The organism is Nocardia sp. NPDC055053, assembly GCF_053608285.1.
This window is the reverse complement of record NZ_JBSGVD010000001.1, coordinates 198,791-424,398: the sequence shown is the minus strand read 5'-3', so window position 1 is coordinate 424,398 and position 225,608 is coordinate 198,791. Positions and strand designations below refer to the sequence as shown.

At 68.3% G+C, this 225,608-nt stretch carries 203 protein-coding genes, 2 tRNA genes, 1 other RNA gene and 4 pseudogenes; 98 read left to right on the top strand and 112 right to left on the bottom strand.

Going from position 1 to position 225,608, the window contains the following annotated elements; translation table 11 throughout:
• Positions 1-129: 129 nt before the first annotated feature.
• Positions 130-1,632 (bottom strand): diguanylate cyclase, encoded by a 1,503-nt coding sequence (locus ACWF82_RS01915; RefSeq protein WP_452496974.1) that lies wholly within the window; start codon positions 1,630-1,632, stop codon positions 130-132.
• Between the two features lie 297 nt (positions 1,633-1,929).
• Here ACWF82_RS01915 and galK point away from each other — a divergent pair, with 297 nt between their 5' ends.
• From galK to ACWF82_RS01895, 4 genes are all read left to right on the top strand, one after another.
• Positions 1,930-3,051, top strand: coding sequence for a galactokinase (gene galK, locus ACWF82_RS01910; protein WP_452496973.1), 1,122 nt, complete (start codon positions 1,930-1,932; stop codon positions 3,049-3,051).
• 151 nt (positions 3,052-3,202) lie between these two features.
• Positions 3,203-4,915 (top strand): sodium:solute symporter family protein, encoded by a 1,713-nt coding sequence (locus tag ACWF82_RS01905; RefSeq protein WP_452496971.1) that lies wholly within the window; start codon positions 3,203-3,205, stop codon positions 4,913-4,915.
• A 12-nt stretch (positions 4,916-4,927) separates the two neighbouring features.
• Positions 4,928-5,176, top strand: coding sequence for a hypothetical protein (locus ACWF82_RS01900; protein ID WP_452496969.1), 249 nt, complete (start codon positions 4,928-4,930; stop codon positions 5,174-5,176).
• A 100-nt stretch (positions 5,177-5,276) separates the two neighbouring features.
• Entirely contained in the window at positions 5,277-6,623 is a 1,347-nt protein-coding gene (locus tag ACWF82_RS01895; protein ID WP_452496967.1) for a family 1 glycosylhydrolase, read from the top strand.
• A 58-nt stretch (positions 6,624-6,681) separates the two neighbouring features.
• On the opposite strand, the gene ACWF82_RS01890 is transcribed toward ACWF82_RS01895, so the two are convergent.
• The 8 genes from ACWF82_RS01890 to ACWF82_RS01855 all read right to left on the bottom strand — a co-directional run bounded on the left by ACWF82_RS01890 (position 6,682) and on the right by ACWF82_RS01855 (position 16,256).
• Positions 6,682-8,262 carry an alkaline phosphatase D family protein gene (locus ACWF82_RS01890; protein WP_452496966.1) on the bottom strand — a complete coding sequence of 527 codons (1,581 nt, stop codon included), beginning with the start codon at positions 8,260-8,262 and terminating at the stop codon, positions 6,682-6,684.
• Between the two features lie 53 nt (positions 8,263-8,315).
• Entirely contained in the window at positions 8,316-9,023 is a 708-nt protein-coding gene (locus ACWF82_RS01885; protein ID WP_452496964.1) for a hypothetical protein, read from the bottom strand.
• Positions 9,024-9,138: 115 nt separating this feature from the next.
• Positions 9,139-10,608: a PepSY-associated TM helix domain-containing protein gene (locus ACWF82_RS01880; RefSeq protein WP_452496963.1), complete on the bottom strand. Its 1,470-nt coding sequence runs from the start codon at positions 10,606-10,608 to the stop codon at positions 9,139-9,141.
• Between the two features lie 282 nt (positions 10,609-10,890).
• Positions 10,891-11,451, bottom strand: coding sequence for a hypothetical protein (locus tag ACWF82_RS01875; RefSeq protein WP_452496961.1), 561 nt, complete (start codon positions 11,449-11,451; stop codon positions 10,891-10,893).
• A gap of 55 nt (positions 11,452-11,506) precedes the next feature.
• Positions 11,507-13,165 (bottom strand): acyl-CoA synthetase, encoded by a 1,659-nt coding sequence (locus tag ACWF82_RS01870; protein WP_452496960.1) that lies wholly within the window; start codon positions 13,163-13,165, stop codon positions 11,507-11,509.
• 133 nt (positions 13,166-13,298) lie between these two features.
• A complete protein-coding gene (locus tag ACWF82_RS01865; protein WP_452496958.1) occupies positions 13,299-14,924 on the bottom strand; it encodes an acyl-CoA synthetase in 1,626 nt (541 codons plus the stop codon).
• Between the two features lie 98 nt (positions 14,925-15,022).
• On the bottom strand, positions 15,023-15,514 hold the full coding sequence (locus ACWF82_RS01860) for an ArsR/SmtB family transcription factor (protein ID WP_189026890.1): 492 nt from the start codon (positions 15,512-15,514) through the stop codon (positions 15,023-15,025).
• Between the two features lie 106 nt (positions 15,515-15,620).
• Positions 15,621-16,256: a hypothetical protein gene (locus ACWF82_RS01855; RefSeq protein WP_452496955.1), complete on the bottom strand. Its 636-nt coding sequence runs from the start codon at positions 16,254-16,256 to the stop codon at positions 15,621-15,623.
• A gap of 203 nt (positions 16,257-16,459) precedes the next feature.
• Between ACWF82_RS01855 and ACWF82_RS01850 the strand changes: the two are divergent.
• Positions 16,460-16,566, top strand: a pseudogene (locus tag ACWF82_RS01850) (transposase); the annotation flags it as partial.
• Here ACWF82_RS01850 and ACWF82_RS01845 read toward each other — a convergent pair.
• The 7 genes from ACWF82_RS01845 to ACWF82_RS01815 all read right to left on the bottom strand — a co-directional run bounded on the left by ACWF82_RS01845 (position 16,564) and on the right by ACWF82_RS01815 (position 21,188).
• Positions 16,564-16,971, bottom strand: a complete 408-nt coding sequence (locus ACWF82_RS01845; protein WP_452497003.1) for a HEAT repeat domain-containing protein — start codon at positions 16,969-16,971, stop codon at positions 16,564-16,566. The pseudogene ACWF82_RS01850 and the gene ACWF82_RS01845 overlap by 3 nt on opposite strands.
• 14 nt (positions 16,972-16,985) lie before the next feature.
• Positions 16,986-18,332, bottom strand: coding sequence for a polymorphic toxin type 24 domain-containing protein (locus ACWF82_RS01840; RefSeq protein ID WP_452496953.1), 1,347 nt, complete (start codon positions 18,330-18,332; stop codon positions 16,986-16,988).
• A 5-nt stretch (positions 18,333-18,337) separates the two neighbouring features.
• Positions 18,338-18,640 carry a WXG100 family type VII secretion target gene (locus tag ACWF82_RS01835; RefSeq protein ID WP_452496952.1) on the bottom strand — a complete coding sequence of 101 codons (303 nt, stop codon included), beginning with the start codon at positions 18,638-18,640 and terminating at the stop codon, positions 18,338-18,340.
• Positions 18,640-18,978, bottom strand: coding sequence for a WXG100 family type VII secretion target (locus ACWF82_RS01830; protein ID WP_452496950.1), 339 nt, complete (start codon positions 18,976-18,978; stop codon positions 18,640-18,642). The genes ACWF82_RS01835 and ACWF82_RS01830 overlap by 1 nt, the downstream gene beginning before the upstream one ends.
• A 418-nt stretch (positions 18,979-19,396) precedes the next feature.
• A complete protein-coding gene (locus ACWF82_RS01825) occupies positions 19,397-19,774 on the bottom strand; it encodes a PIN domain-containing protein (protein ID WP_189026894.1) in 378 nt (125 codons plus the stop codon).
• A complete protein-coding gene (locus ACWF82_RS01820; RefSeq protein ID WP_452496948.1) occupies positions 19,771-20,082 on the bottom strand; it encodes a type II toxin-antitoxin system Phd/YefM family antitoxin in 312 nt (103 codons plus the stop codon). Before ACWF82_RS01820 ends, ACWF82_RS01825 begins: the two co-directional genes overlap by 4 nt.
• 119 nt (positions 20,083-20,201) lie before the next feature.
• On the bottom strand, positions 20,202-21,188 hold the full coding sequence (locus tag ACWF82_RS01815; protein ID WP_452496946.1) for an AurF N-oxygenase family protein: 987 nt from the start codon (positions 21,186-21,188) through the stop codon (positions 20,202-20,204).
• Between the two features lie 158 nt (positions 21,189-21,346).
• Between ACWF82_RS01815 and ACWF82_RS01810 the strand changes: the two genes are divergently transcribed.
• Complete coding sequence (locus ACWF82_RS01810; RefSeq protein ID WP_452496944.1) at positions 21,347-21,997, top strand: FHA domain-containing protein; 651 nt, start codon at positions 21,347-21,349, stop codon at positions 21,995-21,997.
• Here ACWF82_RS01810 and ACWF82_RS01805 read toward each other — a convergent pair.
• Genes ACWF82_RS01805 through ACWF82_RS01795 form a run of 3 tightly spaced genes read right to left on the bottom strand, consistent with a single transcriptional unit; the run spans position 21,960 to position 25,842 of the window.
• The gene (locus ACWF82_RS01805; protein WP_452496942.1) at positions 21,960-23,834 is read right to left on the bottom strand and encodes a serine/threonine-protein kinase; all 1,875 of its coding nucleotides are present in this window, start codon (positions 23,832-23,834) and stop codon (positions 21,960-21,962) included. The genes ACWF82_RS01810 and ACWF82_RS01805 overlap by 38 nt on opposite strands.
• A complete protein-coding gene (locus ACWF82_RS01800; RefSeq protein WP_452496940.1) occupies positions 23,831-24,673 on the bottom strand; it encodes a hypothetical protein in 843 nt (280 codons plus the stop codon). Before ACWF82_RS01800 ends, ACWF82_RS01805 begins: the two co-directional genes overlap by 4 nt.
• Entirely contained in the window at positions 24,673-25,842 is a 1,170-nt protein-coding gene (locus tag ACWF82_RS01795; RefSeq protein ID WP_452496938.1) for a hypothetical protein, read from the bottom strand. The genes ACWF82_RS01800 and ACWF82_RS01795 overlap by 1 nt, the downstream gene beginning before the upstream one ends.
• A 911-nt stretch (positions 25,843-26,753) precedes the next feature.
• On the opposite strand from ACWF82_RS01795, the gene ACWF82_RS01790 reads away from it, so the two are divergent.
• Positions 26,754-27,854, top strand: coding sequence for a ferredoxin reductase (locus ACWF82_RS01790; protein WP_452497001.1), 1,101 nt, complete (start codon positions 26,754-26,756; stop codon positions 27,852-27,854).
• 23 nt (positions 27,855-27,877) lie between these two features.
• Positions 27,878-29,062 carry a fatty acid desaturase family protein gene (locus ACWF82_RS01785; RefSeq protein ID WP_452496999.1) on the top strand — a complete coding sequence of 395 codons (1,185 nt, stop codon included), beginning with the start codon at positions 27,878-27,880 and terminating at the stop codon, positions 29,060-29,062.
• Here the strand turns inward: ACWF82_RS01785 and ACWF82_RS01780 are convergent.
• Genes ACWF82_RS01780 through fabD form a run of 10 tightly spaced genes read right to left on the bottom strand, consistent with a single transcriptional unit; the run spans position 29,014 to position 39,134 of the window.
• Positions 29,014-29,952, bottom strand: a complete 939-nt coding sequence (locus tag ACWF82_RS01780; RefSeq protein ID WP_452496936.1) for an NADP-dependent oxidoreductase — start codon at positions 29,950-29,952, stop codon at positions 29,014-29,016. The genes ACWF82_RS01785 and ACWF82_RS01780 overlap by 49 nt on opposite strands.
• 12 nt (positions 29,953-29,964) lie before the next feature.
• The gene (locus ACWF82_RS01775) at positions 29,965-31,173 is read right to left on the bottom strand and encodes an FAD-dependent oxidoreductase (RefSeq protein WP_452496934.1); all 1,209 of its coding nucleotides are present in this window, start codon (positions 31,171-31,173) and stop codon (positions 29,965-29,967) included.
• Positions 31,174-31,197: 24 nt separating this feature from the next.
• On the bottom strand, positions 31,198-33,525 hold the full coding sequence (locus ACWF82_RS01770) for a beta-ketoacyl synthase N-terminal-like domain-containing protein (protein ID WP_452496932.1): 2,328 nt from the start codon (positions 33,523-33,525) through the stop codon (positions 31,198-31,200).
• A 22-nt stretch (positions 33,526-33,547) separates the two neighbouring features.
• Entirely contained in the window at positions 33,548-34,822 is a 1,275-nt protein-coding gene (locus tag ACWF82_RS01765; RefSeq protein WP_452496931.1) for a beta-ketoacyl-[acyl-carrier-protein] synthase family protein, read from the bottom strand.
• Positions 34,819-35,229: a 3-hydroxyacyl-ACP dehydratase FabZ family protein gene (locus tag ACWF82_RS01760; RefSeq protein WP_452496929.1), complete on the bottom strand. Its 411-nt coding sequence runs from the start codon at positions 35,227-35,229 to the stop codon at positions 34,819-34,821. Before ACWF82_RS01760 ends, ACWF82_RS01765 begins: the two co-directional genes overlap by 4 nt.
• Positions 35,226-36,509, bottom strand: coding sequence for a beta-ketoacyl-[acyl-carrier-protein] synthase family protein (locus ACWF82_RS01755; protein ID WP_452496927.1), 1,284 nt, complete (start codon positions 36,507-36,509; stop codon positions 35,226-35,228). Before ACWF82_RS01755 ends, ACWF82_RS01760 begins: the two co-directional genes overlap by 4 nt.
• The gene (locus tag ACWF82_RS01750) at positions 36,506-36,958 is read right to left on the bottom strand and encodes a hypothetical protein (RefSeq protein WP_452496925.1); all 453 of its coding nucleotides are present in this window, start codon (positions 36,956-36,958) and stop codon (positions 36,506-36,508) included. Before ACWF82_RS01750 ends, ACWF82_RS01755 begins: the two co-directional genes overlap by 4 nt.
• Positions 36,959-36,960: 2 nt before the next feature.
• Positions 36,961-37,761 carry an SDR family NAD(P)-dependent oxidoreductase gene (locus tag ACWF82_RS01745; RefSeq protein WP_452496923.1) on the bottom strand — a complete coding sequence of 267 codons (801 nt, stop codon included), beginning with the start codon at positions 37,759-37,761 and terminating at the stop codon, positions 36,961-36,963.
• The gene (locus ACWF82_RS01740) at positions 37,761-38,162 is read right to left on the bottom strand and encodes a phosphopantetheine-binding protein (protein ID WP_452496921.1); all 402 of its coding nucleotides are present in this window, start codon (positions 38,160-38,162) and stop codon (positions 37,761-37,763) included. Before ACWF82_RS01740 ends, ACWF82_RS01745 begins: the two co-directional genes overlap by 1 nt.
• A gap of 30 nt (positions 38,163-38,192) precedes the next feature.
• Positions 38,193-39,134, bottom strand: coding sequence for an ACP S-malonyltransferase (fabD, locus tag ACWF82_RS01735; RefSeq protein ID WP_452496919.1), 942 nt, complete (start codon positions 39,132-39,134; stop codon positions 38,193-38,195).
• Positions 39,135-39,592: 458 nt separating this feature from the next.
• On the opposite strand from fabD, the gene ACWF82_RS01730 reads away from it, so the two are divergent.
• Entirely contained in the window at positions 39,593-40,555 is a 963-nt protein-coding gene (locus ACWF82_RS01730; protein ID WP_452496918.1) for a DUF5996 family protein, read from the top strand.
• A 92-nt stretch (positions 40,556-40,647) separates the two neighbouring features.
• Here ACWF82_RS01730 and ACWF82_RS01725 read toward each other — a convergent pair whose 3' ends face one another.
• Together ACWF82_RS01725 and ACWF82_RS01720 are read right to left on the bottom strand one after the other, a co-directional pair.
• Positions 40,648-41,010 (bottom strand): DUF6191 domain-containing protein, encoded by a 363-nt coding sequence (locus ACWF82_RS01725; RefSeq protein ID WP_452496916.1) that lies wholly within the window; start codon positions 41,008-41,010, stop codon positions 40,648-40,650.
• A gap of 109 nt (positions 41,011-41,119) precedes the next feature.
• Entirely contained in the window at positions 41,120-41,593 is a 474-nt protein-coding gene (locus ACWF82_RS01720) for a hypothetical protein (RefSeq protein ID WP_452496914.1), read from the bottom strand.
• A 221-nt stretch (positions 41,594-41,814) separates the two neighbouring features.
• Here ACWF82_RS01720 and ACWF82_RS01715 point away from each other — a divergent pair, with 221 nt between their 5' ends.
• Complete coding sequence (locus ACWF82_RS01715; RefSeq protein ID WP_452496912.1) at positions 41,815-42,558, top strand: DUF4760 domain-containing protein; 744 nt, start codon at positions 41,815-41,817, stop codon at positions 42,556-42,558.
• A gap of 404 nt (positions 42,559-42,962) precedes the next feature.
• Here ACWF82_RS01715 and ACWF82_RS01710 read toward each other — a convergent pair whose 3' ends face one another.
• Together ACWF82_RS01710 and ACWF82_RS01705 are read right to left on the bottom strand one after the other, a co-directional pair.
• Positions 42,963-44,180 carry an acyl-CoA dehydrogenase family protein gene (locus tag ACWF82_RS01710; RefSeq protein ID WP_452496910.1) on the bottom strand — a complete coding sequence of 406 codons (1,218 nt, stop codon included), beginning with the start codon at positions 44,178-44,180 and terminating at the stop codon, positions 42,963-42,965.
• 31 nt (positions 44,181-44,211) lie between these two features.
• Positions 44,212-45,606, bottom strand: coding sequence for an acyl-CoA dehydrogenase family protein (locus tag ACWF82_RS01705; protein WP_452496908.1), 1,395 nt, complete (start codon positions 45,604-45,606; stop codon positions 44,212-44,214).
• 130 nt (positions 45,607-45,736) lie between these two features.
• Here ACWF82_RS01705 and ACWF82_RS01700 point away from each other — a divergent pair, with 130 nt between their 5' ends.
• Positions 45,737-47,155: a glycosyltransferase family 39 protein gene (locus ACWF82_RS01700; RefSeq protein WP_452496906.1), complete on the top strand. Its 1,419-nt coding sequence runs from the start codon at positions 45,737-45,739 to the stop codon at positions 47,153-47,155.
• 4 nt (positions 47,156-47,159) lie between these two features.
• Here ACWF82_RS01700 and ACWF82_RS01695 read toward each other — a convergent pair whose 3' ends face one another.
• Positions 47,160-47,921, bottom strand: a complete 762-nt coding sequence (locus tag ACWF82_RS01695; protein WP_452496904.1) for an alpha/beta fold hydrolase — start codon at positions 47,919-47,921, stop codon at positions 47,160-47,162.
• 48 nt (positions 47,922-47,969) lie between these two features.
• Between ACWF82_RS01695 and ACWF82_RS01690 the strand changes: the two genes are divergently transcribed.
• Positions 47,970-48,356: a MerR family transcriptional regulator gene (locus ACWF82_RS01690; RefSeq protein WP_452496902.1), complete on the top strand. Its 387-nt coding sequence runs from the start codon at positions 47,970-47,972 to the stop codon at positions 48,354-48,356.
• A 27-nt stretch (positions 48,357-48,383) separates the two neighbouring features.
• Here ACWF82_RS01690 and ftsX read toward each other — a convergent pair whose 3' ends face one another.
• From ftsX to ACWF82_RS01660, 6 genes are all read right to left on the bottom strand, one after another.
• Positions 48,384-49,286, bottom strand: a complete 903-nt coding sequence (gene ftsX / locus ACWF82_RS01685; protein WP_452496900.1) for a permease-like cell division protein FtsX — start codon at positions 49,284-49,286, stop codon at positions 48,384-48,386.
• On the bottom strand, positions 49,286-49,975 hold the full coding sequence (gene ftsE, locus ACWF82_RS01680) for a cell division ATP-binding protein FtsE (protein WP_189026917.1): 690 nt from the start codon (positions 49,973-49,975) through the stop codon (positions 49,286-49,288). The genes ftsX and ftsE overlap by 1 nt, the downstream gene beginning before the upstream one ends.
• A gap of 72 nt (positions 49,976-50,047) precedes the next feature.
• Positions 50,048-50,197 (bottom strand): hypothetical protein, encoded by a 150-nt coding sequence (locus ACWF82_RS01675; protein ID WP_365034010.1) that lies wholly within the window; start codon positions 50,195-50,197, stop codon positions 50,048-50,050.
• Positions 50,184-51,041, bottom strand: coding sequence for a mechanosensitive ion channel family protein (locus tag ACWF82_RS01670; protein WP_379309462.1), 858 nt, complete (start codon positions 51,039-51,041; stop codon positions 50,184-50,186). The genes ACWF82_RS01675 and ACWF82_RS01670 overlap by 14 nt, the downstream gene beginning before the upstream one ends.
• 140 nt (positions 51,042-51,181) lie before the next feature.
• Positions 51,182-52,300, bottom strand: a complete 1,119-nt coding sequence (gene prfB / locus ACWF82_RS01665; RefSeq protein ID WP_452496897.1) for a peptide chain release factor 2 — start codon at positions 52,298-52,300, stop codon at positions 51,182-51,184.
• Between the two features lie 66 nt (positions 52,301-52,366).
• Positions 52,367-53,224 (bottom strand): helix-turn-helix transcriptional regulator, encoded by an 858-nt coding sequence (locus ACWF82_RS01660; protein ID WP_452496895.1) that lies wholly within the window; start codon positions 53,222-53,224, stop codon positions 52,367-52,369.
• A 141-nt stretch (positions 53,225-53,365) separates the two neighbouring features.
• Here ACWF82_RS01660 and ACWF82_RS01655 point away from each other — a divergent pair, with 141 nt between their 5' ends.
• From ACWF82_RS01655 to ACWF82_RS01620, 8 genes are all read left to right on the top strand, one after another.
• The gene (locus ACWF82_RS01655) at positions 53,366-53,956 is read left to right on the top strand and encodes an NADPH-dependent FMN reductase (RefSeq protein ID WP_452496893.1); all 591 of its coding nucleotides are present in this window, start codon (positions 53,366-53,368) and stop codon (positions 53,954-53,956) included.
• A gap of 230 nt (positions 53,957-54,186) precedes the next feature.
• The gene (gene hisN, locus ACWF82_RS01650; protein WP_452496891.1) at positions 54,187-54,972 is read left to right on the top strand and encodes a histidinol-phosphatase; all 786 of its coding nucleotides are present in this window, start codon (positions 54,187-54,189) and stop codon (positions 54,970-54,972) included.
• A 96-nt stretch (positions 54,973-55,068) separates the two neighbouring features.
• Complete coding sequence (gene recQ / locus ACWF82_RS01645; RefSeq protein WP_452496889.1) at positions 55,069-57,060, top strand: DNA helicase RecQ; 1,992 nt, start codon at positions 55,069-55,071, stop codon at positions 57,058-57,060.
• Between the two features lie 162 nt (positions 57,061-57,222).
• A complete protein-coding gene (locus ACWF82_RS01640) occupies positions 57,223-57,459 on the top strand; it encodes a hypothetical protein (protein WP_452496888.1) in 237 nt (78 codons plus the stop codon).
• A 205-nt stretch (positions 57,460-57,664) separates the two neighbouring features.
• Positions 57,665-58,282 (top strand): YdcF family protein, encoded by a 618-nt coding sequence (locus ACWF82_RS01635; RefSeq protein ID WP_452496886.1) that lies wholly within the window; start codon positions 57,665-57,667, stop codon positions 58,280-58,282.
• Positions 58,283-58,432: 150 nt separating this feature from the next.
• Entirely contained in the window at positions 58,433-59,374 is a 942-nt protein-coding gene (locus ACWF82_RS01630) for an acyl-ACP desaturase (RefSeq protein WP_452496884.1), read from the top strand.
• A 55-nt stretch (positions 59,375-59,429) separates the two neighbouring features.
• Positions 59,430-59,903, top strand: a complete 474-nt coding sequence (gene smpB, locus ACWF82_RS01625; RefSeq protein ID WP_110036321.1) for an SsrA-binding protein SmpB — start codon at positions 59,430-59,432, stop codon at positions 59,901-59,903.
• Positions 59,900-60,763, top strand: a complete 864-nt coding sequence (locus ACWF82_RS01620) for an EamA family transporter (RefSeq protein WP_452496882.1) — start codon at positions 59,900-59,902, stop codon at positions 60,761-60,763. The genes smpB and ACWF82_RS01620 overlap by 4 nt, the downstream gene beginning before the upstream one ends.
• Positions 60,764-60,767: 4 nt before the next feature.
• Here the strand turns inward: ACWF82_RS01620 and ACWF82_RS01615 are convergent, their stop codons facing one another.
• Positions 60,768-62,066: an ABC transporter substrate-binding protein gene (locus ACWF82_RS01615; RefSeq protein WP_452496880.1), complete on the bottom strand. Its 1,299-nt coding sequence runs from the start codon at positions 62,064-62,066 to the stop codon at positions 60,768-60,770.
• A gap of 225 nt (positions 62,067-62,291) precedes the next feature.
• On the opposite strand from ACWF82_RS01615, the gene ssrA reads away from it, so the two are divergent.
• Positions 62,292-62,663: a transfer-messenger RNA gene (gene ssrA / locus ACWF82_RS01610) on the top strand.
• Positions 62,664-62,790: 127 nt separating this feature from the next.
• Here ssrA and ACWF82_RS01605 read toward each other — a convergent pair.
• The 7 genes from ACWF82_RS01605 to ACWF82_RS01575 all read right to left on the bottom strand — a co-directional run bounded on the left by ACWF82_RS01605 (position 62,791) and on the right by ACWF82_RS01575 (position 72,664).
• A complete protein-coding gene (locus ACWF82_RS01605; protein ID WP_452496878.1) occupies positions 62,791-62,994 on the bottom strand; it encodes a hypothetical protein in 204 nt (67 codons plus the stop codon).
• 41 nt (positions 62,995-63,035) lie between these two features.
• Positions 63,036-63,455: a hypothetical protein gene (locus tag ACWF82_RS01600; protein WP_452496876.1), complete on the bottom strand. Its 420-nt coding sequence runs from the start codon at positions 63,453-63,455 to the stop codon at positions 63,036-63,038.
• Entirely contained in the window at positions 63,452-70,054 is a 6,603-nt protein-coding gene (locus ACWF82_RS01595; RefSeq protein WP_452496874.1) for a putative T7SS-secreted protein, read from the bottom strand. The genes ACWF82_RS01600 and ACWF82_RS01595 overlap by 4 nt, the downstream gene beginning before the upstream one ends.
• A gap of 3 nt (positions 70,055-70,057) precedes the next feature.
• Positions 70,058-70,675, bottom strand: a complete 618-nt coding sequence (locus ACWF82_RS01590; protein ID WP_452496872.1) for a hypothetical protein — start codon at positions 70,673-70,675, stop codon at positions 70,058-70,060.
• 1 nt (position 70,676) lies between these two features.
• The gene (locus ACWF82_RS01585; protein WP_452496870.1) at positions 70,677-71,084 is read right to left on the bottom strand and encodes a hypothetical protein; all 408 of its coding nucleotides are present in this window, start codon (positions 71,082-71,084) and stop codon (positions 70,677-70,679) included.
• A gap of 179 nt (positions 71,085-71,263) precedes the next feature.
• Positions 71,264-71,476 carry a DUF5302 domain-containing protein gene (locus ACWF82_RS01580; RefSeq protein WP_452496868.1) on the bottom strand — a complete coding sequence of 71 codons (213 nt, stop codon included), beginning with the start codon at positions 71,474-71,476 and terminating at the stop codon, positions 71,264-71,266.
• A 36-nt stretch (positions 71,477-71,512) separates the two neighbouring features.
• Positions 71,513-72,664, bottom strand: coding sequence for a serine hydrolase domain-containing protein (locus ACWF82_RS01575; protein WP_452496866.1), 1,152 nt, complete (start codon positions 72,662-72,664; stop codon positions 71,513-71,515).
• A 474-nt stretch (positions 72,665-73,138) separates the two neighbouring features.
• On the opposite strand from ACWF82_RS01575, the gene tnpB reads away from it, so the two are divergent.
• Positions 73,139-74,653: an IS607 family element RNA-guided endonuclease TnpB gene (gene tnpB, locus ACWF82_RS01570; protein ID WP_452496864.1), complete on the top strand. Its 1,515-nt coding sequence runs from the start codon at positions 73,139-73,141 to the stop codon at positions 74,651-74,653.
• Positions 74,654-74,664: 11 nt separating this feature from the next.
• Positions 74,665-75,546, top strand: a complete 882-nt coding sequence (locus ACWF82_RS01565) for a hypothetical protein (protein ID WP_452496862.1) — start codon at positions 74,665-74,667, stop codon at positions 75,544-75,546.
• Here the strand turns inward: ACWF82_RS01565 and ACWF82_RS01560 are convergent.
• Positions 75,524-76,363 (bottom strand): DUF1266 domain-containing protein, encoded by an 840-nt coding sequence (locus tag ACWF82_RS01560; RefSeq protein ID WP_452496861.1) that lies wholly within the window; start codon positions 76,361-76,363, stop codon positions 75,524-75,526. The genes ACWF82_RS01565 and ACWF82_RS01560 overlap by 23 nt on opposite strands.
• Before the next feature lie 120 nt (positions 76,364-76,483).
• Entirely contained in the window at positions 76,484-76,939 is a 456-nt protein-coding gene (locus ACWF82_RS01555) for a YiiD C-terminal domain-containing protein (protein ID WP_452496859.1), read from the bottom strand.
• A 111-nt stretch (positions 76,940-77,050) separates the two neighbouring features.
• On the opposite strand from ACWF82_RS01555, the gene ACWF82_RS01550 reads away from it, so the two are divergent.
• Both ACWF82_RS01550 and ACWF82_RS01545 read left to right on the top strand, forming a co-directional pair.
• Positions 77,051-77,746: a DUF6597 domain-containing transcriptional factor gene (locus ACWF82_RS01550; RefSeq protein ID WP_452496857.1), complete on the top strand. Its 696-nt coding sequence runs from the start codon at positions 77,051-77,053 to the stop codon at positions 77,744-77,746.
• Between the two features lie 122 nt (positions 77,747-77,868).
• A complete protein-coding gene (locus ACWF82_RS01545) occupies positions 77,869-78,357 on the top strand; it encodes an NUDIX hydrolase (RefSeq protein ID WP_452496855.1) in 489 nt (162 codons plus the stop codon).
• On the opposite strand, the gene ACWF82_RS01540 is transcribed toward ACWF82_RS01545, so the two are convergent.
• From ACWF82_RS01540 to ACWF82_RS01525, 4 genes are all read right to left on the bottom strand, one after another.
• Positions 78,333-78,731, bottom strand: coding sequence for a VOC family protein (locus ACWF82_RS01540; protein ID WP_452496854.1), 399 nt, complete (start codon positions 78,729-78,731; stop codon positions 78,333-78,335). The two genes, ACWF82_RS01545 and ACWF82_RS01540, sit on opposite strands and share 25 nt — an antisense overlap.
• 55 nt (positions 78,732-78,786) lie before the next feature.
• Positions 78,787-79,200, bottom strand: coding sequence for an arsenate reductase ArsC (locus ACWF82_RS01535; RefSeq protein ID WP_452496852.1), 414 nt, complete (start codon positions 79,198-79,200; stop codon positions 78,787-78,789).
• Between the two features lie 132 nt (positions 79,201-79,332).
• On the bottom strand, positions 79,333-80,634 hold the full coding sequence (locus tag ACWF82_RS01530; protein WP_452496850.1) for a D-arabinono-1,4-lactone oxidase: 1,302 nt from the start codon (positions 80,632-80,634) through the stop codon (positions 79,333-79,335).
• Positions 80,635-80,694: 60 nt separating this feature from the next.
• Positions 80,695-81,372 carry a TetR/AcrR family transcriptional regulator gene (locus ACWF82_RS01525; protein ID WP_452496848.1) on the bottom strand — a complete coding sequence of 226 codons (678 nt, stop codon included), beginning with the start codon at positions 81,370-81,372 and terminating at the stop codon, positions 80,695-80,697.
• Between the two features lie 131 nt (positions 81,373-81,503).
• Between ACWF82_RS01525 and ACWF82_RS01520 the strand changes: the two genes are divergently transcribed.
• From ACWF82_RS01520 to ACWF82_RS01485, 8 genes are all read left to right on the top strand, one after another.
• Complete coding sequence (locus tag ACWF82_RS01520; protein WP_452496846.1) at positions 81,504-83,003, top strand: MFS transporter; 1,500 nt, start codon at positions 81,504-81,506, stop codon at positions 83,001-83,003.
• Positions 83,004-83,113: 110 nt separating this feature from the next.
• Positions 83,114-83,536: a fluoride efflux transporter CrcB gene (gene crcB, locus ACWF82_RS01515; RefSeq protein WP_452496844.1), complete on the top strand. Its 423-nt coding sequence runs from the start codon at positions 83,114-83,116 to the stop codon at positions 83,534-83,536.
• A 37-nt stretch (positions 83,537-83,573) separates the two neighbouring features.
• Positions 83,574-83,963 (top strand): fluoride efflux transporter CrcB, encoded by a 390-nt coding sequence (gene crcB, locus ACWF82_RS01510; protein ID WP_452496842.1) that lies wholly within the window; start codon positions 83,574-83,576, stop codon positions 83,961-83,963.
• Between the two features lie 47 nt (positions 83,964-84,010).
• A complete protein-coding gene (pgm, locus tag ACWF82_RS01505) occupies positions 84,011-85,648 on the top strand; it encodes a phosphoglucomutase (alpha-D-glucose-1,6-bisphosphate-dependent) (protein WP_452496840.1) in 1,638 nt (545 codons plus the stop codon).
• Positions 85,645-86,979, top strand: a complete 1,335-nt coding sequence (locus ACWF82_RS01500) for an MFS transporter (protein WP_452496838.1) — start codon at positions 85,645-85,647, stop codon at positions 86,977-86,979. The genes pgm and ACWF82_RS01500 overlap by 4 nt, the downstream gene beginning before the upstream one ends.
• 70 nt (positions 86,980-87,049) lie before the next feature.
• Positions 87,050-87,790 carry a DsbA family protein gene (locus tag ACWF82_RS01495; protein ID WP_452496836.1) on the top strand — a complete coding sequence of 247 codons (741 nt, stop codon included), beginning with the start codon at positions 87,050-87,052 and terminating at the stop codon, positions 87,788-87,790.
• A 181-nt stretch (positions 87,791-87,971) separates the two neighbouring features.
• A tRNA-Ala gene (locus tag ACWF82_RS01490) sits at positions 87,972-88,044 on the top strand.
• Between the two features lie 392 nt (positions 88,045-88,436).
• Complete coding sequence (locus ACWF82_RS01485) at positions 88,437-88,604, top strand: hypothetical protein (RefSeq protein ID WP_452496834.1); 168 nt, start codon at positions 88,437-88,439, stop codon at positions 88,602-88,604.
• Positions 88,605-88,877: 273 nt separating this feature from the next.
• Here the strand turns inward: ACWF82_RS01485 and ACWF82_RS01480 are convergent, their stop codons facing one another.
• The gene (locus tag ACWF82_RS01480; RefSeq protein ID WP_452496832.1) at positions 88,878-89,048 is read right to left on the bottom strand and encodes a hypothetical protein; all 171 of its coding nucleotides are present in this window, start codon (positions 89,046-89,048) and stop codon (positions 88,878-88,880) included.
• Positions 89,045-89,275 (bottom strand): hypothetical protein, encoded by a 231-nt coding sequence (locus tag ACWF82_RS01475; protein WP_452496830.1) that lies wholly within the window; start codon positions 89,273-89,275, stop codon positions 89,045-89,047. The genes ACWF82_RS01480 and ACWF82_RS01475 overlap by 4 nt, the downstream gene beginning before the upstream one ends.
• Positions 89,276-89,489: 214 nt before the next feature.
• Here ACWF82_RS01475 and ACWF82_RS01470 point away from each other — a divergent pair, with 214 nt between their 5' ends.
• Together ACWF82_RS01470 and ACWF82_RS01465 are read left to right on the top strand one after the other, a co-directional pair.
• Positions 89,490-90,701: a helix-turn-helix domain-containing protein gene (locus ACWF82_RS01470; protein ID WP_452496828.1), complete on the top strand. Its 1,212-nt coding sequence runs from the start codon at positions 89,490-89,492 to the stop codon at positions 90,699-90,701.
• A 21-nt stretch (positions 90,702-90,722) separates the two neighbouring features.
• A pseudogene (locus ACWF82_RS01465) lies at positions 90,723-91,148 on the top strand (IS110 family transposase); the annotation flags it as partial.
• Here ACWF82_RS01465 and ACWF82_RS01460 read toward each other — a convergent pair.
• Together ACWF82_RS01460 and ACWF82_RS01455 are read right to left on the bottom strand one after the other, a co-directional pair.
• Positions 91,094-91,399, bottom strand: a complete 306-nt coding sequence (locus ACWF82_RS01460; protein WP_452496826.1) for a hypothetical protein — start codon at positions 91,397-91,399, stop codon at positions 91,094-91,096. The pseudogene ACWF82_RS01465 and the gene ACWF82_RS01460 overlap by 55 nt on opposite strands.
• 117 nt (positions 91,400-91,516) lie before the next feature.
• Positions 91,517-91,939 carry a hypothetical protein gene (locus ACWF82_RS01455; protein WP_452496824.1) on the bottom strand — a complete coding sequence of 141 codons (423 nt, stop codon included), beginning with the start codon at positions 91,937-91,939 and terminating at the stop codon, positions 91,517-91,519.
• Between the two features lie 203 nt (positions 91,940-92,142).
• Here ACWF82_RS01455 and ACWF82_RS01450 point away from each other — a divergent pair, with 203 nt between their 5' ends.
• On the top strand, positions 92,143-93,090 hold the full coding sequence (locus ACWF82_RS01450; RefSeq protein WP_452496822.1) for an SPFH domain-containing protein: 948 nt from the start codon (positions 92,143-92,145) through the stop codon (positions 93,088-93,090).
• On the top strand, positions 93,087-93,938 hold the full coding sequence (locus ACWF82_RS01445; protein WP_452496820.1) for a hypothetical protein: 852 nt from the start codon (positions 93,087-93,089) through the stop codon (positions 93,936-93,938). The genes ACWF82_RS01450 and ACWF82_RS01445 overlap by 4 nt, the downstream gene beginning before the upstream one ends.
• A gap of 431 nt (positions 93,939-94,369) precedes the next feature.
• Here ACWF82_RS01445 and ACWF82_RS01440 read toward each other — a convergent pair whose 3' ends face one another.
• Both ACWF82_RS01440 and ACWF82_RS01435 read right to left on the bottom strand, forming a co-directional pair.
• Positions 94,370-95,353: a hypothetical protein gene (locus tag ACWF82_RS01440; protein ID WP_452496818.1), complete on the bottom strand. Its 984-nt coding sequence runs from the start codon at positions 95,351-95,353 to the stop codon at positions 94,370-94,372.
• A 19-nt stretch (positions 95,354-95,372) separates the two neighbouring features.
• Complete coding sequence (locus tag ACWF82_RS01435; RefSeq protein WP_452496817.1) at positions 95,373-95,696, bottom strand: hypothetical protein; 324 nt, start codon at positions 95,694-95,696, stop codon at positions 95,373-95,375.
• Positions 95,697-95,920: 224 nt separating this feature from the next.
• Between ACWF82_RS01435 and ACWF82_RS01430 the strand changes: the two are divergent.
• Positions 95,921-96,732: pseudogene (locus ACWF82_RS01430) on the top strand (IS30 family transposase).
• 157 nt (positions 96,733-96,889) lie between these two features.
• Here the strand turns inward: ACWF82_RS01430 and ACWF82_RS01425 are convergent.
• Both ACWF82_RS01425 and ACWF82_RS01420 read right to left on the bottom strand, forming a co-directional pair.
• Positions 96,890-97,492 carry a PIN domain-containing protein gene (locus ACWF82_RS01425; protein WP_452496997.1) on the bottom strand — a complete coding sequence of 201 codons (603 nt, stop codon included), beginning with the start codon at positions 97,490-97,492 and terminating at the stop codon, positions 96,890-96,892.
• A gap of 65 nt (positions 97,493-97,557) precedes the next feature.
• The gene (locus ACWF82_RS01420) at positions 97,558-97,968 is read right to left on the bottom strand and encodes a helix-turn-helix domain-containing protein (protein ID WP_452496815.1); all 411 of its coding nucleotides are present in this window, start codon (positions 97,966-97,968) and stop codon (positions 97,558-97,560) included.
• Positions 97,969-98,334: 366 nt separating this feature from the next.
• Here ACWF82_RS01420 and ACWF82_RS01415 point away from each other — a divergent pair, with 366 nt between their 5' ends.
• Positions 98,335-98,553, top strand: coding sequence for a hypothetical protein (locus ACWF82_RS01415; RefSeq protein ID WP_452496813.1), 219 nt, complete (start codon positions 98,335-98,337; stop codon positions 98,551-98,553).
• A gap of 89 nt (positions 98,554-98,642) precedes the next feature.
• On the opposite strand, the gene ACWF82_RS01410 is transcribed toward ACWF82_RS01415, so the two are convergent.
• Entirely contained in the window at positions 98,643-99,161 is a 519-nt protein-coding gene (locus ACWF82_RS01410) for a winged helix-turn-helix transcriptional regulator (RefSeq protein ID WP_452496811.1), read from the bottom strand.
• 119 nt (positions 99,162-99,280) lie between these two features.
• Between ACWF82_RS01410 and ACWF82_RS01405 the strand changes: the two genes are divergently transcribed.
• From ACWF82_RS01405 to ACWF82_RS01390, 4 genes are all read left to right on the top strand, one after another.
• Positions 99,281-99,793, top strand: a complete 513-nt coding sequence (locus ACWF82_RS01405; RefSeq protein ID WP_452496809.1) for an SRPBCC family protein — start codon at positions 99,281-99,283, stop codon at positions 99,791-99,793.
• A complete protein-coding gene (locus tag ACWF82_RS01400; protein WP_452496807.1) occupies positions 99,793-100,839 on the top strand; it encodes an LLM class flavin-dependent oxidoreductase in 1,047 nt (348 codons plus the stop codon). Before ACWF82_RS01405 ends, ACWF82_RS01400 begins: the two co-directional genes overlap by 1 nt.
• Before the next feature lie 140 nt (positions 100,840-100,979).
• Positions 100,980-101,795, top strand: coding sequence for an alpha/beta fold hydrolase (locus tag ACWF82_RS01395; RefSeq protein WP_452496805.1), 816 nt, complete (start codon positions 100,980-100,982; stop codon positions 101,793-101,795).
• Between the two features lies 1 nt (position 101,796).
• Positions 101,797-103,266: a hypothetical protein gene (locus tag ACWF82_RS01390; RefSeq protein ID WP_452496803.1), complete on the top strand. Its 1,470-nt coding sequence runs from the start codon at positions 101,797-101,799 to the stop codon at positions 103,264-103,266.
• A gap of 61 nt (positions 103,267-103,327) precedes the next feature.
• Here the strand turns inward: ACWF82_RS01390 and ACWF82_RS01385 are convergent, their stop codons facing one another.
• A complete protein-coding gene (locus ACWF82_RS01385; protein WP_452496801.1) occupies positions 103,328-104,266 on the bottom strand; it encodes an acetoacetate decarboxylase family protein in 939 nt (312 codons plus the stop codon).
• Positions 104,267-104,410: 144 nt separating this feature from the next.
• Here ACWF82_RS01385 and ACWF82_RS01380 point away from each other — a divergent pair, with 144 nt between their 5' ends.
• On the top strand, positions 104,411-105,112 hold the full coding sequence (locus tag ACWF82_RS01380) for a TetR/AcrR family transcriptional regulator (RefSeq protein WP_452496799.1): 702 nt from the start codon (positions 104,411-104,413) through the stop codon (positions 105,110-105,112).
• On the opposite strand, the gene ACWF82_RS01375 is transcribed toward ACWF82_RS01380, so the two are convergent.
• The 3 genes from ACWF82_RS01375 to ACWF82_RS01365 form a co-directional block, all read right to left on the bottom strand.
• Positions 105,005-105,517 carry a hypothetical protein gene (locus tag ACWF82_RS01375; RefSeq protein ID WP_452496797.1) on the bottom strand — a complete coding sequence of 171 codons (513 nt, stop codon included), beginning with the start codon at positions 105,515-105,517 and terminating at the stop codon, positions 105,005-105,007. The genes ACWF82_RS01380 and ACWF82_RS01375 overlap by 108 nt on opposite strands.
• A 4-nt stretch (positions 105,518-105,521) precedes the next feature.
• On the bottom strand, positions 105,522-106,016 hold the full coding sequence (locus ACWF82_RS01370) for a hypothetical protein (protein ID WP_452496795.1): 495 nt from the start codon (positions 106,014-106,016) through the stop codon (positions 105,522-105,524).
• A gap of 195 nt (positions 106,017-106,211) precedes the next feature.
• On the bottom strand, positions 106,212-106,784 hold the full coding sequence (locus ACWF82_RS01365; protein ID WP_452496996.1) for a TetR/AcrR family transcriptional regulator: 573 nt from the start codon (positions 106,782-106,784) through the stop codon (positions 106,212-106,214).
• 377 nt (positions 106,785-107,161) lie between these two features.
• Between ACWF82_RS01365 and ACWF82_RS01360 the strand changes: the two genes are divergently transcribed.
• Positions 107,162-108,769 carry a 4-coumarate--CoA ligase family protein gene (locus ACWF82_RS01360; protein WP_452496793.1) on the top strand — a complete coding sequence of 536 codons (1,608 nt, stop codon included), beginning with the start codon at positions 107,162-107,164 and terminating at the stop codon, positions 108,767-108,769.
• Positions 108,770-108,800: 31 nt separating this feature from the next.
• Here the strand turns inward: ACWF82_RS01360 and ACWF82_RS01355 are convergent, their stop codons facing one another.
• Complete coding sequence (locus ACWF82_RS01355; protein WP_452496791.1) at positions 108,801-109,235, bottom strand: Zn-ribbon domain-containing OB-fold protein; 435 nt, start codon at positions 109,233-109,235, stop codon at positions 108,801-108,803.
• A 148-nt stretch (positions 109,236-109,383) separates the two neighbouring features.
• Between ACWF82_RS01355 and ACWF82_RS01350 the strand changes: the two genes are divergently transcribed.
• The 4 genes from ACWF82_RS01350 (at position 109,384) to ACWF82_RS01335 (ending at position 115,495) form a co-directional block, all read left to right on the top strand.
• The gene (locus ACWF82_RS01350) at positions 109,384-111,690 is read left to right on the top strand and encodes an ATP-binding protein (RefSeq protein WP_452496789.1); all 2,307 of its coding nucleotides are present in this window, start codon (positions 109,384-109,386) and stop codon (positions 111,688-111,690) included.
• A 282-nt stretch (positions 111,691-111,972) separates the two neighbouring features.
• Positions 111,973-112,683: a YwaF family protein gene (locus tag ACWF82_RS01345; RefSeq protein WP_452496788.1), complete on the top strand. Its 711-nt coding sequence runs from the start codon at positions 111,973-111,975 to the stop codon at positions 112,681-112,683.
• A gap of 187 nt (positions 112,684-112,870) precedes the next feature.
• Positions 112,871-114,415 (top strand): MFS transporter, encoded by a 1,545-nt coding sequence (locus ACWF82_RS01340; RefSeq protein ID WP_452496994.1) that lies wholly within the window; start codon positions 112,871-112,873, stop codon positions 114,413-114,415.
• Between the two features lie 45 nt (positions 114,416-114,460).
• The gene (locus ACWF82_RS01335; protein WP_452496786.1) at positions 114,461-115,495 is read left to right on the top strand and encodes a fatty acid desaturase family protein; all 1,035 of its coding nucleotides are present in this window, start codon (positions 114,461-114,463) and stop codon (positions 115,493-115,495) included.
• Positions 115,496-115,529: 34 nt separating this feature from the next.
• Here ACWF82_RS01335 and ACWF82_RS01330 read toward each other — a convergent pair whose 3' ends face one another.
• Both ACWF82_RS01330 and ACWF82_RS01325 read right to left on the bottom strand, forming a co-directional pair.
• Entirely contained in the window at positions 115,530-118,055 is a 2,526-nt protein-coding gene (locus tag ACWF82_RS01330; protein WP_452496783.1) for a polynucleotide kinase-phosphatase, read from the bottom strand.
• Positions 118,056-118,058: 3 nt separating this feature from the next.
• On the bottom strand, positions 118,059-119,459 hold the full coding sequence (locus ACWF82_RS01325; RefSeq protein ID WP_452496781.1) for a 3' terminal RNA ribose 2'-O-methyltransferase Hen1: 1,401 nt from the start codon (positions 119,457-119,459) through the stop codon (positions 118,059-118,061).
• 124 nt (positions 119,460-119,583) lie between these two features.
• Here ACWF82_RS01325 and ACWF82_RS01320 point away from each other — a divergent pair, with 124 nt between their 5' ends.
• Positions 119,584-119,967, top strand: a complete 384-nt coding sequence (locus ACWF82_RS01320) for a DUF1304 domain-containing protein (protein WP_452496779.1) — start codon at positions 119,584-119,586, stop codon at positions 119,965-119,967.
• A gap of 26 nt (positions 119,968-119,993) precedes the next feature.
• Here the strand turns inward: ACWF82_RS01320 and ACWF82_RS01315 are convergent, their stop codons facing one another.
• Entirely contained in the window at positions 119,994-121,340 is a 1,347-nt protein-coding gene (locus tag ACWF82_RS01315) for a permease prefix domain 1-containing protein (RefSeq protein ID WP_452496777.1), read from the bottom strand.
• Positions 121,340-121,702: a PadR family transcriptional regulator gene (locus tag ACWF82_RS01310; protein WP_452496776.1), complete on the bottom strand. Its 363-nt coding sequence runs from the start codon at positions 121,700-121,702 to the stop codon at positions 121,340-121,342. Before ACWF82_RS01310 ends, ACWF82_RS01315 begins: the two co-directional genes overlap by 1 nt.
• A gap of 204 nt (positions 121,703-121,906) precedes the next feature.
• On the opposite strand from ACWF82_RS01310, the gene ACWF82_RS01305 reads away from it, so the two are divergent.
• Together ACWF82_RS01305 and ACWF82_RS01300 are read left to right on the top strand one after the other, a co-directional pair.
• Positions 121,907-122,599 carry an LppP/LprE family lipoprotein gene (locus ACWF82_RS01305; RefSeq protein WP_452496774.1) on the top strand — a complete coding sequence of 231 codons (693 nt, stop codon included), beginning with the start codon at positions 121,907-121,909 and terminating at the stop codon, positions 122,597-122,599.
• Positions 122,600-122,702: 103 nt separating this feature from the next.
• Positions 122,703-123,353, top strand: a complete 651-nt coding sequence (locus ACWF82_RS01300; RefSeq protein ID WP_452496773.1) for a TetR/AcrR family transcriptional regulator — start codon at positions 122,703-122,705, stop codon at positions 123,351-123,353.
• Here the strand turns inward: ACWF82_RS01300 and ACWF82_RS01295 are convergent.
• Positions 123,322-124,434, bottom strand: coding sequence for a metallophosphoesterase (locus ACWF82_RS01295; protein WP_452496771.1), 1,113 nt, complete (start codon positions 124,432-124,434; stop codon positions 123,322-123,324). The two genes, ACWF82_RS01300 and ACWF82_RS01295, sit on opposite strands and share 32 nt — an antisense overlap.
• 215 nt (positions 124,435-124,649) lie before the next feature.
• Between ACWF82_RS01295 and ACWF82_RS01290 the strand changes: the two genes are divergently transcribed.
• The 3 genes from ACWF82_RS01290 to ACWF82_RS01280 all read left to right on the top strand — a co-directional run bounded on the left by ACWF82_RS01290 (position 124,650) and on the right by ACWF82_RS01280 (position 128,638).
• A complete protein-coding gene (locus tag ACWF82_RS01290; protein WP_452496769.1) occupies positions 124,650-125,552 on the top strand; it encodes an extracellular catalytic domain type 1 short-chain-length polyhydroxyalkanoate depolymerase in 903 nt (300 codons plus the stop codon).
• A 94-nt stretch (positions 125,553-125,646) separates the two neighbouring features.
• A complete protein-coding gene (locus ACWF82_RS01285; RefSeq protein WP_452496767.1) occupies positions 125,647-127,317 on the top strand; it encodes a serine/threonine-protein kinase in 1,671 nt (556 codons plus the stop codon).
• A 229-nt stretch (positions 127,318-127,546) separates the two neighbouring features.
• A complete protein-coding gene (locus tag ACWF82_RS01280) occupies positions 127,547-128,638 on the top strand; it encodes an alpha/beta hydrolase (protein WP_452496765.1) in 1,092 nt (363 codons plus the stop codon).
• A gap of 110 nt (positions 128,639-128,748) precedes the next feature.
• Here ACWF82_RS01280 and ACWF82_RS01275 read toward each other — a convergent pair whose 3' ends face one another.
• Positions 128,749-129,369, bottom strand: coding sequence for a TetR/AcrR family transcriptional regulator (locus ACWF82_RS01275; protein WP_452496763.1), 621 nt, complete (start codon positions 129,367-129,369; stop codon positions 128,749-128,751).
• 132 nt (positions 129,370-129,501) lie between these two features.
• Here ACWF82_RS01275 and ACWF82_RS01270 point away from each other — a divergent pair, with 132 nt between their 5' ends.
• From ACWF82_RS01270 to ACWF82_RS01260, 3 genes are read left to right on the top strand one after another with little or no spacing between them, the layout of a single operon-like run.
• Positions 129,502-129,942, top strand: a complete 441-nt coding sequence (locus ACWF82_RS01270; protein WP_452496761.1) for a hypothetical protein — start codon at positions 129,502-129,504, stop codon at positions 129,940-129,942.
• Positions 129,943-129,986: 44 nt separating this feature from the next.
• Positions 129,987-130,577 (top strand): hypothetical protein, encoded by a 591-nt coding sequence (locus ACWF82_RS01265; RefSeq protein ID WP_452496759.1) that lies wholly within the window; start codon positions 129,987-129,989, stop codon positions 130,575-130,577.
• 23 nt (positions 130,578-130,600) lie between these two features.
• The gene (locus ACWF82_RS01260) at positions 130,601-131,494 is read left to right on the top strand and encodes a LysR family transcriptional regulator (protein ID WP_452496993.1); all 894 of its coding nucleotides are present in this window, start codon (positions 130,601-130,603) and stop codon (positions 131,492-131,494) included.
• Between the two features lie 189 nt (positions 131,495-131,683).
• Here ACWF82_RS01260 and ACWF82_RS01255 read toward each other — a convergent pair whose 3' ends face one another.
• The 3 genes from ACWF82_RS01255 to ACWF82_RS01245 are packed head-to-tail and all read right to left on the bottom strand — an operon-like array spanning position 131,684 to position 137,214.
• Positions 131,684-135,412, bottom strand: coding sequence for an arabinosyltransferase domain-containing protein (locus ACWF82_RS01255; protein WP_452496757.1), 3,729 nt, complete (start codon positions 135,410-135,412; stop codon positions 131,684-131,686).
• A 39-nt stretch (positions 135,413-135,451) separates the two neighbouring features.
• A complete protein-coding gene (locus tag ACWF82_RS01250; protein ID WP_452496755.1) occupies positions 135,452-136,342 on the bottom strand; it encodes a serine hydrolase in 891 nt (296 codons plus the stop codon).
• A complete protein-coding gene (locus ACWF82_RS01245; protein WP_452496753.1) occupies positions 136,339-137,214 on the bottom strand; it encodes a LysR family transcriptional regulator in 876 nt (291 codons plus the stop codon). The genes ACWF82_RS01250 and ACWF82_RS01245 overlap by 4 nt, the downstream gene beginning before the upstream one ends.
• Before the next feature lie 171 nt (positions 137,215-137,385).
• On the opposite strand from ACWF82_RS01245, the gene bla reads away from it, so the two are divergent.
• The gene (gene bla / locus ACWF82_RS01240) at positions 137,386-138,282 is read left to right on the top strand and encodes a class A beta-lactamase (RefSeq protein WP_452496991.1); all 897 of its coding nucleotides are present in this window, start codon (positions 137,386-137,388) and stop codon (positions 138,280-138,282) included.
• On the opposite strand, the gene ACWF82_RS01235 is transcribed toward bla, so the two are convergent.
• Positions 138,275-138,883, bottom strand: coding sequence for a TetR/AcrR family transcriptional regulator (locus ACWF82_RS01235; protein ID WP_452496751.1), 609 nt, complete (start codon positions 138,881-138,883; stop codon positions 138,275-138,277). The two genes, bla and ACWF82_RS01235, sit on opposite strands and share 8 nt — an antisense overlap.
• Before the next feature lie 36 nt (positions 138,884-138,919).
• Here ACWF82_RS01235 and ACWF82_RS01230 point away from each other — a divergent pair, with 36 nt between their 5' ends.
• A complete protein-coding gene (locus ACWF82_RS01230; protein ID WP_452496749.1) occupies positions 138,920-139,327 on the top strand; it encodes a RidA family protein in 408 nt (135 codons plus the stop codon).
• Between the two features lie 4 nt (positions 139,328-139,331).
• Here the strand turns inward: ACWF82_RS01230 and ACWF82_RS01225 are convergent, their stop codons facing one another.
• Complete coding sequence (locus ACWF82_RS01225) at positions 139,332-140,246, bottom strand: AraC family transcriptional regulator (RefSeq protein ID WP_452496747.1); 915 nt, start codon at positions 140,244-140,246, stop codon at positions 139,332-139,334.
• Positions 140,247-140,648: 402 nt separating this feature from the next.
• Here ACWF82_RS01225 and ACWF82_RS01220 point away from each other — a divergent pair, with 402 nt between their 5' ends.
• From ACWF82_RS01220 to ACWF82_RS01190, 7 genes are all read left to right on the top strand, one after another.
• A complete protein-coding gene (locus ACWF82_RS01220) occupies positions 140,649-141,662 on the top strand; it encodes an SGNH/GDSL hydrolase family protein (RefSeq protein ID WP_452496745.1) in 1,014 nt (337 codons plus the stop codon).
• Between the two features lie 174 nt (positions 141,663-141,836).
• Positions 141,837-143,327, top strand: coding sequence for a sensor histidine kinase (locus tag ACWF82_RS01215; RefSeq protein WP_452496743.1), 1,491 nt, complete (start codon positions 141,837-141,839; stop codon positions 143,325-143,327).
• A complete protein-coding gene (locus tag ACWF82_RS01210; protein ID WP_452496741.1) occupies positions 143,324-143,734 on the top strand; it encodes a roadblock/LC7 domain-containing protein in 411 nt (136 codons plus the stop codon). The genes ACWF82_RS01215 and ACWF82_RS01210 overlap by 4 nt, the downstream gene beginning before the upstream one ends.
• On the top strand, positions 143,731-144,075 hold the full coding sequence (locus tag ACWF82_RS01205; RefSeq protein WP_189027050.1) for a DUF742 domain-containing protein: 345 nt from the start codon (positions 143,731-143,733) through the stop codon (positions 144,073-144,075). Before ACWF82_RS01210 ends, ACWF82_RS01205 begins: the two co-directional genes overlap by 4 nt.
• On the top strand, positions 144,056-144,670 hold the full coding sequence (locus ACWF82_RS01200) for a GTP-binding protein (protein ID WP_452496739.1): 615 nt from the start codon (positions 144,056-144,058) through the stop codon (positions 144,668-144,670). Before ACWF82_RS01205 ends, ACWF82_RS01200 begins: the two co-directional genes overlap by 20 nt.
• Positions 144,667-145,920 (top strand): cytochrome P450, encoded by a 1,254-nt coding sequence (locus ACWF82_RS01195; RefSeq protein WP_452496738.1) that lies wholly within the window; start codon positions 144,667-144,669, stop codon positions 145,918-145,920. The genes ACWF82_RS01200 and ACWF82_RS01195 overlap by 4 nt, the downstream gene beginning before the upstream one ends.
• 2 nt (positions 145,921-145,922) lie before the next feature.
• Positions 145,923-147,143 carry a cytochrome P450 family protein gene (locus tag ACWF82_RS01190; protein WP_452496736.1) on the top strand — a complete coding sequence of 407 codons (1,221 nt, stop codon included), beginning with the start codon at positions 145,923-145,925 and terminating at the stop codon, positions 147,141-147,143.
• Between the two features lie 128 nt (positions 147,144-147,271).
• On the opposite strand, the gene ACWF82_RS01185 is transcribed toward ACWF82_RS01190, so the two are convergent.
• From ACWF82_RS01185 to ACWF82_RS01175, 3 genes are all read right to left on the bottom strand, one after another.
• Positions 147,272-148,417 (bottom strand): acyl-CoA dehydrogenase family protein, encoded by a 1,146-nt coding sequence (locus ACWF82_RS01185; protein WP_452496734.1) that lies wholly within the window; start codon positions 148,415-148,417, stop codon positions 147,272-147,274.
• Between the two features lie 17 nt (positions 148,418-148,434).
• Positions 148,435-149,040 (bottom strand): QsdR family transcriptional regulator, encoded by a 606-nt coding sequence (locus ACWF82_RS01180; RefSeq protein ID WP_452496732.1) that lies wholly within the window; start codon positions 149,038-149,040, stop codon positions 148,435-148,437.
• A gap of 113 nt (positions 149,041-149,153) precedes the next feature.
• Positions 149,154-149,226 (bottom strand) — tRNA-Glu (locus ACWF82_RS01175).
• A 163-nt stretch (positions 149,227-149,389) separates the two neighbouring features.
• On the opposite strand from ACWF82_RS01175, the gene ACWF82_RS01170 reads away from it, so the two are divergent.
• Genes ACWF82_RS01170 through ACWF82_RS01155 form a run of 4 tightly spaced genes read left to right on the top strand, consistent with a single transcriptional unit; the run spans position 149,390 to position 152,649 of the window.
• Positions 149,390-150,055: a TetR/AcrR family transcriptional regulator gene (locus ACWF82_RS01170; RefSeq protein WP_452496730.1), complete on the top strand. Its 666-nt coding sequence runs from the start codon at positions 149,390-149,392 to the stop codon at positions 150,053-150,055.
• Positions 150,021-151,187, top strand: coding sequence for a hemerythrin domain-containing protein (locus ACWF82_RS01165; RefSeq protein WP_452496728.1), 1,167 nt, complete (start codon positions 150,021-150,023; stop codon positions 151,185-151,187). The genes ACWF82_RS01170 and ACWF82_RS01165 overlap by 35 nt, the downstream gene beginning before the upstream one ends.
• Positions 151,188-151,218: 31 nt before the next feature.
• On the top strand, positions 151,219-152,175 hold the full coding sequence (locus tag ACWF82_RS01160; protein WP_452496726.1) for a DNA polymerase domain-containing protein: 957 nt from the start codon (positions 151,219-151,221) through the stop codon (positions 152,173-152,175).
• 48 nt (positions 152,176-152,223) lie between these two features.
• Complete coding sequence (locus tag ACWF82_RS01155) at positions 152,224-152,649, top strand: hypothetical protein (protein ID WP_452496724.1); 426 nt, start codon at positions 152,224-152,226, stop codon at positions 152,647-152,649.
• Here the strand turns inward: ACWF82_RS01155 and ACWF82_RS01150 are convergent.
• Positions 152,639-153,625 (bottom strand): AraC family transcriptional regulator ligand-binding domain-containing protein, encoded by a 987-nt coding sequence (locus ACWF82_RS01150; protein WP_452496722.1) that lies wholly within the window; start codon positions 153,623-153,625, stop codon positions 152,639-152,641. The two genes, ACWF82_RS01155 and ACWF82_RS01150, sit on opposite strands and share 11 nt — an antisense overlap.
• Positions 153,626-153,828: 203 nt before the next feature.
• Here ACWF82_RS01150 and ACWF82_RS01145 point away from each other — a divergent pair, with 203 nt between their 5' ends.
• Entirely contained in the window at positions 153,829-154,206 is a 378-nt protein-coding gene (locus ACWF82_RS01145) for a hypothetical protein (RefSeq protein ID WP_452496720.1), read from the top strand.
• A gap of 59 nt (positions 154,207-154,265) precedes the next feature.
• Here the strand turns inward: ACWF82_RS01145 and ACWF82_RS01140 are convergent, their stop codons facing one another.
• Positions 154,266-154,826 (bottom strand): GlcG/HbpS family heme-binding protein, encoded by a 561-nt coding sequence (locus tag ACWF82_RS01140; protein WP_379308016.1) that lies wholly within the window; start codon positions 154,824-154,826, stop codon positions 154,266-154,268.
• A 216-nt stretch (positions 154,827-155,042) separates the two neighbouring features.
• On the opposite strand from ACWF82_RS01140, the gene ACWF82_RS01135 reads away from it, so the two are divergent.
• Entirely contained in the window at positions 155,043-156,212 is a 1,170-nt protein-coding gene (locus ACWF82_RS01135; protein ID WP_452496718.1) for a sensor histidine kinase, read from the top strand.
• Positions 156,213-156,218: 6 nt separating this feature from the next.
• On the opposite strand, the gene ACWF82_RS01130 is transcribed toward ACWF82_RS01135, so the two are convergent.
• Positions 156,219-156,770 (bottom strand): hypothetical protein, encoded by a 552-nt coding sequence (locus tag ACWF82_RS01130; protein ID WP_452496716.1) that lies wholly within the window; start codon positions 156,768-156,770, stop codon positions 156,219-156,221.
• An 82-nt stretch (positions 156,771-156,852) separates the two neighbouring features.
• On the opposite strand from ACWF82_RS01130, the gene ACWF82_RS01125 reads away from it, so the two are divergent.
• The 3 genes and pseudogenes from ACWF82_RS01125 to ACWF82_RS01115 form a co-directional block, all read left to right on the top strand.
• On the top strand, positions 156,853-157,485 hold the full coding sequence (locus tag ACWF82_RS01125; protein WP_452496714.1) for a response regulator: 633 nt from the start codon (positions 156,853-156,855) through the stop codon (positions 157,483-157,485).
• 68 nt (positions 157,486-157,553) lie between these two features.
• The gene (locus ACWF82_RS01120; RefSeq protein WP_452496712.1) at positions 157,554-158,258 is read left to right on the top strand and encodes a flavodoxin family protein; all 705 of its coding nucleotides are present in this window, start codon (positions 157,554-157,556) and stop codon (positions 158,256-158,258) included.
• Positions 158,259-158,623: 365 nt separating this feature from the next.
• Positions 158,624-158,950 (top strand): annotated as a pseudogene (locus tag ACWF82_RS01115) (transglycosylase family protein); the annotation flags it as partial.
• 91 nt (positions 158,951-159,041) lie between these two features.
• Here the strand turns inward: ACWF82_RS01115 and ACWF82_RS01110 are convergent.
• Together ACWF82_RS01110 and ACWF82_RS01105 are read right to left on the bottom strand one after the other, a co-directional pair.
• Positions 159,042-159,542, bottom strand: coding sequence for a DoxX family protein (locus ACWF82_RS01110; RefSeq protein WP_189027109.1), 501 nt, complete (start codon positions 159,540-159,542; stop codon positions 159,042-159,044).
• Between the two features lie 106 nt (positions 159,543-159,648).
• Positions 159,649-160,896, bottom strand: a complete 1,248-nt coding sequence (locus tag ACWF82_RS01105) for a PucR family transcriptional regulator (RefSeq protein ID WP_452496710.1) — start codon at positions 160,894-160,896, stop codon at positions 159,649-159,651.
• 191 nt (positions 160,897-161,087) lie between these two features.
• On the opposite strand from ACWF82_RS01105, the gene ACWF82_RS01100 reads away from it, so the two are divergent.
• Together ACWF82_RS01100 and ACWF82_RS01095 are read left to right on the top strand one after the other, a co-directional pair.
• Complete coding sequence (locus tag ACWF82_RS01100; RefSeq protein ID WP_452496708.1) at positions 161,088-162,248, top strand: esterase/lipase family protein; 1,161 nt, start codon at positions 161,088-161,090, stop codon at positions 162,246-162,248.
• Positions 162,245-163,537: a lipase family protein gene (locus tag ACWF82_RS01095; protein WP_452496706.1), complete on the top strand. Its 1,293-nt coding sequence runs from the start codon at positions 162,245-162,247 to the stop codon at positions 163,535-163,537. Before ACWF82_RS01100 ends, ACWF82_RS01095 begins: the two co-directional genes overlap by 4 nt.
• 499 nt (positions 163,538-164,036) lie before the next feature.
• Here ACWF82_RS01095 and ACWF82_RS01090 read toward each other — a convergent pair whose 3' ends face one another.
• Together ACWF82_RS01090 and ACWF82_RS01085 are read right to left on the bottom strand one after the other, a co-directional pair.
• Complete coding sequence (locus ACWF82_RS01090) at positions 164,037-165,011, bottom strand: cation diffusion facilitator family transporter (RefSeq protein WP_452496704.1); 975 nt, start codon at positions 165,009-165,011, stop codon at positions 164,037-164,039.
• Between the two features lie 83 nt (positions 165,012-165,094).
• On the bottom strand, positions 165,095-165,418 hold the full coding sequence (locus ACWF82_RS01085) for a hypothetical protein (RefSeq protein WP_452496702.1): 324 nt from the start codon (positions 165,416-165,418) through the stop codon (positions 165,095-165,097).
• Positions 165,419-165,636: 218 nt separating this feature from the next.
• Between ACWF82_RS01085 and ACWF82_RS01080 the strand changes: the two genes are divergently transcribed.
• The 3 genes from ACWF82_RS01080 to ACWF82_RS01070 all read left to right on the top strand — a co-directional run bounded on the left by ACWF82_RS01080 (position 165,637) and on the right by ACWF82_RS01070 (position 169,789).
• Positions 165,637-166,173 carry a sigma-70 family RNA polymerase sigma factor gene (locus tag ACWF82_RS01080; RefSeq protein WP_452496701.1) on the top strand — a complete coding sequence of 179 codons (537 nt, stop codon included), beginning with the start codon at positions 165,637-165,639 and terminating at the stop codon, positions 166,171-166,173.
• A gap of 176 nt (positions 166,174-166,349) precedes the next feature.
• A complete protein-coding gene (locus ACWF82_RS01075; RefSeq protein WP_452496699.1) occupies positions 166,350-168,695 on the top strand; it encodes an N-acetylmuramoyl-L-alanine amidase in 2,346 nt (781 codons plus the stop codon).
• Between the two features lie 80 nt (positions 168,696-168,775).
• Positions 168,776-169,789: a CobW family GTP-binding protein gene (locus ACWF82_RS01070; RefSeq protein ID WP_452496697.1), complete on the top strand. Its 1,014-nt coding sequence runs from the start codon at positions 168,776-168,778 to the stop codon at positions 169,787-169,789.
• A 3-nt stretch (positions 169,790-169,792) separates the two neighbouring features.
• Here ACWF82_RS01070 and ACWF82_RS01065 read toward each other — a convergent pair whose 3' ends face one another.
• The 3 genes from ACWF82_RS01065 to ACWF82_RS01055 are packed head-to-tail and all read right to left on the bottom strand — an operon-like array spanning position 169,793 to position 172,501.
• On the bottom strand, positions 169,793-170,224 hold the full coding sequence (locus ACWF82_RS01065) for a molybdenum cofactor biosynthesis protein MoaE (protein ID WP_452496695.1): 432 nt from the start codon (positions 170,222-170,224) through the stop codon (positions 169,793-169,795).
• Positions 170,217-171,299: a bifunctional molybdenum cofactor biosynthesis protein MoaC/MoaB gene (gene moaCB / locus ACWF82_RS01060; protein WP_452496693.1), complete on the bottom strand. Its 1,083-nt coding sequence runs from the start codon at positions 171,297-171,299 to the stop codon at positions 170,217-170,219. Before moaCB ends, ACWF82_RS01065 begins: the two co-directional genes overlap by 8 nt.
• Complete coding sequence (locus ACWF82_RS01055) at positions 171,296-172,501, bottom strand: molybdopterin molybdotransferase MoeA (protein ID WP_452496691.1); 1,206 nt, start codon at positions 172,499-172,501, stop codon at positions 171,296-171,298. The genes moaCB and ACWF82_RS01055 overlap by 4 nt, the downstream gene beginning before the upstream one ends.
• 142 nt (positions 172,502-172,643) lie before the next feature.
• Between ACWF82_RS01055 and moaA the strand changes: the two genes are divergently transcribed.
• From moaA to ACWF82_RS01035, 4 genes are all read left to right on the top strand, one after another.
• Positions 172,644-173,702 carry a GTP 3',8-cyclase MoaA gene (gene moaA / locus ACWF82_RS01050; RefSeq protein ID WP_452496689.1) on the top strand — a complete coding sequence of 353 codons (1,059 nt, stop codon included), beginning with the start codon at positions 172,644-172,646 and terminating at the stop codon, positions 173,700-173,702.
• On the top strand, positions 173,695-173,937 hold the full coding sequence (locus ACWF82_RS01045) for a MoaD/ThiS family protein (RefSeq protein WP_189027138.1): 243 nt from the start codon (positions 173,695-173,697) through the stop codon (positions 173,935-173,937). The genes moaA and ACWF82_RS01045 overlap by 8 nt, the downstream gene beginning before the upstream one ends.
• Positions 173,938-173,941: 4 nt before the next feature.
• Positions 173,942-174,310, top strand: a complete 369-nt coding sequence (locus ACWF82_RS01040; protein ID WP_452496688.1) for an iron chaperone — start codon at positions 173,942-173,944, stop codon at positions 174,308-174,310.
• A gap of 145 nt (positions 174,311-174,455) precedes the next feature.
• A complete protein-coding gene (locus tag ACWF82_RS01035) occupies positions 174,456-174,728 on the top strand; it encodes a hypothetical protein (protein ID WP_452496686.1) in 273 nt (90 codons plus the stop codon).
• Here the strand turns inward: ACWF82_RS01035 and nadE are convergent.
• Positions 174,725-175,549, bottom strand: coding sequence for an ammonia-dependent NAD(+) synthetase (nadE, locus tag ACWF82_RS01030; RefSeq protein ID WP_452496684.1), 825 nt, complete (start codon positions 175,547-175,549; stop codon positions 174,725-174,727). The two genes, ACWF82_RS01035 and nadE, sit on opposite strands and share 4 nt — an antisense overlap.
• Positions 175,550-175,555: 6 nt before the next feature.
• Positions 175,556-176,203, bottom strand: coding sequence for a TetR/AcrR family transcriptional regulator (locus ACWF82_RS01025; protein ID WP_452496682.1), 648 nt, complete (start codon positions 176,201-176,203; stop codon positions 175,556-175,558).
• Between the two features lie 96 nt (positions 176,204-176,299).
• On the opposite strand from ACWF82_RS01025, the gene ACWF82_RS01020 reads away from it, so the two are divergent.
• The 5 genes from ACWF82_RS01020 to ACWF82_RS01000 all read left to right on the top strand — a co-directional run bounded on the left by ACWF82_RS01020 (position 176,300) and on the right by ACWF82_RS01000 (position 180,946).
• Positions 176,300-176,869, top strand: coding sequence for an NAD(P)H-dependent oxidoreductase (locus ACWF82_RS01020; protein ID WP_452496680.1), 570 nt, complete (start codon positions 176,300-176,302; stop codon positions 176,867-176,869).
• Positions 176,870-177,259: 390 nt separating this feature from the next.
• Positions 177,260-177,493, top strand: coding sequence for a glutaredoxin-like protein NrdH (gene nrdH / locus ACWF82_RS01015; RefSeq protein WP_189027149.1), 234 nt, complete (start codon positions 177,260-177,262; stop codon positions 177,491-177,493).
• A gap of 23 nt (positions 177,494-177,516) precedes the next feature.
• Positions 177,517-177,987: a class Ib ribonucleoside-diphosphate reductase assembly flavoprotein NrdI gene (gene nrdI, locus ACWF82_RS01010; protein ID WP_189027151.1), complete on the top strand. Its 471-nt coding sequence runs from the start codon at positions 177,517-177,519 to the stop codon at positions 177,985-177,987.
• Between the two features lie 11 nt (positions 177,988-177,998).
• Entirely contained in the window at positions 177,999-180,128 is a 2,130-nt protein-coding gene (nrdE, locus tag ACWF82_RS01005; RefSeq protein WP_452496989.1) for a class 1b ribonucleoside-diphosphate reductase subunit alpha, read from the top strand.
• Positions 180,129-180,163: 35 nt separating this feature from the next.
• A complete protein-coding gene (locus ACWF82_RS01000; protein WP_452496678.1) occupies positions 180,164-180,946 on the top strand; it encodes an NUMOD3 domain-containing DNA-binding protein in 783 nt (260 codons plus the stop codon).
• 9 nt (positions 180,947-180,955) lie between these two features.
• On the opposite strand, the gene ACWF82_RS00995 is transcribed toward ACWF82_RS01000, so the two are convergent.
• The 4 genes from ACWF82_RS00995 to ACWF82_RS00980 form a co-directional block, all read right to left on the bottom strand.
• Entirely contained in the window at positions 180,956-181,408 is a 453-nt protein-coding gene (locus tag ACWF82_RS00995; protein WP_452496676.1) for an RDD family protein, read from the bottom strand.
• 108 nt (positions 181,409-181,516) lie between these two features.
• A complete protein-coding gene (locus ACWF82_RS00990; protein ID WP_452496674.1) occupies positions 181,517-183,040 on the bottom strand; it encodes an endoglycoceramidase I in 1,524 nt (507 codons plus the stop codon).
• Positions 183,041-183,166: 126 nt separating this feature from the next.
• Positions 183,167-183,298, bottom strand: coding sequence for a hypothetical protein (locus tag ACWF82_RS00985; RefSeq protein ID WP_452496672.1), 132 nt, complete (start codon positions 183,296-183,298; stop codon positions 183,167-183,169).
• 188 nt (positions 183,299-183,486) lie between these two features.
• Positions 183,487-184,479, bottom strand: a complete 993-nt coding sequence (locus tag ACWF82_RS00980; RefSeq protein ID WP_452496670.1) for an LLM class F420-dependent oxidoreductase — start codon at positions 184,477-184,479, stop codon at positions 183,487-183,489.
• 147 nt (positions 184,480-184,626) lie between these two features.
• Between ACWF82_RS00980 and ACWF82_RS00975 the strand changes: the two genes are divergently transcribed.
• Positions 184,627-185,160, top strand: a complete 534-nt coding sequence (locus ACWF82_RS00975; RefSeq protein ID WP_452496668.1) for a hypothetical protein — start codon at positions 184,627-184,629, stop codon at positions 185,158-185,160.
• Positions 185,161-185,212: 52 nt separating this feature from the next.
• Positions 185,213-186,115 carry a LysR family transcriptional regulator gene (locus tag ACWF82_RS00970; RefSeq protein WP_452496666.1) on the top strand — a complete coding sequence of 301 codons (903 nt, stop codon included), beginning with the start codon at positions 185,213-185,215 and terminating at the stop codon, positions 186,113-186,115.
• A gap of 16 nt (positions 186,116-186,131) precedes the next feature.
• On the opposite strand, the gene ACWF82_RS00965 is transcribed toward ACWF82_RS00970, so the two are convergent.
• Entirely contained in the window at positions 186,132-186,875 is a 744-nt protein-coding gene (locus tag ACWF82_RS00965) for an SDR family oxidoreductase (protein ID WP_452496664.1), read from the bottom strand.
• A gap of 655 nt (positions 186,876-187,530) precedes the next feature.
• Between ACWF82_RS00965 and mgtE the strand changes: the two genes are divergently transcribed.
• Positions 187,531-188,988, top strand: coding sequence for a magnesium transporter (gene mgtE / locus ACWF82_RS00960; RefSeq protein ID WP_452496662.1), 1,458 nt, complete (start codon positions 187,531-187,533; stop codon positions 188,986-188,988).
• A gap of 2 nt (positions 188,989-188,990) precedes the next feature.
• Here the strand turns inward: mgtE and ACWF82_RS00955 are convergent, their stop codons facing one another.
• A complete protein-coding gene (locus tag ACWF82_RS00955) occupies positions 188,991-189,968 on the bottom strand; it encodes a peptidase (protein WP_452496661.1) in 978 nt (325 codons plus the stop codon).
• 127 nt (positions 189,969-190,095) lie between these two features.
• Positions 190,096-191,046 carry a hypothetical protein gene (locus tag ACWF82_RS00950; protein ID WP_452496659.1) on the bottom strand — a complete coding sequence of 317 codons (951 nt, stop codon included), beginning with the start codon at positions 191,044-191,046 and terminating at the stop codon, positions 190,096-190,098.
• A 311-nt stretch (positions 191,047-191,357) separates the two neighbouring features.
• On the opposite strand from ACWF82_RS00950, the gene nrdF reads away from it, so the two are divergent.
• From nrdF to ACWF82_RS00935, 3 genes are all read left to right on the top strand, one after another.
• Positions 191,358-192,320, top strand: a complete 963-nt coding sequence (gene nrdF / locus ACWF82_RS00945) for a class 1b ribonucleoside-diphosphate reductase subunit beta (protein WP_379031470.1) — start codon at positions 191,358-191,360, stop codon at positions 192,318-192,320.
• 198 nt (positions 192,321-192,518) lie between these two features.
• Entirely contained in the window at positions 192,519-193,214 is a 696-nt protein-coding gene (locus ACWF82_RS00940) for an alpha/beta hydrolase (RefSeq protein WP_452496656.1), read from the top strand.
• An 84-nt stretch (positions 193,215-193,298) separates the two neighbouring features.
• Positions 193,299-194,456 carry an epoxide hydrolase family protein gene (locus tag ACWF82_RS00935; RefSeq protein WP_452496654.1) on the top strand — a complete coding sequence of 386 codons (1,158 nt, stop codon included), beginning with the start codon at positions 193,299-193,301 and terminating at the stop codon, positions 194,454-194,456.
• 1 nt (position 194,457) lies between these two features.
• Here ACWF82_RS00935 and ACWF82_RS00930 read toward each other — a convergent pair whose 3' ends face one another.
• The gene (locus ACWF82_RS00930) at positions 194,458-194,862 is read right to left on the bottom strand and encodes a hypothetical protein (protein ID WP_452496652.1); all 405 of its coding nucleotides are present in this window, start codon (positions 194,860-194,862) and stop codon (positions 194,458-194,460) included.
• A 147-nt stretch (positions 194,863-195,009) separates the two neighbouring features.
• Between ACWF82_RS00930 and ACWF82_RS00925 the strand changes: the two genes are divergently transcribed.
• Positions 195,010-201,147, top strand: a complete 6,138-nt coding sequence (locus ACWF82_RS00925; RefSeq protein ID WP_452496651.1) for an amino acid adenylation domain-containing protein — start codon at positions 195,010-195,012, stop codon at positions 201,145-201,147.
• A gap of 33 nt (positions 201,148-201,180) precedes the next feature.
• On the opposite strand, the gene ACWF82_RS00920 is transcribed toward ACWF82_RS00925, so the two are convergent.
• Both ACWF82_RS00920 and ACWF82_RS00915 read right to left on the bottom strand, forming a co-directional pair.
• Positions 201,181-202,746 carry an AMP-binding protein gene (locus ACWF82_RS00920; RefSeq protein ID WP_452496649.1) on the bottom strand — a complete coding sequence of 522 codons (1,566 nt, stop codon included), beginning with the start codon at positions 202,744-202,746 and terminating at the stop codon, positions 201,181-201,183.
• Positions 202,747-202,774: 28 nt separating this feature from the next.
• Positions 202,775-204,055: a lipase family protein gene (locus tag ACWF82_RS00915; protein WP_452496647.1), complete on the bottom strand. Its 1,281-nt coding sequence runs from the start codon at positions 204,053-204,055 to the stop codon at positions 202,775-202,777.
• Between the two features lie 95 nt (positions 204,056-204,150).
• Between ACWF82_RS00915 and ACWF82_RS00910 the strand changes: the two genes are divergently transcribed.
• On the top strand, positions 204,151-204,831 hold the full coding sequence (locus ACWF82_RS00910) for a TetR/AcrR family transcriptional regulator (RefSeq protein WP_452496645.1): 681 nt from the start codon (positions 204,151-204,153) through the stop codon (positions 204,829-204,831).
• A gap of 4 nt (positions 204,832-204,835) precedes the next feature.
• On the opposite strand, the gene ACWF82_RS00905 is transcribed toward ACWF82_RS00910, so the two are convergent.
• From ACWF82_RS00905 to ACWF82_RS00870, 8 genes are all read right to left on the bottom strand, one after another.
• Complete coding sequence (locus ACWF82_RS00905; protein WP_452496643.1) at positions 204,836-205,738, bottom strand: dioxygenase family protein; 903 nt, start codon at positions 205,736-205,738, stop codon at positions 204,836-204,838.
• Positions 205,739-205,836: 98 nt separating this feature from the next.
• A complete protein-coding gene (locus ACWF82_RS00900; RefSeq protein ID WP_452496641.1) occupies positions 205,837-206,928 on the bottom strand; it encodes an ABC transporter substrate-binding protein in 1,092 nt (363 codons plus the stop codon).
• 49 nt (positions 206,929-206,977) lie between these two features.
• Positions 206,978-207,766 carry an ABC transporter permease gene (locus ACWF82_RS00895; protein ID WP_452496639.1) on the bottom strand — a complete coding sequence of 263 codons (789 nt, stop codon included), beginning with the start codon at positions 207,764-207,766 and terminating at the stop codon, positions 206,978-206,980.
• Complete coding sequence (locus tag ACWF82_RS00890; RefSeq protein WP_452496637.1) at positions 207,766-208,584, bottom strand: ABC transporter permease; 819 nt, start codon at positions 208,582-208,584, stop codon at positions 207,766-207,768. The genes ACWF82_RS00895 and ACWF82_RS00890 overlap by 1 nt, the downstream gene beginning before the upstream one ends.
• Positions 208,581-209,594 (bottom strand): ATP-binding cassette domain-containing protein, encoded by a 1,014-nt coding sequence (locus ACWF82_RS00885; protein ID WP_452496636.1) that lies wholly within the window; start codon positions 209,592-209,594, stop codon positions 208,581-208,583. The genes ACWF82_RS00890 and ACWF82_RS00885 overlap by 4 nt, the downstream gene beginning before the upstream one ends.
• Entirely contained in the window at positions 209,591-223,009 is a 13,419-nt protein-coding gene (locus ACWF82_RS00880; protein ID WP_452496634.1) for an amino acid adenylation domain-containing protein, read from the bottom strand. The genes ACWF82_RS00885 and ACWF82_RS00880 overlap by 4 nt, the downstream gene beginning before the upstream one ends.
• Positions 223,010-223,123: 114 nt before the next feature.
• Entirely contained in the window at positions 223,124-223,546 is a 423-nt protein-coding gene (locus tag ACWF82_RS00875) for an AMP-binding protein (RefSeq protein WP_452496632.1), read from the bottom strand.
• Positions 223,547-223,696: 150 nt separating this feature from the next.
• The gene (locus tag ACWF82_RS00870) at positions 223,697-225,445 is read right to left on the bottom strand and encodes an outer membrane protein assembly factor BamB family protein (protein WP_452496631.1); all 1,749 of its coding nucleotides are present in this window, start codon (positions 225,443-225,445) and stop codon (positions 223,697-223,699) included.
• Positions 225,446-225,608: the final 163 nt, after the last annotated feature.

Genomic DNA, 225,608 nt, shown 5'->3' with positions numbered 1-225,608 from the left:
CCGTTGCTTGCTCCTTCGTCGCGTACGCAACGGTGCCTGACCGGCGGGACGGCCGCGACGGCCGACTGCGTCGGCCTGCCCCTCCTCGGGGTCGGGGCGTGCGGGCTGGGTGGGGAGGTCCGTCGCCACTTACACGGCTGTGCTGCTTCGGTTTCCCGCGTGGAGTACCGCGCGGTGGGCTGGTGCCTGGCGCAGGCCGTCGTGGAAGGCGAGGCCGAGCCGGTATTCCTTGGCGTGGTACATCGCGGCATCGGCTTCGCGGATCAGGTCGTAGACCGTGGAATCGGTCGGTCGGGTGGTCAGGCAGGCGACGCCGATGCTGGCGGTGATGGGGATCTCGCCGCAGCTCAGGTCGAACGGGCGGATGAACGCGCCGAGCAGCTGCTGGGCGAGCACGGCGGCTTCGGCGCGGGATCGGGTGGCGAGGACGACGAACTCGTCGCCGCCGTAGCGCGCGGCGATGTCGGTGCGCCGGGTGGTGCGGCGGATGCGGGCGGCGGCCTCGGCGATCAGCTCGTCGCCGACGGCGTGCCCGTAGCTGTCGTTGACCATCTTGAAACCGTCGAGGTCGATGAACAACAGGCACAACGGTTTTCCGGCCCACTCCCGGCGGTGCCGGTGCGGTGCGCGCAGCAGCGCGGCCCGGTTGAACAGGCCGGTGAGCAGATCGTGGTCGGCCTGGTACTGGGCCCGTCGTTCGCTGCGCAGGCTGCGCGCGATGGCGCGTTCGCTGCGCACCAGGACCCCGACCAGCAGCAGGGTGAGCAGCAGGCAGATCACCACGCGGTCGCCTGCCCCGAGGTCGGCGCCGACGACGCTGACCAGCGAGGCGGCCACCAGGGCCACCGCGATCACTCCGGCGCGCCTGCGGGAGCGATGCGGGTGCACGTCGTCGGCCGCGTGCGTCGCGCCCATGGTCGGATGCAGCGCGGCCAGCCCGGCCAGCAGGTACGCCCACTGCTGCGACACCAGTGCGAATTCGCTGCCGACGATGACAGTGCCTGCCGCCGTGAGACTTTCGATCAGTCCGCCGACGAGCACCGCGATCAGCGCCGCCTGGAGCAGCCGTAGCGAGGTCTCCGTGCGGACCACCGTGGCCAGGGAATGCGCGAGCACGGTCAGCAGCAGTGCGTCGATCACCGGATAGCTCGCGGCCAGCACGGTATCGAAACCGGTGGGGTTGCGCAGGATCGGTGAAATCAGGAACGTCCACGATGCCAGCAGGGCGCTGAGCCCGATCAGGGTCGAGTCGAGCCACAGATCGCGGGTGCCGACCAGCCGCCGTGGTTGCAGCCAGCCCACCGCGGCCAGCCCCAGACACAGATAGGCGGCCACGGTGCACAGATCGTCGACCGGATGCCAGGACGGGTGCACGCCGAGTTTCCGTATCGCGGTGCCCGCGGCGAACAGCGGAACCGAAGCGGCCAGCAGATACCAGGGCAGCCGATGGGCGGGCCGGTGGCTGTAGAGGCCGATGCCGATCATCGCCAGACTGGCCGCGACGATGACGACGAGCAGGAGAAACGACAGCGACCGCGTCCCGAACAGTGGCGCGATCAGCACGGCCCCCGCCGCGCCGAGTAGGACCGCGCACCAGCGCAGGCTCCCATTGCATGTCTCGCTGATGGTCATCGACACCCCCTCGATCTTGCTGCGCACGCGACGAGCGCCGATCGAACGGGAGGCCGTGAATTCTCGCGCGGGGCGTCGGCCGAGGAGTACCGAGTGTTGTCGTCCGAGCAGAATTCCCAGCCGGCGGGCACCGGCGCTCAAAACCTTTACAACTCAGTCGATCATGACACGTTCCGTGGTCGGCTGTCGCGCCCTTGACGGCATTTCCGGATATCGATTCGGCACCCGATGTTCGGCACCGGCGAGCGGGGGTGTGTGCTGGGATCGCGCAGCGGACGAGCGGCGAAAGGAATTCGGGTGGACAGGTGGATCGCGCCGGGCCGGGTCAACATCATCGGCGAGCACACCGACTACAACGACGGGTACGTGCTGCCCATCGCCTTGTCGCTCGGTGTCGTCTGCGCGGCCGAGCGTGGCGACGACGGGCAGGTGCGGCTCACCTCGGCGCAACGCCCCGGCGAGGTTGTCGTGGTCGCCGTCGATGATCTTGTGGCGCAGCGTGAACGGGTCCCGCGATGGGCGCGCTATCCGCTCGGTGTGGTGGACGAATTCGTGCGCGGCGGGAATCCGATCGCGGGGGTGCGCCTCGATGTCGACGGTGCGGTGCCGATCGGTGCGGGTCTGTCGTCCTCGGCGGCGCTGTGCTGCGCGGTGACGGTGGCGCTGCGCGATCTTTTCGCCCCCGACCTCACCGATCGCGCGCTCGTCGAGATCGCCCACGCCGCGGAGAACGGATTCGCCGGAGTCCCGACCGGTGTCCTCGACCAGTCGGCCTCGATCCTGTGCACCGCGGGCCATGCGCTGTTCCTCGACGTACGCGGGTTCACGGCACCCGACGGCCCCGAACCCGGTGCCGCGGAGCAGATTCCGTTCGACCTGGCAGCGGCGGACCTCGCGCTGATAGTCGCCGACACCGGCCATCCGCACGACCTGGCCGACGGCGGATACGCCGAGCGCAGGGCGCAGTGCGAGGCGGCGGCCGCCGCGCTGGAGGTGCGCGCCCTGCGTGACGCCACCGAGGCCGACCTGGCCCGCCTCGACGACCCGCTGCTGCGGCGACGGGCAACCCACGTGGTCACCGAGAACGCGCGGGTACTCGCGGTCGTCGACCAGTTGCGGTCAGGCGCCGACCCGCGTGCCGCCGGCGCGCTGCTCACCGCCTCGCACCGGTCGCTACGGGCCGACCTCGAGGTATCGGCGCCCGCCCTCGACCTCGCGGTCGACGCGGCCATCGACGCGGGCGCCCACGGCGCGCGGATGGTCGGCGGCGGTTTCGGCGGCAGCGTACTGGCCCTGGTCGACCGCGCGGACACCGACCGTGTCGCCACGCGGATCGAGCGACGATTCGCGGCAGCGGGTTTCGCGGCACCCCGGATCTTCACCGTCGAACCGGCCGCGGGGGCACACAGACTGGACTGAACAGAAGTTCACTAATCCCGATTCGGCATGTGACCCGGGACACAGGCGCGCACAGTGGAAGCACCCCGACAACGTTCGGCGGGCGACGCGGCCCGCGCCGTCGCCAACGACGCCCGTGCGCCGCCCGGTTCCAGGCCAGGAGGGACACGCTGTGCCGCTTGCCGTTTCCACTCTCGACGCGTCCTCGACCTTGCGTCTCGATGCCGGTCCTGTCGACTACGCGCTCGTCGCCCTGTACTTCGTCTTCGTTCTCGGCATCGGGTTGATCGCCCGGCGCCGGGTGTCGACCAGCGTCGACTTCTTCCTCTCCGGCCGGTCGCTGCCCGCCTGGGTGACCGGCCTCGCGTTCATCTCCGCCAATCTGGGCGCGGTGGAGATCATGGGCATGTCGGCCAACGGCGCCCAGTACGGTTTCCCGACGTTCAACTACTTCTGGATCGGCGCCGTCCCCGCCATGCTGTTCCTCGGTGTGGTGATGATGCCGTTCTACTACGGCTCCAAGGTGCGGTCGGTGCCGGAGTTCATGCGCAGGCGCTTCGGCACCGGCGCGCACCTGGTGAACGCGCTGAGCTTCGCGCTCGCCCAGGTGCTGATCGCGGGCGTGAACCTCTACCTGCTCGGCACGATCCTCAATGTGCTGCTCGGCTGGCCGCTGTGGATCTCGGTGGTCGTCGCCGCGGTGATCGTGCTCTCCTACGTGACCCTGGGCGGGCTCTCGGCGGCGATCTACAACGAGGTGCTGCAGTTCTTCGTGATCGTCGCGGCACTGCTGCCGCTGACCCTGGTCGGCCTGCATCGCGTCGGCGGCTGGGATGGCTTCAAGGACAAGGTGACCGCCTCACCGGGCGGCGCCGACCAGCTGCAGACCTGGCCGGGCAATGCGATGAGCGGGTTCACCGACAATTTCGCCTCGATCATGGGCATCGTGTTCGGCCTGGGATTCGTGCTCTCCTTCGGCTATTGGACAACCAATTTCGTGGAGGTACAGCGAGCCCTCGCGACACACTCGATTTCGGCGGCGCAGCGCACGCCGATCATCGGCGCGTACCCGAAGATGTTCATTCCGTTGATCGTCGTCATTCCCGGCATGATCAGCGCGGTACTGGTGCCGCAGATGATCGAATACAAGCAGCAGGTCACCGCGAATCCCGATTTCGAGGGCGACGTCACCTACAACCAATCGCTGCTGTTCCTGATGAAAGAGGTGCTGCCGAATGGTCTGCTCGGCGTTGGCCTCGCGGGTCTGCTCGCGGCGTTCATGGCGGGTATGGCGGCCAATGTCTCCGCGTTCAACACCGTGTTCAGTTACGACCTGTGGCAGCAGTACGTCCGCAAGGACCGCCCCGACGGGTACTACCTGAAGGTCGGCAGGCTGGCGACCGTCGGCGCGACGATCGCGGCGATCTTCACCGCGTTCATCGCTGGCGGCTTCAGCAACATGATGGACTACCTGCAGACGCTGTTCAGCTTCTTCAACGCGCCGCTGTTCGCGACATTCATCCTCGGCATGCTGTGGAAGCGGATGACGCCGACGGCGGGCTGGGTCGGCCTGGTCAGCGGCACGCTGGCCGCGGTCTTCGTGTTCCTGCTCAACGAGACCGGGGTGACCAGTCTGTCCGGACAGGGCGCGAGCTTCGTCGCCGCGGGCGCTGCCTTCGTGGTCGATATCGTCGTCAGCGTGGCGGTCACCCTGGTGACCAGACCGAAACCCGCCGCGGAACTGGTCGGCCTGGTGTACTCCGAGACACCGAAGGCGCTGCGCACCGACGCCGACGCGGACTCGCTGCCGTGGTACCAGCGCCCCGTCCTGCTCGCGGGTATCGCGCTGGTGCTGGTCATCGCCCTCAATATCGTCGTCGGATAAGGAGTCAGGGCAATGCTTTTCGACATCCGCACCATCATCGGCGCGCTTCTCGGCAGCTATGGCGTCGTGCTGGTGATCACCTCGCTGGTGCAGGACACCGCGGCGCAGGAGGCCAAGACCGGCGGCATCGATGTGAACCTGTGGGCGGGCCTCGGCATGCTCGGGGTCGCCGTCGTGTTCATCGGCTGGGCATTGCTGCGGCCGGTGCAGGTCCCCGAGGCACCGGAACCGGCCTCGGCGGACGTCACCCCGGACCGGTAACCGTCCGTCTCCCTGAATCCCGCACAGATTGGACAGGTGACCAGTAAAGTCCGGGCTGCTGACATCACAGCCGCTCGAACATCTGGGAGATCCTGCCGATATGAGACGCACGCGCATCTTGTGCACGATTCTGGCGGTTGTCGCCATGGCGGCCGGCGGGACCGGCATGGTGAGCGCGGCGCCCGGCAGCAGCGGGTCGGGCACGGGCAGCGCCGCGGCCGCGCCGACGAGCGTGCCCGCACTCGGCGCCGACTTCCAGTGGGGTGTCTCCATGTCGGGGTTCCAGTCCGAAGGCCTTGCGCCGGACAGCAACTGGAGCAGATACGCCGACTCGGGGAAAGCTCGCGACCGGTACGGGAATTCGGTCGACTTCTACTCCCGGTATGCCGAGGACATCGATCTGGCGGCCGGGCTGGGGGTGCGGGTCTTCCGGCTCAGTATCGAGTGGGCGAGGGTGCAGCCGCGGGCGGGGGTGTGGGACGACAACGACTTCCGGTTCTACGACGCGGTTCTCCAGAAGATCCGGGCCGCGGGGATGCGCCCGATGCTCACCCTCGACCACTGGGTCATCCCGGGCTGGGTGGCGGACAAGGGCGGCTGGACGAACGAGGGCATGGTGTCGGACTGGCTGGCCAATATGCGCCGGGTGGTCGATCGGTACGCGGCATTCGATCCGCTGTGGGTGACCATCAACGAACCGATGGGGTATGTGGCCCAGTCGATCAAGATCGGTGACATCGGGCCGCTCGACGCCGTGCCGATGTTCGATCGGCTGGTGCGGGCACACGAGGGGATCTACGACTACATCCACCAGCGCCAGCCTGGGGCGAAGGTGACCAGCAATGTGGCGCAGTACCCCATCGTGCAGAATCTGACGGATCTGCTGTTCGTCGACCGGGTCCGGGACAAGCTCGACTACCTCGGGATCGACTTCTATTACGGGGTCTCGCTACAGCATCCGCCGACTACCGCGCTGCTGGGCGACGAGCTGTGGAAGAACGCGATCGAGCCCGAAGGTATCTATTACGACCTGCGCGCGTACGCCGAGAAGTTCCCGGACCTGCCGATCTACGTGGTGGAGAACGGGATGCCGACGGAGAACGGCGCGGCGCGGCACGACGGCTACACCCGCGCGGATCATCTGCGCGACACCGTGTACTGGATCCAGCGCGCGGTGCTCGACGGCATCGATGTCATCGGCTACAACTATTGGAGCCTTACCGACAACTACGAATGGGGCAGCTACGCACCGCGTTTCGGCCTTTACACCGTGGACGCGACATCGGACCCCGGCCTGACTCGCCGCCCCACCGACGCGGTGGCCGCTGTCCGGGGCATCACCGCGTCCAACGGAGTCCCGGCGGACTATCGCCCGACGCGCAAACCCGCGCTCTGCTCCGTCGTCTCTCCGCTGCAGAGCTGCCTGCGTCCGGTCTCCGTACCGTGAGCACCTGTCGTTCTGGCTCGGGGCAGCGGTGCCGACACGCCCCGGATCGGCGACGTCCTCACGCCGGACTGGCTCCAGGAACACCGTCCTGCACGACGAAACTCGCCCTGGTGGTCACCGGCGCGCCGGGGCGGGTGACATACGGGACGACCCGGAAATCGTTGCGCCACAGCCGATGATCCAGCTCCACCCGCGCGTAGCCGCGCTGGCGGTTGTAGAACTTCATGTCCGGGTTCGCCGCAAGCAGTGCCCGCCCGGCGTCACTGATGTCGGCGCCGTCGCCGCCGGTGGTGATCGACGTGCCGGTGAATTCCGTGGCGACGACCGGTGATTCGGGGACGCTGTAGTCGCGGCGCAGGTCGGCGACATAGTTCTCGTGCCGGTCACCGGTGATCACGACCAGGTTGCCCGCCGCGCGGTCGGCGGCGGTGCCGAGCACCGTGTTGCGGTCGGCGATGTAGCCGTCCCAGGCGTCGGTACCGAGCAGCAGCTCCGGTCCAGGGTCGTAGTCGGACTGCGCCATCGCGACCTGGTTGCCCAGCACCTGCCAGCGAGCGGGGGAGGTGGCCAGTCCGTCGACGAGCCAGTCCCGTTGCGCCGCACCGAGGATCGTGCGATCGGTGGCGTAGCGCTCGGAGCAGCCGGTCACCGCTTTGCCGTCGCCGCAGGCCTGCGCGGAGCGGTACTGCCTGGTGTCGATCATGGTGAACTCGGCCAGATCGCCGAAGCGGTAGCGGCGGTGCAGACGCATGCTCGGCCCTGCGGGCAACTGGGCCAGCCGCATCGGCTGGTGCTCGTACATCGCCTGGAACGCGGCGGCTTTGCGGCGGCGGAACAACGGCGACAGCCGGTACACGTCGAAGCCGAGTCCGGGATGCACGCCTGCCCAGTTGTTGTCGAGTTCGTGGTCGTCGAGGGTGACCAGCCAGGGGAACGCCGCGTGGGCCGCCCGCAGCGGTGCCTCGGCCTTGACCTGGGCGTAGCGCAGCCGGTAGCCGGCCAGGTTCACCGCTTCGCCCTCGAGCTGCGGTGGCGTGGCCGCGCCGCGGCGCGCGAGCAGCCAGGAGGTCTCGTAGATGTAGTCGCCCAGATGCACGACCAGGTCGAGGTCTTCGGCGCCGAGGTGCTCGTAGGCGGTGTAATAGCCCGAACTCCACGATTGGCAGGACGCGAAGGCGAACCGCATCCGGCTGGTCGGGCTGCCCGGTGCGGGCGCGGTGCGGGTGCGCCCGGTGGGGGAGATCTCCGAGCCGGCTCGGAACCGGTAGTAGTACCACCGGTCCGGCGCCAGCCCGGAGACCTCGGGGTGCACGCTGTGGCCGAGCGCGCGGGTCGCCACCGCCGAGCCCGTGGCTACGACCTTGGTGAATCGTTCGTCCTCGGCGACCTGGTAGTCGACGGTCACCGAGGCGAGCGGCATCCCGCCGTAGCCGTCCGGGGCGAGCGGATCAGGCGCGAGGCGGGTCCACAGCACCACGCCGTCCGGCGTCGGTTCCCCGGAGGCGACGCCGAGGGAGAACAGCTCGCCGAGCCGCCGTGGTGCCGGGAACCTTGCACTGCTCACCGCCGACACCCCGGCCAGCGCCGCGACCGAGCCGGTCACGCCGTAGCGCAGGAGTTGTCGACGGGAGACCACCATGTGTCGATTCTGTCCGGTTCGGTGCCCGGAGCGCGAGGAATGCGGTGATCCCGCTACTTGGCGGGCGGCGTGAACGGCGCGTTGATCGTGGTGAAGTACTGGATCGCCGCACCGACCGCGACCGGCGCGGTGATGAAGATCTGCCCCGCCAGCGCGCCCACCGGACCCGCGACCAGCGCGCCCGCGATGCACCCGACCGCCGCGGCGGGCAGGAACGGACCGAACAGCCCGACGATCGTCGCCATGATGACGGTGCCCGACAGGACGCCACCGAGCACGCAGCCGACGGCAGCGCCGCCGAGGCCGCCGACCAGCGCGCCGACCGACGCGCCGAGGCTGATCGTCGCGGTCATCCGGCTCCAGGCGTCCTTCTCGCGGTCGTACTCCGTCTTCCACGGCGCGGAGTTCTCGAACGGCAGCGCCACCGGCTTGTACACGGCCTTGGCCGGGTCGAGCTGCGGGGTGAGAGTGGCGGTGCGGCCGGTGATCTCGGCGGCGATCGGGAACTCGAAGTCGTCGAGCCGGAAGTGCAGCGGGGTCGCGGCGACGGTGGTGCCGTCGGCGGCCTTGACCTTGAACGCACCGTCCTCGGCGACCAGCGAACCCGCGTCGGTGCTGATGAGCGAGGCGCCGTCGACCGCTTCGGCGGTGAAATTGATCGGCGCCTGGTCGGTGCCCGGCGCCGCGTGCACGGTGGTGGCGGCGACGGTCCCCGCGGTCAGCAGGGCGGCGGTGGCGAGGGCGATCTTGGTGGTCTTCATGGAAGTTTCCTTCATCGAATGGAGCGTCTGCGGGCGCGCGCCATCGCGACGGCGCCCGGCAGCGGGAAAGTGGTTGTCGGCGAAGCGCTTTCGCTGCGCCGTGTGGGGGAGTGGGTCAGGCTGACGGCTGGGCGCGCGCGGCGAGGCCGAGCGCGACGTCGACGATCAGGAAGCCGAGCAGGCTCAGCCCGACCAGGGGGACGAACCAGCCGATCACCACGGCCGCCGCGATCAGCGGCACGGTGATCCACAGCGAGGTCTTGCGCAGCACACCACGGCGCGGTGCGGCGCCGACCGCGAAACGGCTCGACGTGCGGGTCGGCCGCCGCTGCCACCACATCAGGTAGCCGAGCACGATCATCGCGCAGAGCCCGAGTGCCACCGCGAGCAGCAGCAACTGGTTCGGCAGACCGAACAGCAGACCCATGTGGAAGGCGATGCCCCAGTTGGTCAGCTTGGCCATCAGCGGCCAGTCGGCCCAGGCGAGCTGGTCGGTGACCGCCCCGGTGGCGCCGTCGATCGCGACCGCGTCGATGGTGTAGATGCCGGGCTTGCGCAGTTCCTTGACGCTGAACGCCTTCTCCGGCTTCGCCGGGATCGCGATCTCGGCGGCCTGGGTGATGCCGTTCGAGCGGGCGATCTCCCACACGGCGTCGAGCTGGGCGATCCGGCCCGCCGGATCGACCGGCGCGGGCGCGGTGTGGCCGGCGCTGTGGTGGTCGCCGCCCGCGGACTGCGCGGGACCGGCGGTGCCGGGCAGCTTCACGTCGATCGCGGGGGTGGTCCAGCTCATTTCTTTCCGCAGCGCGGTGACGTTCTCACCGGCGTAGGTCGACCAGGTCATGCCGGTCGCCGACAGCAGCAGCACCACGGGCAGGATCCAGAAGCCGACGGCGCCGTGCCAGTTCAGCGTGCGCCGCTTGGGCTCGGACAGATCCGGCGCGAGCAGCCACCGCGCCGCCCGCTTCGCCCGGCGCTTGCGCACCCGGTGCACCCACAGCACGAGGCCGAACAGGGCGATCACCCACAACCAGGACGCGGCCAGCTCGCTGTAGAGCCTGCCGGTCTCGCCCAGGTGCAGGCTGCGATGGAACTCGCTGATCCAGGTCCGCAGCGGGAGCGCGCCGCTGCTGCCGTAGACGACGGACTCACCGACGGGCTGCGCGGTGTGCGGGTCGACGAACACCGAGAGCCGCTCGGAATCGCCGAGGGTCGGGTCGTTGAACAGGACGCGGGTGGTCTCGCCATCGCTCGGGGCCGGGGCAACGGCGACCAGGGTCAGGTCGGGCTTGGCGGCGACCGCCGCGCCGACCTGCGCCGACAGTGCCTGATCGGGGCCGGCGGTATCGACCTGCAGCAGGTCGCGGGAGACGAACCCTTCGATCGTCGGTGCGATCGCGTACAGCGCGCCGGTGAGCGCGGCGATCAGGATGAAGGGGGCGACGAAGATTCCCGCGTAGAAGTGCAGGCGCATGGCCAGCGGATACAGGCGCGTGCCCCGGCGGGTGCCGGAGCGCGACCGTCCACCGGATTCCGGTGGCGCCGAAGTGGGTTCCTCGGCCGGACGGGTGTCCGTGATGCTCATGATGATTCGTTTCTGGAGTACTGGAAACCCGGTGCGCGCGGATCGGTCCAGGTACGCGGCGCCGACCGCGACTCCGTGACCGGTCGCAAGGGCTGCGTCCGGCGGAGTGCGCGGTGGGTGAACCGACGTCCGAACTCGGGCGGGCCATGGATCGGCCGCGCCGACGCGCTCTCGCGGCCGGTCGGCGACTGCGCGTGTGCGCATCGTGGGGTCGCCGATCGAGCCGTGGCGGTCGCGCGGACAGCGCACGGCGAAAGACCGTGCACCGGGTGAGGGAAGATGTCAGAAAGGAATCGCGAGCGGCGGACCGCGGGTGCGCGGCGATTGCGCGGCGAAGATCCGCAGGATGACACGGTCGCGGTGGACCAGGCGCAGCGGCGCCGGGTCGGGAATGCGGGGGGAGCGGTAGCGCAGCGGCAGGATCCGCGCGAGCGCGGCACTGCCGATCCGATACGCGGCCTCGGTGCCCAGGATGATCGCGGCGGCCAGGGCCGCGGCGACGATGTGCGCGGTGAGCATGCCGAGACCGAGCGAATCGTCACCGTGATGGGCATGCCCGGACCAGCTCATGGTCGTGTGGCCGAGCAGTTGACCGCCCAGCAGTACAGCGGCCAGTCCCGTCGCGCCGCGGCGCAATGGGCCGATGCCCGCGACCACCGCGCCGACCACGGCCGATACCGCGGCCAGCAGCACGACGGTGGTGCTGCCGGGCAGCGCGCCACCGGAAGCCAGCCCGTGGGCGGCCAGCGAGAGCGCCCCCGACATCGAGCCCGCGCAGGCGCCGCGCAGCCGCGCGCCGACGGCACGCGACGGCGCTGACGCCTGCTCGAACTCGATGATCACCGGCTGATTTTAGACCACCGGTACCGGCCGCTCGGCCGGACCGGGACAGGCAGGCTCACGCCTCGTCGAAATCCATCTCGATCAGCGGCTTGCGCAGCAACTTGCCGGTCGCGTTGCGGGGCAGTTCGTCGACGAAGATCACCTCGCGCGGCACCTTGTAGCGGGCCAGGTTCTCGCGGACGTACTCCTTGATCTCCTTGGCGTCGCGCGCCGAGTCGGGACCGGGAACCACGATCGCGCGCAGCCGCTTGCCGTAGTCGCGGTCGTCGACGCCGACCACGGCCGCCTCGAACACGTCCGGCCTGCCCGCGATGAGGTTCTCCACCTCGAGCGGGAAGACGTTCTCACCACCGGAGACGATCATGTCGTCGTCGCGGCCGTCGATGTAGAGCAGCCCGTCGGCATCGAAATGGCCGACGTCACCGCTGGACATCATGCCGTCGACCATCTCCTTGGTCCGGCCGTCGGTGTAGCCGCTGAACGCGAAGCCGTTGTCGACGAAGATGGTTCCGGTGACGTTCGGCGCGGTGATCGGCTTGCGGTTCTCGTCGAGCAGCACGATCCGGATGCCGACCGGTGCCTTGCCCGCGGTGGTCGGCGCCTTGCGCAGGTCCGCCGGGGTCGCCACCGTCATCACGGCGCACTCGGTGGAGCCGTAGAGGTTGTAGAGGCTGTCACCGAAGTAGTCCAGGGTGCGGGTCACCACGTCGGGCGCGATGGCCGAGCCGGCCGCGAAGATGACCTTGATGGTCTTCGGGTCGTACTTCGCCAGGATCTGCTCGTCCAGATCGAGGATGCGCTGCAGCATCGTCGGGACGACGACCAGCGAATCCGCCCGGTACCGCGCGATATTGGCGAGGGTCTTCTCCGGATCGAACCGGCGCTGCTGGAAGATCACCCGGTTGCCCAGCGCCAGACCGAGGGTGAACTGCGACAGGCCGGTGCCGTGGAAGATCGGCGCGGCCATGATCATGGTGCCGTTGTTGGGCAGCGGCACCCGGTCGACGAACTGCGCGGAGGCGAACGGGCTCACCTTGTCGCGCGGGGCGCCCTTGGGCGTTCCGGTGGTGCCGCTGGTCAGGATCACCATGCCGCCCGGCTTGCTCGGCGGGGTCAGCGGCGTGACCGAACGACCGGCCGAGAGCGATTCGACGGTCGGGATCGAGGAGTCGACGCCGTCGGCCTCGTCGACCCAGGTGAGGATGCGCGGGATGTCGGCGGGAATGGCGCTCATCAGGTCGACGAACTCGCTGTCGTGCAGCACCGCCTTGACCTTCTCGCGCGCGGCCACGTCGGCGAACTGCGGCTTGGCGAAACCGGTGTTCATCAGCACCGCGCGCACGCCCAGCTTGCCGGCGGCGAGCAGGCTCAGGACCATGCCGCGGTGGTCGCGGGCCAGCACCGCGACCACATCGCCCTCGTTGATCCCGCTCGCCCGCAGCCCACGGGCCAGGGCATTGGACTGCTCGTCGAGCTTGCCGAAGGTGAGCTCACCGCGCTCGTCGACGATGGCGCCCGCGTCCGGCCGCGTCTGCGCGGCGTGCATGACCACGCCGGCGAACGGGCCGAACTTGGAGACATTGCGGAACGAGCGGGCGGCGTGATCGAGGCGCAGCGGATTGAACAGCTTGCGATCCATCATCACTTTGACGCCGAGCGCGAAATCACCGGCGCGCCGGGCGGTTCCACCGAGCGCGGGCAGAGACAGAGACATCGAACAGCCTTCCGGCAGACCGATCCCACGACGAACACCCGTGGGGCCGGACCGCGTCATCGAGATCCAGTGCTGGTGCTAACAGTAGCAAGCATCCCGGGCCGGTTGTGCTCTGTCTCTCAGGCCTCCGACCTCACTGTGACACCTCATAATCGATGAGGACCCGCCGCAAGATCTTGCCGGTCGCGTTGCGGGGGAGTTCGTCGACGAAGACCACCTCGCGCGGCACCTTGTAGCGGGCCAGATTCTCCTTGACGTGCGCCTGGATCGCGGCGGCGTCGGTGTTGTGGCCCTCTTCGAGGACGACGAAGGCGCGCAGCCGCTTCCCGAACTCCACGTCGTCGACGCCGACCACCGCGACGTCGAACACGTCGGGCCGCTCCACCAGCAGGTTCTCCACCTCCTGCGGGAAGACGTTCTCGCCGCCGGAGACGATCATGTCGTCGTCGCGGCCGTCGACCATGAGCAGCCCGCTCTTGGTGAGGTGTCCGAGGTCGCCGCTGGACATGAAACCGTCGATGATCTGCTTGTTCCGGCCGTCGGTGTAGCCCTCGAAGGGCGCGCCGCTGCGCACGAAGATCCGGCCCGCGGTCTCCGGCGTCGTGACCCGCTGATCGTTCTCGTCGTAGAGACGGACCTCGCAGGTGATCGGCGAGCGGCCGCAGGTACCCGGTGCCTCGGCCAGCTCGGCCGGGTTCGCGATGGTCGCGATGGCCACCTCGGTCGACCCGTAGAGGTTGTAGAGGACCGGCCCGAACGCCTCGGTGGCGCGGATGCACAGCTCGGGCGAGAGCGCCGACCCGGCGAACAGGATCACCTTCAGCGAGGAGGTGTCGTACTTGGCGCGGACCTCGGGGGGCAGTTCGGTCAGCCGGTGCAGCATCGTCGGCACGCACACGAGCATCTCGACCTTGTGCTCGGCGATCGCGGCGAGGGTGGCCTCGGCATCGAAGCGGCGGCGCATGACGATCTTGTTCGCCAGGATGGTGCCGACCAGCCAGGTACCGAGACCCGTGCTGTGGAAGATCGGCGAGACGATCATCATGACGCCACGCTTGGGGAAGGGCACCCGGTCGACGAACTGCGCGGTCGCCATCGGCGTCACCTTGGTGCGCGGCGCGCCCTTGGGCAGGCCGGTCGTGCCGCTGGTGAGGATGATGAAGCCACCCGGCTTGCTCGGCGCGGGCAACGGCTCGGTGGAGTTGCCCGCGATGAGGTCGTCGAAGGTGGCGGCGCCCTCGGGTAGCTGGGCGCCCTCGTCGACCCAGGTCAGGAAGCGCGGCAAGTCGGCGGGCAGCGCGTCGAGGAGGCCGATGAACTCGCTGTCGTGCAGCACGGCACGGACCTGCTCGCGCTCGCACACCTCGGCGAACTGCGGTTTGGCGAAGCCGGTGTTCATCAGCGCGATCCGCGCGCCCAGCTTGCCCGCGGCGATCATCGACATGATGAGCCCGCGGTGGTCGCGGGCCAGCACCGCGATCACCATGCCCTCGCCGATGCCCGCGTCGTGCAGGCCGCGCGCGATCGCCGTCGACTGCTCGTCGAGTTCCCGGTAGGTCAGCTCGCCGCGCTCGTCGGCCAGCGCGACCTGATCGGGCGCGACCCGGGCGGAGTGGCGGACGAGGGTGGCCTGCGGGCCGTAGATCTTGGATTCCTTCATCGTCCGCAGGGTCTCGACCGGCTTCGTCGGGTCGGTGACGCCGCGTGACCGCAGCACTCCGAGCGCCTTCACAGTTTCGAGCAGATGGCTCACGTTCACTCGGCTACCTCCACAGCATCGGTCTCTGGATGCTCACGGTAGCAGTCGATGTGCCCTGCATCACAGTAATCTAAACGGGCAATTGGGACATTTCTCGATCAGCGCTGCGCGCTCGCCAAGGCCGCGAGCAAGGGGACGAGCCTGCCCTCCGGCACCTCGAAACGGCCGAGCCCCGCGGTCTGCAGCCAGCCGACCGCGGCCAGCTGCCGCAGATGCTGGTAGATCTCGGCCGAGGTGCCCAGTTCCTCGATGGCGGCGAGATCGGCGGCGGTGCGGCGACCGTAGACGATCTCGCGCAGCAACCGCAGCCGCACCGGATTCGCCAGGACGGCGAGGCAGTTGGCGGCCTCGATGGTCCAGACGTCGCCGACGATGGCGTCGGTGGCGAATTGTGCCTGCCAGTCCAGTCTTTCACCGGTCGGCAGTTGCAGCGCCCCGGCCAGCAGCACGCCGCCGTTGCGCACCCCGGCGTCGTCGAATTCTTTGCGCAGCCGCGCGACGGCCCACGGCAGCTGCGCGTCGCCACCTCCGGACTGCTCCAAGGCGGCAACCCGCCGTTCCAGTTCTTCGAGTCGGTCGACCAGATCCACGCGGCAAACCTACGCCACACCGAACCTGTTGCGCTGCAAGCTTGCAGGTGCGAAACGCCGACGCACCCCGGAACCGTGATTCCGGGGTGCGTGCGCGAGCGGGAAACTACCGCGTGACAGCGCCGAAAGACGGCTGCTGGATGGTGCCGAGCTTGTAGGCGTACCCGTCCGGGTGTGCCTCGTCGACCGGAACGGACCAGCGGTGCCACAGGTTGCCGTACACCGCCGCGACGACCAGGCCGCCGCCGGTGTTCAGCGAAGCGGTGCGGATCGTCGTGTCGACCGGCACGTCCTGGTGCTCGGCCAGGATCGAGGTGCCGCTCTGCCCGGTGGACAGGTTCAGCCAGATGACCTCGAGCTTGGCGCCGGTCTGGTTGGGCGAGATGGTGCCGGGTCCGCCGAAGAAGCCGAGCCGGAAGCCGTTGATGTCGAGCGCGATGCCCGAACCGTAAACACCTGCGCCGCCGCCGTTCTGGCCGATGTCGGAGGTGGCGGGGATCTGGAACGGCTGCGCGGGCAACGCCACGTCGATCGTGCCCTTGTCGACGAGTTTGTCGAGCGCGGCGAGCGCGCCCGGGTTGTCCGCCACGGTGGTGCGCAGCTGCGCGACGGCCGCGGCCACGTCGACCGTGGTCTCGGTGGCCGGTTCCGCGCCCGCTGGGGCGGCGAAGACGACGGCGACGGCGGCCGACGTGGCGGCCACCGCGGTGGTGAAGCGACGCATGAAACTCAGATGATGCATAACCAGCTCTCCTCGAGTGTTCCTGGTACAGCTTTCCCTGGGTGAGAATCGTCAGCTCTGTTGCCGGCCGGTGGAATACCGCGCATCACCCGCGCGGCCATCGGTCACCGGTGCACCGTATCGGACCCGATGTGTGTCCGCGATCACTGCCCCTGGACTCAGGGCATCGGGGCGATCTGCACCTTATAGCCGTCCTTGGTGGCCGGCCGATCTATGTGGCGTTGGCGGTCGCTGTCGAGGGCCGCCGCGACATCCTCGGTATGTGGGCCGGTGACGGCAGGAAGGCGCGAAATGCTGGTTGCAGGTGCTATTTATTGTACGAATCCAATAGGCTCTCCAACTGCTTTAATCCATCGCGGGCGTACGGCGATGAGCTCATTTCCAGCGCCTTCCTGGACAACTGCAATATGGGAAGTTGTTCGAATATATGCAGCTCTCTCAGTCGATATGCGATGTAGTCGGAATCGCCATCTTCAGCCCGTCGTCCGAGCACCTCCAATACTGCCAGCAGTCCGTCGGTGCCACCGAATCTAGCGAGTGCCTCGGCAGCCTCTTGTTCGACGGCTGTGTCCGGGTCATCGAGCATTTTGGTAAGTGTCACGAAGGCATCTGGCGCAGGCAGGAGTTGTCCGAGGGCAGTGCAGGAATCCTTACGCTTCTCCCAATCCGGGGAAAGCGCATGTAGGAACGGTGAATTACCGCCAGTTTCGTTGATGCTAATCAGAGCTCCTATGGTATTTCGTCGGGTCTTGCGGGTCGGACATCCTTCCGTTCTCGCACGTATACTTTGCCGTTTGGTGCAACGTCGTGCTCCATTTCAACTACGTGTGGCGTTGGGACGCCCGCATGTTCTCGTCCCGTAAGGTCGACGCGCTTTATACCTCGACCATTCTCGTCGAACTGCACGTAGTTCGTAATTGTCCCGTTGGGGTCTCGCTTGACAATATAGCCGTTTGGTGGCCCATTGTCGATGGTGATGTTACCTTTGGTGATCGACGGAGAACTATCAAGAGCTGCCTGGAGCGTTGTGTTCGGAGACGGGCCCGCGCCATTGCTGTTCATTGGGTCGAGTTCGACCGTCAGCGCTGCAATCGTCGCCAACCCGCCTATTGTCAGCGCAGCTGCGGTGAAGGTGAAGCCGCCGAGCGCGGTGAGGAATGTGTTGGCAGGCCCGGCCAAAGCCCCGGCGGCCTGGTCCAGGAAGTCGATCTCTTCTTGGCGTTCGCTGGGTGTTTTTTGCTCATTCGGTTTCTTTTGCTTCGTTGGTGGCTCTTTGACCTGCACCATCGAAGTCCCGATCTGAATGGCGGTGACAACCACCACCATGGCGAACTGAGTGTTCATGTCCGAGCGCATCGTGGTCAAAGCAACCTTGTGGGCGTCGACTGCGGTCGCTATGTCGCGGGCAGCGGCTTCGATGTCGCCGATACTGATAGCGAGCGTTCGAAGGTGGCCCACGAGGTTCGGGATGTCTTTCGGGGTGTCGGATCCGTAGCCACGCTCCAGCCCGGAGGCGACCACTAACAGTCGTCCCTTGCCGCCGTACACGGGGTCTGATTGAGCGAAGGTCTTCCATGCGGATGCGGCGCGCGCCAGCTTGTCGGTGTCCCCGTCCGGGACTTCGCCGCCAGAGACAAGCGCGGTGACCTTGTCCTGCAGTTCGGTCCAGTCCGTCTCGAGTCCGCGACTGTAAGTCCCCGACGACGCGACACCGTTAACTATGCCCGGGCCGTAGGGTAGTTCCGAGGGGAAACCGCTGGGCAACGATGGTGGCGCACCCTTGTTGGGGTCGCGGTTGGCTTTGTACTCCGCGCACTTCCAGTTGTAGCCAGACGCGGTCAATATGTCGCCGAAGTGCTGCAATGCCTGCGCGAAGCTGGTCGCCACCAGCGTCACTGCGGCGGCGCGGTCGTCGTATGCTTTCGACCACGTCTTGACTGCCTGGTAGCCACCGGCCATCGCGCTGGTTTCTAAAAGGACGGTTTGCAGCGAATTGTAGACGGTTTGGAATTTCTCCGAGAGGTCGTAGCATTCCTTGGCCGCGCTCTCATAGGACTGCGGGGAGATTGAGCCCACTGAGTTCAGCCGCCGCTCATTCTCAAATTGATTTCCGCTGCCGCGCTGTAGGCGTCGCGGGCGGTGACGGCGGCGGTGTACATCTCCGTGATTCCCTCAACCACTGCGGCTGCCCCGATTGCCCATTCTCTGTAGGCTTCCTCCTGGGCGGTGGCAGCAGCTCCCTGCCAGGTTTGTTGGATGGTGGCGATTCGATGGTTGAGTCCGTCGAGACTTTCGGTGAGGAACCCAATGAATCCATTGGCGCGGGTCACGAGCTGGTCCAACTCATCGATATCGAACGTGAAGTCCCGGAAGTTGTCGGCCATCACATATTCAGTTCCGGTAGGTCTAAAGACTGCAGGTTGGCGGCGTTGGAGATGTCTCGGTGGGTCATTGTTTTGCTTGCGACGCCGAGAAGTTCGCCCATGGCCGTGAGAGCGTTCAATACAGTGGCGGCACCCTCCTTGGTTTCGGTCCAGCCATTACCGAATGCGTCTGCCGCCGCGCCGCTCCATTGGTCAAGGACGCTCGATATCTCACGGTCAAGCGAATTGAGCCCGTTGATCAGCGAATCGGCTAATTGCTCGACGTACGCACCCGCATCGGTCACCTCGTCTGGAACCATCGCGAAATCTGTTCCGGGCGTACCAGAATCATTTGACACGCGAGCCCCCCTCATCAAGACAGCGGGACGAAGCCTAGCCACAATCGAGCCCGACACGCAACAACAGGGGTGTCAACCAGTCGGCCGCAGGATCTGCTGGTTTGCGACCTTGACGATGACGGAACACACAACCTGCACGAGCAAGGAGGAGCTGCTAGCGACGGCTGGCCGTGCTCGGCCTCCTGTCCGATGAGTCCGTTCATGTAGCGGCGCAGGTCATCGAAGGTGACTGTCTCGGTGTCGCGGTTGTTCACATGTAGCCAGTTCAGGTCGTCTACCAGGCTGTCGCAGCTGACCACCGAAGATTTCCCTGGGTAAATCGTCAGCTCTGTTGCCGGCCGGTGGAATACCGCGCGGTCACCGGTCACCGGTGCACCGTATCGGACCCGATGTGTGTCCGCGATCACTGCCCCTGGACTCAGGGCATCGGGGCGATCTGCACCTTGTAGCCGCGATACAACTCGGGTTTGGCGGTGAGTACCGGCATATCGAGATGCTGGGCGGTGAAGACGACGGGTGCGACGAGCGGCCATTCGGTGTGGTCGTCGGCCATCGGCACGGTGGTGCCGATGCGGATCGCCGTCGCCGCGTCCAGTTCGGCCCAGCGCACGGCGACGCGATTGTCGAGCAGGCGCCCGAGCTCGTCGATGTTGTCGACGGCGCGCATCGCCGCCATCAAGCTCACCGTCGGCACCACCATGATCCGGCGCTGCTGGGTGAACTGCCGCATGATCACCTGCCCGAACAGGGGAGAGAGGGCGAGCGAGGTCAATGCGGTGTGGTCGGCGACGCTCACCGGGTGGCGCCTGTACCGTCCAGCGCGCTCATCAGTTTGTCCAGTTTGGCTTCCGCGTCGGCGATCTCGTCCGCGGAGTGCCGCTTGATCCGGTCGTCGAGACCACCCAGGATCTGCTCGCGCAGATCATCGTTGAAGTACGCGGGGGGCAATGCCCCGTGGCGCAACACCTCAGCAGGTACCACCGCGACCAATTCCTTCCCCTCCCGCGTCACGATCACCGGCCGCCCGCTGGCGGACACCCCGTCGAAAACACTACCGAGCTGACCCCGCAACTCGGTCAACGGCACAGTCTCATAATCGGCCATATCTCACTGTACATCGCTGTGTACAGTCGGGCTTCCGGTCTGGCGGGAGGAACTTCTCCGGAGTTCTGCCGCAGGTCAGCGGCGAAAAGCGGAAGTCCGGTGAGCCGTCGCCGCTGACCTCAGGCGGCCTTGCGGGCCGGCTCGCTGCGGTACCGGGTGACCGGGCCGTCGATGCCGAGCAGGCGCCAGGTGAGCTTCGAGATCGGGTTCATCAGGCCGCTGTTGGTGGCGAGGGCGCGCACGTCACCGAAGATATTGCGCATCGTGGTCTGCGATTCCGGGCCGCTCCAGTAAGCCTCGCGCATGACCTCGTCCGGGATGCCGAACTTCTCCACGAACTCCTTGGGTGGGGTCATGATCATGTCGAGCATCACCCGCATGGCGATCGGGAAGGCAACGGACAGAACCGATTTCATGATCGGGTTCATGCCGGGCACATTGCGCCGCAGGTATTCGTGGGCGAAGGAGATGTGGCGGGCTTCCTCGGCCACATGGATCTGCATCACGCGTTGCACCATCGGATGCAGGTCGACGCCGGCGCGCAGCAGCGACTTCTGCAGGTGGTCGATCGGCTCCTCGCCGCCGAGGATCAGCGTGAAGAACAGCTCCGGGAAGTACTTCACCGCGGGCCAGATGGCCATCGTCAGCTTGCGGTCGATCGAGCCCATGCCGATCACATCGCGGTAGCCGATCCGGTTGATCATCTCCTGGAACATCATCGTGTGGTTGCACTCTTCGGCAGCCTCATGGGTGACGTAGCGGAACTCCGGATCGCCGTTGGGTACCGAGACCAGATACTGCATCAGCCCACGGATCAGCAGCTGCTCGAAATCCAGGCCGACCTTGGCGATCCCGGCCTGACGCCACATGCCCATGGCGATCTGCTTCTCGACCGGCTGCGCCTTGTACCAGGGGTGACGGCCCAGCGGGTCCTCGTCGGGCATGATCCAGCGCGGATCGTCGGAGTGGACGGCGAACTCGGGCGATTCCCAGTCGATGTCGACATAGGGATCGAAGTGCCGGTTCACCGAGCCTTCGGACAGATTGCGCAGGATCTCGTGGTACTCGGGATCGGTTGCGGTGTTCTTGGCGGCTGTCGACAGCATCGGCGATGTCTCCTTTGTGTGGCGCAGGTTGCACGTTATATGAGACTCGAGGTCCCAGACAAGTGGGTGTGGCGCCCGCGCACGCAACAGGGGACTTGAGGGAGGCACTAGAATGATGAGAGTCCGGGCCCCGCTCCACCCACCGAGGGGGATTGGCCGTGACTTCGAATTTCACCGAGCCGCGCCTCACATATGTCGACGATCAAGGGCATCGCCGGGCGTTGACCCTGTCTGCCGAGGTGCCGCGGATAACGGTCGGGCGATCATCGCTGGCCGACATCACCCTGCCCGCCGATGGTCAGGTGTCGCGGCTGCACGCGACGGTGGAGCGGATCGCCGGACAGTGGACCATCGTCGACGACGGGCTGTCCCGTAACGGCACCTATGTCAACGGCGAACGTCTCGCCGGGCGGCATCGACTGCAAACCGGTGACAGCATCCAGATCGGCAACACGGTGCTGTCCTATCTGGACCACGGCCGCCGGGCGAGCTGTGCGAAAACCCAGGCCAGGGACGCCATCGGCCTGCCGACGCGGCGCTCGCTGACGGAGGCGCAGAGGGCGGTGCTGGTCGCGTTGTGCAGGCCGTTCCAGCACAACGCCACCTATGCCACCCCGGCATCGAATCAGCAGATCGCCACGGAACTGTTCGTGAGCACCGAGACGGTGAAGACCCATCTGCGCGCGCTGTTCGGAAAGTTCGGTGTCGAGGACCTGCCACAGAATCAGAAGCGGGCCAAACTCGTCGAGCGAGCCATGAACAGCGGCATCGTCAGCGAACGCGACTTCGAATCCGAGCCTGCTCCTTGATCTGCTCTGTGCGGCGATAACGTCGCCGCTGTCCGATGCGCCAGGCGCCGATGGCCGCCGCGACGCCGGCCAGCATCCCGACCACGGCCGCGGTGACCACCGTCGCGATCGTCGGCGCACTGCCGAACAGAATCCACGCGGCGCCGACCACGCCGATCGCGAGCACACCCGCGCTCACGGGAACGCCGATACCGCCGGATACCCGACGCCGACGGTGGCGTAGCGAGCGCAGGAACGACTCCAGATACGCGACCGCGAACAGGATGAGCGCCCCGACGCCGACCGCGGCGGCGGTGGGTAGCGCGGGCTGCGCCGTCTTGACCGGGAAGCTCGACGTGCTCGTCGGCGCGCCCGGTTCGGTCACCGTCAGTTCACCGGTCACGTCGCCTGCGACCAGGTGCTGCCCGCCCAGCGCGGGCAGCGTGGCCACGCTGCGGCCGGGCTCCGGGACCATCGGCGCGCTCTCCTTGGCGACCATGGCTCCCAGCACTTTCAGCCGTAGCTCGGCCGTGGCGGCGGCCGATGGCCCGACCGCGGTGACGACCACCGGTTGGTTCAGGTCGACCGGGATCGTTTCGCCGGAGGCGGGGTCGACGCCGCCGACGGTGGCGGCTCCCGGTGGGAGTGTTCCGCCGGTGCTCGGCGAGCCGACGCCGATCAACGCGACGGCGAGCGCCATCAGTGCCAGGCCCGCCGCGATGAGCAGTGGTATCCGTGGCGAGGGCAACTTGATCACCTCTTTGACCGGAACCAGGTCGGCTTCGTCCACATCGTTGAGGCGCACGCCCTGCGCACGCTGGCCCGGTACTGGTCGCACCGTGGGCGTGGTCGGCCGCGCGGCCGCGCGGTCGATGACGGTCGGTGAGATCGGGCCGGTCGTGCGGGCCGCGGCGGCGATCGTCTCCGCACCCATCACCGGGATGCCCTGGGCCGATAGCCACCCCGGCCCCCACGGCTCGGTGGACGCCTCGGCGAGGGCGACCCCGAACGCTTCGGCGGTCGGATACCGCTGCGCCGGATCGGTGGCCAGACCGCGCATGATCACCTCCGCGAGGTGCTCCGGGATGTTCGGTGCGGCCTCACCCAACGGCGTCGGGTCGTCGAACGCGTGCATGAACAGCGTCGCGAGCGCATCCTGACCGGCGGGGAAGGGCAGGCAGCCGGAGAGCAATTCGTAGAGCATCGTCGCCAGCGCGTAGACGTCGGTCGCCGGGGTCAGCTCCCCACCGCGGGCCTGTTCGGGGGCGATGTAGGACGGCGTGCCGATCACCTCGCCGGTCTTGGTGGCCATGGTCTCGTCGCCGCCGACCACTTTCGCGATGCCGAAATCGGTCACTTTGAGCGCGCCGGAGGCGGCGAACATCAGGTTCTCCGGTTTGACGTCGCGGTGCAGGATGCCGTGGACGTGCGCGGCCTCGAGCCCCGCCGCGCACGACAGCGCGACCGCGACCGCCGACGGCGCGTCGAACCCCTCGCCGGTGAATCGGCTCCACACGGTTCCGCCCGGCAACAGCTCCATGACCAGCAGGCACATCTCCTCGGTTTCCACATAGTCGTAAACCGGAACGACGTGCGGATGGTCCAGCGAGGCGAGCAGCCTGCCCTCGGAGACGAATCGCCGCCGCACGATCGGGTCGGCCGCGAACGCCGGGGGGAGTTGCTTGATGGCGACGGGGCGGTCGAGCCCGCGATGCCGGCCGGACAGGACGACACCCCAGCCGCCCTTGCCCAACTGGCCCCCGATCTCGTAGGCGGGTAGTGCCGCGGCGACCGGGTCGATCTCGGCGGTCTTCGCTTCGGCGGTGTTCGCGTCGGTGGTTCTCGGGTCGGGGGTCATCGGCTCGCCGCCTCGGTATCCAGCGGCACGGTCCGCTTCTCGCTTTCCTCTTCCTCGAGCTCCGCGAGCGCGGCCTCTTCCTCCTCCAGCTCGGCAGCTTCCTCTTCAGCGGTCGTCGGTGTCGGGGTGAGGTAGCCGAGTACGAAGAACCCACCGGCGAACAGCAGCGCGATGATCAGCCATCGTTCACCGCTGGGCACCCAGACGCGCAATGCCGACAGCGAGAACACCAGCACCAGTCCGATACCGAGTCCCGGCGCGAGCAGGCGCATGCCGCGCTGCCAGCGGTTGGGCGGCATCCGGTGCCTGGCGACGGTCAGCGCCGCGTCGGCGATCGCCAACAGCGTGAGGATCAACAGCGCCAGACCGAACAGGCCGTAGACCGAATTCAGCGAGCCACGCACATCGGTGACGGTTTTCGCACCGGCCAGGACATTGTCGTCGGCGTCGTATGCGGTCACCGATCCGCTGATCAATCCGGTCGCCTGCTCGGACAACCCGGACAGGTCGAGCGAATAGCTCAGTCGCTCTGTCGAGTTCGGCAACACGGTCCGATTCACCGACGTGCTGAACGAGTAGAACGTGAGACCTACCACCTGGCCGGACAGATCGATGCGCCGGACGGTGACCGGCTCGTTGCCCTCATTGGTGATACTCACCTCCACTTCCGCGGAACCGTTGGGGTCCAAGCGAATCGGATCGGTCTCGGTCGCCGCGGCGATTTCCCGGCCGTCGATACTGACCGCCATACCGACGGAATCCTGCGCCGCCGCGTGCGCCGATCCGGGCGCGAATACGCTGAAAACGACCAGCGCGATGAGTATTCCGATTGTTTTCACTATCGCTCCTCTGGTCGTGGCGGCGGGCTCAGCAGCCGCCGTACATAGACGAAAACTCCGATAAGCAGGAAGAACATGATCACGGTCAGCGTGGAAGTCGCGGCGTCGACATTGCTGGCGAGCACGACATCCAGCGCCGCGGCGAGTACCGGTCCGCAGGCCGCGGTGACCTCGTAGCGGCCGACCGGAAGGACCGTTCCCATATCCAACGTGGATTGGAACGCGCCGCGATCATCGGCGACGGTCGTCCCGGCCGGTACGCCGCCGATGGCCACATCCACCTCGGCTCCGGCCGGACAGCCGTAGCCCATTCCGGAAATGTTTTCACCCTGGGCCACGGCCGGCACGGTGAGCTCGAACCCAGCGGCCTCCTCGGTCGGCGCGGGCACCTCGTAGCCCGGCGGGACCAGCGCGGGAATCAGTGCGAGCTCGACAGGTTCGCGCTGATGTGGGGTCTGGGGGTGGTGCGGCTGGCCCCCGGGCTGCTGCTGGTGCGGCCGGTCCTGCTGCGGCCCGCCGGCATCGTTTGCCCCGCCGGCCGGGCTTCCGCCGCCGCTGCGATTGTCCGGCCCGCCGCCGTTTCGGGGAGTCCCGCCGCTGGGCGGGTCAGCGTGTGGCTCGACCGCGGGGGTCTTGGGGTCGTTCTTGGGGATGTTGACGTCGGGGATGTTGGTCTTGGGGTCGTTCTTGGGGATGTTGACGTCGGGGATGTTGGTCTTGGGGTCGTTCTTGGGGATGTTGACGTCGGGGATGTTGGTCTTGGGGTCGTTCTTAGGGACGTTGACGTCAGGGATGTCGACATCAGGGTTGTCCGTCCCACCGCCCCAGTCAGGGTTGTCGAGCCCGTCACCGCCGTTGCCGGGGTTGCCGCCGCCGGTCCCACCGCCACCGCCGCCGCCGGTCCCACCGCCACCGCCGCCGCCGGTCCCACCGCCACCGCCGTCGCTCCCGCCGCCCCCGCCACCGGTTCCGCCCCCGCCGCCTCCGCCGCCGCCCCCGCCCCAGCCGCCTCCGCCGCCGGTTCCGCCGCCAGGAGTGTCGGTCCCGCCGCCACCGCCAGGGTTGCCGCCGCCCGTCCCGCCGCCGGGGTTGCCGCCGGGGTTGCCGCCGCCACCTGTTCCGCCGCCACCGCCACCGGACCCACCGCCGCCGCCGGGATCGGCCGTCAAACCGCCGCCTAAGCCAGGATTGTGCGTCCCACCGCCTGTCTGGTCCGACCCAGGATTGCTCGTGCCAGGAATGACCGCTCCAGGGTTGTTCGGCGCGGGATTGACCGGCCCAGGGGTGACCGGGCCGGGGTCCTGTCGCGCGATCTCGGTGCGGTAGGTCGTGAATGCTGCCGAAGCCGGAGCTGCGTGTGCCTCGATATCCGGGGTGAGTCCACCCATAATGGTGAATCCACCGAGGACGATCAGGAGGCACGGCCGCGTGACCGCGCGAAGCGGTGCGTGTAGATCACCCATTCGTCTCACCCCTCAGGCGTGCGCCCGAAGGTCGCCGATCACGGGTGCCGCCGAATTGCATTACGTGGTTGGCCAGCGATGCCCGACTGGTCGGCGGAGCGGTTTGTCCGACGGCGTCGGCTTCGGCCGGTTCGTTCGGGGTTGGCACTGGAATTCTGCCTTTCGAGCGGAGCATCGCTGTACTTCTATCGTCCATCTGCGGACGTTGGATCGCATCACCCTCAGGGGTGGAATGGCGACACCTACGGGGTGTTGATGAATGGATGTAGTTAATCTCGTGAACTACCGAAGTGGTTTACGACGCAATCGAATAGGCGCCGACCGACACGACGATCTTGCCGCGGGCATGACCGGATCGGCTGTCCCGAAATGCATCGACAGAATCCTCGAGTGGACGGCCGATATTTGCGCGTGCACAGATACTCGTCGGCGGAAGCATCACCCCGCGGGCTGATCCCAACACACCGAGACCGCGGTGAGGTATCGAGCAGCCCACCCCCTGGGGGAGATGGTTCATCCCTGTTGCGGAAGAGGGGCGCGGCTCTTCCGGCCCACACTGGATTTCCCTGAAGCTCCAGCGCACAAGGAGTGCGGACGTGAACGATCAGCCCACCGCGATGAGGCGAATACCGCGTCGATTGCGATCTGTGCGCACGCTAATGTCCCTCGTGGACGCAATGGCGACGCCGCACCATCTGGACCGGTACCTGGAGCTCGTCAATCCCATGGCGTCGGTGCGCGACTTGCGCGCAGAGGTTGTCGACGTGCACCGTCAGACCCGCGAAACTGTCACGCTCATCCTTCGGCCGACCTGGCAATGGGAGGGATTCGACGCGGGCCAGTTCGTCCAGGTCGGCGTCGTCGTCAACGGCGTGCGGCACACCAGGTGTTACTCCCCGGCATCCTCGCGGTATCGCGATGACGGCCGCGTCGAATTGACCATCAAGCGTCATCCGCAAGGTCTGGTGTCGCAGTACTTGTATGCCGAGGCACGGCCCGGCCTCGTCGTTGCCTTGTCGCAAGCCGCGGGCACCTTCCGGCTGCCGACGTCGCGGCCGGACAACATTGTGCTGATCAGCGGGGGCAGCGGCATCACGCCGGTGCTGTCGATGCTGCGGACACTCGACGACGAGGGATACACCGGTGCGGTCGCGTTCCTGCACTATGCCGACACCGAGAGTGATGTGCCCTACCGGACCGAGCTCGCCGCAATCGCGGCACGCAACAACACTTTTCACGTCACATTCGCCTACACCGCGCAGGATTACAACGCGGATCTGTCCGGGCACTTCGGAATCGAGCATCTCCGGACTGTCGCGCCGTGGCATCGACAGGCAGCGACATTCGTCTGCGGCCCCACCACGCTCCTGGACGCCGTCCGTGCGCTCTATCGCGAACTGGGATCCGAAACGAACTTGTACGCAGAGGTTTTCACGCCTCCGGTGGTCGCCATCGAAGACGAAGCGACCGGCAGGGTCTCGTTCGCGGCGAGTGGGGTGACCACCGACAACTCCGGCGCCAGCCTGCTCGACCAAGCCGAAGCGGTCGGCCTCGCTCCCGAACACGGATGCCGCATGGGGATTTGTTTCTCCTGTGTCTCGATCAAGAAGTCCGGGTGCACGCGAAACCTGCACACCGGCGACACCGCCGACGAACCCGATCAGCCTATCCAGCTGTGCATTTCGGCTCCGGTGGGCGACGTAGTAATCGATCTCTGACCGCACAGATCAAGGAGTTGGACGTGTCCCTGTCGAGTTTGCCGGTGTGGCGCCGGCGGTCCGAAGAAGCAGGCACCCAGGTGGTACTCACCGCGGAGCAGGTCGAGGAGCTGGGGCGCGAGCTGGATGCGGTGCGCGCCCGGTTCGTCGCAGATCTCGGCGAGAAGGACCGCGCGCACATCTACAGGATCATCAAGGTGCAGCGTGGCTTCGAGGTCGCCGGCCGCGGACTGATGTATCTCGGTTCCCGGCGGCCGTTCTGGTTGGCCGCGGTCGGCGCGCTCAGCGTGTCGAAGATCTTGGACAACATGGAAGTAGGCCACAACGTCCTGCACGGCCAATACGACTGGATGCGTGAGCCCGGGGTGAATTCCCGTGACTTCGAATTCGACATGGCGTGCGCGGGCGATCAGTGGAAACACTCGCACAACTTCAAGCATCACACGTACACCAACATCGTCGGGCGTGACCGCGATCTCGGTTACGGCCTCTACCGTATGGACGAGGACCAGGAATGGAAGCCCGCGCATCTCGCGGGACCGATGATGTCGTTCCTGATCATGGTGTTCTTCGAGTGGGCGCTGGCGGTATACGATCTCGAACCCGAGAACATCGCCAAGGGCGATCGTGACTGGAGTGAGGTCAAGCCGCTGATCAAGGGGACTTTGCGCAAGGCAGGACGGCAAGTACTCAAGGACTACCTGGTCTTTCCCGCGCTGACGGGCCCCCTGTTCGTCAAGACATTGTGCGGCAACGCCATTGCCAACGTAGTCCGCAATGTCTGGACGTACTCGATCATCCTCTGCGGTCATTTCCCCACCGGTACACAGACGTTCACCGATGCGGAGACCGCGAACGAGACTCGTGGCGAGTGGTACGTGCGGCAGATGCTGGGTTCCGGCAACATCGACGGCGGCAAGTTGTTCCACATCATGTCCGGACACCTCTCACACCATATCGAGCATCACTTGTTCCCCGACATTCCCGCCCATCGGTATCCGGAAATGTCGGGAGAGGTCAGGGCGGTGTTCGAAAGGCACGGAGTTCCTTACCAGACGGGCGGATTCTTCCGGCGGTTCGGTTCCACGTGGGCGAGGGTGTTCCGGCTCGCGCTCCCACCGAAACTGGTCCGCTCCAAGCCGGTTCCGGGTGTGACGATTCAACGTCGGCTACATCCGACCGCAACGACGATCTTGCCGCGGGCATGACCGGCTTGGCTCTCGCGAAAAGCGTCGACCGCTTGCTCGAGTGGGTAGACGGCCGATATCTGCGAGCGCATCGTTCCCTTCTCGGCGAGCTCGGCAATTCTCTGTAGATCTTCCGCGATCGGCCGGACGAAGACGTAGGTGCCGCCGGCCGAGCGCACCGCGGGATCGGCGACCGATGCCAGCCGCCCGCCCGCTTTCAGCAGTGGTGCGACGGTGCGCAGCGTCCGCTTACCGGCGGCGTCGAGCACGGCGTCGACACCACCGGGAGCGAGAGCGGCGACCGATTCCGCCAGCCCGCGGCGGTAGCCGACCGGCTCGGCTCCCAGCGAACGGAGGAAGTCGTGGTTGTGTTCGCTAGCCGTCCCGATGACACGGGCCCCCAGGTGGACCGCGTATTGGACCGCCATCGAACCAACGCCGCCTGCCGCTCCGTGCACCAGGAGGACTTCACCGTCGCGCACGGCGAGATGGCTCACGCTCTGATACGCGGACAACCCGACCAGTGGGAACGCGGCTGCCTCGGTCCAGCTCAACACCGAGGGTTTCCGGATCACGCAGCGCGCGGGGGCCGAGGTCAGTTCGGCGACGGTTCCGCGCGAGAGGTACTCGTCGTTCGGTACACATCCCATCACTTCGTCGCCCGGTGCGAGATCGCGAACACCGAATCCGACGCGCTCGACGACACCGGAGAAGTCGATTCCCGGAACCACCGGAAATACCGCGTCCATCAAGCTGTCGTACAGGCCTTCGCGGGCCTTCCAATCGAGCGGGTTCACCGCCGCCGCCTTGACCCGGACGAGTACCGAGGAGGGACCCATCTTCGGCTCGGGCAGTTCGCCGTATTCCATGACGTCCGCATCGCCGAAGCCGCGGTAGAAAATTGCCTTCATCGTTGTCTCGTTTCAGATGGTCCAGCGTTGGGCATAGGACATGTGTTTCTGCTCGGCCGTGAAGAGGAATGTCGGATAGGCCGAGCGCATGAAGACTTCTCGCATTCGAACCAGAGCGGGATGCTCCACCGCCGCCATGCGCCCGAGCCACCGGGCGGCCCGCTGCATGCGCGCGGTGCGGGGCCGGCGTTCTTTCTCGTACGCGCGTAGCGCGGATACCGGATCGGCCGGTGCGGCGGCGAGACACTCGGCCAGTTCCACGGCATCTTCCACGGCTTGGCATGCGCCCTGGCCGATGTTGAATGTCATGGGATGTGCCGCGTCCCCGAGCAGGGTGACCCGGCCGATGCCCCACCGGCGGTCCGGCTTTCGGTCGAATGCCTCGCCGCGGATGATGCCCGACGGCGGTGTCGCCGCCAGGATGTCGGTGACGGGTGCTGCCCACCCGCGATGGCGTTCGGTCAGCATGCGCAGGACATCCGGGTCGTGATGGTCGGCGGCCGACCCGTTGGCGACCGACATCCAGTGCACGACCCCCGGTGCCACGTCGTAGTAGACGAACCGGGTTCCGGGACCGAACATCGAGTCGAAGCTGCCCGGCGGAATCATGTGGTGCCGCAGTTGCGCCTTGCCGCGCCAGGCGACATAGCCGTTGTGCCGCGGTGGCCGCGCACCGTGCAGTCCGGCGCGCACCGCGCTGTGGATGCCGTCGGCGCCGATCAGGAGATCGCCGCGTTCGACGTGCCCGTCCTCGAGCCGCACCGTGACACCGTGCTCGTCCTGCGTGAAGTCGACGACACGCGCTCCGGTATGGATACCTCTGCCGCCCAGCGCATCCCGCAATGCCGCGTGCAACGCCGAGCGCTCGACGGCTACGCCGGGCCTGCCGAACTGTGCGGCGAACTCGCCCACCTCCCAGGCGGCCAGTACTTTGCCGCGCCACGTGCGGAAGTGGCAGAGCTGCTGTGCGGCAGACGTTGTCAGTATGCGATCGGCGAGGCCGAGCGCGTCGAGCGCGAGCACCCCGTTGGTCCACAGGTAGACCCCGGCGCCCCCGTCGCGCAGCGCCTGCGCCTGCTCGAAGACGACGGGATCGAATCCCTTGTGCCGCAAGGCCAGCGCTGCGGCCAAGCCGCCGATGCCGCCGCCCGCGATGAGGACTCGGCGGCGAACTGGCTTGTCGATGGGGTGGCCGCGCAGGTGGTGCGTCGAATGAGGCATGGTGTGGCTCCGTCGCTTTCGAGGTCAGTGCCCCGGTGGATGCAGAACGAGGCTGGTGTGCGTGCCACCGAGCGACGAGCTGTTGATCAGTACGGGTCCGGCGGCGGGCTCGTGCCGGAAGGACGTGGCCGCCAGGGCCGCCGCCAGCTGGGCACCCGCACCGATCGGTTCGCCGAGAACCCGTTTCGGGGCATGTCTGCGGCACCGGTCCGGCACGCCGAGACGGTCGATGGCACGTGCTTCCGGCCCGTCGGCGACCCGCAGTCCAGCGGCATTCGTCCAGATCGCCGAGAGCGCAGAAGCGTCGATCCGCGCGTCGGCCAGAGCATGACGCATCGCGCGCTCGATGCCGTGGCCGTAGCGGTCCCAGCGTCCGATCCCGATCGCATCGGAGGTGGTGGCGTACCCACCGAATTCGGCCAGGATCGAGACCCCACGGGCGGCCGCGGTCGACGCTCGCTCGAGCAGCAGCGTGACGCTGCCCTCCGCGAGCAGGTAATCCCACCCGGTCCGGCCGCCGAACAGCGGCACGCCCCGGTAGGCGTCGATGACATGATCGGTCAGTTCGTCGACGGCGGGGCACAGGACGGCGTCGGCCTTGCCGGTGCGCAGCAGGTCGTAGGCGATGGTCAGCGCGGACGCGCCTGCCGCGTGCGCCGCTGTCGCGGTGGATGTCGGTCCCTTGGCTCCGAGCACCATGGCCACCTGGCCCGCCGCCGCGTTGAAGACGGTGTTGGGGAAGACGGCGGGACTGCCCGGGTTGCCCTGCAGGGTCGGCAGGAAGAAGTCCTCGATGCTGCGCATCGGGCCGATTCCGGTACCGAGGACGACGCCGGTCCGCTCGTCGGCTGCCAAGCCCGCGTGCTCGAGCGCCATGCGGCAGGACGCGACCGCGAGCCGGCCGAATCGGTCCATGCGGCGTCGTTCGCGCGGCGTCGTGTACGCATCGAGATCGGCCTCGAGCCGCGCGATCCGCAGGCCGCGCTCCTCGCGGCCGAGGCGGTCTCCCGCGCGAAAGCTCTGCCACAGCTCGTCCGCGCTCATCCCGCCCGGAGCGAGCACACCGAGTCCCGTCACGACGACGGAGTCGGTATCGGCGGGCTGGGGATCTCCGCGTAGCTCGCCCGGCCTGCGGAAGGCGACCGTTGCGTTGGCGCCGCCGAACGCGAAGTTGTTCGACAGCGCGACACCGATATCGGCCGGGTGTGCCGTGCCGGGCGCGGCATCGAGTCCGCAGCGCGGGTCGACCGCGGTGAACCCGGCGGTGGGCGGCGCGAGCTGCTCGCGCAGCGCCAGCACCGTGACGATTCCCTCGACCGCGCCCGCCGCGCCGAGCAGATGCCCGATCATCGACTTGGAGCTGCTCAGGACGACCTTGTCGACAGCGTCGCCCAATGCGGCGCGGACCGCATTGCATTCGGCCGGATCGTTTTTCGGTGTTCCGGTTCCGTGTCCGTTGATGTAGGCGACATCGGTGGGATCGAGCCCGCCGGCGGCGAGCGCGGCACGGATGGCGCGCGCGGCACCCTCGCCCTGCGGATGCGGCGCGGTCGGGTGATAGCCGTCGGCGGACATGCCGTAACCGATCACCTCGGCCAGGATGGGAGCGCCCGCGGCACGGGCGACCGATTCCTCGACGAGGACGAGCATGCCGCTGCCTTCACCGAGCGAGAGGCCGTCGCGGTCGCGCGAGTACGGCGCGCACGGCCGCTCGGACAGGGCCTCCACGCTGTCGAATCCGGCATAGGCGGACTCGGTGAGGGAGTCGCTTCCGCCGACCAGCATCGCGTCGGCGCGTCCGGCGCGAATGACCTCCGTGGCGTGCGCGATCGCGTGGGCACCCGACGCGCACGCGGTGTTGACCGAGATGACCGGTCCCGCGAGTCCGAAGGCCGCGCTCAGTGCCTCGGCCAGGCCGTGCGGGGGTACGAGCATCAGATGCCGGTCGCCGGTGTGGATCGAGGAGCCGTTGCGGGCCCGGTGCAGTGCCTGCTCGCCGCTGAACGTCCCGCCATTGCAGGTTCCGAACGCCACGCCCCAGCGATCAGCTGCGATGGCGATCCCGGCCGCGGCCATGGCCTCCTCGGCCGCGACCAGGGCGAAGTCGAGCGCTGGTTCCGGGTGCTCGATGCCGAGTTCGGTCAGGTAGTCGTAGGCCGGCCGGCGCATGTCCGGCACTTGTCCGCCGATCGAGGTGCGGTATCGATCCAGGGGCAGACCCCGCACGGTCCGGATGGCGACCCGGCCGTCGCGCACGCCTTCCCACAGGGCCTCTGCCCCTGTTCCCTGTGCGGTCACCGCGCCGACGGCCGTGATGACGACGCGTCGCGTCGTGGTGGCTACTTCGTTCATTTCTTCTGTCCTCCTGAGGTTTTCAGCCGGCTTTGCGTAGTGCGACGGCGACGGCCTGGCCGTGCAGGCCGCGGGCCAAGGCGAGCGCTGTCCCCGGTCTCGACTCCCTGGCAGATCCCGGGATCCAGTCCAGATCGCAGCCGGCGGCGGGTGTTTCGAGGTTCCGCGTCGCCGGAACGACACCGGTGTCGAGCGCCAGCGCGGCGACCGCGACGTTCAGCGCCCCCGCGCCGCCGACCAGGTGGCCGGTCTGCGGTTTGACGCTGCTGATCTGCGCGCGGTACGCGTCGTCGCCGAGCGCGTCGTGCAGTGCGCGCGTTTCGCTGATATCGCCCTTGGGCGTGGCGCAGCCGTGGGCGGCGATGTAGCCGGGTGCGTTCTGGTCCGCCGCGTCGGTGAGAGCGCGGCCGATCGCCCTGGCCAGGCCTCTGCCGCGCGGGTGTGGCGCCGCGAGCCGGGTGCCGTCGTTGCCGGAACCCATGCCGGTGACCTCCGCGTAGCACCGCGCCCCGCGCCGCATCGCGTGCTCGCGTTCCTCGAGGACGAGCACCGCCCCGCCCTCGCCGAGTACCGAACCACTGTGGTCACGGTCGAAGGGGCGAAAGGCGCTTTCACACAGGTCGTTTCGCGGGCTGAGCACACCGAGTCCGTCCATCTTCGACATCGACCACCAGGTGACCGCGTCGTCGTAGCCGCCTGCCACGACCTGGTCGGCTTCGCCGCGGCGTATCGCACGCATCCCGCGGCCGATGCCGGTGATCCCGGACTCCGCCGTGCCGGCGAAGAACGCGTTCGGTCCGCGCATGCCGAACTTCTGCGAGATGTGAAAGACCCCGGCGGGCTGCAGCGCTTCGACGTACACCAGCGGCGAGATGAACCGCGAGGCACCTTCGCCGATGCGGCGCAGCGAGAGTTCGCCGTCCGGGGCGCGCAGCCCGGCGATCTTCGTGAACGGCTCCAGTCGCGCCACCTGCTTGTTTCCGCCGAGGAACAGGCCGGTGCGGTAGCCGAGTTCGGCGTCGGCGAGACCGGCATCCTCGAGTGCGAGTGTCGCGGCGGCGATCGCGAACTGATCGCCGCGGTTGGCCATGCGCAACGAGCGGCGCGAGACGAAACGGGTCGGGTCGAAGCCGGTGATCTCGGCGCCGAGCCGGGTCCGCAGCGGCGCGGGGTCATAGCCGCGCAGCGGACCGATCGCCGTTCTTCCCTCGACGATCGCCTCCCACGTGCGCGCCCAGCCTTCGCCCAGCGCCGTGATCAGCCCGATTCCGGTGACTACTACGCGACGCTCGGTCATGTCCGCGCCTCCGGTTCGAGCGCGCTCATCTCCAGCGAGCGTGCCGAGGCGACCAGCCTGCCCTCGACGCGGGCCTCGGCCTTCCAGCGACTCGTGTCTCCCGCGTGTTCGAGCAGTTCGACGGTGATGATCACCTGGTCGCCCGGCACCACGAACTGCCGGAAGCGCAGGCCGCGCACCGAGCGCAGCCGCCACGGGCCACCCGCGGTCGTCGCGGCGAGCGCGGCCATGCTTTCGAGCATCAGCACGCCCGGCAGGATCGGCCGGCGCGGAAAATGCGTGCTGAACAGCGGCAGGGTGCCCGCGATATTGCACAGTGCGACGCCGTGCCTGCCCGGCTGTAGTTCGAGGATGCGGTCGAGGCCGGACTCGGCTGTGGTGTCCGACTCGGTGACGATGGTGGTCATTGCTGCTCCCTTCGTCGCCGGTCCGGGCTCGATGCGCCGACGACAAGACTGGTGTTGGTTCCGCCGAAGGCGAAGGCGTTGACAAGAGCCGCGGCGACCGTCGTGTGCCTGGCTCGCAGCGGGACGTAATCGAGGTCGAGGCCGCGGTCGGGCCGATCGAGGTTGACCGTCGGCGGTACCAGCGACTCGCGCATGGCGCCGATCGCGACGAGGACGTTGAGCGCGGCGGCCGCCCCGGTCAGATGGCCGGTCATGGACTTGGGTGAACTGACAACGAGCCGGTAGGCGTCATCGCCGAACACCTGCTTGATGGCCGCGGTTTCCGCCGCGTCGTTGCTCACGGTCCCCGTGCCGTGGGCGACGACGTAGTCGATACCCGCTGTGCCGAGGCCGGATTCCGCGATCGCCGCCGCCATCGCCTGGATGGCGCCCGACCCGTCCGGCGGGGAATCGGTGATTCGCCACGCGTTCATCGTCGAGCCGTAGCCGAGGACTTCGGCGTGGATCCGGGCCCCCCTCGCCCGCGCCGACTCCAGTTCCTCCAGGACGAACACGACCGCGCCCTCGCCGACGACGAAGCCGGAGCGGTCCGCGTCGAACGGACGCGACGCCGACCGCGGATCGTCGTTGTGGCGCTCGGTCATGGCCCCGAGCAGGCTGAACCCGAGGATGTCGATCCAGCTGGTGAGCGACTCGTACCCGCCCGCCACCATCAGCTCCACGTCACCCTCCTGGATCAGGCGGAAGGCCTCGCCGATGGCGTGCCCGGAGCTGGAGCAGGCGGTGCTGATGCCGACCATCGGCCCCGTCGCGCCGATCATGCGCGTCATCGCGTCGAGCGGTGTGTTCTGATCGGCGGCATAGACGGTCTTCGGCGATTGCACCAGGAACGAGTCCGACTCGGTTTCCCGCAGGAGCCCGACGTCGATCAAGTACCGCAGATCGGGCCGCTCCACCGTGGCGCCCATCGCGACACCCATCCGGTCCGCGTCGTAGGTGTCGCGTCCGGCGCCGGCGTCACGCAGGGCTTCGGCTACCGCGGCGAGGCCGAAACACCCCGCGCGCGAATAGATCCGGTGGTCGGGATCGCCGGGTATCGCGGCCTTCGGGTCGAAGCCGTCCGGTACCTGGCCCGCGATGCGGATCGGGAAACCCTCGGTGTCGAAGGTCGTCAGCGGGCCGATTCCGCTGACCCCCGCCGCCAGGTTTCGCCACGTGGTTGCGGCGTCGGTGCCGAGCGGCGTCACGGCACCGACGCCGGTGATCACGACGCGCCTCATCCGATCGGGCCTTCCCCGAGCAGCTGCCCCGCCATGCGCGCGGTGTCGGCCGGATCATCGAGGCGTTCGGCATCGATCAACGCGCACATGATGTTTCGCGCGTCGAGGACCTTCTGGCCCGCCACCTCCGCATAGCCGTCGACGATCGCCGCGTTGTCCTGGATGGAGACGACTTCGGCGTGCAGCCGCAGGATGTCGCCCGGGACGATGTCGCGATGCAGGGTGACCTCACCGACCGTCAGCAACGCCGCGCGCAGGCGGTGATCGGAGCTCAGCAGCACCAGCCACGCCCCCGCCTGGCACAGGGATTCCAGTGCGAGCCCGAACGGCATCGCCGACCCGTCTTCGCCTCGCTGCCAGTAGGATTCGCGCACCGAGGTCGCCTTGCGCGCCGTGATCCGCCGCATCGGCTCCCAGGATTCGATCCGGTCGATGAGATGAAAACGCATGGTCAGCTCGCCTCTTTGAGGAAGGACATGGCGGTCGCGCCGGAGAAGAACGCCACCTGCGCGCCTATCCCGCCGTCGACATGGACGAGTTCGCCGGTCATGTAGTCGGCGTCAGGGCAGGCCAGGAATGCCGCGACGGTGGCGAGTTGTTCGGTGGTTCCGTACCGGCGCAACGGAATCTGTACCGCCCCCTTGCCGTTGTCGTGACTCAGCAGGCCGCTGATCAGGTCGGTGGGAACAACCCCGCCCAGCACGGCATTGACCCGGATTCCGAAGCGCGCCAGTTCCATTGCCGACGAGCGGGTGAAGGCGTTGAGCGCACCCTTCGACGCCGAATAGGCCGACTGGCCGGGACGCGCCGAGACGCCCATGACCGAGGAGATGTTCACGATGGATCCGCTGCGCTGGGCCATGAAATGTGGCGCGGCAGCCCGCGTGGTGTTGACGGTGCCGCCGAGATTGACCCGCAACACCTCCCACCAGTCGTCGTCGGTCATCTTCCAGAGCAGACCGTCGTTGGTGATGCCGGCGTTGTTGACCAGCACGTCCAGACCGCCGAGCTGGTTCATGGTCTCCGCGACGAGATCCTGCGCCGCCGTGGCGTCGGACACGTCGGCGCCGATGGCGACGGCGCACCCGCCGCGATCCTCGATCTCGCGCACGACCTCGAGTGCCTCGGCTTCGCGTGCGCGATAGTTGACGGCCACCGCCGCACCGCGTTGCGCCAGTGTCGTCGCGATTGCTTTCCCGATCCCGCGGGAGGCGCCGGTGACCAGCGCGACCTTGCCTTCGAAGGGCAGCATCAGATCTCCTCCGCTCGCGCGCGATCGAGGACCAGATCCAGGAGGTTCTGGACCGTGAACAGGCCGACCAGCTGTTCGGCCGTCAGCGGGCCCGACAGTCGCGTGCGATCGAATTGCGGTAGCGCCATTTCCAGTCGCGCGAGACCCGCTTCGGTGACGACGTCGTCGTCGAAGAGGCTGGCGCCCTCGGGGCCGCGCATCAGCGCCTCCATATCGGCTACGGAGACCTTGATCCCGGACTCGCGCTGGATGCGGAACAGGATGTCGAGCATGTCGATCGATTCCGCGCCGAGGTCATCGACCAGGCTCGCCTCGGCGACGACCTCCGCCTCGTCGATGCCCAGTGCGTCCGCGACGGCGAACTGGATGATCGGGAACAGATCCTGGGTGGTGTGGGTCATGGTGAATTTCCTTTCCTTGGGGGTTTTGATTCAGTAGGTCTGTATGACGGCGGACACTCGGCGCTTGTCGTTGGTGCTGCGCACCGAGGCGCCGCTGACCATCCGGTTGGCCAGTCCGCTGAGGACCCGGCCCGGCCCGATCTCGACGTAGTCGGTGACGCCATGTCGCTGTGCGGCGGTGAGCACATCGACCCACCGCACCGGCCCGGCCAGCTGGCAGCGCAGCAGCCACTTGGCCTCCGCGGCGGTGGCCACCGGCGCGCCGGTGACGGAGCTGAGAACCGGAAGCCGCGGTGTCGCGAAGTCGTAGCGGTCCAATTCGGCCGCGAACTCGTCTTCGATCTCGTGCATCAGCGAGCAGTGGAACGGCGCGCTCACGTCGAGCTCGACAACCCGTTCGGCGCCGTACCCGAGGGCGATACGAGCTGCTCGAGCCACGGCGTCTCGGGTACCGGAGATCACCGTCTGCCCGGCCTCGTTGTGGTTGGCGACCTCGGCGACTCCGTCGGCGCGAAGGCCGCCGCAGATCATCTCGATCACTTCCACCGGCAACCCGAAGATCGCCACCATGGCTCCGGAGACCCTGTCGGACACCCGGGCCATCAGCTCGCCGCGGCGGCGAACGAGGCCGAACGCGTCCGGCGGTGCCAGCACCCCGGCGGCGACCAGCGCGGTGTACTCGCCCAGGCTGTGTCCGGTCACCAGCGCGGGGCGAAAGCCCTTCTCGCTCAGTACTTCAAGAATCGCCAGGCTGGTCGCGACAATCGCGGGCTGCGCGATTTCGGTACGGCCGATATCGGTGGCCGAACCGGAAACGCACAATTCGGTGAGCGAGAATCCGAGCGTCCGGTCGGCTATGTCGAATACCCGGCCCGCGGCTTCCGGATAATGGGAGAGCAGAAACTCCGCCATACCGGCGCGCTGTGAGCCTTGCCCCGGAAACATTCCGAGCGCTTTCGGTGTGCTGGACAATGCCGTTCTCCTTCCCGCTGCGCTGTGCTGCGAACAACAACCAGCCTGGTCGGCCCGAGCGCGGGAAACATCAACCGCTGGTGGGGTGCCTGCCGACACCAGGGGGTGGCTCTTCTCACCCCGAAGGAGGAGGTCACGGCGCCGGGTGTGCCCTCTGCCAGCCGAACAGGTGATGTATTCGACGCTCGGATCGGACATGCTCAGAAGAGCGCCCGGAAGGGTGTGGTCCACAGAGATATGGAGTCGGAAATGGATATTTTTACATTGTTGTTCAGTTGGCTGGCCCCACTGCTGGGAAGCCTTTTCAGCGGACCCGGTCTCGAGCCCCCGGGATAGGCGAGACCATTGACGTTTCCTGTGCGAGTCGCCTCGTCCGACGTAGGATGAGGCGACGCCGTGTCTCGGCTGCTCTACGGATCTGATCGCCCCCGCCGCGTACCGAAGGAGTGAGGAATCCGATGGCTCGATTGACGCCGGTAAATGCGGCCTGGCCCGCACTGAAGGTCGATTCCTGGTCCGACACCCGCGACACCCTGCACATGTGGACCCAGATCATCGGCAAACTGAAGATGGCGGGCACGCCGCTGATCAACCACTGGTGGAATGTCACCTTCGCGGTCAGCGCGCGCGGGCTCTCGACCGGTGCGATCCCCGTCGACGGCCGCCTGCTCGACATCGAATTCGATTTCCTCGACCACGAACTCGTGCTGCGCACCAGCGACGGCCGCCACGCCACCATCGCCCTGCGTCCGCGTACGGTCGCCGATTTCTATGCCGAGCTGGGTCATGTGCTCGGCCGCCTGGACGCCGTGGTCGATATCGAGGCCTCGCCGAACGAAGTCGACCCCGCGATCCCCTTCGCCGAGGACACCACCCACTATTCCTACGATGGCGATGCCGTCACCCTGTTCTGGCAGCAGCTCGTCCAGATCCAGCGGGTCTTCCAGCTCTGGCGCGCCGGTTTCGCCGGGAAATCCAGTCCGGTGCAGGTCTTCTGGGGTTCCCTCGACCTGGCCTGCACCCGCTTCTCCGGCCGCACCGCCCCCCTGCACCCCGGCGGCGCCCCCAACTGCGCCGACTGGGTCATGGAAGAGGCCTACTCCCGCGAATGCGCCAGCGCCGGCTTCTGGGCAGGCGGCGCCGAAGGCACCTTCTACGCCTACGCCTACCCCGCCCCGCACGGCTACTCCACCCGCCCCGCAGGCCCCGACGGCGCCGAATGGGACGCCACCCTGGGCGAATTCGTCCTCCCCTACGACATAGTCCGCCAATCCCCCGACCCCGACGCCACCCTCCTGAACTTCCTCGACACCACCTACGCCGCCGCCGCCGACCTGGCCAAGTGGGACCGCAAACTCCTCGACGTCAACCCCCACCGCCTCGACCGCGTCCTGCACACCGACGCCACGACGGCACTCTGAGCGGTAGTCGAGGTGTGCCGATCCGGAAACGCGAAACCGGTGTGAGCCATCGAGGCTCGCACCGGTTTCGCGTTGTCTACCAGCTCACCGACTCACCGCGGTGGTGGCCTGAATTCGCCGGGCTGCCCGACCTCCGAGATCTCAGGCGGATCCGGCTGATCTTGCTCGTTCGTCGCACCGCGAAGTCGCGCGATGCCGTTGTCGAGGTCGACTCCCAGCGGATCAGCAGCGCTGTCGAGCTGCTCACCACGCATCTCGAGGCTTCGAATCTCCTGCTGCGTGTGCTGGCTCGACGGGGCAAACAATGCCTGCAACTCACCGAAAAGGCCTGCGGCGCCGCCGGTGCCGAACTCGCCTCGGGAGCCAACCCAGCCCCGAGCTTCGGCTAAGCCGAGCAGCCGGTCAAGGACCACACCGAACACAACAAGGCCGACGACCATCCACAGCAACGACATGCACACCCCTATGTCCGTGGTATCGACGGTACCCCTGGAGCGCTTGTCGTCGACTGCGTCCTGCACACCGACGACACAGCGTCACTCTGAACTCGCGCCGGATCCGGCTTCATGCCGACCACACGCGATAGGTGGCGTCGGCGATCTTGCCCCAGCCGAGCCCGGTCAGTCCGGCGATGATGTCGAAGATGAAGTCCTCGTCGATGTCGGCTTCGAGCCGGGCTTCGTCGGGGAGTACGCCGCCCGTTTCGTCGGCGAGCTCGCCCGCCGAGTAGATGATTCGCCGAATCGGCTGTCCGCCGGAGTACCACCCGAATCCGTAGGTGTCCGACACGCTGTGGGCGGCATAGGCGAGTGCGCGGCGGGTTCCCGAGAGCGCGAGGACCGCGTCGTCGTCGAAGGTCACCAGGATGTGCGGATCCAGGATCGACGTCCACCCGTCGGCCTCGGCGACCGCGTAGTCGACCGGACGCGAGAACGCCTGCGCCAGATCGACGGCCTCGCCGCTGTCTTCGGGATGCCCTGGCAACCGCGCCGCGTCGATCGTCCCTTCGACGAGCAGTCCGTTCGCTGTCCAGCCCATGGCTCCCTCGCTTCCGCCTGCCCCGCGGCACGCGACGGTGTCACCCTAGCCAGCCGCCCTGACAACTCCCCGCAACGAAAAACCGGTGCGAGTCTTCGCGACTCGCACCGGTTTCGTCATCTACCAGCTCACTCGAGCTCGGCGCTGGTCTTTCCGAGGACGCGGCGGGCGACGATCAGCTGCTGGATCTGCTGGGTGCCTTCGAAGATGTCGAGGATCTTGTGAGCAAGATTTCCGCTCCTCGCGAAACGCCTCGAAAAGTTGCTCTGAGCTGGGATTTGGGTTCTGGTACCTCCTGCCAATTCCGGGCCTTTCTGACCTCTTACGGCCTGTGGACGGCCTGGAATCAGCGCACGCGCACTGGGCGCTATGGCCTCCAGCGGCCTCGGTACCACGATCACGAAGGACGAAGCGATTGGACGTCTGCGGTGGACCGCGCCCAGATACAGTGTTCCAGTTGGCTATTCAGCGGCGGCAAACTGGAGATTTCAATGGATTCAGCAGTGATTGCGGCCGCAGCGAGCGTCAGCACGGCAGTGATCGCTTTGGTGGCGGCAGGCCTGGTCGTCTGGCAGGTCACTGAGATGCGGCGGGCAACCTACGCCTCGGCATTCAAGGTAGTGCATGACCTGCTGCAAGCTGAGGAGCTGCGCCAGGATCGTAGGTTTGTGATGACACAGCTGAGAGCTCGTCCACTCGCGACGTGGACAGAGGCCGAGATCGTCCGAGCTGAACGGGTGTGTGCGAGCTACGACAGCGTTGGTGTGATGTGCCGAATGCGCTTCATCCCTATCGACGTGGTGGCTGACCCGTGGTGCGATTCGATCCGAACCTCCTGGAGCGTCCTGCGCCCGCTGATCGAGAAGTACCGATCTGAGCGCGGGGCACCTGAGTTTTGGTGTGACTACCAGCGGTTGGCGGGTCGCGCCAACGAACTGCACGGCCAGCGGCAACAGGTGGCATGACTGGGTGGCCACGCCCAATTCCACCCGCTGGTCTACGTTCAGCAGTTCACCGCCGGGCCCTCGTCGGGGTCGCGTCAACAGCTCGGGTCGATGCTGTGGGAGCTGGCGGGGAGTTCCGATTGCCTGCGGCTGCTCTCACGTGGCGTCCCGGTCAAGGAGCTCGCCGACTACCTCGGCCACGAAGATCCGGGCTCCACCCTTCGGGTGTACACACACCGCTCTCGTCCAGTCATGAGCGCGCCCGCCAGACCGTCGACGAGTCGGCCCACATCTGGGAGCGTCCTCCCGCCAACGGCCTGGAAGCGGCCTGAGTGACCATGATCCCGAAACGGCCGGTCTCCGAAAACAGAAATCCGGTGCGAGTCAGCAAGTCGACTCGCACCGGATTTCCGTTGTCTACCAGCTCACTTGAGTTCGGCGCTGGTCTTTCCGAGGACGCGGCGGGCGACGATCAGCTGCTGGATCTGCTGGGTGCCTTCGAAGATGTCGAGGATCTTCGAGTCGCGGCCCCACTTCTCCAGGAGCAGGCGCTGGGAGTAGCCCAGGGTGCCTGCGAGTTCGACGGCCTTGAGGGTGACGTCGGTGCCGGTGCGGCCTGCCTTGGCCTTGGACATGGAAGCCTCGAGGGAGTTGGGCTTCTTGTTGTCGGCCATCCAGGCGGCGCGCAGGGCCAGCAGGTAGGCCGACTCGTAATCGGCTTCCATGCGCAGGAATTCGGCCGCGGCGGCGTGCTGGTTCATCGCGGGGGTGTCGTAGGAGATCTCGACACCGGCCTCGGTGAGGATGGTGCGCAGTTCCTCGAGCGCGGCGCGGGCGACACCGATGGCCATGGCGGCGACCAGCGGGCGGGTGTTGTCGAAGGTCTGCATGACCCCGGCAAAGCCCTTCTCCACGTTGACTTCCGGCGAGCCGAGGATGTTGTCGGCCGGGATGCGGCAGTCCTGCAGCAGCAGCACGGCGGTGTCGGAGGCCTTGATGCCGAGCTTGTGCTCGAGCCGCGCCACCGACAGTCCAGGAGCGTCGCGCGGGACGACGAACGACTTGATCGCCGCGCGGCCCAGGCTCTTGTCGACCGAGGCCCACACCACGATGTGGGTGGAGCGCTCACCGGCGGTGACGAAGATCTTCTCGCCGTTGAGGACCCACTCGTCACCGTCGAGGACGGCGGTGGTGGTGACCGCGGCGGAGTCGGAACCGAACGACGGCTCGGTGATGGCCATCGAGGCCCACACCTTGCCGAAGCGGGACAGCTGCTCGTCGGTGGCGACCGCGGCGATCGCGGCATTGCCCAGGCCCTGGTAGGGGATGGTCAGCATCAGGCCGACGTCGCCCCACGAGGTCTCGAGCGCGTTGAGCAGCGCGGACATGTTGCCGCCGTTGGCATTGGCGAGGATGTCGGTCTCGCCCGCCTCGTCGTTGCGGCCGCCCGCGGCGCCGCCGATCTTCTGGGTGCCGGAGTCGGCGAGCCCCTCGACCATGGCGGCCATGGTGTCGAGCTCGACCGGGTACGCGTGCTCGGCGAGATCGTACTTGCGGGAGATGGGACGGAAGATCTGCGAGGCGACCTGGTGGGCCTGGTTGGCGCTCGCCTTCAGCTTCTTGGGGAGTTCGAGGTTGATCATGGAATTCTCCTGGGTATCGAAGACGGACCGGCTAGACCAGCACCACGCCCTCGGCAACGCCGACGGCTCGCAGGTCGCGGTACCACCGCTCGACCGGGTGTTCCTTGGTGAAGCCGTGGCCGCCGAGCAGCTGCACGCCGTCCAGGCCGATCTGCATGCCCTTGTCGGTGGCGAGCTTGCGCGCCAGCGCCGCCTCGCGGGCGAACGACAGACCCTGCTCCGCGCGTGACGCACCCCGCAGGGTCACGAGGCGGAGACCGTCGAGCTCGATCGCCATGTTGGCCACCATGAACGCGACCGCCTGGCGGTGCGAGATGGGCTCGCCGAACGCTTCGCGCTCGTTCACGTACGGGATCACGTAGTCGAGCACGGCCTGGCCGGTGCCGATCGCCAGCGACGACCAGCCGAGGCGGGCCAGCTGCACCGCGTCGGCGTACTCGTCGGCGCGCGCCTTGGCGTCACCGTCGCCGAGCACGGCGTCGGCGCCGACGGCCACGTTGTCCAGGATCAGGCGACCGAGGCCCGCGGCGCGCAGACCCATGCTCGGGTCGGCCTCGACGGACAGACCGGCGGAGTCGGACTCCACGATGAACAGCGCGGGGCGCCCGTCGAGCTCGGCGGCCACGATGAACAGTTCGGCATCGGCGGCGGCCGGGACCAGGCTCTTCACACCGTTGAGGCGGAAGCCGCTGGGGGAGCGGGTGGCCTTGGTCTGCAGGGTGAAGGGGTCGAACAGCGCGCGCGGCTCGTTGATCACCACGGAAGCCTGCGGCACGTTCTCGCCGGTGAAGGCGGGCAGGTAGGTCTGCTGCTGCGCGTCGGTGCCCCACTGCGACAGGGCGACGGCCACGCCGCTGGGCGCCAGGATCGGCAGCGCCAGACCCATGTCGCCGTGGGCGAGGGCCTCGGCCACCAGGGAATTGGTGACGGCGCCACGCTCGCTGGCCGCGCCTTCCAGTTCCTCTGGCACGTTGATCAGGGTGATGCCGAGTTCGGCGGCGCGCTCGAGCAGGTCACGCGGCGCCTTGGCCGCGTTGTCGGCCTCGTAGGCGGCCGGGCGCAGGATCTCGCCGGCGAAGTCCTTCACGGTCTCGACGATCATCTGCTGCTCGTCGGACGGGGTGAGGTCGAAGTAGTCCTTGGTCTTGGCCTCGTTGTCGTCGAGGCGTTTCGGCTGACCGCCGCCGGTGGCCTTGGCGAAGGTACGAGTGGCCGCGCCAAGGGTGCGGAAACCGGTCTTGGTGCCCTCGTAGGTGACGCGTTCGATGGGCTTGCGCAGGTTGTACTTCTCGGCGAGCTCCGACCCGGTAATGGTCGTCAAAGCGCGCATCGCGGCGCCCATCCAGTCCCGCTTGGGCTGGCTGAGACCGACCGCGGACGTGTCGTTCGGACGTCGCTTCGTCGCGCTGTCTCGAGTGCTCATCATCACCTGATTTCCTCGGCTGTCGGGGCGCTGGTGGCCCCAGCTATCTTACTCCTCGGTAAGACTATCTTACTCTGGAGTAAGAAGCTCGTCGACGGACCTGATATCGGTGATTTCGTGTCAGTCTGGACGAGTGACCGTGATCGCGTCGGTTTTCGCCCTGGTTCTGTTGATCACCACGACGCGCTACGGCTACCACCGTGACGAGTTGTACTTTCTGGCCGCGGGCCGCCGGCTGGACTGGGGATATCCCGACCAGCCGCCGCTGGTCCCCGCGCTGGCCCGGCTGACGGCCGCGATCGACCCCGATGCGCTGTGGGTATTGCGGCTGCCCGCGATCGCCGCCGCGACCTTCGTCGTGGTGTGCGCGGGGCTGATGGCGAAGGAACTGGGTGGGGGACGTGGCGCGCGGGCGCTGGCCGCCGGTGCCGTGGCGAGTGCGGCCATGGTGCAGGCGGCGGGTCACCTGTTCGGGACGACGGTGTTCGATCTGGCCGCGTGGTCGCTGATCTGTCTGCTGGTGCTGAAGCTGCTGCGCGGGGCCGATCCGCGGTGGTGGCTGGCGGTCGGTGCGGTGGTCGGTCTCGGTGTGCAGAACAAGGTGCTGGTGGTCGTGCCGGTCGGCGCGCTCGCGATCGCGGTGCTGCTGACCCCGCAGCGAAAAGTCTTCGCCACCAGGTATTTCGCGACGGCTGCCGCGATCGCGGCGTTGATCGCGGCGCCGTATCTGTGGTGGCAGGCGGCCAACGGCCTGCCGCAGTGGGCGTTGAGCAGGGCGATCGCGGGCGGTTCGTCGGGGACCTCGGATTCGCCGATCATGTTCGTGCTCTTGCAGTTCGGCTTGGTCGGCCCGCTGCTGGTGCCGCTGTGGGGCTACGGGCTGTGGCGGTTGTGGCACTCGCGGTATCGGGTGTTTCCGATCGCCTACGGGGTGCTGTTCGTGCTGTTTCTGGTGGCGGGCGGTAAGGCGTACTACCTCGGCGGGATGTATCCGGTGCTGCTCGCGGCGGGGTCGGTCGGACTCGCGTCCGCGCTCGGTGATCGGGGAAAGCGCTGGGCAGCAGTGGGTTCGGTGCTCGTGGTGAACGCCGTGATGTCAGCTGTGCTGTTTCTGCCGGTGCTGCCGGTCGCGCAGTTGCCCGGCACGCCCGTCCTCGCGGTGAACTACGACGCGGGGGAGACGATCGGCTGGCCCCGGTTCGTCGCGCAGGTGGCGGCAGCCCGCCCACCGGGTGCCGCGGTGCTCACCGCGAACTACGGCGAAGCAGGCGCCATCGAGCGTTATGGCGCCGAATACGGCCTGCCAACACCGTATTCGGGCCACAACGCCTACTGGTGGTGGGGCCCGCCGCCGGACACCGCGACCACGGTGCTCACCGTCGGTATCGATCGCGATCGGCTCACCGGTCTGTGTTCGATCGTCGAGCCGGCGGGCGCGCTCGACAACGGACTCGGGATCGACAACGACGAGCAGGGCGAACCGCTGTTCGTCTGCCGCGAGCCGATCCGGCCGTGGTCGCAGGTGTGGCCCCAGCTGCGCTCCCTCGGTTGAGCCTCTAAAGACCCCGTCGCTTCAGGAATTCGAGCAGGACCTTGCGCCATTCGTCGGGCTGCTCGGCCATGACCACGTGGCCCGCGGCGATCTCGGTGTACTCGGCGCCGGGAATCGCGGCGGCGAGCGCACGGGAATTGGCCGGGTCCACGAGCAGGTCGGCAGTGGTGTTCACGATCAGCGTCGGCACCGCGATGCCGGGCAGATCGCCCGTCGTGTCGACCGTCTCGATCAGCGCGGCCTGCTGCCGGGTGCCGCCTGGGATCGCGGCGGCGGTCTGCGCGACCATCTCCTCGATCGCGGCGGCGGGTAGCGCGTTGACGAACTCGGCGGAAAACCCGGTCAGCAGCACGAGCCGGGCGAAGCTCTCGCGCGCGCCCCGGTCGAGGAGATCCTGCCAGGCCCGCACAATCAGCCTGGCCCGGTTGTCGGGCACGGCCAGCCCGGCGGTGAGCACCAGGCCGGTGACCCGTTCCGGATGCCGGGCGGCGGCGCGCACGGCGACGGCGGTGCCGAGCGAGAAACCGACGATCGTGAAGGTCGGCACACCGGCGTCGACCGCGGCCGCCACCAGAGCGTCGGCGAGGTCGTCGAGGGTCAGCGGGGTGTCGTCGGCGGGGTAGTCGGAGGCGACCACCGTGTGCTCGGCGGCGAGGTCGGCCAGGACGACGCCGTAGTTGCTCTCGATCGAACCGCCACCGCCGTGGGCGAGGACGATGCCGGGGCCTGATCCGTGGACGGTCGTCTGCAGGGGAATCGTTGTCATGCGACGGAGGTTAGGGATTCACATGGATGTGAAGGTCAAGGCGAACGTGTGGGTGATCACATGCTGATCGGCGAACTCGCGCACCGCACCGGCGTCAGCACACGGCTGCTGCGCTACTACGAGGAACAGAACCTGCTGCACCCGCACCGCGACCCGAACGGGTACCGCAGCTATCCGGAAGCGGCGGTGGCGGCCGTGGCGAAGATCCGTGAGCTGCTCGCCGCTGGTCTCACCACCGACGACATCGGTCAGCTGATGCCGTGCGCGGAAACCGACGGGCCGGTGCAGGCATGCGAGATGTCGGTGCGGATCATGTCCGAGCGCACCGCCGAGCTGGACCGGCGCATCGCCGAGCTGGACCGCCGGCGCACCGAACTCACCGCGCAACTCGGCGCCTCACTCGGAACGCAGATGCGAACGGCGGGGACCCGATAGCCGGTCCCCGCCATCGCGATGTCGGGACTACTCCCTGACGTAGAAGCGCAGGGTGAGATAGGCGGTCACCGCGGCGAAGACGATGCCGATGGGCGCGATCGTCAGCGCCACCACGGCGATGTCGTCACCGGTGATGCGCGGGAAGACATTGCTGTCGAACAGCGGCCCCAGCGCCCGGTCGATCACCAGCGGGCGGGCGATGACCAGTCCGAGGATCGCCAGCACCGAGCCGACGAACGCGGCCGCCACCGCCTCCAGGAGGAATGGCAGCTGGGTATACCAGCGCGTCGCGCCGACCAGGCGCATGATGCCGACTTCCGTGCGCCGCGTATACGCGGCGATCTGCACCATGTTCAACACCAGCAGCATCGCCGCCAGCGCCATCACCAGCGCCAGCCCGAACGCGGCATTGCGCAGCCCGTCGAACAGGCTGACCAGGCGGTCGACGAACTCCTTGTCGTTGGCGACGATCCGCACGCCCTGTCTGGTCGCGAAGCTGTCGTAGATGTGCTGGTACTGATCGCCGTCGGTCATCTTCACCCGCAGCGAGGCGGGCAGCGGTGAGTCGGCGATGTACTGCACCATCTCCGGCTGATCGGCGAACAGCTCCTTGGCCTCCTCGAGCGCGTCGGCGCGGTTGAGGAACTGCACGCTCTCCACACCCGAGGTGTTCTTCAGGTCGGCGAGCAGCGTCTTGCACGGCTCGGCGGCGCAGTCGGGGTCGGTGTCGGAGACGGCGTCGTCGAGGTAGAACCGCACCTCGAGCCTGCCGATGAAGAAGTTCTCGGTCTTGTCCGCCATCCGCACCGACAGCATGCCGCCGCCGAGCATCATCAGCGACACCGCGGTGGTCAGGATCATCGCGACAGTCATCGTCAGGTTGCGGCGCAGACCGTCGGCGACCTCGGTGAACAGGAAACTCAGTCGCATTATCGTCCCACCCCGTAGACACCGGTCGCCTCGTCGCGCACGAGTCTGCCGTGGTCGAGCTCCACCACCCGCCTGCGCATCGCGTCGACGATGTGGTTGTCGTGGGTGGCCATCAGCACGGTCGTGCCGGTGCGGTTGATCCGTTCCAGCAGCGACATGATGTCGGCGCTGGTGTCGGGGTCGAGGTTGCCGGTCGGCTCGTCGGCGAGCAGGACCAGCGGCCGGTTGACGAACGCGCGCGCGATCGCCACGCGCTGCTGCTCACCACCGGACAGCTCCGAGGGCAACCGATTGCCCTTGCCGCCGAGCCCGACCATGTCGAGCACCTCGGGCACGGTGCGTTCGATGAACTGCTGCCGTTTGCCGATCACCTCGAGCGCGAAGGCCACATTCTGCTCCACGGTCTTCTGCTGGAGCAGCCGGAAATCCTGGAAGACGCACCCGATCCGCTGCCGCAATTTCGGTACCTTGCGCCCTGGCAACCGGTCGACCCGGAAATCGGCCACCCGTATCTCGCCCGACGTCGGCGCTTCCTCCTTGAGCAGCAGCCGCATGAAGGTCGACTTTCCCGAACCGGACGGGCCGATGATGAAGACGAATTCGCCTTTGTCCACCTCGACGGAGACGTTGTCCAGCGCCGGCCGCGTCGATGTCTTGTACGACTTGGTGACGTTGCGCATGGTGATCACGGGGAGCCAGTGTAGCCAGCGAACCCTGGCTGTGACCGGGCCCCGACGACCTAGGCGAGGCGGCGAGCAATCCTACGGCGTCGGATCGACCCAGGTGGGGACGGCGTTGAGTAGCGACACCGGGCCGGTGTTCGCGGTCTCGGCGGGCTTGACGAACAGGTAGACGACGAACGTGGACACCCAGGTGGCCATCAGGATCGCCGTCGACTTACGTGGTTTCACTGATTCCTTCCTTACGCAGGGCCGCGGCGACGCGCACGCGCAGTTCGCGCCCCACTTCGAATTGTTTGCCCGGCAATGTGCGGGCAACCATCCGGATGTTCATCTCGTCGAGCGAGAGATCTTCCACACCCATCACGGACGGTTCGTCGAGCAGCAGTGGCTTGAGGCGGCGATCCTGGTAGGCCTTGGTGCACACCTCGTGCAGGATCTCGTTGATCTTGGTGATGTCGGCCTGCGCCGATACCGGCACGTCGATCGCGGCACGCGCCCAGTCCTTGGACAGGTTGGTCACCTTCACGATCTGCCCGTTGGGGACCGTGATCACCTCGCCGTCGGAGTTGCGCAGGGTGGTGATGCGCAGCGTCACGTCCTCGACAGTGCCCTCGGCCGCATCGGCGGAGCCGGTGACCGAGATCTGCACCACGTCACCGAAGCCGTACTGGCGTTCGGTGATGAGGAAGAACCCGGCCAGGATGTCCTGCACGATCCGCTGGGCGCCGAAACCGAGCGCGGCGCCGAGCACTGCCGCCGGGGCGACCAGACCCGTCACCGCGAAGCCGAGCCTGCGCAGCACCTCCATGCCGACCAGCACGTAGACGATGGTCAGCACCACCCACGTGATGACCTGGGCCAAGGCGTGCCGGTGCTTGGCCGCTTCGGTGCGGACCAGCGCGTCGCTCGAGTGGAAACCGGCGTCGATCTTGGTGGTCACCCGGTCGCGCACGAACGCGGCGAACCGGCCGAACAGCATCGCGCCGACGATCAGCAGGACGATCTCGAGCCCGCTCGACCGCAGCCATCCGGTGATCTCCGGGGCCGTGTTGATCGCGAGGACGCCGCTCATCGCATCGCCCCGGCCGAGAGTCGACGGGGCTCGCGCTGACACAGTTCCGGTTGGCTCGAACGCACACCCGAAAGGTTACAGCGGGGTCTCGGTGCCCGGTCAAACGCGAACACGCCAGGGATAGGCGAGCGAACAGGTGGCTACGCGTCGGCCTGTTCCCGCATGCGCCAACGGATTCCGGATTCGATGAAGCCGTCGATATCGCCGTCGAGCACCGCCGAGGGGTTGTTCACCTCATAGTTGGTGCGCAGATCCTTGACCATCTGGTACGGGTGCAGGACGTAGGAACGCATCTGGTTGCCCCACGACGCGCCCTCGTTGGTCTTGAGCGCGTCCATCTGGGCGCGCTCTTCCTGGCGCTTGCGCTCGAGCAGCTTGGCCTGCAGCACGCGCATGGCCGAGATCTTGTTCTGGAGCTGTGACTTCTCGTTCTGACAGGTCACCACGATGCCGGTGGGAATGTGGGTCAGGCGAACCGCGGAGTCGGTGGTGTTGACGCTCTGACCACCCGGACCCGAGGAGCGGTACACGTCGACGCGGACCTCGCCCTCGGGGATCTCGATGTGGTCGGTGGTCTCGACCACGGGCAGCACCTCGACCTCGGCGAAGGAGGTCTGGCGGCGGCCCTGGTTGTCGAACGGGCTGATCCGGACGAGCCGGTGCGTGCCCATCTCCACCGAGAGCGTGCCGTAGGCATACGGCGACTTCACCGCGAAGGTGGCGCTCTTGATGCCCGCCTCTTCGGCGTAGGAGGTGTCGTAGACCTCGACGACGTACTTGTGCCGCTCGGCCCAGCGGATGTACATGCGCATCAGCATCTGGGCCCAGTCCGCGGCGTCGACGCCACCGGCGCCGGAGCGGATGTTGACCAGCGCGTCACGCTTGTCGTACTCGCCGGAGAGCAGGGTGCGCACTTCCATCGCCTCGATGTCGACGCGCAGCGCGGCCCGCTCGTTGTCGGCCTCGGCGGTGGCTTCCTCGGCGGCCTTGCCCTCTTCGGACTCGGCCAATTCGTAGAGCACCGGCAGGTCTTCCAGGCGCTGGCGTAGTTCCTCGACGCGGCGCAGCTCGCTCTGGGCGTGCGAGAGCTCGCTGGTGACCTGCTGGGCGTGGTCCTGGTTGTTCCACAGCTCGGGATCGGCCGCCTGGTGCTCGAGCTCGTCGATGCGACGGCGCAGCTCCTCGACATCGAGGACCGACTCGACCGTCTTGAGCGTGGTGTCGAGTTCGGCGAGGTCGGCGATAACGTCAGGATGCACGATTCCCAAGGTTACCGGTCGCCTCCGACACGGTGAAACACACGCACCCGCCAGGGCACGCGCGGGTCAGCTCGCGATGGCGCGCAGGCCGCCGGGGCGCCGCCCGACCAGCCGGTCCAGGGCGGTCGCGCTCGCCTCGTCGGCGGGCAGCAGCACATACAGCGACTGGTCGTCGTCGATGGACAGATCCAGCGATTCGTAGGCCAGGCGCAGGGTGCCCGCCTCGGGATGGCTGATCCGGTTGATCCCGCCCGACGGCGGCAACCCGGGCAGCGCGGCCAGCCGATCGGTGAAGGCGCTGCCCGCGGTGACGGTGAGCTCGTCGACCAGCGCGGCGACCATCGGGTCGGCGCGAAACGGGCCCTGCTTGAGCGAGGCGACCAGCTTGTCGGCGGCGGAATCCCAGTCCGGGTACAGCTCGCGCGCACCGGGATGGGTGAAGACGAACCGGGCCACATTGGTCGGCTCGCCCTGCTCGAACAGGCCGCTGGGAGCCATCAGCGTGCGGTAGCCCCCGGTGCAGGCCAGCACCTCGGTGAAGCGGTTGGTGATCGCGGCGGGCGCTGGTTCGAGCTGGTCGAGGATCGCGCGGATCGTGGGCCGGATGATGCGGTTGGGGCCGTTCTCGGCGGCGCCGCAGCTGAAACCGGACATGCCCTTGGTGAGCTGGTGCAGGTGGACGCGTTCGCGGGGGCTCAGCCGCAGCGTGTCGGCCAGCGCGGACAGCACCGGCGGGGAGGGGTGCCGGTCGCGGCCCTGTTCGAGCCGGATCAGGTACTCCACGCTCACCCCGGCCAGCATCGCCACCTCGGCGCGGCGCAGTCCCGGCGTGCGCCTGCGCTGACCCGCGGGCAGCCCGACCTCGGCGGGTGAGACCGCCTCGCGGCGCGTACGCAGGAACAGCCCGAGTTCGTTGTCGCTCACCTGATCGACGGTACCCAGCCGCGCGTCGCCGAGAGTGGCCGTGCCACTACCACTCTCAGCGTGGTCTCCCTGACAGGTTCGGGGCGGGCGAATGTTGACGCATCGGCCGGACGGGCCGGAGCAACGACAGAGGAGGACACCATGTCCGCACAGCGGCTGAAGCTCGCGATCATCATCGGCAGCGTCCGCGAGGGACGGTTCGGCCCGGTGGTCGCGAACTGGTTCGCACAGCAGGTCGACGATCGCTTCGAGGTCGATGTCATCGATCTGGCCGAGGCCGAGCTGCCCGCCGCGCTGCCGCCGGTGCCGCCCGCGGTCGATCCCGACATGCCGCGTCCGGCCGGTATGGGCGATCTCACCGAGCGGCTGGCCGCCGCCGACGCCTATGTCGTCGTCACGCCCGACTACAACCGCAGCTACCCGGCTGCCCTGAAGTCGGCCATCGACTGGCATTACACCCAGTGGGACGCCAAGTCCATCGGCTTCGTCGGCTACAGCGGTGGCTCCGGTGGACTGCTGGCGATCGAGCACCTGCGCCAGGTGTTCAACGAACTCAACGCCCACACCGTGCGCAACTATGTCTCGTTCCCGCGCTATTACACGCTGTTCGACGAGAACGGTGAGCTGCGTGAGCCGGCGGGGTTCGAGGCGGAGGCGCGGGCGCTGCTCGACCAGTTGCACTGGTGGACAAGCGCTCTGGTGGCCGCACGGTCGGCCGCGGTCACCGCCTGAGTCCGTCACCAGGGCGGATCGCCTGGTCGGGATCGCCCGCTTTCCACCGAACCCGGCCCCGCGCGCCCCGACCTCGAGGAGGGGACAGGCCGACGCAGTCGGCCGTCGCGGCCGTCCCGTCGGTCAGGTGCCGTTGCGTAGGCGACGAAGGAGCAAGCAACGGTGCCTGACCGACGGGACAGGAGGGGCCGCGACCTCGAGCGCGCCAGCGCTCCAAATACACTTCCTCCGTGGCTGCCTACTCCGCTGACCTGGACCTTGCCCTCCGACTGGCCGACGAGGCCGACGCGATATCGCGGGTGCGTTTCGGCGCCGTCGACCTGAAGGTCGACTCGAAGCCGGACCTGACCCCGGTCTCGGATGCCGACCTGGCGGTCGAACAGGTGATCCGGCGTGTGCTCGCCGAGGAACGCCCCGGTGACGCCGTGCTCGGCGAGGAATTCGGCGGCGACGCGGAGTTCACCGGCAGGCAGTGGGTGGTCGACCCGATCGACGGCACCAAGAACTTCGTCCGCGGTGTGCCGGTCTGGGCCAGCCTGATCGCCCTGCTCGAGGACGGTGTTCCGGTGGTCGGCGTGGTGAGCGCGCCCGCCCTGGGCAGGCGCTGGTGGGCGGCGGCGGGCTCGGGCTCGTGGGTCCAGGTGCACCCCGGGGCGCCGAAGCCGATCACGGTGTCGGCGGTGCCTGATCTCGCCTCGGCCAGCCTGGCCTTCTCCAGCCTGTCCGGCTGGCACGAGCGTGGGTTGCGGGAGAAGTTCGTCGATCTCACCGACGCGGTCTGGCGGGTCCGCGGATACGGTGATTTCTGGAACTACTGCCTGGTCGCCGAGGGTGCGGTCGACATCGCCGCCGAGCCGGAGGTGTCGCTGTGGGACCTGGCAGCGCTCGACATCCTGGTCCGCGAGGCCGGTGGCACGTTCACCTCCCTGGACGGGCGATCCGGCCCGCACGGTGGCGACGCGGTGGCGAGCAACGGCCTGCTCCAGGACGAGGTCCTCGCCTGTTTGCGCGGCTGAATCCGAGTTATCCACATGTGAGCAACTACCGGTGAACGCCGTCGTCGGGTCCGGTGGACGGGCTGCGGGCCCGGCGCTCGCTCGTAGGATGGCCCGGTGAGCAATTCCGGCGCCACAGCCCCCGATGTCGACGACTTCCCGCCCGACGACTTCCCGCCCGACGACGCGTACCCGTCCGACGGTGGCTATGTCTCCGAGCACGATTTCCATGACACCGGCGGCTTCCACTTCGACGACCTCGCCCCGGCCAGGCCGGGACGGGCCGCTGCCCCCGCGCGTGGCGAGACCGCCGAGGAGGTGCTGCGCCGGGTCTTCGGCTACGACAGCTTCCGCGGCGACCAGGCGGCCATCGTCGAGCAGGTCGTCGGCGGCGGTGACGCGCTGGTCTTGATGCCGACCGGTGGTGGTAAATCACTGTGCTACCAGGTGCCGTCGCTGGTGCGATCCGGTGTCGGTGTCGTCGTCTCGCCGCTGATCGCGCTCATGCAGGACCAGGTCGACGCGCTCAGCGCGCTCGGTGTGCGCGCCGGGTTCCTCAATTCCACGCAGTCGCCGGATCAGCGGCGCACGGTCGAGGCGCAGTTCGTCGCCGGTGAACTCGACCTGCTCTACCTCGCGCCGGAACGCTTGCGCCTGGAATCGACACTGCGGCTGCTCGAGCGCGGCACGGTGGCGCTGTTCGCGATCGACGAGGCGCACTGTGTGTCCCAGTGGGGCCACGACTTCCGGCCCGACTATCTCGCGCTGTCGCTGCTGCACGAGCGCTGGCCCGATGTCCCGCGCATCGCGCTCACCGCGACCGCCACCGAGAAGACCCGCGCCGAGATCGTCGAACGACTCGACCTCGGCGCGGCGAAGCAGTTCGTCTCCAGCTTCGACCGGCCCAATATCCAGTACCGGATCGAGTCGAAGAACCGCGCCGACCGTCAGCTGCTCGACTTCATCCGCGCCGAGCATCCCGGCGACGCGGGCATCGTCTACTGCCTGTCCCGCAACTCGGTCGAGAAAACCGCCGCCCTGCTCAACGAGAACGGGGTGCGCGCGGTGCCCTATCACGCGGGCCTGGACAACCGGACCCGCGCCGAGAACCAGGCCAGGTTCCTGCGCGAGGACGGCTTGATCGTGGTGGCCACCATCGCCTTCGGCATGGGCATCGACAAGCCCGACGTGCGCTTCGTCGCCCACCTCGACCTGCCCAAGTCGGTGGAGGGCTACTACCAGGAGACCGGCCGCGCAGGCCGCGACGGACTACCGTCCACGGCCTGGATGGTCTACGGCCTTGCCGATGTCGTCCAGCAGCGCAAGATGATCGACTCCAGCGAAGGCGACGCCGCGCACCGTCGGCAGCTGCAATTGCACCTGGACGCCATGCTCGCCCTGTGCGAGACGGTGGGCTGCCGTCGCGTCCAATTGCTGAACTACTTCGGTCAGCCCGGCCAGGCCTGCGGTAACTGCGATGTGTGCCTGAACCCGCCGGAGACCTGGGACGGCACGGTGCCCGCGCAGAAGCTGCTCTCGACCGTGCTGCGGCTCAAACGTGAACGGGGACAGGCCTTCGGCGCGGGCCACCTCGTCGACATCCTGCTCGGCAAGATCAACCCGAAGATCACCCAGCACCGGCACAACGAACTGTCGGTCTTCGGCATCGGCACCGATCTGCGCGACACCGAATGGCGTGGCGTGGTGCGTCAGCTGCTCGCGGGCGGAATGCTCGCCGTGCACGGCGAGTACGGCGTGCTCGCGCTCACCGACGCCAGCAACGAGGTGCTGTTCGAGGGCAGGAAAGTGCCGATGCGCCGCGAACCCGAACGCGCGGCTCGCCCGGCGCGCGCGGCCAAATCGGCCAAGGCGACCGTCGACCTGCCCGCCACCGATCTGCCCCTGTTCGAGCGTCTGCGGGCCTGGCGGGCGGCCACCGCGAAGGAACAGGGCGTGCCCGCCTACGTGGTGTTCCACGACGCGACCCTGCGCGAAATCGTTGCGCGCAAACCGGGTTCACTCGCCGATCTCGGCACCGTCGGCGGCGTCGGCGAGAACAAACTCGCCCGCTACGGCGAGGGGGTGCTGGCCGCGCTGACCGAGGAATAGGCGCCCGTGCCGCGGCGTGCGCGAACCGGTCGGACGCGCCGATGACGAACGTCTCGCCTTCGCCCGGCCCTGCACAGCACCGGCGAAGGCCACGCCCGCGGCCCGCACGGGCGGGACAAGGAACGCGCGACGAACCCGGGTGTCGCGCGATACTGTCGAGCTATGGCGAACGGTGAAGGCTCCGAGAGCGAGACATCGGGCGGGGCGAGCCAGGGCGGAGCCGACGCCCCGCTGCCGCCGATGCCGCACCGGCACATCGACCCCGTCGTCGCGCCGAGCCTGCTCGGCGGCCATCACCCGGTGGTCCGCCGGGGCAGGCCGCGCTGGTCGACGGTCGCCCTGATTCTCCTCTTCGCCGGAGCCCTGGCGCTCTATCTGGCTCTGCGCCCCGGCGGCTGACCCGCCGCATCCGCACTCGCCGACGACATTCCGGCACCGGCGTGGTTCCGGAATGTTTGCGATGCTGCGGACCAGTGGATCACGCCGAGTCCTGTGACCTGTGGTAGCCGCAGGTCATAGCGCTTCCGGCGGCCCGATTCGCGGCGCACTCTTGGCCTCCTCAGATCGATCGAGCTGATCGGTCCAGCTCGAGGAGGCGACGGACATGGTGTGGGTCACCTGGATGACACGAGGGGTATGCGCTGCGGTGGCGGCGACCGGATTCGTCTGTGCCGCAGCACAAGCGGGCACCGCCGAACCGTCCGCGCCGGCAGCGGTGCAGGATCTGCACCGGGTCCTGACGCCGGTGCTGCCCGGCACCTACGGCCACGACACCGCGGTGGTGATCCTCGGCTACGGACTGACACCCGAGGGCGCTCTGCGCGCGGAACTGGTCCGGCGGTTGCGGGCGGGCATCGTGCAGGCGGTGTTCGCGCCATGGTCGCCGATCATCGTCACCGGCGGCAATCCCAAGGCCGGATTGACCGAGGCGGACGCGATGGCCGACTGGCTGGTGGCCGCGGGCATCGACCCGGCGCGGATTCTGCGTGAGCCGCACGCGGATTCGACCGTGGCCAACGCCCGCAACACCGCCGCGCTGATGGCCGAACACCACCTACACGCCGCCGTGCTGGTGACCTCCGGCGATCACGTAGACCGGGCCAGGGCCGCGTTCGACGACGCGGGCGTCCTGGTCGTCGGCGAGCTCACCCCCGACCGCACGCTGTGGCCCGCGCTCCCGCTGCGGATCGACCAGTTCGGTCCCGCCCTACCGCCCGCCTGACCGGCACAGACGGCGGTGCGCCTAGGCAGCACCGCCACTTCCTGTGAGCGGACACAGTGTTTCGTCATGTGACCGCCACGGGGCCGCCCACCCGCCATCGTTGGGCGAGGGGGCCGCCGTCCCCGCCCGCACATTTCCGAGGTGACATCTATGAAGGTCCTGTCCGACAGCGACATCCTGGCCGAGCTCGAACCGACCGCCGAAGCCAACCTGAACGACCACCTGGCCAAGGCCAGGGACTGGCACCCACACGACTACGTGCCCTGGGACGACGGGCGCAACTTCGCGGCGATGGGCGGGATCGACTGGGATCCGGAGCAGTCGCGGCTGAGCGAGGTGGCCAAGGCGGCGATGATCACCAACCTGCTCACCGAGGACAACTTGCCCTCCTACCACCGTGAACTGGCCGACACCTTCGGCTTCGACAACGCCTGGGGCACCTGGGTCGGGCGCTGGACCGCCGAGGAGAACCGCCACGGCATCGTCATGCGCGACTACCTGGTGGTGACCCGCGCGGTCGACCCGGTCGCGCTCGAAGAGGCCAGGATGGCGCACATGACGGCAGGCATCGCCAAGCCGGAGCCGGGCTCGCAGTTCCTCAAGGGCGTCGCCTACGTCACCTTCCAGGAGCTGGCGACCAGGATCAGCCACCGCAACACCGGCAGGCTGTGCGACGACCCGATCGCCGACCGGATGCTCGCGCGCATCGCGACCGACGAGAACCTGCACATGATCTTCTACCGCAAGCTGTGCGCGGCCGCCCTCGACCTCACACCCGACGCGGCCATGCGGGCCATCACCGATGTCGTCCTGCGTTTCCAGATGCCCGGTCTCAACCAGCCCAACTTCCGGCGCAACGCGGTGCTGCTGGCCAAGCACGGCGTCTACGACCTGCGCCAGCACCTCGACGTCGTGCTCGAGCCCGTGCTGCGCACCTGGAAGGTCTTCGACCGCACCGATTTCGGCGCCGAGGGTGAACGCGCCCGCGACGAACTGCACGCCTACCTCATCGACCTGGAAGTCAAGGCCGCCCGGTTCGAGGAGCAACGCGACCGGGCGCTGGCCCGCGCCGCCGAACGCGTCGCGAGCTGAGTGCGGGGCGGACCACGGAATAAACGGGTGGCGCGGTCACTTAGAGTTGACTGTCATGAAGGAAAAGGGCCGGAAGGTCATCGCGACCAACCGCCGGGCGCGGCACAACTACACGATCCTCGACACCTATGAGGCGGGGATCGCGCTGGTCGGCACCGAAGTGAAGAGCCTGCGCGAAGGCAAAGCCTCTCTCGTCGACGCCTTCGCTACCGTCGACAACGGCGAGGTGTGGCTGCGCGGCCTGCACATTCCGGAGTTCAGCCACGGCACCTGGACCAACCATTCGCCGCGGCGCACCCGCAAGCTGCTACTGCACAAGCGCGAGATCGAGCACCTGGTCGGCAAGTCGAGGGAGGGCAACCAGACACTGGTGCCGCTGTCGATGTACTTCTCCGACGGCAAGGTGAAGGTGGAGCTCGCCCTCGCCAAGGGCAAGCAGGACTACGACAAGCGCCAGGACCTGGCCCGCAGGCAGGCCGAGCGTGAGGTCACGCGCGAGATCGGTCGGCGGGTCAAAGGCATGCGTTGATCTCCGTCCTGCTCGCCCTCGTGGCGGCGGCGGGGTACGGAGTCAGTGACTTCTTCGGTGGGATCGCGGCACGTCGGGTCACCGCGTTGCGGGTGGTCGTCGTGTCGTACCCGTGGTCGGTGCTGCTCGTCCTGCTGATCGCGCCGCTGGTCGGCGGGCACCCGGACGCCGCATCGATGCTGTGGGGCCTGGCCGCCGGCGTGGCCAGCGGGCTGGCGGTGTGGTGGTTCTACGCCGCGCTGGCCGACGGGCCGATGGCCGTGGTGTCACCGGTGACCGCGGTGCTGGTCGCCGGCATCCCGGTGATCGCGGGGTTCTTCCTCGGCGAGCGGCCGGGGCCGGTGGCGATCGCGGGGATCGCGCTGGCGCTGGTCGCGGTGGTGCTGGTCAGCCGGGAGGCGCCCGACGAGACGACCGAGGAGATCATCGGCGGCCGGGAACTGCGGTTCAGCCGGCGGGTCGCGCTGCTCACCGTCGGGTCGGGCGCCGCGTTCGGTTTCGCGTTCTTCTTCCTGCACGAGACGAGCGCCAGCGCGGGCCTGTGGCCGCTGCTCGGGCAGCGCGCCGCCGCGACAGCGGTGGTGTGGACCTCGGCGCTGGCCGCGGGCCAATTCCGCGGACTGCACGGTGAACCGCTGCGGCTCGCGCTGGCGATCGGCGTGCTCGACGTGATCGCCAACGCGGCGCTGCTCTATGCCTTCCACGGCTCGATGCTGTCGGTGGTCAGCGTGATCGGCTCGCTGTATCCGGCCGCGACCGTCCTGCTGGCGATGGTCCTGCTCGGCGAGCGGATCGGCGGGCTGCAGAAGGTCGGGATGGTGCTCGCGCTCGCGGCGGTCGGGATGATCGCCGCGAACTGAGCGGTTAGAGCCGGGTGCAGGGTTCCTGGATGCCCAGCCGTCCCAGCGTGGTCCCCTGGTACCCGGTGCTGATCGCCCTGGCCCCCATCGGCGCTGTCGCGTCCGGCTTGAACACCACCGACCACTCCGCGGACAGATCGGGTGCGGTGGCACCTGCCGGATGAACCACCACCATGCCCTCCCCGTCCGTCTTCAGATCGGTGATGGTGCGGCGCAGGCCGGAGCGGGAGAGCTCGCCGTCGGCGGCGGCCGCGATGAGCAGGGACTTGAGCGGATAGGAGATCGCCCAGCCCAGCGAGTAGCCGAAGTTGGCCGGTTCGTGGTCGACGGCAGCGCGGGCGCGCTGGGCGCCGACGCTGTCGCCGCTCCAGCTGTCGACGGGGGTCGTGTAGTTGTACAGCGCGGTGAGCGCGGGTGCGGCGGCCGTCTGCAGCAGGGCCGCGTTCCAGGTGGGCAGGGAGCCGAGGAACCGGCCGGTGAAGCCCGCCTTCACGAGCTTGCCCACGATCTCCGCGGTCTCGGCGGGCCCGGTGGCCAGCATGACCAGATCCGGTGACGCGGCCAGCACCTCCTCGACCGGGCTGTCCTGGTTGCCGACCTCGCCGTTGGGGCCCGTGTCGATGCGATCGGCGATGGTGGCTCCGTTGGCCAGCGCCCACTTCAGCGCGCCGCTGGCGTAGTCGCCGCCCCAGTTGCCGCGATAGGCGACGATGGCGATATTGCGTGGCGCGTAGTGGTTCTCGGCGAACCAGTCCAGGCCCATCACGGCTTCGGTGCAATAGGAGTAGCCCGCGCTGAGCACCAGGTTGCGGTCGGCGCTGCGATAGTTCCAGCCCGACCACTGGGTGGCCGCGACACTGACCATGTCGTCGGAGTCCATCTGGTTGAGCAGCGCGATCGACTGCCCGGTACCGAGGCTCTGCGCCAGCGCGAGCACGTGCGGTTCGATCTCGTGGTAGGCGGTGCGATGAACCCGCGGATCGAAGGAGGTGTTGCGGCTGTAGGTGGTGATGTCGATGTCGTAGCCGCCGATGCCGCCCGACTGGTTCACCTGGTTCCAGAACGCCAGCTGTCCCTCGTTCATCGAGATGCCCAGCGGTGCGAACGGCCCGCCCCCGAGGTCGGAGAGCACGCCGAGATAGATGCAGCCCCGGTCCTTGTGCGCCGAGCCGGGGCAGGGCGCACTCGTCACGCCGGGGCCATCGGCCTGCTCGCTCGACGAGCAGGCCCCGGCCAGGACGAGACCGGCTACGAACGGGATCACCGCGGCACGGCGCAGTGCCCGCGGTTTGGTGAATGCCATCAGGTAACTCCTTGCTCCAGCCGCCCAAAGGATTTCGCTGTCCCGGTGCGACCGATCGAGAACAGTACCCGCCCCGACCGGCACCGCTGACCAGATTGACCGAGCCGGGTCGGTGAAGTTCGCTACGAGGTCACCGGGGCGACATCGCCCACTGGCAGAAATAATGGGAAGATCCGCGACAGCGGGAGTGTTAATATGACTAGCCCGCAGGGTGCGGGCACGTACGGGGCTGAACGGTTTCGACTGCGTACGTTGATTCAGGGGAAGCGTGTCGGTGCAGGCAAGAGACCACCGTAAGCGTCGCTGCAACCAATTAAGCGCCGATTCCAATCAGCGCGAGTACGCCCTCGCTGCCTAAGTAGCAGGTCGTCTCTGTCAGTCCGGGTTCGTCCCTCGACCCGGGTACTGGCATCAGTTAGAGGGAATTACCGTTCGGCTCGGTCGCGGAGTCGGACGGGACATCGAACAGCGACTGGGATCGTCATCCGGGCTTGTTCGCGAGACCCGGAGGTCCAAGTAGAGGCCTAGCGAACTGCACACGGAGAAGCCCTGAAGACGCGGCGGAGGACCCGGGTTCGATTCCCGGCAGCTCCACTCGAGGCCCCTCACCTGACACCCAGGTGAGGGGCTTTTTCGTACCCGGACAGTTTGTGTGTACACGAGCGCGCTCACGACTCTCGGCGACGATCCGTACGCCGAGGGTCTGGCCACCCGGAAGCTGGTCCTACTTCGCGGAGAGGCTTTCGAGCGCTTCGCGGATGAAGCACAGTGGACAGATCGGGTCGAACGGGGGAGTCGGCGCGCCGCCGACGACGGGCTGGGTGGTGGGTGGTGTTTCGGTCGGGCTTGCTGCGGCGATGGTCGGGAACGCTCCGAACGCCAGGGTGATCGCCGCGGTGGCGATGGTCTTGGACAGAACGCGGTTCATGGTTGCTCCTCGCTCGTGGGGGATCCGCTCGCGGGCGGCGATCAGTCGCCGAAACGGTCGTATGCCTCGAACTCGCCGAAGTCGTCTTGGAGCCAGCCGAGGTCGCGCCAGGTTCCGGAGCCGTCGAGGGGGCCCTCGTATTCGATTTCCAGATAGCTGCCGGGCTGGTCGTCGAGTCGCAGGCGGCGGCCTCGGCTGAACAGGAACAGCGACACGCTGACGACGGGCTGTCCGTCGGTGAACTTCATGCCGAGCACTCCCTCCCATGCCACTTGCAGGGATGGTCCGGTCGGCGCAGGGCTTCGGATGAGACAGGAGAATCCCTCCGCCATCTCGCCGCCCGGATCGACCACGATCACCTGCTGGCCGAGGTGCGAAGCAAGGGAGGCGGCGAGAACATCGATCGTCGGCCCCCACCGGTCGGATGGTGAATCGTCTTCGGGGCCATTGTGGCTCGTCACGGCCAGTCGTTCCTTTCCCAGCTCCCCCGGTCGGGATAGATCACTTCGTTGTCGCCGTTACGGGTGCGGATCTCGACGAAGTTCGGGTCGTTCGCCCACTTTCTGTCCGGGTCGACGGCTCTTCGCCGATGCGAGCGATTCCTGTCGATCAAACCATAGGCAGTGATGACGGAGCTCTTGTTGCCCGCGTCGGTGATCACCACGGACCCGTTCTGGTAGTAGATGTCGACCGCGCGGGTGTAGGGCTGGTTGGTGAGATGGTTCACGCCTTGGTAATTCCCGCTGAATATTCGATCCGGGTTGTTGAGGATGGAGGCCTGAACCGCCCGGCTGACGTGGTGCTTCTCGCTCGCGTGCCCGTCGCGGCCGCCGGGGTAAGGGGCAGGCGCATCGTGGAGCTCGTCGGGGGTGACCTGTCTGCGGAAGTTGTCGAACCGCTCGCACGCTGTCGGTGTCAGGCCGAGCGGGTCGATGAACCTGAGTGGGTTGGTGGCGTAGGCGTAGGGGTTCGGTGCGGGAGCCAGACCGAGTGGGTCGGGCGTGAGGTACTGCCCGGTGTCGGGGTTGTAGAACCGGAATGTGTTGTAGTGCAGGCCGGTTTCGGGGTCGTGGAACTGTCCGGGGAACCGCAGTGGCGTACTCGTCTTCCCGCGCCAGGTGGTCCGGCCCCAGAGGTCGGTGTCCGCGGTGGCCGCGGGGCGGGCGGTACCGGGGTCGATCAATTCGGTGGGGGTACCGACGAGGTCGGTGATGATCGCGTAGAACTCGCGATCGATCGCGGCCTTGTCGGTCGTCTGCGTGAGTGGGGTGTGCGAACCGGGCTGGTACTGCCAGCGAATGGTGGCGGTGGCGGTGGCCTGCTCGATGAGATGCACGCCGTCCCAGAGGTAGTCGACGCGCTCGAGGACCGTGCCGTCGGTGGCGAGACGCTGTTTGGTGGTGCGGCGGCCGAGGGCGTCGTAGGTGTAGTGCCACCACTGATGGTCGGGGGTCCAGACATCGGTGAGTTGGTCGAAGGCGTTGTAGCGGTAGTGCCACACGTCGGGTTTGCGGGAGAGCCGGACGGTGGTTTTGCGGATCACGCGCCCGGCGGGGTCATAGTGGTAGCGCGTACGGCCGTCGCGGATGAGCAGGTTGCCCCGGTACTCCCGGCGGCTGTTGTCCGGCGACGGCTGCGTGGTCTCGGAGGCCGTCGATTCGACGATGTTGCTCAGCGCATCGTAGGTGTAGCGCTCGGTGGGAGCACCGTTGGTGGCGATGGTCGTGATTCGACCGGTGGCATCGAGGCTGTAGTCGCGCTGGAGGACGTCGGACTGAGACCGGGCGACGGTGTGCGTGGTGAGGTAGCCATCCGGGCGGTAGGTGAACTCGTCGCGGCGGAGTCGGTGGGGGGCCTGCCGCGAGGTGGAGCCGGACTCGAGCGACACGGCTCGCGCGGGGAAAGCGGTCACCTCCTGGTGGGCCACCTGGCCGCGCGCGGAAAGACCACGGGTCACCGCCAGCTCGCCGACCCGCCAGCTCGTCAGCCGGCCGAGGGGGTCGTAGCCGAAGGTGATGTCGTGCTCGTCGGCGCTGAGCAGGTCGAGGCGGCCGACGAAATCACGGTGCCAAGCGGCCACTGCGCCGGAGGGAGTGGTCCGGCGGGTCCGGTAGCCGCGCTGATCGTGTTCGAACAGCATCGGTGGCTGTCCGTCGCACTGCTGCGAGGCGAGACTTCCGGCCGCCGTGTAGGAGAATTCCAGGGAGTGTGTGGGATTCGCGCCGACACCGTTGACCGCGGCCAGGACGCGTCCCGCCGGGTCATGGGTGTAGCGGATCCACTCGTCACCCGCGGTGATCTCGGTGAGGCGGCCGAGTATGTCGTGGCGGTGGTGGCGAGTCGTGCCGGTGGCCGGGGTGATCGCGGTGAGTCGTCCGGCACGGTCGAGGGTGTATCGGGTGGTGGCGCCGGCGTGGTCGGTTTCCGCGACAAGCCTTCCGGCACTGTCGTATTCGTAGGTCCAGCTGTGGCCGATCGGGTTGTGGACGGCGGTGAGGCGGCGTTCGGTGTCCCAGCTGTATCGGGTGGTGGCACCGTCGGGGTCGATGCGGGAGTGCAGAAGGTCGAAGGTGCCGTAGGAATATCGGGTGACACCACCCGCGCGGTCGGTGTGCCGGAGAGTATTGCCTTCCCCGTCGTAGGTCCACAATTCGGAGTGGCCATCGGGATCTGTTCTGCCGAGCAGTCTTCCAGTGGGCGACCAGTCGTAGCGGGTGACACCGCCGAGGGGGTCGGTGATTCGGGTGGGGCGGCCCGCGGCGTCGCGGCGGATGCGGGTGACCGCGCCATCCGGTTCGGTGACCCGGATCGGGAGCCCCGCATCGTCTACCTCGATGGTGGTGCGGGCGCCGTTGGATTCGACAATCGCGCCCAGCGCGCCGTTGGGGTGGTAGGTGAATTCGGTACGGTCGCCGACGGCGTCGACGACAGCGGAAAGGTCACCGTCGGCCGACCATTCGCGGTGCGATACCGAACCATCGGGGGAGGTGATCGTGGTCGGGCGGTTACGCCAGAGATACTCGATCTCGGTCGCATTCCCGTCGGGCCGAATGATCCTCGACGGATCGCCCGTGCCGTTGTACCGGTAGCGGGTGGTTGCTCCGTCGGGCCCGGTGATGGTCAGCGGCCTGCGGTCGGCGTTGTAGTCGATGTGGGTGTGGCCACCGGCCGGGTCGATGAGATCGCGCAGCTGCAATTCCCGGTCGAAGCCGTGGGAGGTCGTGGCGCCGAGCGAATCGGTGACGGTGGTGAGCCGACCCGATCCGTCGGAAAGGTGCCGATAGTCATAGTCGCAGTTCAGGATTCCGTCGGAGCCACGCTGGAAGACGACGCGGCCGGACTCGTCGTAGGTGTTGACCATCCGATTGCCGTTGGAGTCGGTCCAGGAGGTCATCCGGTGTTCGTCATCGTAGGTATAGCGGGTAGTCGCCCCCACCGCGTCGGTGACAGCAACCAGGTTAGCTCCGGCGTAGTGGAATTCCATGACCGGCGTGGCGAACTCCCCGAGATCTGGATCGTCCGAGATCAGCGAGAGTCCCGTGATCCGCGCACGGTCCGTGTCGACGCGGACCCGATATCCGCCCGAATGCGTGACCTCGACCGGCACCCCGTCGGAGTCGTAGTGGAACCGAATACGGTTGTGGTGCCGGTCGGTGATGGCCGAGATCGCGTAGTTGCCGTATCGGGCTTCGACGCCGGCGAGCCCCGACTCGGGTGCGAAGTGCCAGATCACCTCTCGCCGTTGATCCCAGACGCGATAGCCGCCGGTGTCGGTGCGGGTCAACGACCATTGCTGCCCTTCTGTGAGCGGGTGCACCGCAACACCGACCTCGGGGTGCGGGTAGGCGAGCATCATCGCGTTCTCGCCGATGAATGTGACCCCCGCGTCCTCGACGACGATCCGCGCGTCCAACGTGCTCGACCACGACGGGCCGAACCAGCGCCCGAACCGATAGCCGGAATGGTGTGCCCGCTGCAGCATCAACGGCAGGACCGCAGGGAGGTCGAGATCTGTTTCGGGAAGCAGGAACTCACCGGTGCTGATGTCGACCGGATCGGTCGAACAGGTCTTCTGGTCCGGGGTGCGATCGGACTCCGCACCGGACTCCCGCGCATGGTCGTGCGCGTTGCGATCGGCGTCGGCGCGATCCTGTGCCGTGGGGCGGTCGGGATCGTCGTCGCGGTCGCGGTCGGGCTCGCGTTCATGGTCGGGCCGGCTGTCGCGGTTCGGTTCGCGATCACGATCGCGATCGGGGGTGCGGTCCTTGGGGGAGTCGTGGTCGCGATCGGGGGTGCGGTCCTTGGGCGCGTCGTGGTCGCTGTCCGGGGTGCGATCCCTGGGTGAGTCGCGGTCGGGTTTGCGTTCGCTGGGGGATGCTGGGTCGCGATCGTTGTCGGGTTTGCGGTCGGGCGTTCGGTCGGTGGGTGAGTCGGGATCGCGGTCGCGTGCCGGCGTGCGATCGGTGGAGTCAGGACTGCGGTCTGGAGTGCGGTCGGTGGGTGAGTCCGGAGTGCGGTCTACCGGGAGATCGTGGTCGCGGTCGGTGGGAGTGCGATCCGGGGCGTGATCGCGTGAACTGGCCGGATCGTTCGGTCCTCGACCGGGGGAGTCCGGCTGGGCGCGGGTTGTGGGGGTGGTCTCCGGGCGGGGCGTCGTGTGCCCCGGAGAATCCGGGCGGGGCCCGGCGGCCAGCGGTGAGTGTGGACCGGGGCGCACCGATGGGTCCGGTGCCGCGCCCGCCCGCGGAGTGTCTGCGGTGTGTCGCGGGTTGGAATCAGGTTGTGGCCGTGGCGATATCGGATCGGGCCGGGTTGACGGCTGATGTGGTGTGCCAGCGGGTGTGGTGGTGCGCGGGGGTATTGCGTCGGTCTGTGAGCGCGCTGGTCCGCCGTCGGGGTGGACGCTGGAACTGGGCTGCCAGACGGCCGTCGGCGTCGTATCCGGGCTTGTCGTGGGTTTGGTGTCCACGTCCCCGGTCGGCCTGGTGTCAGGTGACGTCGCTGGGCCGTCGGTGCCGTGCTGTGTCGGGCTCGTGGTGGGATGCTCCCGAGCCTGCGGTGAGTCCGTATCCCGGTGCGGACTCGGTGTGCCGTCCCGGTCGGCACGTGGCGAGTCGTGGTCGGGGCGCGCGGCGGGGCCGTTGTCCGATTCCGTCCGCGAATGGGCCGGATCCGAGTGCGATGCAGCCGGATTCGGCTGCTGCGTAGTGGGTGAATCGGTGCGCTGCGTCGGCGTCGTATCCGCCTGCTGCGAGGGTGACGTGTCCGCACGTTGCGTCGGCGCCGAATCATTGTGCGTGGGTGTGGAATCCGTGCGCTGTGTCGATGTCGGGTCGGTCTGGTGCGTGGGTGCCGGGTCTGCGCGTTGAGTCGGTGTGTGGTCGGTCTGGTGCGTTGGCGTCGGATCCGCCCGCTGCGTCGTATCGGACTGCTGTGTCGGTGTTGTGTCCGCTCGCTGTGTGGGTGTGTGGTCCGGCTGCTGCGCGGGCGATGTATCGGCTCGCTGGGCCGGTGTCGAATCGGGCTGCGATGTGCTCGTTGCTTCCGGGCGTGGTTCCGGGCGGCTCGTTTTCGGGTCCGGGTCCGGGCTCGAGTCCGATGACGGGCTGGGGTCGGCCCGCTGAGTAGGTTCGGGATCGGGTGTGTTGCCGCGGGTTTCGGGCGCGGCGGCGGGCTGCTCCCGGTCAGTGGGTGATGGGCGCTCGGACTGCTGCGGCTCAGTGCGCTGTGACGTCTGCGAGTGACCGCCGTCGTTGTCCTCAGCTCTCGGCGCCTGCGCTTCCCGCTGGGGTGAAGCCTCGACCGGGCGTGCCTCACCCGGCGAGTGCCCCGGTTCGGAATTCGGCAGGCCCGCGCGCGGGTCGGCCTCCCTGGTCGGCGTGGGTTCCCTGGTCGGCGATGTTTCCCGGGTGGGGCTCGGACTGTGCGGGTTCGGTCCGTCGGGCAGGTGCCGTCCCGCGTTGCTGAGCCGCCTGAGCGCACTGACGGCCACCTTCGCACTACCGCCACCGCCGGTCGCGGCCGTGAGCAGGGCGTCACCGGTGAGCGCACCGGCGAATTCGAACGGGTTGGCCCGCGCGTCCTTCAGGATCGCCGTCACGGCCGCGCCCGGATCAGCCACGGCGACAACGAGTCCGGTGCCGAGGTTGGACAACCCTTCGGCGTAGTCCGCTGGGTGGGTGATGTTGTAGATATCGGTCGGATTCACCTGCCGCACGAACTGCACCAGCCCGGTGAGGCTGGTGAGCAAGCCGGAATAGAAATTCAGCGCACCGTGCTCGAGCACCCCGCCGAGATCGGAGATATTGGCGATCCACCGTTGCGTGAACGGCGGTTCCTTGGGTGCCTTCTCGGTAGCCGCGGACACCGCGCCGACGGCGATCGACGCGCCGTTGTCACGCTGAATCCGGGCTCCCCGCAGAATGTCTCGCGCTTCGTTGCGCATCGCGGTCCACGTGTCTATGAGCGGATTCTGTTGCTGCTGTTCGCCGGTCAGCGCATTCCACCAGGACTTCTTGCGGCGCTCCTCGGCGTCGGCCGCCTTCCAGCGGTCGATGGCGGTTTGCGCCTTGTCCTGTGCGGCCTTCACCTCGTTCTGCCACGCCTCCAGGGCACCTGCGGCCGCGGTCATGGCGTCGGCGCCGTCGAACCAGAGTTTCGGTTGTTTGTCGTAGACCTCGTTGAACGCGTCCGCGCCCTTGCCGGTCCATTCGGCGGCATCGATCTTCTGCAGCGCCTGGCCCGTCGACTCGACGGCCGTCGCCATCTTCTTCAAAGTCTCCGCAGCGGAACCGATTTCGGTCGGCTCACCCAGGATCAGTTCCTTCGGATCCTCGGTCTGACCGAGTTCCTCCTCCTCGACATCGCCACCGGTGGCGGAAGCGATATTGTCGCCCAGATCGTCGAGGGCGTTGCCGATGCCTTCCAAGCCGACATGCTGTGCCGCGTCGCCGACGACGTCCAAGCCGTCATCGATGACCTGTCCCGCACGCTCGACGACATTCTCGACACCGTCCTCGATCGCATTCCCGACTTTGTCGATGAAATCACCGATCCCCACGGACTACTGCCCCCCTTGCTCCTTCTGCATGATGTCGGCGGCCCGCTGCGCGGCACCGGTGTCCCAGCCGGGCGTTTCGCCGGTGAGCAGCCCGCTCTGTGGGCTCACATTCGCCAGCGCCTGCGGGCCGACCGCCTCGATCACCTTCATATTCGTCTGAATGGTCTTGTTGGCGTTCTCGAAGGATTGCAGGCTGTAATCCGCGTTGCGAACATGGTTGAAGGAGTTGTCGGCGAAGGTGTCTCCCCAGGACCTCTTCGTGATCTCCTCGTCGGACAGGTGCGGATTGCCTGCCAGGTGCGTCCACATCTTCTTCAGCGTGCCCTCGGCCTTGGCGTCCATTTCGTCGTAGCGGCCCGCGGCCAAGCCGAGTGTCTGCGCGATAGCGCTGCCGCCCTGCACGAGCGCGCGAACACCCCAGGACCACCGTTCGGTGAATTCCTCGAAGGTCTTCTGCACCGTGTGCTTGCCCGCCTCCAGTGTCGAGAGGGTGAGCAGCGCGAAACCCCGGCCCATGTTGCCGGTCTCGCCGATCCCCATTTCCGACAGCTGGCCGATGGTGTCCTCGATGCCCGTCGCGGCCTGCTGCAGCACCGCGGGGTCGACCTTCACCTTCGTCATCTCAGCCCTCCCCCTCCGTCGATTCGTCCGCGACGTCCGGCGGAAATGCCATCGGCGCCGCACCGACGATGTCGATCGCGATCCCGGTGGGTTCGTCACGGGATTCGGCGTATTCCTGTAGTCGCCACCCGAACAGCCAGTGGTGACGGTACTCCAGATCGGCGTCGATGCCGCCGTGTTGCCGCTGATCGCGAGCCGTCACGAACCGGGCGTACTCCTCGATGGTCGTGAAGGTGCACAACCAGTCGACACCACCCCAGTGTGCGAAGGAGACGCGATCGTCGGCCGTCAACGGAACGAGGAGCGCGGCTTGGCGAAATGCCGCGCGCAGTGCGTCGGGCTGTCCGAAACCCGCATAGTAGGAGGCGATTTCATCGCGTAGCCGGTCGCGGCCGTCGCCCTCGGACATCCCCCGAACCTCCCCGCCGTGCCGACTATTGCTGTCGCTCAGGACATTCTACGGGAACACCTCTGTTCGTAGGAGGGCTTGTCCACGGCTGTTCTCGAGTGCGGACGGGAAAGTCCTCACCAAAATCGTGCACGGAGCCCCTGACCTGGAACTCAGGTGAGGGGCTCCGTGCTGGCAGGTCAGCCGCCTGCCCGGCGGCGGAAGGTGCGCTTGCCGCCCGCTGCGGCTTGCGTGCCGCGCACCTTGGCGGCGTTCTGGGCGGCGCCGCCCACAGCGGCGTTCCCGTTCTTTCGCTCGAGTGCTTCGCGGAACTTCCGTTTGGTCGCTTCTTCCCGCGACTCGGTTACGTCGCCACCGGAGTGTTCGGCGGTGGGTTCTAGTTCGTCGGCCATCCACACAGCCTGCCACCTCCGGGCACTCTCCGATGTTCATCCCTGGGGGATCGCGGGTGGGCGGTCGGGGATGAGGTGGGTGGCGAGGGCGGTGCCGATGGGGATGGCGTTGTTGGTGGCGGGGGAGGTGGGGCCGTGGGTGGTGTAGACGATGATGGTGGTGGCGGTTGTGGTGTCGTGGAGGGCGACGCCGTTGTAGCCGCCGTAGGCCGGGTTCATGTAGAGCCAGTCGGCGAGGTGGACTACGCCGAAGGCGAAGTACTTTTCGGTGGTGAGCGGGCCAAGGCCTGCGGTGGAGGGGCCCATCATCTGCTGGAACTGGTCAGGGGTGAGGCGTTCGCCGGTCGCGAGGGCGCGGACCCAGCGGGCGATGTCGGTGACGGGGGCGTTCATGTTGCCGCTGTGCAGGAAGGCGGTGGGGTTCCAGAAAGTGGAGTCCTCGAAGACGTTGCGTTCGTTGGTGTAGCCGTGCAGGTAGGGGGCGTCGATCGCGGGGTTCAGGACGACCTTGCTGTCGTGCAGGCCCAACGGGATCAGGATGTGGTCGGCGATCAACTCGCCCAACGGCTTTCCGGCCGCGGTCTGCAGGACCTCGCCGAGGACGACGAGATCGCTGTGCGCGTAGGCGAAGTCGGTGCCCGGCTCGAACAGCGGTGGGCGGGCGTTGGCGCGTTCGAGCAGTTGCGAGGCCGTCCATTCGCGGATCGGGTTCTCGCCGAAGATCTTCAGGAATTCCGGCTCGGTCACGTAGTCGGCGATGCCGGAGGTGCTGTCGGCGAGCATGCGCGGGGTGATCTTGTCGGCGCGCGGGAAGCCGGGCAGCCAGCGGGCGATCGGCTCGTCCATCTTCAGGACACCGTCACCGTCGAGGCGCCACAGCACGGTGGAGAGCATGGGCTCCATCGGCTGGCCGACGCGGACTTTCATCTCGGGGGTCGCGGGGACGCCGAGCGGTGAGCCGCCCAAGGCGCCGAGCGCGAGTTGCTCATCGCCCCGCCAGACGCCGTAGACCGCTGAGCTGACACCGAGCTCGGTCACCCTGTCGCGCACGATATCGGTGATCCGCGCTGCCTCCGGACTGTCGGAAGGCGGGGACGAACTGGTGCCACTGTCGGGCCCGCAGGCCCCGGTGACGATGACGAGCAGAACCGCGAGCACCGCACTCGCCCTCCGGGGCGACACGCTCATGACGGCGATCCCTTCGTGGAAGAAAACTCACCCGAGCGCAATCGAATCTACACCGTGATATTGCCCTCGGTAGGGTTCTGTGAGGTGGAGCTGGCCAGGCCGGGGCTGCTGCATGGTGTTCCGATCAGATTCGCTGGCCCGATAAGCCCGAATGTTCGATTGCTGAGGTAGACCTTGGTGTGCAGACATGGGTGGTCTGATCTGAACTCCACCGTTCAACGGGACGCGCCCCTTTGCTGATCAGCAATCCCGGTGTCCCTTCGTTCGGGGCAGCCGCGCGGGCGCCACGAGCTTAAACGGCAGTCCGATGCGTAGCGTGTCGTGACCCTCTGGTATCAAGTCACTGTGGATCATCGGGATCGTGTCGCGCGGTGTCGGATAGGGGTTCTTCCAGTGGTCACGTCGGTGGCATCCTGGCAGGACGCGACGGCCGACGCGGCAACCAAGCCCGAATCGATCCGGGTGGTGTGATCGTTGGCTGCGTTCGAGGTTCCCGCAGGATGGACCGTACAGGGCTACAAGTTCGCGCTAGATCCGTCTTCCAGGCGGACGCGTGAGTTGGAATCGCACTGCGGTGCAGCACGATTCGCGTTCAACCACATGCTGGCGTACGTGAAGGCTGTGATGAATCAGCGTGCGGCGGAACGTTCCTACGGTGTCCCTGAATCGAGGATGACACCTCCGCAAGGATGGACGCTGGCTGCGCTGCGGAAGACGTGGAACCGACGCAAGCTCGAGCACGCGCCGTGGTGGTCTGAGAACAGCAAAGAGGCGTACAACACTGGATTGGACGCACTCGCGAGAGCTTTGGACGCGTGGAACAAATCTCGCAAGGGCGAACGTCGAGGCCCAAATATCGGATTCCCACGATTCAAGGCCAAGCACCACGCCGCCAAGTCGATCCGGTTCACCACAGGCGCCATCCGGGTCGAACGCGACCGGTGTCATGTCACGCTGCCACGGCTCGGATCTGTCCACACGCACGAGTCGACCCGCAAACTTGCCCGCCGAGTCGAGGCAGGCACCGCCCGGATCTTGTCGGCGACAGTGCGTTTCGACGGTGGCCGCTGGCACTGTTCGTTCCAGACGATCGTCGCTGGAAAACAACGGCCCGCCCACGCCGCTCGGTCGCAGCACCCGATCGTCGGGGTGGACGCAGGAGTCAGGGACCTGCTCGTAGTCGCCGCGCCCGACGGCACCGAGGTCGATCGGATCCAGGCGTCGAAGCCGCTGGCCGCAGCACAAGACAAGTTGCGGCGTCTGCAGCGCCGCGCGGCCCGCCGTCAGGGCCCGTGGGACCCAGACACGAAAACCCGCCGCGACCCGTCCAACCGGTGGCGGGCCACCACCGTTCAGGTTGGGAAAACCCACGGTCGGGTATCGAGTCTGCGTCGCCACGAACTCCATCGGGCAACCAGTCGTTTGGCCCGAGAACACGATGTTCTGGTTGTCGAAGACTTGAGCGTCGCGGCAATGTGCCGTCACGGCGGACGCCGCAAACGTGGGCTGAACCGTGCACTCGCCGACGCTTCCCTCGCACAGGTGCGGCGGATGCTCGGCTACAAGACTCTCTGGTACGGCGCCGAGCTCGTCGTGGCGGATCGGTGGTTTGCTTCCACTCAACTGTGTTCTGGCTGTGGCGCGAAAACCAAGCTGCCGCTGTCTGAACGCGTCTATCATTGCGGCGCTTGTGGTCTCGTCGTAGACCGCGACTCCAATGCCGCCGTGAACCTCGCCCGCCTCGGCGAGCCCACCCCCGTGGGTGGCACATCGGGGACCGGTACCGGGACTAGCCCGGCCGCCAGCCATCGGGTTGGACAAGGACGTGGAGTCGACCAGAAGACCAGTCTCACCGATACATTGGGACTGGCGGGTGGCGTAGAAACGTCTACCCCGCACAGCGAGACTCTCGCTGATCAGACGGGGACTGCTGCTTCGCAAGGAGGAGCTGCCCGATCTGAGTTGTACAAATACGCGCAGGTCGGGTAACGGATGTGGCTGTGATCGAGGTATGGGGTGCGCGGGTCGCCGTGCGTTATGCGGACGGGCGGCTGGTGACGACGCCGCTGCGGGCCGACAACGAGGCCGCGCTCGATATCGCCGTGGCCGAGCTGGCCAGGATCGCGCTCGCGACCACCGACGAGGACCAGCTGGCGATGCTGTTGTTCTTCCGGTCCGCGCAGGTCAGCGTGCAGGGCGCGCCGACCGACCGGCATCCGGTGCCGGTGTTCCTGGAGACCGGGGTGCGCGAGCAGGCGCAGGTCCTGGTCAGGGCGGTCGAGCGGGATCTGATCAGTCTGCGTCGGGTGTTCCCGCCGCGCCCGAATCTCGTTCCGCCGTCCCCGGTTCCCGGCCCGAACGGCACGCTGCGCCCCGATGTGACGGCCGCGGCGGCGCGGATGCGGTACGCGGGCAACTCCGGGCGCGAGATCGAGATCCTGCACGGCTGCGCGCGACCGGACGAGTACGTGCTCGAGCTGGCCCAGGCCGGGCACGAGGGCGCACCGGGACTGGTCGCGATCACCACGCTGCGGCTGCTGTTCGTCTCGGCGTGGGCGGTCTACGAGTTCCCGGTCGCGGTGCTGAACGGCGCCGAGGTGCGGACCGCGCCGGGTCAGGTGGTGACGCTGCGGGTGTCCGGCGCCGGTGCCGAGCTGGACTTTCTCGATTGGGAGGCGGTCGATTTCGGCCGGGTCGCCGAGGCGCTGCGGCTGGCCTGCGAGATCGAGCACGTCGACGGGTCGATCGCGCAGTCGCTGCCGTCCTCGGCGGACCTATTCGGCGAATGGCAGCTGCTGGTGGAGCGGCGCAAGCTGGGGATGGTCGCCGACGATCCGTTCCGGCGCCAGGCCGTCGGCATCATGCTGGCCATGCCGGGCTGAACACCGGCGCACCCTGATGCAGGGCCACCCGCCGCCACGGGCTCGACGGGCGCAGGTGCAGCCCGGCGATCATCCGCCTGCGTTCGGCGATCTGGGTCCTGGCGGCCGACAGGTCCTGCGCGGCCGCCCAGAAGATCGCGCCGGTGAGGAAGCCGTCGCCGAACTGCCGCCAGTTGCGGTAGTGCTGACGCGCCCGGTCAAGGCCGGTCAGCATGTGGTCCCACGCGTCGTCCTCGGTGAGATACCCGGCGGTGCAGGCGGCGCGGGCGATGAAGACCAGCCGCGCGAGATCCCACGCGGTGGCGTCGGTCTGCAGCGGTGTCGGGAGGCTGTCGGTGATGCCGAGTTTGATGGCCTGCAGCCACGCGTCGTAGTCGCGGTCGATGCCGGCGGGCCCGCGATAGCCGCGGAAACCCGAGAGCGTGTGCAGGAATTCGCGATGCTCGTCGGCCAGCCCGGACCGGTCGACCCGGCCCTGCTCGGTCGCCGCGGCGACGGCGAGCGGATGGACGAGTTCGAACAGCGGCGCGTGCATGCCGGCGAGCAGCCTGCGGATGGTGTCGCGCGCGTCGTCGGCGTTGTCGACGCCCCACGATTCGTGCAGCCCCTCGATCGCGGTCTCGCGCCGGGTCGAGGTGCTGCCCTGCTCCTCCGGCAGGAAAGCGACCCCGTCGCAGTGCGCGCCCCAGCTGCGCCCGTAGTAGGCGCCGACGGCGAGTGCCCTGATCCGGTCGTCGTCGAGGACCGCACCGGACCAGACATCGGGTTCGTCGTCGATATCGGGGCCGGGAAATCCCGCAACCCGCGGTCGCTGCACAGATCCTGCCGGTTGCATCGAGCCCACCCCTCTGCCGAGCCGAAACGTTGTGCCGCCAGATCTTACGACCGGCCCCGCGTCTGGTGGCAGCGAGGTCACGCAGCGGCACGACCCTACGATTCAGCGCCCGAACGCACGCAGCTGGTAGACCCCGCGCGAGGTGGCGACGGTGGTGCCCTCGGCATCGGTGACCACCGCTTCGAGCACGAAATCGGCCTTCCCGCGGGCCGCGGCCTCGGTGCTGATCCGTTCGATCTCGTCCTCGCTCAACGTGGCCTCCGCGCGCAGGTCGCTGCGGGCCATCGCCCGGAAGGCGATGTCGAACGACTTCACCAGCGGATAGAACGCGCTGGTGTCGAAGCTGGCCGCGGTGATCGCGCCGCCGAGCACCTCGGCGACGGTGAACTGCACGCCCGCGTAGATGGCGCCGAAATGGTTGCCGTTGCCCTCGCTCGGCACGGTGGTGGCCGCGAATCCGCGGCGCACCTCGAGCGCGCGCACTCCCATCTTCGCCGCCGCCGGAACGGTGAGTCCGATGGCGGCGTTGACGGTGTCGACCAAGTCGTCTGCGGGCATGGGCCGCGTCCTTTCCCGAACGGGACTCCACTGTCCCGGGTGAGCCCAGGGTATCGGCGGCAGCTCACCTCGGCGCGGCAATCTGTCGGTGCCCGGGGCTACCGTCGAGACGTGGCGGAATACCGGGAACGCGCGGCGCGGCTCGACCGAGCCGTCGTCTGGGCGCGCACCGGGCCCCCGCCCGCCGACCCGGTCACGGTGTTCCCCGACGGCTGCATGGATCTGATCTGGACCGAGGGCACCTTGATGGTGGCCGGTCCCGACAGCCACGCCTTCCACGTGCCACCGGCACGGGCGACGGAATTCGTCGGAATCCGGTTCGCACCGGGGACCGCACCGGCGTTGCTGGGGATTCCGGCCGTGGAACTGCTGGATCAGCGCGTCGGCCTGGCCGCGATCGTCCCGGATCGCCGGGCCAGGGAACTGGTCGATCGCGTGGACAACGCGCCCGACCGCGTGGCGGCGATGGAATCGATCGCGTTGCGATTCGGCGCCGAATCCGGCCCCGCCGACCCGGCACTCACCGCGATCGTCGACACCATCGCCGGGGGCGCGACGGTCTCGGAAACGGCGGCACTGGCCGGGATATCCACCCGGCTGCTGCATCGGCGTTCGCTGTCCGCGTTCGGCTACGGACCCAAGATGTTGGCCCGGATTCTGCGTTTCCAGCGCGCGCTGGCGGCGGTGCGCGCGGGTATCCCGGCGGCGGAAACGGCCGCCGTCACCGGGTTCGCCGACCAGGCGCACCTGTCCAGAGAGTTCCGTGACCTGGCCGGATGCTCGGTCCGAGCCCTGCAAGCCTGCTGATCGACCCGTCGATGCCCGGAAAGTCTCATTCGGCAACATCGTGACGGAGGGTTACGCTCACAAGGCACGCCCCGTCGTATGTGCCAGGCAAGTCCGAACCACCGACGAGAGGATGTGACCTGATGATCGACGAAACCGTGTACTCCACGCTTCGTATCGAGGCCGAGCGAGATGAGGTCCGTCGGCTGGTCGTCGGCGCCGTCGTCGTCCGCCACCACCGGGTTCTCATCCTGCGCCGCCGACGATCGGACTCTCTGAGCGGTCGCTGGGAATTGCCGAGCGGCGTGGTCGAGCCGGGTGAGGCGCTCGACGAGGCGGTGACCCGCGAGGTCGCGGAGGAAACCGGCCTGCAGGTCACCGGAATCAGTGACTACCTCGGCGAATTCGACTATCTGTCCGGCGGCGGCGCCCGCACCAGGCAGTTCACCTTCGTCGCCGAGGTCGCCACGCACGGACCGGTGACGCTGACCGAACACGACACGCACCTGTGGACCAGGCTGACCGGCGAATTGCCGGTCAGCGACGAGGTACGCGAGATCCTTGGCCGTTTTCAGCAGCGTCAGCGCGATCCGCGCGGCTGGTCGGCCTATTCGCTGGGCAACGGCGCGTAGAGGTCGATGCCCTGGCCGTCGGGGTCGGCGAGCGAGGCATAGCGCTGGCCCCAGACGGCGTCCCACGGCGCGAGTTCACCGTGGTAGCCGGCGTCGACGAGCTCGCCCCAGAGCTTGTCGACCTCGGCCGGATCGGCGCAGCGGAACGCGATGCCACTGCGGCCGGGGCCGGTCGGCGGCTGCCAGCCGGGGACGAACGAGGCGATCACCTGTTCGGTGTCCAGCGCCAGCCGCAGTCCACCGCCGAGCGGCGCCTCGGTGTGGCCCTCGTTTTCCGCACCGTCGGGGAACACCAGCCCCAGCTTGCGGTAGAAGGCCACCGAGGCGGCCATATCGGAGACGACGATCGAGAGGACATCGAGCTGTGGAGTCATATCCGCAGCGTAGACACGGGCGTGTGCTGTCGTCTTGAACGAATCGGACCCGATCTCAGCGCGCGGGAACGGGCACCAGTTCGGCGATGAGGTTGCCGACCAGGATCTGCAGGCGATCGCGAATGCCGCGGACCACCTCGATCGGCTGCCCGGCGGGATCGGCGAGAACCCAGTCGCGGTAACTGATTCCGGGGAAATACGGGCACACCTCGCCGCAGCCCATGGTGACCACCACGTCGGACACTCCGACGGCGTCGTCGGTGAGCGGCTTGGGTCGTTCACCGGCGATGTCGATGCCGATCTCGGCCATCGCCGCGACGGCGGCCAGGTTCAGCTCGGCGGCGGGCTCGCTGCCCGCCGTCCGCACCTCGATCCGGTCACCGGCCATCGCCCGTAGGAAACCCGCCGCCATCTGTGACCTGCCCGCATTGTGGACGCAGACGAACAACACGCTGGGAGTGTGGGCCATGGTCGCCCTTTCGGCGCAGGGGCGAAGTGCTTGTGGCGCTTCGGATATCGCCGACCATCATTCCATCCGGACGGGTGGGCGTGCGGGCGACCGGCGACACTGCTGTCCGGCGGATGTCCGCACCGCCCGCCGTCAGTCCAGTGGCCCGAGCACCCGGTTCACGTAATCGTTGGCGAACACGCCGGTGGGGTCGAAGCGGCGGCGCACCGCGGCGAAACGGTCCCAGTCGGGATAGCGGGTGCGCAGCGTCTCGGCGGTCTGGAAGTGCCGCTTACCCCAGTGCGGCCTGCCCTGATACCGGTCGAACACCGCTTCGCAGGCCCGGAAGTACGGTTCCCACACCATGCCCTCGTACTGATGCACCGCGATGTAGCAGGTGTCGCGGCCGCCCGCGGGGGACAGGAACGCGTCGTCGGGGGCGACCCAGCGCACCTCGATCGGCATCGGGGTGTCGAATCGTTGTGTCACGTCGAGGATCTCGGTGATCGCGGCGCGGGCGTGCTCGCGCGGGATCGCGTATTCCATCTCGGTGAACTTGACCAGGCGCGGGCTGGCGAACACCCGGTAGGACCGGTCGATCTTGCGGTTGTTGCTGCCCGCCTTGGTCGCGAGCCGGTGGATCGCGGGGACGGCGGTGGGAATCCGCCTGCCCACCTTGCACATTCCGTCGAAGAGGTGGTTGGAGAGCACGACGTCGTTGAGCCAGGCGCTCGTCCGGCCGCGCGGCTGCTCCGGCTCGGTGGAGCGGTTGCTCGACTTGGTCATCGCCACATCGGCGTGCGCGAAGGCGAAGAACTCGAAATGGTCGCTGCCGTCGGCGAGTTCGTCGAGGTTGTCGAGCACCTCGGCGATCGGGACCGGCCGCTCGACGAGGTCGAGCACGAACGACGGTTCCAGTTGCAGCGTCACCGCGGTGACGATGCCGAGCGCGCCGATGCTGACCCGCGCGGCCCGCCAGGCGTCGGGGTCGGTCTCCTCGTTGAGCTCGACCCGCGTGCCGTCGGCGCGCAGCACCTCCACCGAATGCAGCGCCGCGGAGATGTTGCGCAGCTTGGCGCCGGTGCCGTGGGTGCCGGTGGCGGTCGCGCCCGCGATGGACTGGGTGTCGATATCGCCCAGGTTGGGGAAGGCCAGCCCGTGCGAGTGCAGCAGCGGGCTCGCCGCGTGCAGGGTGAGCCCGGCTTCGACCCGGACGCGACCGGTCGCGGTGTCGACCTCGAGCACGCGGTCGAGGCCGCCCAGGTCGATCAGGGTGCCGTCGGTGAGCACGGCGTCGGTGAACGAATGGCCCGATCCCGCGACGCGCACGGTCCGGCCCGCGGCGGCGGACTCGGCGACGATCTCGGCCAGTTCTTCGACGCCGCGCGGTGCGGCGACGACGGCGGGTGTGCAGCGCTGCTCGCCCGCCCAGTTCACCCAGGTGCTCTTGGTCATGCGTCCAACAGTAGAGGATCGACTGTGACGCGCGCTACTGCACGGGGGTGGAAGTACTGCTCAGCGGCGTCGGCCGAGGCAACCCGCTGCCTTGGCCTGCTCGACTTCCTCGTCGGTCAGCGGGTCGACGAGCAGGGGGCGGCGCGGTACCGCGTCGGTGCGGACACCGTTGAGTGTGATGGCCATATAGCGTTGCCAGACTTCGGAATTCACCGGCCCGGCGAACTCGGCGAACGCGTTGACCATGTGGATCAGCGCGAAGAAATCGGTGGTCGTGACATCGGGATGCACCGCGCCCGCGTCGCGTGCGCGGTCGACGATCGCCGCGACCGAGGGGCGGATCCGATCGCGCAGCTCGGCGAAGCGGGCCGGGTCCTCCTCGAGCTCGAGCATCACTTCGCTGAACCCTCGGTTGGTGGCCAAGTGCTGGCAGGCGTCTTCGAAGAACTGGACGAGGCCGAGCCACGGGTCGGGATTGCGCATCGCCTCGTCGGCCTGGTCGGCGAAGTCGACCATGTGCTGGTCGAAGACCTCGGCGATGAGCTCCTTCTTGTTCGCGAAGCGGCGGTAGACGGTGCCGACACCGACGCCCGCGCGCTCGGCGACGTCGTCGAGGGTGATCTCCAGGCCGTGATCGGCGAACAGTTCACGAGCGGCCGCGACGATGCGTGCCTGGTTGCGGGCGGCGTCGGCGCGCAGTCGGCGGGGTGGTGCGGCAGTCGTCGTGGCGTGATTCACAGGTACATCCTACCCATCGCTGGATTAAGTGGAGGTGGTTTCTCCGTTACTCTGGTAGCTTCGAATGAAGCGGAGGCGGTATCTCCGATTATGCCACTCACATCGAACCCAGCCGACTTACAAGGGGAGTTATGACCACCACACTCGAGACCGGGACGAAGAGTCCCGCGGCCGCGGATACCGGCCGCCGCGGGTCCCACGCCCTGCGCTGGTGGGTGCTTGCCGTGCTCGGCATCGCCCAGCTGATGGTCGTGCTGGACGCGACGATCGTGAACATCGCCCTGCCGGCGGCCCAGGCCGACCTCGGCTTCGGTGACGGTGACCGGCAGTGGGTCATCACCGGCTATGCCCTCGCCTTCGGTAGCCTGCTGCTGCTCGGCGGCAGGCTCAGCGACCTGTTCGGCCGCCGCAACACCTTCATCATCGGCCTGATCGGCTTCGCGGTGGCCTCCGCCATCGGCGGCGCGGCCACCACCTTCGAGATGCTCGTCGCCGCCCGCGTCGGCCAGGGCGTCTTCGGCGCGCTGCTCGCGCCCGCCGCGCTCTCGCTGCTGACGGTCACCTTCACCGAACCCGGTGAACGGGCCAAGGCCTTCGGCATCTTCGGTGCCGTCGCCGGTGCCGGTGGCGCGATCGGCCTGCTGCTCGGTGGCGCGCTCACCGAATGGGCGTCGTGGCGCTGGGCGATGTACGTCAACCTGATCTTCGCCGCCGTCGCGCTGGTCGGTGCCGTGCTGCTGCTGGCCAAGCACGTCTCGAACGCGCGGCCCAAGCTGGACTGGCCGGGCACCATCGCGGTTACCGCCGCGCTGTTCGGCATCGTCTACGGCTTCTCGCAGGCCGAGTCCGAAGGCTGGACCGCGCCCTCCACGCTGGCGTTCCTGATCGGCGGCACGGTGCTGCTCGCGGTGTTCGGGTGGCTCGAGACCCGGGTCGCGCACCCGCTGCTGCCGCTGCGCATCGTCGCCGACCGCACCCGCGGCGCGTCCTACCTGACCGTGTTCATCATGGGCATCGGGATGTTCGCGATCTTCCTGTTCCTCACCTACTACATGCAGCTGACCCTGCAGTACTCGCCGATCATGACCGGCGTCGCGTTCCTGCCGATGGTCGCGGGCATGGTGGCCTCCTCGACCACCGCGCCCTCGCTGCTGCTGCCCAAGGTCGGGCCCAAGGTCGTCATCAGCGGCGGCTTCCTCGTCGCCGCGGCCGGCATGCTCTGGCTGACCCGGATCGGCCTCGACACCGGCTACGCCACCCACATCCTGCCCGCGCTGGTGCTGCTCGGCCTCGGCCTCGGTGGTGCGATGTCGGTCGCGTTCCAGGGCTCGACCGCCGGAGTGGACCACGAGGATGCCGGCGTCGCCTCGGCGATGGTCAACACCAGCCAGCAGGTCGGCGGTTCCATCGGCACCGCGCTGCTGAGCACGATCGCGGCCTCGGCGATGACCGACTACGTGTCCGCGCATCAGCCGGGCCCGCTGACCGTGGCGCAGGCCGCGATCGAGAGCTACACCACCAGCTTCTGGTGGGCGACAGCGACGTTCGTGCTCGGTGCGATCGTGATCGGTGTGCTCATGCCGAACACGGTGCCCGCTCCGGCCGAAGGTGAGCCGGTGCTGGCGCACTGATCCACCCGGCGATGGCCCGGACCGGCAATCGGTCCGGGCCATCGGTGTTCCCGCGCCTCTCGATACCATGAGCGACGACCACCGTCGGATCAGCAGGGGAGGGCAGCGCAATGACATCGCGGCCCCCGGCGCTCGATCCCGCCGTCCTCGCGGCGATCTCGGTGGGCGGCGGCCTCGGCGCGAGCGCCCGTTTCGCCGCCGGGCACTGGTGGCCGGTACATCCGGGAGAGTTCCCGTGGTCCATGCTGGTGGTCAATGTGTCCGGCTGCTTCGCGATCGGGGTGCTGATGGTGGCGGTCACCGAACTGTGGGCGGCGCCGAAACTGGTTCGCCCGTTCCTGGGAGTCGGTGTGCTGGGCGGGTTCACGACTTTCTCCACCTTCGCCCTCGAGCTTCGTACACTGATCGACACCGGTGCGGTCGGCACGGCGGTGGCCTATCTCGGCCTGTCGGTGCTCGCCGGACTGAGTGCCGTGGCCGTGGCCGTGATCGCGACCCGGTGGGTGGCAGGCGCCGGACGGCGGACCACGTGAATCCGAGGACGGAAGGGTGCCATCCGATGGTCGAGATGTGGGCTACCGCGCGGCGAGGCCGCCGATGACGGCGGTGCTCGTGCTGGCAGGCGGAATGCTCGGCGCCCCCGCTCGCTACCTGATCGATCGGGCGGTGTCCGCGCGCTTTCCGGCGGGGCTGCCATGGGGGACGCTAACCGTTAACATTGTCGGTTCGGCGTTGCTCGGTGGTCTGATCGGCGCGAGTGCGGGCAGTGCGCTGCTGGCGTTCGCGGCAACCGGCTTCTGTGGTGCGCTGACCACGTTCAGCACGTTCGGTTACGAGACGGTCCGTCTGGTGACCGAGGGCGCCTACGTGTATGCCGTGGGCAATGTCGTGATCAGCGTCGCGGCGAGCCTGGCCGCGGTGTACGCCGCCGCGTCCCTTACCCAGTGGTTGTGCGCATGATCCTCATGACCAGCCGCGCGCAGCCGACACGGAAGGGAACACCCACCATGGCCCACGATCGCGCCGGACGGCCAGCCCGCCCGACCGACCTGGTGGACATCGCCCACCTGGTCACCGCGTACTACAGCCGGGTCCCCGATCCGGCCGAACCGAGCCAGCAGGTCGTGTTCGGCACCTCCGGCCACCGCGGCTCCAGCGAGGATTGCGCGTTCAACGAGGCGCACATCATGGCGATCACCCAGGCGATCGTCGAATACCGCGCCACCCGAGGCATCACCGGCCCGGTCTATCTCGCGCGCGACACCCATGCCCTGTCCGAACCGGCGTGGACCACCGCGCTCGAGGTGCTCGCCGGCAACGACGTCACCGCCGTGATCGACGCCCGCGACCGCTACACCCCGACCCCCGCGCTGAGTCACGCTGTGCTGCGCCACAACAAGGGCGGCACCAAGCACCAGGCCGACGGCATCGTGGTCACCCCGTCACACAATCCGCCGCGCGACGGCGGCTTCAAATACAACCCGCCGCACGGCGGTCCGGCCGACACCAAGGCCACCGACGCCATCGCCGCCCGCGCCAATGAGCTGCTGCGCGGCGGCCTCGCCGCGGTGAAGCGCGTCTCGCTGACGCAGGCGCTGAGCACCCACGTCGAGCGCTACGACTACCTCGACCACTACGTCGCCGACCTGCCGAACGCGTTGAACCTGGACGCGATTCGCGGCGCGGGCATCCGGATGGGCGCCGACCCGATGGGCGGCGCGAGCGTGGACTACTGGGAGGAGATCGGCCAGCGTTTCGATCTCGAACTGGAAGTGGTCAACCCGTTCGTCGACCCGACCTGGCGCTTCATGACCCTCGACAGCGACGGCCAGATCCGGATGGACCCGTCCTCCCGGCACGCCATGGCGGCCCTGGTCGGCATCAAGGACGACTACGACATCTCCACCGGCAACGACGCCGACGCCGACCGGCACGGCATCGTCACCCCCGACGGTGGCCTGATGAACCCCAACCACTTCCTGGCCGTCGCGATCGAATACCTGGTCGCGAACCGGATGTGGTGGGACGCGCTGACCAAGATCGGCAAGACGGTGGTCAGCTCGTCGATGATCGACCGGGTCGTCAACGTGCTGGGCCGCGACGTCTACGAGGTGCCGGTCGGGTTCAAGTGGTTCGTGCCCGGATTGTTCAGCGGCAGCCTGGCATTCGGTGGTGAGGAGAGCGCGGGCGCGTCGTTCCTGCGGATGGACGGCACCGTGTGGACCACCGACAAGGACGGCATCCTGCTGGCGCTGCTCGCCGCCGAGATCGCCGCCGTCACCGGTCAGACCCCGTCGGCCCGCTACGGCGAGCTGGAACGTCAGTACGGCAGCCCCGCCTACGCGCGCATCGACGCCGCGGCCACCAGCGCGCAGAAGGCCAAGCTCGCCGCGCTGACCCCGGACGCCATCACCGGCACCGAGATCGCCGGCGAGGAGATCACCGGCATCCTCACCACCGCGCGCGGCAACGGCGCGCCGCTGGGCGGGCTGAAGGTGACCACCGAGAACGCCTGGTTCGCCGCCCGCCCGTCGGGCACCGAGGACAAATACAAGATCTACGCCGAATCGTTCCTCGGCTCCGAGCATCTGACCCAGGTGCAGGCCGCCGCCGAGGAGATGGTGAATCAGGCGCTGGCCGAGTGAGCGCTCCGGCGAAGGTACGACTACCGGCCGAGATCTGGGTACTGATCGCGGCGGCCTTCGTCATCGCGATCGGCTTCGGTCTGGTCGCGCCGGTCCTGCCGCAGTACGCGCGCGAATTCGGTGTCGGGATCGCGGCGGCCTCGGCGATCGTCAGCGCGTTCGCCCTGATGCGCCTGCTGTTCGCGCCGGCCAGTGGGCGGCTCGTGCAGAAGCTGGGCGAGCGGCGGGTGTATCTGGCCGGCATCGTGATCGTCGCGTTGTCGACCGGTGCGTGCGCGCTGGCGCAGACGTATTGGCAACTGCTGGTGCTGCGTTCGCTCGGCGGCGTCGGGTCGACGATGTTCACGGTGTCGTCGATGGCGCTGATCATCCGGGTGTCCCCACCCGCCGCGCGCGGGCGGGTCTCGGGGATCTACTCGACCAGCTTCCTGATCGGCTCGCTGGTCGGTCCGCTGGTCGGCGGTGGTCTGGCCGGGCTCGGGCTGCGCGCGCCGTTCCTCATCTACGCGGCCGCGCTGCTGATCGTGTGTGGCATCGTCTTCGTCGGCCTGCGCGAATCGCCGGTGCTGGCGGTCGAGGAGGGCGCGGCCGCACCGGAATTCACCTTCCGCCACGCTTGGTCCGAACCCGCCTATCGCGCGGTCCTGCTGTCGAGTTTCGCCGGCGGCGCCGCGGTGTTCGGTGTGCGAATGGCGTTTGTTCCGCTGCTGGTCGTGGAGATTCTGGAGCAGGAATCGGGCATGGCCGGGGTGGCGCTGACCGTGTTCGCCGCGGGCAATGCCGCCGTGCTGTTCGTGTCGGGGCGGTTGTCGGACCGGTTCGGCCGTAAACCGTTCCTGATCGCGGGGTCGGCGATCTGCGCGGTCGGCACCGGCGTGCTCGGGTTCGCGCCCTCGCTGCCCTGGTTCCTGGCCGCCTCCTTCGTCGCCGGGGTGGGGTCGGGGATGTTCAGCCCGGCGCAGCAGGCGGCGCTGGCCGATGTCATCGGCGCCCGCGCGCGTGGCGGACCGGTGCTGGCGGCGTTCCAGATGGCGGCGGATCTGGGCACCGTGCTCGGACCGATCGGGATCGGCTGGGTGGCCGAGCGCACCTCGTTCGGGGTCGGCATGGCGGTCACCGGTGGCGTGCTGGCGGTGTCGGCGGCGGTGTGGCTGGTGACGCCGGAACCGTCGCGGATCAAACATCCCGAGGACCCGGAGCACCCCGATCACGCCGGTGACGGCATCGACCCGCAGTGCACCTGCGACGGCTGCCCCGATGGGGTCCCCGTGGTGCGCACCGGCATGGTGTCATCGCTGCGGCCGGTCGACTCCGACCAGTCGAAACGATAGATCCGCAGGTCAGCGAGATATTTGTCGGCCCCGTCGGCGAGCCGCCGGTGACTCGAGGCAAAGTGGACGGGTGAGCAGCGCCGGTTCCCAGCACAATCCCCGTCCCGTTTCCAGCAACACCACCTACGCCTTGGCCGCGGTGGCCCTCGTCGTGATCGGGCTCCTCGTGTTCGCCGCGTTCAAGTGGAACAAGACGGCGCCCACCGAGGTACGCAACGACGGCTACGGCGCCGTGCGCGAGCCCGCAGTGCAGGTCGCGATCCAGCCCGAGGGCGTCATCCGCCTCGGCCGCCCCGACGCACCGAAGACCGTCGACATCTTCGAGGACCCGCTCTGCCCCGCCTGCGGCGTGATGGAAACGACCTTCGGCCAGGAACTCGCCCAGAAGATCGACGAGGGCAAGCTGGCGGTGAACTACCACTTCGTGGCGTTCCTCGACCCCCAGTCCAAGAGCAAGGACTACTCCACCCGCGCCATCGCCGCGAATCTCTGTGTCGCCCAAACCGGTTCGGGCCCCACCTACAGCACATTCCACGAGGCCCTGTTCACCACCAAGCAGCCCGACGAGGGCGGCGCCGACCTGAGCAACCCCGCTTTGGCCACCCTCGCCATCGAATCCGGCGCCCCCGAATCCGTCGGCCCGTGCATCACCAACGGCACCCAGCTCGACGCCGCCCGCGCCGCCGCCAAGCAAAACCTCGACGACCTCGACGCCCGCACCGGCAACAAGGCCGCCACCCCCGCCATCTACGACGGCACCACCAAGATCGACTGGACCGACGAGAACTGGGTCCTGAACCTCGCCCCCTGACCCCCGGCGTGAGGTTCGGCACATTCTACTCGGCCCCCATGGACCCCGCCTTCCACGCAGGCCCCACCAACCCCGCCCAAAACCCTACTTTTTTGCCTCCTACCAGCCGATTTGTTGTCCCTGATCGGCATGGTGTAACTTCATTCAGGCAGCAGCGAGAGCCGCTGAAACAAAAGAACACGGGGCTATGGCGCAGCTGGTAGCGCACCACACTGGCAGTGTGGGGGTCAGGGGTTCGAGTCCCCTTAGCTCCACCCAAAACAAAAGGTCCGGCTTTCGAGCCGGACCTTTTGTCGTTGCATCAGCGCTCAATCTTGCCGCTATAGTGCTGAATGCTATATTTGGGTATGTCCAGTCGGCGCGACGTGCTGCAGGAAGTGATGCTTGAAACCGCTGGGAGACGCTGATCGAACGCTCTGATGTCCCCGGCCTGCACCGAGTCCTCACCGGCCTTGACCGGGAGTCGATCGAAATGCGTGAGGTCTCGCCGATGGGTGGATTGCTCGCGCAAGACGAGCGCGCTGATGTTCTCCGCGCGGGGAGTTGATGCGCCGCCACCAGTTGGAGCACGCGATCCGCACCGCGTGCCAGATCGTCGGGTAAACCTGAGTTCACCAGTTGGTGCCTCGACAAGGAAGATCTGTGCGTGGCGAAACTCTGTGCCCTCCGCGAGAAGGACCAGAACTTCGTCAATGCCCTGCTGCGAGCCGGTCTTGTCGACCCACGGGTAATCGCCGAGCGACCGCCAACCGTCCCGGACAGGTACCGTCCCGGTGCCGAGCGTGCGCTCGGCTGGATCGCCTCCTGGTTGTAATCCCAGCAGTGTGGGGTCAGGGGTTCGAGTCCCCTCAGAGCTCCTATCGGGTTCGATTGCTGAGTCGTCGCCAACAGATCAGCGCTGCACCGAGATTCAGGAATCCGCATACTGCGGACGCGGCGGTCAGGCGGTCGTCGGTGACTCGCCCGTAGACGGCCCGCGTCATACGTTCCGAATGTCCATGCCATGCCACCACAACGTCGGCCGGCACCCACGCCGCGCGAATTCGTGACACGGAGCTTTGCCGCCAGTCAGAACGGGGTCAGCCCGTCACCACGGCGGCGGTCGGCGGCGAACTCGATTCCGTTCGGTCTCGGACTCCACCCGCCGCCGGATCGCGTCCACCGTGCGATCGGGCGGAATCCTCGTCGGCCACACCACCACGCCGACCAGGACGGCCAACGGCAGGCCGATCGCGACGACGAACCCGAGCGTGGTCACCCGTCCGCCCGTCCGCTGGTTTCGCCCAGTGTCGGCGGACAACCATCGCGCTGTTCGGCAGCGGTCAGCCACGCGGCCACATTGTCCAGCGACCCATGGCAGACGACCCGGAACGGGCTGTACAACTCCCACCCGTACGGCGGCTCTGGTGCGCGACGGATCGCCATGGACCGCAGCGCGGCCCGTTCGGTCAGCCCATCGAGCCAAGGTTTGATCGCATCGCTCATCGGTCCCCCTGGTGGGTGTCAGGTCAGTGCGCCCACCGCCGCGGAGCTTTCGCCATCGTCCGCGCAGCTCACTGCGCCCGATGTGCCGAGCAGCGTTGCCCGGCACACCCCGGCGGTGGGGCTGAGACCAAGCTTTCCGCCGACAGGTGCCAGGAAGAACGGTTCTTCGGCTACAGCGCGTCTACAACCCCATCGCGCGGCTACCGTGTGTTGTATGGAATCGGGCCCATCCCCCGCAGTCGTCGGGGCACAGCTCCGCGCGACCCGTGAGGCAGCGGGGTTCAGCCTGACCGAGCTGGCCGACCGAGTGCCTTACAGTCGGGCCGCGCTGGGCCATTACGAGACCGGGCGGCGCGTACCCACCGCCGATGTCGTTGCGGCGTATCGACGTGCGTGCGGCCCGCTCGACGCGGTGACTACAGCGGAGGCGCTGGGCCGCGCCGACCTGGACCGGCGTGGGTTTCTCCGTTCCGCGGCCTACAGTGCCTCACTCGCGGCCACCGCCCTGCTGCCGATGCCCGAGCACGCGCGCCTGTCGGCAATCGGTGATGGCACGGGTACCGGCACGGCTGATGTGGCGGCGGTGCGCGGCGTGACCGATGCCCTCCTCCGGTTCGATGAAGTGCGCGGCGGCGGGGCCGGACGGGCCGCGATGACGGTGTTTCTCTCGACCGACGTTTCTGCCCTGCTTCGGTCCCGGTTCACCGACGCTCGTGTGCGGGCCGAAGCGTTCAGTGCGGCATCGGAACTCGCGTACGCGATCGGATTCAGCTCGCACGATGTCGGCGCGGACGGGGCAGCGCTGCGGTATTTCCTGGCCGCACTGCGGTTGGCCGAGGAATCCGGCGTGCCCGGACAGGACGGTTTCGTACTGCGGATCATCGCCTTGCACGCGGGCGACGTGGGTATGCCGGAGCACAGCGTCGAACTTGCCGAGCGCGCGGTATCGCGGGCACGCGGTCACGTAGACGTTGATGCACAGACAGTGTTCGATGTTGCGCTCGCTCGGATGTACGCGGAAGGCGGAGACCATCGCGCGGCGCGGGGCACTTTGCGCAGGATTGATCCGTGGCTCACCCCGACCACGACGACCGAACTTCCGCGCTGGCTGTCGCTGTTCTGCCCGAACAAGGCATCTGTCAGCCGACAGGCATCGAAAGCGTTCGCAGCGCTCGGTGATCTGAGTGAAGCCGAGCGGCACTTGGATATGAGCGCGGCTGCCTGGAACCCGCAGACGCATACCCGGATTCGCGCGCTGAGTGAGATCGAGACCGGGCTTCTGCGCTGGAAGCTGGGACGGCATGAGGACGCGGCCCGATTGTGGCGGGCAGCGCTGCCTGTGGTGGCCGGTGTGGATTCGGACCGCACCCGTAAGGCGGTCGCGAAGGTCGCTGCCGTTGCCCCGGAGGTGGCAGTCATGGCCTGACTACCTTGCCGACGATGACGAACGCGCTGCGGCGGACCGGCAGGAATCCGGGCCGCAGGTCGACGCAAACTCACTGCCATCGCCACCAAACACGCGCCCCGGACGGGCGGCCGGTTGGTCGAGGAAATCCTGGCCGCGCTACCCGTGCAGACCGTCGTCGTTCCCGGGTCACATGCCGCCGAGACTGTCCTCCCGAACTGGCGGATTCATTGAAAACTGTTCTGCTGCAACGGAAACAGATGGCCGTCGATATCGAACGCCGCTCTACGACCTGTCTCGCGCACCTACTACGACAGGAAGCGAGCCGAGGGCAAGAAACACAACGCCGCCCTCATCTGCCTGGCCCGACGACGCTGCGACGTCCTCTACGCGATGCTGAAAACCAAGCAGCCCTACCGAATCCCGGAACCGGTTGCAGCTCGAGGATCGGCGCGCACGAGGTCATAGACATAGGATCGCTCGCCCTTGCGGCTCACCCATACACCCTCAGGAGGGAGCTCGCCCTGCCCCGGCTCATCGAACGGACGGCTCGACACCAGACCGACCGCATCGCACACGACCCATCCGAAGTTGGGCAGTCGGCGACACCATATATCCAGGTCGACCCGCTTATACGACGGGAAGCCATGCACATCCCCGTCACGGACGAATTCATAGGCCAACCCATCAACGCGCCGCACGAACCTCACACCCGACATCGGACCATCCTCACCGAGGACCTCGACACGATCAACCAGGTCCCACTCAGGTTGACGAAAACCATAGGGACACCCCCCGCGGCTACGCGAGGTATCGGTCAGGGCCGGACTCGATGGTTAGCTGGAACCGCTGGGCAGCAGTCCCGCTGAGCCGCTGCCGAGCTGAGCATCTCCGGTGATCTCGACAACAAGGGTCTTGGTGGAAGAGCCCTGGGTGGCCACGATCGTGTAAGTACCCTTGGCCGGCGGGCGCCAGGTGCCGCGGACCGCGCTGCGCTCTCGGTCCGGGTAGTCCAGGCGCTCGGGCGAACTGAGCTCGCGGCCGTTGATCGTCACGGTGGCGGGTAGTGCGTAGTCGGAGCCGAACATCCGGGCCATGACGCTGCAGTTGGCGCCCACATAGTCGCAGGCGACGGGCATTTCGCTGTTACCCCAGGCCTGGATGGTGATGTCCTCCACCTCTGCCGATGCCGCGGGAGCCAGGATGGCTGGGAGAACGAGTGCGCCCGCCGCGAGGGCGGTCAGTCCTGCGATTCGCATGGGTTCGGTGGTCCTTCGCCTCGGTGTGGTCGGCCCCGGCGCTCGCCAGGGAACCGCGTGAAGCGGTAGCGTTCCACAGTTTTCGCGGGGCCGGTACCCCGAAAACCCAGGGCTTGCCGCTGAGTGGAGTCTTCGTTGACTTGCTACTGACTGTCGACTGATGGTTTGTTATAGTCGATACGACCATAACTAAGGAGAAGGCGATGGCAGACATCAGTGGCTACCCCGGACTGCGGCATCTCAGGGGAGCCCCGACCGTCCATGTCAGGCATGTCCGCAGGGGCAAGGTCCTGCACGACGGCACCGGACTGAGCTTCTGGTTCCGTCCGAGCACCGCGGTCCTCAGTGAGGTTCCGGTGGCCGACCGCGAGCTTCCGATGCTCTTCCACGCCCGCACCCGCGACTACCAGGACGTCACCGTCCAGCTCACGGTCACCTACCGCTGCACCGATCCTGAGACGGCGACGAGCAGGATCGACTTCTCGATCGACCCCGACACGGGAACCTGGCGCCAGGACCCGCTGAGCCAGATCGCGAACACCCTCACCGAGAACACGCAGCAACACGCCCTCGAGGTTCTCGCCACGCTCGACCTCGAGACCGCCATCCGCACCGGCGTCGACAAGGTCAAGGAAGCCACCACACGCAAGCTGACCGCGGCCCACATCGGGCTGGAGATCATCGACATCCGCGTCGTCGCGATCCGCCCCGACGCGGAGATGGAGAAGGCGCTCCAGACCACGATCCGCGAGAAGGTTCAGCAGGAAGCGGACAGGGCGACCTTCGAGCGGCGCGCGCTCGCCGTCGAACGCGAGCGCGCGATCAGCGAGAACGAACTGCAGAGCCAGATCGAGCTGGCGAAGCGGGAGGAACTCCTGGTCGTCCAGCGCGGCGCGAACGCGCTCAGGAGCGCCGAGGACCAGGCCAGGGTCGGCAGGATCGCCGACGACGCCAAAGCTGACGGCATCCGCAAGCTCGCCGAGGCCCAAGCCGCCGGTGAGAAGGCGCGTCTGGACGCGTACCGGGAGATCCCCCAGGAAACGCTCTACGCGCTGGCCGCCAAGGAACTCGCGGGCAACCTGCCGGAGATCGGCAGCATCACCCTGACGCCGGACATGATCGCGCCGATCCTGCAACGGCTCACCCGATGAGCCTGGCTCCGCGAATCGTGCTGGTGCACCGGCGCACCGAGCTGTCCGAGCTGCTGGCACGGCACGGAACGCGCGGGCAGGTGGAGTTCTACCTGAGGTCACGCGACAGATCGCTGGACGAGGTGGCGGAGCGTGACCGACGGACCCGCGCGGCGTTGGCCGAGGTCAGTGGTGCGATTCCGCTGGGATGGCGACGCGGCATGGTCGAGCGGGAGGACCTGTCGCGGTTCCTGTTCGCGCCCGAGGACATCGTCGTGATCGTCGGGCAGGACGGGCTGGTCGCCAACGTGGCCAAATATCTCGACGGCCAGGCCGTCATCGGCATCAGCCCGGAGCCGGGTGTGCTCGCCGCGCACACCCCCGCCGACGCGGCAGAACTCCTGCACTGCACCGGCGACACGGACGACCTCACGATGGTCGAGGCGAAAACCGGCGACGGACAGACACTGCACGCGCTCAACGAGATCTACATCGGCCATCCGAGCCATCAGGCCAGCCGCTACCGCATCCACAACGAACGCCAGGCATCCTCGGGCGTCCTCGTCGGCAGCGGCACGGGCGCCACCGGCTGGTGCTCATCGACGCACCGCGAACGGAAAAGCCCACTGCCCCTGCCCGAACCCACCGAGCGCAGACTCGTCTGGTTCGTCAGGGAGGCATGGCCTTCACCGACCACCGGGGTCACGCACACCGAAGGCGAGATCACCGACGAAAGCCTGCACATCGACGTCGAGTCCGACGGACTGGTGGCCTTCGGCGACGGCATCGAGCACGACGCACTACGCCTGTCCTGGGGGCAGCGGTTGAGTGTCGGACTCGCCGCCACCCGACTCCGCCTCGTGCGCTGAGGTCCCGGGACATGGTCAGTGGATGTCGTGCCGGGGTGTTCGCCTGGTCCGTGCCTGGACAGCTGCACCGGACAGTTTTCGGACAGTCGCCCGGGGAGCCGGGTGTGACTCTCAGCGATGAGGGGCGGTGTTCTCGCAGAATCAGGTGGCGCTGATCTCGACCTCGACGGCACCTAGGGCGTGTCGAAAGTGGTGGTCCGGTGAGGTCGGGCTGTCGGTTGCGGTGGTGGAAGATGCGGCACTGGTGCGCGTGTCAGTGACCTGGAGCAGACGAGGTCTCCGGTAGGAGGTTCAGCAGCCGAGCAGACTTGAAGTGTCGGAGATTTCGTGACCAGGGTGTCGGTCGCGGGGCGGGCGGATATGACCGATGCCCGGTGGGCGCGGCTGGAACCGCTGCTGCATAAGGACGATGGACGACATCGGCCGGGTCGTCACCTCTGCCGGTCGGCGGTATCTTCCGGATCGGCCGGTGCCGACAATTCGCGACCGTGCATCAACAAGTCTGTCAGGAGTCCGGGGCAGAGCCGGGCGCGAATTGCCGAGTCCTCATGCAGGCACGTCAGCGCATCGAGCAGCATAATCGGGTCGGTTCCCCAGTAGGCGGCTGGGATCGTCCACTGCTCTTCGGGTCCTGGCCCGGGAAGTCGCCGACGCGCGGCGAGCCAACCGATACGTCGGTGGTGACGCACTCCTGTCTCATGGCAGGTGATAATGATGACATCACCCTCGGGTGTCTCCGCGATGCCGATCTCGATGATGCTGTCCCAGGCGATTTCCTGATCGGTGCCCAGTAACCGGACCCTGATCCAGTGTGGGGAGATCGTGAGCCGCACCAACACGCGAGAGACGACCATCATCGCGGCTATCAGTAGGAAGATCACGCAGAGGGGAATGCCGTACGCAACGGCTTCCCAGAGCCCTTGCAGCGAACCGGCGATTACGGTGATACCGCCGAAAACCGCGCCCGCGGTCATGACCGCGAGCGCGCGCAGCGGGCGGTACCGCAGCACCACCGCATCGGGTTGCCGGGCGGGCAGAACCACCGGTGACAGTTCGGCACGCTCGGCGTAGCGATCGACCAGTCCGATCGCGCCGAGCGGGGCCAGAACCAAGCTGAGCGTCGCGATCGTCGAGTCGTCGATCGCGAATCCGATGACGGCGCACGCCAGGCCGACGACGACCGCCGTTGCCGACGCAGCGGTGCGATAGAAGTGTTCGTCGAATGCCGTTAGCCGCAACGGTAGGGGCACTGTGGGATCGACCTCGGCTTCCGGGGATCGTAGGCCGCCTCGGAGCAGGCGCACCTCGATCCCGATCGTATCCGGGACGGAATTGTCTGCGCCGCGACAAAAGCGGGCCGCCTTGAGTCGCCGACGCCGAGCATGTTCCACTCGGTGAGAAACCAGGGGGAACATCGAGCACGACCATGCCGGACTAGCCTGTGGGACCGAATCTCCCGGCTTCTCGCCAGGCGTTGTCGACCTCATCCGGACGTCGGTGACCGCACTCGAGTTCGGTACCGGTTCGATCCCTGACCTTCGGAAGGCCAGAGGCCGCCCACACCCGCAATCCGTCGTCTTCCCACTGCACCAGGAACTGTCCGCCGTCGGCTCCGATGACGCCCGCGGCGTAGTCGCCGTCGTCGAACTCGACGGTGAAGTCCTCACCCGGATACATCCAGTAGTCCTCGCCCCGAGGTTCGAGCCAGAGAGTCAACATCCTGTCCGAGTGCGAGTTGGACAGGGTGATTTTGGGCACCGGCCGATCCTATGCACTGACGGCTCCGGCGATCATCATGGGCCGCTTGCTCGACACGTCAACAAAAACAAAGTGAAGGCTACCGAACGCACTCGGCATTTTCAGGGCAGTCAGATCGATCGAGCGTTCGAGTCGCCCGCCACGGTCGCAGTGTCTCGCCAACGATCTTGGTCTCAACCGGTCAGCGCATCACTGCTGGTGAATGATGTCCGGTTGTGGAGGTCGTGGTAGGTGCGCTGGTCGGGTTCAGTGTTGAACAGCAGCAGCGGATTTGGGATGGCTGGCGTGGTGGGGAGTCACTGACGGTGATCGCTGATGTGGTCGGCAGTACCCGACCCCTCGCCGTCGGCGGGCGGGGGACCTGTCCCTTGACGAGCGGGAGGAGATCTCGCGTGGAATCGCGGTGGGCTGGGTCGGCTCGAGTGATCGCGTAACGGATCGGCAGGTCAGCGTCGACGGTGTCGCGGGAGATCGCCCGCAACGGCGGCAGAGGCGTGTATCGGGCTGTGGTCGCCGATACGGCATGTCCATCCACGACCGCCCTGCCGAGGCCGATGCCCGTGAGGTGGCCGGGCACTGGGAAGGGGATCTGGTGTTCGGAGTACACCCCTCAGCGGTGGCGACGCTGGTGGACCGCGCCACCCGGTACACGATGGTCGTCGCACTGCCCGACGGGTACAAAGCCGGCGCGGTCGCCGACGCCGTGGCCCGGCACATGGGCAGGTTGCCATCGGCACTGCGCAGGTCGCTGACATGGGACCGCGGCCGTGAGATGGCCGCTCACATCATGATCACCGAAGCGTTGTCGATGCCGGTGTATTTCTGCGGTCCGCATCATCCCTGGCAACGGGGCACGAACGAGAATACGAACCGACTTCTGCGCCAGTACCTATACAAGAACGCCGACCTGTCGAGGTTCACCCGGGACGACCTCGACGCGATCGCTGCGAAACTCAACCACCGGCCCCGCCGCGTGCTCGGCTGGAACACACCAGCCGAGACGTTCGAGACAGCCGAACCCGCGCGGCACCCGTAAGGCCGGCAACGCTCGCAGTCCGGATGTGATCATGCCGACCGGGCTACCCTGTTCACCCGAACGATGCACTGACCGGTGGACCAAGGTCGTTTTCCGAACAGTCCATTCTCCGGGGAATCGTCGGACTCGTACCCGCGCCAACGGGATGAACTTCGCTTCAGATGCTCTCGGGCGCACCGGCGAGGGCGCGAGCAACGGCTGGCATCTGCATCATCTCGCGGATCGCGGCGGCGAACTGGGGGGCCTGCGCGGCCTCGAGACGGGAGGCGAGGTTGAACGGCTTGCCGCGCTGACGGTGGTACTTGATCTGGTCGAGTAGCGCTTCGCGGACCGTGGCGATCGAGTCCCGGTGGACGAGCATCAGAAAGTCGTCCGAGGTGTACACCTCGTAGCCGAGTTGATCGTCGTTGGTGACGGCGAAGTCGTGGAATCTGCGGTCATCGGTGATGACATACCCGACCCCGCCGTGTTCGGCGGCGGCGTGCAGGTGCGCGTCGCACTCATCGGTATACGCGAGGTCGGAGTCGATCTCGTATCCACGAATCCGGCCGTGCTCGGCGACGGAGATGATGCGGTCCCGCACTCCTCCGATCTGAGGATCGGAGAAGTGCGGGTGCTTCTTGCGCAGGTGATAGACCAGCTCCGCCAGAATGTCCTCGGTCCAGCGCAGGTGGAACAGCGGTGGACCGGACCTGTTGGCAAGCAGGCAGATCCAGTCCCGCAGCGTCCGCGAATACAGCACGTTCGCGTCCGGCAGCACGTGGGGAACTCGTGAACTCACCTGAGTGACAATAGATGCCAGTGCCGACCGCCGGTCTCAGACTGTCAGTAGTCCAGTCCCTCCGCCTCTTCGAAGTCACGAAGTTGCTGCAATGCCGCGCGTTGCCGCTGGCGCAGCCGATCCCGGTAGGCAAGAACGTCAACCGTGTCGAGTCGGGTGTGGGTTCCGACCTTGTGCGCGGTGATCTGACCTTCCCGGACTAGTTTCATCAGCGTTGGCCGGGAGATGCCGAGCAGATCCGCCGCCGAGGACGTGGTCAGCTCGTCGGGCATCGACCCGATCGTCACCGTGCCGCCCGCGGCGACGATTCGCACCACCTTGGTGAGAATCTCGGCCAGTTCTTCTGGCGCCACCGACCGCAGGGCCGTCGGGTCGAATGCCCCGGCCTGCGACACCTGATCGGATGTCACCGTCAGCGTCGTCTTCCCGACGCCGGTATCGACCACCGCGTTCATCGTCTCGGACCTCCCTGCTTGTCTTTGCACCAACCGTAACCCGCTTTCACTTACAAGTGCAACCCCATTGGAGGGGTGGGTTGATCACGCAAGACGCTGGTCACGCCATCGGCTGACCACCGAATACCTGCCGGGATACAGGTGTTATCGGGGGTCAGATGGCCTGAACCGCTGCTGGTGCAGCGGCGGTTGACCACCTCTGGCCAGTCATCGCTCGGACGCGGCCCGGCGATGACGAGCACGATCACAACCAACGGCAGGCCAACCGCGAGCGCGTACCCGAGCACGATCACCGGCCGCGGCCTTCGGCGGCGGGGCTGTCTTCGACGCTAAGGGTGCGAACACGCCGAGATATCGGCTTGGGCGTTGGAAACGCGCGCATGGCAACACCTCGTCAACCGCGAATTCGCCGCCGCCGACAAGCCCGAGGAAGCCGCCGACGTGACGCTCAACGTCGTCGTCGGTGGTCGCCTAGTCCCGTCGCACTATTGGCGAGTGTCCGAGATTGTCAGCGGCATCGACCAGCGCGACGAACACAGCGCCGCGACCGTGCGCGAAGCGTTCCACGACACCTACCCGGGATGAGCGCGGAACAGACGAACGAACTTCACTCCGGCAGTGTGGGGGTCAGGGGTTCGAGTCCCCTTAGCTCCACCCTGCTTTCGTAGGTCGGTTCATTCCCGTGGTTCGGGTGCGTCGAGATGGAATCGTCGGCGCACGTCGGGGCGGGTGAGCAGCTTCTCGGGATACCCGGGGCCGGGCCTTGGGGTGACATCTTGCGCGTCGAGGGGTTGACGGCAGTGTCCGCACACGACTTCGGCGACGCTGTCGTGCCCGCACGGTTCGTGGCGGAAGACCAGCGGCGGACCCGTCTGGTCGGACAGCCAGCGGTCACCCCAGCGGGTCATGGCGGCCATGACGCCGTAGAAGTCGAGTCCGGACTCGGTCAGGACATACTCGTATCGCACGGGATGGGTGTCGTACACGCGTTTGTCGAGCAGTCCTTCGTCGACCAGGCGTCGTAGCCGTTCGGCGAGCGTGTTGCGGGCGATCCCGAGCTCTTGCTGGAAGTCGTCGAAACGGCGGAAGCCGTAGAACGCTTCGCGCAGCACCAGCGGAGTCCACCAGTCGCCCAGTAGGTCGATGGTGCGCGCGTAGGAGCATGGCCAGTTCGCGAAGGATGTTCGCTTCATTCATCCAGGGTAGCGGATCTATCAACAAGACTCAGCAGGTCAAATGGGTCCGGTGACTATTGCCAAGTGAGTCTAGTTACGCAACTATGGAGGTCGAGCTATGGCTGGAAGGATGTGTGATGGAGTGGACCGGGCAGGTGTATTCGGATGTGCCGATCGTGGCCGACAAGGTCTATATCGACGCGTCGCCGCAGGTGGTGTGGGATTTGGTGACCGATATTCACCTGATGCCACAACTGAGCGATGAGGTGCGCGAGGTCGAGTGGCTCGACGGAGTGTCGGGTCCGGCGACGGGGCATCGCTTCGTTGGTCGCAACGTCCACGAGTCACTCGGAAGCTGGGAGACGACGTGCACGGTCATCGAATGCGAGCAGCGGGCCCGGTTCGCCTGGGCGGTCGGTGAGCCCGACAACCCGTCCTCGGTGTGGCGTTTCACCGTGCTGTCCGCGGGACAGGGAACGGTGCTCGAGCAGCAGGGGCAGATGGGCCCGGCACCGTCGGGGTTGAGTCTCGCGATCGAGGCGATGCCGGACAAGGAACAGAAGATCGTCTTCGTGCGGTTGCGCGAATTCGAGGCCGGGATCAAGCGGAATCTCGCGATCATCAAGCAGCTCGCCGAACAGGGGAAATGATGCGTACCGCGACGACCGTCGAAGGTTCTGCCGGAAACTGGCGCGACATCGCCGATTTCATCGTCGAGGCCGAGAAGCTGGGGCTGGACATGTGCTGGGTGGCCGAGGCGTGGGGTAGTGATGCCCCGTCACCGCTGGGCTATCTCGCCGCACGCACGAACCGGATCATGCTCGGCTCCGGGATCATTCAGCTGGGTACTAGGTCCCCGGTCCTTATCGCCCAGACCGCGATGACCCTGGCGCAGCTGTCGGAAGGCCGGTTCCTGCTGGGTCTGGGTGCTTCGGGTCCGCAGGTCATGGAGGGATTGCACGGCGTCTCGTTCGCGCACCCGCTGGCCAGGATGCGGGAGACCGTCGCGATCGTTCGACAGGTTTTCGCCGGGGAGAAAGTGTCCTTCACGGGTAAGGAGTTCTCCATCCCGCTGCCTGATGGGGAGGGCCGGCCTATGCGGGTGGGCTTGGCTCCGGTCTCGGTGCCGATCTATCTGGCGACTCTGTCGCCGAAGATGCTGGAGCTGACCGGTGAGATCGCCGACGGCTGGCTGGGCACGAGCTTCGTGCCCGAGGGCGCCGATGCGGCCTACTTCTCGCACCTGGACAAGGGTTTGGAGCGGTCCGGTCGCAGCCGTACTCAACTCGACATCTGTCAAGGTGCCGAGGTCAACATCGTTGCCGACGAGGAGGATCTGCCTCGCGTGCTCGGCGGTCGCAAAGCCGAGCTGGCGTTCTCGCTGGCCGGCATGGGCACGAGCACCACCAATTTCTACAACGACGCCTACAGCCGACAGGGGTGGTCCGACATCGCCGCCGAGGTGCAACAGCGTTGGCGGAGTGGTGATCGCGCCGGTGCCGCAGGGGCGATCCCCGACGAGATGGTCCTGTCGACCACGCTCATCGGTACCCGCGAGATGGTGCGTAGCCGGCTCGCTACCTGGCAAGCCGCCGGAGTCGACACCGTCCGCCTGTATCCGGCGGGGGATACCGTCGCTGCCCGCCTGGACAATCTCGCCGAAGGTCTGGATCTGGTTCACAACCTGGTTCCCTGATCGCCCTCCCCGGCCTGGTCCACGACGGCTCACACTCTTGAGCATTGCTCGACAATTCTGTTGAGCAATGCTTAATAATCCATTAGTCTCGGGGTCGCGACCGAACGCCGCACCATCGAGAGCCAGCGCAGGAGACATCCATGCCGACCACCCAGATCAACGGGATCGAACTCAGCTACACCGACACCGGAGCCCCGCCCGGTCGACCGGACGCCGCCACCGTCGTGTTCGGACACGGCTTGCTCTTCAGTGGCTGGATGTTCCGGCCGCAGATCGCTGTTTTGCGGGAGCAATACCGTTGTGTCGCAGTGGACTTCCGTGGACACGGCGACACTCCGGCCACCCGCTCCGGCTACGACATGGACACCCTGACCGCCGATGTCACGGAGTTGATCGAGCACCTCGATGCCGGCCCGGTGCACTATGTCGGCCTCTCGATGGGCGGGTTCGTCGGACAGCGAATCGCGGCACGCCACGGGCACCTCCTGCGATCGTTGACGCTGCTGGATACCAGCGGTGACGTCGAGGATCCCGACCGAGTCGGCAGGTACAAACTCCTCGCCCTGATCTACCGCCTCATCGGCATGGCCCCGGTCCGCCATCAAGCCGTGTCCCTGTTGTTCGGGCCCACATTCCGTGCCTCCACAGCGAGCAAGCCGGTGATCGAGGAATGGGCTCGCCGGGTACGCCGGTACGAACGCGCGGGCATCTATCGCGCCATCCTCGCCGTCGCCGAGCGTTCCAGCGTGCTGGCCGAGCTCTCCCGGATCACTGTTCCCACGCTCGTCATCGTCGGCGCCGACGATGAGGACACCCCACCCGAGCAATCCAGGAAGATCACCCGTTTCATCAGGGGTGCGCGACTCGAAGTGGTGCTCGACTGCGGGCACACCAGCACACTCGAGCAACCCGAAGTCATCGCCGCGCTGATCCGGCAGTTCCTGAGGAACTCCTGACATGACTGTCGACTTTCCCTTGATCTCCGGAGCCCGGCCGACAACGCCGGCGCTGACACGGATCCTGTCCGACGCGGCCGAACCCGCATCCGCCGATCTGCGCCGCCGCGTGCTCGACACTCGCGCCTGGCGCACCGACTACGCCACCCTCCTGGCGAACTTGACCAGCGCCTCGGCCGATACCAGCGCGGTCGCCCTCGCCGTGGCCGCCGCCGGAATCGACTCGGCACGTCACACGATGACCTGGTCGGATGGCTCGAACGAGCGGGTGCTGACCGAGCTCGACCTCGATGCCGACCGCGCACGGCAACCAGCTACCGCGGCCGTCCATGGAACAGCCGCACCGATCGTCGAGCTTCGTGTTCCCTACCGCGGTCGCGTCCTGCGGGGAAGTGAACTGCTCGATCAGGTCGATATCTGGGTCGGCGACGGCATCGCCGAACCCTCGTTCGGTGCGGCGATCGCCCGTGTCGTGGCCAACCCCGACTGGTTGGCGGTCCGGGGCAGACAGATCGTATTGCTCGGCGCCGGAGCCGAACTCAGCCCGCTGGAACCACTCACCGCATGGGGCGCCGACATCCTGGCTGTCGACGTGCCGAGCCCCGACCTGTGGGAGCGCATCGTTCGCACCGCGCAGTCAGGGGCGGGTTCGGTGCGATGGCCGCAGCGAGCCGATGGCCGAGCAGGCCTGGATCTGGTGCAGGATCTGCGGGAACTCGCCGCGTGGCTGACCTCGGAAAGCAACGGCATTCCACAGGTGCTGAGTATGTACGCCTACGCCGACCGGGGCGCACACGTCCGGCTCAGCGTGGCCGCCGACCTGCTCGCCACGCATCTGTGCGAGGCCGATCCGCGGACCGCGCTCGCCTACCTCGCCACCCCGACCGACGCCTTCGTCGTCCCCACCGAAGTCGTCCGCGCGGGCAGCAGCGCATGGCAGCAACGCGGACGCAGGCAATACCTGGACTGGGTCGCACGGACGGTGTCCGGTGGCACACTGTTCCGTCCCTCCTATACCCGCATGCACGAGGACGGCACCGGACTCGCCGACGTTCTCGTCCCCCAGCAAGGCCCCAGCTACGCGATGGCCAAACGCCTGCAGCGGTGGCGTGGAGTCCTCGCCGAAGACGCGGGGCGCACTGTCTCGTTCAATGTCGCCCCCGCCTCCTGGACTCGCTCGGTGACACGTAACCGAGCACTGGCCGCGGCTTACCGCGGTGCTCACCACTTCGATGTCGAAGTCTTCGGTCCCGATACCTGCCGAATCCTGATGGCGGCCCTGCTCGTTCACGACCTCCACCACGATCGGGCACCACGGTCGCATCCCGAAGCGCTCTTCAGCGACCAAGCCCTGCACGGCGGACTCTGGCGCGCCGCCTACGAACCCAAATCGGCACTCGGCTTCGCCGCCCTCCTCGGCACCTTCGGAAATCTCTTCGGGCGAGGGAAATCTCAGGGTTTGTCCCACTGACCTCGGTCGGTCGATAGGGTCCGGGCCACCGGCGCTATCGACCGACCGATCTGGTCGTGCGCTACCGTCGCCGGTGATCGTCGCGTCCTGGGGTGGGGACCGAGATCGGGACCGGCATGTGCAGGGCGAGTTGTGCTTCGGTGGTGACGTCGAGCCGGATGGTCGTGATCGGCTTCAGCGATCGCAGGTCATCAGCCATGCGTCCGCTACCGACCCGCAGCTGGACTCGGCGCGGGAGTGCCGTGCTTCCGGTCGAGAGCACGTTGGTCTGGCCGAGGATCGCGTGCCACGCGTGGTCGATCTCGGTGTAGGAGGTGAGCGTCGAGACACGCTCGCCGGAGGGATAGGTGGTCTGGGCCGGCGTGGCGACCGACAGCGAAAGATCGGTTCCGCCGACACTGTTCGCCACGTGGGCGGTAGCTCGATCCGAGTCGATGCCGACCTCGATGTCGGTGAGCCACTTGGGGAATCCGTACCCGTCGTGGCCGCGCACGTAGGCGATGTCGGTGTTGACCGGTAGTGACACGACGTAGGAATCGAAGTCGTCGTTGCCGAGGGCGGCGAGCAGGTCGACGAATCCGAGACGTCGATGCTGTGCTGGTCGCACCGCGATCCCGATGGCGGCTTCGGTGTAGGAGTCGATGTCACAGACGTCGTAGCTGAAGAACATCACCGACACCAGTCCCAGGCCCGGGATGACCTCGAGCGGCGCGAGTTCCGCGGGCAGGCGGGAACGAATCGCTCGCGTGGGGGCCAGCATCGTCAGTCGAGCGCTGGACAGTCGATAGTAGAAATTCGGCGTGTGGGTGGTGCCGATTCGAGAGTCCACCTCGGTTTTGGGTAGCTGCCGGAAGTAGTCCACGCTGTGGACTCGCGGGTCGCGGGCGACCTCGTCGAGATCGGTGTTCATCCGATAGCGGTCGTAGAGACCGCCCTCGGGAACCATGACCGTGGCGCCACCAAGGTCGGCGGCGACGGTGTTGCGTTCGGTTGAGGACATGGGCCGTCAACTCCTTTTCTCTCTGAATCTTGTTCTCGCGAACTGAGGACGCGTCCGACGATGGCCGCACGTACAGGTTAGCGGCGTTCTAAGCATTGCTCAATAGCTTCTAGAGCGCTGCTCAATAGGGGTAGTATTCGCCGGATGAGCGCGTCCACCTCGCCACGAGTACGCATGACCGCCGACGAGCGACGTCAACAACTCATCGGCATCGGTCTGCGCCTGTTGGTGACCCGCCCCATCCATGAACTCGCCATCGACGAAGTGGCCGAGGTCGCCGGCATCTCCCGAGGACTGCTGTTCCACTACTTCCCGACCAAGCGCGACTACTACGTCGCGGTCGTGCGCTCGGCCGGCGATCGGCTGCTCGGTCACACCGAGCTTCCCGAAGACGGATCGGCCGAGGAACGCGCCCGGGTGATCGCGGACGGTTTCGTCAGCTTCATCCGCCGTCGCAAGGCCAACTACCTGGCGCTGGTGCGCGCGGCCAGCGGCGGCGACGACCGGGTCATGGAGGTCTATCAGGAGATCCGCACGACCTTGACCGACCGGTTCCTCGACGCGGTCGGACGCCCGGACCCCGACGCGATGACCCGATTAGCGGTCCGCGGCTGGCTGGCGATGGCCGAGGAGATGGCCGTGGAAGCCGACGCGGAACTGTCCACCGAGGATCTGGTCGCGTTCCTGGTCGAGGACCTGCTGCGGGTGGCCGCCTCGGGATCACCCGGTCGAAGGAATTCAGCCGGCTCGGTGTCGGCCGAGGGTGTCCGGTCGAAACGCGTAGGCCACCGAGGCGACGATGGCGGCCAGGCTGGGAATCAGGAGGGTGAGCAGACCGATGTGTGACAGGGTCTCGGACCCCGCGGTGTGATCCATCGACATCTGATGGTGACCGTGGCTGTGGGCGTCCGCGTTCTCGGATGCGCCCATCGCGGCCTGCATGAACGCCGGGTCGGTGAGGTAGGCGTGCATCACCCATCCGATACCCGACATGAGCACGGCGCCGGCGGCACCGGCTACCACCGGCGCCAGCGAACGCGGCAGCCGCCGATCGGTACCGCGGATCGCCAGTGCGGTCAGGCAGCCGGGGCCGATGCCCCATCCCAAGACGAACCACACCGCCATCAATGCGGTCAGCCATCGGCTGTCGGCCATCGCGAGCACATCGGCTCGCCAGAGCATCAGGTCGACGACGGCCGCGGCGCCGGCCAGGCCGACGCAGACCGTGAACCTGTTCCGGGATCTGGGCATCAGGTCACATCCGCAGTCGGTCGAGCATCCGGGATCCGGTCTGTGTGTGCAACAGGTAGGCGCCGAGCACGCCACCGGCGATCGCCGCGCTGTACCCCTTGATCAAGAACAGTGCGGGCATGTCGACCGATCCCCAGTAGTTCAGGCCCACGTTGTGGTCCAAACCCCAGCACAGCGTCTGACACACGCTGTAGGAGGCCGCGGCACTGATCGCGGTCACGATGAGCGCCGCGCGGCTCCGGGGCCGGAACCGGGAGCCGACGAGGTAGGCGATCCCACCGACAGCCGCTCCCATCCCGATGCCGCACAAGCCCAACGTCCACACCAGCCGCCATACGAGCGGTCCGTTGTGCGGGAACATGATCAATCCGAGCACCAGGAACAAGAACTCGCCCTGGAACCCCAGCGAGATGAACACCTTGATCGTGCGGATGGCCTGGCGCTCACCCTCTGATATCTCCCGCTGGGCTGCAGTTCTCGCACCGGGCACTGTTGCCATCGCTTGTCTCCTGAGAAATAGACATACCGGGAATCTCCCGGGATCGACGACCCGAGTCGGTACGCAGGTGCCGAAGCACCCCGCGCCGACTCGGGAGATGGAATATGTCATAGAGCATAATTCATGCGCGACGGTTTGGCGATGGTCGGTCCGACCAGGTCGGGGGTACTCGGGCGCCCCGAAGGGCTCTGCGCGCTAGGTGTCCGTGCGAGCGCTTCGACCGCGAGTGAGGAACTTCTGGCTCTCGATCAGCAGCTCGAGCTGCCGGGCGACATCATCGAGGGGTTTGCGGCTGCGCTGAGAGCGGCAGAGAACCACGGCACCCTCGACCGATGCGATCGACATCGTTGCCAGCTGCTCGGCGTCGTCGGCGTGCAGTCCCTCGTTCTCGAAAGCCCGGCGCAGCGGCTCGGACCATCGCGCGAAGATCGCGGCGGTGCTGCCGAACAATTCCTCATCGCCGGTCGGGCCGACCGCGACGGCGACCACGGGACATCCCGCCGCGAAATCGCTGTCGCGCAAGATCTTCTGCCACAGCTCGACGAAACGGTGCAGGATCTCGGTTGATCCGTCGGCGGCGGCGCGGTCGACGATCGCGCCGATCGCGTCACCGGCGAAACCCAGCGCCTCCGCTACCAGTTGCGTTCTGCCTCCGGGAAAATGGTGGTAGACCGAACCTCGGGGTGCCCCGCTGCGGGTGAGTACCGCGTCGATCGTGACACCGGCGACTCCCCGTTCACGGAGGACCTCCACCGCACTGTGGATCATGGTTGTCCGGGTGTCCTTCGGTTCCGACACCACGCCTCCTTCGAGTGACACCGCAAGCGCCGCCGCCTGCTGGCTATGTAACTGATCATAGAACGGTGCCAGATCTGAGGTTCGCCGCCGATCGGGTAGCGGCCTGCCGACGGCATTCGTTGCGAGAACGGGGTCCTCGCTGGCCAGCCCTTCGGCGACTCGGAGCTCAGTTGACTGAATATGAGGTATTGCATAATGCTTAGACCCGGTGTTGACTAGCGATTGTGTCGCCGAGACCGGCGCTGGGCGGGGCCGCAGATGAGAGGGCCAGGCCAACTCTGGCAGTTGTGCCTAAGGACCCGATCGCGACTGCTCCACCCGACACACGACACCGCCAGGAGAGGCCCGTGAGCTTCAGAAGCCCATTTCCCGACGTCGAGATTCCCGACACCAACGTCTACGACTTCCTGTTCGCCGGCATCTCCGGCTCCGATCTGGACCGCCCAGCCCTGATCGACAGCGCGACCGGCGATCAGACCACCTACCGCACCCTCATCGGTCACATCGATCGGATCGCGGGTGCGCTGGCGAGCAGGGGTTTCGGTGTGGGTGATGTGATCGCACTGCATTCCCCGAACACCCCGGCCTTCGCCGCGGTGCTGCACGGCATCTTGCGAACAGGCGCGACCGCGACGCCGGTCAGCGCACTGAGCACCGCCGAAGACATCGCCGCCCAGCTCACCGACTCCGGGGCGCGCCTGCTGTTCACCGTCACACCACTGCTCGCCCAGGCCGCAGCGGCCGCACAGATCGCCGGGATCGCGCCGGAAGGAATCGTGGTACTGGACGGTGCCGACGGCTACCTGTCACTGCGAGACCTTCTCCAGCAGGGAGCCTCCGCACCGGATGTCGACTTCGACCCGGCAACCCATCTGGCGATCCTGCCGTACTCGTCGGGAACCACCGGTCACCCCAAGGGAGTGATGCTGACCCATCGCAACCTCGTCGCCAACGTCTGTCAGATCCATTCCCGAATAGGAATCCAGGACCAGGACCGCGTGTTGGCGGTCCTGCCGTTTTTCCACATCTACGGCATCACCGCCATGCTGCACGCCGCCCTGTACCGACGCGCCGCACTGGTGACCATGCCCAGGTTCGACCTCCCCGAATTCCTGCACGCCATCGCGCGCCACCGCTGCACGTATGTCTTCGTGGCACCGCCGATCGCGGTGGCGCTGGCCAAGCATCCGATCGTCGAGCACTACGACCTCTCCAGCGTCCACACGGTCATGTGTGGCGCGGCGCCTCTCGATACCGATCTGGGCAATGCCGTCGCGCGGCGTCTGGACTGTCGGGTTCGTCAGGGCTATGGGATGACCGAAATGAGCCCGGTCAGCCACGCTATACCCGACGATGGCGATGATTTCCCGATCGGTTCGGTCGGGGTGACCTCGCCCAATATGGAATGCAAGCTGGTCGACACGACGACCGGACGAGAAGTGGACTACCCCCGCCACGGTCTCAGCGCACCCGGTGAGCTGTGGTGCAAAGGCCCCAACGTGATGGTCGGCTATCTCGGCAACCCGGTCGCCACCGCCGAGGCCCTCGATGCGGAGGGCTATCTGCACACCGGTGACATCGCGGTCGTCGATGGACGCGGTGCGGTGTACATCATCGACCGGCTGAAGGAGCTGATCAAATACAAGGGCTATCAGGTTCCCCCTGCTGAACTGGAAGCGCTGTTGCTGACCCACCCCGAGATCGTCGATGCCGCGGTGATCGGTGCGCTCGACGCCGAAGGCGAGGAGATCCCGAAGGCCTTCGTCGTGCGCCGTCCGGGCTCCCGGCTCGACGAACGATCCGTGATCTCTTTTGTCGCTGAACAGGTTTCGCCCTACAAGAAGGTTCGGCAGGTCGAGTTCATCGACGCTGTGCCCAAATCGGCCGCGGGCAAGATCCTTCGAAAAGACCTCCGAGCAAGGGACACCACCCGAAGCGACAGCGTCGAGGCGTGACCGTCCGTGGCGACCCGGGTAACTCGGTTCGCTATGGCGCGGTGATTGCCGTACTGATCCGGTCGGCGGAGGTGCGCTGCTCGCCGGGCGTGCGGAGGTCGGCACTCACGGCGAAGACGGGGAACCTGTCCGACGGCGGGCACGGCTGAAATTGCACCCGCACCGGGCAGCCCCGCATCGCCGGGACCTCCCCTTCGATGGACGTGTAGACCCACGGCCCCTCGTCGAGTTCGACAATGGCGATCGTCAACGGTGCGTCGTCGTGCGTTCCGGTGGCCGTGCGATCCACTACCCGCCAGGACACGATCGAACCGGCGCCCGCGGACGGCAGCCACTCGAGGCTGTCGGACGCGCACGACGAGCAGTCGGCGACCAGCGGCGCGAACAGCTTGTCGCAAGCCGTACAGCGGCGGATCATCAACCTGTCGCAGGCTGTGCCGCGGCTCGCTGGATCGGGTGGGTACATGAAGGCCTCCGTGAGCTGGTGCTGACGCTTGCTTCAGCGTCCTCCGTTCGCGGCGTCGCGGGGACGGTCGATATACCTGTTTTTGCGAGGGAAACACGGCGTAACCTGGCGCTGGGGACCCACCGCGACCGAATGCGAGGCATGCCCGATGCAGCCTGCCACCCAGGGCACGCTGGGGAATCTCCCCGCGGAACTGACTCACTTCGTCGGCCGGGGACGTGAGATCGGCGAGGTCAGGGAGTTGTTGTCCGAGTCGCGGCTGGTGACGTTGACCGGGATCGGCGGGGTCGGCAAGACCCGTTTGGCGCTCCGGGTGGCCGAGGAGGTCCGCCGGGCGTTCGACGACGGGGTCTGGCTGGTCGAGTTCGGCAAGGTACGCGAACCGGAGCTGGTTGCCGGGTCCGTAGCGTCCGCCCTGAAACTGACCGGGCAGACCGCCCAACCCCCGCTGGACCTGATCGTCGAGCACATCGCCTCCCGCCATCTGCTCCTGGTGCTCGACAATTGCGAACACCTGGTGGACGCGATCGCCGCGCTGACCGAATCACTGCTGCGCGCCGCGCCCCGCCTGCACATCCTCGCGACCAGCCGGGAACCGATCGGCATCGGCGGGGAGTCGGTGGTCCCGGTGCCGCCGCTGACGGTTCCCGGGGCGGAGCGGTCGCCGAGCCTGCGCAAGCTGATGCGGTCCGACGCCGTCGCCCTGTTCGTCGACCGCGCGCGGGCCGCCATCCCCGGCTTCGAGCTGACCGAGGACAGCAAGGTCGCCGTCGCACGCATCTGCCGTCGGCTCGAGGGCCTGCCGCTGCCCATCGAGCTGACGGCGGCCAGGCTGCGGGCGATGTCGCCGGAGCAGATCCTGCAACGGCTCGACGACCGGTATCGGCTGCTGATCGGTGGCGGTCGCGCGGCGCCCACCCGGCAACAGACGCTGCGTCAGTGCATCGACTGGAGCTACGACCTGCTCACCGACCGCGAGCGCGAACTGTGGGCGCGCGTTTCGGTGTTCGCTGGCGGCTTCGAGCTGGACGCCGCGGAGGCGATCTGCGGTGCGGGACTCGATCCCGGCGACGTCCTCGACCTGGTCGGCTCGCTGGTGGACAAGTCGGTGTTGATCCGGGAGACCTACGGCGGCCGCGTCCGGTACCGGATGCTCGAAACCCTGCGCGAGTACGGCAGGGAACGGTTGCGTGCCTGCGGCGCCGAGCCTGCGTTGCGGCGCTGCCATCGCGACTGGTTCGAACGGCTGGCGCTGCGGGCGTACACCGGGTGGATGGGGCCCCGGCAGCTGGAATGGATCGACCGGCTCAACCGCGAACAGCCCAATCTGCGCGAGGCTTTGGAGTTCAGCCTGACCGAGCCCGACGAGGTGGGATCGGCCGAACGGATCGCGGTCGCGCTCTACGAGTTCTGGGTCGCGCGGCAGCGGGTCAGCGAGGCCCGCTATTGGCTCGGGCGCGTGCTGGAGCGAACGGGTGGAGCCACGCTGGAACACATCGCGGCGCTGAGCGCGGACACGATCCTGGCCGCGATGCAGACCGACTTCCAGTCCGCGTCCGCGCGAATCGAGCGGGCGCGCCCGCTGGCCGACGGCGACGAGATGTTCGGAGCCTATGTCGATGGTGCGGGGGCACTGCTGGCACTGTTCTCCGGCGACTTCGCCGGCGCGGTGACGCACTGCGAACAGGCGCTGCCGGTATTCGAGGCCATCGGTGACGTCTTGCATCAGGTGTCTGTCCTGCTGGCGCTCGGCGCCGCCTGCGGTCTGCTGCAGGACACGGACCGCGCCGCGGCGTGCCAGGAGCAGGCGCTGGCCATCGCGACAGCGCGCGGCGAGTCGGTCTACCGCTCCTACGCACTGTCACAGCTCGCCTATACGACGGTCGAGCGCGGCGATCTCGAACGCGGGGCTGTGCTCGGGCAGGAGAGTTTGCGACATTCCCGGGCGATCGACGACTGGTCGGTCGTCGCGAGCTGCCTGGCGACCCTGGCCTTCGTCGCGGCCGAGCAGGGTCAGGCGCAGCGGGCCGCCGTGCTGGCAGGCACCGCCATGTCGGTCGCCGAATCCGTTGGCAGCCAGTCGGTCATGATCCTCGAGATGTTCGGCCATCGCCGTCAGGCACAGGAGTCCGCCACGCGTGCGCTCGGACAGCGCGCTTTCGACGCGGCGCTGCGCCGGGGCCACGAACTCGGTATCGAGGAGGCGCTCGCCTACGCACTCGAGGAGGATCCGGCCGCGACAGCGGAGCTGCCCGCCGCGATGGCCGCACTGACCCGCCGCGAAAAGCAGATCGCCGAACTCGTCGCTCAGGGCCTGACCAACCGCGCCATCGCGGAGAAACTCGTGATCTCACAGCGCACAGCAGCAGGCCATGTCGAACACATCCTGAGCAAGCTGCACTTCACCACCCGCGCCCAGGTCGCCGCCTGGGTGGTCACCCAGAATCAGAAGTAGCGGGGTCGCAGGCCCGCGACCCTCAGCTCCACCTGCCATCGAAGTCATCACAACCACCTCTTATGTAGGCACGTACCTACGATGCCTGGGCTTGTCCCCGCCAATAGTTCGTAGTTGACCTGCAACGCAGATGCCCAGGTCAAGCCTGCATGAGCCGAAGCCTGCAATGCTCCTCGACGAACCGGTCGAGGTGACAATCCCGTTCGACATCCTCGAGCAAGCCTGACGAGGTACCGCGGCCGGGCCGAAGGGTGGCTCGCCTGATCACTACACTGGGACAGCGTGGAGGCGCTATCGGCGCAGCGAGAATTCACCGGCTACGGACTGTCGCACTGGATTGTCCTGGCGATATTCGTGGTGGGCGCGATTCTCATGGTCCGGGTCGGGCGCACGCACCGAAGTGCCGCTGCCGCAAGACGATTCAGCCGAGCATTCGGTGTCGTGACGCTGGCGCTCTATGCGGCGATCTACCTCTACACCATGATCCCTCCGACCATCGAGCGCTCCGTCCCCTTGCGGCTGACCGATCTCGCCACCGTGGTCGCCGGATACGCGTTGTGGTCGCACCGGCGCTGGGCGTACGCGCTGACCTACTACTGGTGCCTCACCCTGAGCACACAGGCGCTGATATCGCCGGCGCTGGAGAGCCAGGACTTCCCGAGTAAGGAGTTCCTCGCCTTCTGGGCGATCCACCTGGCCGTGGTGTGGGCCGCGATCTATCTCACCTGGGGTATCGGCATGCGCCCGGATTGGCGCAGCTATCGAATCGCCGTGGGAGTCACCGCGGTGTGGGCCGCGCTGACCTTCGTGTTCAACACGGTGGCCGGTACCAACTACGGCTTCGTCAACGCGAAACCCGCGACGGCGTCCCTGCTCGATGTACTCGGCCCCTGGCCCTGGTACCTGGCCACGGTCGCCATTCTGCTGATCACCGTATGGGCATTGATGACCTGGCCATGGGTCCGCAACCAGCGACTCCGTACGCAGGCGTAACGGGATACGGGCTACCGGCCGTCCAGCCTCGCGCCGATGACCTCCTCGAGTTCGGTCATCGACCGCATGAACGCGGCAGGCAGATCGACCTCGTAGCGGTGCGCCGGGTGACGGTGTGTGTCGGGGCGCGATGACCTTTCGGTCAGCGGGCGGTCGAACTCGCCGGTAGCCTGAGCGCGTGAGACCGATGGGGACGGCGCCGGGTACTCCGGCGCGGCCGGGAGTCGCTCTGGCAGCAGTTGTCGCCGTGGTGTTCGTGACCTTCTTGGACACCACCGTGGTCAGTGTTGCGCTCGGCGATATCCGGCGTGAGTTGAGTACCGATGTGACGCTGCTGCAGTGGGTGGTCAACTCCTACACCGTGGTCTTCGCGGGGCTGATGCTGGCCGGCGGGTCGCTCGGTGACCGGTGGGGGCGCAAGCGGGTGATGATCATCGGGCTGGTGATCTTCTGTGCCGGATCGGTGGTGTCCGCGCTCGCGAGCAGTGTCGCGATGCTCATCGCCGGTCGCGCGATCATGGGACTCGGCGCCGCGGCCTCGGAACCGGGGACGCTGTCGGTGCTGCGCCACATCTTCCCCGGCGAGCAGGCGCGGGCCAAGGCGGTCGGGGTGTGGGCGGCGGTGTCCGGACTGGCGCTGGCGGCCGGCCCGGTCCTGGGTGGCGTGCTGGTCCACGCGTACGGGTGGCGCTCGATCTTCTGGTTCAACCTGGTGATCGGGGCGGTGGCGCTCGTCGCGGCGCTGTGGTCGATTCCGGAGAGCGCGGATCCCCAGCAGGCGCCCGTCGACTGGGCAGGCGCGGTGCTCGGCGCGACGGCGTTCGGGTCGGTGATCTACGCCGCGACCGTCGGTCAGGATCGGGGCTACACCGCACCGTCGGTGCTTGGCCTGTTCGGACTCGGCGGTATCGCGCTCGCAGCGTTCGTCGTCGTCGAAAAGCGGGCGCGCGCACCGATGCTCGACTTCCGCTATCTGCGGCTGCGGGCCGTGCGCGGGGCGCTGGTTGTCGCCTTCGCGGTCTACTTCGGTATCTTCTCGATCTTCTTCTTCACCGCGCTGTATCTGCAAGTGATGCAGTCGTATTCGGCCGCGCGCACCGCCGGTGTCTTCGCCCCGATGGCCGTCGCCATTGTGCTCGGGTCCCTCATCGCGGGCTACTGGGTGGCCCGTCGTGGCGCGCGCGTTCCCATGATCCTCGGTTGCGTAGTCGGTGCGGGCGGGATCCTGCTGACCCGTCATGCCCTGTCGGGCACCCTGCACGATCCGTGGCTGGCGGCCGCGATGGCGGTGGCCGGGTTCGGCTTCGGGATCGCGGTGGTGCCGTTGACCTCGGCGGTGATGTCGGGGGTCCCGGCGGAGCACTCGGGAATGGCCGCCGCGGTGACCAATACGATGCGCCAGGTCGGTTCGGCGTTCGGTGTCGCGGTGCTCGGTGTCCTGGTGAGCTCGTTCCTCTCCGCGGACCTGCGCGCCAGGATGACCGAGTTGGGTCTGCCGACCACGCTGCAGCCCGACGCCATCCAGGCCGTGGAACGCGGCCGCATTCCCGAAGGCGTCGACATCGGCCCGTATCTGCAATACCTGTCGAAGGTGAACGAGGTGCTCAACACCGGAAAGGTCGCCTTCCATCACGGGCTGGATGTGGCCCTGCTGGTCTCGGCGGTGATGATTCTCGCCGCGGCGGTGTTCACGGCACTCGACACCGAACGGCCGAAGGCGAAGATGAAGTAGACCCGAGTTCACCTGGTGGTGGTCTCCATCCGTCATGCTGGTGCCGTGGTAGTTGTCTCGGATGTCGTCCCGGTGCGCGGCAGTGAATATTCGATCTTGTTGCGCCGGATCAGGGCGGCAGGCCTGTTGGACCGGAATCTGCGGTACTACGGGTGGAAGAGCGGGATCACCGCGGCGGCGTTCGTCGCCGGGTGGGCCGCGTTCTTCGTCCTCGGCGACTCGTGGTGGCAGCTGGGCGTCGGGGTGTTCCTGGCCGCGGTGTTCTCGCAGATCGCGTTCCTCGGCCACGACGCAGGGCACAAGCAGATCTTCGCGTCCCGGCGGGCCAACTACCTGTACGGCCTGATCGCGGGCAACCTCGCCATCGGCCTGAGCATCGGCTGGTGGACCAGCAATCACAACCGGCACCACGCCCACCCCAACACCGAGGGCGCCGATCCCGATGTGATGGGAATCCTGGCCTTTTCCGGCGACCGTGCCCGCGCGGGCACGGGCATCCGCCGGCTGATCTTCCGCTACCAGGCGTGGCTGTTCTTCCCGATGCTGTTGCTCGAAGGCGGCAGCCTGCATTACTCGAGTGTCCGGGCGGTGTTCCGCTGGCCCATCCCGAACCGGCTGTGGGAAGGCGCGCTGCTCGCCGCGCACGGCATCGGCTACCTGTCGGCGGTCTTCCTGGTGCTCCCGCCCGGAAAAGCGCTGGTGTTCATCGCTGTTCAGCAGGGTCTGTTCGGGCTGTACATGGGCTGCACGTTCGCCCCCAACCACAAGGGGATGGAGGTGCTGCCCGAAGGTGACAACACCGACTTCCTGCGCAGGCAGGTGCTCACCTCACGCAACGTCCGCGGCGGCTTCCTCGTCGACACCGCCCTCGGCGGGTTGAACTACCAGATCGAGCACCACCTGTTCCCGTCGATGCCCCGCGCCAATCTGGGCCGGGCACAGCCGATCGTCGCCGGGTACTGCGCCGAAATCGGTGTGCCGTACTGCGAGACCGGCCTCGTCGAGTCCTACGTCCAAGCGCTGAGTCACCTCGACGAGGTCGGCCGCCAGACCTGGACGCCACCGCAGCTGGTCGACTAGCCCGCCCGCACTGATCGGTGCGGGCGGGCCTCGGTCAGAGCCGTGGGTCCGTCGGCACCGATTCCATTGCCAGGATGGCGAATACGAGCTCGTGCACCCGCCACAGTGGCTCCCCGGCGGCGACGGCGTCGAGCGCCGCCAACCCGAGCCCGTGCTCCCGCATCGCGAGACCACGTTTGCGGCTCAGGGTCCGATCCCGCAGGCGCGCGAGGTGTTCGGGCGCGGTGTAGTCGGGACCGTAGATGATCCGCAGGTATTCGCGCCCACGGCATTTGATGCCCGGCTGGACGAGTTTGCCCTTCGCGCGGTGCGTCGACCCGGCATAGGGCTTGATGACCATGCCCTCGCCGCCTGCCTCCGTGAGCTCGAGCCACCAGGCGGTCGCCTCGGCTTCGGCGACCGGATCGGACAGGTCGACGACACGGCGTTGCGTGCGGCGGAACGTCTGCGGATCGGCCGCGACGAGCCGGTCGCACAGGTCGAGGTGCCAACCATGATCGCGCCCAGCGTAACTCGCGCCCTCGGCGGCCAGGACGGCGAACGGTGCGATCTGGATGCCGTCGAGATCTGTTGTCGGCCAGCAGTATCGACGGTAGGCGGTGGTGAAGTCCGCCGCGTTCCCGGCACGGGCCGCGGTGCGAGCGCGGAGGTCACCGAGGTCGAGACCGCGGGAGAGTCCGGCGTCGAGTGCGGCGACGGCGGGCGGCAGCGCCGACCGGGCCGCGGCGCCCATGGCCGCGTACTGCGTGCGGATCAACCCGCCCGCCTTGGCCGACCACGGCAGCAGTTCGCAGTCCAGGAGCAGCCAGCCCGTGTCCAGTTCGTCGAACAGCGGTGCGGCAGCGGCACGGACCCGGCCGAGCAGGGTCTCCGTCAGCGCCGCATCGGCGAAGAACGACCGGCCGGTGCGGGTGTAGATCGCACCGGAGCGGTCCGCGGGCATCCCGAATCGGGCCGCGGCGGTGGCCTCGTCGCGGCAGACGAGGACAACGGCGCGCGAGCCCATGTGCTTCTCCTGGCACACCACCCGCTCCACGCCCGCCGCGCGATAGTCGGCGAACGCCTCGGTGGGATATTCGAGGTAACCCTCGACCGTCGACGTCGACGGCGGCGACATGGTCGGCGGCAGCCAGAGCAGCAGCCGCGGATCGATCGCGAACCGGCTCATCACTTCCAGTGCGGCGGCGGCATTCTCGGCCTCGACCAGCACGGTGCCGTAGTCGGTGCGCAGGTGCCTGCGACCGGTGACGTCGGCCAGGTCGAGTGTCTCGGCGTCGCGGGCGGATTCGGCGTCGCCGAGCGGCTTCACCGGCGCGTAGTGCATCCGCTCGGCGGGCACCGAGACGAACGTCTTCTCCGGATAGCGCAGCGCGGTCAGCTCACCACCGAACACCACACCGGTGTCCAGGCAGACGGTGTTGTTGACCCACTCCACCTTCGGCGTCGGCACGTGCCCGTACACGACCATCGCCGCACCGCGATAGTCCCGTGCCCACGGATACCGCACCGGCAGCCCGTATTCGTCTGTCTCCCCGGTGGATTCGCCATACAGGCAGAAGTCGCGAACCCGGCCGGAAGCACGCCCGTGGTACGCCTCCTTCAGCCCAGCGTGCGCCACCACCAAGCGCCCGTCGTCCAGCCGCAGGTGACTGACCAGCTTGTCGATCCATCGCGCCGCGGACTCGACGAACTCCGGCGGCTCGCTCGCCAGCTGTTCCAGCGTCTCCGCCAGCCCGTGCGACACCGTCACCTTGCGCCCACGCAGCTTCCGCAGCAGCTTCTGCTCGTGATTGCCCGGCACACACAGGGCGGTACCGCTCGCGGTCATCCCCATCACCAGCCGCAGCACGCCCGGTGAATCGGGACCGCGGTCGACGAGATCACCGACGAACACCGCCTGGCGCCCCGCCGGATGCGTGGCGTCGACCGCCCGTCCCGTCTCGTCGCGGATCAGCTGCCAGCCGAGTTCGCCGAGCAGGCTTTCCAATTCGGACCGGCAGCCGTGCACATCGCCGATGATGTCGAAGGGGCCGGTGAGTTCGCGCCGGTCGTTCCACGCGCGCTCGTAGGTGACGGTGACCTGGGCTGGATCGGTGACGACGTGCACCTTGCGGAACCCCTCACGGCCGAGCTCGCGCAGCGAACGGCGCAGGTCCTGGCTCTGCCGCCGCAGCACCTGGCGGCCGAACTCGCGGTCGTCGCGATCCTTGGTCCGCTCCCACGCGACCGCTTCGGGCGTATCGAGAACGATCGCGACCGGCAGCACATCGAAAGACCGTGCGAGCGCGACGAGTTCGGCCCGCGCGTGCTTCTGCACATTGGTCGCGTCGACGACGACCCGCCGCCCGGCTCGCAGCCGGAGCCCGGCGATGTGGCGGAGGGCGTCGAAGGCGTCCTTGGTCGCGGACTGGTCGTTCTCGTCGTCGGCGACCAGGCCGCGGAAGAAGTCCGACGAGAGCACCTCGGTGGACTTGAAGTGCTCGCGCGCGAAGGTGGACTTGCCGGAACCGGAGATGCCGATCAGCGCGACGAGGGACAGTTCGGGAAGGTCGAGGTTCATGGATCAGGCCTTCCGGAAGAGCGCGAGCTGGGTGGGGGATCCGGCGTCGGGGTCGTTGTCGCCGACGGGCCGGATCTCGACGGTGTAGCCGAAGGCCGTGGCGACGCGGTCGGCCCAGGCGGCGAATTCCGCACGGGTCCATTCGAATCGGTGATCGTCGTGGCGGTGCCCGTCGAGGGTTTCGTAGTGCACGTTGTACTCGACGTTCGGTGTCGTCACGATCACCGCGCCGGGTGCGGCGTGGCCGAAGACGGCGCGTTCGAGCGCGGGCAGCCGGGCTTCGTCGACATGCTCGATCACCTCCATCAGCACCGCCGCGTCGAAACCACGCAGGCGGTTGTCGTGGTAGGTCAGCGCGGACTGGATCACCGTGATCCGGGCGCGCTCCCGGTCCGGCATCCGGTCGAACCGCAACCGCCGCTCCGCGATCGCCAGCGCGGCGCTCGACACGTCGGCGCCGACGATCTCGGTGAAACGGTGGTCGGCCGCCAGCGCGAGCAGCAATGTGCCGGGGCCGCAACCGAGATCGAGCACCCGGGTGGCTCCGGTCTCGGCCAGCGCGGCCAGCACCGCCTCCCGGCGCAGGTGCACGAGGGGCGTGCGGCGCTCGGCCGCTTCGATGCGTTCGACGACGGCGCCGGGGTTTTCGGGTTCCGCGTCGTCGACCTGGTCGTCGGCGGAGCGCAGCCGTTCGAGGGCGGACTGCGTCAGCGATCGTCGGCCGGCCAGGTAGCGGCGGGCGATGAGTTCGCGTTCGGGGTGGCCGCCGAGCCAGCCGTCGCCCGCGCGCAGCAGCTTGTCGACCTCGTCCTCGGAGACCCAATAGTGTTTGGTGTCATCGAGCACCGGCAGCAGCACGTACAGGTGGTTGAGTGCTTCGGACAGGCGCAGCGTGCCGGTCAGCCGCAGGTGGGTGTACGGGGAATCGCCCCAGTCCGGGAACTCGGGGTCCAGCGGCAGCGTCGTGGTCGACACGGTCCAGCCCAGCGGCGCGAACAGGCGCGCGACGAGCTCGGTGCCGCCACGGCACGGCACCGCGGGCAGCTCGATCTCCAACGGAATGGTGGTGGCCGCCAGCTCGGCGCGATCCCGGCTCGCGCCGTTGAGCGCGGACCGGAACACCTTTCCCAGCGCCACCGACAGCAGGCACGACGCCACATACGGCCGGTCGTTGACATAGCGGCCGAGCGCGGCGTCGTTGTGCCCCTTCGCGGGCCGGGCCAGCTCCACCGGATCCACCTCGAGCAGCAGCGCCACCGTGCAGCGGTCGGCATCGGCCTCGGGATAGAAGACGTGTGCCGTTCCTCCGGTCGTCGCGAACGACTGCACCCGGTCGGGGTGTTTGACCAGCAGATACCCGAGATCGGTCGCCGGGGTATGGGTCGTGGAGATCGTCAACAGCACAGACCGATCCTGTCATGGCGTGCCAGTGATTTTCCGGTGTGCGCGTCGCGGTCTCGACTGTGGTGCGGGGGGAGATAATCGGGGCAACGCCCGGTGGTCGCCGGGTCCTTCGGGAGGTGGAGCGATGGTGGCGGTCGCGTTGGTGTTCGTCGGGATCGCCGTGCTGTTGCACGGGTACATCTTCGTCATGGAGTCGTTGCAGTGGACGCGGCCGCGGACGCGGGCGACGTTCGGGATCACGGCGGAGCAGGCCGAAGCGACCCGGGAGATGGCGTTCAACCAGGGGTTCTACAACCTCTTTCTGGCGATTGTCGCGGCGGTGGGTATGGGGTTCACCGCCTTCGGCGACGCCGGGATCGGGGTGGCGCTGGTTCTGGCCGGGGCCGGGTCGATGGTCGCCGCCGGTGTGGTGCTGCTGGTTTCCTCGCCGGACAAGGCGCGGGCCGCGCTGATCCAGCTGGTTCCGCCGCTGATCGGTTGTGCCGTGCTGGTGATCGCCCGGCTCTGATCACCAGCACGACAGCCGCTCTCGTCTCAGACGAAATCGAAGGCGAGGGGAATCGCGACGACCACCGCCGCGGCCCAGCTGCCGTAGACGGGGAGGTAGTGGGTCTGCCACCGTTCCAGGTCGGCGAATCCCTTTCTGCCGCGCAGGAATCCGATCGCCAGCCGCACCGACCACACCAGGTTCACCAGGAGCACCACGTTCATGCCGAGCGCGACGACCTTGTTCGGGGTCGAGCCGAATTCGGCGATGCGGGTGAGCATGGCGGCCAGCATGACCACGTCGACGGCGAGGGCGCTGATCACCAGGACCAGCTGGACGCGGTCGAAGAGGCCGGGCGGGGCCAGCGGGTCGCGGGCGGAGATCGAGTAGAGCAGCAGACCCAGCACCAGGACCAGGATCAGGTCCATCAGGATCAGCAGGGCGCGGTCGATGTCGATCACGCTGCGGGTCGTCGCGAACGCCGCGAGCAGGGCAAGCAGCATGACGATGGTGAGCGGCGTGAACACCCGGGTGAGCACCGGTGCGATGTTCTCCACGACATTCTGTTTCGCCTCGACCAGCCAGGCGGCGACGATCACCGCGCCCGCGGCGCCGAACGGCAGCACCCAGTCCTCGACGACCGGTTCGATACGCAGGTCCAACGTCTCGAACGCGCCGACGGTGAGCCCGATGAGGACACCGCCGCCCAGCGCGAGCAGGGTGAGGTAGACGAACCATTCGCCGGTGAACCGGATGAAGTCCATCCGGCGGCGGTCCGAACGCCAGTAGCCGCCGACATAGGCGAGGCCGACGACGAACCACAGTGCGATCGGTGCGTGGATCGCGGCGATGACCTCGGTGGTCCCTTCCGGTTCGAAGGGATAGAGGTTCAGCACCAGCGCGGCGAGCACGAACGGCACGACCAGCGCCGCGGCGGCTTTCGCCGTGACCTGGCGCTTCCACGCGAAATAGGCTGCGAGGAAAGGCAGCACGAGCAGGCTGACATTCACGGCGATGGCCGAGTCCTGGAGCCAGGCGAACCCGGCCTTCAGCGACAGTGCCGCGCCGACGGCGAGTGCCAGGACGACCAGCAGCTCCCGATTACCCTGCCGCTCGGCGTCTTCGGACTCCGTGGGCAGCAGCACGAGCTGCTTCCACAGCCTTTCGGAATGCTCGCGCGCGAACTCACGGGAGATCGCGTCGAGACTGCCCATCCGCTTCACCGCGACCAGGAACGCCTCGTCGCCCGCGAGACCGGCGTCCCGCAAGGTCGAGACCTGTTCGCGCAGATGGTCTTCCATCTCGTCCACATCGGCGACCGAGATCGCCCGGTGGCGCTGCACGTAGCCGCGCCACTGCGCGATATGGGCCTGCAACTGCGCCTCGGTGTCCATCACGCCCATCCCTTCGCCACGTTCGGCGGCAGCGTGGCGCCGCGCCACACCTGATCCAATGCCTCGGCGACAACCGTCCACTGCGCGCGCCGCTCCGCGAGCGCCGCCCGCCCCGAGTCGGTGATCAGGTAGTGCTTACGCCGCCGCCCACTGTCGGAAGTGCGCCAGGCCGAGGTCACATGCCCCTGCCGCTCGAGCCGGTGCAACAGCGGATAGAGCATCCCGTCGGTCCACTGCATCCGCCCGCGCGACAGCTCGTTCACCTGCTCGAGAATCGCGTACCCGTACGACTCGCCCTCGGCGAGAATCCCGAGTACCAGCGGCGTCGCCGACGCCGCCACCAGGTCTTTGTCGATCCGCATCGGACTCCTATACCTAGAACAACTAGGTCACAACCTAGCAGATCTAGGTATGGGGCGCGCACTCTGCCGAATTCGTGACAGGGGGTGACGATTTCGCACCCTAGGGTGAGGATCGGCGGATTTGGCCTAACAGGGCTGGTCAGGGTCCCGATGGAGTCATCAGTACGCGCGAGGTGGCGCGACGGGGACACGAATCGAGGAATTATGAAGAACGCAGTTCGGATGGGTGCGCTGATCGCCGTTGCCGCGGCGTCGGTGGCAGGCTGCAGTGGGGAAATCGGTTCGGGGACAACTACATCGACGGGTAAGGCATCGGCGACTTTCGCTCAGCCGTCGGGCGGTCAGCAGCCGCCCGTCACCCAGGCTCCCGGCGGTACTCAGGCGCCTGATGTCCCGGGTACCGTGGCGCCTGCCCCGGTCACCGAGGCGCCCGTGGAAACGTCGGCACCGGACACCACAGCCCCGAATCCGGCCCCCACCAACGACATCAGTGGACCGGGTCGCTGCATTGATCCCGCCTCCACCGGCGTGCGGAACGCGCTATCCCGCCTCGGTGGCAGCTGGGTCGCCTCGCAGGCCTCGGCCGATCAGCCGGGCAACTGTGGGCAGTTGCTCTGGGTGCGGGCGGTAGGCGGCAACTCGGCGGGCGCGCCGATCCACATCCTGTTCTTCAACGACGGAAAGTGGCTGGGCACAGCCACTTCCGAGGCCTACGCCTTCACCTATGTCGCCGGTGCGAGCGGTAACGCGGTCACCGTCGACTACAAGTGGCTGGTCGCCGACGAACCGTTCGCCGCACCGCAGGGTGGCCCGGCGACGATCACCTACACCTGGACCGGCTCGAAGGTCACGATGAGTGCGCCGCTGCCGACGGAAGTGACCCAGCCGCACCGCTAGGCGTCCCGGCGGATGCCTGCCGGCAGCAGTGCAGTTGCGGTACCTCCAGTGGTGGTGTACGAAACTATCGGTATCGAAACTGGTGGTTTCGTATGATGGCACCATGGCGACGTCGAAACAAGCGGGGGGACGCCCCCGCGAACAACGGGTGGATACCTCGATCGCGGCGGCGGTGCGGGCGGTGATCGAGGCGAACGGGTACGCGGGCCTGACCGTCGACGCGGTCGCGGCGACCGCCGGCGTCGGCAAAGCCGCGATCTACCGGCGCTATGCCACCAAACAGGAGATGACCTTCGCGGTTCTGCTGCACGACCAGCGCGAAGAATCGCCCGCCGACACCGGGACACTGCTCGGCGACCTGAGCGCGCTGACCGAGCGGATCGCCGGGCAGGTGCGCGGCCCCGGATCCGGCACCCTGACCGGCCTGCTCGCCGATATCCGCGCCGACCCTGGGCTGCGCACCCGCTTCGCGGAGACCTTCCTTGCCGTGGAACGCGGCATCATCACGACCCTGCTCGACCGCGCGATCACCCGCGGCGAACTGACCCACCGGCCGGACGCGGCGCTCGTCCAGGCATTGCTGCTCGGCCCGCTCTACGCATGGCTGGTCGTACTCGACGAAGATCCAACGCGCGCAACCGAACTCGCGCATCTCGTCGCCACCGTGGCCACCAACGCGCTCACCGCGAACCTGCTGCCGACCGCCACCTGGTCGCAGCCGGTCACCGCTCCGGACGCAGCACCAGGACGGTGATCTCGCTGGGCGCGAAGACCCGCATCGGCGGGCCCCAGTAGCCGGTGCCGCGGCTGGTGTAGAGCTGGGTGTTGTTCGCGTGCCTGCTCAGGCCCGCGACAACCGGCTGGTCGAGCCGGACCAGGTAGTGGAACGGCCAGATCTGGCCGCCGTGGGTGTGCCCGGAGATCTGCAGGGCGACACCGGCCGCGGCGCTGTCGGCGATCTGCTTGGGCTGGTGGGCCAGGAGCACGACCGGCAGGTCAGGGTCGGTGCCGGCGAGCGCGGCGGGCAGGTCGGGACCGTGGCCGGGCAGGCCGGTGCCGGTGGGGTCGTCGATACCGGCGACGATCAGCCGGTCACCGTCGCGGTCGACGATCCGGTGCTCGTTGTGCAGCGGCTGCCAGCCGATCGAGGCCATGTGGTCGATCCAGCCCTGCGCGTCGCCGAAGTACTCGTGGTTGCCGGTGATGTAGAACCGGCCGAGCGGGGCTTCGACGCGGGCGAGCGGGTCGACCTGGGCGCTGCGCTTCGCCACCGAACCGTCGGCGAGATCACCGGCGTGGCAGGCGATATCGGGCCGCTGGGCATTGACCACGTCGACGACCCGCTCCGACCACCGCAGCCGGTCGAGCGCGGCGAAGTGGGTGTCGGTGACGACCACGACGCGCAGTCCGTCCAGCCCTTCGGCCAGGCCCCGGATCGCGACGTCGACGGTGCGGACCCGCGGGACCCGGCGCGCCTCGTACACGCCGTAGGCGACCAGCGCGACCGAGACCACCAGCACCCCGAGCGCCACGATCCGCGCGGCCTGCCCGCCGTCGACCCCGGCGATCGCCAGTGCGCTCCGGACGAGCACACCGATCACCGACCACGAGAACACGACCCACAGCACGCCGAGCATGATGTCGCCGACGATGACCGCCGGGTCGGATTGGGCTGGTCCGTGACCGAGGAACATCGCGGCGGGCAGGCACAGGTACCCCAGCACGCAGACCGCGGTGCCGATCCAGAACAGCGGTCCGCTGCCGCCGGAGGGCGCCGCTACCAGCGTCCACCAGGGCAGGGCGAACAGCAGCGCCGGAATCAGCAATATCAACATCAGGCGTACAGCGAATCTCACGGGGTCCCGTCCTGCGCAGGGCCGCCCGGAGGGTCGCGGCCACGACTAGGTCATCCAGCCTAGCGCTGCCGGATCGATCGGCTCGTTGCCCGGTGGCGCGCTGGCCGGTTGCCTGATCGCGCGCGGATCGCGACGCTTGTCGCCAAATCGATCGGCTCGTTGCCTGGCAGGCTGCGGACCGGTTGACTGATCGCATGCGGATCGCGCTGCTGGCTGCCGCGGCTGTCACGGTCGTGCTGGTTGTCGTCGGAATCGTCGCCCTCCGCGACCCCTGGGCCGATGACACCGCCGTCGCGGGGACGACCGAGCAGGTGCTCGAGCACGACGGCCGGACTCGCCATTACCGGGTCTACCGGCCTGCCGCGCTCCCGGCACGACCCCCGCTCGTGGTGGTGCTGCACGGCGGACTCGGCACCGGCGAGCAGGCGCAACGCGCCTACGGCTGGGACGCGCAGGCCGACGCGGGCGGGTTCGTCGTCGCCTACCCCGATGGCGTCGACCGCGCCTGGAACGCGGGCGGTTGCTGCGGCAATCCGGGCCGCACCGGCGTCGACGACGTGGGGTTCCTGACCAGGATGATCGACGAGCTCGTCCGCACCGTGCCGATCGACCGCGACCGGATCTACCTCACCGGCATGAGCAACGGCGCGATGATGGCGTACTCGATGGCCTGCCGGACCTCGATCGCCGCCGCCGTCGGTGCCGTCGCGGGCACCCAGCTCGGTGACTGCCCGCACCCCTCGCCGACCTCGGTGATCCACGTGCACGGCACCGACGACGAGAACATCCGCTACGACGGCGCGCCCGGCAGCGGCGTCGCCCGGATCGACGGACCGTCGGTGCCGGAGCTGAACGAGTTCTGGCGTGCTGTCGACGAGTGCGCCCCTCCGGTATCGACGATCGACGATCGCGTCACGACCCTGCGGGCGAGCTGCCGCGACGGGCGTGCGGTCGACCTGGTCACCGTGGCGGGTGCGGGGCACCGGTGGCCGGGCGCCGAGCTGTCCCCGCTCGAACGGCTCGATCCGGACCGCCCGCCCGACGCATTCGACGCGACCCCGCTGATCTGGGATTTCTTCGCCGCGCACCACCGCTGAAGTGGCACAGGCGAATCCGACCTGCGACAACGGCGCGTCACGGCGGATAGCCTGGGCGCAGTCACGTGGGTGGTCGTGATGCGAAGGAGCGGTGATGGAGTTCGGGCCAGGGGCGAGCCTTGCGGGATACCGCATCGAACGCAGGCTCGGTGGCGGGGGAATGGGCGCGGTCTATCTGGCGCAGCACCCGCGGCTGCCGCGCCGGGACGCGGTGAAGGTCCTCGACGCGCGGCTCGCGGTGGAACCGACCTTCCGGGCGCGATTCGAGCGAGAGGCCGACCTGGCCGCCCGGTTGCGGCACCCGAATATCGTGCAGATCTTCGACCGTGGCGTCGACGGTGACCGATTGTGGATCGCGATGCAGTTCGTCGACGGCCTCGACGCGGCACAGCTGCTGCGCCAGGGCCTGTCGGTGCTCACACCGGAGCGGGCGGTGCGCATCGTCGCCGAGGCGGCCAAGGGCCTGGACTACGCGCACCGGCAGGGCCTGCTGCATCGTGACATCAAACCGGCGAACCTGCTGATCGCGCGCGCCGAGGACGGCAGCGACGAGGTGCTGGTCACCGACTTCGGCATCGCCCGCAGCATGGGCGAGACGACCAGCCTCACCTCGGCGGGCTCGGTGCTCGGCACCCTCGCGTACGCGGCACCCGAGCAGCTCGAGGGCGATCCACTCGACGTGCGCACCGATGTGTACGCCCTCGGCGGCACCCTCTACGAGCTGCTCACCGGTTTCGTTCCGTTCCAGCGGGAGAGCCCGGCCGCGTTGATCAGTGCGCACCTGATCGAACCGCCGCCGCGTCCGTCGGCAGGCAATCCGGCGCTGCCGCCTGCCATGGACGCGGTGATCGCGCGCGCCATGGCGAAGAACCCGGACGACCGGTTCGCCAGCTGCGGTGCGCTCGCCGACGCGGCGGTCGCGGCGCTCACCGGCAGTCCGGTGACGGGGGATACCGCAGTGCTGCCGCGAGAAACGCGGGCGTCGCTGCCACGGTTCCCGCGTGATCCCGCATCACCGCCGGGCACGTCGCGAGCACGGAGAATCCTGCTCGGAGTCGGCGCGGCGGCGGTGGTGGCCGGGGTGACCGCGTTCGCCGTACTGACCGCCAAAGACCGTGCGATGAGCGGTGATTCCGGCGGGCCGTCGCCCTCGTCGGCGGCGCAGATCGGCGCCGTGCCGGACAGCCCGACCGCGGCGACGGTCCTGCGTCCCTGGCTCGACGATGTCCTCGCCGGCGATATGAGCGCGCTGATCCGCAAGTGCTGGACCCAGTCGCCCGCCGAGATCCCCCGCATGTACAGCGACGTCCAGCAGATCCTCGACGCGGTCCGGCGCCCGGGAGTCCTCGGCGAGTTCGGCCCGTACTGGCGCAACGACGTGCTTCAGGTGAGCTTGCGCCCCAGCGAATTGCGGTCCACCTACGGCTGCCCGTTCGTCAGCGACCGGGCGGCGACCCTGCTCACCGACGAGCAGGCTCGCTACACCGCCGAGCGCTATCTGAGCCGGTTCGTCGGGCATCCGGTGAACCCGGCCGACGTGGAACTGGACTACCCCCTGGTGTGCACCGGCGCCCAGCCGTGGATCGTATTGAAGGGCACACGGAGTTTCGACGACAAGGCGCTCACGGTCGACAGCACCGCGGGTTCGGTCGTGACCGTCAGCGCGCCGGTGACCAGCATCGACGGTGCGTCGAAGAAGGTGGTCCTCACCCTCGACCATGCCGCGAACGGATTCTGCGTCTCCCGCATCGACCCCGTCGGCTGAGCACACGACGCGAAGAGAGCTGCGTCACATCGGTTTTCGATGTGCCCGCCGGATCTGGGGCGCGCTATGCTGCCCGGCAGGATCCGCCCGCAGACTGTCGTGTCGCGGTCGGGTGGAGTGGGGAGCGGCGGTGCCGCACAACGGAAAGGTCAGAACTCCGATCATGCTTGGCGTAACTGTGGGAGGGGCGCAGGAGCGCCGACCCAGATCCAGCAGGCTCCGGCGCACCATGGCCGGTGCTGTCGTGACCGCGCTGCTGCCGCTCGGGGCGTCGGTCGCCGCGGTGGGTCCCGCGACGGCGGATGCCGACCCGTCGGCGATCGACTTCCGCGTCGATTCCTCGATGGGCACCATCAACACCCGCATCATCCGGGCGGCCGACGGCAACACCGACCGGGTGGTCTACCTGCTCGACGGTGAGCGTGCCGAGGACGACCTGAACGGCTGGGAGAAGCACACCTCCATCCCGGCGCAGATGGCGAAGTTCAACATCAATGTGGTGATGCCGGTCGGCGGGCAGTCCAGCTTCTACGCCGACTGGGAGCAGCCGAGCAACTTCTTCGGCGTCAACCCTGACGGGTCGGCCCTGCCGAGCGCGGACTCCGGGTCGGCCATCGGCGGCTGGGAGGACACCAACGGCAAGGTCAACACCTATCAGTGGGAAACCTTCATCACCAAGACCCTGCCCGACGCGCTGAAGAGCAGGCTGGGCTTCAGCTCGACCCGCAACGGTGTGGTCGGCCTGTCCAGCGGTGGCAGCGCGGCGCTGTTGATGGCGGCCTACCATCCGGAGCAGTTCACCTACGCGGGTTCGCTGTCGGGCTACCTGCACATGTCGATGCCGGGCATGCGGGAGGCGCTCGGCGCGGCGATGATCGCCAGCGGTGGCTACAACATCGAGGCGATGGCGCCCGCGGGCAGCGAGAAGTGGCGGCGGATGGATCCGTACGGGTTCGCCGAGAAGCTGATCGCGAACAACACCCGCCTCTACATCTCCGCTGGTAGCGCCAAGCCTGCCGACCAGGACCTGTCCTCGATCGACGCGATCACCCAGGGCATGCCGCTCGAGGCCATCGCGCTGGCCAACACCCGCTCGTTCGAAAAGCGCATCACCGCACTGGGATACACGAATGTCAGCTACGACTTCCCTGACATCGGCATCCACAACTGGGGTACCTGGGAGCAGGTCGCCATTCGCCTGATGCCCGATATGGCGCGCAATATCGGCAAGCCGCTGCCCGCCGGTGCGCCGCCTGCCGGTGGTGAGCCGCCCGCCGGTGCGCCGGGTGGCCAGCCGCCCGCCGGTGAGCCGCCGAAGTAGTCTGTCCCGCAAGCGAAACCGCCGTTGCCTCCCTGGAGGCAACGGCGGTTTCTGTTTGGTTGGTGCCGGAGGTCGGACCGTAGATCTCAGTGGGGCGAGTGGCAACAGAATCACGTCGACAGTTGGAGTGCGTCGGGGATGGCGTCGAAGGCTTCGTGCAGGCGGTTGGCGAGGTTGGCTCGGCCACCGGTGCCGTTGGCGGCGACCCAGCCGCGGCCGGCGTGGCTCCAGGCGGTGGTGGCCAGTTCGGCGAGGATACGGAGCCGCAGGTCACCCTCCGGGAGGGCGAGTTTGGCGGTCAGCTGCGCGACGACCTGATTCTCCACACCGGAGCGCGTGTAGTCGATATGGCCGAGCACGCTGGGTGCGGTGAGGGCCAGTCGACGGGTAGTGATGTAGCGCTCGTCCCAGTCCTCCGGGAGCGCGGCGGCAGCGTCGATGAGGACCTCGCGTAGTGCGGTGAGGACCGGCCCGGTGAGGTCGCTCTCGGCCAGGGCGTCGAGATAGCCCGTCCAGAGCTCGGTTTCGGCCTCGATGGCGACGGCCTCCTTGGTGGGGAAGGCGCGAAAGAAAGTGCTGCGAGAGACCTCTGCCGCGTCGACCAGTTCCTCGATGGTGGTGGCGGCGAAGCCTTTCTCCGCGAACAACCGCAGGGCGGTGTCGGCGAGAGCCCGGCGGGTGCGGAGCCGCTTGCGTTCACGCAGTGGCAGAGCGCGGTCGTCGATCGGCATATCAGGAGCCTAACGCAAAGGCGAACCTCCAGCACGAAAGATACTGAGTGCTAATTGACACTTGCGCAGATATGGAACTTAGTGTCAGTATTGGCGTCATCATCGAGTACCACCCCGAACAAGGAGATCGCAATGAGCACCACCGCCCTCGCCACCCTGAACCCGGCGATCATCGGCCAGGCCGAGAAGCACCACACGGCCATCCTGACCCGCGCCCTGTCCGGCACCACGCTCAACGAGCAGCGCTGGATCACCCTGAACCAGGCCCTGGCCGCCGGCCCGGTCGAGCGCTCTGTCCACATCGCCACGGTCGCGGGGATGACCCAGTGGGAACCCGCCACTGTCGCCGACGCCGTCACCGCCCTGATCGAGGGTGGGCTGCTAGCCGAATCAGCCGGCGGCCAGGTGGAAATCACCGAGACCGGTCGCGACACGGTCGCCCAGGTGCGCGGCGTGTCCGGCAAGATCTTGGGCCCCGCCTACGGCGCGGTCTCCGCTGAGGAGCTGGCCATCGCAGCCCGCGTGCTGGTGACTATTACCGCGCGCATGGCCGACGAACTGGCCCACGCCTGAACCCGATCGGTATCTGAAGCACCTGAATAGGAATGGGTTTCACAATGTTCACAAGAACTGTCACCGTCGGCGTCGCGGTCTCGGTCGTTGGTGCGGCGCTACTGCTCGCCGGCTGCAACGGAGCGATGGGCGAGGCCGGGCCGCGCTCGAACACCACGGTCGCGGCTACGAGCACGACCGATTCGGCTCCGTCCGCCGTCGCCGTCCCGGCCACGCTGAACCCTGCGATCATCGGCCAGGCGGAGAAGCACCACACGGCGGTCCTGACCCGAGCACTCGCCGGCACCACCCTGGACGAGAAGCAGTGGATCGTGCTGAACCAGACATTGGCAGCACCCGAGCCGGTCGAGCGGGCCGCCCACATCACCCGGATAGCCGGTCTCACCCGGTGGGATCCCGCCGACGTCGAGTCCAGCCTGCAAGCACTGCTCGATAGCGGCCTGCTGCACGTCATTTCGGACGGTTTGCTCGAGCCTACCGCCGCGGGCAAGTCCCTCGCCGACAAGGTCCGCGCCGAATCCGGTGCGATCGTGACAGCCGCCTACGGTGTGGTCGCACCCGAGGACCTGGCGATCACAGCCCGCGTGCTGACCACCATCACGGCCCGAATGGCCGAGGAACTGGCCCGCGGCTGAACCGAAATGGCTGGGTATTGTCCATGCTGGAACGTCTCGAGTTGGAGGCTTTTCTCACCCTCGCCGAGGAATTGCACTTCGGCAGGACGGCAACGCGTCTGTGCGTGAGCACGCCGCGCATCAGCCAAGCGATCCGCAAGCTGGAACGCCGCATCGGCGCGCCACTGTTCGAACGCAACAGCCGCAGCGTTCGACTCACACCGCTCGGCAAGCAACTGCGCGACCAATTGCGGCCCGCCTACGACCAGATCTCGGCCAGCGTTCTCGCGGCAAGCCGGGGCGGCCACCTGAGACGTGCCATCACGGTTGGTTTTTCCACACCCTGGTGCGGAAATCTGATCGCACAGGCGGCGAAAGTCTTCCGCGTGCGGTACCCGGACATCGCTGTCGAGATAGCGGAGATCCAGCTGACCGACCCGCTCGGCCGCATGCGTTCAGGCGCGGTGGATGTGCAGCTCACCGAGTTCCCGATCGCCGAACCCGATATCACCACGGGCCCGATCATGTTCTCCGAACCGCGGGGCCTGCTGGTGCCGCGAGAACACCGGTTCGCCGGACAAGGGTCGGTGTCGCTGGAGGATTTGGCCGACACGACATTGGTCACCATCGCCGGCGAACTCGTTCCGCGTTACTGGATGGACCACCACTTTCCACGGCGCACTCCCACCGGGCGGCCGATTCCGCAGGGCCCTGCGACGAACTTCTGGGCCGAGGTGCTGGTTCACGTCAGCCAGGGCGTCGGCGTCAGTCCGGTCGCGTTACAAGCCGCTACCTTCCATGCCTGGCCGCAGACGGTCTTCGTGCCCTTCCGCGACGCGCCCCCGATCGAGTACGGCCTCATGTGGCCGACCGGGGGACCGGATCCTGTCGTGGAGTTGTTCCTGGAGACGGTCTCACAGGCCGCGATATCGCAGTGACGCACAGCGTGGTGATCACCGTGAGCTGTCGCTCAGCGCTGCGTTGCCGAGTACCGCTTGTCGGGTCGCTTTTCGAGTGGCGATGCTGAGTTCGGCACCGGGTCGCTATCGCACACCCTGCTCGAGGCCGAACTCGTCGACAAATACCACCTCTGTTGTTCTTCGGGCGATTGCTACCGGAACCCCGTATCAGCTTGTCCTGATGGGGCTTTCGTTCGCCCAGCCCCACACGCTGTCTTCGCGGACGGTGATCTCGGCCGGTGGTGCGGCGACCAGGCGGGTCAGGCGCTGGAGTTCGCCCCAGTCCCTGGTCCAGTCGTCGGCGAGGTAGGCCGGGATGGTGCGCGACTGCATGAGCATGCCGGTCCAGCCGAGCGGCCCGCCGCCGGTGTCACCCTGCCAGGTCTCGGAGACCTGCGCGTTGAGCTTGTCCGGCTGGATCCGCCACAGCGGCATCTCCGCGACACCGGTGCGGTGGTCGAACGGGCGCTGGCACGGGAAGGCCAGTCCCACATGCCAATCCGCGAGCACGGGATCGGTGCTGCCGACCACGGTGTTCAGCGTCGACAGTTTCGGCAGCCGCGGCGGAGTGACCGCGAGCCACTGCATCGGATCGGGTTCACCGGCCTCGGCGACGAGGCGGACCGCCGTGGTGCCCGCGGGCACCTGATCCAGGTCGATCGGCAGGTTGCGCCAGCCCGGTGCGCCGCCGACCGTCGGCGGCGTGGCATCGCCCAGGGGCGTGACGGTTCCGTCGTCCGCACGTTGGGCGAACTCCACCCGCACCCGCTGACCAGGCAGGCGGGAACCGTCCGGCGCCACGGATTCGATGCGCCCGGCGACGGTCAGGATCAGCACCCGATACGCGGGATCCCGCTGTGTGGCAGCCAGATCCAGCCGGTACCACTGGGTGGTCAACTGGGTGCGCTGCGGTGCGCCGGTGGAGTAGCTGCCGAGCACCGGAGTGCGCTCCGGGACGAGTCCGAAGGGGAGCGCCACCGTGCTGCCGTTGACGCCAGGTGCAGCGCCCGGTCCACCCGGAGCCGGTCCGCCCGCGCCACCGGGAACCGATCCGCCGGGGCTGCTCGGTGCTGAGCTGCCAGGCCCACCGCCGCCCGGGCCGGGGCCACCGGGGGTGCCGCCTCCTGGGCCTGCGCCGCCTGGTCCGCCGGGCGCGGGACCTGAACCCGATGGGGGAGCGGATGATTGACCCGGGCCGGGATCAGGAGCGAGGCTGCCGATTCCGTTCGGGGTGAAGCCGGTGTTCTCGGCGGCGAGCCCGTCGGCGACCGTGCCGGTGTACGGCGTGAGGAGCGAGTCGGCGGTATCGGTCTCGACCAGCACGTCATCGGCCATCGCGCACTGATCGCCGGTCAGCGTGCGCAGGTTCGACAGCCCGACCGAATACGCGGGGTACTGCGAGACAGCCGCCGTAGCCAGTGATCCCACGTCGAACAGCACCATCGCCGCAGCGGCCACCGCGAGCGGGGCGACCACAGGGAACCTGAAATTCCGTGTAGCTGTTGGTGTTGCGAGCGATCGGGCGTTCTCGTCCGGGGCCCGGTAGTACTGCCAGAGGGCGGCGAGCAGGGTCAGGGCGGTGGCGGTGAGGAAGAGGGTGGAGACCTCGATGCCGCCGAGAGTGGGGGGTCGGTCGGGCCAGGGGACGCCGTAGCCGGAGACGTACCAGTAGCCGTTGGAGCCGGTGCAGCAGATGGCCAGCAGGAACAGGACTGCCGCGGCGAACAGGGTGCGCAGGTACGGGCGCAGGGCGCGGCTCAGGGCCACCGCCGTGACGGCGGCGAGGGCGCCCGCCAGGCCCGCGTAGACGCCGAAGTGGTGGGTCCACTTGGTGGGGGTGAACATCATCAGCAGCAGCGCCATGAAGGTGACGGCGAGGATGCGGGTGACGGGGCCGCGGGCGGTCGCGGGGATGCGGCCGCCGCGGCGCAGGGTCACCAGGATGCCGACGGCCAGGCACAGGAGCATGGCGAGGACGCCGAATCGCCGGGCCAGGGAGCCGTCGGGGTTCACCGACAGCAGGGAATCCCAGCGGGTGCGTTCCTCGAACCAGGACATGTCGGGGCCGACGAGCTGGCGGACCCTGGTGGCCTCCAGCACGGTCGAGAACGTCTGGTCGGCGAAGACGACGACCAGCACCAGGGTGCCCGCGGCGGCGATCGGCGCCAGCAACGCCGCATAACGCAGCGATATGGACCCCGAACCTGTGGTGGCACGGGCGATGATCGTCCGCAGGACAGGGCGTGAACCGGCCAGCAGGGCCGCCAGGCAGATCAGTCCCGTCGGTCCCGCGGCCAGGGAGAACGCGGCGATCAGGACGGCGACGGCGGCAGGAAGCAGGCGGCGGGTCGCGATCGCCCGCTCCATCGAGCACCAGGTGAGCAGTGCGCCGACCGCGATCAACGGTTCCGGGCGCAGGCCGTTGTTGTAGGGCAACCAGATCGCCAGCAACACCAGGGCCGCGGTCCAGCGAGCGAGTGTGCTCGCGGCGACCCGGGAACCCAGGCGCGGCAGCACTTCCCGGCTGAGCACCAGCCAGCACACCAGCCCGGCCAGCAGCGCGGGCAGCCGCATCCACAACCCGGCATCGCTGATCCGGGTCATCTGCGCGAGTACCTCGTACGGCCAGCCGAACGGTGCCTCGGCGACCTGGAACCAGCGGTAGTAGTTGGCCGTATACCCGGCCTCCCGCGACGCCCGCGCCATCGTCAGGATGTAGCCGTCGTCGGAACTGTTCGCGCCGATCACATGCCAGAGGACCAGCGTGCCCGCGACCGTCGCGTCGAGACCGGTGAACCGCCACCAGCGGGCAGGCAGGATCCGCCGGGACCTGCGCCCGTCACGAATATCGCTGCGGTGCAGACAGATCAGCGCGATCAGCGCGCAGAGCGCGGCACCGATGATCGCCGCCAGCTTCCATCCGCTCGGACTCGACGAGAACCGCGCATCGATCTCGGCATGCAGGCGCGCATCGCCGATCCGCCCCCGGTCCAGTTCGGTGTACACGCCCACGATCTGCGGACGCACATCGGCATCGATGGTCGTCCGCATCGGTGAACCGTCGGCCTTGGTCAGGCCGACGAGTTCGGCGGTCGTACTCGTCGCGGTCGACGTGATGGTCAATGCCGTGCATCGGGCAGCCTGCCCGTTCTCCGATGCGGCACCAGGTGTTCCACCACCCTGCGGCGTATCGGCACCCGGCGGGCGGTTGCCCGTCGGCGCGCCCGTCGGCGGATTGGTCGCTGACGGTGGGACTCCCGGCGGCGGTCCAGTTATCTGCCGGCCGTCGCCAGGCGCGGCATTGCCCGGGGACGGCGCTCCCGGATCGCTGCCGGGCTGAGGCGCGCCGACGGGCGGAGTGCCACCGGGTGGAGTGGCACCGGAAGGCGGGCCACTGCGCGAAGGTTCGGTGCCGGAAGGCTGGGCGCTACCAGCGGGCGGGGTGCCGGACGGTTGACCCCCGCCTGGCGACGAACCCGGCACACCGCTCGGCGGTGCATCCCCCGGCGTACCGGCGATATCGGCCAGTGACGCGCTGAGCAGCAGCCGATCCCGCAGCACGACGGCGAGAGTCCGGCCCGTCTCCGGGCGATCCTCGATCCGCGCGACCAGACCCTTCGATCCCGCTCGCGGTGCCTGCGGCGGAACCGTCGACAACACCGTCGCGCCGGTCATGTCCCGCAGGGCCGTGCACGGAATGCTCGCGTCCAGTGCCAGCGGCACGTAGTCCACCAGTGGCGCGCTGAGTTGCATCGATTGCGGCTGCGGCCAATCCAGGCTCGCGCGTTCCTGCTGAACGGGCAGTAACGGAGCCGCCACCGCCAGCGCCACCCCGGCGACCCCCGCCACGATCCCGGCCATCTGCACCCGGCCGAAGCCGGAAGAATCTCCACCCACGAACGCTGATGCTAACCATCACCGACCGGGCGTGGTGGGTCAGCGGGGGCGGCGTAGTTCGGTGACGGCGATGCGGGCGGCTTCGCCGATGGCCGCGTCGACGACGGGCAGGGCCGGGTCGGCGCGGGCGGCACGGGTGAAAACCGCTACGGCGACCGGGGTTTCGTCGGGGAACTCGATCACCGCGACCTCGTTGCGGATCACGCCGATGGTGCCGGTCTTCCCCGCGACGAGGACACCGCGATGCGGGAAGGCCGCCGCGATCCGGTGCGGCCAGATCTGGCTGCCCATCACGGTGCGCACGAATTCGGTACTCGCCGTGGACAACACGGTCCCGCTCCACAGCAGCCGCAGGAACCGGGTCATCTCCTCCGGTGTGGTTGCGCTGGCGTAGGAGGGGTCGTAGGCCGAGACCGTCCAGGCCTCGTCGTTGTCGGCGAGGGCGGCGAAGGCTTCCGCGGTGGTGTGGGTGTCGGTGTCGCGGACCAGGCTGCGGTGCTGGTCGGCGGTGCCGCCGACGATGCGGGTCTCGGTGAGCCCGAGCTCGTCGAGGAGATCCGCTACCGCGGCGAGGCCGATCTCGCCGAGCAGCACATCGGCGGCGGCGTTGTCGGACACCGTCATCATCGAGGTCGCCAGATCGCGCCGGCTCAGGGTGACCGGATCGCGCAGGGCGGCCAGTCCGGTCGGGCCGGGGGTGCAGTCGGCGGGGTCGACGGTGAGCCGGGCGACCGGATCGATCAGGCCCGCGTCGACCTGCCGGCAGAACGCCACGAACAGCAGCAGCTTGTACACCGACGCGGTGACCACCCGCTCACGCCCGCCGACCGTCACTTCGGCCGGGGAGTCGTCACAGCGGCGGGCATGCAGCCACCCGGTGCAGCCCGCGTCCGCGAAGACGGCCCGGATCCGCTCGGCCGCCGAGCTCATCGCAGCCGCTCCCGGTAGAGCACCCGATCCAGGACGCCGGCATGTGCGGCGGCATCGGCACGGCGAATGATCCTGACCCGCAAGGCAACCGACTGCGGGGCGAGCGTCAGCCAGGCGACACCGGGTGTCGGCGTCGGTGGGGTGGCGGTGAGACCGAAACTCGTGCCGGCGGCGACCGCGGCCAGTACGGCCCGGTCGTCGGGGGCGGTCAGGGTGGTCGCGTCCAGCCCGCGTTCGCGCAGCAGGTCGAGCACGGTGTCGAAGGCCGGTGGATTGGCGGCGCGGGCCGGATGCGCGAAATGCAGACCGGCGAGCATCGGGAAGGTGGGGCGTTCGGCGGTGGTGGTGCGGTGCTCGGCGGGCACGACCAGCCAGCGCGGCAGCTTCACGACCGGCCCGGCATCGACGCCGTCGACCAGCGCCGGATGCTCGATCACCGCGACATCACACACCCCGGCCCTGACCTCCGTCACGAGGTCGACGGTCGGGCCGAGCGCGGTGGAGACCGTGCCGCCGGATGCACGCAGTGCGGTGACGCACGCGGCGACCAACCGGTCGGGCAGCGCCGCCGTGGCCGCGAACCGTACCGTCCCGCTGCGCTGGGCGATCCGCTCCGATTCGGCGAGCAGCCGATCGGCGTCGTCGACGAGCAGCCGGGCCCGTGGCAGCAGTTGCCTACCCGCGGCGGTGAGCATCGCGCCCTGACTGGTGCGGTGGATCAGCTCGAGGTCGAGATGCTGTTCCAGCCGCCGCAGACCCTGGGACAGCGGCGGTTGCGTCATCTCGAGCGCGGCTGCCGCCCGCCCGAAGTGGCCCTCGTCGGCGACTGCGACGAAGAACCGGAGATGACGCAGCAGATCCATGTCGGCCATTGAACCAGCGCGTGAACGGCGACCACCCCCGATCGGCCGCGGGCGGACCACTGTTCTCGCCCCTGTCCTGTCGGCGACCTGCGTCGATATCGAAGGCGACTAGGACTCGCGGGTCTCCGGTATTGGCCTGGCCGCAGCCCGCGGTGATCTGGTGCAGTGGTGACTCCCTCCGTGATCAACACTCGCCGCGGGCGCCTCGCCGCCGCCGCGCTGGCGCTGTCCGCCGTCGTCCTCACCGCCTGTTCGAACAGCACCGGTGCCACCGCCACCCCCGAGACGTCGACGGCCACGTCCACATTCGCCGCCCTGGAAATGACCTACGGCGCCCGCCTCGGCCTGTCGGTGGTCGACACCGGCTCCGACCGCACCGTCACCTACCGCGCCGACGAACGCTTCCCGATGGCCTCGACCTTCAAAGGCCTTGCCTGCGGCGGTCTCCTGCGAGCCCATCCGTTGTCGACCGGCTACTTCGACCAGGTGATCCGCTACACCGCCGCCGATATCGTCGTGAACTCCCCGGTGACGGCCGAGCACGTCGACACGGGCATGACCGTCACCGCGCTCTGCGATGCCGCGATCACCCGGTCCGACAACACCGCTGGCAACATGCTGCTCCGATTGCTCGGCGGCCCCGAAGGTTTCACCGCCTTCCTGCGCACGCTCGGGGACACCGTGTCCCGCCTTGACCGCTGGGAACCCGAACTCAACACCGCGATCCCCGGCGACGAACGCGACACCACCACGGCCACGGCGCTGGTCGCCAGCTATCGAGCCCTCGTCGTCGGCACCGCACTACAAGAACCCGAACGCACCCAGCTCGCCGCATGGCTGAAAGCCAGTGTCACCGGGGCCAAACGGATCAAGGCGGGCCTGCCCGGGGACTGGGTGGTCGGCGACAAGACGGGCACCCCGGCCTACGGCTCGGCACTCGATGTCGCCGTGGCCTGGCCGCCGGGCCGCGCGCCACTCGTGCTCGCCGTCCTGTCCACCAAATCGGAGCAGAACGCCGAACCGTCGAACGAACTCGTCGCGGAAGCGACGAAAGCAGCTGTGGGCGAACTCAACTGACGCGCCAACCCGACGCCACCGACCGCGCACACCGCTCGGGAGCATCACCCGCCGCCACGAACAACGCGGTGAGCAGGGGAATGCCGTAGCCCAGGGCGGCCGGTGGCAGTGGGCCGGTCGCGACCAGGCCCGCCAGCCCGTGCCCGATGGTCCAGCTCTGGGTCGCCAGGTCGAGCGGCTCGACGTCGGAGCGGAAACGGCCTGTCGCCCTGGCCGATTCAACCGCGACGACGAGACGTTCCAGGGTGGCATCGGCGGCCGGGGCATCCTCGAGCGCGAACCCGGCGTCGAACATCACCCGGTACAGATCGGGGTTGGCGAGCGCGTTGGCCAGGTAGGCACTGCCGAGCGCGGCCAGATCGTGCACCGGGTCGTCGGTGTCGGGCACCTCGGCCAGTCGCGCCGCCAGCCGGGTGAACCCCTCCTGCCGGACGGCGCGCCACAGCCCGTCCATCCCGTCGAAATAGGTATAGACGGCCATCGTCGACACCGCCGTCCCCGCGACGAGTCCACGCAGCGTGACCGGCTGACGTTCACGCAGCAACTGCGCCGCCCGCTCGATCAGCATCGCCCGCACCGCGGGATTCTTCGTCCTGGCCATAGCCTCAGATTACATATCAATGCTATGTTAACAACCATGGCTGTGGAACTGGTGAATCCGGAGGGGCTGCCCAAGCCCGAGGTATATCGGCAAATGTCGATCGCGACGGGCTCGCGGCTGGTCTTCCTGGCAGGCCAGGTCGCCCGCGATGCCGACGGAAACCCGGTCGGCGCCGGTGATTTCGCCGCCCAGGTCGAGCAGGCCTACCTCAATATCGGCACCGCGCTGGCCGAGATCGGCGGAAGCTTCGACGATGTCGCGAAGCTGACCATCTACGTCGTGGACTGGGGCCCCGAGAAGTTCCCGCTCCTCGGCGAAGGCGTCGCCCGCGCCGCGGCCAAGCTCGGCGTCGACCCCGTCAAGCCGATCACCCTGCTCGGCGTCGCCGCGCTCGGCGAACCCGACCTCATGGTCGAAGTCGAGGCCACCGCCGTCCTCGCCTGACCGTTTACCGCGCACCCGCGACCAGGACCGCCGCGCCGGTCGCGCGATAACGCCCTGGGGCCGTGCCGAATTCACGTTTGAACGCTTTCCCGAAGGCGTATTCGGAGCCGTAGCCGCTGTGCCGGGCCACCGTCGCCAGCGGCCGGTCGGTGTCGCGGAGCAGGCGAGCGGCGACGAGCATGCGCCAGCGGGTGAGATAGGTCAGTGGCGGTTCGCCGACGAGACTGGTGAACCGCCGGGCGAACGCGGCTCGGCTGAGACCCGCTCGGGCGCCCAGGGATTCGACGGTCCAGCCGTGCGCGGGGTCGTCATGGATGGCGCGCAGCGCTCGGGAGATGTCGGCGTCGGCGACAGCGGCGGCCCACCCCGGCGACTCCTTGGTCTCCGCGAGCCAGGCGCGCAGCAGATAGAGCAGCAGCAGATCCAGCAGTGGCGGAATCGCGGCGTCGGCGCCCGGGCGGGTATCGGTGAGCTCGCCGGCGAGCAGGTCGACGGCGGCGCGCAGCGACGGATGGGTGCCGAGCCGGGCCGGAATGTGCACCACCTCGGGCAGTTCCGTCAGCAGCGGGTGGGTGCGGTCGGCGGCCAGCTGATAGGAACCGCACAGCAGCGTCGCGGGAGCGCCGGGACCGTCGACGAACCGGATGTCGCCGGGTCCGGCCGCCTCGGTGATCCGGCTGTCGAGCTGGTCGAGCAGATCGTGGGCGACACCGCGCGGCATGAACACCGCGTCGCCCGCGCCCAGCGCGATCGGCTCCGCATCGGGCCGCGTCAACCAGCACGAACCCTGGAGAACCACATGGAACCCCGCACCGTCCACGCGCGGATACGCCCGCCCCCACGGCGCGTGGCGAACGAACATGCCGGAGGCGGGACGCCCGGTGCGCGCGGTGGCCAACACGTCGCTGAGTAGATCCATGTCAGAAACCATACTCTGCGAGACGAATGGACATCTGAGCAAGATTCCAGATGATTTCTTGTCTCACTCTGTGCTCATACGCTGAGTTCACGCATCCGATGAGCAAGGAGTAGGACATGAAGATCGAGGTCGACGGAGCCGTCATGGAGCCCGCCGCTACGGACAAGCGGGCGACGGTGCTCGCACGTCGCGCTGCCCTGCTCGTCGCGGGCGCGACCACGTCAGCCCTGGTGGCGTGCGGTGCCGAAACCCCGGCGCCGGAGTGGTCGGGTGCGTGGGCGGCCGCGGTCCAGCACCCCGCCACCGCGGTGACGCCGAACTGGTCGGCCGAGGGCTTCGCCGATCAGTCTGTCCGCCAAAGTGGTTCGGCTGTCCGACGGTGGACCGCAGGTCAGGGTCCGGTTGTCGAACAGGTATGGCACGACACCGCTCGCCGTCGCGGGCGCGACGGTCGCCCGGAGCGCGGGCGGCGCGGCCGTGATCCCGGAGACGGTGAGTCGATTGACCGTCACCGGGGCAGCGGCATTCGAGATCGCCCCGGGCACAGAGATTTCCAGCGATCTCGTGACCACGCCGATCGCGGCGGGGGAAGCGATCACGGTGACGCTGTACTTCGCCGAGCCCACCGGACCCGCCACCCAGCACGCCCAGGCCGCCGCGACGAGCTACCGTGCCACCGGCGACCACACCGCCGCACCGGACGCCGCTGCCTTCACCGAGTCCTCCCAATCCTGGTACTACCTGGCGGGCATCGATACCGTCCGCCCCGGCCGGGCTCGCGATGTCACTGTCGCGTTCGGTGATTCGATCACCGACGGCTACCGCTCCGGAATCGACGCCGACCAGCGTTACCCCGACCACCTCACCCGTCACCTCACCGCCGCGGGGCGACCTGGCGCGGTCGTGAACGCGGGGATCAGCGGCAACCGGCTGCTCACCGATTCGACCGTCCTCGGCGACAGCGCGCTCACCCGCTTCCGCCGCGACGTCCTCGAACAGCCGGGGGTGAGCACGGCCGTCATCCTGATCGGCATCAACGACATCGGCCTCGCCGGCCTGGCCGGCCCGGACGGGCAGCTCTCCCCGCAGGTTTCGGCCGAACAGCTCGTCGCCGGGTATCGCGAGCTGATCGCCCAGGCGCGGGCGGCGGGCGTCCGGGTCATCGGCGCGACGCTGTTGCCGTTCGCGGGGTCGCCGTACTACTCGGCCGACAAGGATCGCCTCCGGATGGAGGTGAACAGCTGGATCACCTCGGCGGGCGCCTTCGACGCGGTGGTCGATCTCGACCGCGCGATGGCCGATCCCACCGACCCTGCCCGGCTCGCCGAGACCTACGACAGTGGTGATCAGTTGCACCCCAACGACTCCGGCTACGCGGCGATGGCGGCGGCGATCGGCCAGGCGATTCTGGCATAACCGCAGGTCGCGGGACTGCGCACTTTGCGATTCGGTAACGAATCGAAATCGAACACGTGATGAACCCTCGGGGCACGAGTGGCAGTCGGGGCGAGGGCTCGATATGCTCGCCTCCGATATCGAAACGGGCTGCTGTGCTGCGTGTTTGGTTTGACGATTGGTGGTTGGGGGCCTGTGAGTACTGCGGAAGTCGGGTCGATCGTGCAGCAGGCGGCTGCATCGCCGGGGGAGGATACCGGGCGCGGGGCGAGCGCGGGGCCTGCCGGTTACGTGGTACTCGGCGCCGGAGTGGTGGTCGTGGTGATCGCCTTCGTGACCGCGATCTACGCGCCACCCGCTGTCGGCATCCCGGTACTCGCCGCCGCGCTCGCTGTAGCGCTGATCGCTTGTCCCGCAGTGTTCGTCGCGCTGCGGGAGCGGGCCAGGGCCAATGCCGCGAAGGACACAGCCCAGCGGGCTGAACAGCAGCTCGCCGCGACCGTCGCCGAGGCGAGTCAGCGGATCGCGCAGGCCCAGGAACACGCCACCCACTACGCCTGGGAAGCCCAGGAGAACGGTCGCCGCGGCGCCGCCGCGCTGGCCGCCTTCGCCGGTGCCGCGGGCCGCATCCAGGCCATGACCACCAGCATGCTGGCCGAACTGCGCGAGATGGAACACCGGCACGCCGACCCGCGGGTGCTCACCGACCTGCTCCATATCGACCACCGCACCGCGCAGACGGGCAGGCTCGCCGACAGCATCGCGGTGCTCAGCGGCGCCCGCACCGGTCGCCGGTGGGCGAAACCGATCGCGATGGAATCGATCCTGCGCGGCGCGATGGGCCGGGTGGCCGGCTACCAGCGCGTGCGGCTGCGGGCCGTCGCCGAGGTCGGCATCGCCGGGCACGCCGCCGAAGGCGTCATGCACAGCCTCGCCGAACTGCTCGACAACGCCTGCAACTTCTCCCCGCCCACCACCGAGGTGCACGTCTACGCCGCGGAAGTGCCAGCGGGCGTGGTGATCACGATCGAGGACAGCGGACTCGTGATGAGCGACTCCGCGCTGCGCCGCGCCGAGGCCGCCGTCAGCGGCCGCGACCACAAGGGCAAGGGTGCCGACCTGGCTTCGCTGTCGGGGACGCGGCTCGGCCTCGCGGTGGTCGGCAACCTGGCGCGCAAACACGACCTCACCGTGTCGTACCGGCCGTCGGCGATCGGCGGTACCGCCGTCGTCGTCGTTGTCCCGCGCGAACTCACCGCCCGCGCAGAAAGCCGCAGCCGTGGCGGCACCCAGCTGTCCGCGCCGACCCCGCGTCGCGCCGACACCCAGCTCGGCACCCTGAGCCAGTTCGACACACCGACGCCACGCCCACAGCACACACGGCCCACCGAGACCACCGAGCTCGGATGGACCGAGACCATCGGTCAGCACGCCCGCCAGGCCGGCGCCGACGCTGCCCCGCCCGCGGTGTCCACCTCACCCGCATTGCCCAAACGGCGCAGGGGCGACACCCTGGCCAAAGTCCACCCCGAAGGCCTGACCACCACGCAGGCCGCCGAACCCGCACCGACGAAGCCGGCTGCTCTCGGCGCGTTCCAGCGGTCCGCCCCCGGCCGTGGGCCGCACCAGTCAGGCCACCGATCAGGCAGCGCCGCCACTGCTCCCGACCCCATGGAGGACCGATGACCACCACCGCCGCAGCGAACCTCGGCTGGCTGCTCGAGAAGCTGCTCGCCCGCACCCCACGTACCCGGCACGCACTGCTGCTGTCCGGCGACGGTCTCAAGATCTGCCACACACCGGAACTCGACGTGGACCGCGCCGATCAGCTGGCCGCGATCGCCGCCGGCTTCCAGAGCCTGTCGCACGGGGCTTCCGTCGAGTTCGGTGACGGGCGTGGCGGAGTCCGCCAGTCGATGACCGAGTTCTACGGCGGCATCCTGTTCGTGGTCGAGGCGGGCAGCGGCGCGCACTTAGCGGTGGTGGCGGCCGAGGACGCGGACGCGGGCCTGGTCGGGCACACCATGCACGAACTGGTCGAACAGCTCGGCGAGCATATGGCTGCCCAGCCGAGACGCGGAGTGCCGAATTGACCAGGGCGGGCCGTGACGACGATCCCGACCGGTTCTACACGCTGACCGGCGGGCGCGCCCCGGCCACCGAGGATTTCGACCTGGTGACCCTGGTGGTCAGCGAATCGGCGCCGTCGGCGGGCATGACCTCGGAGCAGGTGGCGATCCTGGACATGTGCCGGGCGCCGACGGCGGTCGTGGAGATCGCGGCGGAACTGCGCCTGCCGGTCGGGGTCGCCACGGTTCTGCTCGCCGATCTGCTGCACGCGGGCAAGATCACCGTTCGGCCGCCGCTGTCGGCGGCGATGTCGCTGGATGCCTCCACCCTCGAGAAGGTGCTCGTTGGACTTCGCAAGCTCTGATATCGCGCCCGAGCGGTCCCGCGCGCCGCTGCACAGCACGGCGAAGCACGGGTTGAAGATCGTGGTCATCGGTGGATTCGGTGTCGGCAAAACGACATTGGTGCAATCGGTGAGCGAGATCAGGCCGCTGGACACCGAGGCGACGATGACCGACGTCGGTGTCGGGATCGACGACGCCACCGGCGTGCCGGGCAAGTCGACGACCACCGTCGCCTTCGACTTCGGCCGGATCACCCTCGACGACGAACATGTGCTGTATCTGTTCGGCGCGCCGGGGCAGCAACGGTTCTGGTTCCTGTGGGACCGGCTGTTCACCGGCGCGCTCGGCGCGATCGTGCTGGTCGACCAGCGCCGGATCAGCGACTCCTGGTACGCGATCGACCGGCTCGAACACCAGGGCACCCCGTTCGTGGTGGCCTGCAACGACTTCGGTGCCTCGCACGCACCGCAGGACGTGCGCGACGCGCTCGACCTCGACCCCGCGGTGCCGCTGCTGATGTGTGACGCGCGCTCGCGCGAATCGAGCAAACAGGTGCTGATCGCGTTGGTCGAACACCTGTATTCCGCTGTTCCGCACGGGGAGACGGTCTCATGAGCACACCCACCGGCACCGGTGCCTGCCCGATCACCGGCGCGGTGCCGCTGAGCGGTCCCGAATTCCACATCGAACCGCACGAGGTCTACCGCCGGATGCGCCGCGATCACGGTCCGGTGGTCGCGGTCGAACTGCCCGGCGGTTTCCCCGCCTGGCTGATCATCGGCTACCGCGAACTGCATCAGGTGACCAGCGATCCGCTGCTGTTCCCGCGCGATGTGTCGCTGTGGAACCAGTGGGGCCGGGTGCCACCGGATTGGCCGTTGCTGCCGATGGTCGGACAGCCAATGCCCTCGATCTACTTCACCGCCGGCGCCGAGCACCGCAGGCACCTCGCGATGGTGGAACCGGCTCTCGACGCGGTGGATCACTACGAATTGCGCCGTGCCTGTGAGGAACTCGCGGACCGGCTGGTCGACAACTTCTGCGGTCGCGGCAGCGCCGACCTGATCGCCGAGTTCGCCGAACCGCTGCCGGTGCTGGCGCTGGGCCGCATCCTCGGCCTGCCCGACACCGACGCCGCCGACCTCGCGTTGACGATGAAGACCCTCGCCGACGGCGGCGCGGACGCCCAAGCCGGGCACATGCGCTTCGGTGAACACATGGCGCGGCTGCTCGCGGCCAAGAAGGCAAGGCCCGCAGGCGATCTGGTGTCGCTGATGCTGGCCGATCTCGAGCCGTTCACCGACGAGGAGTACACCAACGACCTGATGGCGATCACCGCCGCCGGTCACCTCACCACCGCCGACTGGCTCGGCAGCTCCATGCGGCTGATGCTCACCGATGATCGCTTCTCCGCGGCCCTCGGTGGCGGCAGGCGCAGCGTCGGCCAGGCCATGAACGAGGTGCTCTGGGAAGAGGGCCCGACCTCGATCCTGGCCGGGCGGTGGGCCGCGCGCGACACCCGCCTGGCCGATCAGACCATCCGGGCCGGCGACATGCTGCTGCTCGGCCTGGCCGCGGCCAATCTCGACCCGCACATCCGCCAGTCGTTCACCGACGGTGACACGGTGCCGACCGGCAACAACGCGCACTTCGCGTTCAGTTACGGCGAATACCGCTGCCCCTTCCCGGCGCAGCAGATCGCCGAGATCATCGCAAGGACCGGGATCGAGGTGCTGCTCGACCGGCTCCCCGATGTCGACCTGGCTGTCCCCGCCGACCAACTCACCCGGCGACCTTCGGCTTTCCTTCGGGGCATGACCGCACTGCCCGTACGTTTCACACCAGTTAGACCTGTCGGAGGTTAGTCGTGAGTTCCCAGTGCCCTTTCGCCATCGATCCCATGGTCGGTGACCTCAACGGAGAGACCGCCCGACTACGCGCCGAAGGTCCGCTCGCCCGGATCGACCTGCTCGGCGTGCCCGCCTGGACCGTCACCGACCACGCGATCGCCCGTCAGCTGACGACCGACTCCCGCCTGGTCAAGGACATCCACGCGTGGAAGCTGTGGACCGACGGCGTGGTCACCAACCAGTGGCCGCTGATCGGCATGGTCGATGTCGACCGCTCCATGTTCAACGTCGACGGCGCCGAGCACCGCAGGCTGCGGCTCAAGACCGCCCAGGCCCTGGCGCCGCGGCGGCTCGAGGAGATGCGCCCGGTGATCGAGCGGCTCACCCTCGAACTGCTCGACGATCTCGCGGCCGCCGGCGCCGACGGCGCGCCGGTTGACCTGAAGTCGGTCTTCGCCTACCCGCTGCCGATGCGCGTGGTCGGCGAGCTGATGGGTGTCGAGCGCGAGGACCACCCCCAGCTGCTCGAGTGGTACAAGAAGTTCTTCTCGGTGATGACACCGCAGGACGAGCGGCTGCGCGTGATCGGCGAGCTCGACGTGTACTTCACCGAGCAGGTCAAGCAGAAGATCGCGAACCCGGGTGACGATCTCACCTCGGCGTTCATCGTGGCCGACGAGGGTGGCGAGCCGCTCACCGAGGAGGAGGCGATCGGCAATATCAAGGCCCTCGTCGCCGCCGGGCACGAGACCACCGTGAGCTTGATCGTCAACACCGTGCGCGCACTGCTGGGCGAACCCGAGCAGCTGGCGAAAGTCCTTGCCGGCGATGTGGACTGGAAGCAGGTCATCGAGGAATCGCTGCGCTGGGACGGCCCGGTCTCGCACCTGCTGATGCGCTTCGCCACCGAGGACATCACCGTCGGTGACACCGTGATCGCCAAGGGCGAGGGCGTGGTGATGTCCTACCGTGCCATCGGCCGCGACACCGCCGTGCACGGTGAGACCGCCGACGAGTTCGACGTGACCCGTCCCACCGCCAACCGCCACTTGGCCTTCGGCTACGGCCCGCACATCTGCCCCGGCGCCGCCCTGTCCCGGCTGGAAGCCGCGATCGCGCTGCCCGCGCTGTTCGCCCGGTTCCCCGATCTGCGGCTGGCCGTGCCCGACAGTGAGCTCGGCAACTTGCCTGTCCTCACGCAGAACGATCTGGCCGCGTTGCCGATCATCCTGAACTGACCGGCGTCGCGTCGCGCCCGGTGGTCTTAAGCCGGGCGCGACGCTCTACCTCATGGCGCCGACCCCCGAGGGCCCTGCGTGGTCACGCTCCGCTACCGCCTCCGGGCCCGCCGGGATCGGCGGCGTTGCTACAGGCCCAGATCGCGGCCGATGAGCTCCTTCATGATCTCGTTGGAGCCCGCCCAGATCTTGGTGACCCTGGCGTCCATCCACGCCCGCGCGACGCGGTACTCGCGCATGTAGCCGTAGCCGCCGTGCAGCTGCACACACGCGTCGAGCACGTCGTTCTGGATCTGCGCCGACCACCACTTGGCCTTCGCGGCGTCGACCGCGGAGAGCTTGCCCTCGGCGTGGGCGGCCACGCCCTGATCGACGAACGCCTGCGTCACTTCGATTTTCGTGACCAGCTCGGCGAAGAGGAACTTGTTGTACTGGAAGCTGCCGATCTGCTGCCCGAACGCCTTGCGCTCCTTGGCGTAAGCGAGGGTCTCGGCCAGAATCGCCTCGGCGTGCGCGATATTGGAGATCGCGGCGCCGATGCGTTCCTGCGGCAGGCGCTCCATCATCGCGATGAAGCCGCGGTCGACCTCGCCGATCCGGTTGGCGTCGGGGACCCGGACATTGTCGAAGAACAGTTCGGCGGTGTCGGATTCGGGCTGGCCGACCTTGTCGAGCTTGCGGCCGCGGGTGAAGCCGTCCATGCCGTTCTCCACCGCGAACAGCGTGATGCCCTTGGCCTTCTTCTCCGGGCTGGTGCGGGCGGCGACGATCACCAGGTCGGCGTTGAAACCGTTGGTGATGAACGTCTTCGAGCCGTTGATGATCCAGTCGTCGCCGTCGCGGACCGCGGTGGTCTTGAGCGCGGCCAGGTCGGAGCCGCCCGACGGCTCGGTCATGCCGATCGCGGTGACGATCTCGCCGGTGCAGAACTTGGGCAGCCAGCGCCGCTTCTGCTCGTCGGTGGTCAGCTCCACCAGGTAGGGCGCGCACACGTCGTAGTGGATGCCGAACGAAGACGACAGTGCCGCACCGGCTTTGGCGAGTTCTTCGCCGAGCACCGCGTTGAACCGGTAGTCGCCCGCGTCGCTGCCGCCGAACTCCTCCGGCACACCGAGCCCGAGGTAGCCGAGTTCGCCTGCGGCCAGCCAGGTCTCACGGTCGATCGCGCGCTCTTCGGCGAAGCGTTCGGCGTTGGGCTCGATCGAGCGCTTGACGAATTCGGCGACCGAGGCGCGGAAGGCCTCGTGGTCCTCGGTGTAGATGGTGCGCTGCATGGGTTTCCTTTCGTGTTCTACTGTCCGGGCCGTTCGCCCAGCAGAACCAGCGACGCCTGGACGACCTTGGCCGCGTCGGGTTCCTCGCCGCTGATGACGTCGGCGTAGATGAAGGTCTCGGTGATCCGCGCCAGCAGCAGTGCCAGTTCGGGCACCGGCAGCGGCGGATCGAGGGTGCCCGCCGAGATCTCCTCGGTGAGCAGGTCGGCGATGACGGCGACGAAGCGTCGCTGCACCGAGCCTGCCCTGGTGGTGAGCAGTCGCAGCGCGCGTTCGGGTTCGCGGCGCAGGAATTGGCGGAAGGCGTCGGAGGTGTTGACGGCCTGGGCGAAATCGCCGAGGACCGTGGCGATCCGGCGTGCGCCGTGTCCGGGCGCGGCCGCGACGGCGCGGCGCAGGGTCGGTTCGGCCACCGACCAGATCACCTCGGCCAGCAGCTCGTCGCGGCCGCCGACCCAGCGGAACAGGGTGGCCCGGTTGACGCCGAGCTCGTCGGCGAGTTCCTTCATCTCCAGCCTGCGGCCGGCCAGGAACCCGGTTCGCGCTGCCTTGAACGCGGTGATCACGTCGGGGCGGGCGGCGATATCCGCCAGGCGCTGGCCCAGTGTGGTCTGCTCGGTCACGTCACCTCCCGGTGCAACATCTCCCTCAGTGTATGGAGGATGCAACATCTGTCAATATGTCGCACCGAGGGTACAAAAAAACTCCCCGGTCGCGATGACCGGGGAGTTCGTTGTAGCCCCGACGGGATTTGAACCCGCGCTACCGCCTTGAGAGGGCGGCGTCCTAGGCCGCTAGACGACGGGGCCAGAACCACAGTTCACCTGCGTGAACCGCGCGGAACATACGATAGCCGACGACCAGGCAATCGACCAAAACGGCTGGTGACCGCCTTTTTCCTCGGATAGGTCGAGGATGTTAGCGGTGGCAAACATGCTTGTATTCAATACATGCGCGTTCCACAATGGGTGGGTGAGCGGTGCTTCTCGTCGATACGACTCTTCGCTACGCCAGGACATGGCGGCGCGAACCCGCCAGGCGGTGTTCGAGGTGGCGAGCCGGTTCTTCGTCGAACGCGGCTGGGAGGGCACCTCGATGCGTGACATCGCGCAGGCGGCGGGATGCTCGGTGGAAACGATCTACGCGAGGATCGGCAACAAGGCGGCCTTGCTGAAGGCCGTCCTCGACCGCGCGGTCGTCGGCGACGACGCGGTGCTGTCACTGGCCGACCGGCCCTGGTTCGACATCGAGAGCGGCAGGCCGCTCGCCGAGCGTGCCTCCGAACTCGCCGCGGTGGCGGCATCGATCTACCGGCGCACCGCACGCCTGCGCCGCGCGCTCGACATCGCGGCCGAAGGCCATGCCGAGCTGCGCGAGCTCGACACGAAATGCCGTGCGGACGAACGGATTTCACGCACAGCGCTGGTGTCTGCGGCCGCGGGCAGGTCGCTGACCGAGATCGAGGCAGACGGGATCCAAGGCATCTTCAGCAACGAGATGTATCTGTTGCTGACCGACCGATCCGGATGGACACACGAGCAGTATCAGGACTGGGCGGCCGCCATGGTGATACGGCTGCTCGACCTCCACGAGGAGCGCGATCATGACCACCGACACCGACCCGACCGGCCCCGCTGACACCCGCGTCATGGGCATCGTGCATACCGCGATGCGACGTGACCTCGAGCGGGCCAGGTCAGTCCTGGCCGAATGGCCGTACCCGTTCGACGAGCAACGCCGGGCCGTGGCCGGCCATCTCGTCTGGCTGATGGATTTCCTGCACCACCACCACGAATCCGAGGACGAGCACCTCTATCCGGTCGTGCGCGCCCGCAATCTCGCCGCACGGCCACTGCTGGATCGGATGGACGCCGACCACCGATCCATCCTGCCCGCGATGACGGCGCTGAGGTCGGCGGCCGCCGCCTACCGGAACTCCGCGGACGCGCGCGAGCAACTGATCGCGGCGCTGGACGAATTGCGGGCGCTGCTGTTTCCGCACCTCGAACGCGAGGAAAGCGAGATGATGCCGATCGTCTCGGACACGATCAGCGACGCCGAATGGCGCCGCTGGGACGACGAGTACAACGTGAAACCGCTCGGCTCGCTCGAGTTGTCCGATCAGGGATTGTTCATTCTCGACGGCCTCGACGGCGCGGACCGTCAGGCGATCACCGAGCTGGTCCCCGCGCTCCCGCGCTGGATCATTCTCCACCTCATGATCCACCGGTACCGGCGGCAAGCCTTCCGCCGGTGGCGCACCCGCGAATTCACTGCGCTGAAAACAACATTGGGCGGACGTCAGGAGGCCATGACCTCGGCCGCACCGCGCGCCGTGTGGAACATCCTCACCGATGTCACCCGGGTCGGGGAATGGAGCCACGAATGCCGTCGCGCGCGATGGCTCGACGGCGCCACCGGCCCGGCGGTGGGCGCGCGATTTACCGGCGAGAGCAAATCCGGCGTCATGCGCTGGAGCCGCGCCTGCACGATCACCGTCCTGCGGGCACCCAGCGAACTGGCCTGGACCACCCACGGCGGCATCTACGGCGACCACACCGAATGGCGCTACACCCTCGAGCCCACCGACTCCGGCACCCGCATCGCGCAGACCTACCGCGTCCTCGCCATGCCGATCTGGTTCGACCGCCTGGTCTGGCTGTCCACCCCAGCCCACCACGACCGCCGAACCGCCTTGCACGCCGACCTCACCCGCCTGGCCCGCCTCGCCGAAGCGGCGAGCGGGCACGGTGAATGCCCTGGTGGTTGACCTGCCCGGGTGGCGGGGGGAAGGTGGGGCGATGACCGGCAAAGAGGTGCGGGGTGGGGTCGAGATGTCGAATCTCGATCAGGCGTTGTTCGACGGGGCCGAGGCGACCAAGCGGGACCTGGCCGACTATCTCGAGTTCGCGGGGGAGCGGCTGGTTCGGGTGCTGCGGGATCGGCCGTTGTCGGTGGTGCGGGTGCGGCCGGGGCAGGAACCGTTCATGCAGAAGAATCTGCCCAAGTACACGCCGGAGTGGGTGCCACGGGTGACGGTGTGGGCGGAGAGTTCGCATCGGGAGGTCACCTACGCGCTGGGTAATGACGAGCGGACGCTGTTGTGGTTCGGCAATCAGCGTGCGGTGGAGTACCACCCGACCTTGTTGCCGGTCGATCACAGTGCCGGGCCGACGCATCTGGTGCTCGATCTCGATCCGTCGCCGGGACAAACCTTCCGCGACGCCGCGGCGGGTGCCCACCTGATCCGGGCCGCGCTCACCGCCGACGGGCTCGACGGTGCGGTGAAGACCAGTGGCGCCAAGGGTTTACACGTGTTCGTGCCGGTGGAGCCGGGGATCGCGATCGAGGACGCGGCTGCGGCGACCAGGGCGATCGCGGCGCGCGCCGAGCGGATCGATCCGTCCGTCGGCACCACCGCGTTCATCAAGGAAGACCGCAACGGCAAGGTCTTCCTCGATTCCACCCGGGCGGGCGGTGCCACCGTCATCGCGGCATACAGCCCGCGTATCCGGCCTCGCGTCCCGGTGTCGTTTCCGTTGCGCTGGAACGATATCGACGATGTCACCCCGGCCGACTTCACCCTGCGCAGTGTGCCCAACCTGCTCGGTGACAGTGATCCCTGGATGACCGAAATGCCTGCCCCACAAGCGCTTCCGGAGGATCTGATCGCGGAGGGACATACGATCCCGATCGCAAGGGTGCAGGCCATGCACGAGGGCAAACGTCGCGCTCGGGCGAAGCGGGCGACTGAATGACTTGGAAAATGGCGACTCGCCGCCACTCACATCGGCATTTCGGTGGCTGTGGGCTTCGCGCTGCTGGCAGTGACCGGGCTCGGTGTCGGCCACGGACTTCGGAGCCGCGATCCGGGTGAGACGATCCGGCTGGTGAATGCTTCGCTGGCTCAACTGCCCGCAGCAGGGAAGGGGCGGCGAGGTTGGCGCGTTCGGCATGAGGTTGGCGCATTCTGTCCTTGTCTCGTCCTCGATGGAATTCGAGACTTACGGTTCGTGTGGTGCGAACGAGGGGAGCATGCGGTGTCGGTTACGAGGGAGAGTGCCACCGCGTATGTGATTTCCGCGCTGGAGGCGAAGGGAACCGCGACCCGGGACGACTTCGACGTCGCCGGGATCGTGACCGCGTTCCGGGACATCACCGATGGGTGGGAGTTCCACTTGATGGAGCGGGAAATGTTCTGGCGGATCGCCTCGACCTATCTCAGGACGTGAGGTTCCGTGCCGGATGGGCGGACCAGCGCCGGGCCGCCCGGCGCAACGAGCCCGCATCGGAGTAGCCGAGGAGTTCGGCCTGCCTGGGGCCGCTGAGCGACACGGCTCGGGACAACCGGGCGCTGCGAGCCCGGTCCAGTTCGGCCCGCCAGGTCGTGCCCGCCTCGGTCAGTCGTCGCTGCAGGGTCCGAGGGCTGACGGTGAGGATCCGGGCGACACTGGTCAGGGAGACCTCCCCTGCCTCGATGGCCTCGTCCACCGCGGCGGCCACCCGTTCGGGCCAGGCGGAGGCGAGAGTCGGCGGGGGTGGCAGCGCGGCGGCCAGTGGCCGCAGGACCGCGGCCAGGACCGGATCGGCGGTGGTCAAGGGCAAGTCCAGGTCCGCGGCGCGGAAAGTCATCGAGTCGGTGGGGGCCTCGAATTCCAGCGTGGCGGAACCGAATACGTCGCGGAAGCTGTCGACATCCGGGGGAGCGGCCTGGCGCAGCGAGACGCGCACCGGGTTCAAGGGTTCCTCGACGACCCGGCGGGCGCGGCTCAGGACGGCCGACAGACCCCACAGTTGGGTGTGATCCCGTCCACGTCCTTCGCCGTCGAGCATCTCGAGGTAGAGGGTGGATTCGTTCTCCGTTTCGGCGATGAGGTCGAACCGGTGGTTGGTGGTGACCGCGGTGATGTGGGGCCCGCAGGTGGCCAGTCCGGCGCCCAATGTCGGCGCGGAGGCGAACAGGTAGTCGTACAGGCCCAGACTGGACAGCTCGTAGCGACGGGCGACCTGCAGGGCGACGTCAGGGCCGAGGCGATGTTCGCCGATCTCCCACAGCCGGGAGAACACCGCGCTGGGTAAGTGCACGTCGTCACCGGTCATCGACCAATCCGGGACCCCGGCGTCCCGTATCAGCTGCGCACGATCGAGCCCGGCGGCGTCGAGCTGGGAGATGACGAAACGGTGCAGCAAACTCTGGTCGGTAGCCATGACGTCTCCTCGTGGCAGCGTGCCGATCCGCGGACCGGTCGCGGTGACGTTACGCATTGTTCGAAGGCGGGCTCCATCATCACCCAGACCGAATCGCGGCGAAAGCGAAAGGCGGATTCGCCCAGCGCTGCTCGCGCGGGAGAGCAGCTGGTACGGAAGCTCGACACCATGCGGTGGCGGGGTCGGCACGCTATATCTGTGTCATGGATTTGTCTCAGCTGAGTACGGCGATCGAAGCTGCTGTCGCCGTTCATCTCAACGACCTCGGCCGAGCGCGTGGGTTGCTGCCGTTGAATTGGTTTGTCGCGCCGTCGGTGACGAGCGACGAGGACATGGAGGCGGTGCTGTCGGTCGAAGGGCAGGCCGGTAGCCACCTTCCGCAGCACCCGGGTTTGGTGGTCGATCAATGGGCCGGTGCGCTCGGGCTGCGCCCGGTGTACGCACCGACACCGGGGGTGCGCGCGGTGGAAGGGGTCCTCGAACCGCAGCCAGGGGAGTATCGATTCGAGATCCGGATCTGGGGTGTCATCGATCCTGCCGCGCTGCACGCGCAACGGGATTGGGGACGCTGGCAGGGGTAGTGGGCACACGGCGACGGCCCGATGACCGCCGGGAGGTCATCGGGCCGTTCGCGTGGTGACTACTTGGCGAGGGAGGCGACGCCGGCCTGGGCGAACTTTTCGTCCAGGTCGCCGCTGGGGGCGCCCGCAACGCCGATGCCCGCGATCGGGGCGCCGTTGGCCTTGACGGGGGCGCCGCCGCCGAGGAACAGGGTGCCGTCGATGTCGGCCAGGTGCGGGGCGGACTCGAGGCGCTTGGTCAGTTCGGTGGTAGGGGCGTTCCAGGAGACGGCGGTGAAGGCCTTCTGCTGGGCGGCGTCGTAGGACTGCGGGCCCGCGCCGTCGCCGCGCAGGGTGACGATGACATTGCCGTTGCGGTCGACGACCGCGACGCTGACCCGCTGGTTCTCCTTGGCCGCCGCGTCGAGGGCGGTCTGCGCGGCCTTGGTGGCCGCGGCGATCGACAGGTGGGTGCTCTGGGTCAGGTTGGCGTCGGCGGCATTCGCCACGACCGGGGTGCGGGTGGCCGGGTCCTGGTCCTGGGCCTGGACGGTCACGACGCCGACCACACCGGCAGCGACGACACCGGCGGTGGCGCCGGCGATGATGAGGCGGTTGCGGGTGCTGGACTTGGCGGTCATGGCTGCTCCTGTATGGATCTCGGCCTGCCGGCGCTGCGCCGTGGCCTGTTGATATCCATCCTGTTCGCCCGGCGCGTCCGGCGAATCGGTGAAGTGGCTGTACTTCTCCGGCCGGATCGGGCGACACCGGGGTCAACCGATCGGTTGACCCGGGACAGCCGGTCAGCGGGGGAGAATGGGGGAGTTTGCCCAGCAGGACGTGGACGGGAGGTACCGGTGCGCAACACGCTCGGCGACCGGAACGACGATACGCGGCTGCTCGCTGTCATCGTCTACAGCACGTTCTACGTACTGCTCGCCGCGTCGCTCATGCGCTGGCTGATCCGGCACAGCGAAACCCGCTCGACGCCGCTGGTCGTCGCCCTCGCACTGCTGCTCGCGGTGCTGTACGCGATGAGCGAGCTGCGGCATTCGCATCGGGTGGTGTGGTTCGCGCTGCTCGTGGCGACCTGGTCGGTGCTGGTGGTGCTGGCGCCCAGTTTCGCCTGGTGCGCGGTGCCGCTGGTGTACACCGGACTGCGGATTCTGTCGGTGCGGGTCGCGGTGACGTTGGTCGTCGTGCTCACCGCGCTCGTGGTGTTCAGTCAGGTGCGAATAGCCGGGTGGCTGGATCCGAATCTGGTGCTCGCCCCGCCCGCGGTCGCCGCGGTGACGACGGTGCTGTTCGTCGGCATGCGCCGCCAGACCGAGCAGCAGGCCGCGCTCATCGACGACCTGGTGCGCACCAGGCAGGAACTGGCCGAGACCGAACGCCGCGAAGGCACGCTCGCCGAACGCGAACGCCTCGCCATGGAAATCCACGACACCCTCGCCCAGGGGTTGTCGAGCCAGCGCATGCTGTTGCAGGCCGCCGACCTGGTGTGGGACTCCGATCCGGCGCTGGCCCGCACCCATCTGCGCTCGGCCGCCGAGATCGCCGAACGTGATCTGACCGAGGCCCGGCGGTTCGTCCACGACCTCGCGCCTGCCGACCTAGCGGCGGGCGGTTCGCTCGGGGCCGCGCTGACCGCGCTCGCGGAACGGGAGACCTCCGACACGCTGACGGTGCGCTGTCATCTGGAAGGCACCCCTGGACCGCTGCCGCAGCGGGTCGAGGCGACCTTGCTGCGCGTGGCCCAGGGCGCGCTCGCCAATGTCCGCGAGCACGCGCGGGCATCGGCCGCGATCATCACGCTGACCAGCCTCGAGGATCAGATCGTCCTCGATGTGGCCGACGACGGCCGCGGCTTCGATCCCGATGACCTGGACGATCCGGCCGAGCATCGCGGACACGGGCTGCCCGCGATCCGGGCGAGAGTGCGTCAGCTCGGCGGGACCTGCGCGATCGAATCCGCGCCGGGGGACGGGACCGTGCTGTCGGTCGCCATTCCGCTGGTCGTCGGCTGAACCTTCCTACGCCGCTGCCGGCACCCAGTACCGGTGTGGGCGGGGAGCCGGGAGCGACAGCCGGGCCGTGCTCGGGCGCATCCTCAGCGCTGCTGACGCGGGCGAAGCGGCGATCGTGCGCGCCTCGGCGAAGACGACCGTGCGCAGGACGAGGAACCGTCCGATCCCGGCGAGCCCCGACGCCGACAGATACACGACCTGCTCGGTAATAGCCCCTGGCGCCGCCTGCACAGCGAACAGGACGAACATCGCGGCGCTGGTCACCGCGTAGGCGGCCGCCGCCGATCCGGCCGACTGCAGATGCTCGCGCCACCCCGGCAGCGTGCGCCCGCCGAAGGTGATCAGTGCGTGCAGCACCGTGCCGAGGACCGTCGACGCGACCGTGACGACGGCGTTCGCGATCGCCCACGGCATGGCCCCGGCCAGCTGCGCGACCGTCACGCTCGACGCGAGCCCGAGACCGCCGCCGCAGACCACGAACCGCGCGAACGCCGCGATCGGGCCGGGTGCGCCGGCCGCTCGCTGCTCGCCCTGCTCGTTTCGCACGTTGTTCGCCATGTCGAACACTGTACGACTACCGCACACTGTGCGCAATGGGGAACGCTGTGCCGGGGCGGAGTGCGCGCTAGCATCGGCACTTGTGAATCCCGTCGTACGCCTACTGATCTGCGACGATCACGCGGTGGTCCGCGCCGGACTGCGCGCGCTGCTGTCGAGCGCGCCCGATATCGAGGTGATCGGGGAGGCGGCGGACGGCCCGGCGGCGGTCTCGCTCGCGGCGAGCCTGCGCCCGGATGTGGTGCTGATGGATCTGCAGCTGGGAAGTGCGATGGACGGCGTCGAGGCGACCCGGCGGATCACCGCGCAGCCCGCGCCCACCCCGCATGTCCTGGTCCTCACCACCTACGACACCGACGCCGACATCACCCGCGCCATCGAAGCGGGCGCCACCGGCTATCTGCTCAAGGCCGAGCGGCCCGAGGAGTTGTTCGCCGCCATCCACGCCGCCGCGAGCGGGCAGACCGCGCTGTCCGCGCCGGTCGCCGCCAAGGTGATGGCCAAGATGCGCAATCCCGGACCCACCCTCACCGCCCGCGAACGCGACATCCTCGGCCAGCTCGCCCAGGGTCTCGGCAATCGCGAGATCGCCCGCGCGCTGCACATCAGCGAGGCCACGGTGAAGACGCATCTGGGCCGGATCTACGACAAGCTCGGCGTCGACACCCGCGCGGCGGCGGTCGCGGTGGCGACGGAGAAGCGGCTGCTCGCCTGAGCCCGCGACATCGTGCTGTGTCGCCGCTGCGCCCTCGGGCGTGACATCGCGGACGTAACGTCACGGCCATGGCGACCTATGACGACCTGTCGGCCCTGTTCGTCAACTGCACGCTCAAGCGCTCGCCCGAACCGAGCAATACGCAGGGCCTCATCGACGTCAGCGCGCACATCATGGCCGAGAACGGCGTCGCCGTCTCGCACATCCGCGCGGTCGACCACGACATCGCCACCGGCGTCTGGCCCGACATGACCGAGCACGGCTGGGCTACCGACGCCTGGCCCGCACTGCAGGAACAGGTGATGGCCGCCGACATCCTGGTGATCGCGGGACCGATCTGGCTCGGCGACAACAGTTCGGTCACCAAGCGGGTGATCGAACGCCTCTACGGCAACTCGCACCTGCTCAACGCGGCGGGTCAGTACGCCTATTACGGCAAGGTCGGCGGCTGCGTGATCACCGGCAACGAGGACGGGCTCAAGCACTGCGCGATGAACATCCTCTACAGCCTCCAGCACCTGGGCTACACCATTCCGCCGCAGGCCGACGCGGGCTGGATCGGCGAGGCGGGGCCGGGCCCGTCCTATCTCGAGCCGGGGTCGGGCGGTCCGGAGAACGACTTCACCAACCGCAACACCACCTTCATGACCTGGAATCTCCTGCATATGGCCAGGATGTTGCGCGATGCGAACGGCATCCCCGCGCACGGCAACCAGCGCTCGGCATGGGACGCGGGCTGCCGATTCGGCTTCGAGAACCCTGACTACCGCTGACCCCTGCGGGCCATCGATGCCCGAATTGCCGGGAACGAAACGTGACCCAGGCCTCTATAGCCGAGTGATCCCGGTCACATTACGGCGGGATAACGACAGTAATGTGATTACGAATTTGTCACGGACGACCTGCGGGGAACACTGTTCCTTTGGGCAATGGCTGCTACAGATGCCCTCGTGATCGGGGCGTGATCTCAGCTCGAATTCCGGCTACATTCGGTCACGGCTTGAACAACAACCCGAGCCGAATCGAATCGCAGAACACCGGAAAGCCTGCCCCGCGATTCGAGGATCCCCGACATTCCTGAGGGGCAGGGACGCGGTAGTTTCCATCACCGAGCCGGTGGGCGCAGGCAGGAAATCTTATGTCTTTCAATCGCAAGTTCACCACTCGTGCCCTTGGTTTCGCCGCTGTCGCCGGCGCGATGATCGCCGTTCCGGCCGGTCTGACCACCGCTACCGCCTCGGCGAACAACTGGGATGCCGTGGCGCAGTGCGAGAGCACGGGCAACTGGAACATCAACACCGGTAACGGCTACTACGGCGGCCTGCAGTTCTCGCAGAGCACCTGGGAAGCCTACGGTGGCGCAGGCACCGCCGACAACGCCAGCCGCGAGGAGCAGATCCGCGTCGCCGAGAACGTGCTGGCCGCGCAGGGTCCCGGCGCCTGGCCGGTGTGCAGCGCCTACCTGTAAAGCGCGCTGTAGTCAGACTTTCCTTGTCGGGAAACGGAATACCCGCTATTCGATGCACACGTCGAATAGCGGGTTTTTTCGTTGTTTTTCAATTTCGGATGAGCAGCACGATTCCCGCCGTGATCAGCGCGAGCGCAATAGCCGCCAAGCCGTAGCTGAGTTTGTAGTTGCGCAGCCCGGGGACGAACCGGTCGAGGGCGAAACCGCCTGCCCCGGTGAGGGCCAGGCTGGTCGCGGCCACCGCCAGGATCACCTCGTATTCGACACCCTTGGGTGCGAAGAAGCTGCCCCATTTCACCGACATCGCGTTGAGCATCGTGCCCAGGATCGCCGCCGCTGCCAGCGGGGTGAACAGTCCGAGAATCAGGCCGACGCCCCCGAGGGTTTCGCTCAGTGCGAGCACTACCGCGAAGGACTCGGCCATCGGATAGCCGCTCGCGGCCACGAACTTCTCGGTGCCGGACAAGCCGGCGCCGTCGAACCAGCCGAACAGTTTCTGGGTGCCGTGCGCGGCCATGGTCGCGCCGACGCCGAGACGCAGGACCAGCAGTCCCGCATCCGTGGGTGTGGTCGTCGTTGTCGTCGTCATGGCGAATCCTTTCCGTTGCTGTTGCGCAGGTAGGCGGGCCGCCGATCCAGTGTAGAGACCGAAAGTCACAGGTCAGGGCCCGGCGAGTTCGCCGACGGCGGATCGGTCAGGCCTGCTGCTCCTCGCCGGGCCGCTGCGCCGAGTCGAGCCGGTGCACGGTCAGCGCGGCGGCCAGCATCCGGGAATCCGTGGGGTCGGCCGGGTCGAGGCCGGTGAGATCGGCGATCCGGCGCAGCCGGTAGGTGAAGGTGTTGGGGTGCACGTGAATACGGCGTGAGGCGGTTTTGCGGTCGGCGCCGTGCCGCAGGTGCGCTTCCAATGCCTCGACCAGGTGCGGACTGCCGAGCAGCGGAATCACCCGTTGTGCCAGGCGTTCGCGCGCCGGGCCTGGCCGGGTGAGCTGGTACTCGAGCAGCAGGTCGTCGAGGCGGTAGCAGCCGCCCGGCCTGCCGCGCAGCCGCGCCAGCTCGGTCAGCTCGGCAGCGTCCTTCGCCGCGGCCGGGATGCCGTCGCGGCTGACACCGGAGAACTCGGCCAGATACACCGGCACCCCGAACTGCGCGGCCAGCCGCGCGGCGAGGTTGTCGAAGCGCTGCGCGTCGAGGGCATCGGTCTCGGAACCGCGGCTCAGCAACGCGATACCGTTCGCGCCGTCGAAGGTGGCCGGGGTGGTGGTTCCGGTGAGTTCGTCCAGCGCGCGCTGCAGCACCCGGATCCGGCGCCGGGTCACCAGGTTGGCCGCGCTGCCGGTGCGCGCCGGCTCGCTGAGGCGGATCGCGAGCACCGTGTACTGGTCGGCGAGAACGGTGTCGGCGCGTGCGGCGAGTTCCTCGGCGGGCAGGCCGCGCACCAGCGCCGAACACAGTTCCCGCCTGGCCTCGCGCTCGGCGTGGTAGATCGACTGCTCGACCTCGGTGTAGGTCTCGACGACGGTCATGTTGATATGGCGCAGCAGGTCGAGCAGCCTGCTGCCGACCAGGACCAGGTCGTCCATCTCCGTCGGCTCGGCCAGCGCCGACGCCTCGGCCAGCACCGATTGCGCCGATCCGTGGATCGCGCCGATCAGCATGGGCAGCGGCAGCCGGTCCTCGGCGTGCCGCTCGGCGACGGGCGCGACGAACGCGGCCACGTCGGCCTGGGTGAACTCCCGCTCGGCGGCGATCGCCTCGAGCACGGCCCGTCCGCACGCGTAGATGGTCGGCAGGACCTCGGCGGTGAAGTGGCCGGGGGGCAGTTCGGCGGGAGCGGTCGCGCCGAGGCCGTCGGCGAGCATGCGCTCGGCGATCTGGGGCCAGCGCGTCAGGAGTCGAGCGGTCAAAGCGGGTGGTGCGGAAACGGGGTGTTCGGCGAGCATGACCCGATTGTGTCCGAGAACAGGGCGCGAGGGGGCAGTCCCATCGAAAACAAACAGAACTTGGTTCTCGCGCCAAGCTCCCGCGCGTTTTCTCGGTGCACCGTGTAGTGACAGCGATGTGGCGCCGGTCATAGATTCGCAGAGCGCGTCCGAGCCACCGCTGGCCGGCGCGGTTCGACGGAAGTGACTTCATGTTTGCAACGACGCATCCCGTGCGCCGCACCCTGTGCGGACTCGCTATCGCCGCGGGCCTGACCGCGGCCTCGGTTCTAGGGAGCGGCCCCGCCGCCGCGGAACCCACGCTGGAACCGACCATCGCCTCGCTGGCCGGCTACCTGGACGCCACGATGACCACGGCCGCCGACGGCCGCCGCCCCACCGCCATCGCCGACACCGGCAGCGCCTCGGGCAGCAGCTCGGGCTCGTCGGGCAGCCGTTCCTCCGACGCGGTCGGTGAAGGCCCCGAGATGTCGGCCTACCTGCCCGCCTTCGCCTACGGATTGCTGCACCCCGACGCCGCGCCGCCCGGCGCCAACCGCTGGGACTGCAAGCCGACCGCGCAGCATCCGCGTCCGGTCGTGCTGCTGCACGGCACCTGGCTCAACGCCTACGACACCTTCTCCTACCTCTCGCCGCGCCTGGCGAAGGCCGGGTACTGCGTGTTCACCCTGAACTTCGGCAAGTCCGCGCTGCTCGAGGGCGGCGGCCTCGGCGCCGTGCTGCCTGGCCGCTACGGCGTCGGCCCGATGGCCGACTCCTCGCGCCAGGTCGCCGCGTTCATCGAGCGCGTGCGCGCGGCCACCGGGTCCGACCAGGTCGACATCGTCGGCCACTCCCAGGGCGGCACCGTCGCCAATCACTACCTGAAGTTCGAGGGCGGCCAGGGCAAGGTCAACAAGCTGGTCAGCCTCGGCGCCACCCACCACGGCACCGCGCTGCTCGGCCTCGCCACCCTCGGCCGCATGATCAACAACGCGGGCATCGACATCCTCGGCTTCTACCGGCCGATCATCGGCGCCTCCAATGTCGAGCAGGCCATCGGCTCGCCGTTCTACACCACCCTCAACGCCACCGGTGACACGGTGCCCGGCGTCGCCTACACCGTGGTCGCTTCCCGCTACGACGAGGTGATGAATCCCATCGATCTCGCCTTCCTGCGGGCAGGGCCGGACGCGACCGTCGAGAACATCGCCCTGCAGGACGGCTGTGAGCAGGACGTTTCCGACCACCTGACCATGATGTATTCGCCGCGCGCCACCTCGATCGCGCTGCGTGCCCTCGATCCGGAAGGCAGTCCCACTGTGGCTTGCACGTTCAACCCCTGGTTCTTCGGTGGCGGCGGCAGTCTATGACCATCGACGCCCTGGCGCTGACGGTCTGGAGCACCACTCCGCTGCTACCGCCCGACGACCCGTTCTACGCCGCACCACCGGACGTCGAGTCGCTCGCGCCGGGGGCGGTGGTGCGGACGCGTCCGGTGGAGCTGGCCCTGTTCGGGCTGGTGCGGCAGCGGATCGCGGCCTGGCAGCTGCTGTACCGCACCTGCGATCTCGACGGCGAGCCCGAGCTGGCGGTCACCACGGTGCTGCTGCCATGGGGCGCCGACCCGTCGCATCCGCGTCCGCTGGTCTCCTTCCAGTGCGCCATCGATGCCGTCGCGCCCCAATGCTTTCCGTCCTACGCTCTGCGGCACGGCGCGAAGACCACCGGGTCCATCGCGCCGCTCGAGCTGCCGATCATCGCGATGGCGTTGCGGCAGGGCTGGGCGGTGTCGGTGCCCGATCACGAAGGTCTGGGCGGCCGGTTCGGCGCGGCGCGCGAGCCCGGGTACCGGGCGCTGGACGGGGTCAGGGCCGCGCTCGGCTTCGCCCCGCTCGGCCTCACCCCGACGACTCAGGTCGCCCTGTGGGGGTATTCGGGCGGCGGGCTGGCGACGGCGTGGGCCGCGGAACTGGCGGCCGAGTACGCGCCCGAGCTGACCATCGTCGGCGCGGCGGCCGGGTCGCCGGTCGGTGACCCGGCCGCCGCGTTCGTCCGCCTCAACGGTGGCTGGTTCGCCGGGTTCCCCGCGGCCTTCGTCGCCGGCCTGCGTCGTGCCTACCCGGAGCTCGATCCGGTCCTGCACGACCACCTCGATGCCCGCTACCGCGGCCTGCTCGGCGAGGCCGAACAGCGCACCACCTTCGCCCTGCTGTGGCGCTTCGCCCGCCGCGACGTCGCCCGGCACCTGCGTGGTGGCATGGCCGGGCTGCTGGCCGAGCCAGCGCTGCGCCGCATCCTCACCGACATCGAACCGGGCACCCGTGCCCCGTCCGCGCCGATGCTGGTGGTGCAGGGCGTGCGCGACGAGGTGATCGCGGTCGCCGACATCGACGCCCACGTCCAGCGTTATCGGGCCGCGGGCGCCGTCGTCGAGTACCTGCGGGTGCGCCGCGGCTCCCATCTGCCGCTGGAGTTCCTCGTGGTTCCGGTTGTGCTCGCCTGGCTCGCCGATCGCTTCGCCGGTCGTCCGGCGATGTCGGGAACCACCACGGTCGCCTCCGTCGCCCGCAGCGCCGCGGCCGTGCGCGCACACCTCGACCTCCTCGGTCTCGTCGCCCTGATGCTCGGCGGCCGGCCGATCCGCGGTGCCGAGAAATAGGTGGAACCATATGTCCCGTTATCGTTCCGGTGCCCCTATTTCCTGGGGCATTGGAAATTCTGACTTATCGAATGGCGCAACATGACTCTCACAGAGTTCTCATATTCCCCTCAGAAACATGCGGTATTTGGGGCATAACCGCAGGTAGTAATAGGTTTGCGGAATCAATTGTTACGACGATCACGAATTCCGGAATTCCGTAACTCGCGGCGTTCGGGTGTCGATACGCCCTCTGTAAGCCAGCTCCGGCTGGGCCTATGCGAGAAACAGAGGAATTATTATGATCCCCGTTATCATCGACACCGGTAGCGCCGCCCTGAACGGCCTCTTCGACACCCTCGGCGCCGCCCTGAACGGCCTGGTCAACACCCTGTGGACCGGCTCCTTCGGCGGCTGAGCAAGCCCCCTGGGTCGATGAAACGACCGGGTCCGCCCTGACGCGTGACCGACGAGAAGGCCCCGCACCTGTCCAGGTGTGGGGCCTTCCCTCGTCTGCGGTTCAGTGCGTGTGCGGCGCGTGCCCGGCCGACACGTGCTTGGGGCCGTGTGCCTCGGCGCAGTGGTTGTCGTCGTCCGCGGTGCCGATTCCGATGACCTGCGGCCTGGCGTGGTCGACCTGCAGGGTGACGTGCCCGATGTGGTGTTCGTGGTCGAGCATGTGCGCGATGTCCTCGCGGACCGCGTGGCAGTCGTGCCCCGGCCGCACGAGCACATGCGCCGACAGGGCGGGGTCGCCGGAGGTGATCTCCCAGATGTGCAGGTCGTGCACCTCGGTCACGCCGTCGCGGGCGGCCATGTCGCGACCGACCTGCGTGGGATCGAGGTAATCGGGCGCGGCCTCCAGGAAGATGCGGCTCGACGCGCGGATCAGCCCGATGCCCGCCTTGATCATCAGCGCGACCACGATCAACGTGGCGACCACGTCGGCCTGCACCCAGCCGGTGAGGATGATGACAAGGCCCGCCGCCGCGGTCGCGATGAAGGCGAACAGGTCGTTGAGGATGTGCTGGTAGGCGCCCTCGATATTGAGGCTGGTCCGGTCGGCGCGACTGATCATCCAGGTCGCCAGGACATTGACCGCGATGCCGATCAGTGCGGTGACCAGCACCAGCGTGCCGTGCACCTCCGGCGGCTCGAACAGTCTGCGGATCGCCTCGTAGCCGAGCCACAGTGCCAGCAGCAGCAGGGTCAGCCCGTTGGCCTGGGCCGACAGGATCTCCACCCGCTTCCAGCCGAACGTCATCCGGCCGGTCGCCGGTCGCGCCGCGAGCCGGATCGCCACCAGCGCCAGCGCGATGGAGGCGGCGTCGGTGGTCATGTGCGCCGCGTCGGAGAGCAGGGCCAGCGAATCGGCCACGATGCCGACGATCACCTCGCCGATCAGGAAGGTGACGATCACCGCCAATGCGCCGGCCAGCCAGCGCTTGTCGCTGTCGGCCGACACCCCGTGGTCGTGCCCATGTCCTGCGCCCATCACGTTCACCTCTCCCTGCGGTTCGATCGGTCGCAATCATATGCACACATCGCTATGTATGCAATTCGTTCTTGGTCTCCAGCCTAAGTCTCCTCGTCCGGCCACTCGTCGTCGACGACCACCCGGGCGTTCTCGTACCGGTCGGCGATCACCCCGCAGGGATAGGTCGGCCAATAGGACACCGCGCCGGTCGCCTTGTCGATGACGTGCACCGAACCGCCGACCGGCAGCGGCCGATCCGGCGGCGCGTGCGCCGGCCGCACCGCGAAAACCACGAAACCGCCGGTGAATTCGACGATATGGCGATCGGTGTCCGGAATCGGGGGCAGGTGGTCGGCCGCGATGCGGGTGGCCTCGGCCCGGTCGACCGGCGTCTGCGCGTCGGTCGGATATGCATGGATGTCCACGGTTTTCGCTCCTCGCCGCGATTGTCGTCGCCCGGGACCGGTTGTGTCGAGTGGTGCGGCGGAAGCCGGAAAAAGGGCGAGCCCGGGGGCCCTGCTCCCCCCTCCTGGAGCAGGCCCTGGCCGGGCTCGCGACAAAAGTGTCGCGTGGCAGACCATCAGGATCCTGAAGAGTCGCTTAACGCCGTTGTCATCGGCGGCGCGCAGCGCGATAACCACATATGACGGACAACTCCTGCGGTGCGCACTGCGCGCGACTGTGTACCACCGACGGGCTGGCCGAAGTGCTGGCCGCCGACCGCGGCCTGCTGCACTGGCGGGCGATGCGCAGTCTCGGTGACCCGGGCCTGGCCGAACACGCCGTGCAGGAGACCCTGCTGCGTGGCTGGCGCTCGTGCCGCGACTTCGACGCACGGAAGGGCAGTGTGCGGACCTGGCTGCTGGCGATCGAGCGCAATGTCGTCGTCGACATCGTGCGGGCGCGCGCCGCCCGGCCCGGTGACGTCGGCTGGGACGACATCACCGAGGTCGCGGGTTGCGGCAAACCGGACTTCGCGGACGGACTCGTCGACGGGTTGCTCGTCGACCAGCTGCTGGCACGCCTGTCCGAACCGCAGCGGGCCGCGGTGGTCGAGGTGATCCTGCGCGATCGCGGATACCGGGAAGTGGCAGCGGATTTCGGCGTTCCGGTCGGCACCGTCAAGACCCGCGTGCACTACGCGCTGCGCTCGCTGCGGCAATTGCCCGAGGTTGCCTGATCGTCCTGTTCCGGTCGTGATCTGGGCGCGTGACCAGCGCTTATTCGCTTTTTCTCCCTGTCACATTTCGGTAACTGTGCTTGCTCTGTGGTTACCCACGTTGCAAGAGTGAACCACTGGGTTTGGTGTTACCAATGGGAAGGGAGGGGTGCTCCGTTCCGGAGCACCGACCGAACATGCAACCAAACATCATCAAGGCCGGTCTCTGCTCCACCGTCTCCGCCGCGGTCGTGATCTCGCTGACCGGGCTCGCGCCCGGCCCGGCCACCGCGGCGCCCGAGCCTGCCACCGGCGACCAGCTCGTAGGTAAGACGATCTTCCTCGACCCCGGTCACCAGGGGTCCGCGCACGCGGAGAATCTGAGTCGCCAGGTCGACAACGGCCGCGGCGGCACCAAGGACTGCCAGACCACCGGCATGACGTCGCTCAACGGCGTCCCCGAGCACACCATCAACTGGAATGTCGCCGAGCTGGTGAAGGTGTCGCTGCAGGCCCTGGGCGCCGACGTGGTGCTCAGCCGCGCCGACGACGAAGGCTGGGGCGGGTGCGTCGACGATCGCGCGCGCGCCGCCAACCAGTCCGGCGCCGTGGTCGCGGTGAGCATCCACGCCGACAGTGCGCCCGCCGACCACCGCGGTTTCCACCTGATCGTGCCGCAGCTGCCCATCCCGGACTCGGCCGCCGACCTGGCGCAGTCCGGCCCCGGCCGCGCCGCGTCGACCGTGGTCCGCGACGCCTACCTCGCCGCCGGCTTCCCGGCCGCCACCTACGCGGGCGTCAGCAACGGCATGCAGACCCGCGCGGACGTGGCAGGCCCGGCCTTGACGCAGGTGCCGCTGGTGTTCGTGGAGATGGGCAACGGCGCCAATCCCGAGGACGCCGCGCTGCTCGAATCGCGCGAAGGACAGCTGAAGCACGCCGTCGCCATCACGACCGGGGTGGTCGGCTTCCTGCTGGGCAAGGCGATCGGCGCGGCCGTGCCCGCCTACGCGCCGGATTCGAAAGCCACTCCCGGCCGGGCCCCCGCGGCGACTCCCACACAGGAGCCGGGGGTGGCGTCACGACCGACCACCGGACCCGGCGCGGCCGCCACCCCGGCTCCCAAGTCCAGCGGCACTCCTACCCCCTCCGGTGCACCCGCCGACGCGCCCGCTCCGGCGCAGAGTTCCGACGCAACGCCGACATCGCCCGCTCCGGCTGACGCCACCGCACCTGGCTCGACTGCGCCAACTGACGGCAACGGCAACGCGCCTGCTCCGGCTGGCGGGAACGCGCCTGATCAGGCTGCCGGGCCTGCTCCGGCCGACATGTCTCCTCTGGCTGGCGCGCCTGCCCGAGCCAACTTGCCTGCTCCTGCCCATGGACCTGCCTCAGCCGGCAAGACTGCTCCAGCCGATCCGGCTGACTCGTCCGATCCGGCTGACTCGTCCTCTCAGGCTGACTCGCCGGTTCCCGCAAGCCCGCCTGCATCGGCAGACGCGCCGGCTCCGGCCAACTCCCCGGCCCCGGCTGACACGCCCGGCTCGGACAACGTGCCCGCTCCAGCTGGCGTGCCCGCCCCTGCCCCGGCCAATGCGCCAGCGAACGCGCCGGTTCCGGCTGACGCGCCCGCCCCGGCCAACGCCCCGGCCCCGGCCAACACGCCGTCTCCGGCTGGCGCCGACGAGCCTGCCCCCGCCGACGCTGCTCCTGCCCCAGGCAAAGCGTCGGCCCCGGCCAACTCCCCGGCCCCGGCTGACACGCCCGGCTCGGACAACGTGCCCGCTCCAGCTGGCGGGCCCGCCCCTGCCCCGGCCAATGCGCCAGCGAACGCGCCGGTTCCGGCTGACGCGCCCGCCCCGGCCAACGCCCCGGCCAACACGCCGTCTCCGGCTGACGCCAACGACCCTGCCCCCGCCGACACCCCAGCTCCGGCGCCGGCCCCCGCCGACCCGCAGTCTCCCCCCACGACCCCGAACCAGACCCCACCCAACGGCAACCAGCAGCCCGCGGCCGAGCCCACCCCGACCACCACACCGTCACCCGTGCAAGCAGAAATCATCCCGGCCCACGCCCCAATCGGCGCCCCGGTGCCCGTACAGCACCCGATCGGCTCCGATCGCCTGCCGAGCGGTTCCAGTGGCCGTCTGACAGCCCCCGGCGGCGGTCCGGCTCGGGCCGACCAAATTCCCGCCCAGCAGCAGGCCCCGAAGCCGCCTGCCGGGTCGGCCGGTCAGATGAAGGTTCCCGGTGGCACCGAAGTGCGCACCGCCGCGCCGGGCGCTCCCGCGGCGCCGTCGACAACCACTCCGCGCAAACGCAACCCCACCCCGACGCCTCAGGCGGCTCCGAAGCCCCAGACTGCCCCGAACGAGTCCGATTCCGAACTCGACCTCAGCGACCTCGGCGGCCCGATCCTCACCGTCATGAATCTGCTGATGCCCCTGGCCCAGTCCCTCGGCATGGACAACACCGCCATGACCAGCCAGCTGATCAACCTGGCCTACACCCTCGTCGGCCTGGTCTTCGGCCCGAGCGAGTAACCGAGCGCATCCGAAGCCGCCGACTCCGCCCAGGAGCCGGCGGCTTCGACCGTTCCGGCACAATCGACACGGTGATTCCTGTGGTGATCGTTGCGGGTTTTCTCGGGTCGGGGAAGACGACCCTGCTCAACTCGCTGCTGCGCAACAACCGGGGCACCCGGATCGGCGTGGTGGTCAACGACTTCGGCGCGGTGAACATCGACGCGATGCTGGTGGCCGGGCAGGTCGACGCGATGGTGTCGGTGGGCAACGGCTGCGTGTGCTGCGCGGTCGACGTGTCCGAGCTCGACGACCTGTTCGCACGCCTGGCCCAGCCACGCAGCGCCGTCGACGTGATCGTGGTGGAGGCCAGTGGGCTGGCCGAGCCACGGAATCTGATCCGGATGGTGGTGGCCAACCCGAATCCGCGGATCGGGTACGGCGGATTGGTCGAGGTCGTCGACGCCGAGCTGTTCGGCGAGACCAGCGCCGAGCATCCCGAGCTGGTGACACATCTGCGCCTGGCGGATCTGGTGCTGGTGAACAAGGCCGACCGGGTATCGGCCGACGCGCTGGCCGCACTGCGCGAGCAGATCGCCGGCTGGGTGGGCCAGGTCCCGGTCTACGCGACGACTCACGGCCGCGTCGACCCCGGACTGCTGTTCGACGATCGCGAGCTCGAGACACCGAAGGTGGCCCAGCAGCTGAGTTTCGACTCCCTGTTCGACGACCACGATCACGACGACCCCGGCCACCGGCACCTGCATGACGACTACGTGTCGGTGTCGTTCACCAGCAAGCGCGCGCTGAACCCCCGAGCATTGATCGCCTTCCTGGAGGACCCGCCGCCGGGCCTGTTCCGCGCCAAAGGCTGCGTGGCCTTCGCGGTGGCGGGGGAGCGGCGCAAGTTCGAGATGCACCTGGTCGGCAGACATGTCGTCTTCACACCGGGCGCGTGGACGCGCGGCGAGGAACGGGTGTCGAATCTGGTGCTGATCGGCTCCGGCCTCGACGCCGACGCGGCGCTGGATCGCTTGCACGCCACCGTCTTCGACGGCGACGAACCGATGGACGAGCAGGCGATGCTCGGCGTGTGGCGCTACACCCCGCAGTGACGCTCAGCCGCAGGCGTTGACCCATTCGGACAGGCCGTCGGCGAACAGCTGCCGTTTCCAGATCGGCACCTCGTGCTTGATCCGGTCGACGAGTTCGGCGCAGACGGTGAACGCCTCGGCCCGATGCGGCGCGGCGACCGCGACCACGATCGCCAGATCGCCGATGGTGAGCGAACCGATGCGATGGGTCGCGGCGACCGGAAGCCCGTGCGCGGCGGCGACTTCGGCGCAGACGGCAGTCAGGAACCGCTCGGCCTGCGGGTGGGCGGAGTACTCCAGCGAGGTCACGGCCTGGCCGCTGTCGTGATTGCGTACCTTGCCGGTGAAGACGACGACAGCGCCGAATTCCGGTCCGTCGACGGCACTTTCGACGGCGATGGGATCGAGCGCCTGATCGCTGATCGCGGTCAGGCGCACCGCGCCGTGGTCATTCATGGTCGCCGCCTCCGGCTACTTGCGCGAGCAGATGGTCCAACAGTGGTTTGAGGACCGCGATCCCGTCCTTCACCCCGCCCGGCGATCCGGGCAGATTGACCACGACGGTGTGGCCCGCCAGTCCCGCGACACCCCGGCTGAGCGCGGCGAGCGGGAACTTCGCGGTGCCACGCTGCCGGATGGCGTCGGCGACACCGGGCAGTTCGCGGTCGAGGACGGCGCGGGTGGCCTCGGGGGTGGCATCGGTGGGTGAGGCGCCGGTGCCGCCGGTGGTGACCACCAGCGCGGGTCCACCGAGCAGCGCGTCGGTCAGGCCGGTCGCGATGTCGGCATCGGCGTACACGAGCGGGCCGCGCACCGAGAAGCCCTGTGCTGTCAGCCATTCGGCGAGCACCGGTCCGGTGGTGTCGACGCGGGTGCCCGCCGCGGCGCCGGTGGACGCGACCACGACCACCGCGGAACGCGCATCACTCACGGAGACAGCGTGTTCGGTCGGACCCACCTCGCTGCCGCCGACGAGTCCCGCGTCCGGCGCGGATCCACTGTCGACCTGAGCCAACCGGCTCAGCGCCTCGCCGGAAGGTGTCACCTCCGCGGACTGCGCCTCCGGCCGCACCCAATGCCCGTGCTTCCCGCCTTCTTTGGTGAGCAGCCGCACCCCGTTCATCACCGCGGCGGGATCAACGGCCTTGACCATGTCGTGCAGCGTGAGTCCCGCGACGGCGACAGCGGTCAGCGCCTCCATCTCGACCCCGGTCGGCCCGGTGGTCTTCGCGGTCGCCTCCACCGTGATGGTCGTCTCGGTGAACCCGAACTCCACCTTCACCGACGACAGCGCCAGCTGATGACACAGCGGGATCAGCTCGGAAGTCTTCTTGGCACCGGCGATTCCGGCCAGCCGCGCCGTCGACAGCACGTCCGCCTTGGGCATGCCCTCGGCCCGGACGAGCGCGACGACCTCGGCGGTGGTCTGCAATTCGCCTGCGGCAACGGCGATCCGGGCGGTGTCGGCCTTGGCGCTGACATCGACCATGCGTGCTCGACCCTCGCGGTCGACGTGGGACAACTCGCTCATAGTTTCAAGATTCGCACAGTGGCACCCGCGGCCAGCGAGGTGACCTCGGCGGGCACATCCACCAGCACATCGGCCCAGGCCATGCCGGCGATGAGATGGGAGCCGGGGCCCGAGACGACCTCGACGCCGTCGCCGGTCACCAGGCCACGCAGATACTGACGGCGTCCCGCGGGGGAGCGGACCGGGGTCAGCAAGGTCACCTCGGCGGTGTCGGGTGCGGGCAGACCACCCAGTGCGCGCACCACATCGCGGGCGAACACCGAGTAGGACACCGTCGTGCTCACCGGATTCCCGGGGAAACTCAGCACGGGCACACCGTCGACGACCGTGTATCCCTGCGGTCCACCGGGCTGCACCGCGACCGAACCGAAGGTGCCGCCGAGCGGTTCCAGCACATCCTTGACGACCTCGAAATCGCCCTTGGACACCCCGCCGGAGGTGAAGACGAGATCGGCGGCGGCGACCGCGGCGCGCAGCACGGCGGTGAACTCCGCCGGATCGTCGGTGCTGTGCGCGACCTCGACGACTTCGACACCATCGGCCCGCAAGGCGGCGGCCAGCGCGATCCCGTTCGAGTTGTAGATCTGGCCCGGCGCCAGTGCGGCCCCGGCGGGCTGGAGTTCGTCGCCGGTGGTGATACAGACAGCCCGTAATCGGCTCAGCACCGGCACACCCGGCAGGCCGACGGCCGCCAGCGCGGCGATGTGCCGGGGCGCGAGCACGGTGCCCGCCTTGGCGACCAGCTCACCGGCGCGCACATCGGTGCCTGCCTCTCGCACGAACTCGCCGCGCCCACGACCACGCTCGACCACGATCCGGCCCTCGCCCGCCTGCACGTCCTCGACCGGGACGACACAGTCGGCGCCGGGCGGGATCGGCGCACCCGTCATCACCTTGAGCACCGAACCGGCGGGCAATGCCGCCGTTCCCGGCTTGCCCGCCGCGACGACACCGGCGACCGGCAAGGTCACCGGGGTGACGGCGACATCGGCGGCGCGCACCGCGTATCCGTCCATCGCCGAGTTCCGGAACACCGGGAGGTCGATGGGTGAGGCCACATCGGCCGAGAGCACGCGGCCGAGCGCATCGGGCACCGGCACCTGTTCATCGGCGCGGTCGGCGAGGTGGGCCAGCAGCGCGGCGACGGTGTCGCGGTACTCGTCGACGCTGCGCGCCGACGCGGTGGCGGGCCGGGGAGTCATGCTGCCAGCCTAATCGCCGTCCGACCGGCGAGTTCGTCCCGCGTCGCTCACAGCGTCCGACCGGGGGTGGTGAGCTGTCGACTTCGTGACAGATCGGCGCTCCGCACGGTTCGCGCCGGGCTCGACGAGTCATACTGTAGGAATGACGCTGGTCGAAATGGGGATACCCGCTGTGCGATCGGAGCGGCCTTCCCTCGACGGCCGGCCCGATACGCCGCTCCTCGTCGACCGCTTCGGCCGGGTCGCGCGCGATCTGCGGGTCTCCATCACCGAGAAGTGCTCGCTGCGCTGCACCTATTGCATGCCCGAGGAAGGGCTGCCGCCGATCCCGCGCGAGGAGCTGCTCAGCGCCGACGAGATCGTGCGGCTGGTCTCGCTCGCGGTGCGCGAACTCGGCGTGCGCGAGGTCCGCTTCACCGGCGGCGAGCCGCTGATGCGCCGCGAGCTCGAGGAGATCATCGCGGGCTGTCACGCGGCCGTGCCGGGCACGCCGCTGGCGATGACGACCAACGGCGTCGGCCTCGAACACCGCGCGCGCGGCCTCGTGAAGGCGGGCCTGAGCCGGGTCAATGTCTCCCTCGACACCGTCGACCGGGTCGATTTCACCCGGCTGACCCGCCGCGACCGGCTCGAATCGGTGCTCAACGGCATCCGTGTCGCCCGCGATGCCGGCCTGGCTCCGGTGAAGGTGAACGCGGTCCTGATGCGCCAGAACCTGGCCGGTGCGCCGGACCTGCTCGCGTGGTGCCTGGCCGAACAGTGCGAGCTGCGGTTCATCGAGGAGATGCCGCTCGACGCCGACCATGAATGGGCGCGCACCAACATGGTGACCGCGGCCGACCTGCTGGAGGTGCTCGGCGAGCGGTTCGCCCTCACCGAGGCCGGTCGCGCCGATCCCTCGGCCCCGGCCGAGAAATGGCTGGTCGACGGCGGACCGGCGACGGTCGGCATCATCGCCACCGTCACCCGCAAGTTCTGCGACAGCTGCGACCGCACCCGGCTCACCGCCGACGGCATGCTGCGTTCGTGCCTGTTCAGCGACCAGGAGTTCGACGTGCGGACCGCGTTACGCGCCGGCGCCGACGACGACGAGGTCGCCGAGCTGTGGCGCGGCGCGATGTGGCAGAAATGGGCTGGTCACGGCATCGACGCCGCCGGCTTCGTCCCCCCGGAACGCACGATGGGAGCCATCGGTGGTTGAGGTCCGCTACTTCGCCGCGATCGCCGACGCGGTCGGCAAGAACACCGAATCACTCGAACTCCCGCCCGGCGCGACCGTCGCCGATCTGCGCGCCACCCTCGCCGCCACCTACGGCTCCGAGGTCGACTCCCTCGTCGGCGTCTGCGCGTTCCTGATCGGCGACGAACTCACCCGCGACCCGTCGGCCATGCTCCGCGACCGCGTCGACGTCCTGCCCCCCTTCGCGGGCGGCTAGCCACGTGGTCCAGAGCAAAGCCCCCGACGTCGCCACCTACCTGGCCGATCTCCCCGCCGACCGCCGCGCGGCCCTGACCCGTCTGCGCGCGCTCTGCCTGGCCGAGCTCCCCGGCTTCACCGAGGTCATGGCCCACGGCATGCCCGTCTATGAACGCGACGGCGTCGGCGAGATCGCCTTCGCCAGCCAGAAGCAGTACATCTCCTTCTACCTGCTGCGCTCCGACGTCCGCGCCGCCTTCGACGACCGCCTGTCAGCCCACGACATGGGTAAAGGCTGCCTCCGCTTCCGCAACCCGGCCGAGATCGACTTCGACCTGGTGCGAGACCTCTTGCGCGCCACCGCCTCCGGCGACGGCGCCGTCATCTGCTGAGGCGAATCGTGCCGGCTCCACCGAGCCGTTCACGAGCCAGCGCGCGGAAATGTGCTGTCTCACTGCGGAATTGGATCCGTGTCCGCGACACCGATACGCTCGACGTCCCGCCCGATCGGGCGGTGGAATTCAGAAAGCGTGTGCGGTGTCTCTACTGACGATCTTGATCATGGTGCTCATGGGCGTGCTGGCCTACCAGCGCGGCTTCAATCCGTTCGCCTGGATACTGGCGGCGGGCTGCCTCGGCGCGATCGTGCTGTTCTTCCTGCCCTCGGCGAAGGAAGCGGGCCTCGACGCCGAGACCCGGCAGGCGCGGAGTCGTCGCGGGAACCTGGTCGGGCTCGGCCTGACCGGGGTGACGCTCGCCGCGGCCGTGGTGGGTTTCGTGATCGGGTTCGCCGAGGCGATGCCGTCCTAGCGCCACCAGGTGTCGAGGGGGGTCACCGGGACGGTGCGCTTGTGGCGGGTGTTGGTGAAGATCGACTCGACGCGGGCGGCGACCTCGGGCGTGACATCCTTGCCTTCGAGGTAGTCGTCGATTTCGGCGTAGCGCAGGCCGAGGGCTTCCTCGTCGGGCAGGGCGGGGCGGTCGTCCTCGAGGTCGGCGGTGGGGACCTTGGACCAGATGCTCGACGGTGCGCCCAGTTCCTGCAACAGGGCAGCGCCCTGGCGCTTGGTGAGACCGGTGAGCGGGGTCAGGTCGACGCCGCCGTCACCGAACTTGGTGAAGAACCCGGTGACCGCCTCCGCGGCGTGATCGGTGCCGACCACCAGCAGGTTCTCCTGCCCGGCCAGCGCGTACTGGGCGACCATCCGCTCGCGGGCCTTGATATTGCCGCGCACGAAATCGCGTAGCCGCTCGTGATCGAGCGCGCCCGCGACCTCGGCGGCCACCGAGTCGGCGCCGGGCCGGATGTTCACCACGACCGACCGATCGGGGTCGATGAAGTTCAGGGCGGTCTGGGCATCGTGTTCGTCGGCTTGGACGCCGTAGGGCAGGCGCACCGCGAGGAACTTCGCCGCGATGCCCTCGGCGCGCAGCTCCTCGACGGCGAGCTGGCACAGCCTGCCCGCGAGCGCACTGTCCTGGCCGCCGCTGATGCCGAGGGCGAAGCCCGCGGCGGGGGTGGAGTTCAGGTAGTCCTTGAGGAAGTCGACACGACGGCGGACCTCCTGCTTCGGCTCGATCTCCGGCAGCACGCCCAACTCGGCGATGATCTGTTCACGCAGTGTCCCCATGCGGCCTCACTCTACTTGTGTGGCAGCCGAAACGACCCGGCGAACGAGCCATTCCCAGTTGTCGCCGATCTGAGCACGGGTGTAGCCCAGGATGGCGATCTGGTGAATGACCAGCGCCGCCGACAGCGTGGACAGCAGCGTGTCGGCGATCAGCGGGAGTTCCCCGCTCACCCCGGCCGCGCGCAACAGCAGCACGACATGCGCCTTGTGCAGGCCGTACGGCCTACCGCCGAAACGCCCCTTCTCCTCGGCGGCCCGGTGCAGATCGCCCTCGACCTCTATATCGAGCAGCCGGGTCCGCCCGAACGCGATCAGCCGCTCGACCGGACCCGCATCGGGACCGAGCGGGGCGGGCCCGAACATGAACGCCGCCTGGAACTTCTGTTCGGAGTGGTCGAGCAGGGCCAGCATCAGCCCGGTGCGATTGCCGAACCGGCGGAAGACGGTGCCCTTGCCGACGCCGGCGCGCTTGGCGACGGCATCCATCGTCAGCCCGGCGACCCCGTGCTCGCGCACCAGCTGCTGGGCCGCGTCGAGCAGTAGCGCGCGGTTGCGGGCGGCGTCGGCGCGCTCGATCGGCTCGGCATTGCCGGGCAGCGGCTGACCGATCGGCAGCAACGGCGGCCCGTCCGACCTGGGTGTGCTGTAGCTCACGCCGCTCACACGTCCTCCGCGGGAAGTAATCGGACTGGGGTCCGGTTATTGTCGGATGAAACTTCGATCATCCCACTGAGTACACCAGGAGTCGTCATGGCCGGGACCCGCATCCTCACTCTCGTCGGAAGCCTGCGCGCGGGCTCGATCAACCGCCAGCTCGCCGAGGCTGCCGTGCAGACCGCGCCCGACGGCGTCGAGATCGCGATCTACGAGGGTCTCGGCGAGATCCCGTTCTACAACGAGGACCTGGATGTCCCCGGCTCGGTCCCCGCGCAGGCCCAGGCGCTGCGCGACGCCGTCGCCGCGGTCGACGCCGTCCTGCTGGTCACCCCCGAATACAACGGCACCCTGCCCGCCGTGCTGAAGAACGCCATCGACTGGGCCTCGCGCCCGTACGGCGCCGGCGCGATCAAGGGCAAGCCGGTCGCCGTCGTGAGCGCCTCGATCAGCCCGCGGGCGGCCGAGTGGGCCCACGGTGACGCGGTCAAGGCTGTCGGTGTCGCGGGCGGCGTCGTCGTGGAGACGGCTACAGCGCGCTTCGGCACCATCGGCGAGCGCTTCGGCCAGACCCACCCGGCCCAGGACGCCGAGGCGCTGACTCAGCTCGGCGCCACCGTCCACGAACTGGTTGCCGCTGCTGACGGTGAGCTTGTCACGGCGTAAGCTGTCGGTCGGCTCGAACGGGGCGTCGCATCCATCGCGGATGTGACGCCCCTTCGCTGTCTGCGAAGGTTTGCTGAAGACTCGCCGGGATGCAAAATCGTGATCTGGGCCACTGTTTTCCCAGCGTGTCGATCGCGCGTCCTGGGACTTACCGCGTCGGAATTACATCTGTGCGACTCGCAACACCTTGTGTTGTTCCAATCTGTCGGCCACTAGGTGTAGTGTCTGCAGTACTGGAAGACGGTGTGAAGCCACCACTGATCGGGCCCAAGGGAAGGGGTTACGAGCAGGGCTTTCTTCGCCAGATCCAGGAGTTTGCGCAGCATCACCGTTCGTGCACTGCATACGGATCACAGGCTGTGGATCAGGCATAGGAGAGAGGGACTCTAGATGACCATCACCGTGTACACCAAGCCCGCTTGCGTCCAGTGCAATGCCACCTACAAGGCGCTCGACAAGGCCGGGGTGGACTACGACGTCATCGACATCTCCGAGAACGCCGAGGCGCGCGACTACGTCATGGCGCTCGGCTACCTGCAGGCGCCCGTCGTCGTCGCGGGCGAGGATCACTGGTCGGGCTTCCGTCCCGACCGCATCAAGTCGCTCGCGGTCGCGGCCGCCTAGGACTTCGCCGGAAGGAGGCGCCCATGCCCGAGCGGATCACTCCGGGCGGGCTGGTCTACTTCTCCAGCGCTTCGGAGAACACTCATCGTTTCGTCGAGAAGCTGGGCCTCCCGGCTACTCGGCTACCACTGCACACCGCTGATTCGCTGCGCGTCGACGAACCCTACGTGCTGATCACTCCTACTTACGGGGGTGGTCGGCACGTCATGGGTGGGCAACGGTCCGACAAGGACCTCGTACCGCGGCAGGTCGCCAAGTTCCTCAACGACCCGCACAACCGCGCCCTGCTGCGCGGGGTGATCGCGGCCGGCAACACGAACTTCGGCGATACCTATTGCGCCGCTGGCGACATCATCTCGCGCAAGTGCGGGGTGCCGTACCTGTATCGCTTCGAACTCATGGGAACCGCTGAGGACGTCGTGCGCGTCCGAGAGGGATTGGGATTGTTTTGGCAACAGCAACCACAGCACCGACCGGCAAGACTGCCCGCCTAGAGCAGGCCGCGGTGCGCGCCGACGCGGGCGAGGTACTCGACTACCACGCTCTCAACGCGATGCTGAACCTGTACGGCCCCGACGGTGAGATCCAGTTCGACAAGGACCGCGAGGCCGCGCACCAGTACTTCTTGCAGCACGTCAACCAGAACACGGTCTTCTTCCACAACCTGGACGAGAAGCTGGACTACCTGGTCAAGGAGAACTACTACGAGACCGAGGTTCTCGACCAGTACAGCCGCGCGTACATCAAGGCCCTGTTCCAGCAGGCCTACGCCAAGAAGTTCCGGTTCCCCACCTTCCTCGGCGCGTTCAAGTACTACACCTCGTACACGCTCAAGACCTTCGACGGCAAGCGCTACCTGGAGCGTTTCGAGGACCGCGTCGTCATGGTCGCGCTGACGCTGGCCGCGGGCGACGAGGTGCTGGCGAGCAAGCTGGTCGACGAGATCATCGACGGTCGTTTCCAGCCCGCCACCCCAACCTTCCTCAACTCCGGCAAGAAGCAGCGCGGCGAGCCCGTGTCCTGCTTCCTGCTGCGCATCGAGGACAACATGGAGTCCATCGGGCGCTCCATCAACTCCGCGCTGCAGTTGTCCAAGCGCGGCGGCGGTGTCGCCCTGCTGCTGAGCAACATTCGTGAGCACGGCGCGCCGATCAAGAAGATCGAGAACCAGAGCTCCGGTGTCATCCCGATCATGAAGCTGCTGGAGGACTCGTTCTCCTACGCCAACCAGCTGGGCGCGCGTCAGGGCGCCGGCGCGGTGTACCTGCACGCGCACCACCCCGACATCTACCGCTTCCTCGACACCAAGCGCGAGAACGCGGACGAGAAGATCCGCATCAAGACGCTCTCGCTGGGCGTGGTGATCCCCGATATCACCTTCGAGCTGGCGAAGAAGAACGAGGACATGTACCTGTTCTCGCCGTACGACGTCGAGCGCATCTACGGCAAGCCGTTCGCTGATGTCGACGTCACCGAGAAGTACTACGAGATGGTCGACGACAAGCGCATCCGCAAGTCGAAGATCAAGGCGCGCGAGTTCTTCCAGACCATCGCCGAGCTGCAGTTCGAATCGGGCTACCCGTACATCATGTTCGAGGACACGGTGAACCGGGCCAACCCGGTCAAGGGCAAGATCACCCACTCGAACCTGTGCTCGGAGATCCTGCAGGTCTCGACCCCCTCGGAGTTCAACGACGACCTGTCCTACTCGAAGGTCGGCAAGGACATCTCCTGCAACCTCGGCTCGCTCAATATCGCCAAGGCGATGGACTCGCCCGACTTCGGCCAGACCATCGAGACCTCGATCCGCGCGCTGACCGCCGTCTCGGACCAGACCCACATCTACTCGGTGCCCTCGATCGAGCAGGGCAACAACGAGTCCCACGCCATCGGCCTCGGTCAGATGAACCTGCACGGCTACCTGGCGCGGGAGCGGGTCCACTACGGCTCCGAAGAAGGTGTCGACTTCACCAACATCTACTTCTACACCGTTGTCTACCACGCGATCCGGGCCTCGAACCTGATCGCCAAGGAGCGCGGCACCGCCTTCGGTGGATTCGCCGACTCCAAGTACGCCAGCGGCGAGTACTTCGACAAGTACACCGATCAGGCGTGGGAGCCCAAGACCGACAAGGTCGCCCAGCTCTTCGCCGACGCGGGCGTACACATCCCCACCCAGGAAGACTGGCGTGAGCTGAAGGCCTCGGTGCAGGAGTTCGGCATCTACAACCAGAACCTGCAGGCCGTCCCGCCGACCGGTTCGATCTCCTACATCAACCACTCCACCAGCTCGATCCACCCGGTGGCGTCGAAGATCGAGATCCGCAAGGAAGGCAAGATCGGCCGCGTCTACTACCCGGCCCCGTACCTCGACAACGACAACCTCGAGTACTACGACGACGCCTACGAAATCGGCTACGAGAAGATCATCGACACCTACGCCGCCGCCACCCAGCACGTAGACCAGGGCCTGTCCCTGACCCTGTTCTTCAAGGACACCGCCACCACCCGCGATATCAACAAGGCCCAGATCTACGCCTGGCGCAAGGGCATCAAGACGCTCTACTACATCCGGCTGCGTCAAATGGCGTTGCAGGGGACTGAAATTGAGAATTGCGTCAGCTGTATGTTGTGATTCTTGAGCAGTAGCGAACTCGGTGCGGAGGTCTGATGGGCACGCCGACTGATGGTGTGATCTACGGAGTTCGTCTCCGCACCGAGTATGACTATCGCTATATCGGGCTGACAACAAAGTCGGAGCGTATACGGCTTCGCCAGCACTTCAAGGAAGCCGGCGCAGGTCGAAAGACTCCGTTCTACGACTGGCTGCGCAAGCAGAATCGTGATGATGTGATTGCCGACGTCCTCGATTGGGTCTACGGACTAAATAACTTGGGACGTGCGGAGATTGATTGGATTGCGTATCTGCGGAGAGAAGGCCAGCCGCTGCTCAATCTGGCCGATGGTGGACTCGGGCCTATTGGTGTGATCTGGACAGCGGAAATGCGGGAGGCTGCGCGAATCCGGTCGACTGGCCGTCCCGGTGTGAGCCGGTTCGGCGAAGAGAATCTGTTTCACGGGCGCACGCACTCGGCTTCACAGCGAGCAAAATGGTCGGCCGAACGCAAAGGTACATACCAGGGGGAAGCCAATCCCAACTTTGGGAAGTTCGGCCCAGAACACCCCGGATTCGGCCGTGTGATGTCGGAGGAATCGCGTCGGCGTCTTTCGGAGATGAGAACGGGCGCGGGAAACCCGAACTACGGGCGCACAGCCAGCCCCGAGACCCGGGCGAAGATGTCTGCCGCTCAGAAGGGTAGACCGAAGCCGTCGAGTAAACGCAACGCGCACACGCGTCATCACACGAACAAGGGCGTATTCAAACAGTCTTGTGCGCACTGCGTCGAGGACCTGGCGAAGCAGAACGATCCCAAACCTGAGGCCGATAGCTGAACCTGATCGTCAGCCGACACTGCCGAAGAGGTCGAAGCAGCACCAGCCGCCGCGGAACCATTGGACGGTCAGCTGCCAGAACGTGGGGTGGGTGCCGTCGGCGTGGCGGAGCTGGAGGCCGAAGGAGCACTTGCCGATGGTTGTGCGGGTGAGTCGTTGGACGACTGTGCGGTGCAGGAAGGACGCGCCCAGCCAGGCGGCGATGCCGTACAGGACGGCGGTCGCGCCGGGGGCGAGGTACCAGGTGGTGGCGCCGATCGCGGCGTGCAGTGTCATGTCGATGAGGAAGGCGGGGATGACCCCGGTCTCGTCGCCGCCGGCAGTGCGTCCGGTGAGCGGGAATTCGTCCTTCGGGCGCGTTGGTTCCCGCGTCTCGGGTGTGACATATGTCAGTCGCCCGTCGGCGTCGCGTTCGTATCCGCCGTTCCTCGCCGAGCGCCGGGGCGGTGCTGCATTGGTCATGTGGCTCAGCGTGGTCGACACCGCTTAACAAGCACCCGGTGCCGACCTTGCCGACCTGGTCACGGTGGCGGATCCTGGTGCCGCCACCGGGCTTGCACGGGCGTCGGGTCAGCCCGCGGAACCGCTGGACAACCAGGGGAATCCGGAGGACGATCCGCCGCCACCACCACCGGTGGGCAGGTCCGCGCCCGCCGACCCGGGGCGGTGGATGCGGACGGTGACCGGGTCGGTGCCGTCGGCCTCGACGGTGACGATCCGCGCGCCCGTCGCGGAGGTGACCCGTCCGCCGGTGATCCGTACCTCGTAGCCGTCGGGGAGCGTCACGTCGGAAACATAGATCTCGGTTGGTGCCGACGCCGCGCGTGGCCGGTATCGATAGGCGAAATCGCCGGTGACGGAATCGAAGACCATCGCCTCGGGGTTCCCCGCCGTGGCCCGCGGATAGGTGCGGACCAGCTCGCGACCGAGGTCACTCCGGAACGGGTCGCCCTCGCCCGCGCTGTAATGCCAGTAGTGCCAACCGATGAACCGTTCGTCGGCGCGGGTGGTGGTGTTGCGCAGCACCGTCGGATCGCCGTCGCCGAATTCGGTGACAAGCGTGGGGATGTCGGTGCGGTCGGTGAACGCATCGACATTGGCCCAGGTCTTGTCCTGCTGCACCGCGCACACCGCGCGCAGCTCCTCGGGCAGGCCCAGGTAGATGGCGAGTTGGCTGGGGATGCAGTAGTCGTGCGGAGCGAACACGATGTTCGGGCTGGTGATCGGCGGATTCTTGCCGAGATGGCTGGGCATCGTCTCGTTCCAGGTGACATTCGGCTCCCAGAACACCGGCACCGTGGCATGGCGCGCCCGCACCGCGTCCGTCAGCTTCTGCAGTGCCCGTTGGTATTTCGCGTCGAACTCTGGGCAGCCATTGGGGAAGCAGGTGAGAAACGGTGTGCCGGGCCATGGTTCGTTGAGCAGCTCGATGCCGAGCACGCTCGCCCGGCCGTTCATCCGCTCGGCCAGCGCGCCCAGCGCGTTCCCGAGGTGATCCAGCACGCCGTGGGTGTTGTTCCATACCTCGTCCCAGCCCGCGTTCATGCTGGGCATGAGGTAGTAGAGCGGGAAACCCGGATTCGGTTCACCGTCGGCGGGTCGGGCCCGGATCGCCCATTCGGGGAAGCCGTTGCCGCCCCAGATCTCCGACAGTCCGTCCTGGTGGTTGTCGAGCAGGGTGTAGATCCCGTGTGCCGCAAGGGTATCCACGACGGCTTCGACCCGGTCCAGGTACGCGGTGTCGACCACGCCTTCGGTCGGCATCAGCCCGTCGAACGACACCCCCAGCCGCACCGTGTTGAACCCGTGCCGTGCCAGGGTCGCCGCCGACGCGTCGGTCAGGGTGAACCCGTCGCCGGGCATCAGATAGGGCGCGTCCTTGTCGACATTGTTCACCCCGTGCAGCAAGACGGCGCGCCCGAACCCGTCGACCAGCGTCGCCCCGTCGGCCCGCAATGGCGTCAACTCCGCCCCCGGCTCGGCTCCGGCCCGCCCACTCCCTGCCGCGACCACCCCCAGCACCAGCGCGGCCACCGCGGTCAGCCGCAACCCCCGCCCCGACCGGCCCAGCCACCGAAACCCCGTGCCTGCCATGTACTTCCCTCGATCCTCAGGTGGACATGCGTCCATTTGAACGCATGTCCAGATCTGTTGGCGAGTGAACATAGCCGCCGGCCCTCGATGTGGTCAAGGCCACATCCCGGTCAGTGCGCGCCGCGCCTAGCGGGTCGGCTCGGCCGACGGCGGGTCGGCCTCGGGCTCCGCACCGCGACTCTCGACCTCGGCGCCTCCGCTGCCGGCCCTGGCCTCGGCGTCGCTGCTCGCGACTTCGGCCCCACTGCTCTCGGCCATTCGCCAGATCTCTCGGCCGGTGAGTTCCCGCGCGGCGGCCTCGAGCCAGTGGCCCTCGGCGTCTGCCGTGTCACCCTCGGGCTGGTCGCTGCCGGTGATCGACTCGCTGAGCTGTTCGATGCGCGTACGCGAGCGCCGCGCGTCGAAAGGCCCGCTATGCGAGGCGAATTCGGCTGTGCGGGCTCCGCTCAGCGCAGGGCCGGGATGACCTCGCGTTCGAAGAGTTCGATGCCGGAGGTGTCGTAGGCGGCTTCGGGGAAGTTGAAGATGGCGTAGTCGAGGCCGAGATTCTTGACGGTGGTGAGGCGTTCGATGATCTGGTCGGGGGTGCCGACGGCGGCGCTGGTGTCGAACTGTTCGTGGACACGGGCTTTGGCCTCGTCGGCGCCGAGGAAGGGGGTGAAGCGGTCGATGATGGCCGAGAGGCGTTCCTGGACTTCGGCTTCGGTGCTGCCGACGACGGTGTTGAAGTTGGAGCTGCGGGTGATGGCGGTGAAATCGGTGCCGACCTCGGCGCAGTGCTGACGCAGGATCTCCGACTTGCGGGTGAACTCCGCCGGCTCGCCGCTGAAGTTGGTGTAGTTCGCATACTGCGCGGCGATCCGCAGCGTCTTCTTCTCGCCACCGCCGGCGATCCAGATCGGGATACCGTTCTCCTGCAACGGCTTCGGGTGCACGATGGCGTCGTCGACCTGGTAGTACCTGCCGTCGAGGGTGGCCCTGCCCGTCTGCCAGGCCTGGCGGAAGATCTGCACGCCCTCGTCGAGGCGGCCGAGTCGCTCACCGGCGGGCGGGAAGCCGTAACCGTAAGCGCGCCACTCGTGTTCGTACCAACCGCCGCCGATGCCCATCTCCACCCGGCCACCGGAGATCAGGTCGACGGTGGCGGCCACCTTGGCCAGGTAGGCGGGGTTGCGGTAGCTCATGGCGGTACACATCTGCCCGAGCCGCACGCGGGAGGTGGTCGCCGCGAACGCCGACATCAACGACCACGCCTCGTGGGTGGCTTCGTCGGTGGGCACGGGTGTGGTGTGGAAGTGGTCGTAGACCCAGATCGATTCCCAGTCGGCGCCAGCGTCGAACCGCTGGGCGAGGTCGCGCATCACCGCCCACTGGTCCGCCGGTTCGATGCCGACCAGATCGAGCCGCCAGCCCTGGGGGACGAAGATGCCGAAGCGCACGGGTTTCTCCTCGGTGTGTTGACGTGTCCTGCCCACTTTTCCCAGTGCCGCGCACCGAGGCAACCATTGAACGCGCGCCGCGCAGAATTCTGGACCGGCGGTTATTCGCTTGGCGTCGCACCCGCGAACGGCCATGCTGGCACGGGTATGAACGATATGCGACAACCACGCCTCGGCGTGGACTTCGGCCGGGTCATCCAGGGGGCCGCGCTCGCGCCGGGCGCCGCGGACACGGTATTCCTGTCCGGCGGCTTCGCCGAGGCGATGAACACACCGCCCACTCCCGACGCCTTCGACGTCCTGGCCCGGCTGGTGACCCGTTTCGGCGGCAACGCCTGGGTGATCTCCAAGTGCGGCCCGCGGATCGAGGAGCGCACCCGGCAGTGGCTCGACCACCACGACTTCGCCGCCCGCACCGGCATCCCCCGTGACCACCTGCGCTTCTGCCGCTCCCGCGCCGAGAAGGTCCCGCACTGCGCGGAACTGGGCATCACCCACATGATCGACGACCGCCTCGACGTGCACCGGGCACTGCGCGGCCTGGTGCCCCGGCTCTACCTGTTCGGCACACAGACCGCACCGGCCCCGGACTGGCTGTGCCACACGCCCGACTGGCCCGCCGTCGAGCGCGTGATCGGCGCCGATCTGGACACGGCCGGTCAGGCGCTCGGGTCGCCGTAGCGACAAGCCCACCTGATGGAGTAAACGCGCCGCCTCCCGTGTTGCGGCACCTGTGAGCCTTCGTCAGTTCGAGTACGCCCTTGCCGTTGCCGAGGCCGGCTCGGTGACAGCGGCGGCGGAGCGCCTGCACGTCGCTCAACCTTCGGTGTCCCAGCAGATCCGCGGCCTGGAACGGGAACTCGGCGTGCAACTGTTCGCCCCCACACCGGCCGGGCTGGTGCCCACCGTGGTCGGCCGTGCGTTCCTCCGGGACGCGGCGGCCGCGGTGAGCGCGGCGCGCCGGGCCAGGGCGACGGCCAGGGCCGGTGCCGATGATCTGGTGGGCGAGCTGGTGGTGGCGGCGCAGATGGGCTTGGGCACACGGCAGCTGCCGGGCGCGCTGAGCGCGCTCCGCAACCGCTTCCCGCAGCTGGAGGTCACCATCTTCGAGGAGCCGAACCCCGCCGAGCTGGAGCGGCTGGCGCGCCGGGGCGCACTTGACCTCGCCCTGATGGCCGGTCCATGTGGGGAAGAAGGCCCCTACGACGGCCACCACCTCGGCGACGAGGAGTTCGTCGTTGTGCTGGGCGCCGGGCACCGGCAGCTCGCCGCGGACCGGGTCGAACTGCGCGAACTGGCGCGGGAGCCGTGGGTGCGGTTCGACCACGACAGCGCGCTCGACAGCGTGCTGCGGGATGTGCTGCGGGACAACGGGTTGACCCCGACCACGGTCGCCCGCGTCTCCCAGACGGCGACGGCCGTGCGCTGGGCCGCCCACGGTCTTGGGGTGACGCTCGTCCCGGCCTCCGCGGTACCCCACGGTCACGAGCACCTCACACGCCCGGTGTTCCCGGTCGTGTCCCAGCCCGTCGTCGCCGCGGTCCGGCCCGGCGCGGGCCCGGCGGAAACGGTCCTGCTCGAACTCCTACGGCAGGAGATCTGGGACAAACCGGTTTCCTTCGCCCCGGTGCCCTGACGGCCGAGAAGCCTGCTCAGAGCTGGGTGGCACCTCCGTCCGCGACGAACTCGGCGCCGGTGGTGTAGGTGGCATCGAACGCGAGGAACGCGGCCGCCCTGGCGATCTCGTCGGAGGTGCCGAGACGCCGCATGGGATTGCCCGCGACCTGCTGCGCCTTGAACTGCTCGGCGGCTTCTTCGGTCATCCCGTTCGCCAGAATCCCTGTGTCGATGGGACCGGGACTGACCGCGTTGACCCGGATTCCGCGCGGAATCAGCTCGCCGGCGAGGCTGCGGGCCATCGAACGCAGCGCCGCTTTGCCTGCCGAATAGATGCCGGTCGTCGGTATACCGACGACGTTCGCGGTGGATGTGGTGAGAACGACGCCTGCGCCCCGGCTCAGCAGCGGGGCGAGTTTCTGGACGGTGAAGTAGGCGCCTTTGACGTTGATGTCGAACATGTCGTCGTAGAACTCCTCGGTCGTCGATTCGAAGGGCATGGTGCGTGCGATGCCCGCGTTCACGAACAGCGCCTCGAGCGTCCCGAACTCGCCCTTCACGCGGTCGGCCAGAGCATCCAGGTCGGACAGTGCCGCCACATCGCCGCGGACGGCGATCACGTTCCCGCCGAGCTGTACCCGCGCGGCATCGAGCGTGGCCTGCGAACGACCGGTGATCACCACCCGTGCTCCGCCCTCCACCAGCAGTTTCGCTATCGCGAATCCGATACCGCTGCCGCCGCCGGTGATCACGACATTCTTTTCGCTGAATTCACCCATGTCAGGTTCTCTCTTTCATTTCGGAATTCCGTCGGCGTCAGCCGCGATGGAAATGGTCGACGTGCGCGCAGTGCGAATTTTCGGATAAATCGCGGTGCGCACCTCGTCGAGCCATTTCACGGTATGTCAGGAAAAAGGCGCGAGGCAAAGACGAAATCGCAGCAGGAGTCATAGGAAATTCCTATGCGGTCCGCTACGACCGGATCGGTCAGGCGTTCGGGTCGCCGTAAGACGCGGTGATGTCCTGGGAACTGGGCCGGCGGCCGCGGCCGGCCCACGGGGCGGCCGCGGATGGTGTGATCGGGGTCACTGTGACCAGTGGTACGTCGGTGTCAAGATGAAACGTCCGGGCTCCGCATGTATTCTGCTGGTGGAAGGGTGTGCCCGGGTGGGTACTCCAGGCGATCTGCATCGGCGAAGGCCTGCAGCGACTGCGAGGAGGTGGTGTTGCCATGCGCAGCGAACCCCCCAGTCGAAGGCCGCGCGGCGTCGCCCCTTCGTCCTCTCACTGATTTCCGGCCGATTCGGTTCGGCTGTGCGTGACGGTCGTTGCGGTGGACGCCCGCGGTGTCCAGCACCGTCTCCCGATCCACTCTCGTAGCATCCACGCGGCCCGGCCGCGGGTATGCGCGCTGTCGCGCCAGAGGACTGTCCCATGTCGCAGATCGATGTCATCGAAGCACGTCACGTAACCGCCGATCCCGTTGTACCGGAAGCGGATTCGCCGCGCACCGACCAGCCCGCCGTCGCCGAGGACCACTCGGTGACCGAGGCGCTGGAGATCCTGTCGGAATCGGTGCGCCACCTCGTCGAGACCCACCGGGTCGACGGCGCGATGGACTGGCTCGACAGCCGCCCGCCGCACGTCATCGCCGACGCACTGGCCCGGATGGACGCCGTGCAGGCGGGCGTGGTGTTCCGGCTGCTCGACAAGGACCGCGCGATCACCGTGTTCGAGGAACTCGAGCCGGTGGATCAGCAGCAGATCCTGCAGGGCCTGCGCGAGAAGAGCTTCCGCGATCTGGTCGAGGCGATGGACCCCGACGACCGCGCCCGCATGCTGCACGAGGCTCCCGCCAAGGTGGCCAAGAAGGTGCTGGCCGGGCTGAGCCCGCGCGAACGCCGGATGACCGCCGCGCTGCTGGGTTACCCGGAGGGCTCGGTCGGTCTGTACATGACGCCGGAAGTCGTTGCGCTGCCGGACAATTTGACCGTCGCCCAGGCACTGGCCTGGGTGCGGGCCAAGGGCGGCAACGCCGAGACCGTGTACACGCTGCCGGTCGTCGACTGTGGTCGCAGGCTCACCGGCATCGTCGAACTGCGCGAGCTGGTGCTGCACGCGCCGGAGGCGATGGTGTCCGAACTCGTCGTCACCGAACCGGCTTTCGTGCGCGCCACCGACTCCGCCGAGAAGGCCGCGCGCCTGATGAGCTCGACCAACGACATCAACCTGGTCGTCGTCGACAGCGAGGACCGGGTCGTCGGGCTGCTCACCATCGACGACGCGATGGAGGTGCTCGAGGCCGCCGACAGCGAGGACGTCGCCAAGCAGGCCGGTTCGGCGCCGTGGGAGGGCCACTACATGGCCGCCAAGGTGTTCCAGCTGGCGCGTTACCGGGCGCTGTGGCTGATGCTGCTGCTGTTCGCCGCCACGCTGACCGTCAGCGTCACCGACGTGTTCTCGACGACCCTCGAGCAGGCGGCGAGCCTGGCGCTGTTCATCCCGCTGCTGATCGGCGCGGGTGGCAACGCGGGCGCGCAGGCCGCGACCGCGTGTGTGCGTGCGCTGGCCGTCGGCGAGGTACGTGTGTCGGACCTGTTCAAGGTGATCTGGCGCGAGTGCCGGGTGGGCCTGGTGCTGGGCAGCATGCTGGCCGCGGCCGGTCTGCTGATCGGCACGCTGTTCGTCGGGCCGAAGATCGCCGTTGTCGTCGCCATCACGCTGGTCATCATCTGCGGCTGGGCCGCCACCATCGGCGGCACGATGCCGTTGCTGGCCAAGAAGTTCCGCATCGACCCGGCCGTGGTGTCGGCGCCGATGGTGACCACCCTCGTCGATGCGACCGGCCTGATCATCTACTTCACCACCGCCAAGCTGGTGCTGGGAATCTGAGTTCAGCGCGGCGGGAACAGGGTGAGCGCCGTGGCCATTACGTCCCTGGCGACGTCGTCGGTGGCCGCGACCACTTCGACGATCGGGATGCGCCTGCCGAACGCGGTCGACTCGGCCGGTAGCTCGGGGCCGACGGCGGCGGTGTAGATCGGAATCCTGCTGTCGTAGACCGAGACCGACCGGTGCACGGTGCGGCCGTCGATCTGCTGCTCGGTGCTGTTGGCGGCCAGGTATTCGGGGACGCGGTACTCGTAGCTGACCGTGATCTTCTCGCCGCGGTAGCTGAACAGGCACTGGGTGAGGCGCTGTTCGTCGGAGGGGACGGCGCCGGCGAGCTTGCCGCGGACCGCGCACGGGTCGGCGCCGAGCAGCACGGTCGGCACGGTGTCGGGGGAGGTGCCCTGGGGTGGCGACTGCCGCCAGCGCTCGATCATGCCGGGAACCAGTTCGTCGGCGACGGTGCACGGGTTCCTGCCTGGCGTGGACAGGCCGAGATAGAACGTGGCGCCCGCCGGGAAGTGGGCGGTCGCGCCGCAGGCGCGTGGCTCGCCGGCATCGCGGTCGGGGACCAGGCGCACGGTCACGTCGCCGAGCTGTTTCGTCACGCCCCTGCCGCCCGGGGTGAGCCCGGTCAGCAGGGTGGCGTGCCAGGTCAGCGTCGTGCTCTCGCCCGGTGTGGCGCTGCCGAGAAGCGCCCGGCACGAATCAAGGCCGACGGTGACGCTCTTGATGTCACCGAGGTGCCCCATCGCCTCGCGCGGCAGCACCGCGCACACATCGACCTGGCGCGTCGCCTGGGCCACCTCGTCGCGTTGCTGCTGGTTCTGTGGAACCTTCGACCAGAACTCCGGTGGCTGGGCCGGGATCAACGGGGCTGGCGGCGGTGGCAGCGTTCCGTAATCGGGAGGCTTGTCCGCATCGTCACCGCAGCCGGCGCAGACAAGCAACGCGGCAGCGGCGAGCACCATCCTGCGATACATCGGCACCCCTGTCCTCGGCGGACCCGGGCCGGACCCGCACCCGATCCACCGAGTCTGCCCGCGCGGGCAATCCGGCCGCAAACATCCCGGACGGGTCGTTCTCAGAACGTTGTGACCGCTGCGTGCGTCAATTCAGCAGGGGTAGCGTTTCGCGCATGATCTTCTCGGCGACGGCGGAATCGGCCGTGACCGAGACCGTCGGCACCCGGGGGCCGAGCAGGGCGTCGGTCGCGCCTGCGGCGAGCGGCGGGCCGACGACGGCGGACAGCGACGCGAGGCCTGGCTGCGCTCCCGTTGTCTCGAACCGGTACACCTGCCTGGCGCCGACCGTGAACACCGGCAGATCGTCGAGGATCGTGCGTTCCTCGTTGTAGTCGTAGGTGATGATCGCGTCGTGGCCGTCCAGGGTCAGCTTGCAGGTGGTGACCCGCTGATCGGCCACCTGCACCCGGACCCCGAGGAATGGAGCGACAGCGCACGGGTCGGCCCCGGTGACCGCCGTCCGATCCGAGTCGGGCGAGCTGCCCTGAGCCGGTTCCGTACGCCACTGCACCAGCGCGATCCGCAGCAGCGCCTCGGTCGTGGCACACGCGTCCCGCGGCGCCCGCACGCTCATCGACAGATCGGCGCCGGACACGAACCGCGCCCACGCCTGACAACTCCCACGCACCTGCGGATCGTCGGACTGTGCCGGTTCGTCGTCGAACAGCACCCGCACATCACCCATGGCCTGCTCGGTCACCGGCGCGTCCATCGTCGGCTCGCCGGAGAACATCACCCCGGCACTCCAGGTCGCGTCGATTCCGGTCAGATGCCCGTCCACGGCGATATTCACCCGGCACTGATCCGGCCCGACATTGTCCACCGTCCGCACCTGCCCCAGCTCACCGAGCGCCGCCCGCGGCAGCAACGCACACACATCGATCGCCCGCACCTTCCGCAGTACGGACAGCTTCTCCTGATCGGAAACCGCCGCGGTGGACCAGAATCCGCCGGTCGGCATCGAGTCGGCGGCTTCCTCGCGCTGGCACGCGACCAAGGTCATCGCCGCCGTGATGAGCAGAATGAGTCGACGCACGAGCCGCAGTTTGCCGGGTGCCGGGGGTGAATGCAAAGTGCGGGAGTGGCCGGATTCACCCGGTGACGGGTTCCCGCGCGCATGGGGCGAATCACTGGTGAGGCGATGGTGGTGTGGCGGCGGTCGTGGCGCACAATAGGGGCCGCGTGTGTGGTGCGGGTGTTCGGTCTTGGAGGCCGGGTTCGACGCGCCGCAACACAAGCTGTTGTGCTTACTGGCGTTGTCACCCACTACGAGTAGTGTTCAGGGTGAAGGGCTCGTGCACGGCGGCGGTGCGGGTCAAGGGTCTGGCGGAAAGGTGTGGAGGCGGAATGAAGCTCATCGATCGGGTAAGCGCCATCAATTGGAATCGGGTGCCCGATGAGAAGGACGCCGAGGTCTGGGATCGCCTGACCGGCAACTTCTGGCTGCCGGAGAAGGTCCCGGTGTCCAACGACATCCCCTCCTGGAACACCCTGACCACCGACGAGAAGCAGCTCACCATGCGGGTCTTCACCGGCCTGACGCTGCTGGACACCATCCAGGGCACCGTCGGCGCTGTCTCGCTGATCCCGGACGCGCTGACCCCGCACGAGGAGGCGGTGTACACCAACATCGCGTTCATGGAGTCGGTGCACGCCAAGAGCTACAGCTCCATCTTCTCCACGCTGTGCTCCACCAAGGAGATCGACGAGGCGTTCCGCTGGTCGGAGGAGAACCGCAACCTGCAGCGCAAGGCCGAGATCGTCCTGTCGTACTACAACGGCGAGGACCCGCTCAAGCGCAAGGTCGCCTCCACGCTGCTGGAGAGCTTCCTGTTCTACTCCGGCTTCTACCTGCCGATGCACTGGTCCTCGCGGGCCAAGCTCACCAACACCGCCGACATGATCCGCCTGATCATCCGCGACGAGGCCGTGCACGGCTACTACATCGGCTACAAGTACCAGAAGGGCCTCGAGCTGGTCTCGCAGGCCGAGCGCGACGAGCTCAAGAACTACACCTTCGAGCTGCTCTTCGAGCTCTACGACAACGAGGTCGACTACACCCAGGACCTCTACGACGAGGTCGGCCTCACCGAGGACGTCAAGAAGTTCCTGCGCTACAACGCCAACAAGGCGCTGATGAACCTCGGCTACGAGGGCCTGTTCCCGAAGGACGAGTGCGAGGTGAACCCGGCGATCCTGTCGGCCCTGTCGCCCAACGCCGACGAGAACCACGACTTCTTCTCCGGCTCCGGCTCGAGCTACGTCATCGGCAAGGCGGTCAACACCGAGGACGAGGACTGGGCGTTCTGACCGAACCAGGACCATGACGACGGCGGCGCACCTGCTCGGGTGCGCCGCCGTCGGTCATTGTGCGCGTTTGCGGCAGACCAAGGGTGGCATGCCGTAGCGGCGCGGCGAGTTGGCGCTCGGCGGGAGGGGGCTCCAAATATCGTGGACCTTCGCTCGTCGCGTCAATCGGCGCGAACCCGACCGGCAGAAAGGAATGACATGGCCGCCAAGCCGACGATCGTTCTGGTTCATGGTTTCTGGGGTGGCGCCGCGCATTGGGCGAAGGTGATCGTGGAGTTGAACCGGCGTGGGTATTCGGCGCAGCACGCGGTGGAGAACCCGCTCACCTCGCTGGCCGAGGACGCCGAGCGGACCAGGAAGATGGTCGCGCAGGTCGACGGTCCGGTGCTGCTGGTCGGGCATTCCTACGGTGGTGCGGTGATCACCGAGGTTGGTAACCTGCCCAATGTCGCGGGCTTGGTCTATGTCGCTGCCTTCGCGCCCGACGCGGGGGAGAGCCCCGGTGCGATCACGCAGGAGCTGCCGCCCGCCGCGTTCGCCGATATCGCGCCGGATTCGGACGGCTACCTGTGGATCGCGCAGGACAAGTTCCACGAAAGCTTCTGTCAGGACCTGACTTCCGACGAGGCGCTGGTGATGGCGGTGACGCAGAAGGCGCCGCTCGCCTCGACCTTCGGCGACACGATCACCGAGCCCGCGTGGAAGACGAAGCCCAGCTGGTATCAGGTGTCCACGGAAGACCGGATGATCCATCCGGACAACGAGCGCCGGATGGCCGCGCGGATGAACCCGCGCAAGACCATCGAACTCGCCGCGAGCCACGCGTCTTTGGCCTCGCAGCCGGGTCCGGTGACCGATCTGATCGAGACGGCGGCGCGCGACATCGCGGACTGAAACGTGGGAGACGGCGGCGGAGCAATCCGCCGCCGTTCCGCTGTCCGTGGCGATTGGACCGAAGGTGTCCGTAGCGTCGTCGGTATGAGTAGCGAGATCGTCCCGTTCCACCTCGACATCGCCCAGTCGGACCTGGATGACCTGCACCGCAGGCTGTCCGAGGCGCGCTGGCCCGACCAGCAGCCGGGCGCGCAGTGGAGTCGCGGCGTGCCGGTGGAGTATCTGCGGGACCTGGCCGAGTATTGGCGCACCACCTACGACTGGCGGGCGGCCGAGGCGGAGCTGAACAAGTATCCGCAGTTCGTCACCGAAATCGACGGTCAGCGCATCCATTTCCTGCATGTGCGATCCGCGCGGCAGGACGCGACGCCGTTGCTCCTCACGCACGGCTGGCCGGGGTCGATCGTCGAATTCCTCGACGTGATCGGCCCGCTCACCGATCCCGGTGCCCACGGTGGTGACCCTGCCGACGCCTTCCACCTGGTGATTCCCTCGCTGCCCGGGTACGGATTCTCCGGTCCGGTGACCGAGCCCGGCTGGAACGCGACCAGGATCGCCGCGGCGTGGGTCGAGTTGATGAGCAGGCTCGGCTACGAGCGGTACGGGGCCCAGGGTGGGGACTGGGGCGCGTTCATCACCCCGGAGGTCGGGCGCGCGGGCGGTGACCGGGTGATCGGCATCCACGTCAATGCCGCGACGTTCGGGTTCATCCCGTTCGGCCCGGTCTCCGAGGCGGAGAAGGCGACGATGACCGAGGCCGAGCTCGCCCGGCTGGATCGGCTCGCGCTGTTCAAGAGCGAGGGCAGCGGCTACTTCCGCATCCAGTCGACCCGTCCGCAGACGCTGGCCTACGGCCTGCACGATTCACCGATCGGCCAGCTCGCCTGGATCGTCGAGAAGTTCAAGGAGTGGACGTTCCCGGCCGACGGCCTCCCCGAGGCGGCGGTGGACCGTGATCGCCTGCTCACCAACGTGATGCTCTACTGGCTGACCGGTACAGCGGGCTCCTCGGCCGCCCTCTACTACGAGGCCATGCACACCCGCTCCTGGCCCACCGCGCCGCTGACGACGCCGACCGGTGTCGCGGTCTTCGCCGAGGATGTCGCGATCCGCCGTTACGCCGAGGGCAATGCCGACATCGTGCACTGGTCGGAGTTCGACCGCGGCGGGCACTTCGCGGCGATGGAGGCGCCGGACCTGCTGGTCGGGGATATCCGCGCGTTCTTCCGGGGTATGCGCTGAGTCAGCGGTCCCACGGTGCCCGCAGGTCGGGGTCGTCGAAGGCTTTCGCCGCGTCCAGGTAGAGCTCGGAGATCCGGTGCTTCACGAGGTCGCGGTCCGCTGCGGAGATGTCGGCTTGGTCGAGCCGGGCCGCCGCATTGGCGACAGCGTGGAAGACCCGGGTGGGCCGCCCGTCGATGATGTCGGCGACCGGGAACTTGTAGTCGGCCTCGGTCGCCGGGTTCCCGCCGGGCTGCCGGTACAGGTAGATACCGGCCAGCTTGCGCGGATCGCCCTTGGCCCATTCGAGCGCGTCGTGCTCGGCGCGGTGACCGTTCCATTCGTGGTCGCGCGGCGCCCACGGGAGATCCAGATCGGCGGCATTGTCGGAGGCGGGCGGGACCTCGCCCTCGGAGTGCTGAGCCATGTTTTCTCCTCGTGCAGCGGCGACGGAGCAACGGCGCCGGGACGTCATGGATCACTGCCCGCCATGATAGCAATCACGCCGCTACCTGCGGTTTGCCCATGGAAATCGGGGTTTTCCGATCCGCGCCGGTGCGGATCTAATCGGAGGATGACCGCGATCGGACAGCAGGCCACCCTCGGTGCGATCCTCGGTCGCGGCGGGACCGGCGACCACATCGCCGTCGTCGACGGTGGCCGTAGCTGGACCTACGCGGCCCTGGCCGACTCGGCGAATCGGCTCGCCCGGGAGCTGATCGCGCACGCGGTCGGCCCGGAAACCGTGGTGGTGCTGGCGCTGCCGCGTTCGGCGGAGCTGGTGCGGGCGGTGTGCGCGGTCGCGGCGACCGGCGCCGCGATCCTGCCGATGGACCTGCGCCAGCCGCAGGCCCGGCGCCGCCATCTGCTGGCCGACTCCGCCGCCACGATCGGCATCACCACCCGGGCGATGCTCACCGACCTGCCCGCGTGGATTACCTGGCTTGTGCTCGACGACCCGGACCTCGTGCGGCGCTGCGCCGACCACGATCCGGCGCCGCTCACCGACGCCGACCGCGTCCGGCCGACACACCTCGACCAGCTCGCCTACGTGCTCTACACCTCCGGGTCGACCGGCACACCGAAATCCGTCGCCGTGCCGCATCGCGGGCTGGACGCGCTCGTCGACGAGGTGTCGGCCCATCTCGGCCCGTGGGAGCAGGCTCGCGTATTGCAGGTGAGCTCACCGGGTTTCGATCTCTTCGTCCACGAACTGATGCTGACGTTCACGCACGGCGCGACCTTGATCATCGTGCCACCGGAGATCACGGTCGGTGGTGAGCTCGACGAGTTGATCGCGGGGCAGGCGGTCACCCACGCGGTGATCACGCCCGCGGTGCTCGCGACTCTCGACCCGGCCAGGCACGCGACGCTGCGTGGTCTGGTCGTCGGCGGTGACGCCTCGGATCCGGCGCTGGTCGCGCGGTGGGCGCCGGGACGGACGTATGTGAACAGCTACGGACCGACGGAGACGACCGTCTTCGTCTCCGCCACACCGGTGGTCGCGGGCGGGCCGATCGTCCTCGGGGCGGTGTTCGACGGCTGGTCGGCGCTGATCCTCGACGAGGGTCTGCGTCCGGTCGAGCCCGGCGAGCCCGGCGAGCTCTACCTGTCCGGGCCCGGTGTCGCACGCGGATACCGGCGCAGGCCGGGCGCCACCGCCACGCGGTTCATGGCCGACCCCTCCGGACCCGCCGGTGCGCGGATCTACCGCACCGGCGACCTCGTCCGGCGACGTCGTGCCGACGACGACGCGGCACCGGGCGCATTGGAGTTCTTGGGCCGCACGGACTTTCAGATCAAGGTGAGCGGCATCCGGCTCGAGCCGGGGGAGATCGATGCCGTCCTCACCGGCCATGCGGCGGTCCGATCCGCGATCACCACCGGGTGGCGGACCTCGGCCGGTGCGGTGGTTCCGGTCAGCTATGTGGCGCCGCGGCCGGGACGCGCTGTCGACACTGCCGCGCTGCTGGCGTTCGCGCGGGACAGGCTGGCCGCGCACGCGGTGCCCGCGGCGGTGGTCGTCCTCGACGAGCTGCCGCTGACCCCCGTCGGCAAAGTCGACCGTGCGGCGCTGCCTGCCCCCGTGTTCGCGTCGAACGGTGGTCCCGCGCCGACGGATTCGGTCGAACGCCTGGTGGGCGCCGTCATCGCCGGCCTTCTCGGGGTGGAATCGGTCGGCGGCGCCGACGATTTCTTCGCGCTGGGTGGCAACTCCCTGCTCGCCGCCCAGCTCGGAGCGCGATTGGCGGCGGCGACCGGCAAGCACGTCCCGGTGCGCACCGTGTTCGACGCGCCGACGGTGGCGGGGCTCGCCGTGGCGGTACGGCACCTGTCGAAGACCGCGCCGCGGCCCCCGGTGACCCGCCGCAGCCGGCCCGAATCGCCGCCCCTTGCTCCTGCCCAGCAACGCCTGTGGGTCCTGAACCGGCTCGACCACCGTTCACCCGCGGACAACATCGCGCTGGCGGTGCGGCTGCGCGGGCCGCTCTCGGTCGCCGCGCTGCGGGCCGCGTTCGATGATGTGGTCGAACGGCACGAACCGCTGCGCACGCTCTATCTCGACGAAGACGGCGTCGGCAGCCAGCACATTCTGCCGATCGATCGTGCGCGTTCCGCTCTCGCCGAGGTTCCGCTCCAGGCGGCCGAGCTCACTGCCGCGCTGGCCGAGTTCGGTGCGGCCGGTTTCGATCTCACCACCGAATTACCGCTGCGAACACGTCTTTTCGCCCTGGATGAGGACGATCATGTGCTGGCCGTTGTCATCCACCACATCAGCGCCGACGGCTGGTCGCTCGGCCCGCTGCTGCGGGATCTGTTCGGCGCGTACACCGCTCACCTAGGCCAGACCGGTGGTCGCCGACGGAGTTTCCCGCCAGTTGGCACCTCCGCCGACCCGGTGCTCGAGGCGGATCGGGCCGCAGAGGGGGGAGGTCCGCTTGGACACGCGCTCGAGCCGCTGCCCGTCTCGTACGTCGATTACGCACTGGCGCAGTGGGACTGGATCGCGCACGACACCGGAGCGGCGACGCTCGACGGGCAGCTGCGGTATTGGCGCGCCAGGCTCACCGGACTGGCTCCGCGACTGGAACTGCCGGTCGACCGCCCGCATCCACCGGTCGCGTCCGGGCGCGGCGCGGTGAGCACCGTCGAATTCGACGCCGAGCTCACCGCCCGGCTCCGCCGGATCGCGGTGGCGCACGGCGCGACCCAGTTCATGGTGCTGCACTCGATACTCGCGGTGGCACTGGCCCGCTCGGGTGGCGGCACCGACATCGCTATCGGCACACCGATGGCCGGGCGCGGCGGAGCTGAACTCGACGATCTAGTCGGCATGTTCGTCAACATGGTGGTGCTGCGGACCACGGTCAACCCGACCGACCGTTTCACGGCATTGCTGACCCGTGTCCGCGACATCGACCTCGGTGCGCTGGCCAATGCCGACATCCCGTTCGAGCGGGTCGTCGAGGCGCTGGATCCGCCGCGCACCCGCGCCCACCACCCGCTGTTCCAGGTGGTGCTTACCGCCGCGACCGATGCGGGCACGGTCGGAACCGATCTGGGCGGACTGACGGCCGAACCCGTCGACCAGGTCGAATCCCCGGCGAAATTCGACCTTCAGCTGACGATGTCGGACCCTGCCGCAGACACCATCGGCGTGGCGATCACCTACGCGACCGATCTGTTCGACCGCGAGACGATCGACCAGCTCATTTACACCGTGGAGCGGATCGCTCGCGCGGTCACGGCGGACCCGGCGGCAGCGGTCGGCGACATCGACCTGATCGACGAGACCATCCCGGCGGCGGTTCGGGCCCCCGCGTTGATCCGCCCCGACCAGCGGACACTGGGCGACCTCTTCGACCTTGCCGCGCACCGTCATCGGAATGCTGTAGCGATCCGGGCAGGCGAAACCACCGTGACCTACGGGGAACTCGACGAACGCAGCGCCGCCCTCGCCAGGAAACTGGTGGTGGCCGGGGCAGGTCCGGAGCGCCGGGTTGCCATCCTCATGCCCCGCTCAGCTGACCTGGTCGTGGCGATCGTCGCGGTGGTGCGCAGCGGCGCGGCCTATGTTCCTGTCGATCCGGACTATCCGCGCGACCGGATCGACTACCTGCTGGCCGATGCTCGGCCGGTCTGTGTGATCACGGCGGGCTCGACCGTCCACGGGGTCGACGAGCAGGGAAAAGGGCCGGTGGCCCGATCGAATGGCGAGCGTGGTGCTCAGCGCGTGGTGGGTCACGGGGGCGACGAGTCGGGACGGGGGTCGACGGCCCGATTCGACGGCGAGCATGGCGAGTACCTGGTGGTCGATGCGGGAACGCGACCACGACCTGCTTCGGCGGGCGCCGGATATGACTCGGCCGATTCACCGACTGATGCTGTGCCGCATGATCTCTCGGCAACGTCCGGACGGCAGAGCGTTGTCCGGCACCCGGTCCCGGCCGATCGGGTGGCCGTCGAGACCGGTGCGATTCGCCATGCCCGTGCGGACAACGTCGCGTACGTGATCTACACCTCCGGCTCCACGGGGGCACCGAAAGGGGTGGCGGTCGAGCATCGTCAGGTCGTCGCGCTGCTCGAGCGGACCCGGCGCGTCCTGTCGACCCGGTCCACCGACGTGTGGGCGCTGTTCCATTCGGCCGCGTTCGACTTCGCTGTGTGGGAACTGTGGGGTGCGCTCACGACCGGTGCGACGCTCGTCGTCATCGACAAGGAGGCCACGCGCTCACCCGAGCGGCTGCGGGAACTCCTGGTTCGCGAACAGATTTCGGTACTCGGGCAGACCCCGTCGGCCTTCGCCGGGCTGGACGACGCCGATGCTCGTGCCACCGGTGATCGACTTGCGTTGCGCAGCATCGTCTTCGGCGGCGAATCCCTCGACCCGCGACGGCTCTCCGCCTGGATCGGTCGGCACGGCGCCTCGGGTCCCGCACTGGTCAACATGTTCGGCATCACCGAGACCACGGTGCACGTCACGCACACGACGATCACCACCGGCGCTCACACCCGGGCGGGCAGCCCGGTCGGGCGGCCGCTCGACGGACTCACCGTGCGGATTCTCGACGACCGGTTGCGGCCGGTGCCGACGGGTGTCGTCGGCGAGATCTACGTCGCCGGTGCGCAGGTGACGCGCGGCTACCTGCACCGGCCAGGTCTGACCGCGACCAGGTTCGTCGCGAATCCCGGTTCCGTGGGCGGTGTCCTGTACCGCTCGGGCGATCTCGGCCGGTGGACCCGCGAGGGCACGCTCGAACACTTCGGCCGCGCGGATCGGCAGGTGAAGATTCGCGGTTACCGCATCGAGCCCGCCGAAGTCGAAGTGGCACTGCTGGATTGCCCCGGCGTCGGCGCCGCGGCGGTGGTCGTGCGCGAGGATCCGGCTATCGGTCGCCAACTGGTCGGTTATGTCGTGCCGGGCGGCCGGAACAGTGCGATCACCGCTGACGGGATCACTGCTACGCCTGGTGACGGGAACGTCGCGATAACCGGTGCCGGGTACACAGCGCTCTCGGGTAGCGAGGTCCGCGCGCGGCTGCGGGATCGGCTGCCCGAGCATCAGGTTCCGGCGGCCGTCGTCGTCATCGACGCGCTGCCCCTGACAGCGAACGGCAAACTCGATCTCGGCCGGTTGCCGAGCCCCGCGTTCAGCTCCGATCGTGCCTATCGCGCACCCCAGGGCACGGTCGAGCAGCGGATCGCGGCGGTGTTCGCCGAGCTGCTCGGGTGCGATCGGGTCGGCGCCGACGATTCGTTCTTCGACCTCGGCGGCAACTCGATGGTCGCGACCCGGCTGGTGGCACGGCTGCGCACCGAGTTGCCGGCCGAGGTCGCCCTGGCCTGGCTGTTCAGCGATCCGTCCCCGGCCGGTCTGGCACGCCGGATCACCGAGGACACCGGCGAGGAATCCGCGCTGGCACCGGTGCTCGCCCTGCGCGCGCGTGGTAGCGGCGCACCGCTGTTCTGCGTCCATCCGGTGGTCGGCCTGGCCTGGAGTTTCGCCGGCCTGTCCGCCGAACTGGACTGCCCGCTCTACGGCGTGCAATCCCCGGCGATCGTCGAGGACGCGCCACCGCCCGAGTCGATCGACGCGCTCGCCGCCGACTATGTGACCAGAATTCGCGCCGTCCAGCCGCACGGACCGTACCGGCTGCTCGGCTGGTGCGTCGGCGGCGTGATCGCGCACGCCATGGCCGTGCGGTTGCAGGATCTGGGGGAGGAGGTCGACGTGCTGGCGATGCTGGACTCCTTCGTCGGCGACGTCGGCTACCGCAGCGAGGCGCCGGTCACCGTCGGCGACCTGCTCGGCCAGTTCGGCACCGAACACGAACTCGCCACGCCCGTCACCGATTTCACACCGGAGGACGCCGTCGCACTGGTGTCGAACCTGCCCGGCCCGTTCGACGAGCTGACCGAGGAACGGGTGCACCGGCTCTTCGCGGGCATCCTGCACGCCCAGGTGATCGGTGCGGCGCATCGCCCCCGTGTCTTCCGCGGTGACCTGCTCTTCTTCACCGCGGACCGCGACGACCACGGCGAGGGCAGAGCCGCCGGAGCCTGGCGGGACCACATCGCCGGGAACATCCGCGATGTGCCCGTCGACGCCACGCACTGGGACATCACCGGCGCGGCCGCGCTGCGCACGATCGGGCCCGCGCTGGCCGCCGCGCTCGAGGGGTGGGCGACGGCACAGCGTGCCGCGAGCTGACGGTGGCGGCGACCCCGCGTCGCCGCCACCGGGTCAGTGCAGCGCGGCCAGGCCGCGGCGGTCGATCTTGCCGGTCGGCGTGCGCGGGAGTTCGTCGACGAACACCACGTCACGGGGAGCTTTGAACCGGGCCAGATGGGATTTCACATACGCACGGACCGCGTCGGCGTCGAGATCACCCGCACGGACGACGAAGGCGGCGAGGCGCTGCCCGAACTCCTCGTCGGCGACGCCGATCACCGCGGCCTCGGTGACGTTCGGATGCCGGTAGAGCAGGTCCTCGATCTCCCCGGGAAAGACGTTCTCGCCGCCGGAGACGATCATGTCGTCGTCCCTGCCGTCGATGAAAAGCCTTCCGGCGGCGTCGAAATGGCCGAGGTCGCCGGTGCTCATCAGGCCGCCCCTGAGCTGTTTGGAGCCGCCGCCGGAGTAACCGTGGAAGGCGATCGAGTTGCCGACATGGACGGTGCCGACGGTGCCCGGCTCGATGACCAGGGTGTCACCGTCGTAGAGCGCCACGGTGATACCGACCGGCGGTTTACCGACCGTGCCGGGTGCGGCGATCCAGTCCTCGGGGGTGGCGATGGTGGCGGTGCCGGTCTCGGTGCAGCCGTAGAAGTTGTAGACGACCGGGCCGAACGTCTCGATCGCCCTGGTACCCAATGACGAGGGCAGTGCGGCACCCGCCGTGAACACGATCCGCAGCGAGCCGGTGTCGCCGGCGGACAACACTTCTGGGCCCAGATCGAGGATGCGGCGCAGCATTGTCGGCACCAGCACCACCATGTCGGCACGATGCTCGCCGATCTGGGTGAGCGCCCGGTGGGCATCGAACCTGCCGTGCAGCACGATGGTCGAGCCCAGATTCAGCGCCAGAATGAACTGCGAGAGCGCCGTGCCGTGGAACAGCGGCGCGCACAACAGCACGGTCTGCCCGCGACGCAACGGCACCCGGTCGACGAATTGCGCACCGGCCAATGGTGATTCGACCCGTCGCGGCGCACCCTTCGGCGTTCCGGTGGTGCCGCCGGTGAGCAGGACGAAGCCGCCCTGCTCGGCAGGGACGGGTGCCCGGGTTCCCGGACCGGCGCCCGCGGTGTCGAGCAGAGTGATGCCGTCGGCCAGGGCACCGCCGAGTGCGGACATGCTCGGGTCGAGCACCAGCGCCCCGACTCGTTCCCGGGCCAGCACATCACGCAACTGCGCCGCACCGAAACCGGTGTTGAGCAGTACCAGCCGTGCACCGAGTTTCCCTGCGGCGGCCATGGTTTCGACCAGCAGCAGCCCGTCGGGGCAGAGCACCCCGATGGTGTCCCGCGCGGTCAGACCGGCCGCGTGCCAGCGGGCCGCGATCGCATCACTGCGCTGGTCGAGTTCGCGATAGCTGACCCGCCGATCACCGTCGACGAGCGCGATCCGATGCGGTGTCCGCCGCGCCGAGGTGCGGATGCCTCCGGCGATCGGGCCGAAAACGCGCATCGCACGGGCGGTACGGACGAGCTGACCTGGCCGCCGCAAGTCGACGAGTCCGGCCCGCTGCATGACACGGAGCTGTCGTGCCGATGTGCTCGCGGCGCGTGCCCAGGTAGCCGCGCTCATCGCGAATCCCCTTGCCCACGAAGGGGGCTCAACATACCCGCGGCCCCGGGTCGGCACCCGCGGTCACCGCGAGCAACCAGGCGACCGTCCCGATCTCGGGGACGATCTCGGCACTGATGTGCTCCGACATCGGCACCCAGAACATGCGCAGATTCACCCCGCGCGCACAGTAGGCGGCGGCGATGTCGTCGATGGCCAGTTCGGCGGGCAGCAGCTGATCGGTGGTCGAATGCCACATGAGCAGGGGTATGTCGGGGGTGTTCTCGGGACGGCCGAAGCTCGCCGCCGACAGCGCTTCGTGCGCCGCGGCCAGCGCCGCCCGCGGATCGGTCAGATAGTCGGCGACCGGGCGCAGCAGCGTGGAGGCGACGGCGGTGTAGAGGCAGCGGTTCTCCAGATCACGGGCGACCTGATGTCCCTCCGGCGTCAGGTACCGCTGCAACGCCTGATCGAACTCGGGGTATTCGCGGGCGAGGCCGAGGATGGCGAGCCAGCCGGTGAAGTTGGCCTGCGGCTGCTGACCCGAGATGGCGAACGGCGCGATCGCGACCTTGTCACCCGGGATACCACCCTGGGCGCTGCCCCGGAGGTCGAGCTCAGGGGCGTAGTGGCGGTGCTGTTCGGCCGCCGACGCCGAGGAATTGCCGCCGCCGGAATAGCCCCACAGGCCGACCGGCGAGGCTTCGAGACCGACGCCGCCGCGCTGAGCCGCGCGGATACCGTCGAGCACCATCCGGCCCTCGGCCGGGGACATGATCGTGTTCCGCTTGCCGTCGAAATCGGTGACAACCACCGCGGCGCCCGCGGCGAGGAACTGCGCCATCAGCGCGACTTCCTTCTGGATCCCCGCCCGCAGCGTGTACGAGGGATTGCATTGCTGACCGAGGCTGTCGATCGCCTCCTGATACGAAATCAGCGGGCGCGCACCGGGACCCAGCCACGGAATGCCGGGAACGAGCACGGTGGTCGCCGTCGCGAGCGGGTTGTCCATGGCGTCGGTGCTGCGGAACAGCAGCTGGGTGGTGTGCACCGGGACGGGGATGCCGAGCGTGTAGGTCTGCACGACGCGGCTGCGGATGACATCGCCGTTGGCGTAGCCGCCGAAGTCGGCCGGGTCGTCGTACCAGCGGTCGTTCTGCGGTGTCGGCAGCGGCACGACCGCCGGATACACCTGTGCCTCGTTCGGCAACGGCGGCAGTTCGAAGTCCTCGGCGACGGCGGGGCCCGCGGCCAGTGCCAGTACCGCGGCGCTGAGCAGGGCGGTGGCGCCGAAGCGCCGGGATCGGTAGGTGGCCGTGCTGCGCTGCATGGCATCTCCTTCACTAGGTGATCCCGATTACAGCAGGTTCTCTTGTTCTAAACAAGAGTTCTTGTTCTTATTGGGTGATCGGTAGGCTGAGCTGCGTGACGTCGACCGAGAAGAGTCAAGTTCGTTCCCGGCGCATCCAGGGCATGGACGCCGAGCAACGCCGTGCGCGCAGGCGCGAGCAGATCCTGGCGGCCGCCTTCGAACTGATCGCCGCCGAGGGTTACGTCAACACCGCGATCGAGCAGATCTGCCAGACCGCCTTCGTCGGCAACAAGGCCTTCTACGAACTTTTCGACAGCAAGGAGTCCTGCTACCTGGCCCTGCTCCAGCAGCTCAGCGAACGCGCGCAAGCCGAGGTCGCCACCGCGCTGGCCGAGTGCACCGGCGACCGCGACGAGGTGATCGCCACCGTCGTCGCCACCTTCGCCCACTCACTGGTTGACGACCCTCGCGTCGCCCAGGTGACCTTCGGCGAAGCGAGCGGCATCTCCGCCAGAGTGGAACAGCAACGCCGCACCAACCGCCGCTGGGCCGCCCAATTCCTCGAAACCCTCTGGCGCGAATACGGTTTCGTGCCCGACGGCGGCGTCGGCATCGACCTCCACGCCCTCGCCGTCTCCACCATCGGCGGCCTCTTCGACACCGTCGCCGACTGGCTGCATCGAACCGCCGCGGGGTCCACCGGCGAAATCGACACCCTGATCAGGGATCTCACCAATTTCACCGACATCGTGCATCTGGGTTTGGCGGCCGCGGCCACTCGCTCGACGGACTGAGCCGTCAGCGGGGTGCGGGTCCGCCGGGCGGTGGCGAACCGGCGGGGCCGCCACCCGGGGCTCCGCCGCCCGGAGGGGCACCGGGAGAACCGTTGCCGGACCGGGTGTTCTGGGACTTCTCGGCGACGCCGACCGTCAGGGAGACGGCCATGGTGGTGGCGGGTGTGCCGGTGACGGTGGCCAGTTCGGCGTCCCAGCCGTCGCCGAAGACGTTGTCCGACGACAGGCTCACGTCGGACATGTTCTTGATACTGGCCGAATAGCCGGAGTCGGCGGCGAAGACGGATTCGCAGGCGTCCTGGGGGAGGGCGATCTGGGAGGTGAGGCGGGCGTTGTCGCCTGCTACCGCGGTGGTGAGGGAGTCGTAGACCTCGAAGTGGATGTGGGGCCAGCGCCCTGCGTAGCAGGCGGGGAAGATCGAGGTGAAGCGGACGGTGCCGTTGTCGTCGGCGACCTGGACGCCGCGCAGGTAGTTCTGGTCGGTGACGCCTTCGCTGTAGAGGGAGTAGCGGCCCTCGCGGTCGCAATGCCAGACGTAGACCGCCATACCGGCTCCGGCGGCGTTCTTGGTGAGGTCACGCAGGTTCAGGGTGAGTGTCATCGGAACACCCTGGGCGACACCGGAATACGAGCCGAAACTGGTGGTGATATCGGAGCGGACCACGCCCGACTCGATCAGGACATTGGGGCCGTTGGACCCGTCACCCGGGTAGGGGCCCGCCGTTTCCTGCGGTGCCGCGGCCGGGGTCGCCGACTCCGCCGAGGTGTCCGTGGCGACACCCGAGTCCGTCGCCGCCGCGCAGCCCGCCGCCGCGGCCGCCACGCCCGCGGCGCCGATCATGCCGAGCACCCGCCGGCGCGACATCACCCGCAGATCGTGCCCGAGTCCGAGATCGTGGTCGTCCATGCTGCTCCTTCGCTCATACCGTGTCGTCGACGACGGTAGGCGCGGGCACTGCGCCGGAGCTGGGAACACCCTGGGGGTTCGCTGGGAGCCCCGCCGGGTCAGTCGGTGACGTAGCCGTTGAGGCTGTTGCGCAGGTCGGTGAGGACGGCGCGGGCGGCGGTGAGGCCGGTGGTGTGCCAGATGCTGTCGTCGACGGCGAAGACGCGGCGGTCGGTGGAGGCGCTGAGTTCGGTGAACTGGTCCGAGCGCAGGACCTGTTTGCCGTGGTCTTCGCCCGCCTTGCCCGCGAACATGACGTAGATGAGGTCGCCCTCGGCCTTGGTGGCCAGGTCGGCGGCGCCGATGTCGAAGGAGGTGCCGCGCTGGGCGGTCGGGCGCTGGACGCCGACGTCGGACAGGACCTGGGCGGCGAAGGTCTCGGTGCCCTGGACCTGGGTGGTGTCGGCGGTGAAGCGCAGCACCGAGGCCTGCGACTGGCTCGCGTTCAGTGCTTTGCCGAGGTCGCGGGCCTCGGTCAGGTAGGTCTGCAGGGCGGTGTCGGCGGCGCCGCGCCGGCCCATGCCCGCGGCGTAGCCCGCGAAATCGGACTGCCAGCTGCCGCCGGTGCCGACCAGTACGGTCGGGGCGATCGCGCTCAATGCCTCGTAACCGCCCGCGGGGGCGACATCGCCGAGGATCAGGTCGGGCTTCAGTTCCGCTATGCGCGCGGGATCGGGCTGCCCGATCGGGCCGACGCTGGGGACCTTCAGCACGCCGTAGCCCAGGTACATCGGCTGCGGGCGCTCGCCGTCGAGGGTGACCGCGCCCGCGACCCGCTCCCACAGGCCGACCGCGCAGGCCGCGTCGAGCGCCGAGCTGGTGAGCACGACGATGCGCTGCGGGTCGGTGGGCACCTCGGAGACCCCACCGGCGTGGGTGACCGTGCGGGTCGCGCCGGCGCCGGGATCGGGTGCGCTCGGCAGCGGGCAGGCGGTCGCGGTGTCGCGGGCCGCGCCGACCACGCCCGCACCGGCGATATTGGTCGTGGTGCGGATGATCGTGCTCGCGTCGTCGTGCTTGTCCGCGCAACCCGCGGTGACCACGGCCGCGCACAGCAGCGCGGCGACAGCGACGATGCCGCGCGAGCTGGCCCCGCGGCCCTGCTTCGCGGTGCGACGGAATCGGGTGCGTTGTTGGGCGCTCACCGGCATGCGCACGAGGGTACTGCGTGGCCGCTGACGTGGGCGCCGCGGCCCGATCTCACTGCCTGCTCGCGCGCCGGAAACCGATGGTGGCCGGCACGGCGAACAGCACGAGGGCGCCGAACGACCAGAGCAGGGTGAGGATCAGCGGGCGCGCGATCGGTCCTTGATCGGCCAGACCGCGCATGGCGTCGACGGCGACCGACATCGGCTGGTTGCGCACGATCGGCTGAATCCACTCCGGAAAGGCCATCAGCGGGACGAAGCCGGTGCTGAAGAACATCATCAGCGAGGTGACGACGGTGATGGTCTCGACCAGTGAGGTTTTCGCGGTGAAGACGGCGACGGAGGTGACGATCGTGGCGAACGAGAGTCCGAAGATCACCGGCACCAAGAGGAATGCGAGTGTCGCGAACGGGCCCTGGTGGAAGCGGAAGCCGAGCACGAAGCCGACGATCACCACGGCCGCGGTGCCGAGCACGATGCGGCAGCCCTCGGCGAGGATGCGGGAGACGAGGCCGGAGGCCCGGTGCACCGGCAGCACCCAGAACCGGGCCAGCAGACCGGCGTCCCGTTCGCGGCCGAGCAGGACACCGCTCGCGACGGCGCCCGAGAGCGCGCCGACGACGGCGACCATCGGGACCGAACCGTAGAGGGCGTCGTCACCGGTGAACTTCTCGATCTGACCGCCGACGACGATGTCCAGCATGATCAGCAGCAGACAGGGGATGAGCAGCGTCTCCAGCACAGTGAACGGACTGCGTGACCAGCGCACCAGCAGGCGCTGCGTCTGGATCAGCGTGTGCCGGATCAGCGACACCGGCGAGGTTTCCGAACGCTCCAGCATCACGCCCTCCTCGAACTGAGCCGGATGGCCAGTGGCACGCAGAGCGCCAGGGTGCCCGCGGCCCACAGCAACGGCGGCCCCATCAGCGACCAGCTCACCGTCCCCGCGTTGCCCGCGGTGTCACCGGCCAGCGCGCGCAGCGCGATCGCGTATTGCGAGACGGGCTGGTTGCGGACGAACCACTGGATCCAGCTGGGGAACTGGCTCGCCGGTGCGAGACCGGTCGAGAGCATGCCCAAGATCAACGGCGGCAGCACGAGCAGCTGCGATGTCGCCTCCGGACTCTTGGACGCGGTGCCGATGACATCGGCGCCGAGGGTGAACACGATGCCGATGACCAGCGAGAACGCCAGGAACCCGAGGGTGTGCCACGCGTCGAGCCGGAACCGGAAGCCGATGACATAGCCCGCGACGACCGCCCCGGCCAGCGCGATCGACGCCCGGAGTATGTTGGCCGACATCCGCGCCGCGACGGGGACGAGCGGGCGCAGCGGCATCGAGCCGAAGCGGCGATTGAGTCCGGCCACGGCATCGCTGGCCGACCGGAAGGCCGCCGAGATGGCGGTGAACGCCGCGGACTGCAACACCACCAGCGGCATCATGTACTGGGCGTAGCTGCTGAAACCGTTGCCGGAGAACATCATCACCGTATTGAGCGGGATGTAGAAGCTGGCGGCGAACGCCACCGGCGCCAGCGCCGACATCAAGACATCCCCGGATTTCACCGAGGGCACGATCAGCCGTGTGGTCAGTACCCACCACTGCTGCACCGTGTCCGGCGCGGCGCGAACGTGGGTCTGCCACAGGGTGGCCGTCATGAGACGGCCTCCGATTCGCTCTCGGCCGAGGCCAGATGGCCGGTGAGTTGCAGGAACACGTCATCGAGCGACGGGCGTCGCAGGGCGATGTCGACGAGTTCGATCGCCGCGTTGTCCAGCCGCCGCAATGCCTCGGCGAGCGTCTTGGCGCCATCCGGCGCGGGAATGGTGATGCGATCCGATTCCGGTGTCATCGCCGCCAGGATCTCCGCGGGCAGCAGCGAGCCGAGCGCGGCGGCGATGGCGGGCAGTTCCTCGAGATCGAGCGGGACGATCTCGCAGTAGCTGCCGCCGATCCGCTGTTTCAGTTCGTCCGCTGTGCCCGCGGCGATCACCACGCCGTGGTCGATCACGATGATCTGATCGCTGAGCGCATCGGCTTCCTCCAGGTATTGGCTGGTGAGCAGGGTCGTGATGCCCGCGTTCTTGAAGCTGCGCACCAGATCCCAGACCCCCTGCCTGCTGCGGGGATCCAGGCCGGTGGTCGGCTCGTCGAGGAAGACCACGTCCGGGCGCACCACCAGCCCGCAGGCGATATCGATCCGCCGCCGCATACCGCCCGAGTAGGTGCCGACCCGTCGGCTCGCTGCCTGGTCGAGATCGAATTCGCTGATCAGTTCCCTGGCGCGGGCCTGGGCGGCGGGTTTGCGCATACCCATGAGCCTGCCGAACATGACCAGGTTCTCGTAGCCGCTGAGCATGTCGTCGAGGGCGGCGTATTGCCCGGTCAACATGATGCATCGACGGACCGCGGCCGGGTCGGCGACGACATCGTGCCCGGCGACCACCGCGCGGCCGCGATCGGGCGTGATGAGCGTCGAGAGGACGTTCACCATGGTCGTCTTGCCCGCGCCGTTGGGGCCGAGGATGCCGAGCACCTCACCGGGCGCCGCCACGAAGTCGACGCCGCGCAGCGCGTGCACATCGCCGAAGGATTTCTCGATCCCTTCGACGACCACGCCGCCGGAGGTGGCTGTCGGACTCTGGACAACAGTGCGTTCGACGCTCATATCCGGTCTCCTGCTTCCATGTGCTCGTCGAGTACCGGCGAGATGACCGACAGTGCATGGGGATTGGTCATCTCGTCGTGGGTCACGTCGACATCGCAATTGACGATGTCGCCGGTCACGTAGGGTCGCCAGCCGTCCGGGCCCATCCAGGGGGAGGGGTCGACGGTGGCGCTGAAATAGAGGATGTCGCCGTGGTAGACCGGGCGCTGATAGCCGGTCCGCGTCCCCGCGGAGGCGTTGTAGGAGGCCGCCATGCGCTCGATGGTGGCGGCGTCGATGAGTTCGACACCGCCGAGTTTCGCCGTGATGAGGTCGGCCGCTTGCGCGGCGGTGGCGTCGGCGGGGACGTTATCGATGCCGAAGATCGAGCCGAAGGTGTTGATGAAGGCGCCCGGTGACAAGCGCTCGATGGTGTCGCCGTCGATATCGGCGGTATCGGTGTCCAGCAGTGCCACCACGCCGACCCGCTCGCCCGCCGCCGCCAGTTCGACCGCCATGGCCTGGGCGATCAGTCCGCCGAACGACCAGCCGAGCAGGTGATAGGGGCCGCTCGGCTGCACCGCGCGGATCTCGCGCACATACCGCCGCGCGAACTCCTCGATGGAGCGGGCCGAGGGTTCGCGGCCGCTGAGGTCGGGTGCCTGGAGTCCGTAGATCGGCCGGTCCGGTGCGAGCTGTTCGGCGAATCCCAGGTAGCTCCACGACATTCCGGAGGACGAGTGGACGCAGAACAGTGCGGGTCGGTCGCCGCCGGGCCGGATCGGCAGCAGTACATCGAGACCCAGTCCGGCAGGTCCGGCGGCTGCCGGTTCGGCTGCCGCTGCCGTCTGTGCGGCGAGGGCGGCGGTTTCCTCGGCCGAGGCTGTCCGGGCGGCGGGGGTGGCCGCGAAATGCGCTGCCGCGCTGAGGGCCTCGGTCCACAGCTGGGCGAGTTCGGCGACATCGTCGCGGTCGAGCAGGTGTTCCGGGTAGCCGAAGTCGGCGCGCAACCGGTTGCCGACCACCAGGGCGTTCACGTCGATGGCCTGCATGACCGGGACGTCGGGATGCTCGTCCGCGCGCAGATCGCCGAGGTCGTCGGTGGGCAGCCAGCCGAGACCTTCCAGCCCGGCGGGGACCTCGGCGGTCGTATGCCTGCCGAGGTAGTTCACGAGGATCTGCCCGGGGAGCCGCTGCGGGAGCTGGGCGGCCGTGTCGGGATCGAGGTAGCGCAGCAGGCCGAAGCCGATGCCCTTGTCCGGTACCGCCAGCAGCTGGTGTTTGACCGCGCGGATCGCCGCGCCCATGGCGGGGCCGCCTGCGAGCGCGTCCTCGGCGTCGATACCGGCGAGGTCGAGGCGCACCGGGTACAGCGAGGTGAACCAGCCGATGGTCCGCGACAGATCGGCGCCGGGGACGACTTCTTCCTGTCTGCCATGGCCTTCCAGCCGCAGCAGCGCCGAGTGTTCGTCCACGCCGCGGCGCGCCCGCCAGCGTACGAGCGCCAGTGCCATGGTGGCGAGCAACGCGTCGGTGACGCTGCCGTGGAACAGCCTGGGCACGGTGGTGAGCAGGGCGGTGGTGACGTCCTCGCCGACCTCGATGTCGAGGCGGCACACGGTGTGGGCCTGGTCGATCGCCGGATCGAGGGGCCGGTCGCCGAGCAGCGGGTCAGGACCGCCGACGACCTGGCGCCAGTATCCGAGTTCGGCCCGGCGCTGCTCGCTGCGCACCTGTTCGGTCAGCGCGTGCGACCAGCGGCGCACGGAGGTGCCGATGTCGGCGAGGACCGGGGTGTTGCCGACCGACACCTGCGCCCACGCACCGATCAAGTCCTGCACCAGGATTCGCCACGAGACGCTGTCGATGACGAGGTGGTGCGCGACGACGATCAGGCGGCCCGGTCTCGTGCGCGACCCCGCGTCGCCGACCGGGTCGAGCCAGACGAACTGCAGCACGATGCCGTCGGCCGGATCCAGGCGGTTCATGGCGAAGTCGAGCTCGATCTGGGCGTATTCGCGCAGTTCGACCGGGTCGGCGGCGGCGTATTCGGTGCGGTGCACGAGGGAATCCACGTCGACCGAACCCGGGTCGGCCACCCGCAGCTGCCAGCCGTCCTCGGCCTGCCACAGGCGAGCGCGCAGCATGTCGTGCCGGTCGATCACGGCGGTGAGGGTCTCGACGAGCCGCGCGCGCTCGATGCCGACGGGCAGTTCCAGGACGGCGGTCTGGGCGAAGCGGTCGAAATCGCCGCCGCGCTCGATCATGTAGCGCACGATCGGGGTCAGCGGCAGCGCGCCGATGCCGCCGCCGGGCAGCTCCGCGAGCGCCTCCACCGTGCCCGCGGCGTCGATGGCGGCGCCGAGCGCGGCCACCGTGCGATGCTCGAACACCTGCAGCGGAGTGCAGTGCACACCGGCCAGTTTCGCCTGGGTCACCAGCTGGATCGCCAGGATGCTGTCGCCGCCGAGCGCGAAGAACGAATCGTCGATGCCGACCTTCTCGCGGCCGAGCAGTTCGGCGTAGATCTGTGCGAGGACGTGTTCGGTCGGTGTCTCCGGCGCCCGGTAAGGCGTCTCCTCGACCGCGAACACCGGTTCCGGCAAGGCTTTTCGATCGAGTTTGCCGACGGCGTTGATGGGGATCGCGTCCAGGACGACGAATGCGGCGGGGACCATGTAGGCGGGCAGGATGTCGGCGGCTTCGGCGCGGACCCGCGCGATGTCGAGGTCGGCGCCGGGTGCGCGCACCAGGTAGGCGGCGAGTGCGGTCGCGCCGGTGGGGCCGGGAACACCCAGTGTCACCGCGACATCCACGCCGTCGATGCCACCGAGCGCGGCATCGATCTCGCCGAGTTCGATGCGCTGTCCGCGGACCTTCACCTGGAAATCGGTGCGGCCGAGGTATTCCAGTGCCAATCCGGCCGGGGCATCGCCGGCCGACCGAGCCCGGTCGGGCCGGTGCTGCCCGGACGGGTGGCTACGACGGATCCAGCGCACCAGATCGCCTGTGCGGTACAGCAGTTCGCCGGGGCCCCCGAAGGGGTCGGCGACGAACCGCGCGGCGGTGAGTCCCGGCCTGGCGTGGTAGCACCGAGCCATGGCGGTTCCGGTCAGATACAACTCGCCCGCCACACCGACGGGGACCGGGCGTAACCGGTCGTCGAGGACGAGAACCGCCGCACCGCGAATCGGCGTGCCGATGGTGACCGGTTCGTCCGCCGACAGCGGCGCGGACCCGGTCGCCCAGATGGTGTACTCGGTCGGGCCGTACAGGTTGACCATCGCCCGGCCGGACGGACCCCCACACCAGCGGGCGACCAGATCGGGGCCGACCGCCTCGCCCGCCACCGCGAGCACCCGCACGCTCGACACCTCGGCCGGATCGATGGTGGCCAGCGCCGACGGGGTGATCACCACGTGGGTGACCGATTCGGCGGCGATCAGTTCCGCGAGCGGGGCACCGCCGAAGACATCCGGTGGGGAGATCACCGAGGCGGCGCCGCAGCCGAATGCCATCAGGGCCTCGAAGATCGAGGCGTCGAAGCTTGGTGAAGCGACCTGTAATACGCGGGAATGCTCGTTCAGGGTGAGGTCGGCGCGTTGGGCCGCCACCAGATCGGCCAGGCCGCGGTGGGTGACGGTGACGCCCTTCGGTGTTCCGGTGGAGCCGGAGGTGTAGATCATCCAGGCGGGGTTGTCGACGCGGATCGGGATCGGGAGTTCGGCGGTGGTCAGTGCGGCATTGTCTGCGGCACGCAGTTTTTCGGCGAAGTCGGCGTCGTCGAGGACCAGCCATCGGGTGGTGTCGGGGAGCTGAGGTCGGTACGCGGCCAGGGTCAGGCCGACCTGTGCGCCCGAATCGGTGAGCATGTGCTCGATCCGGTCCACCGGATGTTTCGGGTCGACCGGCAGGAAGGCCGCGCCCACCTTCGCAGCGGCCCAGATGCCGGTGTGTAGTTCGGCGCAGCGGGGGAGGCCCAGTGCGACTACGGTTTCCGTGCTCGCGCCTGCTTCGATCAGCAGCCGGGCCAGCTGGTTCGAGTGAGCGTCGAGTTCGCGGTAGGTGGTCGCCGCCGCCGACACGAGTGCGGGTCGCTCGGGGTAGGCCGTGGCGGTGTCGGTGAGCAGCCGCGACAGTGTTGTCGTGCCCGAGGTAGCGGGGCCGCGAACCGGAATCAGTTCCGCGCGTTCGGATTCGTCGAGGAGATCGATGTCGGCGAGGCGGACGTCGATATCGGCGAGTACGGCCGCGAGCACCCGCCGCCACCGGGTCGCGAACGCGCGGACCGTCGCGGCGTCGAAGAGGTCGGTCGCGTAGGTCAGGACGCCGTCGAAGCCTGCGGGGCCGGAGTCGGAGAACCGCTCGCGCAGATCGAGGGTGAGATCGAAGGCCGAGGAGTTGCGGTCGAAATCCTCCACCTCGAAGCGCAATCCGGGCAGTTCGAGCACCGGTTCGACGTAGTTCTGCAGCGACAGGGAGACCTGGAAGATCGGGTGGTGCGCGGTCGAGCGGGTGGGGTCGAGCACCTGGACCAGCTGCTCGAAGGGCACGTCGGCATGGGCGAACGCGTCGAGGTCGGTGGTGCGGACCGCGGCGAGCAACTGGCGGAATCCGGTGCCGGGGTCGACCGGTGTGCGCAGGGCCAAGGTGTTGACGAACATGCCGACGAGATCGTCGAGCGCGGCCTCACCGCGCCCCGCGACCGGGGTGCCGATGACGACATCGTCGGTGCCGCCCAGCCGGGCCAGCAGGACCGCGAGCGCGGCGCGCACCACCATGAAGACGCTGACATTGTTGGCGGCGGCGAAATCGACGAGGGCGCGGTGCGTCTGGTCGTCGATGGTGAAGTCGACATCGTCGCTGCGCATGGACTGCACCGCGGGCCGGGGGCGGTCTGTTGGCAGTTCGAGTGCGTCGGGTGTGTCGGCGAGGGCTTCGCTCCAGTACCGGATCTGCTGTGCTGCCAAGGATTCCGAATCCGTCTGACTGCCGAGCAGTTCGCGGTGCCACAGGGCGAAGTCGGCGTACTGCACGGCGAGTGGAGACCAGGCAGGCGCGTTGCCCGCTGCGCGCGCCGAATAGGCGGTCACCAGATCGGCTGCCAACGGTGCCATCGAGGCGCCGTCGGCGCTGATGTGATGCACCACGAGAACTATGACGTGGACGGGGGCATCCCCCTCGGAATCCGATGCCGCGCTGGGGGCTGGGATGTCGTCCAGGGAACCTGAACCTGATGCCGCACGGGAGGCCGGAGCGGCGCCCAGGGAACTCGAGCCCGGTCCCGTGGCGGGGGCTGGAGTGTTGCCCTGGGAACCCGGCGCTGCACCGGACGCAGGGGCAGCGAGCCGGAACAACCCGACGCGCAGCGGGGCTTCCTTGGCCAGGTCGAATCCGGTGCCCGCCAGTTCGTTGATCCGATCACGCAGTGGCGCACCGTCTTCGGTATCGATCACGGGCAGGGCGGGTGTGGCCGTGTCCATGCCGACAACCACCTGGCGTGGTCCTTCGGCGTCGGCGGGGTAACGCGTGCGCAGGGTTTCCTGGCGTTGCACCACATCGGCGAGCGCACCGCGCATGGCGGCCACGTCCAGGTCGCCGGTGAGGCGCAGTGCGATCGCGATGTTGTAGGCGGCCGAGCCCGGATCCAGCTGGTTGAGCACCCACATGCGCTGTTGCGCGGGGGACAACGGGATGCGGTCGGGGCGCAGGCGTGGCGCGAGGGCCGGGCGGCCGGGGTCGCCGTCGCCTGCGGGGACGACCCGGGACGACAGTTGCGCCGCGGTCGGGGCATCGAACAGGTCGCGCAGCGCGATCGTGGAGCCGAGTGCCGAATTGACCCGGGCGACAACCTTGGTCGCACTCAGTGAGTTGCCGCCGAGTTCGAAGAAGGACTGGTCGACGCTCACCCGGTCGGTGCCCAGTACCTCGGCGAAGACTTCGGCGACGGCCTGTTCGGTCGGTGTGCGCGGCGCGAGGTACGGCCGTTGCGCGGCCGAGAAGTCCGGTACCGGAAGGGCTTTGCGGTCCAGTTTGCCGACCGGCGTGAGAGGGATGTCGTCCAGCACAACGATGTAGGCGGGCACCATGTAGCCGGGCAGTTCCGAGGCCACCCATGCCCGCAGCCGCTCGGTGTCGAGGTCGACGCCCGGCACCGGCAGGACATAGGACACCAGCACGGTCGCCCCCGCCGGCCCCGCGCGCCCGATGGTCACCGCGTAGTCGACCTCCTCGTCGCGGGAGAGCACCGCGTCGATCTCGCCGAGTTCGATCCGCAGGCCGCGGATCTTGACCTGGAAGTCGCTGCGGCCCAGGTATTCCAGCGCGAGCTCGTCGTCGTGCTCGACCCAGCGCACCATGTCCCCGGTCCGGTACATGCGTTCACCGGCGGTGCCGTAGGGGTTGGCGACGAACCGGCTCGCGGTCATCTCGAACCGGTTGAAATAGCCGCGCGCCAGGGCGGGACCGGCCAGATACAGCTCGCCCTGGATGCCGACCGGAACCGGTCGCAACCAGCCGTCCAGCACCACCACCTCCGCGCCGCGAATCGGACCGCCGATGGTGATCGGCTCGCCCGCGACGAGTTCGGCGGGTCCGGTGGCCCAGATGCTGAACTCGGTGGGGCCGTACAGGTTCGCCATCCGCCTGCCCGCGGCCCACTTCTCGATCAGCTCCGGGGTGGCCGCCTCGCCGGCGACCGAGAGCACTCGCAGCGCGGTCAGCTCGGTGGGTTCCATCGTCGCCAGCGCCGACGGCGTGATCACCGCGTGGGTGACCCGCTCGGTGCGCAGCAGCGTTTCGAGTTCGCTGCCGCCGTACACCTCCGGCGGCGACACGACCAGCCGTCCGCCCGCCGCGTGCGCGGTGAGCATCTCGAAGACCGAGGCGTCGAAACTGGGCGACGCGACCTGCAGTGCGCTCGCGGACGGATCCAGCGCGAGGGTTTCGCGTTGGGCGGCAGTGAGATTCGCGACGCCGCGATGGCTGAGCAGCACTGCCTTCGGTTTGCCGGTGGAGCCGGAGGTGTAGATGAGGTAGGCGGTGTGGTCGAGATCGATGGGGCCGCCGCGTTCATCGTCGGTGATGGGCGCGTCGGAGACCAGCATGGCGCGGCGGATGGTGTTCAGGTCGTCCAGGAGCAGCCAGTCGATGGTGCCGGGCAGTGTTTCACCGGTCGCCGTCACGGTGACGCCGATCGGCGCCTTGGAATCGGTGAGCATGTGCTCGATCCGTTCCACCGGATAGCTCGGATCCAGCGGAACGAAAGCAGCGCCCGACTTGACCAGCGCCCACACCGCGACCACCGACTCCAGCGACCGGGTCAGCGCGAGAACGACGAACACCTCTGGCCCGACGCCGCGGGTCAGCAAGACCCGGGCGAACCGGTTCGACCAGGCATCGAGCTCGCCGTAGCTCATCGACAGCTCGCCCGCGCTGACCGCGATCGCGTCGGGGTCTATGCGCGCACCCGCCGCCAGGATCTCCGGCAGCGTCCGCATCGGCAGCGGACGCGGGCCGCGGACCGGGGCCAGCGCCGCTAGTTCGGTGCCGTCGCAGTACTGGAGTTGCGAGACGAGGGCGTGCGGGTTCTCGGCGAGCTGGCCGAGCAGCCGGACGAACCGATCCAGGAATGATCGCGCGGCAGTGTGTTCGAGCTGATCGGCCATGAACTTCACGGTGATCCGCAGGGAGTCGCCCGCCCCGGCCGTGCCGCGCAGCGGAATCACCATGAGGTTGAGCGGATACGGCGTCGCGTCGGTGCCTTCCACGTCGAGCACGCGCATGCCCGCGATGTCCAGGGCCTGCGACAGCGCTTCGCGGTCGATGGGATAGGACTCGAAGACGGTCAGCGTGTCGAACAGTTCGGCGAGACCGACGGCGCGGTGGATCGCGGCGAGGCCGACGTGCTGATGGTCCATCAGCCGCGCCTGCTCGGCCTGCACGCGGGCGAGCAGGTCGCTGACCTTCTCCGCGGGGTCCAGTGTCACCCGCACCGGGACGGTATTGATGAACAGCCCGACCATCTCCTCGACGCCGGGCAGCTCCGGCGGCCTGCCGGAGACCGTGCTGCCGAACATCACGTCGGTGCGGCCGGTGAGCATGGCGAGCAGCATCGACCACGCCGCCTGGACCAGGGTGTTCACGGTCGCGCCCGCCTCGCGCGCCGCGGACTCGAGCACGGCGACGGTCTGGGCGGAGAGGTCGTGCGAGATCATCGCGGTCTCGGTCGACTCGATCCCGGCCAGGGTGGGGACGGCGCGGGTCGGGGTGTCGATGCCGGCCAGCGCCTGTTTCCAGGCGGCGATCGATGCCTCGGCATCCTGGTCGCCCAGCCAGGACAGGAATTCCCGGTACGAGCGGGCGGGCGGCAGGACCGACGGGTCACCCGAGGTGACGTACAGCGTGAGTAGTTCGCGAACCAGCAGCGGGGTCGACCAACCATCCAATACCAGATGGTGATTGGTCATGATGAGCCGGAATTCCCCTGGTGCGGTGCGGATCAGCGTGAAGCGGACCAGCGGGGGCCGGGTGAGTTCGAAGCGGGTCAGCGCGTCGAGGCCGATGATGCGGTCGAGTTCGCGCGCCCGCTCCTCGACGTCGGCGATGCCGGTGAGATCGATGTCTTCCCAGTGGATCTCGGCATCTGCGAGCACCAGCTGACGCGGGCCGTCGTCGGTCTCCACGAAGGCCACCCGCAGGTTCTCGTGCCGATCGATCAGTGCCTGCGCGGCGCCGCGCAGGCGGGCGGCATCGACGGTGCCTGCCAGGGTGAGCAGCGATTGGACCGTGTAGCCGTCGGCGGTGTCGGAGTCGTAGAGCGCGTGGAAGAGCAGGCCGTACTGCAACGGCGACAGCGGCCACACGTCGGCGAGATTCGGGTAGGTCCGCTCCCAGGTCTCGATCTGCGGCTGGTCGACCGTGACGAGCGCGAAGTCCGAGGGGGTCCGGCCGCCCGCGACGCCGCTGCGCGCATGGGCGACGAGGGCGTCCAGCGCCGCCGACCACAGGTCGGCCAGCTCGCGCACGGCGGTCTCGTCGAGCAGCCTGCCCGCGTACGCCCAGGTGACGTCAAGGCCCGCGTCGGTGAGGACGGCGTTGATGTCGACGACGGCGGCCAGCGGTGCGCGGTCGTCGTTGGTCGCCGCGAAGCGTCGCGGCACCCAGGCGTCGTGACCGCCGGTCACCGCCCGGCCCAGATAGTTGAAGCTCAGCTGGGGTGCCGGCGCGTCGGCCAGCGTCGCGGCCGTCTCGCTGTTCAGGTAGCGCAGCAGGCCGAAGCCGACACCGCGATCGGGCAGCGCGCGCAGTTGTTCCTTGGTCGCCTTGATGGCCGATCCCGCCGCGCGGCCACCGGCGAACGCGTCGTCGAGGTCGAGTCCGGCCAGGTCGACGGCCACCGGATACACGCTGGTGAACCAGCCGACCGTGCGCGCGACATCGGCGCCGGGCAGCAGGGACTCGCTGCGTCCATGGCCTTCCAGAATCATCAGCGCGCCGGTGCGGTCGCGCCACCGGCAGACCGCCATGGTCAGCGCGGCGAGCAGGACATCATCCGCGCCACAATGGAATTGCTCCGGCAGGGTGGTGAGGATGGTGTGGGCGACATCCGACGGGACCGTCGACTGCCACTGCGCCATCGTGTCGACGACGTCGACGGCCGGGTCGAAGGTATCGGTACCGAGTGCCGGGTCGGGTGTCGCCAGAATGCGCTGCCACAACGGCAACTCGTCGGTCCGGGCGGCCGCCTGCTCCACTTGGCCGTGCGCCCAGCGCCGGAACGAGGTGCCGACCGGCTCGAGGGTGCCACCGAAGGCCGCGGTTGCCAAGTCCGGCAGCAGGATTCGCCAGGAGACGCCGTCGGTGACCAGGTGGTGCAGGACCAGCCAGCACAGCGGCGGATCGTCTGCGCGGTCGATCAGCACGAAGCGGGCCATGACACCGGCGGCTGGGTCGAGCAGATCGGCGGAGTGCTGGAGGGCGCTCTCGATCGTGTCGTCGAGGTCGGAACCTGCCTGCACCACGTCGATCAGGGCATCCGCGTCGATCGAATGAGATTCGGCGACAACCCATTCCCAGCCGACGCCGGTCGTGCGCAGGGTGGAGCGCAGGAGATCGTGGTGGTCGATCAGGACCTGGAGTGCGGCGGCGAGCGATGCTCGCGTTGTGCCCGCGGGCAGGCCGATCAGGACCGCCTGGCCGTACCGGCCCCAGGTGTCGCCGTGTTCCACCATGGCGTGCACGATGGGAGTGAGGTCTACGGGTCCGATACCGCCACCGGGCAGTTCGTTGACCACGTGGACCTCGGTCTCGCCCGCCACGGCCGCCAGCGCGGCGACCGTCTTGCGCTCGAAGACATCCCTGGCGCTGAACGCTATCCCGGCCGCCTTCGCCCGGGAGACCAGCTGAATGGAGACGATGCTGTCGCCGCCGAGCGCGAAGAAGCTGTCGTCGACCCCGACCGTGTCGAGTCCGAGGACCTCGGCGAACAGTGCGGCGAGAGCTTCCTCCCGCGGCGTGGACGGTGCCCGGCTGGTGACAGTGCGGACGCCGAAGTCCGGTGCGGGCAGCGCCTTGCGGTCGACCTTGCCCAGCGGCGTGAGTGGGACACGGTCGAGCACCATGACGACCGACGGCACCATGTAGGCCGGGAGCTGTTCGCCGACAGCGGCTTTCACCGCTTCGGGATGCGCCTCGGCGCCGGGTGCCATCGTCACATAGGAGACCAGCGCGGTCGCGCCCGCTGCGGTGTCGACGCCGAGGGTGAGCGCGAAATCGATGGCGGGCAGGCGTTCCAGGGCGGCGTCGATCTCGCCGAGTTCGATCCGGTAGCCGCGCACCTTCACCTGGAAGTCGCTGCGGCCCTGGTAGGCCAGCGTGAACCGGCCGTCGTCGTCGGTCCACCGCACCAGGTCGCCGGTGCGGTACATCCGCTGACCGGGAGCGTGGGGATCGGCGACGAAGCGGCTCGCGGTCAGCCCGCTGCGCCGGTGATAGCCGCGCGCCACACCGGGACCGGCGAGGTACAGCTCACCCACGGTGCCCGCGGGGACGGGACGCAACCAGGGGTCGAGCACCAGGCCGGTGACACCGCGGGTGAGGCTGCCGATCGTCACCGGCGCACCCGGGGTCAGCGGCTCCGTCAGCGTCGTCGTGATGGTGGTCTCGGTCGGGCCGTAGCCGTTGATCAGTGCCCTACCGGACCACTTCGCCACCAGCTCCGGCGGGCACGCGTCACCGCCGACGACAATGGTGCGCAAATCGGGGAGCGTTTCCGGATCGAGCGAGCCGACGACGGCGGGCGTGACATTGAGATGGGTGACCCGATGCGCGCGCAGCACCTGCGCCATCTCCTCGCCCGCGTAGGCCGCCGGCGGCACCACCGCGAGGGTGGCGCCCGTTGCCAGCGTCACCAGGATCTCCTCGACGGAGATGTCGAAGCTCGGTGATACCGCGTGGGCGACAACGGATTCCGCATCGACTCCGAATCCGGCCCCGGAGCTGGCGACGAGATTCGCCAGACCGCGATGTGACACCAGCACACCCTTGGGCAGGCCGGTCGAGCCGGAGGTATAGATGACGTAGGCGATCTGATCCGGATGGATCGGGGTCCGTCGTTCGGCGTCGGTGATCGGACCGGCGTCCTGGGCGGCGATGAGCAGGGCGGTCGCCTCGTCGTCGATCGAGCGCCAATCGACACTGTCCGGCAACGACTTTCGTGCCTCGGCGACGGTGAGGCCGGTGATCACGCCGCTGTCGCCCACCATGTGTTCGATCCGGTCCGCGGGATAAGTCGGGTCGATCGGCACGAACGGCGCGCCGGTCTTGGCCACCGCGATGGTCGCGAGCACCGATTCGGCGGACCGCGGAATCGATAGCGCGACACCGTGTTCGGGGCCGGCGCCTGCTGCGATCAGCACGCGGGCGAGGCGGTTCGAGTACTCGTCTACCTCGCGACAGGTGAGTGTCTCGCCCGTGCCCCAGCGCAAGGCCACCGCATTCGGGTCGATGGCGGCGCCCGCGGCCAGAATCTCGGGCAGCGTACGGGATTCGACACCCGCCGGACCGCGAGCGGGCACCGACACCGCCTGCTCGGCGTCGGAAAGGACGGGCACCGTCGACAGCGGAGCGTCGGGACCCGCGCCGAGGAACCGGTGCAGGAACAGCAGGAACCGCTCGTGGTGCGCTGCCAGATCGGCTTCGCTGTAGAGGTTTCCGTTGCCCTGGAGGTCGATGTGGGTGCTCTCGCCGCCCACCCCGGGATACACATTGACGAACAGATCGTCGATCAACCCGGAGGTGAGCACGTGCAGCCGCCCGACGACCGGGCCGAGCGCGATCCTGGTGTCGACCATCATCAGATTCACGGCGGGACCGAACGAGGCCGCCTCGTCCATGGCCCAGCCCAGATCGCGGACGATGTCCTCCTGCCGGTAGCGCTGGCGGCGCAGCGCGCCGGTCAGCTCGCCCTGCACGGCGAGGATCGCGGCGCCCACCGTGGTCTGGGGCGTCAAGGTGACGCGCAACGGGACGACATTGGCGAGCATGCCGCCCGAACGGCGCAGCGTCGCGGAGGTCCGCGCCGACACCGGCAGGCTCAGTACGACCTCCGGTGCGCCGGTCATCGCGGCGAGATAGGCGCCGAACGCGGCCACCACCGTCGGCGCGGCACCGGAGTTCACCGCCGCGGCGACGGAGTCGAGCAGCGCGGTCGTTTCGGCGGGCAATGCGCCGGCGACGCGGTTGGGGTGGGCGTCGACCTCGGCGTCGCGGCCCGCGAGATTCACCGGGTCGGCCATGCCGGCCAGGTGCTCGCGCCAGTACTGGCGGTCGGCCTCGAAACGGGCCGAGGTCCGGTACGTCAGATCGGCCTCCACGATCTTCTGCAGCGGTTCGGCCTTGCCCGGCGGCGGCTCCCTGCCATCGAAGGCGGCGTTGTAGAGCTCGCCCGCCCGCTGGACCAGGGCCAGCGCGCCCATGCCGTCCAGCACGATGTGGTGCATCCGGACGTACCAGAACCAGCGATCCTCGCCGACCCGCAGCATCGCCAGGTGGATGAGTCGGTCACGCATCACATCCAGCGGGGCGGTGTACTCGGCGCGCATCCAGGCGTGCGCGGCCCGCTCCGGGTCGGGCTCGGACCGGAAATCGAGCTCGGCGATGTCGGCCTCGAGGCTCGGGTCGACGAGCTGATGCGGCTGACCGTCGATGTCGATCAGCCGCAGGTAACCGGTGCCGAACTCATGTCCGGTTCGCCGGACGGCCTCGGTCAGCAGCTCGTGGTCGATCGGGCCGGACAGTTCGACGTACTGGGCGATGGAGATGGGGGTGTCGCCCGCGATGTGCTGGGCGAACCAGATCCCACGCTGAGCGGCGGACAAGGGGAAGGCGCCGTCGCGTACGGCGGTGCCCGGTCCCTGCAGGGAAGACTGGGTCATGAGCAGACCTGCGTTCTCATGTCTCGAGCTCGGTATTCACCATGGGTTCCCGACCCGCTGCGTTCCGCGATCCAGATCCATTCTGAACCTGTGCGGACCGGACCGGAATGGGGTCTACGAGACCGCGGCCAGATCGGTGGTGGACAGCGGCGCGTCCGAGCTGACCAGATAGCGCTGCAGGGTCGAGCGATCGTCGAGGACCAGCCAGTCGACGACGTCGGTCAGTGCGGGCCTGTCGGCCCGGGTGGTGATGCCGAGGGAGGCGCCGAAGACGAACTCGTCGTCGGCGACGGAGACGGGCACGGCGCCGATCTTGCGCACCGCCGCCTCGGCGACGATCGCCTCGGTCGCGGCGCCGACCGCCAGCGCGATCCGGGCGCCCGCGGTGGCGCCGCGGCCAAGCAGCAGTCGCGCCAGCCGGTTGGCCCAGCGATCCAGATCGGCATCGGCGAGGTGACCATCGATGGTGATCGGGGTGGACTGCCGACGCGGCAGCTGGATGACATTGTCGGCGATCGCGGTGGTCATCGTGCTCATCGTGGTGTCCCCTTGGCGCTGGTAGGAGGTGCTTTTTGGTACACCTCTACTGTCGTCGCCGGGCGGGGACTCCGACAGCGACCCCAGCGTCAGGGGAGTGACCTCCCAGGTGGCGCGTTTCCCACCCCAAGGTGGCTGAACCCAGGGGCGTCAGCCGAAGCCGATGACCTCGATATCGCGGAAGTCGTGATCGGTCGCGATCAGCACCGGGGAACCCGCAGCGGTGGTGAATCGCAGGGCTCTGGTGCCTGCAGCCACGGTGACCGGCAGAACGGATACCGTGCGGCCGGTCGACCGGTCCCACGTTCGCAGGGTGTAGCCGCCGCCGTCCAACGTGATCGCGAGGATCTGGTCGGCGAGCAGCGCGGTCGCTTCGGGGTAGTGCTTTCGACCGTCGGGCGTCGTCATGTCGAGCTCGGTGGACCCGCCGTTCCCCGCCGACAGGACTTCCCATCGGTCGGGCAGCGTGTACCCGCCCGGGTTCTCGGAGCTGACCAGGACGTCGTTGTCGGCGGCGTGCACGCGGAGGTCGTCGCGGCGCGAATCGACGATGGCCGACGACAACGGGGCGTTCGGCGGCAGCAACAGCTCGGTCCTTGCACCGTCGTTCGGGCACGATATCCAGACGAGGCCGCTGTCGAGCACCTGGACCTCGAGATAGTCGGGCGACTCCTCGCGCGGCGTGGGAAAACTGCGCCGTTCGAGAACCGCGCCGGACCGCGGATCGAACACGGTGACGGCCACGGTCGCCGTCTCCCCGGCGCCGCAGGTCGCGGCTCGGTAAATCGTGGTCATGGAGGCGAGGACGCGTTCACTGGTCGAGGCACAGTCGCTCGGCTCGATCGGGGCGGTCCACATCCTGCGGCCGGTCCTGGCGTCATGCCTGGTCACCGTCCCGCGGGCGGAGGCGGTGGCGAGCAGGTGCCCGCGAACGATGGCGTTGCTGTCGCGGGTGAAGTCCCCTTCGGTCCAGAGGAGTTCGCCGGAGACGGAGTCGAAGGTCATCCAGCCGCGCTTCTCCCAATAGGTCAGCACGACGTTCTCGCCGCGGAAGGCCCTGGTCTCCTTGGGTACGTTCCCGACGTTGTCGGCGGTGACACCGAGGCGCCGATAGTGCCAGCGTTCGGTACCGGTCACACCGTCGTACATCGTGATGCCGACCCTGGTCGAGACGACGAATCCGGTTCCGGTGAACACGATTCGGGTGTCCCTGTGACTGCGAGCGACCGGGAGCTGGAGCCGGAATCTCTCCGGGCCAAGCACGGCGGGCACGGCGGTATCCGGGCCGGGGTCGGCGGTGACGTGATCGATCGCTGCCTTGTCGTCACCCAGCTGGACCGCGGTCCCGGCGGCGCCGAGCACCGGCACAATGCCGACGACGAGGGCCACGGCGAGCGCCGACCGCCGAGGCACCGGGGCGGTCGGCGTCGCCACGAGCACGAGAATCAGCACCGCACCGAGGAGAACGAGAGCCAGCGCGGCGATCGCCGACGGAACTCGCGGCGTGACAATGAAGACCGAGGTCAGCCGCTGATATGTCGACGGGATGTGCGCGGTCACCGCGAACACGATGCCGCCGATCAGCACCGCCAGCAGCGCGAGCACACCTCCCGCGGTGATACTCGCGGCGCGTTCGTCACCGCGGCGTCCCCGGCGTAGAACTACCGACTCGATCAGCACGACCGCGCTCGCGAAGATCAGCGTTCCCCGGACGAGACGGAAGGGGAAATCGCCGGTCTCCGGGTAGCTGTCGAACGGCACCGGGATCGGTGCGGCGACGAACTGGCTGTACAGCGCCAGCGCGACACCTCCGGCGAGGAGTACCGCACCGACCAGACCCACGAGGATCGGCCACGGACTCTGCGAACGCGCGCGCTCGGTCGACTGATCGTCGGACATGTTCCCCCCGAAAAAAGGACTCGATCGACACCGCCCCCACCGGACGTCGGGTCGAGACTAGCGGAGTGGTGGGGGCGCGGGCGGCGCGGCGCCCCCCCCCGCAGCCCGGGGTTTACCCCCGACCCAACATGGGGCCGGGGGGGGGGGGGGGGGCGGGCCCGGC

Bases quoted from the DNA above. Each gene is read 5' to 3' on its own strand.
- ACWF82_RS01110 (WP_189027109.1), bottom strand. From the start codon at position 159,542: ATGACGACGACAACGACGACCACACCCACGGATGCGGGACTGCTGGTC.
- ACWF82_RS01290 (WP_452496769.1), top strand. From the start codon at position 124,650: ATGCGGATCGCGCTGCTGGCTGCCGCGGCTGTCACGGTCGTGCTGGTT.
- ACWF82_RS01310 (WP_452496776.1), bottom strand. From the start codon at position 121,702: ATGCGGATCGACAAAGACCTGGTGGCGGCGTCGGCGACGCCGCTGGTA.
- ACWF82_RS01915 (WP_452496974.1), bottom strand. From the start codon at position 1,632: ATGACCATCAGCGAGACATGCAATGGGAGCCTGCGCTGGTGCGCGGTC.
- ACWF82_RS01730 (WP_452496918.1), top strand. From the start codon at position 39,593: ATGGCTCGATTGACGCCGGTAAATGCGGCCTGGCCCGCACTGAAGGTC.
- ACWF82_RS01585 (WP_452496870.1), bottom strand. From the start codon at position 71,084: ATGTCCGAGGGCGACGGCCGCGACCGGCTACGCGATGAAATCGCCTCC.
- ACWF82_RS00890 (WP_452496637.1), bottom strand. From the start codon at position 208,584: ATGACGGCCACCCTGTGGCAGACCCACGTTCGCGCCGCGCCGGACACG.
- nrdI (WP_189027151.1), top strand. From the start codon at position 177,517: ATGCCCGAGCGGATCACTCCGGGCGGGCTGGTCTACTTCTCCAGCGCT.
- ACWF82_RS01380 (WP_452496799.1), top strand. From the start codon at position 104,411: ATGAGCGCGTCCACCTCGCCACGAGTACGCATGACCGCCGACGAGCGA.
- ACWF82_RS01100 (WP_452496708.1), top strand. From the start codon at position 161,088: ATGTTTGCAACGACGCATCCCGTGCGCCGCACCCTGTGCGGACTCGCT.
- smpB (WP_110036321.1), top strand. From the start codon at position 59,430: ATGAAGGAAAAGGGCCGGAAGGTCATCGCGACCAACCGCCGGGCGCGG.
- ACWF82_RS01340 (WP_452496994.1), top strand. From the start codon at position 112,871: ATGGGGACGGCGCCGGGTACTCCGGCGCGGCCGGGAGTCGCTCTGGCA.
- ACWF82_RS01630 (WP_452496884.1), top strand. From the start codon at position 58,433: ATGAAGGTCCTGTCCGACAGCGACATCCTGGCCGAGCTCGAACCGACC.
- ACWF82_RS01210 (WP_452496741.1), top strand. From the start codon at position 143,324: ATGACCACCACCGCCGCAGCGAACCTCGGCTGGCTGCTCGAGAAGCTG.
- moaA (WP_452496689.1), top strand. From the start codon at position 172,644: ATGACGCTGGTCGAAATGGGGATACCCGCTGTGCGATCGGAGCGGCCT.
- ACWF82_RS00975 (WP_452496668.1), top strand. From the start codon at position 184,627: ATGAACGATATGCGACAACCACGCCTCGGCGTGGACTTCGGCCGGGTC.
- ACWF82_RS01275 (WP_452496763.1), bottom strand. From the start codon at position 129,369: ATGCCGATCGACGACCGCGCTCTGCCACTGCGTGAACGCAAGCGGCTC.
- ACWF82_RS01835 (WP_452496952.1), bottom strand. From the start codon at position 18,640: ATGGCCGACAACTTCCGGGACTTCACGTTCGATATCGATGAGTTGGAC.
- ACWF82_RS01725 (WP_452496916.1), bottom strand. From the start codon at position 41,010: ATGTCGTTGCTGTGGATGGTCGTCGGCCTTGTTGTGTTCGGTGTGGTC.
- ACWF82_RS01635 (WP_452496886.1), top strand. From the start codon at position 57,665: ATGGTGTGGGTCACCTGGATGACACGAGGGGTATGCGCTGCGGTGGCG.
- ACWF82_RS01705 (WP_452496908.1), bottom strand. From the start codon at position 45,606: ATGATGAGCACTCGAGACAGCGCGACGAAGCGACGTCCGAACGACACG.
- ACWF82_RS01420 (WP_452496815.1), bottom strand. From the start codon at position 97,968: ATGAACGCGGTGGTCGATACCGGCGTCGGGAAGACGACGCTGACGGTG.
- ACWF82_RS01265 (WP_452496759.1), top strand. From the start codon at position 129,987: ATGTTCACAAGAACTGTCACCGTCGGCGTCGCGGTCTCGGTCGTTGGT.
- ACWF82_RS01755 (WP_452496927.1), bottom strand. From the start codon at position 36,509: ATGAGGCGCGTCGTGATCACCGGCGTCGGTGCCGTGACGCCGCTCGGC.
- ACWF82_RS01365 (WP_452496996.1), bottom strand. From the start codon at position 106,784: ATGATCCACAGTGCGGTGGAGGTCCTCCGTGAACGGGGAGTCGCCGGT.
- ACWF82_RS01880 (WP_452496963.1), bottom strand. From the start codon at position 10,608: ATGAGCATCACGGACACCCGTCCGGCCGAGGAACCCACTTCGGCGCCA.
- ACWF82_RS01710 (WP_452496910.1), bottom strand. From the start codon at position 44,180: ATGATCAACCTCGAACTCCCCAAGAAGCTGAAGGCGAGCGCCAACCAG.
- ACWF82_RS01530 (WP_452496850.1), bottom strand. From the start codon at position 80,634: ATGACCAAGAGCACCTGGGTGAACTGGGCGGGCGAGCAGCGCTGCACA.
- nrdF (WP_379031470.1), top strand. From the start codon at position 191,358: ATGAAGCTCATCGATCGGGTAAGCGCCATCAATTGGAATCGGGTGCCC.
- ACWF82_RS01695 (WP_452496904.1), bottom strand. From the start codon at position 47,921: ATGACAACGATTCCCCTGCAGACGACCGTCCACGGATCAGGCCCCGGC.
- ACWF82_RS01355 (WP_452496791.1), bottom strand. From the start codon at position 109,235: ATGTACCCACCCGATCCAGCGAGCCGCGGCACAGCCTGCGACAGGTTG.
- ACWF82_RS01300 (WP_452496773.1), top strand. From the start codon at position 122,703: ATGGCGACGTCGAAACAAGCGGGGGGACGCCCCCGCGAACAACGGGTG.
- ACWF82_RS01410 (WP_452496811.1), bottom strand. From the start codon at position 99,161: ATGAAGCGAACATCCTTCGCGAACTGGCCATGCTCCTACGCGCGCACC.
- ACWF82_RS01870 (WP_452496960.1), bottom strand. From the start codon at position 13,165: ATGTCTCTGTCTCTGCCCGCGCTCGGTGGAACCGCCCGGCGCGCCGGT.
- ACWF82_RS01765 (WP_452496931.1), bottom strand. From the start codon at position 34,822: ATGACCGAGCGTCGCGTAGTAGTCACCGGAATCGGGCTGATCACGGCG.
- ACWF82_RS01150 (WP_452496722.1), bottom strand. From the start codon at position 153,625: ATGGCTACCGACCAGAGTTTGCTGCACCGTTTCGTCATCTCCCAGCTC.
- ACWF82_RS01350 (WP_452496789.1), top strand. From the start codon at position 109,384: ATGCAGCCTGCCACCCAGGGCACGCTGGGGAATCTCCCCGCGGAACTG.
- pgm (WP_452496840.1), top strand. From the start codon at position 84,011: ATGGCCCACGATCGCGCCGGACGGCCAGCCCGCCCGACCGACCTGGTG.
- ACWF82_RS01455 (WP_452496824.1), bottom strand. From the start codon at position 91,939: ATGCGAATCGCAGGACTGACCGCCCTCGCGGCGGGCGCACTCGTTCTC.
- ACWF82_RS01145 (WP_452496720.1), top strand. From the start codon at position 153,829: ATGGATTTGTCTCAGCTGAGTACGGCGATCGAAGCTGCTGTCGCCGTT.
- ACWF82_RS01020 (WP_452496680.1), top strand. From the start codon at position 176,300: ATGGCCGGGACCCGCATCCTCACTCTCGTCGGAAGCCTGCGCGCGGGC.
- ACWF82_RS01065 (WP_452496695.1), bottom strand. From the start codon at position 170,224: ATGAATGACCACGGCGCGGTGCGCCTGACCGCGATCAGCGATCAGGCG.
- ACWF82_RS01390 (WP_452496803.1), top strand. From the start codon at position 101,797: ATGACTGTCGACTTTCCCTTGATCTCCGGAGCCCGGCCGACAACGCCG.
- ACWF82_RS01405 (WP_452496809.1), top strand. From the start codon at position 99,281: ATGGAGTGGACCGGGCAGGTGTATTCGGATGTGCCGATCGTGGCCGAC.
- crcB (WP_452496844.1), top strand. From the start codon at position 83,114: ATGACATCGCGGCCCCCGGCGCTCGATCCCGCCGTCCTCGCGGCGATC.
- ACWF82_RS01535 (WP_452496852.1), bottom strand. From the start codon at position 79,200: ATGGCCCACACTCCCAGCGTGTTGTTCGTCTGCGTCCACAATGCGGGC.
- ACWF82_RS01790 (WP_452497001.1), top strand. From the start codon at position 26,754: ATGAGGCGAATACCGCGTCGATTGCGATCTGTGCGCACGCTAATGTCC.
- ACWF82_RS01090 (WP_452496704.1), bottom strand. From the start codon at position 165,011: ATGGGCGCAGGACATGGGCACGACCACGGGGTGTCGGCCGACAGCGAC.
- ACWF82_RS01185 (WP_452496734.1), bottom strand. From the start codon at position 148,417: ATGCAGCGCACCATCTACACCGAGGACCACGAGGCCTTCCGCGCCTCG.
- ACWF82_RS00915 (WP_452496647.1), bottom strand. From the start codon at position 204,055: ATGCAGCGCAGCACGGCCACCTACCGATCCCGGCGCTTCGGCGCCACC.
- ACWF82_RS01605 (WP_452496878.1), bottom strand. From the start codon at position 62,994: ATGAACCGCGTTCTGTCCAAGACCATCGCCACCGCGGCGATCACCCTG.
- ACWF82_RS01250 (WP_452496755.1), bottom strand. From the start codon at position 136,342: ATGAGCTCGGCGGCCGAGCGGATCCGGGCCGTCTTCGCGGACGCGGGC.
- ACWF82_RS01900 (WP_452496969.1), top strand. From the start codon at position 4,928: ATGCTTTTCGACATCCGCACCATCATCGGCGCGCTTCTCGGCAGCTAT.
- ACWF82_RS01330 (WP_452496783.1), bottom strand. From the start codon at position 118,055: ATGAACCTCGACCTTCCCGAACTGTCCCTCGTCGCGCTGATCGGCATC.
- ACWF82_RS01520 (WP_452496846.1), top strand. From the start codon at position 81,504: ATGACCACCACACTCGAGACCGGGACGAAGAGTCCCGCGGCCGCGGAT.
- ACWF82_RS00905 (WP_452496643.1), bottom strand. From the start codon at position 205,738: ATGGACGACCACGATCTCGGACTCGGGCACGATCTGCGGGTGATGTCG.
- ACWF82_RS01615 (WP_452496880.1), bottom strand. From the start codon at position 62,066: ATGGCATTCACCAAACCGCGGGCACTGCGCCGTGCCGCGGTGATCCCG.
- ACWF82_RS01295 (WP_452496771.1), bottom strand. From the start codon at position 124,434: ATGTTGATATTGCTGATTCCGGCGCTGCTGTTCGCCCTGCCCTGGTGG.
- ACWF82_RS01385 (WP_452496801.1), bottom strand. From the start codon at position 104,266: ATGTCCTCAACCGAACGCAACACCGTCGCCGCCGACCTTGGTGGCGCC.
- ACWF82_RS01270 (WP_452496761.1), top strand. From the start codon at position 129,502: ATGAGCACCACCGCCCTCGCCACCCTGAACCCGGCGATCATCGGCCAG.
- ACWF82_RS00995 (WP_452496676.1), bottom strand. From the start codon at position 181,408: ATGACCAATGCAGCACCGCCCCGGCGCTCGGCGAGGAACGGCGGATAC.
- ACWF82_RS01095 (WP_452496706.1), top strand. From the start codon at position 162,245: ATGACCATCGACGCCCTGGCGCTGACGGTCTGGAGCACCACTCCGCTG.
- ACWF82_RS01440 (WP_452496818.1), bottom strand. From the start codon at position 95,353: ATGTTCCCCCTGGTTTCTCACCGAGTGGAACATGCTCGGCGTCGGCGA.
- nrdH (WP_189027149.1), top strand. From the start codon at position 177,260: ATGACCATCACCGTGTACACCAAGCCCGCTTGCGTCCAGTGCAATGCC.
- ACWF82_RS01815 (WP_452496946.1), bottom strand. From the start codon at position 21,188: ATGCTGTCGACAGCCGCCAAGAACACCGCAACCGATCCCGAGTACCAC.
- ACWF82_RS01750 (WP_452496925.1), bottom strand. From the start codon at position 36,958: ATGCGTTTTCATCTCATCGACCGGATCGAATCCTGGGAGCCGATGCGG.
- ACWF82_RS01780 (WP_452496936.1), bottom strand. From the start codon at position 29,952: ATGAAGGCAATTTTCTACCGCGGCTTCGGCGATGCGGACGTCATGGAA.
- ACWF82_RS00895 (WP_452496639.1), bottom strand. From the start codon at position 207,766: ATGCTGGAGCGTTCGGAAACCTCGCCGGTGTCGCTGATCCGGCACACG.
- ACWF82_RS01720 (WP_452496914.1), bottom strand. From the start codon at position 41,593: ATGGGCTGGACAGCGAACGGACTGCTCGTCGAAGGGACGATCGACGCG.
- ACWF82_RS01655 (WP_452496893.1), top strand. From the start codon at position 53,366: ATGTCCGCACAGCGGCTGAAGCTCGCGATCATCATCGGCAGCGTCCGC.
- ACWF82_RS00940 (WP_452496656.1), top strand. From the start codon at position 192,519: ATGGCCGCCAAGCCGACGATCGTTCTGGTTCATGGTTTCTGGGGTGGC.
- ACWF82_RS01120 (WP_452496712.1), top strand. From the start codon at position 157,554: ATGGCGACCTATGACGACCTGTCGGCCCTGTTCGTCAACTGCACGCTC.
- ACWF82_RS01820 (WP_452496948.1), bottom strand. From the start codon at position 20,082: ATGGCCGATTATGAGACTGTGCCGTTGACCGAGTTGCGGGGTCAGCTC.
- ACWF82_RS00955 (WP_452496661.1), bottom strand. From the start codon at position 189,968: ATGTATCGCAGGATGGTGCTCGCCGCTGCCGCGTTGCTTGTCTGCGCC.
- ACWF82_RS01165 (WP_452496728.1), top strand. From the start codon at position 150,021: ATGACCACCGACACCGACCCGACCGGCCCCGCTGACACCCGCGTCATG.
- ACWF82_RS01260 (WP_452496993.1), top strand. From the start codon at position 130,601: ATGCTGGAACGTCTCGAGTTGGAGGCTTTTCTCACCCTCGCCGAGGAA.
- ACWF82_RS01895 (WP_452496967.1), top strand. From the start codon at position 5,277: ATGAGACGCACGCGCATCTTGTGCACGATTCTGGCGGTTGTCGCCATG.
- ACWF82_RS01640 (WP_452496888.1), top strand. From the start codon at position 57,223: ATGGCGAACGGTGAAGGCTCCGAGAGCGAGACATCGGGCGGGGCGAGC.
- ACWF82_RS01160 (WP_452496726.1), top strand. From the start codon at position 151,219: ATGACCGGCAAAGAGGTGCGGGGTGGGGTCGAGATGTCGAATCTCGAT.
- ACWF82_RS01055 (WP_452496691.1), bottom strand. From the start codon at position 172,501: ATGACTCCCCGGCCCGCCACCGCGTCGGCGCGCAGCGTCGACGAGTAC.
- ACWF82_RS01760 (WP_452496929.1), bottom strand. From the start codon at position 35,229: ATGACCACCATCGTCACCGAGTCGGACACCACAGCCGAGTCCGGCCTC.
- ACWF82_RS01245 (WP_452496753.1), bottom strand. From the start codon at position 137,214: ATGGCCGACATGGATCTGCTGCGTCATCTCCGGTTCTTCGTCGCAGTC.
- ACWF82_RS01080 (WP_452496701.1), top strand. From the start codon at position 165,637: ATGACGGACAACTCCTGCGGTGCGCACTGCGCGCGACTGTGTACCACC.
- ACWF82_RS01130 (WP_452496716.1), bottom strand. From the start codon at position 156,770: ATGGCGAACAACGTGCGAAACGAGCAGGGCGAGCAGCGAGCGGCCGGC.
- ACWF82_RS01855 (WP_452496955.1), bottom strand. From the start codon at position 16,256: ATGCATCATCTGAGTTTCATGCGTCGCTTCACCACCGCGGTGGCCGCC.
- ACWF82_RS00900 (WP_452496641.1), bottom strand. From the start codon at position 206,928: ATGCCGGTGAGCGCCCAACAACGCACCCGATTCCGTCGCACCGCGAAG.
- ACWF82_RS00880 (WP_452496634.1), bottom strand. From the start codon at position 223,009: ATGACCCAGTCTTCCCTGCAGGGACCGGGCACCGCCGTACGCGACGGC.
- ACWF82_RS01395 (WP_452496805.1), top strand. From the start codon at position 100,980: ATGCCGACCACCCAGATCAACGGGATCGAACTCAGCTACACCGACACC.
- ACWF82_RS01740 (WP_452496921.1), bottom strand. From the start codon at position 38,162: ATGACCCACACCACCCAGGATCTGTTCCCGATCATCCAGTTCGCCGTC.
- ACWF82_RS00990 (WP_452496674.1), bottom strand. From the start codon at position 183,040: ATGGCAGGCACGGGGTTTCGGTGGCTGGGCCGGTCGGGGCGGGGGTTG.
- ACWF82_RS01370 (WP_452496795.1), bottom strand. From the start codon at position 106,016: ATGGCAACAGTGCCCGGTGCGAGAACTGCAGCCCAGCGGGAGATATCA.
- ACWF82_RS01075 (WP_452496699.1), top strand. From the start codon at position 166,350: ATGCAACCAAACATCATCAAGGCCGGTCTCTGCTCCACCGTCTCCGCC.
- ACWF82_RS01000 (WP_452496678.1), top strand. From the start codon at position 180,164: ATGGGCACGCCGACTGATGGTGTGATCTACGGAGTTCGTCTCCGCACC.
- ftsX (WP_452496900.1), bottom strand. From the start codon at position 49,286: ATGCGACTGAGTTTCCTGTTCACCGAGGTCGCCGACGGTCTGCGCCGC.
- ACWF82_RS00925 (WP_452496651.1), top strand. From the start codon at position 195,010: ATGACCGCGATCGGACAGCAGGCCACCCTCGGTGCGATCCTCGGTCGC.
- ACWF82_RS00985 (WP_452496672.1), bottom strand. From the start codon at position 183,298: ATGGCCGAGAGCAGTGGGGCCGAAGTCGCGAGCAGCGACGCCGAGGCC.
- ACWF82_RS01445 (WP_452496820.1), top strand. From the start codon at position 93,087: ATGAGCCTGGCTCCGCGAATCGTGCTGGTGCACCGGCGCACCGAGCTG.
- ACWF82_RS00920 (WP_452496649.1), bottom strand. From the start codon at position 202,746: ATGAGCGCGGCTACCTGGGCACGCGCCGCGAGCACATCGGCACGACAG.
- ACWF82_RS01890 (WP_452496966.1), bottom strand. From the start codon at position 8,262: ATGGTGGTCTCCCGTCGACAACTCCTGCGCTACGGCGTGACCGGCTCG.
- ACWF82_RS01575 (WP_452496866.1), bottom strand. From the start codon at position 72,664: ATGAGCGTGTCGCCCCGGAGGGCGAGTGCGGTGCTCGCGGTTCTGCTC.
- nadE (WP_452496684.1), bottom strand. From the start codon at position 175,549: ATGGGGACACTGCGTGAACAGATCATCGCCGAGTTGGGCGTGCTGCCG.
- ACWF82_RS01140 (WP_379308016.1), bottom strand. From the start codon at position 154,826: ATGACCGCCAAGTCCAGCACCCGCAACCGCCTCATCATCGCCGGCGCC.
- ACWF82_RS01745 (WP_452496923.1), bottom strand. From the start codon at position 37,761: ATGCTGCCCTTCGAAGGCAAGGTCGCGCTGGTCACCGGCGCCTCCCGC.
- ACWF82_RS01470 (WP_452496828.1), top strand. From the start codon at position 89,490: ATGGAATCGGGCCCATCCCCCGCAGTCGTCGGGGCACAGCTCCGCGCG.
- ACWF82_RS01770 (WP_452496932.1), bottom strand. From the start codon at position 33,525: ATGAACGAAGTAGCCACCACGACGCGACGCGTCGTCATCACGGCCGTC.
- ACWF82_RS01195 (WP_452496738.1), top strand. From the start codon at position 144,667: ATGAGCACACCCACCGGCACCGGTGCCTGCCCGATCACCGGCGCGGTG.
- ACWF82_RS00875 (WP_452496632.1), bottom strand. From the start codon at position 223,546: ATGAGCACGATGACCACCGCGATCGCCGACAATGTCATCCAGCTGCCG.
- ACWF82_RS01225 (WP_452496747.1), bottom strand. From the start codon at position 140,246: ATGGATCTACTCAGCGACGTGTTGGCCACCGCGCGCACCGGGCGTCCC.
- ACWF82_RS00935 (WP_452496654.1), top strand. From the start codon at position 193,299: ATGAGTAGCGAGATCGTCCCGTTCCACCTCGACATCGCCCAGTCGGAC.
- ACWF82_RS01235 (WP_452496751.1), bottom strand. From the start codon at position 138,883: ATGGCCAGGACGAAGAATCCCGCGGTGCGGGCGATGCTGATCGAGCGG.
- ACWF82_RS01305 (WP_452496774.1), top strand. From the start codon at position 121,907: ATGAAGAACGCAGTTCGGATGGGTGCGCTGATCGCCGTTGCCGCGGCG.
- ACWF82_RS00965 (WP_452496664.1), bottom strand. From the start codon at position 186,875: ATGGGTGAATTCAGCGAAAAGAATGTCGTGATCACCGGCGGCGGCAGC.
- ACWF82_RS01280 (WP_452496765.1), top strand. From the start codon at position 127,547: ATGGCCGGTGCTGTCGTGACCGCGCTGCTGCCGCTCGGGGCGTCGGTC.
- ACWF82_RS01775 (WP_452496934.1), bottom strand. From the start codon at position 31,173: ATGCCTCATTCGACGCACCACCTGCGCGGCCACCCCATCGACAAGCCA.
- ACWF82_RS01580 (WP_452496868.1), bottom strand. From the start codon at position 71,476: ATGGCCGACGAACTAGAACCCACCGCCGAACACTCCGGTGGCGACGTA.
- ACWF82_RS01320 (WP_452496779.1), top strand. From the start codon at position 119,584: ATGGTGGCGGTCGCGTTGGTGTTCGTCGGGATCGCCGTGCTGTTGCAC.
- ACWF82_RS01105 (WP_452496710.1), bottom strand. From the start codon at position 160,896: ATGCTCGCCGAACACCCCGTTTCCGCACCACCCGCTTTGACCGCTCGA.
- ACWF82_RS01460 (WP_452496826.1), bottom strand. From the start codon at position 91,399: ATGTCGGGTGTGAGGTTCGTGCGGCGCGTTGATGGGTTGGCCTATGAA.
- moaCB (WP_452496693.1), bottom strand. From the start codon at position 171,299: ATGAGCGAGTTGTCCCACGTCGACCGCGAGGGTCGAGCACGCATGGTC.
- ACWF82_RS01450 (WP_452496822.1), top strand. From the start codon at position 92,143: ATGGCAGACATCAGTGGCTACCCCGGACTGCGGCATCTCAGGGGAGCC.
- ACWF82_RS01545 (WP_452496855.1), top strand. From the start codon at position 77,869: ATGATCGACGAAACCGTGTACTCCACGCTTCGTATCGAGGCCGAGCGA.
- ACWF82_RS01540 (WP_452496854.1), bottom strand. From the start codon at position 78,731: ATGACTCCACAGCTCGATGTCCTCTCGATCGTCGTCTCCGATATGGCC.
- ACWF82_RS01670 (WP_379309462.1), bottom strand. From the start codon at position 51,041: ATGAGCGGCGTCCTCGCGATCAACACGGCCCCGGAGATCACCGGATGG.
- mgtE (WP_452496662.1), top strand. From the start codon at position 187,531: ATGTCGCAGATCGATGTCATCGAAGCACGTCACGTAACCGCCGATCCC.
- ACWF82_RS00930 (WP_452496652.1), bottom strand. From the start codon at position 194,862: ATGGCTCAGCACTCCGAGGGCGAGGTCCCGCCCGCCTCCGACAATGCC.
- ACWF82_RS01475 (WP_452496830.1), bottom strand. From the start codon at position 89,275: ATGAGCGATGCGATCAAACCTTGGCTCGATGGGCTGACCGAACGGGCC.
- ACWF82_RS01285 (WP_452496767.1), top strand. From the start codon at position 125,647: ATGGAGTTCGGGCCAGGGGCGAGCCTTGCGGGATACCGCATCGAACGC.
- ACWF82_RS01375 (WP_452496797.1), bottom strand. From the start codon at position 105,517: ATGCCCAGATCCCGGAACAGGTTCACGGTCTGCGTCGGCCTGGCCGGC.
- ACWF82_RS01590 (WP_452496872.1), bottom strand. From the start codon at position 70,675: ATGACGAAGGTGAAGGTCGACCCCGCGGTGCTGCAGCAGGCCGCGACG.
- ACWF82_RS01230 (WP_452496749.1), top strand. From the start codon at position 138,920: ATGGCTGTGGAACTGGTGAATCCGGAGGGGCTGCCCAAGCCCGAGGTA.
- ACWF82_RS01555 (WP_452496859.1), bottom strand. From the start codon at position 76,939: ATGCCCGCAGACGACTTGGTCGACACCGTCAACGCCGCCATCGGACTC.
- ACWF82_RS00870 (WP_452496631.1), bottom strand. From the start codon at position 225,445: ATGTCCGACGATCAGTCGACCGAGCGCGCGCGTTCGCAGAGTCCGTGG.
- ACWF82_RS01315 (WP_452496777.1), bottom strand. From the start codon at position 121,340: ATGGACACCGAGGCGCAGTTGCAGGCCCATATCGCGCAGTGGCGCGGC.
- ACWF82_RS01885 (WP_452496964.1), bottom strand. From the start codon at position 9,023: ATGAAGACCACCAAGATCGCCCTCGCCACCGCCGCCCTGCTGACCGCG.
- ACWF82_RS01805 (WP_452496942.1), bottom strand. From the start codon at position 23,834: ATGACCCCCGACCCGAGAACCACCGACGCGAACACCGCCGAAGCGAAG.
- ACWF82_RS00885 (WP_452496636.1), bottom strand. From the start codon at position 209,594: ATGAGCGTCGAACGCACTGTTGTCCAGAGTCCGACAGCCACCTCCGGC.
- ACWF82_RS01400 (WP_452496807.1), top strand. From the start codon at position 99,793: ATGCGTACCGCGACGACCGTCGAAGGTTCTGCCGGAAACTGGCGCGAC.